General features: G+C 48.2%; 174 protein-coding genes, 2 tRNA genes, 2 pseudogenes, 1 riboswitch and 1 other annotated feature. Of the genes and pseudogenes, 129 read left to right on the top strand and 49 right to left on the bottom strand.

Features of this window, described 5'->3' with window-relative positions:
* On the top strand, positions 1-86 hold an 86-nt coding region (locus GLV97_RS20360), incomplete at its 5' end, for an IS3 family transposase (RefSeq protein WP_160889911.1).
* Positions 87-128: 42 nt separating this feature from the next.
* On the opposite strand, the gene GLV97_RS13930 is transcribed toward GLV97_RS20360, so the two are convergent.
* Complete coding sequence (locus GLV97_RS13930; protein WP_160889904.1) at positions 129-1,139, bottom strand: LCP family protein; 1,011 nt, start codon at positions 1,137-1,139, stop codon at positions 129-131.
* A gap of 155 nt (positions 1,140-1,294) precedes the next feature.
* Here GLV97_RS13930 and GLV97_RS13925 point away from each other — a divergent pair, with 155 nt between their 5' ends.
* Both GLV97_RS13925 and GLV97_RS13920 read left to right on the top strand, forming a co-directional pair.
* Positions 1,295-1,495 carry a hypothetical protein gene (locus GLV97_RS13925; RefSeq protein ID WP_160834913.1) on the top strand — a complete coding sequence of 67 codons (201 nt, stop codon included), beginning with the start codon at positions 1,295-1,297 and terminating at the stop codon, positions 1,493-1,495.
* A 90-nt stretch (positions 1,496-1,585) separates the two neighbouring features.
* Complete coding sequence (locus GLV97_RS13920; RefSeq protein WP_160834914.1) at positions 1,586-2,347, top strand: YjbA family protein; 762 nt, start codon at positions 1,586-1,588, stop codon at positions 2,345-2,347.
* A 26-nt stretch (positions 2,348-2,373) separates the two neighbouring features.
* On the opposite strand, the gene trpS is transcribed toward GLV97_RS13920, so the two are convergent.
* Positions 2,374-3,375, bottom strand: a complete 1,002-nt coding sequence (trpS, locus tag GLV97_RS13915; RefSeq protein WP_160889903.1) for a tryptophan--tRNA ligase — start codon at positions 3,373-3,375, stop codon at positions 2,374-2,376.
* 77 nt (positions 3,376-3,452) lie between these two features.
* Positions 3,453-3,651 (bottom strand) — a binding site (T-box leader).
* Between the two features lie 56 nt (positions 3,652-3,707).
* Positions 3,708-4,070, bottom strand: coding sequence for a DUF3899 domain-containing protein (locus GLV97_RS13910; protein ID WP_202410651.1), 363 nt, complete (start codon positions 4,068-4,070; stop codon positions 3,708-3,710).
* A gap of 416 nt (positions 4,071-4,486) precedes the next feature.
* Between GLV97_RS13910 and GLV97_RS13905 the strand changes: the two genes are divergently transcribed.
* The 8 genes from GLV97_RS13905 (at position 4,487) to spxA (ending at position 13,356) form a co-directional block, all read left to right on the top strand.
* Positions 4,487-6,169 carry a peptide ABC transporter substrate-binding protein gene (locus tag GLV97_RS13905; protein ID WP_160889901.1) on the top strand — a complete coding sequence of 561 codons (1,683 nt, stop codon included), beginning with the start codon at positions 4,487-4,489 and terminating at the stop codon, positions 6,167-6,169.
* Positions 6,170-6,337: 168 nt separating this feature from the next.
* Positions 6,338-7,264, top strand: coding sequence for an oligopeptide ABC transporter permease (gene opp3b / locus GLV97_RS13900; RefSeq protein ID WP_160889900.1), 927 nt, complete (start codon positions 6,338-6,340; stop codon positions 7,262-7,264).
* Between the two features lie 6 nt (positions 7,265-7,270).
* Positions 7,271-8,401 carry an oligopeptide ABC transporter permease gene (opp3C, locus tag GLV97_RS13895; RefSeq protein WP_160889899.1) on the top strand — a complete coding sequence of 377 codons (1,131 nt, stop codon included), beginning with the start codon at positions 7,271-7,273 and terminating at the stop codon, positions 8,399-8,401.
* A gap of 16 nt (positions 8,402-8,417) precedes the next feature.
* Positions 8,418-9,479: an ABC transporter ATP-binding protein gene (locus GLV97_RS13890; RefSeq protein WP_160834920.1), complete on the top strand. Its 1,062-nt coding sequence runs from the start codon at positions 8,418-8,420 to the stop codon at positions 9,477-9,479.
* The gene (locus GLV97_RS13885; protein WP_160834921.1) at positions 9,476-10,414 is read left to right on the top strand and encodes an ABC transporter ATP-binding protein; all 939 of its coding nucleotides are present in this window, start codon (positions 9,476-9,478) and stop codon (positions 10,412-10,414) included. The genes GLV97_RS13890 and GLV97_RS13885 overlap by 4 nt, the downstream gene beginning before the upstream one ends.
* Before the next feature lie 174 nt (positions 10,415-10,588).
* Complete coding sequence (locus tag GLV97_RS13880; protein ID WP_160889898.1) at positions 10,589-11,800, top strand: putative glycoside hydrolase; 1,212 nt, start codon at positions 10,589-10,591, stop codon at positions 11,798-11,800.
* Positions 11,801-12,082: 282 nt separating this feature from the next.
* Positions 12,083-12,676 (top strand): GNAT family N-acetyltransferase, encoded by a 594-nt coding sequence (locus GLV97_RS13875; RefSeq protein ID WP_160834923.1) that lies wholly within the window; start codon positions 12,083-12,085, stop codon positions 12,674-12,676.
* Positions 12,677-12,960: 284 nt separating this feature from the next.
* Positions 12,961-13,356 carry a transcriptional regulator SpxA gene (gene spxA, locus GLV97_RS13870; RefSeq protein ID WP_128523517.1) on the top strand — a complete coding sequence of 132 codons (396 nt, stop codon included), beginning with the start codon at positions 12,961-12,963 and terminating at the stop codon, positions 13,354-13,356.
* 61 nt (positions 13,357-13,417) lie between these two features.
* Here the strand turns inward: spxA and GLV97_RS13865 are convergent, their stop codons facing one another.
* The gene (locus GLV97_RS13865; RefSeq protein ID WP_160889897.1) at positions 13,418-14,083 is read right to left on the bottom strand and encodes a TerC family protein; all 666 of its coding nucleotides are present in this window, start codon (positions 14,081-14,083) and stop codon (positions 13,418-13,420) included.
* A 296-nt stretch (positions 14,084-14,379) separates the two neighbouring features.
* Between GLV97_RS13865 and mecA the strand changes: the two genes are divergently transcribed.
* The 3 genes from mecA (at position 14,380) to pepF (ending at position 18,185) form a co-directional block, all read left to right on the top strand.
* Positions 14,380-15,072 (top strand): adaptor protein MecA, encoded by a 693-nt coding sequence (gene mecA, locus GLV97_RS13860; RefSeq protein WP_160889896.1) that lies wholly within the window; start codon positions 14,380-14,382, stop codon positions 15,070-15,072.
* Positions 15,073-15,163: 91 nt separating this feature from the next.
* Entirely contained in the window at positions 15,164-16,306 is a 1,143-nt protein-coding gene (locus GLV97_RS13855) for a competence protein CoiA family protein (RefSeq protein ID WP_160889910.1), read from the top strand.
* Between the two features lie 70 nt (positions 16,307-16,376).
* The gene (gene pepF / locus GLV97_RS13850) at positions 16,377-18,185 is read left to right on the top strand and encodes an oligoendopeptidase F (protein WP_160889895.1); all 1,809 of its coding nucleotides are present in this window, start codon (positions 16,377-16,379) and stop codon (positions 18,183-18,185) included.
* 36 nt (positions 18,186-18,221) lie between these two features.
* Here the strand turns inward: pepF and GLV97_RS19825 are convergent, their stop codons facing one another.
* The 4 genes from GLV97_RS19825 to GLV97_RS13835 form a co-directional block, all read right to left on the bottom strand.
* Positions 18,222-18,398, bottom strand: coding sequence for a hypothetical protein (locus tag GLV97_RS19825; protein ID WP_202409680.1), 177 nt, complete (start codon positions 18,396-18,398; stop codon positions 18,222-18,224).
* Positions 18,399-18,837: 439 nt separating this feature from the next.
* The gene (locus tag GLV97_RS13845) at positions 18,838-19,725 is read right to left on the bottom strand and encodes a DsbA family protein (RefSeq protein WP_160834927.1); all 888 of its coding nucleotides are present in this window, start codon (positions 19,723-19,725) and stop codon (positions 18,838-18,840) included.
* A 2-nt stretch (positions 19,726-19,727) separates the two neighbouring features.
* Positions 19,728-20,120: a globin gene (locus GLV97_RS13840; RefSeq protein WP_160834928.1), complete on the bottom strand. Its 393-nt coding sequence runs from the start codon at positions 20,118-20,120 to the stop codon at positions 19,728-19,730.
* Between the two features lie 55 nt (positions 20,121-20,175).
* Positions 20,176-20,757, bottom strand: coding sequence for a CYTH domain-containing protein (locus GLV97_RS13835; RefSeq protein ID WP_160834929.1), 582 nt, complete (start codon positions 20,755-20,757; stop codon positions 20,176-20,178).
* A gap of 133 nt (positions 20,758-20,890) precedes the next feature.
* Here GLV97_RS13835 and GLV97_RS13830 point away from each other — a divergent pair, with 133 nt between their 5' ends.
* The 3 genes from GLV97_RS13830 to GLV97_RS13820 are packed head-to-tail and all read left to right on the top strand — an operon-like array spanning position 20,891 to position 23,221.
* The gene (locus tag GLV97_RS13830; RefSeq protein WP_160834930.1) at positions 20,891-21,529 is read left to right on the top strand and encodes a GTP pyrophosphokinase; all 639 of its coding nucleotides are present in this window, start codon (positions 20,891-20,893) and stop codon (positions 21,527-21,529) included.
* 14 nt (positions 21,530-21,543) lie between these two features.
* A complete protein-coding gene (locus GLV97_RS13825; RefSeq protein WP_160834931.1) occupies positions 21,544-22,350 on the top strand; it encodes an NAD kinase in 807 nt (268 codons plus the stop codon).
* 1 nt (position 22,351) lies between these two features.
* Entirely contained in the window at positions 22,352-23,221 is an 870-nt protein-coding gene (locus GLV97_RS13820) for an RluA family pseudouridine synthase (protein WP_337194108.1), read from the top strand.
* Positions 23,222-23,273: 52 nt separating this feature from the next.
* Here the strand turns inward: GLV97_RS13820 and prpE are convergent, their stop codons facing one another.
* Complete coding sequence (gene prpE / locus GLV97_RS13815; RefSeq protein WP_160889894.1) at positions 23,274-24,008, bottom strand: bis(5'-nucleosyl)-tetraphosphatase PrpE; 735 nt, start codon at positions 24,006-24,008, stop codon at positions 23,274-23,276.
* Positions 24,009-24,297: 289 nt separating this feature from the next.
* On the opposite strand from prpE, the gene mgtE reads away from it, so the two are divergent.
* The 4 genes from mgtE to GLV97_RS13795 all read left to right on the top strand — a co-directional run bounded on the left by mgtE (position 24,298) and on the right by GLV97_RS13795 (position 29,393).
* Entirely contained in the window at positions 24,298-25,662 is a 1,365-nt protein-coding gene (gene mgtE / locus GLV97_RS13810; protein WP_160834934.1) for a magnesium transporter, read from the top strand.
* Between the two features lie 16 nt (positions 25,663-25,678).
* Complete coding sequence (locus tag GLV97_RS13805) at positions 25,679-27,541, top strand: monovalent cation:proton antiporter family protein (RefSeq protein ID WP_160834935.1); 1,863 nt, start codon at positions 25,679-25,681, stop codon at positions 27,539-27,541.
* A gap of 215 nt (positions 27,542-27,756) precedes the next feature.
* Positions 27,757-28,536 (top strand): enoyl-ACP reductase FabI, encoded by a 780-nt coding sequence (gene fabI / locus GLV97_RS13800; protein WP_224871692.1) that lies wholly within the window; start codon positions 27,757-27,759, stop codon positions 28,534-28,536.
* A 329-nt stretch (positions 28,537-28,865) separates the two neighbouring features.
* The gene (locus tag GLV97_RS13795) at positions 28,866-29,393 is read left to right on the top strand and encodes a CotO family spore coat protein (protein ID WP_160834936.1); all 528 of its coding nucleotides are present in this window, start codon (positions 28,866-28,868) and stop codon (positions 29,391-29,393) included.
* 41 nt (positions 29,394-29,434) lie between these two features.
* Here the strand turns inward: GLV97_RS13795 and GLV97_RS13790 are convergent, their stop codons facing one another.
* A complete protein-coding gene (locus GLV97_RS13790; protein WP_160834937.1) occupies positions 29,435-29,908 on the bottom strand; it encodes a CotY/CotZ family spore coat protein in 474 nt (157 codons plus the stop codon).
* 189 nt (positions 29,909-30,097) lie between these two features.
* On the opposite strand from GLV97_RS13790, the gene GLV97_RS13785 reads away from it, so the two are divergent.
* The 5 genes from GLV97_RS13785 (at position 30,098) to GLV97_RS13765 (ending at position 32,240) form a co-directional block, all read left to right on the top strand.
* Positions 30,098-30,331, top strand: a complete 234-nt coding sequence (locus tag GLV97_RS13785) for a hypothetical protein (RefSeq protein WP_160834938.1) — start codon at positions 30,098-30,100, stop codon at positions 30,329-30,331.
* Positions 30,332-30,397: 66 nt separating this feature from the next.
* Entirely contained in the window at positions 30,398-30,724 is a 327-nt protein-coding gene (locus tag GLV97_RS13780) for a DUF1360 domain-containing protein (protein ID WP_160834939.1), read from the top strand.
* Positions 30,721-30,951 (top strand): hypothetical protein, encoded by a 231-nt coding sequence (locus GLV97_RS13775; RefSeq protein ID WP_224871688.1) that lies wholly within the window; start codon positions 30,721-30,723, stop codon positions 30,949-30,951. The genes GLV97_RS13780 and GLV97_RS13775 overlap by 4 nt, the downstream gene beginning before the upstream one ends.
* A gap of 54 nt (positions 30,952-31,005) precedes the next feature.
* Positions 31,006-31,317: a hypothetical protein gene (locus GLV97_RS13770; protein ID WP_160889893.1), complete on the top strand. Its 312-nt coding sequence runs from the start codon at positions 31,006-31,008 to the stop codon at positions 31,315-31,317.
* 26 nt (positions 31,318-31,343) lie between these two features.
* Positions 31,344-32,240 (top strand): MBL fold metallo-hydrolase, encoded by an 897-nt coding sequence (locus tag GLV97_RS13765; protein WP_202410650.1) that lies wholly within the window; start codon positions 31,344-31,346, stop codon positions 32,238-32,240.
* On the opposite strand, the gene GLV97_RS13760 is transcribed toward GLV97_RS13765, so the two are convergent.
* The 4 genes from GLV97_RS13760 to GLV97_RS13745 all read right to left on the bottom strand — a co-directional run bounded on the left by GLV97_RS13760 (position 32,227) and on the right by GLV97_RS13745 (position 34,721).
* Positions 32,227-32,904, bottom strand: a complete 678-nt coding sequence (locus GLV97_RS13760; RefSeq protein ID WP_160889891.1) for a DUF421 domain-containing protein — start codon at positions 32,902-32,904, stop codon at positions 32,227-32,229. The genes GLV97_RS13765 and GLV97_RS13760 overlap by 14 nt on opposite strands.
* Before the next feature lie 103 nt (positions 32,905-33,007).
* Positions 33,008-33,436, bottom strand: coding sequence for a GNAT family N-acetyltransferase (locus GLV97_RS13755; protein ID WP_337194107.1), 429 nt, complete (start codon positions 33,434-33,436; stop codon positions 33,008-33,010).
* Positions 33,437-33,441: 5 nt separating this feature from the next.
* Positions 33,442-33,957 carry a YjcG family protein gene (locus GLV97_RS13750; protein ID WP_160841621.1) on the bottom strand — a complete coding sequence of 172 codons (516 nt, stop codon included), beginning with the start codon at positions 33,955-33,957 and terminating at the stop codon, positions 33,442-33,444.
* A 35-nt stretch (positions 33,958-33,992) separates the two neighbouring features.
* Positions 33,993-34,721, bottom strand: a complete 729-nt coding sequence (locus tag GLV97_RS13745; protein WP_160889889.1) for an alpha/beta hydrolase — start codon at positions 34,719-34,721, stop codon at positions 33,993-33,995.
* A 238-nt stretch (positions 34,722-34,959) separates the two neighbouring features.
* On the opposite strand from GLV97_RS13745, the gene GLV97_RS13740 reads away from it, so the two are divergent.
* Positions 34,960-35,032, top strand: a tRNA-Val gene (locus GLV97_RS13740).
* A 152-nt stretch (positions 35,033-35,184) separates the two neighbouring features.
* Positions 35,185-35,430 carry a biotin/lipoyl-containing protein gene (locus tag GLV97_RS13735; RefSeq protein ID WP_160834947.1) on the top strand — a complete coding sequence of 82 codons (246 nt, stop codon included), beginning with the start codon at positions 35,185-35,187 and terminating at the stop codon, positions 35,428-35,430.
* 58 nt (positions 35,431-35,488) lie between these two features.
* Here GLV97_RS13735 and GLV97_RS13730 read toward each other — a convergent pair whose 3' ends face one another.
* Positions 35,489-36,817 (bottom strand): DUF2254 domain-containing protein, encoded by a 1,329-nt coding sequence (locus GLV97_RS13730; RefSeq protein ID WP_160889888.1) that lies wholly within the window; start codon positions 36,815-36,817, stop codon positions 35,489-35,491.
* 210 nt (positions 36,818-37,027) lie between these two features.
* A complete protein-coding gene (locus GLV97_RS13725; protein ID WP_160841617.1) occupies positions 37,028-37,327 on the bottom strand; it encodes an antibiotic biosynthesis monooxygenase in 300 nt (99 codons plus the stop codon).
* A 148-nt stretch (positions 37,328-37,475) separates the two neighbouring features.
* On the opposite strand from GLV97_RS13725, the gene GLV97_RS13720 reads away from it, so the two are divergent.
* The 4 genes from GLV97_RS13720 to GLV97_RS13705 all read left to right on the top strand — a co-directional run bounded on the left by GLV97_RS13720 (position 37,476) and on the right by GLV97_RS13705 (position 39,053).
* Positions 37,476-37,862, top strand: coding sequence for a hypothetical protein (locus GLV97_RS13720; RefSeq protein WP_160889887.1), 387 nt, complete (start codon positions 37,476-37,478; stop codon positions 37,860-37,862).
* A 117-nt stretch (positions 37,863-37,979) separates the two neighbouring features.
* Positions 37,980-38,052: transfer RNA gene (locus tag GLV97_RS13715), tRNA-Val, on the top strand.
* Positions 38,053-38,228: 176 nt separating this feature from the next.
* Positions 38,229-38,501: a hypothetical protein gene (locus GLV97_RS13710; protein ID WP_160834950.1), complete on the top strand. Its 273-nt coding sequence runs from the start codon at positions 38,229-38,231 to the stop codon at positions 38,499-38,501.
* Positions 38,502-38,723: 222 nt separating this feature from the next.
* A complete protein-coding gene (locus GLV97_RS13705) occupies positions 38,724-39,053 on the top strand; it encodes a DUF4257 domain-containing protein (protein ID WP_160834951.1) in 330 nt (109 codons plus the stop codon).
* A gap of 22 nt (positions 39,054-39,075) precedes the next feature.
* On the opposite strand, the gene GLV97_RS13700 is transcribed toward GLV97_RS13705, so the two are convergent.
* Positions 39,076-39,567, bottom strand: a complete 492-nt coding sequence (locus GLV97_RS13700) for a hypothetical protein (protein ID WP_160889886.1) — start codon at positions 39,565-39,567, stop codon at positions 39,076-39,078.
* Positions 39,568-39,864: 297 nt separating this feature from the next.
* Positions 39,865-40,725 (bottom strand): SDR family oxidoreductase, encoded by an 861-nt coding sequence (locus GLV97_RS13695; protein ID WP_160834953.1) that lies wholly within the window; start codon positions 40,723-40,725, stop codon positions 39,865-39,867.
* Between the two features lie 239 nt (positions 40,726-40,964).
* Between GLV97_RS13695 and GLV97_RS13690 the strand changes: the two genes are divergently transcribed.
* From GLV97_RS13690 to GLV97_RS13635, 12 genes are all read left to right on the top strand, one after another.
* Positions 40,965-42,437, top strand: a complete 1,473-nt coding sequence (locus GLV97_RS13690; RefSeq protein WP_160834954.1) for a CoA-acylating methylmalonate-semialdehyde dehydrogenase — start codon at positions 40,965-40,967, stop codon at positions 42,435-42,437.
* A gap of 192 nt (positions 42,438-42,629) precedes the next feature.
* Positions 42,630-43,520, top strand: a complete 891-nt coding sequence (locus GLV97_RS13685; RefSeq protein WP_160889885.1) for a nitrilase-related carbon-nitrogen hydrolase — start codon at positions 42,630-42,632, stop codon at positions 43,518-43,520.
* A 108-nt stretch (positions 43,521-43,628) separates the two neighbouring features.
* Positions 43,629-45,002 (top strand): NAD(P)-dependent oxidoreductase, encoded by a 1,374-nt coding sequence (locus GLV97_RS13680; RefSeq protein ID WP_160834956.1) that lies wholly within the window; start codon positions 43,629-43,631, stop codon positions 45,000-45,002.
* A gap of 27 nt (positions 45,003-45,029) precedes the next feature.
* Entirely contained in the window at positions 45,030-46,316 is a 1,287-nt protein-coding gene (gene preA, locus GLV97_RS13675; protein ID WP_160889884.1) for an NAD-dependent dihydropyrimidine dehydrogenase subunit PreA, read from the top strand.
* A gap of 17 nt (positions 46,317-46,333) precedes the next feature.
* Positions 46,334-47,749 (top strand): dihydropyrimidinase, encoded by a 1,416-nt coding sequence (hydA, locus tag GLV97_RS13670; RefSeq protein WP_160889883.1) that lies wholly within the window; start codon positions 46,334-46,336, stop codon positions 47,747-47,749.
* 81 nt (positions 47,750-47,830) lie between these two features.
* On the top strand, positions 47,831-49,324 hold the full coding sequence (locus GLV97_RS13665) for an NCS1 family transporter (protein ID WP_160834959.1): 1,494 nt from the start codon (positions 47,831-47,833) through the stop codon (positions 49,322-49,324).
* Positions 49,325-49,336: 12 nt separating this feature from the next.
* Positions 49,337-49,573 carry a hypothetical protein gene (locus GLV97_RS13660; protein ID WP_160834960.1) on the top strand — a complete coding sequence of 79 codons (237 nt, stop codon included), beginning with the start codon at positions 49,337-49,339 and terminating at the stop codon, positions 49,571-49,573.
* 358 nt (positions 49,574-49,931) lie between these two features.
* Positions 49,932-51,524, top strand: coding sequence for a PucR family transcriptional regulator (locus GLV97_RS13655; RefSeq protein ID WP_160841611.1), 1,593 nt, complete (start codon positions 49,932-49,934; stop codon positions 51,522-51,524).
* 134 nt (positions 51,525-51,658) lie between these two features.
* Positions 51,659-52,999 carry an aspartate aminotransferase family protein gene (locus GLV97_RS13650; RefSeq protein WP_160889882.1) on the top strand — a complete coding sequence of 447 codons (1,341 nt, stop codon included), beginning with the start codon at positions 51,659-51,661 and terminating at the stop codon, positions 52,997-52,999.
* A gap of 22 nt (positions 53,000-53,021) precedes the next feature.
* Positions 53,022-54,158: an alanine dehydrogenase gene (ald, locus tag GLV97_RS13645; RefSeq protein WP_160889881.1), complete on the top strand. Its 1,137-nt coding sequence runs from the start codon at positions 53,022-53,024 to the stop codon at positions 54,156-54,158.
* 130 nt (positions 54,159-54,288) lie between these two features.
* Positions 54,289-55,278, top strand: coding sequence for an NADPH:quinone reductase (locus tag GLV97_RS13640; protein WP_160889880.1), 990 nt, complete (start codon positions 54,289-54,291; stop codon positions 55,276-55,278).
* Between the two features lie 78 nt (positions 55,279-55,356).
* The gene (locus tag GLV97_RS13635; RefSeq protein WP_160834965.1) at positions 55,357-55,629 is read left to right on the top strand and encodes a phage holin family protein; all 273 of its coding nucleotides are present in this window, start codon (positions 55,357-55,359) and stop codon (positions 55,627-55,629) included.
* 76 nt (positions 55,630-55,705) lie between these two features.
* On the opposite strand, the gene GLV97_RS13630 is transcribed toward GLV97_RS13635, so the two are convergent.
* Positions 55,706-56,131 (bottom strand): excalibur calcium-binding domain-containing protein, encoded by a 426-nt coding sequence (locus GLV97_RS13630; RefSeq protein WP_160889879.1) that lies wholly within the window; start codon positions 56,129-56,131, stop codon positions 55,706-55,708.
* A 262-nt stretch (positions 56,132-56,393) separates the two neighbouring features.
* On the opposite strand from GLV97_RS13630, the gene GLV97_RS13625 reads away from it, so the two are divergent.
* Positions 56,394-56,963, top strand: coding sequence for a TetR/AcrR family transcriptional regulator (locus GLV97_RS13625; protein WP_160834967.1), 570 nt, complete (start codon positions 56,394-56,396; stop codon positions 56,961-56,963).
* 68 nt (positions 56,964-57,031) lie between these two features.
* On the top strand, positions 57,032-60,193 hold the full coding sequence (locus GLV97_RS13620) for a bifunctional cytochrome P450/NADPH--P450 reductase (RefSeq protein ID WP_423784971.1): 3,162 nt from the start codon (positions 57,032-57,034) through the stop codon (positions 60,191-60,193).
* Positions 60,194-60,231: 38 nt separating this feature from the next.
* Here GLV97_RS13620 and rlmN read toward each other — a convergent pair whose 3' ends face one another.
* Positions 60,232-61,317 carry a 23S rRNA (adenine(2503)-C(2))-methyltransferase RlmN gene (gene rlmN / locus GLV97_RS13615; RefSeq protein WP_160841608.1) on the bottom strand — a complete coding sequence of 362 codons (1,086 nt, stop codon included), beginning with the start codon at positions 61,315-61,317 and terminating at the stop codon, positions 60,232-60,234.
* A 143-nt stretch (positions 61,318-61,460) separates the two neighbouring features.
* The gene (locus GLV97_RS13610; RefSeq protein WP_160889877.1) at positions 61,461-61,745 is read right to left on the bottom strand and encodes a nucleoside triphosphate pyrophosphohydrolase; all 285 of its coding nucleotides are present in this window, start codon (positions 61,743-61,745) and stop codon (positions 61,461-61,463) included.
* A gap of 344 nt (positions 61,746-62,089) precedes the next feature.
* Here GLV97_RS13610 and GLV97_RS13605 point away from each other — a divergent pair, with 344 nt between their 5' ends.
* Complete coding sequence (locus GLV97_RS13605; protein WP_160834971.1) at positions 62,090-62,515, top strand: OsmC family protein; 426 nt, start codon at positions 62,090-62,092, stop codon at positions 62,513-62,515.
* 41 nt (positions 62,516-62,556) lie between these two features.
* Here the strand turns inward: GLV97_RS13605 and GLV97_RS13600 are convergent, their stop codons facing one another.
* Positions 62,557-63,150 (bottom strand): TetR/AcrR family transcriptional regulator, encoded by a 594-nt coding sequence (locus GLV97_RS13600; RefSeq protein WP_160834972.1) that lies wholly within the window; start codon positions 63,148-63,150, stop codon positions 62,557-62,559.
* Between the two features lie 152 nt (positions 63,151-63,302).
* Here GLV97_RS13600 and GLV97_RS13595 point away from each other — a divergent pair, with 152 nt between their 5' ends.
* The 3 genes from GLV97_RS13595 to GLV97_RS13585 all read left to right on the top strand — a co-directional run bounded on the left by GLV97_RS13595 (position 63,303) and on the right by GLV97_RS13585 (position 65,685).
* On the top strand, positions 63,303-64,301 hold the full coding sequence (locus GLV97_RS13595; RefSeq protein WP_160889876.1) for an NADPH:quinone oxidoreductase family protein: 999 nt from the start codon (positions 63,303-63,305) through the stop codon (positions 64,299-64,301).
* 724 nt (positions 64,302-65,025) lie between these two features.
* Complete coding sequence (locus tag GLV97_RS13590; protein ID WP_160841605.1) at positions 65,026-65,220, top strand: hypothetical protein; 195 nt, start codon at positions 65,026-65,028, stop codon at positions 65,218-65,220.
* Positions 65,221-65,229: 9 nt separating this feature from the next.
* Positions 65,230-65,685 carry an SRPBCC family protein gene (locus GLV97_RS13585; protein ID WP_160841604.1) on the top strand — a complete coding sequence of 152 codons (456 nt, stop codon included), beginning with the start codon at positions 65,230-65,232 and terminating at the stop codon, positions 65,683-65,685.
* A gap of 364 nt (positions 65,686-66,049) precedes the next feature.
* Here GLV97_RS13585 and GLV97_RS13580 read toward each other — a convergent pair whose 3' ends face one another.
* The gene (locus GLV97_RS13580; RefSeq protein ID WP_160834975.1) at positions 66,050-67,732 is read right to left on the bottom strand and encodes a serine hydrolase domain-containing protein; all 1,683 of its coding nucleotides are present in this window, start codon (positions 67,730-67,732) and stop codon (positions 66,050-66,052) included.
* Positions 67,733-68,013: 281 nt separating this feature from the next.
* Between GLV97_RS13580 and GLV97_RS13575 the strand changes: the two genes are divergently transcribed.
* From GLV97_RS13575 to GLV97_RS13545, 7 genes are read left to right on the top strand one after another with little or no spacing between them, the layout of a single operon-like run.
* Positions 68,014-69,420, top strand: a complete 1,407-nt coding sequence (locus GLV97_RS13575; RefSeq protein WP_160889875.1) for an aspartate aminotransferase family protein — start codon at positions 68,014-68,016, stop codon at positions 69,418-69,420.
* Positions 69,410-70,924: a pyridoxal phosphate-dependent decarboxylase family protein gene (locus tag GLV97_RS13570; protein WP_160889874.1), complete on the top strand. Its 1,515-nt coding sequence runs from the start codon at positions 69,410-69,412 to the stop codon at positions 70,922-70,924. Before GLV97_RS13575 ends, GLV97_RS13570 begins: the two co-directional genes overlap by 11 nt.
* The gene (locus tag GLV97_RS13565; RefSeq protein ID WP_160889873.1) at positions 70,911-72,680 is read left to right on the top strand and encodes an IucA/IucC family protein; all 1,770 of its coding nucleotides are present in this window, start codon (positions 70,911-70,913) and stop codon (positions 72,678-72,680) included. The genes GLV97_RS13570 and GLV97_RS13565 overlap by 14 nt, the downstream gene beginning before the upstream one ends.
* Entirely contained in the window at positions 72,670-73,248 is a 579-nt protein-coding gene (locus tag GLV97_RS13560) for a GNAT family N-acetyltransferase (protein ID WP_202410648.1), read from the top strand. The genes GLV97_RS13565 and GLV97_RS13560 overlap by 11 nt, the downstream gene beginning before the upstream one ends.
* A complete protein-coding gene (locus GLV97_RS13555) occupies positions 73,226-74,557 on the top strand; it encodes a lysine N(6)-hydroxylase/L-ornithine N(5)-oxygenase family protein (RefSeq protein ID WP_160834979.1) in 1,332 nt (443 codons plus the stop codon). The genes GLV97_RS13560 and GLV97_RS13555 overlap by 23 nt, the downstream gene beginning before the upstream one ends.
* A 9-nt stretch (positions 74,558-74,566) precedes the next feature.
* Positions 74,567-76,384: an IucA/IucC family protein gene (locus GLV97_RS13550; RefSeq protein WP_160834980.1), complete on the top strand. Its 1,818-nt coding sequence runs from the start codon at positions 74,567-74,569 to the stop codon at positions 76,382-76,384.
* A gap of 14 nt (positions 76,385-76,398) precedes the next feature.
* Positions 76,399-77,589, top strand: coding sequence for an aspartate kinase (locus GLV97_RS13545; RefSeq protein WP_160889872.1), 1,191 nt, complete (start codon positions 76,399-76,401; stop codon positions 77,587-77,589).
* Positions 77,590-77,622: 33 nt separating this feature from the next.
* Here the strand turns inward: GLV97_RS13545 and GLV97_RS13540 are convergent, their stop codons facing one another.
* Positions 77,623-78,345 carry a thermonuclease family protein gene (locus tag GLV97_RS13540; protein ID WP_160889871.1) on the bottom strand — a complete coding sequence of 241 codons (723 nt, stop codon included), beginning with the start codon at positions 78,343-78,345 and terminating at the stop codon, positions 77,623-77,625.
* Between the two features lie 131 nt (positions 78,346-78,476).
* Positions 78,477-79,226: a potassium channel family protein gene (locus GLV97_RS13535; RefSeq protein ID WP_160889870.1), complete on the bottom strand. Its 750-nt coding sequence runs from the start codon at positions 79,224-79,226 to the stop codon at positions 78,477-78,479.
* A gap of 127 nt (positions 79,227-79,353) precedes the next feature.
* Here GLV97_RS13535 and GLV97_RS13530 point away from each other — a divergent pair, with 127 nt between their 5' ends.
* Both GLV97_RS13530 and GLV97_RS13525 read left to right on the top strand, forming a co-directional pair.
* Positions 79,354-79,590, top strand: coding sequence for an indolepyruvate ferredoxin oxidoreductase subunit alpha (locus GLV97_RS13530; protein WP_160841594.1), 237 nt, complete (start codon positions 79,354-79,356; stop codon positions 79,588-79,590).
* A 102-nt stretch (positions 79,591-79,692) separates the two neighbouring features.
* Positions 79,693-79,872 carry a hypothetical protein gene (locus GLV97_RS13525; protein ID WP_160834985.1) on the top strand — a complete coding sequence of 60 codons (180 nt, stop codon included), beginning with the start codon at positions 79,693-79,695 and terminating at the stop codon, positions 79,870-79,872.
* 250 nt (positions 79,873-80,122) lie between these two features.
* Here the strand turns inward: GLV97_RS13525 and GLV97_RS13520 are convergent, their stop codons facing one another.
* Entirely contained in the window at positions 80,123-80,239 is a 117-nt protein-coding gene (locus GLV97_RS13520; RefSeq protein ID WP_160834986.1) for a YjcZ family sporulation protein, read from the bottom strand.
* Positions 80,240-80,324: 85 nt separating this feature from the next.
* The gene (locus GLV97_RS13515; RefSeq protein WP_423784970.1) at positions 80,325-80,882 is read right to left on the bottom strand and encodes an ECF transporter S component; all 558 of its coding nucleotides are present in this window, start codon (positions 80,880-80,882) and stop codon (positions 80,325-80,327) included.
* A gap of 461 nt (positions 80,883-81,343) precedes the next feature.
* Here GLV97_RS13515 and ilvE point away from each other — a divergent pair, with 461 nt between their 5' ends.
* The 11 genes from ilvE (at position 81,344) to GLV97_RS13460 (ending at position 94,315) form a co-directional block, all read left to right on the top strand.
* Positions 81,344-82,246, top strand: coding sequence for a branched-chain-amino-acid transaminase (ilvE, locus tag GLV97_RS13510; protein WP_160834987.1), 903 nt, complete (start codon positions 81,344-81,346; stop codon positions 82,244-82,246).
* 413 nt (positions 82,247-82,659) lie between these two features.
* Complete coding sequence (gene ilvB / locus GLV97_RS13505; RefSeq protein WP_160889869.1) at positions 82,660-84,375, top strand: biosynthetic-type acetolactate synthase large subunit; 1,716 nt, start codon at positions 82,660-82,662, stop codon at positions 84,373-84,375.
* Positions 84,372-84,893 (top strand): acetolactate synthase small subunit, encoded by a 522-nt coding sequence (gene ilvN, locus GLV97_RS13500; RefSeq protein ID WP_160834989.1) that lies wholly within the window; start codon positions 84,372-84,374, stop codon positions 84,891-84,893. The genes ilvB and ilvN overlap by 4 nt, the downstream gene beginning before the upstream one ends.
* Positions 84,894-84,911: 18 nt before the next feature.
* A complete protein-coding gene (gene ilvC, locus GLV97_RS13495) occupies positions 84,912-85,943 on the top strand; it encodes a ketol-acid reductoisomerase (protein ID WP_160834990.1) in 1,032 nt (343 codons plus the stop codon).
* Positions 85,930-87,477 carry a 2-isopropylmalate synthase gene (locus tag GLV97_RS13490; protein WP_160834991.1) on the top strand — a complete coding sequence of 516 codons (1,548 nt, stop codon included), beginning with the start codon at positions 85,930-85,932 and terminating at the stop codon, positions 87,475-87,477. Before ilvC ends, GLV97_RS13490 begins: the two co-directional genes overlap by 14 nt.
* Before the next feature lie 16 nt (positions 87,478-87,493).
* Positions 87,494-88,600 (top strand): 3-isopropylmalate dehydrogenase, encoded by a 1,107-nt coding sequence (gene leuB / locus GLV97_RS13485; protein WP_160889868.1) that lies wholly within the window; start codon positions 87,494-87,496, stop codon positions 88,598-88,600.
* Positions 88,601-88,635: 35 nt separating this feature from the next.
* Positions 88,636-90,048 carry a 3-isopropylmalate dehydratase large subunit gene (gene leuC / locus GLV97_RS13480; RefSeq protein WP_160889867.1) on the top strand — a complete coding sequence of 471 codons (1,413 nt, stop codon included), beginning with the start codon at positions 88,636-88,638 and terminating at the stop codon, positions 90,046-90,048.
* A gap of 4 nt (positions 90,049-90,052) precedes the next feature.
* Positions 90,053-90,658: a 3-isopropylmalate dehydratase small subunit gene (gene leuD, locus GLV97_RS13475; RefSeq protein WP_160834994.1), complete on the top strand. Its 606-nt coding sequence runs from the start codon at positions 90,053-90,055 to the stop codon at positions 90,656-90,658.
* Between the two features lie 14 nt (positions 90,659-90,672).
* Positions 90,673-91,632 (top strand): threonine ammonia-lyase, encoded by a 960-nt coding sequence (gene ilvA, locus GLV97_RS13470; RefSeq protein ID WP_160834995.1) that lies wholly within the window; start codon positions 90,673-90,675, stop codon positions 91,630-91,632.
* A 147-nt stretch (positions 91,633-91,779) separates the two neighbouring features.
* Positions 91,780-92,943, top strand: a complete 1,164-nt coding sequence (locus GLV97_RS13465; protein WP_160889866.1) for an iron-containing alcohol dehydrogenase — start codon at positions 91,780-91,782, stop codon at positions 92,941-92,943.
* Between the two features lie 229 nt (positions 92,944-93,172).
* Positions 93,173-94,315 carry a D-alanyl-D-alanine carboxypeptidase family protein gene (locus tag GLV97_RS13460; RefSeq protein WP_237418618.1) on the top strand — a complete coding sequence of 381 codons (1,143 nt, stop codon included), beginning with the start codon at positions 93,173-93,175 and terminating at the stop codon, positions 94,313-94,315.
* 97 nt (positions 94,316-94,412) lie between these two features.
* Here the strand turns inward: GLV97_RS13460 and GLV97_RS13455 are convergent, their stop codons facing one another.
* Positions 94,413-95,177: a sporulation protein gene (locus GLV97_RS13455; protein WP_160841591.1), complete on the bottom strand. Its 765-nt coding sequence runs from the start codon at positions 95,175-95,177 to the stop codon at positions 94,413-94,415.
* Between the two features lie 232 nt (positions 95,178-95,409).
* Here GLV97_RS13455 and GLV97_RS20275 point away from each other — a divergent pair, with 232 nt between their 5' ends.
* A complete protein-coding gene (locus GLV97_RS20275) occupies positions 95,410-96,957 on the top strand; it encodes a methyl-accepting chemotaxis protein (protein WP_160889865.1) in 1,548 nt (515 codons plus the stop codon).
* A gap of 76 nt (positions 96,958-97,033) precedes the next feature.
* A complete protein-coding gene (locus tag GLV97_RS13445; RefSeq protein ID WP_160889864.1) occupies positions 97,034-97,459 on the top strand; it encodes a DUF1801 domain-containing protein in 426 nt (141 codons plus the stop codon).
* Between the two features lie 37 nt (positions 97,460-97,496).
* Here the strand turns inward: GLV97_RS13445 and GLV97_RS20165 are convergent, their stop codons facing one another.
* The 5 genes from GLV97_RS20165 to GLV97_RS13425 all read right to left on the bottom strand — a co-directional run bounded on the left by GLV97_RS20165 (position 97,497) and on the right by GLV97_RS13425 (position 100,212).
* Positions 97,497-97,619 (bottom strand): hypothetical protein, encoded by a 123-nt coding sequence (locus GLV97_RS20165; protein WP_263620923.1) that lies wholly within the window; start codon positions 97,617-97,619, stop codon positions 97,497-97,499.
* A 36-nt stretch (positions 97,620-97,655) separates the two neighbouring features.
* Positions 97,656-97,964, bottom strand: coding sequence for a hypothetical protein (locus GLV97_RS13440; protein WP_160889863.1), 309 nt, complete (start codon positions 97,962-97,964; stop codon positions 97,656-97,658).
* Positions 97,965-98,033: 69 nt separating this feature from the next.
* Positions 98,034-98,450 (bottom strand): DUF3021 domain-containing protein, encoded by a 417-nt coding sequence (locus GLV97_RS13435; RefSeq protein WP_160841588.1) that lies wholly within the window; start codon positions 98,448-98,450, stop codon positions 98,034-98,036.
* Complete coding sequence (locus GLV97_RS13430; RefSeq protein ID WP_160835002.1) at positions 98,447-98,905, bottom strand: LytTR family DNA-binding domain-containing protein; 459 nt, start codon at positions 98,903-98,905, stop codon at positions 98,447-98,449. Before GLV97_RS13430 ends, GLV97_RS13435 begins: the two co-directional genes overlap by 4 nt.
* 140 nt (positions 98,906-99,045) lie before the next feature.
* On the bottom strand, positions 99,046-100,212 hold the full coding sequence (locus GLV97_RS13425) for a PucR family transcriptional regulator (protein WP_160841587.1): 1,167 nt from the start codon (positions 100,210-100,212) through the stop codon (positions 99,046-99,048).
* Positions 100,213-100,411: 199 nt separating this feature from the next.
* Between GLV97_RS13425 and GLV97_RS13420 the strand changes: the two genes are divergently transcribed.
* The 9 genes and pseudogenes from GLV97_RS13420 to GLV97_RS13380 form a co-directional block, all read left to right on the top strand.
* Positions 100,412-100,693 (top strand): YhdT family protein, encoded by a 282-nt coding sequence (locus GLV97_RS13420; protein ID WP_160835004.1) that lies wholly within the window; start codon positions 100,412-100,414, stop codon positions 100,691-100,693.
* Positions 100,690-102,156: a sodium/pantothenate symporter gene (gene panF / locus GLV97_RS13415; protein ID WP_160889862.1), complete on the top strand. Its 1,467-nt coding sequence runs from the start codon at positions 100,690-100,692 to the stop codon at positions 102,154-102,156. Before GLV97_RS13420 ends, panF begins: the two co-directional genes overlap by 4 nt.
* 13 nt (positions 102,157-102,169) lie before the next feature.
* Positions 102,170-103,399, top strand: coding sequence for a M20 family metallopeptidase (locus GLV97_RS13410; RefSeq protein WP_160889861.1), 1,230 nt, complete (start codon positions 102,170-102,172; stop codon positions 103,397-103,399).
* The gene (locus GLV97_RS13405; RefSeq protein ID WP_160889860.1) at positions 103,396-104,454 is read left to right on the top strand and encodes a tartrate dehydrogenase; all 1,059 of its coding nucleotides are present in this window, start codon (positions 103,396-103,398) and stop codon (positions 104,452-104,454) included. Before GLV97_RS13410 ends, GLV97_RS13405 begins: the two co-directional genes overlap by 4 nt.
* A 15-nt stretch (positions 104,455-104,469) precedes the next feature.
* The gene (locus GLV97_RS13400; protein ID WP_160889859.1) at positions 104,470-105,210 is read left to right on the top strand and encodes a glucose 1-dehydrogenase; all 741 of its coding nucleotides are present in this window, start codon (positions 104,470-104,472) and stop codon (positions 105,208-105,210) included.
* A gap of 8 nt (positions 105,211-105,218) precedes the next feature.
* Entirely contained in the window at positions 105,219-106,667 is a 1,449-nt protein-coding gene (locus tag GLV97_RS13395; RefSeq protein ID WP_160835009.1) for an aldehyde dehydrogenase family protein, read from the top strand.
* Between the two features lie 57 nt (positions 106,668-106,724).
* Positions 106,725-106,862, top strand: coding sequence for a hypothetical protein (locus GLV97_RS13390; RefSeq protein ID WP_160841581.1), 138 nt, complete (start codon positions 106,725-106,727; stop codon positions 106,860-106,862).
* Positions 106,863-106,971: 109 nt separating this feature from the next.
* Positions 106,972-107,598 (top strand): FMN-dependent NADH-azoreductase, encoded by a 627-nt coding sequence (locus tag GLV97_RS13385; RefSeq protein ID WP_160841580.1) that lies wholly within the window; start codon positions 106,972-106,974, stop codon positions 107,596-107,598.
* A 77-nt stretch (positions 107,599-107,675) separates the two neighbouring features.
* Positions 107,676-107,939: pseudogene (locus GLV97_RS13380) on the top strand (formaldehyde dehydrogenase, glutathione-independent); the annotation flags it as partial.
* Positions 107,940-108,419: 480 nt separating this feature from the next.
* On the opposite strand, the gene GLV97_RS13375 reads toward GLV97_RS13380, so the two are convergent.
* From GLV97_RS13375 to GLV97_RS13355, 5 genes are all read right to left on the bottom strand, one after another.
* Positions 108,420-109,889 carry a sodium:solute symporter family protein gene (locus GLV97_RS13375; RefSeq protein WP_160889858.1) on the bottom strand — a complete coding sequence of 490 codons (1,470 nt, stop codon included), beginning with the start codon at positions 109,887-109,889 and terminating at the stop codon, positions 108,420-108,422.
* A complete protein-coding gene (locus GLV97_RS13370) occupies positions 109,890-110,111 on the bottom strand; it encodes a DUF3311 domain-containing protein (protein ID WP_160835014.1) in 222 nt (73 codons plus the stop codon).
* A complete protein-coding gene (locus GLV97_RS13365) occupies positions 110,108-111,718 on the bottom strand; it encodes an amidohydrolase (RefSeq protein ID WP_160889857.1) in 1,611 nt (536 codons plus the stop codon). Before GLV97_RS13365 ends, GLV97_RS13370 begins: the two co-directional genes overlap by 4 nt.
* A 13-nt stretch (positions 111,719-111,731) precedes the next feature.
* A complete protein-coding gene (locus tag GLV97_RS13360; protein WP_160889856.1) occupies positions 111,732-112,967 on the bottom strand; it encodes a M20 family metallo-hydrolase in 1,236 nt (411 codons plus the stop codon).
* A 177-nt stretch (positions 112,968-113,144) separates the two neighbouring features.
* Positions 113,145-113,894 carry an MBL fold metallo-hydrolase gene (locus tag GLV97_RS13355; RefSeq protein ID WP_160889855.1) on the bottom strand — a complete coding sequence of 250 codons (750 nt, stop codon included), beginning with the start codon at positions 113,892-113,894 and terminating at the stop codon, positions 113,145-113,147.
* Between the two features lie 119 nt (positions 113,895-114,013).
* On the opposite strand from GLV97_RS13355, the gene GLV97_RS13350 reads away from it, so the two are divergent.
* A complete protein-coding gene (locus GLV97_RS13350; RefSeq protein WP_160889854.1) occupies positions 114,014-114,421 on the top strand; it encodes an Lrp/AsnC family transcriptional regulator in 408 nt (135 codons plus the stop codon).
* Here the strand turns inward: GLV97_RS13350 and sda are convergent.
* Entirely contained in the window at positions 114,408-114,629 is a 222-nt protein-coding gene (gene sda / locus GLV97_RS13345) for a sporulation histidine kinase inhibitor Sda (RefSeq protein ID WP_160841576.1), read from the bottom strand. The two genes, GLV97_RS13350 and sda, sit on opposite strands and share 14 nt — an antisense overlap.
* A gap of 10 nt (positions 114,630-114,639) precedes the next feature.
* Positions 114,640-114,723, bottom strand: a riboswitch (cyclic di-GMP riboswitch).
* A 282-nt stretch (positions 114,724-115,005) separates the two neighbouring features.
* Here sda and GLV97_RS13340 point away from each other — a divergent pair.
* On the top strand, positions 115,006-116,091 hold the full coding sequence (locus tag GLV97_RS13340; protein WP_337194110.1) for a diguanylate cyclase: 1,086 nt from the start codon (positions 115,006-115,008) through the stop codon (positions 116,089-116,091).
* Between the two features lie 206 nt (positions 116,092-116,297).
* On the opposite strand, the gene GLV97_RS13335 is transcribed toward GLV97_RS13340, so the two are convergent.
* The 3 genes from GLV97_RS13335 to GLV97_RS13325 form a co-directional block, all read right to left on the bottom strand.
* Positions 116,298-116,765: a DMT family transporter gene (locus GLV97_RS13335; RefSeq protein WP_160841574.1), complete on the bottom strand. Its 468-nt coding sequence runs from the start codon at positions 116,763-116,765 to the stop codon at positions 116,298-116,300.
* A gap of 12 nt (positions 116,766-116,777) precedes the next feature.
* On the bottom strand, positions 116,778-117,206 hold the full coding sequence (locus GLV97_RS13330) for a DMT family transporter (RefSeq protein ID WP_160889853.1): 429 nt from the start codon (positions 117,204-117,206) through the stop codon (positions 116,778-116,780).
* A gap of 72 nt (positions 117,207-117,278) precedes the next feature.
* On the bottom strand, positions 117,279-117,596 hold the full coding sequence (locus GLV97_RS13325; protein ID WP_160889852.1) for an ArsR/SmtB family transcription factor: 318 nt from the start codon (positions 117,594-117,596) through the stop codon (positions 117,279-117,281).
* A gap of 139 nt (positions 117,597-117,735) precedes the next feature.
* Between GLV97_RS13325 and GLV97_RS13320 the strand changes: the two genes are divergently transcribed.
* Positions 117,736-117,960 (top strand): hypothetical protein, encoded by a 225-nt coding sequence (locus tag GLV97_RS13320; protein ID WP_160835024.1) that lies wholly within the window; start codon positions 117,736-117,738, stop codon positions 117,958-117,960.
* A gap of 29 nt (positions 117,961-117,989) precedes the next feature.
* Here GLV97_RS13320 and GLV97_RS13315 read toward each other — a convergent pair whose 3' ends face one another.
* Positions 117,990-118,178, bottom strand: coding sequence for a YjzC family protein (locus GLV97_RS13315; RefSeq protein WP_160889851.1), 189 nt, complete (start codon positions 118,176-118,178; stop codon positions 117,990-117,992).
* Between the two features lie 246 nt (positions 118,179-118,424).
* Between GLV97_RS13315 and GLV97_RS13310 the strand changes: the two genes are divergently transcribed.
* The 3 genes from GLV97_RS13310 to GLV97_RS13300 all read left to right on the top strand — a co-directional run bounded on the left by GLV97_RS13310 (position 118,425) and on the right by GLV97_RS13300 (position 120,494).
* Entirely contained in the window at positions 118,425-119,051 is a 627-nt protein-coding gene (locus GLV97_RS13310; protein ID WP_160835026.1) for an FMN-dependent NADH-azoreductase, read from the top strand.
* A 110-nt stretch (positions 119,052-119,161) separates the two neighbouring features.
* Positions 119,162-119,701: a YcxB family protein gene (locus GLV97_RS13305; protein ID WP_160835027.1), complete on the top strand. Its 540-nt coding sequence runs from the start codon at positions 119,162-119,164 to the stop codon at positions 119,699-119,701.
* Between the two features lie 163 nt (positions 119,702-119,864).
* Positions 119,865-120,494 (top strand): fumarylacetoacetate hydrolase family protein, encoded by a 630-nt coding sequence (locus GLV97_RS13300; protein WP_160841571.1) that lies wholly within the window; start codon positions 119,865-119,867, stop codon positions 120,492-120,494.
* A 371-nt stretch (positions 120,495-120,865) separates the two neighbouring features.
* Here GLV97_RS13300 and GLV97_RS13295 read toward each other — a convergent pair whose 3' ends face one another.
* Positions 120,866-122,497, bottom strand: a complete 1,632-nt coding sequence (locus tag GLV97_RS13295) for an acetolactate synthase large subunit (protein ID WP_160841570.1) — start codon at positions 122,495-122,497, stop codon at positions 120,866-120,868.
* A gap of 248 nt (positions 122,498-122,745) precedes the next feature.
* Between GLV97_RS13295 and GLV97_RS13290 the strand changes: the two genes are divergently transcribed.
* From GLV97_RS13290 to GLV97_RS13275, 4 genes are all read left to right on the top strand, one after another.
* On the top strand, positions 122,746-124,578 hold the full coding sequence (locus GLV97_RS13290) for a PTS mannitol-specific transporter subunit IIBC (protein ID WP_160889850.1): 1,833 nt from the start codon (positions 122,746-122,748) through the stop codon (positions 124,576-124,578).
* A gap of 596 nt (positions 124,579-125,174) precedes the next feature.
* Positions 125,175-127,268, top strand: coding sequence for a BglG family transcription antiterminator (locus GLV97_RS13285; protein ID WP_160889849.1), 2,094 nt, complete (start codon positions 125,175-125,177; stop codon positions 127,266-127,268).
* Positions 127,269-127,282: 14 nt separating this feature from the next.
* Entirely contained in the window at positions 127,283-127,720 is a 438-nt protein-coding gene (locus tag GLV97_RS13280) for a PTS sugar transporter subunit IIA (RefSeq protein ID WP_160841567.1), read from the top strand.
* 1 nt (position 127,721) lies between these two features.
* Positions 127,722-128,870 (top strand): mannitol-1-phosphate 5-dehydrogenase, encoded by a 1,149-nt coding sequence (locus tag GLV97_RS13275; RefSeq protein WP_160841566.1) that lies wholly within the window; start codon positions 127,722-127,724, stop codon positions 128,868-128,870.
* 42 nt (positions 128,871-128,912) lie between these two features.
* Here the strand turns inward: GLV97_RS13275 and GLV97_RS13270 are convergent, their stop codons facing one another.
* Positions 128,913-129,656 carry a hypothetical protein gene (locus GLV97_RS13270; RefSeq protein WP_160889848.1) on the bottom strand — a complete coding sequence of 248 codons (744 nt, stop codon included), beginning with the start codon at positions 129,654-129,656 and terminating at the stop codon, positions 128,913-128,915.
* Positions 129,657-129,858: 202 nt separating this feature from the next.
* Here GLV97_RS13270 and GLV97_RS13265 point away from each other — a divergent pair, with 202 nt between their 5' ends.
* The 15 genes from GLV97_RS13265 (at position 129,859) to GLV97_RS13195 (ending at position 145,755) form a co-directional block, all read left to right on the top strand.
* Positions 129,859-131,703: an IucA/IucC family protein gene (locus GLV97_RS13265; protein ID WP_160889847.1), complete on the top strand. Its 1,845-nt coding sequence runs from the start codon at positions 129,859-129,861 to the stop codon at positions 131,701-131,703.
* Entirely contained in the window at positions 131,684-133,660 is a 1,977-nt protein-coding gene (locus GLV97_RS13260; protein WP_160889846.1) for an IucA/IucC family protein, read from the top strand. Before GLV97_RS13265 ends, GLV97_RS13260 begins: the two co-directional genes overlap by 20 nt.
* A gap of 3 nt (positions 133,661-133,663) precedes the next feature.
* Positions 133,664-134,833, top strand: a complete 1,170-nt coding sequence (locus GLV97_RS13255; protein ID WP_160889845.1) for a type III PLP-dependent enzyme — start codon at positions 133,664-133,666, stop codon at positions 134,831-134,833.
* Between the two features lie 568 nt (positions 134,834-135,401).
* Positions 135,402-135,944, top strand: coding sequence for a hypothetical protein (locus GLV97_RS13250; protein ID WP_160889844.1), 543 nt, complete (start codon positions 135,402-135,404; stop codon positions 135,942-135,944).
* Between the two features lie 446 nt (positions 135,945-136,390).
* Positions 136,391-136,792 carry a hypothetical protein gene (locus tag GLV97_RS13245; protein WP_160889843.1) on the top strand — a complete coding sequence of 134 codons (402 nt, stop codon included), beginning with the start codon at positions 136,391-136,393 and terminating at the stop codon, positions 136,790-136,792.
* Positions 136,793-137,200: 408 nt separating this feature from the next.
* Positions 137,201-137,830: a lysozyme family protein gene (locus GLV97_RS13240; RefSeq protein WP_160889842.1), complete on the top strand. Its 630-nt coding sequence runs from the start codon at positions 137,201-137,203 to the stop codon at positions 137,828-137,830.
* Entirely contained in the window at positions 137,830-138,075 is a 246-nt protein-coding gene (locus GLV97_RS13235; protein WP_160889841.1) for a hypothetical protein, read from the top strand. The genes GLV97_RS13240 and GLV97_RS13235 overlap by 1 nt, the downstream gene beginning before the upstream one ends.
* A 96-nt stretch (positions 138,076-138,171) precedes the next feature.
* The gene (gene fosB, locus GLV97_RS13230) at positions 138,172-138,594 is read left to right on the top strand and encodes a metallothiol transferase FosB (RefSeq protein WP_160889840.1); all 423 of its coding nucleotides are present in this window, start codon (positions 138,172-138,174) and stop codon (positions 138,592-138,594) included.
* A gap of 14 nt (positions 138,595-138,608) precedes the next feature.
* A complete protein-coding gene (locus tag GLV97_RS13225; RefSeq protein WP_160889839.1) occupies positions 138,609-139,343 on the top strand; it encodes a class I SAM-dependent DNA methyltransferase in 735 nt (244 codons plus the stop codon).
* A gap of 2 nt (positions 139,344-139,345) precedes the next feature.
* Complete coding sequence (locus GLV97_RS13220; protein WP_237418621.1) at positions 139,346-139,909, top strand: histidine phosphatase family protein; 564 nt, start codon at positions 139,346-139,348, stop codon at positions 139,907-139,909.
* Positions 139,910-139,920: 11 nt separating this feature from the next.
* On the top strand, positions 139,921-140,574 hold the full coding sequence (locus GLV97_RS13215) for a YdbC family protein (RefSeq protein WP_160889837.1): 654 nt from the start codon (positions 139,921-139,923) through the stop codon (positions 140,572-140,574).
* Between the two features lie 16 nt (positions 140,575-140,590).
* A complete protein-coding gene (locus GLV97_RS13210; protein ID WP_160889836.1) occupies positions 140,591-140,959 on the top strand; it encodes a VOC family protein in 369 nt (122 codons plus the stop codon).
* The gene (locus tag GLV97_RS13205; RefSeq protein WP_160889835.1) at positions 140,956-141,306 is read left to right on the top strand and encodes a DUF4440 domain-containing protein; all 351 of its coding nucleotides are present in this window, start codon (positions 140,956-140,958) and stop codon (positions 141,304-141,306) included. Before GLV97_RS13210 ends, GLV97_RS13205 begins: the two co-directional genes overlap by 4 nt.
* A gap of 240 nt (positions 141,307-141,546) precedes the next feature.
* Positions 141,547-142,263 (top strand): phosphatase PAP2 family protein, encoded by a 717-nt coding sequence (locus GLV97_RS13200; RefSeq protein ID WP_160889834.1) that lies wholly within the window; start codon positions 141,547-141,549, stop codon positions 142,261-142,263.
* A 102-nt stretch (positions 142,264-142,365) separates the two neighbouring features.
* The gene (locus GLV97_RS13195; protein WP_160889833.1) at positions 142,366-145,755 is read left to right on the top strand and encodes an SCO7613 C-terminal domain-containing membrane protein; all 3,390 of its coding nucleotides are present in this window, start codon (positions 142,366-142,368) and stop codon (positions 145,753-145,755) included.
* Between the two features lie 102 nt (positions 145,756-145,857).
* Here GLV97_RS13195 and GLV97_RS13190 read toward each other — a convergent pair whose 3' ends face one another.
* A complete protein-coding gene (locus tag GLV97_RS13190; protein WP_160889832.1) occupies positions 145,858-147,024 on the bottom strand; it encodes an MDR family MFS transporter in 1,167 nt (388 codons plus the stop codon).
* Positions 147,025-147,137: 113 nt separating this feature from the next.
* Between GLV97_RS13190 and GLV97_RS13185 the strand changes: the two genes are divergently transcribed.
* From GLV97_RS13185 to GLV97_RS13140, 10 genes and pseudogenes are all read left to right on the top strand, one after another.
* The gene (locus GLV97_RS13185) at positions 147,138-147,956 is read left to right on the top strand and encodes a helix-turn-helix transcriptional regulator (RefSeq protein ID WP_160835051.1); all 819 of its coding nucleotides are present in this window, start codon (positions 147,138-147,140) and stop codon (positions 147,954-147,956) included.
* A gap of 131 nt (positions 147,957-148,087) precedes the next feature.
* Positions 148,088-148,600 (top strand): NADPH-dependent FMN reductase, encoded by a 513-nt coding sequence (locus GLV97_RS13180; protein ID WP_160889831.1) that lies wholly within the window; start codon positions 148,088-148,090, stop codon positions 148,598-148,600.
* A 17-nt stretch (positions 148,601-148,617) separates the two neighbouring features.
* On the top strand, positions 148,618-150,162 hold the full coding sequence (locus GLV97_RS13175; RefSeq protein WP_160889830.1) for a GAF domain-containing sensor histidine kinase: 1,545 nt from the start codon (positions 148,618-148,620) through the stop codon (positions 150,160-150,162).
* Positions 150,159-150,815: a response regulator gene (locus GLV97_RS13170; RefSeq protein ID WP_160889829.1), complete on the top strand. Its 657-nt coding sequence runs from the start codon at positions 150,159-150,161 to the stop codon at positions 150,813-150,815. Before GLV97_RS13175 ends, GLV97_RS13170 begins: the two co-directional genes overlap by 4 nt.
* An 84-nt stretch (positions 150,816-150,899) precedes the next feature.
* Complete coding sequence (locus GLV97_RS13165; RefSeq protein ID WP_160835055.1) at positions 150,900-151,295, top strand: VOC family protein; 396 nt, start codon at positions 150,900-150,902, stop codon at positions 151,293-151,295.
* Positions 151,296-151,339: 44 nt separating this feature from the next.
* Positions 151,340-151,846, top strand: a complete 507-nt coding sequence (locus GLV97_RS13160; RefSeq protein ID WP_160889828.1) for a GNAT family N-acetyltransferase — start codon at positions 151,340-151,342, stop codon at positions 151,844-151,846.
* Between the two features lie 156 nt (positions 151,847-152,002).
* Positions 152,003-152,191 (top strand): helix-turn-helix transcriptional regulator, encoded by a 189-nt coding sequence (locus GLV97_RS13155; RefSeq protein ID WP_160889827.1) that lies wholly within the window; start codon positions 152,003-152,005, stop codon positions 152,189-152,191.
* Positions 152,192-152,212: 21 nt separating this feature from the next.
* Positions 152,213-152,530 carry a hypothetical protein gene (locus GLV97_RS13150; RefSeq protein ID WP_160889826.1) on the top strand — a complete coding sequence of 106 codons (318 nt, stop codon included), beginning with the start codon at positions 152,213-152,215 and terminating at the stop codon, positions 152,528-152,530.
* A gap of 137 nt (positions 152,531-152,667) precedes the next feature.
* Positions 152,668-152,838: pseudogene (locus GLV97_RS13145) on the top strand (GNAT family N-acetyltransferase); the annotation flags it as partial.
* A 193-nt stretch (positions 152,839-153,031) separates the two neighbouring features.
* Positions 153,032-153,214 (top strand): hypothetical protein, encoded by a 183-nt coding sequence (locus GLV97_RS13140; protein ID WP_160889825.1) that lies wholly within the window; start codon positions 153,032-153,034, stop codon positions 153,212-153,214.
* 84 nt (positions 153,215-153,298) lie between these two features.
* Here GLV97_RS13140 and GLV97_RS13135 read toward each other — a convergent pair whose 3' ends face one another.
* Complete coding sequence (locus GLV97_RS13135) at positions 153,299-154,330, bottom strand: mechanosensitive ion channel family protein (protein ID WP_337194109.1); 1,032 nt, start codon at positions 154,328-154,330, stop codon at positions 153,299-153,301.
* A 213-nt stretch (positions 154,331-154,543) separates the two neighbouring features.
* On the opposite strand from GLV97_RS13135, the gene GLV97_RS13130 reads away from it, so the two are divergent.
* A complete protein-coding gene (locus GLV97_RS13130) occupies positions 154,544-156,973 on the top strand; it encodes a bifunctional diguanylate cyclase/phosphodiesterase (protein WP_237418620.1) in 2,430 nt (809 codons plus the stop codon).
* A gap of 62 nt (positions 156,974-157,035) precedes the next feature.
* Here the strand turns inward: GLV97_RS13130 and GLV97_RS13125 are convergent, their stop codons facing one another.
* Entirely contained in the window at positions 157,036-157,701 is a 666-nt protein-coding gene (locus GLV97_RS13125) for a type 1 glutamine amidotransferase domain-containing protein (protein ID WP_160841543.1), read from the bottom strand.
* A gap of 145 nt (positions 157,702-157,846) precedes the next feature.
* On the opposite strand from GLV97_RS13125, the gene GLV97_RS13120 reads away from it, so the two are divergent.
* From GLV97_RS13120 to GLV97_RS20355, 10 genes are all read left to right on the top strand, one after another.
* Positions 157,847-158,359, top strand: a complete 513-nt coding sequence (locus GLV97_RS13120; protein ID WP_160889822.1) for a GrpB family protein — start codon at positions 157,847-157,849, stop codon at positions 158,357-158,359.
* Positions 158,360-158,519: 160 nt separating this feature from the next.
* Complete coding sequence (gene dacB / locus GLV97_RS13115; RefSeq protein ID WP_160889821.1) at positions 158,520-159,995, top strand: D-alanyl-D-alanine carboxypeptidase/D-alanyl-D-alanine endopeptidase; 1,476 nt, start codon at positions 158,520-158,522, stop codon at positions 159,993-159,995.
* A gap of 326 nt (positions 159,996-160,321) precedes the next feature.
* Positions 160,322-160,594, top strand: coding sequence for a hypothetical protein (locus GLV97_RS13110; RefSeq protein WP_160835069.1), 273 nt, complete (start codon positions 160,322-160,324; stop codon positions 160,592-160,594).
* A 135-nt stretch (positions 160,595-160,729) separates the two neighbouring features.
* A complete protein-coding gene (locus tag GLV97_RS13105) occupies positions 160,730-161,020 on the top strand; it encodes a hypothetical protein (RefSeq protein WP_160841539.1) in 291 nt (96 codons plus the stop codon).
* A gap of 16 nt (positions 161,021-161,036) precedes the next feature.
* Positions 161,037-161,384, top strand: coding sequence for a DUF4260 family protein (locus tag GLV97_RS13100; protein ID WP_160841538.1), 348 nt, complete (start codon positions 161,037-161,039; stop codon positions 161,382-161,384).
* A 10-nt stretch (positions 161,385-161,394) separates the two neighbouring features.
* Positions 161,395-161,913 (top strand): GNAT family N-acetyltransferase, encoded by a 519-nt coding sequence (locus GLV97_RS13095; RefSeq protein ID WP_160889820.1) that lies wholly within the window; start codon positions 161,395-161,397, stop codon positions 161,911-161,913.
* A 321-nt stretch (positions 161,914-162,234) separates the two neighbouring features.
* Entirely contained in the window at positions 162,235-162,507 is a 273-nt protein-coding gene (locus GLV97_RS13090) for a hypothetical protein (RefSeq protein ID WP_160835073.1), read from the top strand.
* Between the two features lie 143 nt (positions 162,508-162,650).
* Positions 162,651-162,902 carry a hypothetical protein gene (locus GLV97_RS13085; RefSeq protein WP_160835074.1) on the top strand — a complete coding sequence of 84 codons (252 nt, stop codon included), beginning with the start codon at positions 162,651-162,653 and terminating at the stop codon, positions 162,900-162,902.
* Positions 162,903-163,072: 170 nt separating this feature from the next.
* Complete coding sequence (locus GLV97_RS19820; protein WP_202410643.1) at positions 163,073-163,249, top strand: hypothetical protein; 177 nt, start codon at positions 163,073-163,075, stop codon at positions 163,247-163,249.
* A gap of 602 nt (positions 163,250-163,851) precedes the next feature.
* A complete protein-coding gene (locus tag GLV97_RS20355; RefSeq protein ID WP_423784972.1) occupies positions 163,852-164,055 on the top strand; it encodes a DUF6199 family natural product biosynthesis protein in 204 nt (67 codons plus the stop codon).
* A gap of 188 nt (positions 164,056-164,243) precedes the next feature.
* Here GLV97_RS20355 and GLV97_RS13080 read toward each other — a convergent pair whose 3' ends face one another.
* Positions 164,244-165,443: an IS110 family transposase gene (locus tag GLV97_RS13080; RefSeq protein ID WP_160889819.1), complete on the bottom strand. Its 1,200-nt coding sequence runs from the start codon at positions 165,441-165,443 to the stop codon at positions 164,244-164,246.
* Between the two features lie 470 nt (positions 165,444-165,913).
* On the opposite strand from GLV97_RS13080, the gene GLV97_RS13075 reads away from it, so the two are divergent.
* Together GLV97_RS13075 and GLV97_RS20010 are read left to right on the top strand one after the other, a co-directional pair.
* Positions 165,914-166,987, top strand: coding sequence for a peptidyl-alpha-hydroxyglycine alpha-amidating lyase family protein (locus GLV97_RS13075; RefSeq protein ID WP_160842210.1), 1,074 nt, complete (start codon positions 165,914-165,916; stop codon positions 166,985-166,987).
* Positions 166,988-167,087: 100 nt separating this feature from the next.
* Positions 167,088-167,275 (top strand): hypothetical protein (locus tag GLV97_RS20010; protein WP_237418616.1); only part of this gene is annotated, 188 nt, incomplete at its 3' end.

Raw genomic sequence — 167,275 nt, 5'->3', positions numbered from 1 at the left:
TAAGTAAATATAATAACGAGAGATATCAGTGGAAGTTAAATAAGATGACCCCGGTACAATACCGAGGCCATCTCTTAGCTGCCTAAGGCTCTTTTTATAAACTGTCCATATTATGGGGTACAGTTCAGTTATGACACACCGGACTCTTTTTCTTCCTCAAAGAATTCTTCCAACGTCTGAGCGGTTTCTACAAAATCATGATTCAATACAAGGCCGACCGGATATTCCTTCCGTTCGTTCCAAACGTTATCATTTGTCGGGACACTCATCATGTCAATGCTCCCGGAAGATTGGAATAGAATATCCCTGCCTGCATTCAGAATGCTCGTTCCACTTATATTCGTATCGATGTAAGGCTGGATGGACCCGACGAGGCGGGGGGCTTTCAGCACACCCTGTACGGAAAGCAGTTCATCCTTCAAAATCTGAATCACTTTCTGCTGTCGTTCCACTCTGCCGAAGTCTCCAGAAGCGTCGCTGCGGAAACGTACGTAACCAAGCAGTTCATCCCCGGATAAGGTTTGAGTCCCTTCCTTAAGATCAATGTTTGTTGAACCGTCCCCGGACGTATACTTCATATCTTTCTCCACGTCTATTTCTACTCCATCAGGGGAAAGGGTGTTTACGATTTCAGTAAAGCCGTTAAAATCAATGATCGAATAATACTCGGCTTCAATACCGAAGTTTTCCGCGATCGTTTCGCGGAGAAGTTCAGGTCCGCCGATGGCAAAAGCGGCGTTCAGTTTATTTTTACCGTGGCCTGGAATCTCGACATACATATCTCTCATGAGAGAGACGACTTTCGTACTCTTTGTATTCTTATCATACTGTGCGAGCATCATCGTATCCGTTCGGGACACTTCCGAACCTCTCTGGTCAATGCCGAGGAGAAGGACCATCATCTGGTCATCTCCATTGTCGACGCCCTTGAATTCATCTTTATAGCGGCTTTCCGTCGTTTCTGCGTATGCATCCTCGGCCGATGCAGTCTGATTATTAAGGGAATGGTGTTTCCCGGCTAAAAATTCATAAGCCGTATAACTGCTGAAGGCCAGCAGTGTAAAAGCGATCAGTGCGATTATCCCCTTGCGTCTGCGGCGCTTGATCCGTTTTTTCCGCAAGGAACGGGAATTACTCAAACCTCATCATCCTTTCAAAGTAGAAACGTACCTGATAAATAATGTACCTGTTAATGGAAGAGTTGTAAAGACTGGGATTTCTCGGCATTTCCGCGCATTTCCGGGAGTTTTTCTTCATAAGATAGCTGTAGGAGGACGAGCCGGGAGGGCTGCCTGTGTGGTATTGGTTATTGCTGTTAACCGGTTTCGGTTTTGCCGTGGCAGGAGGGACGATTACGATCACCTATTTGAATTTTGTTCCCGCAGGTCTCAGCTGGATTGAGTTTTTTCTGCTGATTCGAACCCGCCTGGAATGCTATTTGTTTCCTCTTGGAATTCTACTCATCACGACGGCCCTGATTTTAATGGATGATTAATTTTCTAAAATATGGATTCAAAGAATAAAAAAGCCAGTATTGGTCATAATGTAACCAAAAGAGATCACCGATTGAAAGTGAGGGTCCGTAATGTTATACATGCATGATCTGTGGGTGAACTGGTTTGAAGGTGAAGAGAACGGCTACAACGTATGCCGTTTCCATGAGTGGAGAAAAGAAGATGGCATTGAATTGATCGATCAGATTCCGCTTTTGTTTGTCAGTGATGAATTGTTCCATTTTATTGAAAACGATCTTCAGGATCTGCCTCCGGCCCTGCTTCAGGATATCCACCGGAAGACGTATATGAAAAAGAATCAGGAGCGGCAGACAGTAGAGTATGCAGCGGTGGTGACGAACGGGAAGGATGTCGTCGTTTTTGACACCATCGGATATACTCTTCCCGTCAAGAAAAGCCGGCTGATTCCAAGGCAGGAGCGACTGGTTTTTGAAATGGTCCAGGGGAAAATACCGGAACCCTACTACATGGATAAAAACATCATAAAGGAACATCATATCTTATCCCTTGATCCCCGCAAAATGGCCGGCTTGACCCGCAGGGAACGGCAGCTGAAGCAGCTGTTAATGATGGCGCTGGATCAGCTGAAGAATTCCGATCATCCAGAGGAAGTACGCTACTGGCTGACGGAATGGGACCCCGGACAATATCGGTCCATCAAGCAGTTCAGTGTCCAGGAAGCGTGGGAACGGTTATATAAAGGAACATGCAGCGGATGGTCGACGGTTCACGAAGAACTTTGTAAGAAGATGGTCAAAGGACAGCCTTTCTTTGAAACCATCTGGCAGGGAGAGAATGAGAGAGTTTCCCAACATATGAACAGCCGGAATTGAGATCACTCAATTCCGGCTGTTTTGGTTTATTTCTTTTTCACTCTTCCAAGGCCCATGGCTTTTTTCGCTTTGCGGATCATCTTCCCTGCTTCATAGGAAGCTTTATCAGCCCCCTGATCAAGGATATGATCCAGTTCTTCTGATTCAATCAAGCTTTCATAACGGTCTTGAATCGGCTTCAGAACGGCAATGACCGCTTCTGCTACCCCCTGTTTGAAGTCGCCGTACCCTTTTCCTTCATACTTAAGTTCCAAGTCATGGATGGAGATACCGCTGCAGGCAGATTCAATCGTCAAAAGGTTGGAAACCCCTGGTTTATTTTCCTTATCATATTTTACGATTCCGTCAGAGTCTGTTACGGCGCTCTTTATTTTCTTTAAGATTTTCTTCTCATCATCCAGCATGGAAATGAAACCTTTTTGGTTTTCATCAGATTTGCTCATTTTTTTCGTCGGATCCTGAAGGGACATGATCCGGGCCCCTTCCTTAGGGATACGGACTTCCGGAATGGTGAAAATGTCATTGAATTTGTGGTTAAAGCGCTGGGCCAGGTTTCGTGTAAGCTCAAGGTGCTGCTTCTGGTCATCACCGACCGGGACAATATCTGTTTTATACAGCAGGATGTCAGCAGCCATTAATGGAGGATAGGTCAAGAGACCGGCAGAAACGCCGTCCTTACTACCGGAAGCGGACTTATCCTTAAACTGGGTCATCCTTTCGAGCTCACCGATATAGCTGATGCTCTGGAGCATCCAGCCCAGCTGCGTGTGTGCTGAAACCTCAGACTGGATGAACAAGGTCGCTTTGTCAGGATCAATGCCGGAAGCCAGGTATAGAGCAGCGAGTGAACGGATGTTCTTTCTAAGCTCCAAACGATCCTGAGGAACGGTAATTGAATGCATATCTACTATACAGAAATAACAGTTGTTGTCATCCTGAAGCTCTGTAAAGTGTTTCATAGCTCCGATATAATTACCAAGCGTCAACGTCCCACTCGGCTGAATACCGGAAAAAATCGTGTTTGTCATTTTCTTCACCTCTGGTTTAGTTTATAAGTAAGAAAAGCGGGATATAAAAAAGGCCATTCGTCCCTTCCTGAAATAATGGAAGGGACGAATGACCGTGGTGCCACCCTTATTACCTCCGCCTGCATAAGCGGAAGTCGCTCGAATCGTTAACGCCGATGTACGTCTATAGAAGCTCCGAAGACCCAATTCCTGTTCACGCCCTCAGCTGTTTTCAGCAGCCACAGCCTCTCTGGAGAGGGGAGATGAACCGTACTTAATCTTCTTCCCAGCTTTTCACCTTATGTTTGAAGTAGTTTCGTATTATAGCGCAACCCGGGCATTTCCGCAAGTATCTATAGAAGATAGTAAAAGAGAAGTAAAATAAGTAAACCCAGCATTAACACGCAGCCGTGGAATAAGAAGAAGCGCGGCCAGGATTGGTTGATCGTTTTGGAAGGAAGGGGCTTATCCTTCCAGTCCTCCATATAATCCCCGTTTCTGCTCATTCGATTAGTGAAGCGCCGGAATCCGTAGGTGATTCCGTCAAAGAAGCCTCCCCGGGTGACCCACGCAAGCATGCCGATCCCTAAATAGAAGTAGGCCAGGTAGAATAGCTGGTTAATGTAATGGTAAAGATCATAAACAGGGGCAAGGATGGTAAATAATAACGTAACGACCGCGATATTAATGACGGTCATCATCCATTTATTTCTCATGATGCGCACAAGGTCTCCACCTTTCTAACAAACTCAACCATCATTATAGCATGGAGAGCAAGTATGAAGGTGGTGTAAAGTTGTTAATTAAACAGAATATTAAATAAAAACAAAATAGTGCATGAATCATACATGTACTTTGACGTAGAACTGCATTAAATAACACCCAGACGTCGATACCTCTCTTTTTTTATACAGAAAGTCTAATAATTACTAGAGTTTATTCCAAAGTCTTTGTAAAATAAACTAGGTATTTGGACTTATTTTGTGTTAATGAAACGTAACAATGATGGGAATTTGAAAATTTTCATTAAAAAAAGGTAATGCAAAATAGTTAGAAAACTTGTATAATTCGATATGTGGACAAAATACCACAATAATTTCTTGAAAATTTTTAGGGGAGGTCATTTTCAAAGATGAAAAAGACAAATTGGCTGCTGCTGGTCCTGGCACTGGCACTAAGCATGTTCCTCGCAGCATGTTCCGGCGGATCGGACGATTCGTCTGATTCTGCAGACAGCGGGGACTCATCAGACACAGAAGGTTCTTCTGAAGCTTCAGGAGAGCAAGTACTTAACCTGCTTGACACAGCGGACATTCCAACAATGGATGCTTCGCTTGCAACAGATGCTGTTGCATTCCAATGGCTGGGTTCTACGACAGACGGTCTTTACCGCCTGGGCGAGAATGGTCAACCTGAGCCGGGTATTGCAACGGAGCACGAAGTAAGTGAAGACGGCCTGACTTGGACGTTCACTCTTCGTGAAGACGCTGTTTGGTCAAACGGCGACCCGGTCACTGCGAACGACTTCGTATTCGCATGGCAGCGTGCAGTAAACCCTGATACTGGATCTGAATATGGTCCATACATGATGGGTGGAGTCATTAAAAATGCAACAGCCGTAGCTGATGGAGATGTTCCTCCGGAAGAGCTTGGCGTTAAAGCAGTCGATGACTATACATTTGAAGTTACACTTGAAAAGCCGATTCCATACTTTGAGTCTATGACTACGTTCGGTACATTCCTTCCAATGAACCAGCAGTTCGTTGAGGATAAAGGCGAGCAGTATGCACTTGAAGCGGAAAACCTTATTTCCAACGGACCGTTCGTTATTACTGAATGGAGCCACGGTGAAGGCTGGAAGCTTGAAAAGAACGAAGACTACTGGGATGCAGAAAATGTACAGCTTGAAGAGATCAATGTAAAAGTTGTTAAAGAAACAGCTACAGGGGTAAACTTGTATGATACAGGTGAAGTTGACCGTGTAAACTTGACTTCTGAATTTGTTGATCAGTACCGCACTTCTGATGAGTTCAGTGTCAAAGAAGAGCCGACACTTTTCTATCTGAAGATGAACCAGGAAAGCGATATGCTGAGCAACGTAAAAGCACGTAAAGCAATCCAGATGGTTATCGACCGTCAAAGCATGATTGATGTGATCTTGAACAACGGTTCCATCCCTGCTGGTGGAGATGTTCCTGGTAACTTCGTGAAACACCCTGAAACGGAAGAAGACTTCCGCGAAATCAACGGTGAGCTTGTAGAAACCAATGTTGAGGAAGCGAAGAAGCTTTGGAACGAGGCGAAAGAAGAAGAAGGCATGGATTCTGTAGAGCTTGAATACCTTGGCGGAGACACAGAAACGGCCCTTGAAATGGACGCCTACCTGAAAGATCAGCTTGAAAACCTTGAAGGACTGACAGTTAAAGTAACGTCTGTACCATTTAAAGAGCGTATCGAGCGCGACAAGAACATGGAATATGACATCCAGAATGCTGGATGGGGTCCTGACTATATTGACCCGAACACATTCCTGAACATGTGGGTGACTGATGGTGGTAACAACCACACAGGCTACTCCAGTGACGAGTACGACGGCATGATCGAAAAAGCGAATAATGAACTTGCACAAGAACCAGTTGAGCGCTTCGAAACTTTCCTAGAAGCAGAAAAACTGTTGATTGAAGAGGATGCTGTACTGGCTCCACTTTATCAGCGTGCACAGGCTCAGCTTTGGAAGCCGTATGTTAAAGGTGTAATGGTTCAGCCTATGGGTCCTGATTACACGTACAAGTACGCTTATATCGAAGGTAAATAATCACCAGTTCCAACCACATATAGGCTTGCTAATAGGGGAGAGAGTATATGTCCAACGAGTTGGCGTATGCTCTCTTTTTCCCTGTCAAGCTATTATTCTGATTATAAAAAACTTTCAGTTAATTTAAATGTGAAACAGACAGTTTGTTATCTAATGGAGGTGTTCAATATGACTCGTTATATTATCCAACGAATCATTTACTTGATTATAACGATGTTCTTAATTGCTACCTTTACGTTCTTCCTGATGAAGTTTTTACCAGGTACTCCCCTAAGTGCTGCAGATAAATTATCAGAAGAACAACAACAGGTAGTTTTGGAAAAGTACGGACTGGATGATCCAGTGCCGATTCAGTATTTTAACTACATGGTTAACCTCGTTCAAGGGGATCTGGGGATTTCCTTCCAATTCGATAACCGTGAAGTTTCCACCATCATCATGGAAAGAATCGGTCCATCCATGCAGCTTGGTGTCCAGGCTATGGTCATTGGAGTCATTCTTGGCATGCTGCTCGGCTTGGTATCTGCCATTTATCACAATGGTTTTATGGATTACACATCCACCTTCCTTGCCGTGCTGGGGCAGTCGATACCGTCCTTTGTATTTGCAGGACTTCTGCAGTTTTATATTGGAGTTAAGTTTGGCTGGTTTCCAGTTGCCTTATGGGAAGGCTGGGAGTATACCGTTCTACCAACCGCTTCGTTGGCCATCTTCCCAATTGCAATTGCCGCCCGCTTTATGAGAACAGAAATGCTTGAGGTGATGGGTTCCGATTATATCGTGACTGCCCGTGCCAAAGGGGTCAACAAAGTCGGTGTCGTTTTCAAGCACGGTCTTCGTAACGCTTTGATCCCGTTGATTACGGTTTTAGGCCCATTGGCCATCAGTTTGATGACAGGTTCCCTCGTTATCGAGAACATCTTTGCAGTACCGGGAATCGGTGAGCAGTTTGTAAAAGCGATTAATGTGAATGATTACCCAATCATTATGGGAACGACCCTATTGCTTTCTTTCATGTTCATCATCATTATCCTGATCATCGACCTGCTTTATGGAGTCATTGATCCTAGAATCCGACTGGCAGAAGGAGAGTAGTCATTTATGGAAAACCATAAACCAAATAAAGATTTATTTGTTCCTGTGGATACCACAGATACTGAAAGTGAAAAGATTACCCGGCCGAGCCTGTCCTTCTGGCAGGACTCCTTTATCCGTCTCCGTAAAAATGTCGGAGCGATGATTGGACTGGCCGTACTGGTTATATTAACCCTGCTTGCGATTTTCGGTCCGTATTTAAATGATTACGGCGTATATGAGCAGGATCTGTCACGCTCCAAAATGCCTCCGAAGGTAGAAGGCCTTGGATGGCTGGGTATGGATGGGACGTTGTCCGACGTCCAATCAGCAGACACGCTTGAGCAGGCGCAGTCCAAAGCGTTGATGCGCTTTAATAACCAGGAAGATTATATCGAAACTGAAGTTGTAAATGATGGTTCAAATGGAGAGCAGGCACAGGTAAGAGCGACGTACGATGTGTATGCAGCTAAGGATATTCAGGAAAACTACTGGTTTGGTACCGACGGTCTCGGTCGTGATCAGTGGACGCGTACATGGATGGGGACACGTGTATCCTTGTACATTGCCTTCCTCGCTGCCGCGATTGATATGTTGATCGGGGTTGCCTACGGTGGTATTTCTGCCTATTACGGCGGCCGTGTCGACAACGTGATGCAGCGGATTATTGAAATCCTTGTTGGTATTCCGAATCTAGTTTTAGTCATATTAATGATCTTGATTTTAGAGCCGGGGATCCTGTCGATTACGATCGCTCTAGCGATAGCCGGCTGGATAGCAATGGCTCGGATTGTCCGTGGTCAGGTATTGAAACTGAAAAACCAGGAATTCGTTCTTGCTTCACGCACTCTCGGTGCTAAAGACAGCCGGATTCTACAAAGGCACTTGATTCCGAACGTTCTCGGATTGATTATCATCAATACGATGTTCTCCATCCCGTCAGCGATCTTCTTTGAAGCGTTCCTAAGCTTCATTGGTCTGGGACTGCCGACGCCGATGGCTTCACTGGGTACGTTGATCAATGCCGGTTTCCAGTCGCTGCAGATTTATCCGCACATCTTGTTGTTCCCGGCAGTTGTCATTTCCTTAATTATGATTGCCTTTAACGTCTTAGCAGATGGTCTGCGTGATGCGTTTGATCCGAAGATGCGTGAATAGGAGGTAGGTGTAACCAATGGAAAATAAGTTACTTGAAGTAAAAGATTTACATGTATCCTTTGACACCTACGGCGGTGAAGTAAAAGCTGTACGTGGGGTTAATTTCGATTTGAATAAAGGGGAAACCTTAGCGATTGTGGGAGAATCGGGTTCCGGAAAATCCGTAACGACTAAAGCGCTGATGCAGCTGATTCCAATGCCTCCAGGGCGCATTAAGCAGGGGGAAATCCTTTTTGAAGGACGAGACCTTGCTAAAATGTCGGATAAGCAGATGCAGAAAATCCGCGGGAAGGAAATATCCATGATTTTCCAGGATCCGATGACTTCCCTGAACCCTACCATGAAGGTTGGGAACCAGATCATGGAAGGGTTGATCAAGCACCAGAAAATGAGTAAGCCGCAGGCAAGTAAACGTGTCGTGGAGCTTCTTGAACTCGTTGGAATTACGGATGCGGAGAACCGTATGAAGCAATACCCTCACCAGTTCTCAGGTGGAATGAGACAGCGTGTGGTTGTAGCGATCGCTCTTGCGTGCAATCCTAAACTGTTGATTGCCGATGAGCCGACCACTGCTCTTGATGTAACGATCCAGGCGCAGATTCTTGAATTGATGAAGGATATTCAGAAGAAGACAGATTCAGCTACGATCTTCATTACCCATGATCTTGGTGTTGTGGCCAACGTCGCCGACCGCGTGGCGGTGATGTATGCGGGTAAAATTGTAGAAGTCGGCACGGTGGATGATATCTTTTACAATCCGAAACACCCATATACATGGGGGCTTCTAGGTTCCATGCCTTCTCTGGACAGCGAAGATGAAGAGCTTTATGCCATTCCAGGTTCTCCACCAGATCTCCTTAATCCTCCGAAGGGGGATGCTTTCGCATCCAGGAATGAGTATGCGATGAAAATTGATTTGGAACAGGAGCCGCCAATGTTCAAGGTAAGCGATACTCATTACGCTGCCACATGGCTGCTTCATGAAAATGCTCCGGATATCGATCCTCCAGCTGCAGTGAAGAAACGCATGGAAGGTATGGCGAAAACATCCGGCGGTTCGGAAGGTGAACAACGATGAGTCAGGAAAAATTAGTAGAAATTAAAAATTTAAAACAGCACTTCAAAACCGGACGCCACAGCGTTGTAAAGGCTGTGGACGGCTTGAATTTTGATATTTACAAGGGTGAAACCTTCGGCCTTGTAGGGGAGTCCGGCTGTGGAAAATCCACAACCGGGCGTACCATCATCCGTTTGTATGACGCTACAGATGGGGAGGTCCTTTACAACGGTGAGAATGTACACGGGAAAAAATCCCGCGACCAGTTGAAGAAGTTCAACAGGGAAATGCAGATGATTTTCCAGGACCCTTATGCCTCCTTGAACCCGCGTATGAAGGTCGAGGATATTATTGCAGAGGGAATGGATATTCATGGCCTGGCAAAAGATTCGAAAGCAAGAAAAGCAAGAGTGCACGAACTGCTTGAAACGGTCGGTTTAAACAAGGAACACGCCAACCGCTACCCTCATGAATTTAGTGGCGGTCAGCGTCAGCGGATCGGAATTGCCCGGGCGCTCGCTGTGGACCCTTCCTTTATCATTGCGGACGAGCCGATCTCTGCTCTGGATGTTTCTATTCAGGCACAGGTCGTCAACCTGCTGAAGAAGCTGCAGAAAGAAAATGGATTGACATATCTATTTATCGCCCACGATCTGTCTATGGTGAAATACATCAGTGACCGGATCGGGGTCATGTACTTTGGTAAAATGGTGGAACTTGCGGATGCTGAAGAGCTGTATAAGCACCCGATCCATCCATATACACAATCCCTTCTTTCTGCGATCCCGCTTCCTGATCCGGACTATGAGCGTTCCCGTGAACGTTTTACGTATGATCCGAGTCAGCACGATACAAGTGAGGAACCTGAATTCCGCGAAGTACGACCTGGACACTTTGTCCTTTGTACAACAAAGGAATTTGAACAGTATCAAAGAGAACATGGTACGGGTAGATAAGGATGAAAAAGACTCTGTCTTCATAGACAGAGTCTTTTTCATGAATCTCCGCTTTTATAGGAAAAAGGAAGCATTCTTCCAGTTTTTTTCAGGAAAGTGGATATCGTTATTGTTATAACGAAGCTTCCTCTTTTATAATGAATAAGAGACATAATAGGATAGGAGCAGGATGAAATGGGGAAAAGAAATCTCTGGATCATGATTTTCACAGGTATCCTTCTTGTGGGCATGATAAGTCCAGTACATAGTGCAGAAGCAGCAGATGGAAAAGACGCCGGTACGTTTACGAAAAAACAGATTGGTTTAAAGGAACTGGCTGTTCCAAGCCCTGCAGCAAGATTTACATACGATTCCGGTTTGAACTTTGACTATCCGGATGCGGTGCGGGGGATCTACGTTACCGGTCCTTCAGCTGGCGGAGCTAAAATGCCCGAGCTGACTAAATTGGTGGAGGATACGGAACTCAATGCGATGGTCATCGATATTAAAGAGGACAACGGAAACATCACCTTCCAGCCCGAAGAGGGTTCGCCTTATGCCGATGTAGCTGAATCGTTTATTGATGATCCCGAGAAAATGCTGAAAGAGCTCGAGGAAAAGGGCATTTATCCGATTGCCCGGGTTGTAGTATTTAAAGACAGTATGCTGGCGGAGAAACGTCCGGATCTGTCCTTCACACAAAATGGACAGGTATGGAAGAACGGTAAGGGAGAAGCCTTCGTTAACCCGTTTATGGAAGAAGTGTGGGAATACAACGTAGAACTTGCCAAAAAAGCAGCGGAGATGGGTTTTGAAGAAATTCAATATGATTATGTCCGCTTCCCGGAAGGATTCGGAAGCCGCGATGAACAGCTCGATTACGGTCAGGGCAAATACGCCGACATGGATTTGGATAATGTTCAGAAACGGGTGCAGGCTGTGACCGACTTTGTAGAGTTTGCCCGAAGCGAACTGGAGTATTATGGTGTCGATGTCTCCGTTGATATTTTCGGATATTCGGCTACGATCGAAGAAGCTCCAAACATTGGACAGAACTTCTCGAAAATATCTTCCAACGTAGACGTTATTTCGTCGATGATTTATCCAAGTCACTGGGGGCCGTACTTCGGAATTTCCAAACCGGATGCCGAGCCTTATAAGTTGATTAATGAATATGCTAAAGTGGAGAACGAAGTATTAGGGAAGCTTGACCCTGCTCCGACCTCCCGCCCATGGCTTCAGGATTTCGAAGCACCGTGGCTGTACTCAGGTCCGACGAAACAGTATGGGAAAGCTGAAGTAGAGGCTCAGATCAGAGCTTTGAATGAAAACGGTATTGACGAATTCCTTCTATGGAATGCAGGAAACAACTACACGAAAGGTGTTGACTACACACCGATGAACTAAATGGAAGACCGGGGGACTCCCGGTCTTTTTTTTGTTTATTGGGAACGTTCTTTGCCTGCCGCGTCCCCATGTTCCTTCGGCCACCAATGGAGGTCCGGTTGCTTTCTTATTCAATCTGGAAAAGGCGGTATTTATTTTCAGGGTTAATGGCAGTGGCCGGGGGGAATAACGTAAGTAATGAATATGCAATCGATTTGCAGCTGCGGCTGTATATCCCGGGCATTTAACAACGGTATGAATCTCCGGTATAATAGAAGGGACTAATGATAAGGGAGTAGATCAATGAATTGGTATGAAAAGTTGAACGAATATTTCCCGGTTGAGGAAATGAAGTCAAAAGAACACATGGAAGCTTTATTAAAAGAAAAAAGCGATGTCTACTATAAAGATGAAGGAGAGTACCATGTCCTGATGTATGCAGAATTCGACAGCTTTCTGTTCATCGATTATGTATACGTTTCCACGGCCGCCCGCGGGCAGGGACTCGGGCATAAGCTCATTGAAAAGATGAAGGCGAAAGGGAAACCCATCATCCTTGAGGTAGAACCTGTGGATTACGAAGACTCTGATACGGAGGCGCGTCTTCGTTTTTATCAAAGGGAAGGTTTTACACATGCCCAATCCATTGGATACACCCGGCGTTCTGTTGTAACCAATGAAGTGAACAGTATGGAAATTCTCTACTGGTCACCGGATGATGCATCTGAAGAGCAGATTTATGAGCAGATGAAGAAAATGTACACGGAAATCCATACGTATAAGGATGAACAGTTTTATGGGAAATCCTATCAGCCGGTTGAGGAAGTGCTGACCCATGATGAGGAAAGGGACTCAGAAGATATTCTGGACGAACTCGGTAAAACGAGCCGGACCTGAGAGAAATACCCGCTGCGATCACAGCGGGTATTTTCAATGGAGGCCTGGTAGTTGATAAACCAGAGGATAAGAAAAAATACGCAATTGATGTTTAACCCTTCCATACAGGTGGTATAAGGGGAGAAGAACCATAAAATGATTGCTTTTCATAACATATGTTCGTATAGATATAGAAAAAACTTGACAACTGTGTTATAGTATAACCATAGTACAGATTGTACTGATTATAAAAAAAGAAGCAATTGAATCTCTACCATAAAATATTTGAGGAGTGAAGTTTCTGTATGGTTACACTTTATACCTCACCAAGTTGTACATCATGTCGAAAGGCCAAGGCTTGGTTGGAAGAGCATGACATTCCTTATACGGAACGAAATATCTTTTCTGAGCCGCTTACACTGGATGAAATCAAGGAAATCCTTCGCATGACTGAGGACGGAACGGAAGAAATTATCTCAACACGCTCCAAGGTATTCCAGAAGTTGAAAGTTGATTTCGATCAGCTTCCAATGCAGGATCTTTTTGATCTGATTCAGGAAAACCCGGGATTGCTGCGCCGCCCGATCATCATTGATGATAAGCGTCTGCAGGTCGGTTATAATGAAGACGAAATTCGTCGTTTCCTTCCACGCAGTGTGCGTACATTCCAGTTAAAAGAAGCTCAACGTCTCGTTAATTAATACAAAATAAAAACTGCGACAGCTCAGGCTGCCGCAGTTTTTATTTTAGGCTTGAATATTGTCAAATCGCCGTTCCTTTTCGTTTATTTATCCAATACCCTAAAGTAATAATGATAATGACCATAATTACAGCGAACCATTGATGGATATATGGAATATCTTCCATATACTGCATCATGTACCGATCCTCTTTTACCATTTCCGCAGCTGTATAAGCTAATATTCCGGCCCCGAAATAAATGAGCAGGGGGAACTTGTCCATCAATTGAAGGATGATCCGACTTCCCCAGACAATGATAGGAACGGAAACGAGCAGGCCGATGATGACCAGGAGGATATTGTTGTGGGAAGCACCGGCAATGGCCAGTACATTATCAAACCCCATGACAATATCAGCGAACACAATGGTTTTTACAGCCGCCGCAAGACTGTCACCCGCCTTGATGTGGTCGGTTTCCTCGGTATCCGTCAGCAGTTTGAAGGCAATGTAAAAAAGAAGCAGCCCTCCGATTAATTGAAGAAAGGGAATTTGGAGAAGATAAAGAGCAACCACCGTCAACAGGACCCTTGCGGCAATCGCAAGTCCTGTACCGAATAAAATTGCTTTATTCCTTTGTTCCGGAGGCAGGTTCCGGCTGGCCAGAGCGATGACAACCGCATTATCACCGCCGAGAATAATATCGATGCTGATAATGATGAAGAGTGGTTCAAGAAGGTCCCAGTTCATGAAAAAAATCCTCCTGCTACGTAGTGACAAACCATTGGTAATAAGCTAAAATTGAAAATCAACCCGCTTCACTACAGGCTCTGTTCTAATCTATTCAGAACGCGGACAGCTCTATGCTGAATTCGAGCAATTTGTTTTTCATTTTGCTTCAGCTGTCATACAATAGAATCACATCAACCCTTACAAGGCACATTATCACGGTTGAAGTTCAGGCCTGAAGGGTAAGGGTCTATGAAGAAGTACAAAGGGTGAGTATTCCCTTCCCCCTAAAACATGTTTAGAAGGGAGAGAAACGTATGGAAATCGAACGCATTAATGAGAATACCGTAAAATTTTACGTAACATATCAGGATGTAGAACAAAGAGGTTTTGATCGGGAAGAGATCTGGTATAACCGGGAAAGAAGCGAGCAGCTTTTCTGGGAAATGATGGATGAAGTGAATGATAAGGAGAATTTCCAGGCGGACGGACCGCTTTGGATCCAAGTCCAGGCTATGGACAAAGGTCTGGAAGTGATTGTTACAAAAGCACAGGTATCCCAGGATGGTCAAAAGCTTGAACTGCCGAATGATGAAGGTAAGGGTGTCGATGTTCCGCTTGATGAAAAGCTTGAATCCCTTCTGGATGATAAATATCAGTCATCCGGAGATTATAAACAGGCAGAGGAAGATGGAGAAGAAGAGACGGAAGGTTCGCTGACCTTCACGTTGAAGTTCAATGAGTTTGAAGACATTATCCAGCTCAGCCATTATCTATCCATTCCTGCATCTATGGAACAGCGCTTATTCCATTTTGAAGATCGTTACTATCTGTATATTCAGTTCGATGATGAACAGATGAATGATGATGAACAGGAAAATACGCTGAGTCAGCTGATGGAATACGCACAGGAGTCATCCTTGACCGTCCATCGTCTTGAAGAATATGGAAAGGTCATCTTTGAGGAACAAGCACTTCAGCAAATTCGACACTATTTCCCGCAGAATTAATATAAACAAGCACACACCATCGTGTGCTTATTTTTTTTGCCGGAAGGAATAAACGACGTGCATGTCGAATAATGCGGAGAGGTGATGCTTTCTGCTGTATGCTCTTAATGATCAAGAACAGCTGCAGTCCATTTATCAAAAATCCCCAGCTGAAATCTCACAGTTGAAGGGGCGTGCTTATTTCTGTCCCGCCTGCCGGGAACCTGTCCGCATCCGTTCAGGACTGAAGGTCATTCCGCATTTTGCCCATCTGCCTGACAGCCGGTGTCCGTCCATCAAAGGGGGGGAATCCGAGGAACATGAAGCTGGAAAGTGGCTGATATACCAATGGCTCAGAGCCCAGGGTTATCAGGTGGAACTGGAAAGTTACCTTCCCGGTATTCAACAGCAGCCAGATGTCTACATTTCCGGTTCTAAGCGGCAGGTCGCCGTAGAGTATCAGTGCTCTACGATACCAGTTACAGACATATGGAAGCGTACAAAAGGGTATGTAGACCATGGGATCTTTCCTTTATGGATCCTTGGACCGAGGCACTGGAAAAAGAAAGGCCCTCATATTCTCCAATTTAATTCCTTTCTGCAATCCTTCCTGTATCAATGGTCCTCCCTTTACCGACTCTTCTTTCTGCATTCCCGCACAAAAACGATGACCACAGCATCGGGCCTTCGATGGCTGTCCACGTCTTCTGTCACCGGTTTGTTTCACTCCTATGGATTAAACCAACGTACGTTTCCTCAAATTTTCTCCCCTGGCTGGAGCCCTCCGCTTCCATCAATCTCCCATCACTGGGAAAAAGCCTGGTATGACAACCGAACGAAGTACCGCCGGGAGACAGGAAGTAAGGAGAAACAGTTCCGGCAGTATTTATACATGAAGGGGTATCATTTTTCGCTCATCCCAAGCGTCTGTTACCTTCCCGTAAAAAGCCAGGTCCAGCTCAGTGTAAAGCCGTACATATGGCAGACACGTCTTTTCATGGATCATTTCATGCCCGTTTCTGTCGGGGCGCCGGTGGAATTTCCTGAGATGGAGGTGCCGGTGACAGTCAATCAATACAAACCGGATCCTGTCACAGAGTATGCAGAGCTGCTGTGCGGCTTAAATATCCTGAAAAAAACAGGGAATAATAAGTGGGTGAAAGTCAGGGAGGTTGATTTTCCATCTACCATGGAGGAAGCCTTTCTGGATGACCGGACCACGCTGGCCAAGCTGAAAAATTTAAAGATCATGTAGCAGCGGGAAGGTATTTTTCCTTTTATCGAGAAGTGAATGAGGATGAGGTATGAAATAAAGGAGGATGCAGATGTCATCTACAAAGCAACTGCCAAAACGAGAAGAAGTCCCTGTAGAAAAAACATGGAATCTTGAAGCCATGTACGCTGCAGATGAAGACTGGTATAAAGATCTGGAAGAAACGAAAGCCATGCTCCCTGAATTGGAGAAATATCAGGGCAGAATCGGTGAATCTGCTGAACAATTATATGAGCTTTTAGCTTTTCAGGATAAAATATCCAATAAAATCGGGCTGTTATTCACGTATGCCCATATGCGCAACGATCAAGATACGACCAATGCTTATTATCAGGAAATGAATGCGAAAGCGGAAAACCTCTACACGAAAATCGCATCCGCAATGAGCTTCATTGTACCCGAGATTCTTGCTCTTCCGGAAGGGAAAGTCCAATCCTTCCTTGATGAACATGAGCCTCTGAAGCTTTATGAGCATACGCTGGATGAGATTACACGTCAGCGCGCTCATGTCTTAAGTGAGAAGGAAGAGAAGCTTCTGGCGGGTTTTTCGGAAATTGGAGCCAGTCCATCGCAGACCTTCGGGGCATTGAATAATGCCGATCTTACTTTCCCGTCGATAAAGAATGAAGAAGGGGAAGAGGTGGACCTCACACACGGCCGATATATCAACTTCCTGAAATCGGATGACAGGGACGTACGGAAATCGGCTTTCGATGCGATGTATGATACGTTTGGTTCATTTAAAAATACATTTGCCTCGACACTTAGTGGACATGTGAAGAAGAACAATTTCAATGCCCAGGTGAGAAAATATGACCGCGCAAGACAGGCGAAGCTGGATAATAACAATATTCCGGAGTCTGTGTATGATAACCTGCTTGAGGCGGTCAATGAACGTCTGCCTCTGCTTCACCGGTATGTGGAATTAAGGAAAGAGGTTCTGGGCCTTGATGACGTTCATATGTACGATCTTTATACACCCCTTGTGAAGGAAGCGGAAATGGATATTCCTTATGAGGAAGCCAAGGACCTCGTCCTGAAGGGCCTGGAGCCTCTTGGTGAGGAATACGTCAACATCGTTAAGGAAGGGTTTGAAAACCGTTGGATCGATGTTGTAGAAAACAAAGGAAAGCGCAGCGGAGCCTACTCCTCCGGTCATTACGGGACGAACCCATATATTCTGATGAACTGGCAGGATAATGTAAACAATTTGTTTACACTTGCCCATGAGCTCGGGCATTCGCTGCACAGCTATTATACACACGAAAACCAGCCGTATCGGTATGGAAATTACTCTATCTTCGTGGCAGAAGTCGCGTCTACATGCAACGAGGCACTTTTGAATGAGTACATGACGAAGCATACGAACAGTGATAAAGAAAAATTGTATCTCCTGAACAATTTCCTTGAAGGATTCCGTGGTACAGTCTTCCGGCAGACGATGTTTGCTGAATTCGAGCATACGATTCACATGCAGGCGCAGAATGGTGAGGCGCTGACAGCTGAGAAACTGACCGACATCTATTATGATCTAAATAAGAAATACTTCGGGGAAAACATCGTGATCGATGAGAAGATCGGTCTGGAGTGGGCGAGAATCCCTCACTTCTATATGGGATATTATGTGTATCAATATGCAACAGGATATGCAGCCGCTCAAGCTCTGGCCGGCCAGATCCTTGAGGAAGGCAGCCAGGCTGTTGAACGGTATAAGAATTTCCTGAAGGCCGGCAGCAGTGACTATCCGATCGAAGTACTGAAGCAGGCAGGCGTCGATATGACGTCCAAAGATCCGATTGCGTCTGCGCTTGACGTCTTTGAGGAAAAGTTGAATGAAATGGAGCAGCTGCTCAAGAAATAAGAAAAACGCATCCGCTGAGGCGGATGCGTTTTTCTGTTAATGAAAGCCTTTGAACGTCTTTTTATAGGAGGCCGCCGATACCGTAAGGAAGATGGCTGCAAATAAGAGAGGGGAAGTAATGTAGAGAGGGTAGAGGTGCATAAGGGCAAACAAGTGAAAAAGTCCGAGCATGAACAGCACAGCCAGCGCAGCCAGCGTCAACCATATTTTCATGACCAGTCCCCCTTTATAAAAATGTATGATGAGGAAGAAATCGTCATAACCAGCGCATAAAAAAGCCTCCTTGAAGGGAGCTTTTGGCTGTAGAAAAAGCCTGTGTTAACCAGCTAGAGCTGCCCTTTCGTCGTGTGAAGGGTTACTTTCCGCTTAGGTGGATGAATGCCGCGGGCACGCCCTCAGCTGACTTGGTCAGGAAGACCGCCTGCCCAAGTGGAGCTTCGGCCCGTGCTGTTCCCGCAGGCATCACCACCGAACGCTACTCGTGCCGACGTTAGAATATACGGGAGAGAGTGGGTGCACTAAGCAGGTTCGCAGATTTAAAAGAACGGCATGAAAGGGAAGGAGGCTTACGCTCCTGGCGGTAAGAAAGAAAAAAGCTTGTAAAGAAACAGGGGTTTCTCTACAAGCTGAAGCTCCCATGAAGGGAGCTTTTTTACGAACCGATATATTTCCAGAAAGCCCCGTGCTTGACAGGGACTTCTCGTACTTTCTGTTTCAGGACGAGCTTCTTCATTTCGTGTTTGACTTCTTGTTCCGTCCAGTCATAAACGACGGAGATTTCCTTATTGGCTACAAAGCGATAGTGCTGCAAGAAATCCTCTAAATCAGGTTTGATACCCGGTTTAGGATCCTTCTGAAGCATTTCTTTCAACACTTTCACATAAACATCGTAGGAATAAAGGCCGGTGATTTTCAATCCGGCATCTTCTTCGGATTCATTGAAAATGACGATGGTCGGGGTGGAATCCACTTCCATCTCACCTGCAAGTTTCATGTCACACTGCAGGGCGCGGCGGGCCGCATCGGAGTGGAGATCCCGCTTAAACTCTGCTACATCAAGGCGGCTGTTCTCTGCGCATTCAACAAGAACGCCTTCGTTGGAAATATCTTTCTTATCAAGGAACACGTATTCCTGTACTTTACGAAGGAAGCGCATGCCGGCTTTTTTCCCTTGAAGCTCAGCGGCTTTGACAGCCAGCGATGTTGCCAGAGGGGAGGCCACAGGGTTTTCCAGCCACACATCCCCATCACAGCACATGCCTGTTCTGGAACCGGTATGATCCCATTCTTTTTTCAAGTTTTCCGCTTTTCTGCCGTAGCTTTCCTGTAAGGAAGTAAGACTTCCGCTAATGACCGGACGGATGGTAAAGAAGCGCCCATATTCGATCGTGAGCTTTTTAAGAAAGGGTTCGAGTGACCAGCATTCTGGACAAAGCGGGTCGATGAAGACGTATATCTCTATAGGGCGTTTCGTTAAATTAAAAAAGCCGCTTGAAGTTCCGTTTGTCTGTTGATCACGATCTAAACTTTTCCAACCCACAACTATTCTCCTTTCTCATCCTCAGGTGTATTCATCATATGGTTGGCCGTTTTTACGAGCCGGTCGAACATGGCAGAGCGGTAAGGCTCCTGCAGTTCCACTTCAGTCATGGCCCCGGACATGCAGGACAACCATGCGTCTCTCCGGGTCGGAGTGATTTCAAAAGGAAGGTGCCTGGCCCGCAGCATCGGATGGCCGTGCTCCTCCACATAGAGGGGGGGACCTCCGAAAAACTGTGTTAAAAACTGTTTCTGCTTCCGGATGGTTTCTGTGAAATCATCTGGAAATATCGGAATTAAATCGGGATGCTGCTGGACTCTCCTGTAAAAGGCTTCCACCAGTTCATCGATTTTTTCTTTTCCGACGGCATCGTAAAAGGATTGATTCCGCTGCATAGCATCCCCTCCTTGTCTGTTCAACATTTTAGCAATGAGGGCTGTCTGACAGCAACTATTCTGATTTGAGCTTGGCTTTGTAGAAACGTTTGATCTTATTATCTGTTTCCCGCTCAGGAATATTGCAGGACTGGAGAATTTCCTGGATTACTGACTTTCCTGACTCCCGGCTTCCGGCTTCCACCTCAAGCTCGTAATCCTCCTGATCATAATAGAGGCTGTGGTCAAGGACGACAAGCGCCCCGTTATATTCCAATTCTTTTCGTCTTGTCGTGAGCGAACCTAAATAGTGCAGCTGCTCCGGATCAATACCGAGATCACGGAGCTGCCTGAACACCCGGCTTTTTTCCACAAGCTTGTTCTGGATCCATAAATTGGCTTCCTGCTCTGAGAGGATGTCATGGGTTTCCAGCAGACCTTCCGGGTGGGGCTGCTTCAGGGTCAGTGTCCACTGATCTGATTTTTTGCGGATTCTTAATGCTGCTCCGTGCTGTTTTAATTTTAGATCTTCTGTTTCAAAATAATAATTGGTTTGTTCGATAAGTTCAACTGATTTGAATGGTAAAAAATGATAAACCCGGCTGTACTCGTCTTCCGTCAGCAGGTTTTTGAATTCAATTTCGATTTCCTGGGTCATGAGAACCCCTCCTGTTCTTATCGTTTCTTCGGTCGCTCTGTTTCTTCACCAGGCTAACTTTATGATACAATGAATGGAAGATAAAACGCACATCATTTACTATAAAGATTGGATACATAAAGGTGGAAGCTTAATGAACTGGGATATATTTATAGCCCCCTATGCTCAGGTAGTTGAAGAGCTGAAAATCAAGCTGAAAGGCATGCGCCGTCAGTTCGAATATGAGGAGGAGCAGTCTCCTATAGAATTCGTAACCGGACGAGTCAAGCCGAAAACAAGTATATTGGAAAAAGCAAGGCGTAAAGGGATCAATCCTGAAAACATAGAAGAAGAAATTCAGGACATCGCCGGTGTCCGCGTCGTCTGCCAGTTCGTCGATGATATATACGCGGTTGTAAATATGCTGCGAAACAGGCATGATTTCAAGATCGTTGAGGAAAAGGATTATGTGTCCAGAAAAAAAGACAGTGGGTACCGTTCCTTTCATGTGATTATCGAATACCCCGTTGAAACCATACACGGGGAGAGGCGGCTGCTCGCTGAAATTCAGATCCGCACGCTGGCGATGAATTTCTGGGCAACCAATGAACATTCGTTAAACTACAAATATTCGGGTAAGATACCTGCAGAGATCAAATCCCGGCTGAAGCGTGCAGGCGAGGCAGCCTTTCAATTAGATGAAGAAATGTCCAAAATCAAGAGTGAAGTACAGGAAGCCCAGCGTGCCTTTTTAAGAAAAGAAGAACAGAAGAAAAACCCGAAAAAAATGTAGAGGAGTGGCCGATGATGAAGTTTTCGATCCTGTCCAAGGGAGACCAGAAATCAAACGAAATCCGTTCAAAAATTAAAAATTACTTAACTGAATTCCAGCTGGAATACGATGAGGATGAGCCTGAGCTGGCCATTTCCGTTGGCGGAGACGGGACCCTTCTGGAAGCTTTCCACACGTACGTCCATCGTTTGGATAAAACAGCGTTCATCGGTATTCATACCGGACATCTTGGTTTTTATGCAGACTGGATGCCGGAAGAGCTTGAAAAACTGATCATTGAAATTGCCAAGACCCCTTTTCAAGTGGTGGAATATCCGCTTCTTGAAGTGACGATCCGCCCGAAGGATGGCAGTGAAGAAGACCGTTACCTTGCTTTGAATGAGTGTACAATCAAAACGTCGGAAGGCTCTGTCGTCATGGATATCGAGATCAAGGGGGATCATTTTGAAACCTTCCGCGGGGATGGTTTATGTGTATCCACGCCTTCAGGAAGTACGGCTTATAACAAGGCGCTTGGTGGAGCGATTCTGCATCCGTCCCTTGAAGCCTTCCAGATTGCCGAAATGGCCTCCATCAACAACCGGGTGTTCCGTACAATCGGGTCACCGCTGATTCTGCCGAGCCATCATACATGTATGTTCAAACCGCTTCATGACCGCAGTTTCCTGTTTACGATTGATCACATTTCACGAACATATAAAGACGTGAAATCGATCCAGTGCCGTGTGGCAGAAGAAAAAGTCCGGTTCGCGCGCTTCCGTCCGTTCCCGTTCTGGAAACGTGTGCATGACTCCTTCGTAGCAGATGAGTACTCCATCTAAAGTGGTGAAGCGGTGGGAGATCACCGCCGCTTATTCCGGTTGCTCAAGCAGGGATTTCCTGCTTAGGGCAGGAGAGTTTTCCCGGCAGTTAATAAAAAAAGTGCGTGTCAGCGGGGACGTTTATGTGAATGGTGAACGGGTGGAACTGTGGCAGCCACTGCAGGACGGAGATGTTCTGGAAGTGGTATTTCCTGAGGAGGAGCGGGGTGCCATTGAGCCGATGGAGGGGCCGCTTTCCATTGTCTATGAGGATGAGGATGTGCTGGTGATTGATAAACCGGCCGGTCTTTTTTCAGTACCGCCGTTTGATAAGACCGAGCCCTCTGTCGCTGCTTTCCTTCTTTTTCGATACATTCAGAAGAACTATCCGTGCACCGTTCACATCGTTACGAGACTCGACAGGGATACGAGCGGATTAATGCTGGTCGCCAAGCATGCGTACAGCCACCGGCTGCTCACTCAGAGCCTGCAGAAAATCGACCGGCGTTATAAAGCTGTAGCGGAAGGAAGCCTGAATGCGGATCAGGGCATGATTGATCAGCCGATAGCCCGGGCCGAGGGCTCGATTATCCGCCGGACGACATCGCCGGAGGGACGTCCTGCTCAAACCAGGTATGAAGTGGAGAAGCGGACCGGGCGGTATACATGGCTCCGTCTTCAACTCATGACGGGACGGACGCATCAAATCCGGGTGCACTTGGAGTATCTTGGATATCCCCTTGCGGGCGATACGCTTTATGGCGGGAGCGCCTGCCCGGGAATTCCGGGACAGGCGCTGCACTGTTATCAATTGAACTTCCGTCATCCCTGGAGTAAGAAAAGGATGACGCTTGTATCAGAAACACCTGGAGAGTGGGATCGATTCGCTTGAGGACTGAGGGGTTCTCAAGCTTTTTTACATCCATTTCCACCTCCCGTGTGATTTAATCATAGCGGAATTTTTCTTCTATATAAGGCATGGAGGAGGGGACGCTGACAAGCTCTTCTTCCGGAAGTCTGAATGCGGTCAGGTGTCCTCCAAAAACACATCCGGTATCAATGTTGATGGTTTTGTTGACGAAACGGGGCGTTTTCACAGGAGTGTGTCCGTAAATGACCCACTGCTCCCCCTTGTAGTCCTGCGCCCAGTCTCTCCTTACCGGGCGGCCGTCGGGAAGCTTTTCACCCGTGATATCTCCATACAAAATGAACGTCTCAATCCGTTTGCTTCGTTTCCCGATGTCTTCTTCTTTTATCCCGGCATGAGCAACGACTGCCCCGGCATCTTTTAAAATCAGGTGCAGCGGAGCCTCTTCATATAACTGGAGAAACTGCTTCTTGATCAAGCGCTGCTCCTTGTCAGGCAGGTTTCTGTATTCCTCTGCGGTCGTTTCCAGTCCATGCTTTTCCTGGACCGGGTTTCCGAGGAAAAAGCGGTATAGTTTGTTGCAGTGATTTCCCGGGACATAAAGCGCATGTTGTTCGTAGACAAGTCTGTACACAAGGCGGATGCAGCCGAGGGAGTCCGGTCCTCTGTCCGTAATATCCCCGACAAATACAGGGGTCCGGCCATCCGGATGAGAGGGAAGGCCGTCGATCCAATCGTAACCGAGTTCCTCGAACAACAGTACAAGCTCCGGGAGACAGCCGTGGACGTCTCCGATTACATCATAGGTCATAGTGCGGTGCTCCTTTTTCTATTGGATTAGAGAGAGGCTGCGGGAGATCTGAAAGGCAGTGCCGGCAGCCTTGGGCAGGGAATCTGAATGATATTTTTCCCACGGGGATGAATAATAAACATGGCTGCCTGTCATTCCATCAGGGAGAGGGGTTCTGTTACACTACGGATAGGCTTGCGGGTGGTACTGGAGCTGAATTTAAAAGTTACAGGACATTCGTTGACAAACCTATGAATCACAATTAAGATTAAACGGTCAAAAACGAAATAGACGCTGGGGAGGGCTGCTGATGGAACACTTAGATGACCACGAGCGGAAAGAAGTCTGGGCGAATATTAAAGATGCCCTGTTCAATGAATATATCGATCAGTTCCGGGCTGAATTTCTGGAGATGCATCCCTATGATCAGGCCAGGATTTTTGAAGATCTGGATGCTGATGTAAGGATGCAGATCTATACCTATTTGTCACCGGAAGAAGTGGCAGATGTGATGGAACATATCGATTATGAAGAAATTGAACCCTTCTTTTCAGAAATGGATCCAAGGTTTGCTGCCCAGGTGTTTGCTGAGATGTCTGCCGATGATGCCGTTGATATATTCAACGAATTAGATAAAGATAAAGTAGCCAGCTTCTTGACGATCATGGACGATGAAGCGGCTGACGAAATCAAGGACCTGCTTCACTATGAAGAGAAAACAGCAGGATCCATCATGACAACGGAGTTTGTTGTCGTAAGGGCCGGCATGACAATTAAGGAAGCCATGGTGCATTTGAGAACAGAAGCCCCGGATGCCGAAACGATTTACTATACGTATGTCATAGATGAAGATAAAAGGCTTGTCGGTGTTATTTCGTTGAGGGATTTGATTATTTCTGAAGAAGACTGGCTGATCTCCGATGTTATGAATGAACGGGTGGTATCGGTATCAGTAGGCGAAGATCAGGAAGAGGTGGCCCGGATGGTCAGGGATTATGACTTCCTCGCGCTGCCTGTTGTTGATTTCCAGGATCATCTGCTCGGAATTATTACCGTGGATGATATTATGGACGTTATGGAAGAAGAGGCAAGCGATGATTATTCCAAGCTTGCTGCGATTTCTGATGTGGACAGTCCGGACGATAATGCTTTTGCCTCTGCGAAAAAGAGGCTCCCCTGGCTGATCATCCTGTTATTCCTGGGAAGTTTAACAGCCAGCCTTATCGGAAGGTTTGAGGAAACCTTGGATAAAGTAGCCATTCTGGCCATCTTTATTCCGCTTATTGCCGGAATGGGAGGGAACACGGGTACACAGGCTCTTGCCGTTGCCGTCCGTGGAATCGCTACAGGAGAAATAGAGAAACAAGGAAAATGGAAAATGATGATGAGAGAAGCAGGAACAGGCTTAATTACCGGAGTTTCCTGTGGTGTATTGATCACCTTTATCGTTTATATATGGCAGGGAAACTTCTTCCTGGGATTATTAGTAGGTTTGTCCATTTTATTAACGCTGATTGTTGCAACGCTCGCAGGATCTCTCGTCCCCCTTATCATGCATCGTTTGAACATTGACCCCGCTGTTGCCTCAGGGCCGTTCATTACAACAGTGAATGACTTGATTTCCATTCTGATTTATTTCGGTATGGCAACAGCCTTTATGAATTTTTTGATTTGAAGGAAGGAGGGCGAGTATGGAACATGGTGCTTCAGTAACTTCTTTGGTTATTGTCATAATTGCAGCATTTATTACTCCCATCCTACTCCACCGGTTTAAATTGAATATGATCCCGGTGGTAGTAGCAGAAATCATCGTAGGTTTAATTATCGGTCAAAGTGGATTTGACCTGGTTGAACAGGGAAGCTGGCTTGAAATTCTTTCGACGCTCGGGTTCATTTTTCTTATGTTCCTGAGTGGTCTGGAAATAGATTTCTCCATTTTTGCAAGTAAGAAAAAACGGGCGAAGCCGGTCAATCAAGGCACCGGGGCGCCTAACCCTGTATGGGTTGCGGTTATTGTATTTGTCGGAATATTCGTCATATCCCTGGCTCTGTCCTATCTGTTCGTTCTGGCCGGCTTTATTGACAACGCCTTTCTTATGACGTTGATCATTTCAACGATTTCCCTTGGAGTGGTCGTCCCGACTTTGAAGGACGCGCAGATGATGAAAACGACGATCGGTCAGACGATTCTTCTTATTGCTGTGATCGCCGACCTCGTTACCATGATTCTATTGGCTGTATTCGTCTCCATTTACGGAGAAAACGGCGGCAATACGTGGCTCCTGCTTATTTTGTTTGCTGCCGGTGTGCTCTTTTACTACATCGGCAAGAAGTTCCGTCATCAATCTTTCGTGGAAACGATGGCGAAAGGAACCATCCAGATCGATACACGTGCCGTCTTTACCTTGATCCTTCTGCTCGTTGCGTTATCGGAAACTGTCGGGGCGGAAAATATTCTGGGCGCCTTTTTAGCGGGTACCCTTGTGTCTCTGCTTTCTCCAAACCCGGAAATGGTCAAAAGACTCGACAGTTTTGGATATGGCTTCTTAATCCCGATCTTCTTCGTCATGGTCGGTGTGGAAATTGATATTTGGAGCTTGTTTACGGATACACGGGTGCTGTTATTAATTCCGCTGCTGTTTGCAGCCTTATTGATATCCAAAATCGTTCCTGCTTTGATTCTTTCGAAGTGGTATGACCGTAAGACGGTGTTCGGATCCGGATTTATCCTGACGTCCACCTTATCGCTGGTCATCGCCGCGGCTGCGATTGGTAAACGGGAAGGGATGATTGACGATCAGATGGAAGGTGCGCTTATTCTGGTCGCGGTTCTTACGTGCGTTGTCGCGCCGATCGTCTTCAAGAAGGTGTACGGCCGCTTTGAGGATGAAGACCATAAGACGGTGGTCTCCTTCATCGGATCCAACCGGATGACCCTTCCAGTCGTGCGTGAACTGGACATCAACGCATACGAAACACATCTGTATCATACAAAAGTCGATAAAATCGATGAGCGGATCAGCCGGAACTGCTTCGATATTAAAGAACTGGACGGCTACCATGTAGAGAATATGAGAGAACTTGGTGTGTTTGATGTCGACCTTGTCGTGGCTTCTACAGGTGACGAAGAAAAAAACGCTGAGATTGCCCGCTTTGCAAAGGAGCAGGGGGTGGAGCGGATTATCGTCCGTGTCGAGTCGCCGGATCTTTCTGCAGAGATGAGAGAGCTCGGCATCAGCGTCTTCAGCGTCTTCCTGTCTTCCAAGGCACTCTTGAAAGCGATGATCGAGGCGCCGAATGTCCTCGATATCTTGACGAAGCAGGATAGTGCGCTTTATCAGATCAATATGAATAATTCCATGTATAACGGCCTCCATATCCGGGAGTTCCCGTTTACGGGAGATGTGATTATGGTCAGGATCTTCCGGGGTAAAGATTCCATCGTTCCTCACGGAGATACGGAATTGAAGCTTGGAGACCGCCTGATCGTGACAGGTTCCCACGAGTATGTGGATGAACTCAAAATGGAACTGGAATACTGCGAATGGTGCTGATGATGGATTTCCGCTCTTGTTAGAGTCGGAGTTCACATTGTGGGAAGGGGGATCTTCTATAAAGTAGAAGATCCCCCTTCCTTTTTTTACGGTTTAAAAAAGGTGTGAAAGGTTTTATAAAGCCTGATTTGTTTTTCATGGGTGGATAGTTTAAAATAGGAGCAGGTACTAATAACAAATACTAATATATGAGAAAGATGGAGGAGGGAATCAGCGTGAACTTTTCTTTAGAAGGACGTACGTATGTAGTTATGGGTGTTGCCAACAAGCGGAGTATTGCCTGGGGAATTGCACGTTCTCTGCATGCCGCCGGCGCCCGTTTGATTTTCACTGTGGCATCTGAGCGTTTTAAAAAGTCTGTAGAGGATTTAGCCGCTTCTTTGGACGGTGTGGAAGAACCACTGGTCTATGAGTGCGATGTGACGAACGATGAGGCAATTATCCAGACCTTTGAAGAAATCAGCCGTGATGTTGGAACGATTCATGGGCTTGCGCACTGTATTGCATTTGCGAACAGAGAAGAGCTTAAGGATGAGTTCCTGAACACGAGCCGCGACGGATTTTTGACGGCCCACAACATCAGTTCCTACTCACTGACGGCTGTTGCCCGTGCAGCCCAGCCTTTGATGACCGAAGGGGGAAGTATTGTAACATTGACTTACCTCGGCGGTGAGCAGGTTGTGAAAAACTACAACGTCATGGGTGTAGCGAAAGCAAGCCTTGACGCCAGCGTGAAATATCTGGCCAATGACTTAGGGAAGCGCAATATCCGTGTCAACGCGATTTCTGCCGGACCGATTCGTACGTTATCGGCCAAAGGTGTCGGTGATTTCAATGAAATTATGAAAGTGATTGAAGAGCGTGCTCCACTGCGCCGCCCCGTGACTCAGGAAGAAGTCGGAGATACCGGCTATTACTTGATGAGTGACTTGTCCCGTGGAGTGACAGGAGAAGTGATCCACGTAGATTCCGGCTTCAGTACTGTCGCTTACTAAATAAAAGGCTCTGTTATAGCTTGGTGTTGTTATTGAACATCATGGAAACAACGGTGTCCCATCTGAAAAGAGTGATTTTCTTTTAAAAAAGGAAATCACTCTTTTTTCTTGTACAGAAAAGAATACATAAGAGTGAGGGATCCCATGTCAGACCGTCCACTATCCATATAAATCGTGTTCATAGCCGAGTCACTTCTTACCGGAGGAGATCGAGAGAAAGATTGTGTAAATAATACGGAAACTTCCACGATGATCGTCGAAAATGAACATGGGAGTAAGACAGGGCATATATATAGAATGATGACCGACTGGAAAAGGAGAGATCTATCATGGCCGATGAAAAACGTCTTGCCAAGCAGCCGATGCTTTATATTGTTCAGCCGAAGAATCTAAAGCCCGCCGTCGTTCCTATGCAGACGAGTTTCCGTACGGAGCGCTCAGCGGGGTCACGCGGATCTGAAGAGCCCGCTTCCAAAGAAACGCCACGATATGAAAAAGAAGCCCGCATGCGCAGAACCCATTCCATTCACACAGAGGACATAACAAAACGACTGCCTGAGCAAACGGATACTTCTGAAGGGGAACACGAGGAAGACAACGACGATAAGAAGGTATCCAGCCGGGAGCGCAGGCAGCGGTTCCATGAGCTGTCCCTAAAGGAGAAAGTGGATTACTTTTTCCAATTATCCCCGCATGTTCCGAAGATGAAGTGTGAAGTGACGACGAAGGAAGATCAGCTCCGGGGATACATTACGGATTATCAGGATGGTGTAGTCCATATGAAGGTATTTCAGCGGCCATTCCAGAGGGAGATTGACTTTGAGACGATTATCGATATCCGCCTGCTTGGCTTTTAAACAGAAAAACCGCGCTTGTATGCGCGGTTTTTTCTAATAGCTTACAGCGTGCTTGCAGCCGGAAGGCAGGTCACGTGGCAGAAGCATTTCAAGTCGACTGTGATGCAGATCCCGGAAGCGCGGAGATCGCGGCAGCTTTGATCAGCTGGAGATTTCGGATCGTCGTCTCTTGAGTCCTCACTGTCTCCGTTGCGGTCAGAGAATAGAAGTTCAAGAATTGCACATCCGTCATCGTCTACAGACTTGACGCGGAAGAAAAAGCTTCCTTTGACATTACAGCGCTCTCCACTGCGTTTTGAACCGTATCCTTTAAAAGGCTTGCATCCGTCTTTACAGTAAAGAATAACAGGTACTGTATCGAAACCTGATCCTCCGTTACTGTCACCCAGAAGGTCTGCGATTGATTGTTCACAGCTCGTTGTGCAGTCATGCAGGACGTCATTTTGAGCATCCACGATGTCTTTTAGGATGTCAATAACACAGGAGCCTGAATCGTAGTGTTTACCACAGCTCATTGTTTTTTCCCCTTTCCATACGCATTGACGTATTGTCTTTACTAGAATATGTCTGTCAGCGCTGTGGGTGTGGGCATTTGTCCGTATTCGGTCATTCCCGAAGTTTTTCGTGTGGTATGGGCGGACGACTATACCCGGCCAAGCTGAATTCCATAGAGTAACAATGAATTCGATTAAGGAGTGAGGGGAATGTCTGAGAAGAAAAAGGTCATTCATGTCAAAGACCTTGTTATTAAAGCCGATAATGTCATTATTGAACCACAGCACCGCGGACGTCATGACCGGGATGAAAGCAGTGACCGTGTCGATCCATTTTTTGGACGGAAACGCAGAGAAGCAGGGGCGGACGAAAGCAGCTCAAGTTCCAAGAGGCGCCATGATGATGAGTCTTCCGATCGTCGTGGAGGATTCCGCTGGTTCTAAACTCAGTAAGCAGCCACTACGATGTATGTAGTGGCTTTTTTTCTTCTTTAGAAGGGATGGGATCAATTGTTATCGATCGTAGAATTTTTTCTGCTGGCTCTTGCCAGCTTCCGACTGACCCGGTTGATTGTGCGTGATTACATTCTGGAGTGGATGCGGCGTCCGTTTTTCAATGTAAAGCTGGTTACGAATGATCAAGGGGTGGAGGAAGAATGGGTCGAGCCTAAGGGTTTTATCGGTGAAGGATTGAGCTGCCAGTGGTGTGTCGGAGTCTGGTCCTCTGTAATTATGGTGATCTTCTATCTGATCGTTCCTTTTGGGGAGTGGCTCGTCTTTGTCTTTGCTCTGGCAGGCCTGCAGTCCATTTTATATGCATGGACAGACCGCCTGTGACGGCCGGAGAAGAGAAAAAGAAGGAGAAGACCCTGCTCGAAGTGCTGCAGGAAATCGATAGGGAGACGTCGAAGTATAAAGGCATTATGAAACAGCCGGATAAGAAGTTTCAGCAGTGGGATAAGGATTTTGGTGCCTGGGAAAAGAGGTTTACCAAGCAGATGACCGATGTGGAGAAATACCTGAATAAATATGCTGGGAAGATGGAGAAGTTTTTTGAAGGGTAGGCCGGGTTCGTGATGGTGTTTTCCGGGTAATGGAGAATAAAGGAGGCGTTCCTGATGGGATACATCATCCCTGTGAATCATTACCAATACCTGGATTATCAAATAAGGGTCGTAAATTGCCGTCAGCGGTCCTTTGCTGTGGATAAGATTGTGAAGGCCGGTCTCGATACCAAACTTTCCGGTCGTCAGCAGAGGGAGGAGGAGTGCCTTGCCTGCCAGCGAAGAAGCCCGCTCATCACGTCTGGGGATGTTCGTGCCGCTGGGACCGATAGGCAGAGTCCGGGGCCCCGGGCAACTCAGACCATGGGGGAAAAAAATGGGGCAGCTCTAACAGGAAAAGGCAGCTACTTCAGCGAAACTGTTTAGAAACGCTTGAAGGGACTGTAACCGTGATGTTTCAACAAATCTCTGATTCTTGTTATTACCACCATTCCTCTGTCAATATCGGCTATGTTCATAGGGATGACACTGGTCTGTTGATTGACTCGGGCATTGACCGGTCGTCAGTAAAAAAGGTGCTGAAGGAGCTGGAAAAACGACAGCTTCCTCTCACCCATCTTTTTATCACCCATGCCCATGCGGACCATTATGGCGGGGCGTCCTATGTTCAGAGCGCGTATAATGTACATACATCTGCACCCGTATTGGAAGAGGCTGTCCTTTCCAATCCAATCCTGGAGCCGCTTTACCTGTTCAGCGGGGTTGAACCTCTTGATGGTCTGCGAAATAAATTCCTTGAAGGTCCTCCTGTCCGGATTGACAGAGTGGTCGATGAAGGAGAGGTGGCATTCGGCTGCCTGAAAACGGAGCTTATGCTGCTCCCGGGACACAGCCATCATCAGCTCGCCTTAAAAACAGCGGACATCCTGTTTGCGGCTGACAGCTACTTCAGTCTGGAGACACTTCAAAAGCACAGGATTCCATTCCTCGTCGATGCTGGAAAAACGATTCACAGCCTGGAGCGCCTGCTTGATCTCCAAATATCTGGAGCGGTGCCCGGTCACGGGGCATTTGAAAAGGATCCATCTGAAACCATCCGACAGAACATCCTTTATCACCAGCAGATGTTGGACGCCGTTCAGGCGGAGGTCGCTGCCAATGGGGAAATCACTCACGAAGCTCTTATTGCAAATCTTTGTGAGCGTTATGATGTTCAGGCCTCTTCACTTGGACAGTGGCTCCTTTATCGTACGGCCGTGACCGCCTATGCCGTAACATTGACCAAAGCGGGCAGCATTGAAAGTCGGCTGAACCATCATAAATGGGTGTTTTCCTCTATAAGCCGATGACAAATAACGTCTGGTCACCATCCTGAAACTCTGCATACAAGACTTCCTCCGGGGCTTCATAGTCCTGAGCCTTCAGCTGATTATGCAGCCAGTTTTGATCGAGCCCCGCTTCCATAAGATTGTCCCAGATGACTTCCCCGTCGCTGATGATGGTACGTGGAAGCGGGACAGGAAGGGGAGGGAGGTTCAAATCACTGCGGCTCACGTTCTGCGAGAGCGAGTTCTTCAACACAGAAATCGTCCCGTCCGTTTCCAGAACCGCATATTGGACATCCCTGATTGAAAAGACGTCTTTGGAGCGAAGCAGATGTTGAAGCTGGTTGATATCCAGCTTATTTTTTTTGAGCTGCTCCCTGTCTATGTTTCCCTTATAGATGACGAGTGAAGGACTTCCTTCGAGAATCTTCCGGGTGCCTTTGAATTTTTCAGTGATCACTTCGGTCGTGTAGATAAGGATGCTCCATAATATAATAGCAAAACCGATGTCGGGAATACCGACGTCCGGGTCGTAAAGGGCATTTCCCACAAGTTCTCCAAGAACAAGGGCAGCGATAAAGTCAAAAGCTGTAATTTGAGTGATCTGGGATTTTCCCAGCACTTTTGTCATCACAAACAGTGCGGCAAAACCGAAGAGGGTTTCCACCGTAATTTGTATATATTCCATTGAAGTGTCACGATCCTTCTTTTTCGATCTTCTATGCTTCATTGTAGACAAAAGTAAGGGGATATAAACGAAAAAATCCCGCCTTTCTACAGGCGGGAGGGGGTTAATGATTCAACTCTTTAACCATTGTAACGTGCGGGATGCCGGCATCCATGAATTTGTCTGAAATCGTGACATAACCGAGGGCTTCATAAAAAGCTTCCGCCTGTGTCTGGGCATTCAGCTTGGCTTTATCATACCCATGGTCACGAACAGCCTCTTCCAGTTTTTCAATCATTTGTCTGCCATAGGAATATCCACGCTTTTCCTTCAGAACACAGATGCGCTCGAGTTTCCCATACCCTTGGACGAACCTCAGACGGGCGGCAGCCACCGGTTCATCATTGTCGTATCCGGTGAAGTGGAGGGAGGTTTCATCAAACTCATCGATCTCAAGTTCTTCAGGTACCTGCTGCTCGTTGACGAAGACCGTTTTCCTTACAAAGTAGGCATCGTCCAGCTGTTGTGTGTTTCTGACCTGCTGAATATTCACGTGCTTCATCCTCTGCCAAGGCGGAACGTCTCATAGACACTCCATGCACCGTTTTCAAGTTGGTAAAGAAGCTGGAAACGGTCGACTTGATCCTGCAGGTCAAATTTAAGCATGGTCAGACTCCCGTAAACATCAGAGAATTCTTCATCCGAAAGCTTCTGGGCAATCGTAATGTGTGGCACGAATGCAAAATCTTTTTCTTCTTTGAGAACACCGGTATACAGCTTGTCATTCAAATCAAAGATTTCATCTGATGGTTCAATTTTCAGGTAGATGGTGTTGGTCACGGGGGAAAAAGAACTCACTTTGTACACCCCGTAAGAGAATGGTTCTGTATTCTCGGCAATATCCCTCAGTTTCGGGATGATTTCACTTTCAATCTGATCTTCATCCGCTTCAAACGCCTCTTTCATCGTAATGTGAGGGGGAATCAGCGCATAATGAGGGTCATATCGCTTGCGGTAAGAATTCGCTACATCTTGTACTTTTTTTGATGGAAACACTGCTATTCCGTATTTCATTGATCCAACCTCCTGATTGTCCCATTTTAAAACGTTTATTCACCACTAAATATGTTCAATAAAGCCCGTTCAAAATCCTTCTGCCAGGAACCCCATGTATGGCCTCCGTCCAGTTCATGGTACGTATAGGAGACCGGCTTTTGCTGCAGAAGATCCCGTAGTTTCCGATTCGGTTCAAGAAAATCCATCTGTTCACCGGTTGTCGTTACTACGTCCGTTTCCTCCAGGCCGATGGTGTGATCAATCGTTAAAGAAGATAGTTCACGGCCTGTGTCAACGACTTCCAGGACGTGCTCATCGACATAAGGGCTCTGCATGATGACATTTCCGAAAATATTCGGAAATTTAACAGCCGTCATTAAGGCGAGGGTTCCGGCCAGGGAATCACCAGCCAGTGTCCGTCCTCTTCCCATAGTATACCCGGGAAGCTGTTCATCGAGAAATGGAACGACCTCCCGGATGAGAAAGTTGACATAGTCTCCCTGTCTCGAGCCGTCAGGATGATATTTCTCCCTGCGGTCGTATTTGTCCTTGTAATGTATACCAATGAAAATCGTCCGTTCTATACGCTCCTCCTTGTGGAGCTTATCGCTCAACGTGGCGGCACGCCCCATGGAGTAATAATCGTTTCCATCCTGCATGATACAGAAATGGTACTTGTATAGAGGGGAGAAGTTGTTCGGTGTATACACGCGAAGGGTCATTTCTTCATTTAAGTACTGACTGTTTATGGTGTATTCGGTCATGGATCCGTCTCTACCCATAAATAGACCACCTCCTTACAGCACGGAAGTATATAAAAAATTCCCGCTTAAAATTCGATGTAAACGTTGCACTTCTTATTTTATCATAGAATTGTTGAAAAAGTGGAACAGATCAGAAAGCCAATGACTGCGATCACGGATTGAGAAGTTATAAAAAAGTTTGTCGGATCATGTTGACTATGATTGGGATTCATAGTATATTAATCTTTGTCAGCAAAAAACGACAATTTTCTACATAGATTCCGTAGCTCAGCTGGGAGAGCGCCACCTTGACAGGGTGGAGGTCGTTGGTTCGAGCCCAATCGGAATCATCATACAAAGTGCCGGAGTGGCGTAGTTTCTCATCCAGGGAGAGGCTGCGTCATTTCTTTTTGTTCAGCAGTCATCTTGTCCGCTTTTCGTACATATGCTGTTTCAAATGCCCGGCCGGGCCCGGGCATGATGAGAACAGGAGGAATGAACCATGCGGCCGGAAAAAATCATTTCCCCGTGTTATGGAGAAGTGACCGAAGTCCTCGTCCAGAACGGGGAATACGTGTATGAATGGGAGCCCCTTTTTGTGATCAGAAGAGATGGCACAGAGTCGAAAGTAGCGGTGGGCATCAGCGGGAGCCTGAAGAAGCTTTATATTAAAAAAGGTGACAAAGTCTCGCCTGCCACGCTTCTTGCCGAGATGGAAGACGATATGGTCATATCCGGCAGTGATTAATACACGAAAAAAAGGAACCGTCCCGGATGTGGGCGGTTCCTTTTTTTTTGCTCCCCCGTCAGGAAGACGCATGGTTTTTCAAGGAAATGGTTGTGCCGCACGCATCGGCCAGTTTCTGTGCCTGATGGTTAAACCGTTCAAAATCAAGCTCGTCCATATTCTCTACATCAACAGCCTTGATCATATAACGGCCGAACCTCCACACATCATCCTGGACTTTCTCCTTTTGAATGACCGCCAGTTTGTACAACACTTCCATCACAGAGTTCATGACGGAAACATCATGGTGTCCGTAGATGCGGATTTGATAGAAGCATTTATACAAGTATTCGCTAAACGGCACCGGTTCTGCGATAAGGCGGAGATTTTCATTGTCGTCCGGATAATAACGGATCGGCTCATACACATCAGCGAGCTCAATGAGCAGGGATCCGATCCGGTTGATGCAGTTCGTGGCGGTATGAGGATCGTTGAGACTTGGGGAAATGGCGCGTACGGCGATTTCCACAAGCTTCTGCAGAGAAAATTCAATATCCTGAATGTCGATCCGCTCATTACCGATCACGACAAAAGCCCTTGCTTCGTCCGGCTTGAAATTTTCCTTCTGTGTTTCTCCCCAGTAATAAAACAGGGGCATTCCTTTCTGGATATACTCCCCCATGGAAAAAGCGGTTTCCAATAAAACCTCATTCTTTTCGGCCCATTGGATCAAGGAGGAGTAATTCACGCTTTGAATATAACCTGATTTTCCTGTCGAAATGACATTTTTCTCCGGTTTTTTTCGTTCTTCGATATCCTCCTGATCCCAGTCCGTGTAACTGTCATAATTTTTTTCGGAAAAGGTTCTGTTGATCAGATCGGATGTGCTCTTTCGAATGGTCCCGATTAAATTATTCACTTTAATGAAGCGGGAGGAGTGGTGGATAAAGATAATAAAGAAAGCCAGACAGACGATGGAGACGAAAACGGTTAGAAAAGGACTGATTAAACCAGACCCGGAATCCTTTCCAAGCAGGAACAACTGCAGCAGGGAAAAGATGAAACCGAAGGAGAAAACTCCGAGAACGTGCTGAGTGATCCGGCTTTTCATAAAGTCCTGCAGCGTTCTTGGCGAGAATTGCGTTGTATAAGTAGTGAGAACAACCATGATGGTGGAAAAACTGATCGTTGTCATCGTTAGGATGGAGGTTACAAGCGATCCATACAACGTCTGAGCCACTGAGCTCCCGGTAAGGAGGAAACCAGGGAGGGCGTCCTTCCAATTGGATACCACCCATTCATCGAGAAGGATGGAGGCCACTACGCTGATAATGGAGATCACGCTGTAAATGGCGGGAAGAAATAGAAAACTATCTCTCAAATCAATCCAGCGTTTGCTGTTATTCATGTGAAAAACCTGCCTTCTGTATGATCGTTCTCTTCCTATTATGAACGAAATTCAAAAACCTACAAGAAAGAACTATGAATGGACGTGGGATGCCGTCGCTTTCATTCGGTCACCAACAGAGGCGGCCAGGGGAGTCCCTGACCGCCTCTTGTATGTGAGCTGGACCACTACTTATCCTCCGTGAATCCGGTCCATGAATAGAGTACATCGTTATCTGCTCAGAATTTCTTCATAGAGACCGAGGGAGGTATTTAAAACAAAATCCGGCTTTTGCTTTGATTTGTGCCCCTGTACATGGGCGTCGCTTTTTTTCCATGCCTTATAATCGTCCTTGGATAAAAATTTCGTAGTGATGATGACCATCTGTTCCCCTTTCCGGGCTTTCTCTACAGCAATTGATAACCCTTGGAACCCCGGCATGTCCTCGATGGGGAGGGGCTGATCGAAGCGGGAGGCCAGCTCTTCCGCGTACCCTTCTTTAACCGTTATATATTTAGATTCGATATACATTGGATCTCCTGCCTTTCTTTTTTGTGCTACAAAAAGTAACAAACTCACTATACTAGATGGGTGTTTTTTGTGCCACAAAAAAGTTTAAGGCTGTTTCATTTCATTCAAAATTCCGGCATAATGGACAGAGATGGAAAGGACGGAGATTATGAAGCAGTTGACGTTTTCTTCTTATGAAGAATTGGAGGAATTTTTGAAATATAAGTTCAGGGAAAAGGCGGCCTATGCTGGTCTCCCTGAAAAAGATATCCGGCAGATGACCGGTTACAAGGATCGGGCTCAGCAGTTGTGGGAGGAAAACAACTGTGCGGAGGTAATTGAAAGAGAGGGGGAAGTCACCCTTGACGTATGGCTTGATGGGGACGGAAAACGGCATATTAAGCGGGGGCGTCCCAGAAAGAAGACGGAAGATAAACTGACCCGATCCCTTCATGTCCGCCTGGATGAAGAATCCTTCAATAAGCTGGAGAGGTATGCGGAAGACCATGGGATGGACCGTTCAACAGCTGTCCGAACAATATTAAAGAAAATGTAAGAGGGACCGGAGCCCGTCTATTTACAAAGTGTTAAAAAATTCTTCACACTATATTGACACTCCGATTTTTCCGTAGTATATTATTACTTGTCACCAGGAAATACCCATTAATATTTTGATTCCGTAGCTCAGCTGGGAGAGCGCCACCTTGACAGGGTGGAGGTCGTTGGTTCGAGCCCAATCGGAATCATACAAACCCACGTGCTGAAATGGTACAGTTTCTCGTCAATGAGAGGCTGTACCATTTCTTTTTTAAGAAGAAATTCGGATTCTCTAACGTGAGTCGTTACATATTCTTGTATAATGGGTAATAAATAGAAATCAACTCCTTTAATAAATCTCTTCAGGAGGTGCGTCAGGCAGGATATGGGGAAAAAGAAAAAAGATGAAGAATTCGATGATTTGCTGGATGCTTTCAGAGAAGCTGGTTCATTGGAGGAAACCCGGTATTATTATATGAAGCTTCAACGATTTCTGGATCACTATGAAGAGAGCCGAGCTGTTTTTCAATCCACTGACCAAACAGAAAAGAAAGACTACGAGCCTTTGCTCCAGGGAATGATGGATGCCACTTCCAAAAAGGAAGTGGATTATTATGAACATGAAATCCATCAGCTGCTGGATGTGAAAAAGAGTTGATGTTACATTTATTGTTAATTGAAGGATAAAATTGAAAAGAAGTATTTATTTTCTTGTTGGAATCGTGTACACTTGAGGTAGCATGTTCATTATAGTGACTTTACGTTTATACAATAAAAGACTTATCGAGGCGGCCCGCTTTGGTGGATGATTAGTGCATAGTTTTTATGTTTCTAAGTATCTTCCAGCGGCCGCTTTTTTAAGTTTAGGGGGATCAATACTGTGAACACGCTCCTGATTGCCGGATGTATTGGAGGGATAACAGGCGTGGTGGCTCATTTGATGAGAAATGGAAAGGTTTTGGTTTTCCCGAGAAGGCGGAGGCGTCCAAAAGGCATCTACCTCGGATTTTTAGCAGATTTTTTAATTGGAGCGGCAGCTGCGGTTTTTGCTGTCACTTATCTGATTCCTGAACCGGACATGCTTCGGACATTGATTGGGATATCGATCCTTGCAGGTATGACAGCGGAGAATGTGCTGCTGAAAAGAGAGTTGAACGTGGAGAAAGCGAAGGTGGAAGGATTGGACCGGATCAGTCAGCGTTTAAAATGACCGGACCCATCCTTTTTTTGTTTTAGTCCACCAAAATCATAAAGTGGTCCTGTTCTGTGTCGATCGGTGCGGCTTTGAAGATACTGGTATATACAGCTTTTAACTCCTCGTACAAAACCTTCGAATGGATGGTCGTCAAATATGTGTCAGAATGTCTCCGATAGGCTTTCAGTTTATGTAGATCAAGATTGACGGTATACGAGTAAAAGAGATCCTGGGATCTTAGAAAAGGCTGCTCGCGCGGGGCCTGCCCGTCATCTTTTAGCGGGGAGCGGCTGTGGATCCGCAGCTTCTTGGGTGAGGCTGCATCCTCTTCCCATTCGCTTTTAACTCCGTAGAAGGTAGCAAAAGGGGGTTCTTTGCTTTGATCGATATACGTCGTCTGAAAGCTGAACTCAATGGCACCTTCCCTGCCGGTGACCACGCAGAAGGCGAGGTAGGTCCGGGTGGATGCTGTACCTTGAGCAAGCTCTTCTTGGTTGCTGAAACAATGACAGAAACTGGTTCGGGCCATAAGCGGCATCATCCTTCCCATACAATTATGGATAATTATAACACGTCATCCACTATGATAGTCTCCTAATCTACTCCTCCCTAAACGAAAAAACTGCAGCAGCTGTCCATTTGTCGTGTGAAGGGTCACATTCCGCTTGTCGGTGGATAAATGCTGAGGGCACGCCCTCCGCTGATTTGGTCAGGAAGCTCGGGCGCTTGTCCGCGGAAAGGAGAGGGCTTTCGCTCCTGGCGGTAAGAAAAAAAGCTTGTAGAGAAACAGGGGTTTCTCTACAAGCTGAATACTGCAGCAGCTCTTCTATCCGTTCACGGGAATCCCTCCGTTGACATGAAGCATCTGCCCGGTTACATAGCTCGAATCATTGGAAGCCAGATAGACATAGGCGGGTGCTGCTTCCCTCGGCTGGCCGGGACGCCCCATGGGATTGTCCGAGCCAAATTCCGCCACCTTGTGCTTATCAAAACTCGCGGGTATCAATGGAGTCCAGATCGGTCCTGGAGCAACACCATTCACGCGTATTCCCTGCCCCACCAGAGATCCGGCGAGTGATCGGGTGAAAGAGGTGATGGCGCCTTTGGTTGATGCATAATCAATCAGCTGATCGTTTCCTTTATAGGCTGTCACCGAGGAGGAGTTGATGATGCACGCCCCTTTCTTCATATGGGGCAGAACCGCCTTCGTCATATAGATATAGGAAAAGAAGTTGACACGGAATGTCTCAAGAAGCTGTTCGTTGGAAATGTCGAGCACATTTTTCTGCGGGTACTGAACCGCTGCATTGTTGACAAGAATATCGATGGTTTTGAATTTCTTTACCACCTGCTCGACGATGGTTTCACAAAACTCCGGTCCGCCGATATCTCCATGATAAAGTTCACAGCGCCGGCCTTCTTCTTCGACCAAGTGCTTTGTTTTCGCTGCATCTTCATGCTCATCCAGATAAAGAACTGCGACGTCTGCGCCTTCTTTAGCAAAAAGCAGGCTGACTGCTCTTCCGATTCCGCTGTCTCCACCGGTAATGATGGCAGTTTTACCGGCCAGCTTTCCGCTGCCTGTATAGGTCTCATCCACATATTCCGGCAGCGGATCCATTTCATATTCATACCCCGGCTGCCGCTCCTGATGCTGTTCCGGCTGAATGGCTTTCTTTTTCTTCATGTTCAATAACCCCCTATGTACAAATGGTTAAAAATGGTGATAGCCCGCTTCCGCTAGCTTACCCTGGTGTATGGTTTCTTATCCTGCCTTCCTATCAACTGTTGAATTTAAAGTCAACGCGTCATTTTGTAAATTCCAACTGCCATTCATTTAACGTTTCGTCCATTGATGTGTAAATATTCTGAATTTATACTTATTTTGAGTGAAGAAAAAAATCAAATGAAACCAGAGGTGAAATGATGGCGACAACTTTCTCGAAGTCGAATCAGGTGGTTATTGAAAACTTTATCCATGGGGAGTGGGTTCCTTCTGAAGGTGGTCAGGTGGAGGAAGTTCCCAACCCTGCTACTGGAGAAATCATTGCACGCGTTCCTATTTCAACCAAGGAGGATGTTGATAAAGCTGTCCAGTCAGCCAGGGAGGCCTTTCAATCCTGGAAGAAGACTCCTGTCCCTAAACGAGCGAGAATAATGTTCAAATATCAACAGCTTCTGATTGAAAACCGCGATCAGCTGGCCGAAGCCTTGACTCAGGAGAATGGAAAGACGAAAAAGGATGCCACGGGAGAAGTGCAGCGCGGCATTGAGTGTGTGGAGTTTGCAGCAGGGGCTCCGAGTCTCATGATGGGGGATGTACTTCCGGATATCGCTGAAGGGATCGATTCTGGGATGTACCGGTATCCAGTAGGAGTTGTCGGCGGAATTACACCCTTTAACTTTCCTATGATGGTCCCGCTTTGGATGTTTCCGCTTGCGCTCGTATGCGGGAATACCTTTGTTCTTAAACCGTCGGAGCGGACACCGATTTTAGCGAAAATGCTGGTGGAGCTCATCCATGAAGCGGGACTGCCGAAAGGCGTGCTTAACCTTGTCAATGGAGCCCATGACGTCGTCAACGGCCTGCTTGAGCATGAAGAGGTCGACGCTGTCTCCTTTGTAGGTTCCCAGCCTGTAGCGGAATATGTGTATAAGACAGCTTCTCAACATGGGAAGCGGGTCCAGGCGCTTGCCGGCGCGAAAAACCATTCCATTGTCATGCCGGACTGTAATCTGGATAAATCGGTCGAGGGCATTATCAATGCTGCTTTTGGAAGTGCGGGAGAGCGATGCATGGCCTGCTCCGTCGTCGTTGCGGTCGGTGATGTGGCTGACAGCCTCGCAGCGAAAATCAAAGAAGCGGCGGATCAATTAAATGTAGGGAACGGTCTGGAGGATGAAACGACACTGGGACCCCTGATCCGGGAGGCCCACCGGGAAAAAGTGCTCCGATATATCGAAGCCGGGGAAAAAGAAAATGCCGCTTTGATCAGGGATGGACGTGTGGAGCTTCGTGAGCATGATTCCGGATACTTCCTCGGGGCTACGATTTTTGATCATGTCTCTAAAGATATGACCATCTGGAAGGATGAAATTTTTGCTCCTGTCTTAAGCATCGTGCGGGTGGATACCCTTGATGAGGCGATCCAGACAGCTAATGAATCGGAATTTGCCAACGGCGCCGTGATCTATACCTCCAGTGGGAAGGCGGTCCAGCAGTTCCGCGAAGAAATGGATGCCGGGATGCTCGGAGTCAATGTCAATGTTCCTGCACCGATGGCATTTTTCCCATTCTCCGGAAATAAAAAGTCGTTTTACGGCGATCTGCATGCCAATGGGAAAGACGGGGTGAATTTTTATACGAAGCGTAAAATGCTGACACAGCGCTGGTATTAAGGAAGGGGAAGGAAGAAGCAGACGGGACGCTTCTTCCTTCTTTCGTTCCCGTTTTTAACAAAGTATCCATCCGGGGACGGAAAGGTTTTGACACTTTGTACAATGGATTTTCCGACAAATTTATGTATGATAAGAACAAATAACTAAATATTTTGAATTTTAAAATAAAAAAGATTTGAAGGAGGAGCTTCGATGTCTGATAAAGTACAGATCGGCTTAATTCAAGCTTCACATGATGTGGACGGCAGTGAGCCTGTAGAGGTACATAAACAGCAGTCCATCGAAAAGCATGTGCTGCTCGTACGTGAAGCAGCACAAAAAGGGGCGCAGATCATCTGCCTGCAGGAAATCTTCTACGGTCCATATTTCTGTTCCGAGCAGAATCCGAAATGGTACGACGCCGCAGAGGAGATCCCCAACGGTCCAACGACAAAGCTGTTTCAGGATCTGGCTGCAGAATTGTCGGTCGTCATCGTCCTGCCGATTTATGAGCGGGAAGGGATCGCTACGTACTATAACACGGCGGCTGTCATTGATGCCGATGGTTCCTACCTCGGCAAATACAGAAAGCACCACATTCCCCAGGTGGGCGTCGGGGATAAGGGATATGGATTCTGGGAGAAGTATTACTTCAAACCGGGCAACCTCGGCTATCCGGTCTTTGAAACGGCTTATGCCAAAGTGGGTGTCTACATCTGCTACGACCGCCACTTTCCGGAAGGAGCACGTGTCCTTGGCCTGAACGGCGCGGAAGTCGTCTTCAATCCGTCCGCTACAGTCGCCGGGCTTTCAGAATATCTATGGAAGCTGGAACAGCCGGCGCATGCGGTCGCGAACGGCTATTACCTCGGGGCGATCAACCGTGTCGGTTACGAAGGACCATGGAATATGGGTGAATTCTACGGACAATCCTATCTTGTCGATCCACGCGGCAGTTTTGTTGCAGAAGGCAGCCGGGATCAGGATGAGGTCGTCATTGGGGAAATGGACAAAAAATTCATCCGTGAAGTCCGTGACACATGGCAGTTCTATCGTGACCGCCGTCCGGAAACGTACGAAAAAATGGGGGAGCTTCTCCCGTAATCCTGCATCATGATCGCACAGAAAGTTCTGCATAGGGCCGGGGGCTGGAAGGAATCTATGCAGGGCTTTTTTTATAAATCCGTATCTTACTGAAAGAGGGGGATCAGATTGACACAGTTGAAAAGCAAGGGGATATCACTGGAGAATCTGCAGGTGAATTTTGATGAGGTCCATGACGGATTGAATGCCCAGGAGGCGATGGAGGAATCCAACCGCTGCCTGTACTGCTATGATGCGCCCTGTATTCAGGCATGCCCGACAGGAATCGATATTCCGAAGTTCATTAAAAAAATTGCTTCCGGGAATTTGAAGGGATCAGCGAAGACGATTATGTCCTCCAACCCTGTCGGTGCTACATGTGCCCGCGTCTGCCCGACAGAAGAACTTTGTGAGGGTGCCTGTGTGTTGAACCATTCGACAGAACCCATCTTAATCGGTGATCTGCAGCGGTTCGCAACAGACTGGGCGATCCAGAATGAACAGCTGCTATTCAAGCCCGGAGAGAAAAACGGAATGAGTGTCGCTGTCATCGGAGGGGGTCCCGCCGGCTTGTCTACAGCGCGGGAACTGGCGCGCTTCGGTTATGATGTCACGATTTTTGAAGCGGCAGAAGAAGCAGGAGGGCTGGATACATACGGCATCGTATCATTCCGTCTGCCGCAGAACATTTCCCGGTGGGAAGTGGACCAGGTGGCACAGCTGGATGTGAAAATCAGGACGAATACGGCGGTTGGAGCGGATATTTCTTTTGAGGAGCTGTCCGATCAGTTTGATGCCATTGCTTTGACGATCGGGATGGGTCACGTTCCGATGCTCGGCATTCCGGGTGAGGATATGGCCGGTGTTCATGATGCGATCGAATTTGTAAAAGAAACGAAATCCGGTCCGGTAACAGATGAGCTGCTTGGACGCAGAGTCATTGTGATCGGAGCCGGAAACACAGCGATTGATGCAGCCACCTGTGCCGCTCGTAAAGGGGCGGAGGACGTGAAGATTGTATACCGCCGGACTAGAAAAGAAATGACAGCCTATGAGTTTGAGTACGATTTTGCCAAACAGGACGATGTCCAGTTCCACTGGCTTACCCAGCCTGTAGAAGTTCTTGGGAATGAGGCGGGTCATGTCACGCACTTGAAATGTGTGGAGATGAAGCTTGGTACCCCTGATGAAGATGGAAGGAAAAGACCGGAACCTGTACCGGGATCCGAATTCATGATGGAGGCAGATGCCGTGATCAAAGCTATCGGTCAGACCCGCTACACCGATTTAATTGAATCGTTTGGTCTGGATCATGAAGGCGGCGTCGTTAAAGTCGACCCCGTCACTCTAAGAACCTCCCAATCCAATGTCTTTGCTGCCGGGGATGTCATTTTTGCGAAGGGGCAGGGAGAGGCCATGGTCGTAACGGCTGCCCAGCAGGGAAAAGAAGTCGCTATGGCGATTCATAAACAACTTTCCCCTGCTCCTACGGCTGCGGTTTAACAGAATAAAACTACGAGGAGGAATCTTATGGCTGACCTACGATTAAATCTGGCAGGGATTGAATCTCCCAACCCATTCTGGCTGGCATCTGCACCACCGACCAACTCAGGATATCAGGTGCAGCGGGCATTTGAAGCAGGATGGGGGGGAGCCGTGTGGAAAACGCTCGGTGATCCCATCCTGAACGTGTCTTCCCGGTTCGCTGCTGTCTCCTATGGCGGCAAGCGGGTGGCGGGATTTAACAATATTGAATTGATTACAGACCGTCCACTTGAAGTGAACTTGAAGGAAATCTATGAAACGAAGAAAAGATTTCCGGATCATGCGATTATCGCATCTCTCATGGTCGAACCAACACAGGAAAAATGGCACGAAATCGTCAAACGCGTCGAAGATGTCGGAGTGGACGGGCTTGAATTGAACTTCGGATGTCCGCACGGCATGGCAGAACGAGGCATGGGGGCGGCTTCAGGTCAGGTCCCTGAGCTTGTGGAAAAACAGACCGCCTGGGCGAAGGAAGTGGCGCAGACACCGGTCATAGTGAAGCTCACGCCGAATATTACCGACATCACGTTTACAGCGGAAGCAGCCGTCAACGGAGGCGCAGACGCGGTCAGTATGATCAACACGATTAACAGCCTCGCCGGTGTGGATCTGGACTCATGGGATACGGTACCCAACGTCGCCGGCAAGGGCGCTCATGGAGGGTATTGCGGTCCTGCTGTGAAACCGATCGCCTTGAACATGGTCGCTGAATGTGCCCGTCATCCGAAAATCAATGTGCCGATTTCAGGGATGGGCGGCGTTTCCAGCTGGCGTGAAGCGGTCGAATTCATGCTGATGGGGGCGACAGGTGTGCAGGTGTGTACAGCCGCCATGCACCACGGCTTCAGCATCGTAGAGGATATGATCGACGGGTTGGACAACTATTTGGATGACAAGGGCCTTGATTCGGTCATGGACATTGTCGGGAAGTCTGTTGAGAAGTATTCCGACTGGGGCAATCTTGATCTGAACCACCAGGTTGTTGCCAAGATCAACAATGATGTGTGCATCAACTGCAACAAGTGTCATATTGCCTGTGAGGACACCTCCCACCAGTGTATCGATATGCTGAAGGATGACAAGGGCCGGGATATTTTGAAGGTCCGCGAGGAAGATTGTGTCGGATGTAATTTGTGCAGCATCGTCTGTCCGGTGGACGGAGCCATTGATATGGTGGAGTACGCTAATGGAAAGCCACCGATGACATGGAACGAGCGGCAGGCAGCGATTGGAGCCACTCCATCGTGCAGTGTGGATTTGATCAAGTAATTTAATGGAGGGATTGGATGAGAAAAATTATAAAGAATGGAACGATTGTTACTGCAGCGGATACGTATCAGGCGGATCTTTTGATCGAAGATGAAAAAATAGCGATGATCGGTCATGATTTTGATGAGGCTTCCGCAGAAGTCGTCGACGCCGCCGGCCGCTACATTTTTCCAGGTGCGATTGATCCGCATACCCACCTGGAAATGCCGTTCGGGGGCACGGTCAGTAAGGATGATTTCGAAACAGGAACCATTGCGGCGGCCCATGGAGGAACAACAACGGTGATCGATTTCTGTTTAACCGATAAAGGGAAGCCGCTCCAAAATTCCATCGATCAATGGCATGCCAAATCCCAGGATAAATCGGTCATAGACTACAGTTTTCATCTGATGATCAGCGAAATGAACGAAAGTGTACTGGATCAGCTTCCTTCGGTCATTGAAGACGAAGGAATCACTTCATTCAAAGTGTTTATGGCGTATAAAAATGTATTCCAATCCGATGACGGCACGCTTTTTAAAACGCTGGAACAGGCTAAGAAGCTGGGGGCGCTTGTCATGGTTCATGCCGAAAACGGTGACGTCATCGATCACTTAGTGAAGAAGGCCCTTGATGCAGGTCAGACGGATCCGATCTATCATGCGCTGACCCGTCCGCCGGAAGTGGAGGGAGAAGCGACCAACCGGGCAGCAGAATTGACCGGGCTGGCCGATTCCCAGCTATACGTCGTCCACGTCACCTGTGAGCAGGCCGTTTCCGCTATTGCCGCAGCAAGAAAGAAAGGCTATAACGTCATTGGAGAAACATGTCCACAGTATTTGGTCCTCGATCAGAGCTATCTGGAAAAGCCGGACTTTGAAGGGGCGAAATACGTCTGGTCCCCGCCTCTACGAGAAAAGCACCATCAGGAAGTACTGTGGAATGCATTGAAGACCGGCGATCTGCAGACGCTCGGTTCAGATCAGTGTTCCTTCGACTTCAAGGGGCAGAAAGACCTTGGCAGAGGAGACTTTACCAAGATTCCGAATGGCGGCCCCATCATTGAAGACCGTGTCAGCATTTTATTCTCCGAAGGTGTGAAAAAAGGGCGGATCACATTGAATGAATTCGTCAATATTACATCGACGAAAATAGCGAAAACGTTTGGATTGTTCCCGCAAAAAGGGACGATTTCCGTTGGAGCGGATGCGGATCTTGTGATCTTCGATCCGGATGTGGAACGGACGATTTCTGTTGAGACGAGCCATATGGCTGCAGATTACAACCCGTTTGAAGGCATGCAGGTGACAGGGCAGACGGTCAGTGTCCTCTCGCGCGGGGAATTTGTGATCAAAGACCAGCAGTTCGTCGGAAAAATTGGAAGCGGCCGTTATTTGAAGCGTTCCAAGTTTGGCAGTCAAACGTCTTCTCAGGAGAAGCTTTACCAGAAGTAGCCCCCGGTTAAGAAATAAAAAGGCTGTCCGGCATCTGCCGGGCAGCAAAATTTATAGGTAAACTTAGGAGGAGACGGCTTCATGAGCAAAAAAGATAATCATTTAATGTCCCCCGATCTTATGCCCATCCCCCACGAACAGAAGAAAATCGGCACCCTTGGATTTACGTTTATGTGGGTCGGTATGGCTGTCGTTTTAGCGGCCTTCGCCATCGGTGGAGCAGGGGTCCAGTCCATTCCTCTCATCTGGGTTGTCCTCGGAACTCTTCTCGGTACCGTACTCATCGGTCTTGCCATCACCCTGACCGCTGACATTGGTATCGAACACGGCTTGTCCTTTCCGGTATATATGCGTGCTCCATTCGGGATCGTCGGCACTCATTTCCCATCCATCATCCGCGGAGTAGCTGCCTCGATGTGGTTTGGGATCAATACTTATTTCGGGTCTACGGCCATTAACGGTATTTTAAACATTTTATTCGGCTTTGATAATTGGTTTATCTGTTATATTCTATTTGCTTTATTCCAGCTTTTTAATACGGCCCTGGGGATTAAGGCCGTTGAGAAATTTGCGGATCTGGCCGCACCGATCATTATTCTGATCGGGGTATGGATGTACTTCAATCTTTCAGGTACGGCGGCTGGACAGGGAAAAGACATCTGGTCATGGGTGGAAAGCCCTGTGACCGGTGGAGCAGCCTTTACAGCTTTTGTCATTGTGGTGGTCAGTAACATGGGGTACTGGTCGACACTGGCTGCGGATATTTCATCCATCTCGAGGTTCATTAAAGCTCCAAAGTATGAAAGAAACTGGTTCAAGCGTAACAAAGGGGCCATGGTCGGAAGTCTGGTCGGCCTGCCGCTTACCCAGACGTTTATCGTTGTTCTTGGTGCTGTATCCTACATTGCCGTTTCCAACTTTGACCCGGTCGTCGCTTTACAGGAATCGGCGAGCGGCCTTGTCCTTGGCATTCTGCTCCTCATGATTGTACTGGCTCAGTGGTCGACCAATGTGTCCGCCAATATTGTTCCGGCAGCAACGATCTTTTCCAATGTCGGTGGACCGAAGCTGCCTTTCTGGGCAGGGGTGTTCATAGCAGGGCTTGTCGGAACAGTCATTCAGCCGTGGAGTATTTTTAATCTATTGATTCCGGTCCTCTTAATAGCTGCGGCGATTCTATCTGTCATCGTCGGGATTATCTTTGCCGACTATTATCTATTAAGAAAGCGCCGGATGAATGTGAAGGACTTGTATAGAAGCGGGGGGCAGTATACCTATGACGGCGGAGTCAACTGGGCTGGAATGATTTCCTGGGTGATTGGAAGTGTCTTCGCTTATCTCTTCAGTACGTGGTCCTTCTTCGTCGGATTTGGAATCGGTGCGCTCTGCTATTATCTGCTGGCCAAGCACTGGTACTTTAAAAAACATCCGCAGGCGGAGATCGAGACTCCGAGTGATGAGGACTATCTGGGAATCACAGTCGGCCGGGACTGGATCATTGGTGAAGGATTTGTCGAAGAGAAGCTGGGGAAACGAACAGGAACAGAGGATGTCACACAAAAAGCAGATGCGTAAAGGAGGAAGGACATGTCAGACCATCGTGAATTTTATATGGAACGTGAAAAAATCGATTATTTACTGGAGCAGGGCTACGTCATTAAAGCCGTGACCGAAAATTTGAGCGGAGCTTTTCTGGAGTTTTCGTACACAGGAAGCAATCCGGAACAGCCGGAAGTGGAAAGGCTGCACATCCTTCACCCGGACTCAAGGAAATATTTTTCAACGATTTTATTTCAGCAGCAGAAAAAACAGGAAATAAAATAGGAGGCCTCCCTCCTCAGGCTGTCGAGAGCATTCTCGGCAGCCTTTTTTGATGGATTCCCATAAGGGAGCGGCTGCACATACCGGATAACAGGCCGGCCGTCGTTTTCGTGCGGTGTCTCTTTCATCTTTTTTCTGTCTTTTTTTGAAGTTCCTGTTAAAATAGAAGAAGATGACTTTTTTTATGAAGAATGATGACAGCGCTTACATGTTGAGTCAGTATGGATTTTCTGACCAACAGGGGGAAGGTGGGCGTGAAAAATTCTTAGTCGACAAAGAATTCAGCCTCTATGTGAGATTATCTTACAAGTTGTTCGATTATCACCATCTTTTGGTATACGTTAAAAGAGGGGGGCGTTGTATGAAAGATTCCATGTCTATTGAAAACATTTTGAAACGGGATCACTTTTCATCAGCAAAAGTCATTTCAGGGCATGCAGGACTTTCGAAATCTGTGAAATGGGTGCATGTCTTTGAAATGACGGAAGTAAGAGAAAACCTGAAGGGTGGAGAGCTTATTCTTTCCACAGGATTTGGGTGGAAAAATGATGACGGCTTGTTCCTGACGCTACTGCAGCAGCTGGTTGAACGGAACGTAGCAGGGATCTGCATTGAACTTGGCACGTTTATTCAGGACTTATCAGAGGAAGCTCTGGCTTTTGCAGACGCTCATGACTTTCCGATTATCGTCTTTGAAGAAGAGGTTTCCTTTATTGAAATTACCCGGGGTATTCATGCAGATTTAATCAACCATCAATATGAGCGGATCTCCAGCCTGGAAGATTATGCCCAGCGCTTGAACAAACGCCTGCTTTCCATTGATAACTATTTTGATATTCTTAAAAATCTCCAGCAGTATGTGAATTGCCAATTAATCTATGTAACGAAGGATCATACGGTGGTCACAGTACCACAGCTCAGGGATAAAGAGCGGGAAGAGGCTCTTGCCGAGCTCAATGCCCCGCCGGAAAAGCGGACGCGGTGGGTGTTGAAGCAGCCTGTCCAGGTGCTTGAAAGGGAATTTGCTGTCATTTATTTATTATGCGGGAGGCGGGAACTCGGGGAGTTTGAATCACTTCTTCTCGACCGGACGGCCACCGCTCTTGCCCAGTATCTCCTGCGCGAATTGTATACGGAGGAAAAACGGAAGGCCAGGGAAACGGAGTGGCTGATGGGATGGCTGGAAGGAGAGCATACCGCAGAGGAAGTGGAAAGCCGCTTGAACCATTATAAAATCCAACTGCCTTCCTTCGGGGCTGCAGCGGTGACAGTGAAAATGAACATGGCTGATGGAAGCCGGAAGAATCCGGACGTTACGTATTTGAATATGCTTGTGCAGAATATTTTTGATCAGAATGGTTTTTATGTTTTTCCCGTCGAACGCAGGCAGCTGATTACGTATATTCTGCTGAACCGTAAACAGGAGGATGACTGGAAAACACGGATGAAAACAGGAGTGGACAGATTGAGGAAAATCAGCATGCTGAATGATTCGTCGGTCGCCTCCTTTCAAATTGCTGTTGGAAAATATACGCGTCAGATGGATCATATCAAGGAAAGTTACCAGACAGCCCTGGAAACTCTGACGCTGCAGAGCAGTCTTCCGCCTGAGCAGCACAAATACTTTTATGATGATCTCCATATGTACCGGCTCATCTCCCTTGTACATAAACACAGCAACCTCAATGGGCTGGTGGATGAATATTTAGAGCCGATTATACAGTATGACCAAAAACATAATACGAAGCTTCTGGAAACCTTACGGGTCTACCTCGCGTGCAATGGTTCCAAAAAAGAAACAGCAGACAAGGTCTTTGTTGTCCGCCAGACGCTTTATCACCGGCTGGAGAAGCTGGAAATGCTGCTCGGATCTGACTTTATGGACTGTGAAAAACGACAGGTAATCGAGTTTGCTCTTGTCGCTCATGAATATCAGCAGGCCCTGCATGCCTGACTTTTTACAAGTGTGTTGTCATTATGTGTAAGCGTCCCGGGGATGGTTTAACACAATGTCTAATGAAACCTGTTCTTTAATGTTGGATAATTAAGATAATTCAAATAATTATCCAGGAATGGGGAGGTTTTTCCATGACAAAAGCGGATGTGCAGAATGATATGCTCCAGAAGGACGAAAAGTATGTATGGCACTCCATGAAGCCTTATAAACCTGAAAACACGATGATTGCGAAAAGTGCCAAAGGCTCATGGATCACGGATGTTCAAGGCAATCGCTTTCTGGATGCAATGTCGGGCCTGTGGTGTGTGAATATCGGCTATGGTCGTGAGGAACTGGCAGCGGCTGCTTATGAGCAGATGAAGGAATTGTCCTACATGCCGATGACAGAAAGCCATGAACCCGCGGTAAACCTCGCTGAAAAGATCAATGAGATGCTCGGCGGAGACTATGTCGTCTTCTTTTCCAACAGTGGTTCAGAAGCGAACGAAATGGCATTCAAAATGGTCCGGCAGTATCATCAGCAGAAGGGTGATCATTACCGTTCCAAATTCATCTCCCGCTATCGTGCGTACCATGGAAACTCCACAAGCTCTCTCTCTGCGACAGGTCAGGCGCAGCGAAAATATAAATACGAGCCGCTGGGGTCCGGTTTCTTACATGTGGCACCACCTGATGAATACCGGAACCACCATAGTGAAGCCGACCGCTGGGGAGCGGAGGATATAGATAAGGTCATGACATGGGAATACAATGAAACCATCGCCGGTGTCATTATGGAACCCATCATTACCGGAGGTGGCGTCATTGTTCCCCCGGAAAATTACATGAAGGAAGTCAAATCCATCTGCGAAAAACACGGGGCTTTGATGATTGTTGATGAAGTCATCTGTGGTTTCGGACGGACGGGTCAGCCGTTCGGGTTTATGAATTACGGCGTTCAGCCGGATATCGTTACGATGGCCAAAGGCATTACCAGTGCCTATCTGCCATTATCGGCCACCGCTGTGAAAAGGGAGGTTTATGAAGCCTTCTGTGGGGAGGCGACCTATGATTTCTTCCGGCATATCAATACATTCGGGGGGAGTCCCGCTTCCTGTGCTGTTGCACTGAAGAATATAGAAATCATGGAGAAGGAACAGCTCTTCCAGCGTTCCAGACAGCTTGGTGATGATATCAAAAATGAATTGCACACGCGTCTGCAGGGGCATAAGTATGTAGGGAATGTCAGAGGTAAAGGGATGCTGATCGGAATCGAGATGGTTTCTGATAGAAACACGAAAGAACCTCTGGCTGTGGAAAAAGTGAATGCTGTCATCAAACATTGCAAGGAGAAGGGAATCATTATCGGCAAGAATGGGATGACGGTAGCCGGTTACAATAACATATTAACACTGGCTCCGCCGTTATCCATTGAGGAGGAAGATGTCACCTTCCTGATCAACACATTGGTCGAGGCCGTACACACCCTTTAGATAAAGACAGGAGGTTTTCATCGTGCGTATTGGAATCCCGAAAGAGATTAAAAATAATGAGAATCGGGTGGCTATGACACCGGCAGGGGCTGTCAACCTGATTCAGCAGGGACATGAAGTCTTTTTGGAAACGAAAGCTGGAGAAGGCTCCGGGTTTTCGGATGCTGATTATAAGCAGGTCGGTGTCAATATTGTCGGTTCGGCGTCGGAAGCCTGGGGGCAGCAGATGGTCCTGAAAGTAAAGGAACCCCTTTCTGAGGAATATGGATACTTTTATGAAGGGCTTATTCTATTCACCTATCTTCACCTCGCCGCAGATGAAGAGTTAACCAAGGCACTGGCGGATAAAAAAGTGACGGCCATCGCTTATGAAACGGTTCAGACGGAAAACGGATCCCTGCCGCTGTTAACGCCGATGAGTGAAGTAGCCGGCCGCATGGCTGCTCAAAAAGGAGCCCAGTTTTTAGAACGTCCACCTGGGGGAACCGGTATTCTGCTCGGCGGCGTGCCCGGGGTGAAACGAGGGAAAGTGACGATCATCGGCGGGGGAGTGGTCGGGACAAATGCGGCTAAAATAGCCGTCGGTCTCGGCGCGGAAGTGACGATCATCGACTTAAGTCCGGAGCGCCTTCGTCAGCTGGACGATATTTTTGGATGGCAGATCAATACACTCGTGTCCAATCCATTAAATATCAGTGAGGCGGTCGAAGAATCCGACCTGGTGATTGGGGCTGTCCTTATCCCGGGAGCAAAAGCGCCAAAGCTCGTTACCGAAGCGATGGTCCAGACGATGAAAAAAGGAAGCGTCCTTGTTGATGTAGCCGTCGATCAGGGGGGCATTGTGGAAACGGTGGATCATGTCACGACTCATGATGACCCTGTCTACATCAAACATGGAGTCGTCCATTATGCCGTAGGAAATATGCCGGGGGCCGTTCCGCAGACGTCCACGGTCGCCTTGACGAATGTGACGATCCCCTATGCTTTACAAATTGCCGGCAAAGGGTGGCAGAAAGCCTGTCTGGACAGTCCGGCTCTATGCAAAGGCTTGAACGTTGTCAATGGCTGTGTCACCTATAAACAGGTGGCAGAAGCTCATCAAATGGATTATACAGATGTCCAGAAAGTCCTGGACAGTAAAACGACCCTTCCTAATTAACGGCAGGCGTCCACTCTGTTTCTTTCAGGCTGACGGGAATCATCCTTGTCAGTCTTTTTCCTGTTCAACGGCTTTTTGATTTACAGCAGCCAGGGTATAGTAAGAAGAGTAAATCGAGGAGGTTTTATAGATGAAAGCAGCATGGTTTGAAGAGTTCGGTGCACCGGAAGAGGTTCTGCAGACAGGAGACTTCGCTGCACCTGAACCCGGACACGGAGAAGTGTTGATACGAATGAAAACTTCAGGAGTCAATCCTTCTGATACGAAGAAGCGTCAGGGATCCTTTCAACACTTACTGGATGGCGGACCAGTCATTCCGAATAGTGATGGAGCGGGCGTGATTGAAGCGGTCGGACCTGGAGTTTCCCACGCGCGGATAGGGGAACGGGTGTGGGTCTACCAGGCTCAGTTCCAGCGGCAGCATGGAACAGCAGCAGAGTATTGTGCTGTGGAAAGCCGGAGGGCCGTAAAGCTCCCGGATGAAGTCAGTTTTGAAACAGGGGCGTGTCTCGGAATTCCGGTCATGACCGCCCACCGGAGTGTTTTTGCTGATGGTCCGGTAGAAGGAGAAGTGTTGTTCATCACAGGTGGAGCGGGTCGTGTCGGCTACTACGCCATCCAATGGGCCAAGCTTGCCGGAGCTGTCGTCATTACGACCGCAAGTAATGATGAATCCCGTCATTACTGCCGTGAAGCAGGAGCAGATTTTATTGTGAATCACAAGTCTTCGGATATGGTCGATCAGATCCTCGACTTTACAGGCGGACGGAAAGTGGACCGGGTGATTGATGTGGAGTTCGGGGCGAATCTTGAGAGTGTGCTGGAGATCATCCGTGTCGGAGGAGTGATTGCCACTTATTCCTCGACGGTGGTTCCAGAGCCGGTGCTGCCTTTTCGCAGGATGATGTTTATGGACTTAACCATTCGTATGATTATTGTGTATGATATGCCGGAGGAAGCGAAGCGGGAGGCCGTTGAAGATATTGATGAAGCTCTACGATCCGACCTGCTTCTGCACCGCATCGATAAAATCTATCCATTGGAAGAGATTGCTGAAGCGAATGCGGATATCGATCGTGGCGAAGGGTATGGCTGTGTCATCGTGAACATCGAAGACTAACGGACCATGTCTACCCCTGCTTCTTCGTGAATAGGCTGATAGCAGGAAAGCCTATTTCACTTGAAGGAGACATGTACGATGGATATCATGATGGATTTTACTCCTTATATTGGGCTGGCGGTCGTTTTGTACGCCATCCGCCGGACCCGCCGGGTGTCCAACCGGTTTATTCCGATTATTGCCGTTCTTCTCGGCATCGGTTTTTCGCTGTGGGAAAATGGGCTGAATCCGGAAGCTGTTCTTACAGGATTGAAGTATGCGCTGCTTGGAATTGGAACAGTAGCTGGGATTAAATATTTTCTGGAAAAGAAGGAAAAGGATCCTGGAAATGAGGACAGGAAGCAGGCATAAATGTCTGCTTCCTGTTTTGTCATGAAAAAAGACAGGCATGAGCCTGTCTTCAAGAAGGAAGATGGTGTGCATCGTTTTATTGTTCCCTGCGGCGTACGACTAAAGCGGTTCCACCAAGCACAGAAAGAGTCATCCCCAACAACGCATATGTAGCGTACGGTGCTGAAGTATCAGGCAGCTCCCCGCCTTCCTCTTCACTGGACATCGTTTCTTCTTCTTCGGCTGCATCCTCATCTCCGGAGGATATGTCATCGGAAGATTCCTCTGAACTGTCGGAGGAACTGCTGTCTGGATCCTCACATGGGATACCGTCTCCATCTCTGTCCAAACGCTCTGGATCATTTTCGGCGGAGTAGCCTTTTTCATCCCAGTATTCTTTTGCTTCTTCCTCAGAAGCGAAATCAGGGCAGTCTTTATCTCCGTCATGATTATCGGCACTTACGGCTCCGAAACTACTGAAAATCAAACCAATGGCAAACAGACATGCAAGCAGCTTTTTCAATAGAAAAACCCCTTTTAGATAGATTCACCATCTTCCTGTGTTATTTTTCTATATGTATAGGGGGAATTCCACAAAAAACGCCTTTTCAAACCACTAATTTCCAATATTGTAAATAAAATTGTTTGCATTTGGAAAAATATGATATTCAAATTAGATAAAGTTACCATATATGAGTCCTTTGATTGATTGAGGGGTATGGTAAACTATACTAAGATTTCATTAGGAATGATGATTCATTCCTTGGTTAAGGAGAGAAACGCCGATGCCTAGAACGAAGAGAGAAGATATTTTAGACAGTGCCTTGAAACTGTTTGCCGAACGAGGCTTTGATGCAACGACCATCCCTATGATTGCAGGAGAAGCCAAGGTAGGTGCAGGGACAATCTACCGTTATTTCGAGAACAAGGAAGTTCTTGTGAATACGTTGTTCCAACACTATGTCCAGGCCTTCAAGGGGATGCTGGAGGAGAATTATCCTCAGGAAAGCTCAACAAGGGAGCAGTTTCATCATTTGTTCCAGCGGATGGTGCAGTTCACCAATGCGCACGCGCATGCGCTTTATTTCATTAAAACGCACAACGGGGCTTATTTTTTGAATGAGGCCAGCCGGAAACAGTTTGGTTGTCTTTGGAAGATTCTGCGCGATTTTCTGGACAAGGGGAAAGAGCGCGGGGAAATCCGACAACTGCCATCACTCGCCTTAATTGCTATTATTTTCGGTGGGTTTCTGGAACTTGAACAATTGATCCGGTCAGAAGAGCTGGAAGCCAGTCAGACTTTGCTTCAAGGCGTAGAAGAAAGCTGCTGGGATGCTGTGCGTCATCATCATTGATGGGGCATTTCTTTCATACGTAACGGAATGAATATTCATTCCGCAATTTACTAAAGAGGTGAATGATAGTGAATAAAACAAATACGATTCCACGCCCGAAGGAATATGGACCACTCGGAAATCTGCCTGTCCTTAATAAAGAGAAGCCGATTCAGTCGTTCATGACGATGGCTGAGCAGTATGGTTCTATTTTTCAATTCCAATTTCCGGGAAGAGTCAGCACGTTTATCTCCAGTGCAGATCTGGCTGATGAAATCCTCGATGAGGAGCGATTTGATAAACATGTAGGCCCGGCACTGCAAAAGGTGCGAGCGTTTGGTGGCGACGGCCTCTTCACGAGTGAAACAGGGGAGCCGAACTGGAAAAAGGCTCATAACATTCTGCTTCCAAGCTTCAGTCAGCAGGCGATGAAGGGCTACCACGATAAAATGGTGGATATTGCTGTTCAACTGGTGCAGAAATGGTCCCGGCTGAATGCAGGGGAAGCGGTTCAAGTTCCTGATGATATGACGAGGCTGACGCTTGATACCATCGGTCTGTGTGGATTCAACTTCCGATTCAACAGTTTCTACAGGGAAGATATGCATCCGTTCGTTGAGAAAATGGTCCGCGCTCTGGATGAATCGATGAGCCAGTCCCAGCGTCTCGGCATTCAGGATAAGTTGATGGTGCGGTCTAAACGCCAGTATAAAGAAGATATCGATTATATGTTCCAGCTGGTAGATGGTTTAATTGCTGAGCGGAAAGAGGCAGGCGATCAAGGGGAAGATGATCTTTTATCCCATATGCTGAAAGGGGTGGACCCGGAAACAGGCGAAGGTCTTTCTGATGAGAACATCCGCTTCCAGATCATTACGTTTCTCATTGCGGGGCATGAAACGACGAGCGGTCTTTTATCCTTTGCTCTTTATTTCTTAATGAAGCATCCGGATAAGCGGAAAAAAGCACAGGCGGAAGTAGATGAAGTCCTGGGCGGTGACACCCCATCCTTTAAACAAGTGAAGCAGTTGAAATATGTAAGGATGGTGTTGAATGAAGCTCTTCGTCTCTGGCCGACTGCTCCGGCTTTTTCCGTGTATGCGAGAGAAGATACAACACTTGGCGGCCGGTACGAAGTGGAAAAAGGGGATGCGTTCACTCTGTTGATCCCTGAACTGCACAGAGATAAAGCAGCATGGGGAGAGGATGTGGAAGTCTTTCGACCGGAGCGTTTTGAAGATCCTTCATCCGTACCGTCCAACGCTTTCAAACCGTTCGGGAACGGCCAGAGAGCCTGTATCGGGCAGCAGTTTGCCCTTCATGAAGCCGTACTTGTTCTCGGCATGGTCCTTCAGCACTTTGATTTAGTGGATGACGAGGACTATGAGCTGGATGTGAAAGAAACGCTGACTTTGAAGCCTGAGGGGTTAACGATGAAAGTGAAAACGAGAAAGGAAGTATCGGTCTTCCAAAAACCGGCGGAAGAACCGGCAGCGTCCAGCATAGAAGAACCAGCGATCGCATCGGATGCTCACGGGACGCCTTTGTATGTACTGTATGGATCCAACCTTGGTACAGCAGAAGGAACGGCAAGGGAAATAGCGGAAAAAGGGTCATCTCTTGGCTTCCAAACCGTTACAGCGCCTTTTGATGACTATGTGGGGGGACTGCCTGAAGACGGAACGGTGCTGTTCGTTTCTGCTTCCTATAACGGACACCCGCCTGACAACGCCCGTCGGTTCATGGAATGGATTCCATCACTTGAATCTGGAGCTTTGAATGGCGTGACATATGCGGTATTTGGCTGCGGGGACCGTAACTGGGCAGCTACGTATCAGCGGATTCCTCAGGTAATTGACGAAGAATTGACAGCGAAAGGAGCGGAACGTCTGCTTGTTCGTGGAGAGGGAGATGCCAGTGATGACTTCGACGGCGATCTGGAAGCGTGGCAGGAAAGTCTTTGGAAGGAACTGGCTGCTCATTATGATTTAGAAGTGACAAAGACGGCAGAGCAGTCGAGTTCGATCGCCATGGAGTATGTGAGCGGCACCAGCTACACACCACTGGGGCAGTCCTATGATGCCTTTACAGCAGATGTGGTGGAGAATCGTGAGCTTCACCAAGCAGGTGAGCGGAGTACGAGACACGTTGAACTTCTGCTGCCGGAAGGAACCGCCTATCAGGAAGGGGACCACCTTGGTGTCGTTCCGGAGAACCATGAAGCGCTTGTAGAACGGGTGCTGGAACGTTTTTCTCTTAAAAAAGAAGCATTTGTCGTTTTGAATGAAGGCGCAGGGAAGGCGAAGCACCTGCCATCAGGGCAGCCTGTCCAGATGGGGGAACTGTTATCCTCCTACGTTGAACTTCAGGAACCGGCTACGCGGGCGCAGCTTCGTGCCCTTGCCGCCAGTAATCCCTGTCCTCCCCATAAGCAGGAGCTGGAACGCCTGACAGAAGGCGAAGTCTACAAAAAGGAGATTCTTGCTAAACGACGGACGATGCTCGAATTGCTGGAGGAATATGATTCCTGTCTGATGGAATTTGAGCAGTTCCTTGCTCTGCTTCCACCGCTTCGTGTCCGTTACTATTCCATTTCAAGTTCGCCGGCTGCAGGAAAAGAGCGGGTGAGTATCACCGTCAGCGTCGTGAAGGGGAAAGCCTGGAGTGGTCAAGGAGAATACAAAGGGATTGCATCCAATTACCTGGCGCACCTCGACGCAGGAGATAAAATCGCCTGCTTTATCCGGACCCCGGAGACGGACTTCCAGCCGCCGGAGGATCCACAGACACCGGTCATTATGGTTGGACCAGGGACGGGAATTGCTCCATTCCGGGGATTCATCCAGCAGCGGACCCATCTTCGAGATGAAGGGGAAGACCTGGGAGAAGCTTATGTCTATTTCGGATGCCGTCATCCTCAGCAGGATTTCCTGTATGAAGAAGAGTTGAGGGAAGCAGAGGCAGAAGGGTTGATCACGTTGAACACCGCGTTTTCAAGGTGTGAAAATCAACCGAAAACGTATGTTCAGCACATCATGGATCAAGACAAAGACATTCTGGTTCCACTGTTGGAGCAGGGAGCGCATCTTTACATCTGCGGAGATGGAAGCCGGATGGCTCCTGAGGTTCTGGAAACGTTGAAGAGCAGTTATCAGGCAGTCAGAGGGGCAGATGATGAAGCAGCTGCAGCCTGGCTCGATCAATTGGAGAAAGAAGGCAGACTGGCCAAAGATGTGTGGGCCGGAGCCTGAATATAAAAAAACGCATGAGGCCCAGGGCCTCATGCGTTTTAGTTTGTCTGCATTTTTTTCTTTTTACGTGCTTTCTCTTTTTCGATCTGCTTACTGCGGAGCTGGCCGCAGGCTGCGTCGATATCTGTTCCGTGTTCGGTACGAACCCCGCATTTGATGCCGTGGTCCATCAACGTCTGATAGAAAGTCAGAATGGCTTCCTTCTCACTGCGTTCGTAAGGATGGTCCGCTACAGGGTTGTAGGGGATCAGGTTGACATAGGACAAGTGACGCTTATCCTTCAACAGGGCAGCAAGTTCTTCGGCTTCTTTTTTATGATCGTTTACATCGCGAAGCAGAATGTACTCGAACGTAATTCTCCGGTTGGTTTTCTCCAGGTAATAATCAATGGCCGGCATCAGCTTTTCTAGCGGATAGGCGCGGTTGATCTTCATAATCTGAGTCCGAAGCTCGTTGTTCGGGGCATGGATGGATAAGGCAAGGTTGACTTGAATGCCTTCATCCGCAAACTCGTACATTTTTGGTGCGATTCCACTGGTGGATACCGTGATGTGACGGGCACCGATGGAAAGACCTTTCTTATCGTTGACGACGTTCAGGAAATCCATCAGGTTATCATAGTTATCGAATGGTTCTCCGATGCCCATGACGACAATGTGGCTGACACGCTCATCTTTGCCCTGCTTATCCAGGTGGTGCTGGACCTGCATGATCTGTTCCACGATTTCCCCGCTTGTCAGATCACGGCTTTTCCGGAGAATACCGCTGGCACAGAATGAACAGCCGATGTTACAGCCGACTTGTGTTGTTACACAGACGGAAAGTCCGTAGTTGAAACGCATCAATACGGTTTCAATGACGTTCCCATCATCCAGTTTGAATAGAAATTTAATCGTACCATCCTGGGACTCCTGTTTAATTTCCTCGGTCAAAGTTTCGATCGTAAAATGCTCATCCAGAAGGTCAATACAGGATTGGTTGACGTTTTTCATCTGCGAGAACTCTGTTACACGCTTTTGATACAGCCAGTCCCACACCTGCTTGGAGCGGAATTTCTTTTCCCCATGCTCCTCAAGCCAGCTGGTCAGCTGTTCAAACGTCAATCCGTAAATGGATTGTTTCATATATACGCTCCTCTTTAAAAAAAATCACTATTTCTATCATAAGCGATTTTAACAGGGAGAACAACATCCAGGCCAATGTTATAATTTTGTGAAAATCCCGGCGCAGGTGAATGTCCGCTGGAGGGCTGGCAGGAGGCGCATGGTTACTCCTCGACCTCAATCAAGAGGGTGCGGGTTTTGAATCCTCCTCTTTCTTTACGGCGGTGCTGGCGGATATGTTCGATCTCCTCGATCGTCGCACCGTGTGTATAGGTGAGTTCGTGAATAACCTCCATCATATCTGCGAGCCTGGTGAGGGATTCACGGTTTTCTTTTGTAGAGGAATAGCCGTCGACGACCTCCTGGAGTTTCTTTGTAAGAGTTTCCTTATATTCTTGGCCTTCCAGCTGCCTCGTTCGGATGGTTTTCCCGGAATCCTCTAATCTCATGGGTGTGTAATCCCGGACAAGCCTGTTCTTCTGATCTATATTTTCCACTCTCCTTTCGCCTATACCTTTCCTTACCTTTTTTGTCGAAAAGGGAAACAACCGGCGTTTCTTTTGTTATGACCATAAAGGAATCAGAGGCCTCAATGATGACTCTGGAAGGGTTTGAATGATTGTGATGTCCGGACGGTTTTCTTCTATATAAAGAAAGGGCTGAGCAGGAGACACACGTTTTTAGAAAAGCTGTGGTAGAGTAGAAGGTGTTTCTGAATAAACCCCGGGTTGTATAAGGGGAAGCAGAACGAGCATGATAAAATGAACCCTTTCTGTAAAAGGAGATGAAACGGATGGAATTTAAAGTTCAATGGAATGGAGATATGGCGTTTTCAGGAGATACTCCTTCCGGCCATACCGTAAACATGGATGCCGGGGAAGAGTCCGGCGGGAAGAATGGCGGAGCCAGACCGACCGAGCTGTTAATGAATGCTGTAGCCGGATGCACAGGTATTGATATCATTTCCATCTTGAAGAAGATGCGTCTTCCAATAGAAGATTTTCATATGGATGTCAGCGGTGACCGGGCGGAGGAACACCCGCGCAAGTTTACAACCATGCACATCCATTACGATTTAAAAGGAGACCTTCCGGAAGAAAAGGTCGTTCGGGCGATCCAGTTGTCCAAAGATAAATACTGCTCTGTATCCCACTCGGTCAGTGCGGAATTGACCGTGAGCTATTCCATTAATGGAGTCCAGGGTACAAAAACGTTGTAAAACGAAAAAAACCTCTCAGGCGGCATACCTGAGAGGTTTTTTTATGAGGATGCCTGCAGCAGACGGAGGACGGACTGATGGCAGTGGGATTTATAACTGGCGTGCCTGCCATCATCCTGACTCATCAGCCACTGGATCAAGGTTCCGTCGATCATGCTTCGGATGCTGATGGCTGCCTGCTCCACATCCTCGACGTGAAAGACGCCTTCCTCCAGTCCCTGTGTAATGATTTCACGTCCGATGGACCAGCAGTTTTCATAAAATTGCTGATTGATCTGCCTGTACCTTTCCTGGTGCTTCATTTGAGACAGATAATCAAGGTAGACGCTGTAAAACGTTTTATTTTCTTCAGGGCTGACAAACACTTGATTGATATAAGCTTCGAGCTTTTCAAGAGCTGTTTCCTTTAATTCGATAGAAGCGGCTTCCTTTTCGTAAATGCGTGTCGTAATCCATTCCAACAGGTGGGAAAAGACATCTACTTTATTTTTAAAATAATAATTGGTCACGCCTTTACTCACTTCAGCATAATCCGCAATATCCTGAAGCGTAACAGAATCATATCCTTTGGCAGCCACTGCTTCAAAAGCGGCTTTCAAAATCTGTTGTCGTCGCTGCTCTGCTTTCTTAGCCATAAGCTTACCTCCTATACTAACCATCTATTATACAAGAACAAAAGCTGACATGAAAATATTTTTTCTGACCGGATAGAATAATTTGACCAGTCAGTATAAAATGTCTTACGATGGGAATAGATCTTTTGAAAAGCTGAAAGGAGAGGTCACACATGAGTGAAGCATTTAAGGCATTTGTTGTGAATAAAACGGAAGATGATTTTACAGCGGACATTCAGTCTCTGACATTGAATGACCTGCCTGAAGGGGATGTAACCATTCAGGTTCATTATTCCAGCGTCAACTATAAGGATGGTCTGGCAAGTATTCCACAAGGAAAAATTGTCCAGTCTTATCCGTTCGTACCGGGAATCGACCTGGCCGGAACGGTGGTATCTTCAGATGACTCCCGCTATGAGGAAGGACAGAAGGTCATCGTGACCAGCTATGAGCTGGGCGTTTCCCATTTCGGCGGCTACAGTGAGTATGCATGTGTTCCAGGAGACTGGATCATTCCGCTTCCGGAAAACCTGAGCCTCTCAGAAGCCATGGTCTTCGGGACAGCTGGATTTACAGCAGCCTTGTCTGTCCATAAGCTTGAGCAGGCAGGTGTGAAACCGGAGGACGGTTCCATCCTGGTATCTGGAGCGACCGGCGGTGTCGGAAGTATGGCTGTGGCTATGCTGAAGAAGCGCGGGTATCACGTAACAGCAAGCACAGGGAAAGAATCCGAGCATGACTACTTGAAGCATCTTGGAGCACAGGACATTATTCCGCGCGAAGAGCTGTCTCCGGAAAAAGTCCGTGCGTTGAGCAAGCAGCGCTGGGCTGGGGCTGTGGATCCTGTCGGTGGAAAAACACTGGCGACGATCCTGAGTGAAATGAAATACGGCGGTGCCGTTGCCGTAAGTGGTCTGACAGCCGGGACAAGCGTTCCAACGACGGTGTTCCCGTTTATCCTGCGCAGTGTCAACCTTCTCGGTATTGATTCCGTTTACTGCCCGATTGAGACACGGAAAACGATCTGGAACCGGATTGCGGATGATCTGAAGCCGGAGGGTCTTGATGAAATGAAAAATGAGATCACATTCGATCAGCTGCCACAGACACTTTCCGATATCCTTGAAGGAAAAACACGGGGACGTACAATCGTTAAAGTAACAGAAGAATAATGGAGAAAGAGCCCGGTCTTTGGACCGGGCTCTTTCTGGTTTCCACTGGCGGATCATCTCCTGCTTTCCTGTGTTACAGACATCTATTGTCCAACATGGGATTACAAAGGGTTGTCTCTAGTAAAAATGAACCTATATCAACAATGAAGGGTCCGGGCACAAACCGAGCCTTTTTATAGGAAAGCATTTATGAGCACCTGCTTCCCTCTATACATCAGCAGCGAAAGGCTTGATGGATAAAACCACAGATGATGTGGAAAGGATTACAGGAGAACGACCGGCAGATTTACGTGAATATATAAAGCGCCACAACCCAAAAGGCAGGGCCGCTGTATAAGGGAAGGGGACCTGTGGGGTTGATGTGCCGCTTTTTTTTAGATGCCAGCAGCGGCCATTTGTTGTAGGATGAACGTAACAGAAATACAAACCATTCTATTGGCTCCAGCCGGGCCTGTGACGGCTCTATGCCGGGGTTGTGCTTTTATGTGAGCGGTTGCCCCTTCAGGGGTGCTGTTGCTTTTGAGAGGAATTGTTCTGTTGGTTTGGAATGATACAGCAAGGATGGAAGCGGAAAAGCCGCCTGTGACAGACTGGAGCATGCAGGATGAATAAGCCATAATGGAAACAGGAGAGGAAAGGGGGATGTTGTCTGCTTTTTCTTTTACTTTGTATCTACGCAGCGATTCTTTGGATCAGTTTTGAGAAAACCGTGAAAAAGGGGAGGTTGCGCAGGTGGACTGGAGCAGGAATTGCTCTTCTTTCTCTGCTGGCTTTTATTTTCGCTCCTTTATTTGCGGCAGCACGTCCGCCGGAACAGGCGCTGTCGACGGCTTTTACTGTATTCCTCGTTCATTTGGTTCCAGCCCTTGGAGGCACAGCCTTAACCATTACAGGATTTTTTACGTCCGATGACAACTAGGGAGGATGTATGCCTGAAATTATTCACTATCAATTCATAAAGGCTCCGGTTTCGCAGGTGTTTGACGCGGCACGGAGCGTTGATCTGCATACGAAGAGCATGACACAATCGAAAGAGAAAGCGGTCGGCGGTGTGACTGCAGGGTTGATGGAGGAAGGGGACACCGTCACCTGGGAAGCCGTTCATTTCGGCGTCCGGCAGCGTTTGACGGCACGGATTGTTTCCATGCAGTTTCCTTATCGGTTCGTCGATGTGATGGAACAAGGCGTTTTCCATTCCTTTACCCATACTCATGATTTCATTGAAAAAGAGGAGGGGACATGGATGGTGGATACGTTTGTTTATCAGTCGCCCCTTGGGATCCTTGGACGGATGGCCGACCGGCTGTTTTTGGAGAAGTATATGACAAGGATGCTGAAAAATCGGGCAGTGGTTTTAAAAAATGAGCTTGAAAAAGACGGATGACATGAGGTCATCCGTCTTTTCAGTTTGTAGAGAAACCCCTGTTTCTTTACAAGCTTTTTTCTTTCTCTCCGCCAGGAGCGGTGCCCCTTCCCTTTCCGCGGACGAGCGCCCGAGCTTCCTCGCAAGACCCACGCTCGGGGATCTCGGCACACTCGTTCTTCCGCAGGAGTGGAAGGGGCACCGCTCCTTGGGCGTTCTTTAAAATCGAAAAAGACCCTCTTTCATCCACCAACAAGCGGAATGTGACCCTATACACGACGAATGGACAACTCTAACGGGTTAACGCAGGCTTTTTTTTAGCTTGTATTCCGTGTTTTTCCGCAGGAACCTTCCGAAATCAAATAGACTTTCCATGGCAGCGGGGTTAGTCATTTCTCTTCTCCCATTCTTCGCTGGAAAAGGAGAGCGGAGTTCCATCCAGTTCAGCTCCGTGAATATACCATCCGCGGTTGTTGACAGAGGCATCTGTTTCATACGTGAATCTTACATGCGTGGTGTCTGCCGGGAGGGTGAGGGATTTTTCTTCCCACTGCTGACTTCTGCCTGTAAGCGACAGCACTTCTTTCCAGCTGGTGCCGTCTGCTGATATTTCTACTTTACCAAAGTCAAAACCACTTTCGATCTGGTGCCAAGTCGAGAATGAAAGAGTGCGCTCTTTATAGAGATCGACTTCCGCGGTCATCGTACGAGATAAGTGGTCTCCATATCCGGCAAACCATGAATCTTCTTTTGATTTCGGGGAGTCCACCGGAATGGCATCGGCAACGGTGCGGGCGAAGATCCGGCGGGTAGGAGAGGTGGAAACCGTCTCCCTGGTCGGATGGACCCGGTTGGTTAATAGAATCGCAATCGTCTCGTTTTCTGGATTTACAACGATGGATGTTCCTGTATATCCGGTGTGGCCATAGCTGGATGGAGAAGAGAGGGCATCCATGAACCATCCCTGCTGGAGTTCCCAGCCAAGTCCGTGATCATCGCCGGGGAACTGTGGAATCCGGTTCTCTGTCAGCAGATCAACGGTTTCAGGTTCAAGAATCCGTGTGCCCCCGTACTTGCCCTCGTTTAAAAACATATGGGCAAAAACCGCTAAATCGGAAGCGGTTGAAAAGACTCCGGCATGGCCGGCAATGCCGTCCAGAGACCAGGCACTTTCATCATGGACCTCCCCCCATACCAGCCCGCGGTTTGTCCATGGTTGGTATTCCGTTGCAGCAATGCGGTTCTTCAACTGTTCCGGTGGATTGTACATGGTGTCACTCATTCCAAGCGGGGCTGTGATTTCCTGTTTGACATAGGCATCCAGTTTCATGCCGGAAAGCCGCTCCACGAGCGCGCCGAGGGTAATCATGTTGAGGTCACTGTAGGTGTATGTAGATCCCGGAGCATTTTCCAGCGGGTATTGAAAAACATGCTGGAGGCGGTCGTTACGATCACCTTCTACTTGATAGAGGGGGATCCATGGCTTGAATCCAGAGGTATGGGTCATGAGCTGTTCGATGGTAACTTTTTCTTTTCCATTGGCTGCGAATTCAGGGATGTGTTTGGCCACAGGGTCATCCAGATTGAATTTCCCCTGTTCGTAAAGCTTCATAGCAGCTGTTGTCGTAAAGATTTTGCTGATGGAGGCCAGATCAAAAATGGTGTCTTTCGTCATGGAAATGGGCTGATCCACTTCTGTCCGGCCGGCATCTTCATAGCGGACCGCATAGCCATAAGAGGCTTCTTTGACAATGTGTCCTCGTCTCGCGACAAAGGCGACAGCTCCGGGCATGACAGCTTTGTCTACAGCCGTCTGGATGATGTGATCCATGTTCTTCAATGGTTCTGTTCTCATACCTGCACCTCGAATCGATCCTGGATGTAATACGGGAAGCGACGGAAATTGGCGGTCCCATGAGTGGTTATTGGACGAAGATTTTCCCTGCTGATACGGGTTGGCTTTTGGCGGATTTTCTACACTCGCTCCCGGGGCGGCACCGACAGACCCGGAACATAATGAAGCACCGAGGACGGTTGTGATCATAAATGACAGCGCTTTCTTTTTCATTGCATACCTCCTTATTTTTCCATTGTCTCTTTCATCATAAAAGACATTCATATAGATGTCTATACCACTTTCGACATAATTGTTGAAAATATTGGCAGATAAAACAGACTATAGGCCTCTTTGCAACAGGGGGTCTTTTCAGCTAATTATCAGAAAAATCGTCATTTTAGGAAAGTATGGAAAACCCTTTTATGGCAGTCTTTATGAAAGAAATATAGGACTAATTGATAATGATAATGGTTATCAATTAGTGTTGACATTGAAAATCATTATCAACTACGATGGCATTGGATGAACAACAAGACTACAAAGGAGTTGGGAACATGAATATACATACAACCGTTTCAAATCATCAGCTGCTGGAGCAGCAGGAGAAAAGAGAATCGAACGCCCGGTCCTACCCGCGCCGCATTCCGCTGGCCATCAAGGAAGCAGAGGGGATTTATATCACGGACGTCGAGGGACGGACATACATCGATTGTCTGGCGGGAGCTGGTACGCTTGCTCTTGGACATAATCATCCCATCGTGATCCAGGCGATGGAGAAAGTTCTTCATGACCGCCTGCCTTTACATACTTTGGACATTACCACTGAGGTGAAAGAAAGCTTTGTGGACGAGCTGTTTATGAGTCTTCCTGAATCTTTTCGTGAAAGGGCGAAGGTGCAGTTCTGCGGGCCGACAGGGGGAGATGCGATTGAAGCGGCATTGAAGCTTGCCAAAACGGCGACAGGAAGGCAGAGTATTTTAACTTTCCAGGGAGGCTATCACGGCGCTACTCACGGAACGATGTCCATCAGCGGAAATCTTGCACCGAAGCAGAGGGTGCAGGGCCTTATGCCGGATACCCATTTCCTTCCCTACCCGTATGATTACCGCTGTCCATTCGGTAAAGGGGGAGAAGAGGGCCATGAATTGAGTACAGCCTATATCGAACAGCTGCTTGATGACCCGGAGAGCGGCATCCTGCCTCCAGCAGCGATGATTTTTGAAACGGTCCAGGGTGAAGGAGGATCGATTCCTGCTCCGGTTGAATGGATCCAGGAGATGCGCAGGATTACAAAGGAACGGGGAATCCCGCTGATCATCGATGAAGTTCAAACCGGTATCGGCCGTACAGGAAAGCTGTTTTCTTTTGAACACGCCGGTATTGTCCCGGATGCCTTCGTCCTATCCAAGGCAGTCGGAGGAAGCCTGCCCCTTTCAGTCCTGATCTATGACCGTGATCTGGATGCCTGGGAACCAGGTGCACACATCGGTACCTTCCGGGGAAACCAAATGGCGATGGCAGCAGGCACGGCAACGCTGAAATATGTGAAAGATCAGGGGCTTCCCGAGCATGCTTCCGAAATGGGAAAGAAACTGATGCGGGCTCTTAAGGACATCCAAAAGGAATATCCTCAGATGGGGGATGTCCGCGGCCGCGGGCTGATGATCGGGGCTGAAATCGTGAATCCTACCGGAAAGCCATCGAAGCGGGGCAGTTTTCCTGGAGACGGTGCACTCGCTGCACGTATTCAAAAAGAATGTTTTGAGCGGGGGCTCATTTTAGAAGTGGGAGGCCGTCACGGGGCTGTCGTCCGTCTTCTTCCGCCGTTGATCATTACAGAAGAACAGGTGGAGGAAGTAACAGCCATTTTCCGTGAAGCTGTAAAGGCCGCGGTGAAGGAAGTCGGCCATGAGAACTGAATCCAAGGCACAGACCGATCTTTTTCAATCCTTTTTTCTTCACCAGGATGAAGAGAGTCTCCAGGCTTTTCAAAGTCAGATCGAGGCGGTTACGGAAACGCTGATGCATACGTTCAAGAAGGCCGGTCACCCCTTCTCCGGTGCACAGTCGGACGAGCTGCAAAAGCAGATGGCAGCCGTCGTGGACGTGACAGAAGAGGCCCGCTCTTTTCAGGATGTGCTGAACGAGGCGGTCCAGCCCATTATACACAGCAGCCTGCACGTGTCCCATACAAAAAGCATGGCTCATCTGCACTGCCCGCCTCTGATTCAGGGGGTGGCCGGTGAATTGTTGATTGGCGCACTGAATCAATCGATGGATTCGTGGGATCAAAGCCCTGCCGCTACATATGTGGAGGAAGAGATGATCCGGTATTGGACTTCGAAGGCAGGATACAGTGCTCAAGCTGACGGAGTCTTTACGAGTGGAGGGACACAGTCCAATTACATGGGACTGCTGCTGGCGCGTGATGCTTTCTGCAGGAAACAGTGGAACCATAACGTTCAAAAACAGGGACTGCCGGAAGGATTTAAGAAGCTGAGGATCCTTTGTTCCGAAGAGGCTCACTTTTCCGTGAAAAAGTCTGCCGCCCAGCTCGGTCTTGGGGAAGACGCTGTCGTTCCCGTACCTGTCGACGATCAGCACCGGATGGACAGTTCAGCTGCCGGACAAATCCTATCGGAAATGCAGGAACAGCAGCTGCTGCCATTTGCGGTCTTTGCGACAAGCGGGACCACAGATTTTGGAAGCCTTGACCCATTGGAGGAACTGGCAGACCTGTCAAAGGAACATGGACTATGGTTTCACGTGGATGCCGCTTATGGAGGAGGGCTTCTGCTCAGCCGCCACCGGCATAAACTGACCGGTCTGGAGCAGGCGGATTCCATGACGCTGGATTTTCATAAATGGTTGTATCAACCGATCAGCAGCGGTGTATTTCTGTTGAAGGACCGCAGCCATTTTAACCTGATTTCCCATCATGCGGATTATTTGAACTCGGAGCAGGATGAACAGGAAGGCGTCCTTCACCTCGTCAACAAAAGTGTGCAGACCACCCGGCGGTTTGATGCATTGAAGATTTTTCTGACGCTGCAAACGCTCGGTACAGATTTGATCGGCCGAATGATTGATCAGACGATTGAAACAGCCGGGTTGGCCGCACAGGAGTTGATGAGACGCCCTGATTTCTATCCTGAGAATCCTGAACCGGAATTGTCGGCCGTTGTCTTTCAGTACAGACCGGAGTGTGTCGATGCGGATGGTTTGAACCGAACGCTGCAGCAAGCGCTGTTCCAGAATGGAAGAGCCGTGACGGCGAAGACGAAGGTCAACGGAGAAACCTATCTCAAATTTACAATTTTAAATCCGAGAACAACCATCGACGACGTGAAGGAAGTCCTTGATGAATTCGAACGTTTAGCAGCACAGCAGATGACAGGAGGGATCCACCTTGATAAGAGCTGAAGAAAAAGCAGAGCAGGCTTCAATGCAGAGTTTTCTCAATTGTTATTTAAGAGAAACAGAGGAATTCGAACGAGTAGAGACAGAAGAGCATCCGTTCGAGAATGATGGAAAAACGGTGCTTCGACTCCCCCTTGCCGGACAGGACATTCACCTTTACGTAAAGGTGCACTACTGGTCCTTGACAGGTAGACACCTTTTCCAGTTTCCAGCTTTTTATAGAACGGGCCGTTCCGGAGCTTACCAAACCCTGGACTACGTGACGATGACGACACTTATAGTCAAGGAGTGGCTCATCGGCAGCGGACGCGCGTATGCGGAGGACGAGCTGGTGCTGAGAGTCCTTCTCAGCTGCAGGAAAATCAAGGAATATATTGAAAAGCGCACCGGCGATGACGAAAAGCTTTCGGATGAGGCTTTTACCTTTATTGAAGCGGAGCAGTCGCTTCTGTTCGGACATCTTTTACACCCCACACCAAAAAGCAAGCAGGGGCTGACAGATATCGAGGATACCTTATATACACCGGAGTTGAAGGGGCGGTTCCAGCTTCACTACTTCAGTGCAGACCCTTCCATCGTCACTCAGGATTCCAGTCTTTCCAAGCCTGCGGTTGATTGGATCAAGGACGAAGCTCTCAAAGGGGATCAGTCAGAAAGGATGCGAAACGAATGGGAGAAAGGGCGGTACCTGATTCCCCTTCACCCGCTGCAGGCGGCCAAAGTTCTCCAGGAAGCAGAGATTCAGGAACTGCTGAATAAAGGGCTGTTAACGAACCTCGGACCTGCCGGTGAACCGTTCACGGCTACTTCTTCCTTCCGGACGCTGTACAATGAATCCTCCCGGTTTATGTATAAGTTCTCTGTACCTGTGAAAATTACAAACTCTCTCCGTGTGAATCAGCCAAAGGAGCTGGCGAGAGGCGTGGAAGTATCGAGACTGCTGGATACAGAGCTTGGCAGCCGGATGAAGGAGAAATACCCGGATTTTCAAATCATCAATGACCCCGCCTCCGTAAACGTGAAGACAGGTCAAGAGGTTTCCGGGTTTGAGGTCGTCCTGAGGGAAAACCCATTTTATGGCGGTGAAGCCCAGGTCACAGCGGCAGCCGCACTCGTTCAAGATCATGCTTATGGTGGGAAATCAAGGCTGGCGTCCATCATCCATAGTCTTGCAGAAAAAGAAAAGCGGACACAGGAAGAAGTAAGTCTGGAATGGTTCAACCGCTATTTATCCATCAGCCTTGATCCGGTGCTGTGGCTGCTGTCTCAATACGGGATTGCACTCGAAGCCCACCAGCAGAACTCGCTTGTACGTTTGGAAGAGGGGTACCCTTCTCAGTTTTATTACAGGGACAACCAGGGGTATTACTTCAGCCGTTCTTATGCGGAAAAACTATCAAACCTGCTTCCGTCCTTGAATGAGAAAAGTGACACGATTTGTGACGACGCAGTGGCTGACGAGCGGCTCCGTTACTACTTCTTCTTTAATCATTTGTTCGGGGTCATCAACGGGTTTGGAGTGAACGGACTTGTGGAGGAGGAAAAGCTGATGGACCTGCTGCGGAGCCGTTTGTCTGCATGGCTGCCGTTGAATGTCGTTCGGACGCTGTTGGAAGAAGAGCAGCTTCCGTGCAAGGCCAACCTGCTAACGCGTCTATATGATATGGATGAGCTTGTCGGCCCGATGGAGGCCCAGTCTGTCTATACGAACGTGAGCAATCCTCTGGCTGCAAAGGCAGGGGTTCATCATGGGATTTGATTGTGAAGTCTATGATCCTGCCATTGCGCGCATGCTGGCCTTCAGAAAGGCGCAGGAAGAGGACGGCCCACTCGTTCATACATGGATGAATGAGGAGCATGTCCATCCGTTCTGGCAGCTGAATCTGCCATGGGCGGCCTTTCAACCCCATTTTCATAGAGCGTTGCATGATCCTCACCAGACGCTTTATATCGGTTTTATGGACGGGGCTGCTATGAGCTACTGGGAAGCTTACTGGGTGAAGGGGGATGTGGTGGAGGACTATTATGACCCCTCTCCCTTCGATCAGGGCATTCACCTTTTGATCGGAGAAAAAGATTTTCTCGGCCACGGGTACGCCCTGCCGTTATTGAAGACTATGGTTCGGTATCAGTTCCGCCATCAGGATACAACAAAGGTGGTGGCTGAGCCGGACATCCGGAATGAAAAGATGATTCACGTTTTTCAGGCGTGCGGTTTCAAGCCGGTTGAACCGATTACTCTTCCTGATAAAGAGGCGCTTTTGATGTTTTGTGAGCGGGGAGAATTCGAAAGGAGATGGAAAGATGAAGCCTTCATACGTATATGATGTGATCGGAGTGGGTCTTGGCCCGTTCAATTTAGGAATGGCCGCTCTGCTTGACCCTGTGGAGGACGTTTCTGCCCTCTTTTTTGAAAAGGAGGATGAATTCAACTGGCATCCCGGCATGCTGATTGAAGGGACAACCCTTCAGGTCCCCTTCTTTGCCGATCTTGTCAGCATGGTGGATGTCCGGAGTGAGTACAGCTTCCTTCATTATCTGCAGGAACATCAGCGGCTCTACCATTTTTATTTTTTGGAGAAATTCCATATCCCCCGAAAGGAATACAATGCTTACTGCCGCTGGGTGAGCAGCCGTCTCTCGTCCTGCCGTTTCGGTTATACCGTCACCCGTGTAAATGTAGTAGAAAAGGATTCCCGCAGCATATATGAAGTGGGGGTTATCCATGGACAAACGGGGGTGGAGGACGTGTACTACGCAGAGAATGTGGTGCTCGGAATCGGTACACAGCCCTACATTCCGGCTGCCTTTCAGGAATCGCTCGGGGATACTGTTTTTCACACGTCCGAGTACTTAGAGAAAAACGTCCGTCCGGATCAGTCGGTGGCTGTCCTTGGGTCCGGTCAAAGCTCCGCAGAGGTATTTCTGGATCTCGCCCGAAGCCATCAGGATTCTGAAGGAAGTCTGCAGTGGTACACAAGATCGAACGGATTCTTTCCTATGGAATATTCGAAGCTCGGTCTGGAATACTTCTCCCCTGATTATATCGATTTCTTCTATGAACTGCCTCAGGAAGAGAAGGATGCGCTTCTGAAGGATCAAGGGCTGTTATATAAAGGGATCAGTGCTGAAACCATTGCGGATATTTATGATCATTTGTATGAGCAGACGATTGGAGGGGCGTCTCCGGACATCCATCTCCAGGCGATGACAGAACTTACATCCATCCAATGGGAACACGGGCGGTGGCTGCTGAATGGGGTCCATCGTGTGAATGGAGACACGATAGAGGCAGAAGCGGATGTGGTCGTGTTGGGCACGGGCTATCAGCCGGCGGTACCTGCGTTTCTCCAGACCATTCAGGATAAAATTTTATGGGATGAACAGGGGCGCTTCCAGATCGAGAAAACCTATGAGCTGAAGACAGACATGAAGACAGCGGGCGACCTTTTCGTTCAGAACGGTGAACTGCACTCCCACGGGGTGGGGGCTCCTGACCTCGGTCTCGGCGCGCACCGTAATGCGGTGATTATCAACAAAATGGCCGGCCGGGACGTCTATCCGGTACAGGTGGACAATGTGTTCCAGACGTTTGGAACAGCCAGGCAGCCGGAACATTCAAGTATGAAGAAATGAGGGATGAACATGTATAAACAAGCGGAAATTTCCAAAACCTTCAACGAAGCGGACTGGAGAGCGGTCAATCGGAAGCTCATGGCCAAAATGCTGGCGGAATATATGTATGAAGATATGATCCATCCGGAGTTGACCGGGGAGCACGGAAAAACAAAAACATTTGAGCTCCCGGCTTCAGGTGGAAAGGTATATACGTTTAAAGCGGTCAGCCGTCTGTTTGACAGCTGGGACGTGGAGGCAGCATCCATAACCGTTAAACAGGACGGAGCGGTTGAAGAACCAGCTGATGCGGTTCAGCTTCTCATCGATCTGAAAGATGTCATTGGCATGAAGCCGGAAACGACCGGGCATTTGATCAAGGAACTGCAGGCGACTTTAATCGCAGACGTTCACTTGAAAAAGAAGACCGATCGGACGTCCCGCGATCTGATTGATCTTGACTATGCAGAGCTGGAAGGGTATATGGAAGGCCACCCGTGGATCACCTACAATAAAGGCCGGATCGGATTTGGGTTTGATGACTATTTGAGGTATGCGCCGGAACATCAGGAAGAAATCCTCCTTTCCTGGATCGCTGTGCATCACAGCCTCGCTGAGTTCCAGGCTGTGGAGGGACTTTCCTGCAGGGATCTGTTGGAAAAAGAATTGAGCCGGGAAGAAAGAGAGCGGTTTGCCGCTGTTGTGAAAGAGGAAGGGAAGGATCCTGACGATTATTATTTCCTCCCTGTGCATGAATGGCAGTGGAAAAACACCATTGTCCTGCATTTTCCCGGCGAATTGGCACAAAAGACAATCATACCGCTTGGTGATGGGCAGGATAAGTACCTTCCTCAGCAGTCCATCCGTACGTTCGTCAACCGGAGTGAAAAGGATAAACACCATGTGAAGCTGCCGATGAGCATTTTGAACACACTCGTCTACCGCGGTCTGCCTGCAGAGCGGACACGAATTGCCCCGAAAGTGACGGCCCTGATCAAGGGGATGTATGAGAAGGATGATTTTCTCAAGCGGGAGTGCCGGGTGATTCTTCCTGGAGAAAATGCCAGCATCAATGTCGATCAGCCCCACTTTTCGTCCGTAAAAGATGCCCCGTATCAGTACTTGGAAATGCTCGGGACGATCTGGCGTGAAAGCATTTATACATATGTGGAAGAAGGGGAGCAGCCCATTACACTTGCGGCCCTGCTTCATAAAGACTACAGGGGGACCCCTTACGTGCAGGAACTGATTGAAGCGTCGGGGATGGAACCGGAGGCATGGATGCGTCAATTTTATAAAGTGGTCATGGATCCACTGCTTCATTTCCTATACCAATACGGCACTGTATTCAGTCCCCACGGACAGAATACCATCCTTGTCCTGAAAGACTACAGGCCTCACCGCCTGGCGGTCAAAGATTTCGTCGATGATGTCAATGTGACGGATCAGCCGTTCGAAGAGCTGAAGGACCTCTCCCAGGAAATGAAGGACGTGCTGCGCAGTGAGCCGCCGGAAGGATTGACCCAGTTTATTTTTACCGGGTTGTTTATCTGTCATCTCCGTTACTTAAGCGATGTGCTGGAAACGCATGAGCTGATGGAGGAGGAGGTATTCTGGGGCCTTCTTGCAGAGGCGATCCAGGATTACCAGATGAGGTTCCCGCAGTTGAGGGAGCGGTTTGAGTTGTTTGATTTCTTCAAGCCCACGATGACCAAGCTGTGCCTGAACCGGAATCGGATGGTTGATTACGGATATGAAGATGGGGAGGATCGTCCTCATGCATCCGAATACGGACAGGTGACAAATGCCCTGGCCGCCTTTAAGAACTATGTGGAACAGACAACCTGACGGAAAGAGGGATCATGGTGGAACTTGTTGTCCAAAAATATGGAGGAACGTCCCTGCAGACGACCGGGCGGATGGCTGAGGCAGCGGATCGGATTATCAAAGAAACGAAAAGAGGCAGTCAAGTCATTGTCGTCGTCTCTGCTATGGGCAGAACGACCGATGATTTGACCACTCTTGCCGGGCAGGTTTCCTCCTGTCCGCCAGCAAGAGAAATGGACCTGCTCCTTTCTACGGGAGAGCAGGTGTCCTGTGCACTGATGGCGATGGCCCTGAAGGCCGGGGGAGTGGAGGCTGAGGCCCTCACCGGACCACAGGCCGGAATCATCACGGATTTCAGTTACGGAGACGCCGTTATAAAAGAAGTCGACCCTGAGCCGGTAAGGAGCAGACTGAAGGAAGGGAAAGTGGTTATTGTCAGCGGTTTCCAAGGCTGTCCCGGAGGTCATGAAGTAGCCACCCTCGGCCGCGGGGGATCGGATACAACGGCAGCGGTGCTTGCTGGTGCCCTGAAAGCCGACCGCTGTGAAATTTTCACGGATGTGGACGGGGTCTATACGGCTGATCCAGGTACAATCACAGGAGCGCGGAAATATGAACAGCTGGATTACGAAAGCCTGTCTGCCCTTGCAGAGCTTGGCGCATCCGTCGTCCACCCAAGAGCTGCGGCTGCAGCGGAAGCCTGGCAGATCCCATTGGTTGTCCGTTCAAGTTTGACGGAGCAGACAGGGACGACCATCCTTCCAGGCACATGGAGCCCCTGTTCTTTTCCTGTGATCGGTGTGACCTCAGAAACAGGACTATCCTCCTTTTCTCTCCATGAGGGAGCGGATAGGAGGGAAATAGGGAGAGAATGGAAAAACGGCTTATGTCCGTGGAAGGCTGTGCAGCACGTAAAGAATCGTCTATACAGAATTGTTGTCCGTAATGAAGAAGCACCCCATACAAAATCCCTGCTCAGCCGATTCGGTGGAAGACCGGATACGGGCAGAGCTCTGGTGCATGTCATTTTCAGATCCAAGGAAGAGAAGCAGAAAGCCGGCTCGTTTATGAGGGACCTTCCGTATACCCAGGACTGCTTTATGGTAGAAACTCAGCCGCATGTGTGGAGTATGGATGTTCCTGAGCGTCATAGGGTGAACATTTGTCAGGCTCTTCACGACAGGTGTATGGAAAAGGAGGCCGCACCTATTTCTGCTGCTCATTAAAAAATCCGGTCTCAGTGATGAGACCGGATTTCTTCAGGATAAGCTTTCACAGACCCGTCCATCCTGGTCGGAACCGTCAAGACGGTGCGGATCCTCTTCAGGTCCGCCGGCGTCTTCATAGAAGGTCTGCGCTTCTTCTTGTGTATGAAAGTCAGAGCAGTCTTTGTCGTCCTGCCCAGCCAGGTTTTCGCGCTTCGCCGGGCTGCTTTTTGTTTCCTCTGCTTCAAAACCTTCCGCAAAGCCGTCCTCTGTGACGTATCCTGGTAGACTCCAAATGCCTTTTTCCTTGTCGGAAGCTTCCTGCTCGGCCTCCTTCAACGCCCCGGAATGGGTATAGGGCGGATCATAGACATAAGCATAACGGGCAAGGCCTCTTTCAAGCAGCCGTTCATTGAAAGAGGTGTCTCCGACCCATACGTAGGCCAGCAGTCTGCCGTATTTGTCACGCTCTGGTCCGTCGAACTCCAGCTGGACTTCTTTCCCGGACAATGTCTCCCTGGCGAATTGACTTGCCTCTTTCCCGAAGGGCTGCACGGGTTTATTGGGATGGACGGTCTCCGGCGTGTCCACCAGCAGCAGGCGCACCGTTTCTTCTCTGCCGTTCCGCTCTATATGTAGTGTGTCCCCGTCGACAACGCGGGTGACGACGGCGGTTTCAAGCTCGCCGGAAGCTGTTTCTACCGCCTGGCATCCAGCGAGAAAAAGAAAAGTGACAACGAGCATGAGAGGTTTGATCCATGAATGTTTATCGAGCATAAGGTGTTCTCCTTTCCCGGTCATCACCTGGTTTTATTCTACTTTTCTTGATGCGTTCCTTCAATGGACGGGAAGACCTGTTTACTGACGGTCTGATTCATGATCCGAGATGAAAAAAATGGAGGAAGGCGTCAAACACGCCTCCCTCCATTTTCTTTTTGGTCTTTCCTTCCTGCCTGCTCCTCGTTGACTTCTTGAAGAAGAAATACGATCCGTTCGCGTTCCTGGCTGGAAAGTTCATCATAGCGGTCGAGTTCGGATTGGATATAGCGGATCGTGTGGTGTCCTTCCTTTGGTTTCTTGACGAAATAGGTCGTAATGGAACCGGTAAGCATCCCGATCAGTCCAATTCCTATAATCATAAGGAAAATAGCGACCAGCCTGCCCGAAAGAGTCGAAGGTGCGATATCGCCGTATCCAACGGTCGTTACTGTGACGATGGACCACCACAATCCGTCAGCATATGAATCAATATTGTCCTCCGCATGCTGGATGATGACCGAAGAGGCGAACAACATGACTGACGAGAACAGCAGAACGCGGTCCAATCCGTTTGTTCTTAGGATTTTAAGCAGATGAGGGAAATGACGACGAACGATGAGAAGCATTCGTAGAAGCCGGAAGAGCCTGGCCGCACGCGCAAGCTGAAAGATGCTTTCCAAGGGGATGGCAGCAATGACTTCAAGCGGATGTTTTCTTACGTATTGCAGCTTGTTCTCAGACCGAAGGATCCGGATGGTGACGTCGGTGAAAAACAACATCCAGACAAAACGGTCCAGGAAGATGGCGGCTGGGTGGTCCGACCAAAGGTACATGACGGACAAAAGTGCAAGGGTAAGTAAAAGGGTTTCATAGAGTACAGCCCATTTTTTCACCGTCATTCAAGTTCCTCCTCCTGGATGACATTCCACATCATGCTCTATTTCTATTATAAAGCGCCCTCGCAAGTTGACAACCCACCAGTTTCTTCGAGAAACTGGAACTATACGAAATGAAGGAGAGATACATATGGCATTTGTCATTACACAGCCGTGCGAAGGAGAACAAGCGGGGGAGTGTGTCAGCGTCTGCCCTGTTGACTGTATTGAACAGGGGGAGGACCAGTATTATATTAATCCCGACATCTGCATCGACTGCGGGGCCTGCGTTTCTGTCTGCCCGGTGGATGCGATTGTTGAAGAATATGAGATGAGGCCGGAGGAAGAGCCGTACCTGGCCAAGGCAGAAGCCTTCTTCGGTGTATAGGCGGCGTCCCTGGTAAAATAAGTATTGTTAGTAAGCAGGAAAACCGGGTAAACAAAGAGAAGTAATGGTATAAACTTTTAATCTTTGTACAGGAGTGATTGGATGCTGATGTCGGCTTATCCGCCAGAAAAATCATTCGAGGACAGGTATGCTTTGATTGACCACCTGAGAAATCTCGGCTACACCGAAGACCTGCTTGGAAAGAAAACGGTCGAGATGACGCTGCCGGAACTGCAGCAGACCTATATCAATCTGGAGTACCAAAAAGACGAACGTACGTAAGGAAAGGTTAAAAGTCCTGTTTACGGCTGATACACTATAGGGAAATAGAAAAACCGGAGCGGGGAGCTCCGGTTTCAGGGGAGACATATACAGGTAGAGTTCGTTTCATGCCTCGCTGTCCATTATAACCATTTCTATATTAAAAAAACAAATACCCACTGTCAGTCAGTGATGAATGAACCAGAAGGTGGTGAATACCTCTGGTTCTTTTTTGTAGATCGGAGAACAGACGTCCGTTCTCCATCATCGATTAATAATAAAACGATGCACCTACGATAATCAACAGGATGAACAATACGACAATTAGAACGAACGTGCTGCCATATCCGCCACCGCCGTAACCGTAGCCACCATAACCACAGCCCATACTTTTCACCACCTTTTATCTTCTATATCACAAACTATGTAGAAAAGGGGAAGGAGGGCAGGGCGGATGCCCGGGGTCCGCCGGGTTAACGGCCGGGCTCCCGGCTGCCCACCAGCCGGAAAAGCTTCAAAGCACGCGGAATTCCAAGGGCATAGACGGTGCAGATTTTTATAAAATTAAAGGGGCGGATGACAAAGGCGACGGCTGTGCGGAAATCATGGACAAGCGGCTGGAAGGCCGTAAACCCCTGTACATAAGCAGACGCACTCACGCCGATCAGGTTCATAACCGCCGGCAGGATGAAATAATAATGAAGGCCATACATACAGCATAGGAAAAGAAGGATCGATACCGTCAAACTGAGCGGATCGACCTTCTTCTTTTTTTGAAAAAACACCAATCCGACTAGGAGCGATCCGGAAAGGAAGTTCGCTGTCCGGCCGGCGGGAAGTCCGGCGTAACTTCCATGAAGCAGATAATCGACGGTGTTTTTCAGTAATTGGATGATGATCCCCGCTCCCGTGCCGAAGACCATCGCACCGATGAGGGCTGGGATGTCACTGAAATCCATCGTTAAAAATACAGGAAAGAAAGGAAGCGGGAATTTCAAGGAGTAGAGTACGATGCTGATGGAAGCAAGCACCGCTGTTCCGCTCATTTTTGACAGGGGTATAACGGAATTCCTTTCTATACGGATGTTTATTCGTTCTCCGGTTTCATACCCGGGAAGAATGAGAAAAACACGCGTTTTATTTTTCTTTTTTCTCTCTTCAGGCCCGCCATGGAGATAAAAAAGAAAAAAAGAAAGTCTTTCCAACGTGGCGAACTCAATCATCCCAACGGTGTAAGCGCTTTACGAATTCATTGAATAATTGGAGTGTTCAGAAAATTTAACGAAAACCTGTTGACCTTCCGTGGAAATCCGTTTAAAGTAGTCCTCAATCAACCACATCGATTACACCCAATCGTCCGGTTGGTTCATGTGGAAGCCCTGAACTTGGACCCTGTATAAGTGAATGCTTCTCCTTCATAGAGGGTCCGTATTTTCTTTATCATTCTTTAACCATTTCAAACATTAAATAATAAAAGAAAGGAGTGCTGAGGATGAGCAGCCAATGGATTTATATGAGCGGCGAGTACGTAAAGAAAGAAGAGGCCGTCGTTTCTGTCTATGATCATGGTTTCTTATATGGAGATGGGGTGTTCGAAGGCATTCGCGTTTATGAAGGCAACATTTTCAAGCTCGATGAGCATTTAAACCGCCTTTATGATTCAGCGAAATCGATCATGCTCCAAATTCCATATGAAAAGGAGGAGCTCGAAGAGATTATCGCAGAGACGGTCCGCCGCAACCAGCTGGAAACGGCTTATATCCGTGTTGTTGTGTCACGAGGATCAGGCAATCTTGGTCTTGACCCATCCAGCTGTGCAAATCCGCGTCTGGTTGTCATTGCTGAAGCACTCGCTTTGTTTCCAAAAGAACTTTACGAGCGGGGAGTCCGGCTTGCGTCTGTATCAAGCAGAAGAAACCGCCCGGATGTCCTTCCACCGCAGGTGAAATCTTTAAACTACTTAAATAACATTCTTGTAAAAATGGAAGCCAATCAGGCCGGCGTGGATGAAGCGCTTATGATGAACGATCAGGGGTATGTAACAGAAGGTTCCGCCGACAACATCTTTATTGTTAAGAACGGTACCATCCTTACACCGCCGACCTATCTCGGCGCCCTTGAAGGAATTACAAGAAATGCCATCATGGATCTCGCAGAAGCGAAAGGCTATACCGTGAAAGAACAGCCGTTCACACGTCACGATGTCTATGTCGCGGACGAAGTGTTCCTCACTGGAACCGCTGCAGAAGTCATCGCTGTCGTCGAAGTGGATCAGAGGCAGGTAGGAAATGGAAAACCGGGTGTTGTCACCAACCATCTCTTGTCCGAGTTCAGACAGGTAACAACGACAGATGGTTACAAGGTGTACGGCAAAAATCAGGCGCACGTAAGCTGATGAAGCGCATTTGACAAATGAATCAACATAAATCAATGATAGGAAAAAGGAATAAGGCCATGTATTCCCAGAGAGCCGGGGTTGCTGGAAGCCCGGAAATACATCTTATTCTGACATCATCCTTGAGTGTCCCCGCTGAACGGCATGCTTAGTAGGCTGGACCAGGTGTATCACTGCACCTGTTATCAAAAGGAGTTACGACAACTCCATGAGGTGGAGCTTTTGAGAGCTTCATGAACGAGGGTGGTACCGTGGAAGTAAAGAGAGACCTTTTCACCCCTCACGTTCCTGCATCATTCTGGTGGTGCATGAATTTGAGGAGGAGAAGGTCTCTTTTTTATTCGACAAAGAGCAGGTGGAAAGGCGGAGATTCCGCTTAATTCTTCACAATTACTGCAGGAGGGATGAAAAAAATGAAAGCACAGGCAAGTGCGGAACAAAAGACCGCAGTGAAAACAGGGGCCGATTTACTTGTAGAAGCATTGATTGGCCAGAGTGTTGATACGTTGTTCGGTTATCCAGGAGGAGCTGTGCTGCCGATTTACGATGCCATTTACCGGGCAGAAGGCAGCTTTGATCACGTGCTTCCAAGGCATGAACAAGGTGCCATCCATGCAGCTGAAGGCTATGCCCGTGTTTCCGGCCGTGCTGGAGTCGTTATCGGCACATCAGGACCAGGGGCAACGAACCTTGTGACCGGTATTGCCGATGCTATGATGGATTCGATTCCTCTCGTCATCTTCACCGGGCAGGTGGCGAAAGGGGTCATCGGAACCGATGCTTTCCAGGAATCGGACATCATGGGAATCACTACACCTATCACGAAGCATAACTATCAAGTTCAGAATATTGAACATCTTCCGAGGATTGTGAATGAGGCCTTCCACATTGCTACGACCGGACGACCGGGTCCCGTCGTCGTTGATATTCCGAAAGACATCAGTTCAACAGTCTTTGATAAAGACATCAGCAATGATTTTCATCTTCCTGGATATCAGCCGACAACGAAACCGAATCCCATGCAGATCAACAAACTGCATGAGGCGCTTCTGACAGCCCAAAAGCCGGTTGTCCTTGCCGGCTCCGGCGTCATCCACGCCAAGGCCTCTGAAGAACTTCGTACCTTTGTAAGAAATTACGAACTACCGGTTACTTCGACTCTGCTGGGGCTCGGAAGTTATCCCGGCAGTGACCGGCTTTCCCTTGGGATGGCAGGGATGCACGGAACCTATGCAGCAAATATGGCGCTGTATGAATGTGATCTGCTCATCAATTTCGGCTCACGCTTTGATGACAGACTGACAGGAAACTTAAAGCATTTCGCCCCCCATGCAAAAGTCGCGCATGTCGATATCGATCCGGCTGAGATCGGAAAAAATGTAGATACCCATATCCCGATCGTATCGGATGCGAAAGCGGCCCTTGCCTCATTGAATGAAAAAGCCGTCCAGAACCTGGAACACCAGGACTGGATGATGAAAGTGGAAAAAAACAAGCAGGATTTCCCTTTGTGGCATGATCAGCCTGACGCAGACATTGTTCCGCAGTGGCTGCTTCAGAAAGTCTATGAATATACGAAAGGCGAAGCGGTTGTGACCACGGACGTCGGTCAGCACCAAATGTGGGCTGCGCAGTACTACCAGTTCGACGAGCCGAACCGCTGGGTTACCTCGGGAGGGCTTGGAACGATGGGCTACGGCTTCCCGGCAGCCATCGGAGCCCAGCTCGCGGATCGGAAATCGACTTGTGTAGCCGTTGTCGGGGATGGCGGTTTTCAAATGACCCTGCAGGAGCTCTCCGTTCTTCAGGAACGCCGGCTTCCAGTCAAAGTGCTCATCGTCAACAACCAGGCCCTCGGCATGGTTAGGCAGTGGCAGGAGAAGTTTTACAGTGAACGTTATTCCGAGTCGATCATCGATGTGCAGCCTGATTTTGTAAAACTGGCGGAGAGCTATCAGGTACCGGGGTATAAAATTGAAACCCAGGGACAGCTGGAGGAAGTGCTTCCTGACATTTTGAACAATGATCAGCCGGCCCTTATTGACTGCCGGGTTCTCCAGAAAGAGAATGTCTATCCAATGATTGCACCAGGAAAAGGAATCCACGAGATGATTGGGGTGAAACGATGAAACGCATCGTGACAGCAACGGTTCATAACCGGAGCGGTGTACTGAACCGGGTCACCGGTCTCCTCGCTAAACGGCAGTTCAATATTGAAAGTATATCGGTCGGCCGTACAGAAACCGAAGGGGTATCCAAAATGACCTTCGTCGTCGAGGTGGAGGATGAGAGGAAGCTGGAGCAGCTGACCAAGCAGCTGAACAAACAAATCGATGTCCTGAAAGTATCGGACATTACCGATAAAGCTATCGTTGCAAGAGAACTGGCGATGGTGAAGGTGATCAGCAACCCGCAGATCCGCAGCGAAATTCAAGGCATTATTGAGCCATTCCGGGCGTCCATTATTGATGTGAGCAAGGAGAGCGTCACCGTGCAGGTGACAGGTAAATCCGACAAGGTTGATGCTCTCATCGATCTGCTCCGCCCTTATGGAATAAAAGAATCAGCAAGAACCGGGCTGACCGCCTTTACGCGCGGCCACCAGCCACAGGTAGCAGAATTCAAATCTTACTCCCTATTAAAATAATGAAAGGATGGATGAAACATGGCACACGTATACTACCACAATGATATTAAAGATGAGGTTCTAAAAAATAAGAGAGTAGCTGTTATCGGATACGGCTCCCAGGGCCATGCCCACGCACTGAACCTGAAAGAGAGCGGTCATGACGTCGTTGTCGGTCTGCGTAAAGGAAAGTCATGGGATAAAGCAGTCGAAGACGGGGTGGAAGTGAAGACGGTTCCGGAAGCTGTAGAGAGTGCTGACGTCGTCATGGTTCTTCTTCCGGATGAGTATCAGCCGAAAGTATACGAAGAGCAGATCAAACCGAATCTCAAAGCCGGTGCAGCGCTTGCTTTCGCTCATGGATTCAACGTTCACTTCAACCAGGTCGTCCCTCCATCTGACGTGGATGTATTCCTTGTAGCGCCTAAAGGGCCCGGGCACCTTGTCCGCCGTACGTTTGAAGAAGGAGCCGGCGTGCCTGCACTGATCGGGGTCGAACAGGATGTATCAGGAGAAGCCAAAGAAGTCGCTCTCGCCTATGCGAAGGGAATCGGCGGCGGCCGTGCCGGTGTGCTGGAAACTTCCTTCCAGGAAGAAACCGAAACAGATTTGTTCGGTGAGCAGGCTGTTTTGTGCGGAGGATTGACCAGCCTTGTTAAGGCAGGCTTCGAAACATTGACAGAAGCTGGTTATCAGCCGGAAGTTGCCTACTTTGAATGTCTCCACGAGCTGAAGCTGATTGTTGATCTAATGTACGAAGGTGGTCTTGAAGGCATGCGTTATTCCATCTCTGATACGGCTCAATGGGGCGACTTCGTTTCCGGCCCACGCGTCGTTGACGAAACAACGAAAGCCCGCATGAAAGAAGTGCTGACTGACATTCAGACCGGCAAGTTTGCGAAAGGCTGGATCCTCGAGAACCAGGTGAACCGTCCTGAGTTCACGGCGATCAACGCCAAAGAAAGCCAGCATCAAATTGAAAAGGTGGGTAGAGAGCTCCGTGAATTAATGCCGTTCGTCAAGAAGTCCCAATCCAAAGAAAAGGATGTGGTCACTCATGGCTCACGTTAATGTCTTTGACACGACCCTTCGCGATGGCGAGCAGTCCGCCGGGGTCAACTTGAACCGTTTGGAAAAGGTGGAAATTGCCAAACAGCTGGAAAGGCTTGGCGTAGACATTATGGAAGCAGGATTCCCTGCTTCCTCCCAGGCGGATTTTGATGCAGTCAAAGAGATTGCCGATACGGTACGCGGCTGTTCTGTCACAGGCTTGGCGCGGGCGAACAAACGTGATATCGATATTGCGTGGGAAGCCTTGAAAGGCGGAGCGGAACCGAGACTCCATGTTTTTCTGGCCACCTCTCCGATTCACATGACGCATAAGCTGAAAAAGACACCGGATGAGGTTGTGGAAACAGCGGTCAATATGGTCCGCTACGCCCGTGAAAAGTTCCCTTATGTGCAGTTCTCAGCAGAGGATGCGCTGCGATCTGACCGGGACTTTCTCGTTCATATTATCGAACAGGTCATTGACGCCGGAGCTTCAGTGATCAACCTTCCGGATACGGTCGGTTTTACGACACCGGATGAAATAGGCAGCCTCTTCCGCTATGTCAGGGAGAAGGTTCCGAACATTGATCAGGCTGTCCTTTCTACGCATAACCATGATGATCTCGGAATGGCCGTCAGCAACTCTCTGGCAGCCGTCGAAAACGGGGCCGGCCAGATCGAAGGCACCATTAACGGTATCGGAGAACGTGCCGGGAATGCCGCCCTTGAAGAGATTGCTGTAGCTCTGCAGATCAGACAGGACCGCTACGATTTCCACACGGGGCTGGTTCTTAAGGAAATCAAACGGACAAGTGACCTTGTCAGCCGTTTGACGGGGATGCAGGTGCCGGGAAACAAGGCGGTTGTCGGGCGTAATGCCTTTGCTCATGAGTCCGGCATTCACCAGGACGGTGTTCTGAAGGAAGCCACGACGTACGAAATCATTACACCGGCTATGGTCGGCATTGATTCCAACCGGATGGTTCTTGGGAAACACTCCGGCCGCCATGCCTTCAAGCAGAAGGCTGAAGAGCTTGGGTTTGAACTGAATGAATCGAAGCTGAAAGAAGCATTCGAATCCTTCAAGAATTTGACCGGTAAGAAAAAAGAGGTCACCGATGATGATTTGTTTGCGATTCTTACGGATACGCAGACAGAGCATGAAGACCAGCCGAAATACGAACTGAAAGCCTTCCAGGTGCAGTATGGCAGTATCAACCGACCGACCGCGACGGTGCTTTTGACGAAACCGGACGGGGAAGAAGCAGAAAAAGCCAACACCGGCGAGGGAAGTGTCGAAGCGATCTACAACACTCTGGATGATCTGATTGATGCGGATGTTCATCTGCAGGATTATCAGCTCAGTTCAATCGGAAGAGGACGCGATGCACTGGCAGAGGTTCACGTCCAGTTGACCGTCGATGGTGTGAAGGCCTCCGGCCGCGGGTCGGCGCAGGATGTGCTGGAAGCTTCCGCCCACGCTTTTCTCAATGCGGTCAACCGTACGTTGTATCAGCATAAACGTCACGAAGGCTACCAAAAAGTGCAAGTATAACAAAAGGGGGATGTACATGGAGAAACATATCGTTCTGCTGCCGGGCGACGGCATCGGTCCAGAAGTTACGAAAGCAGCCAGACAGGTGCTGCAGGCGGTCGCCGACCGTTATCAGCACACGTTTACATTTGAAAGTCATGACATTGGAGGATCAGCCATTGAACAGCACGGGACTCCGCTCCCGGAAGATACGGTTCAGGCGGCGAAAAAAGCCGATGCCATTTTCCTTGGAGCTGTCGGAGGCCCGAAATGGGATCAGCTGCCAGGTCATATGCGGCCGGAAAAAGGGCTGCTGGGGATCCGCAAGCAGCTCGGGTTGTTTGCCAACCTCCGTCCTGTCCAGGCGTTTCAACAGCTGCTCCATGCTTCCCCTTTAAAGAAGGAAGTCGTTCAAGGTAGTGATCTGCTGATTGTCCGTGAGTTGACCGGCGGCCTGTATTTCGGACAGCCGAGTGAGCGGAGAAATAACGGACAGGAAGTCGTGGATACGCTGGCTTATGAACGTCATGAAATAGAAAGAATCGTCGATCAGGCGTTCCAAAGCGCCCGGGTGAGAAGAAAGCACCTGACATCGGTCGATAAAGCCAATGTTCTGGAATCTTCCCGGATGTGGCGTGAAATCGTCGAGGAGAAAAAAGCGGACTATCCGGATGTAACCGTTGAGCATATGCTCGTCGATGCGGCAGCTATGAAGCTTGTAACCAATCCTTCATCCTTTGATGTAATCGTGACAGAAAACATGTTTGGAGACATTTTAAGTGATGAAGCTTCCGTCTTAACCGGTTCGCTCGGTATGCTTCCATCCGCAAGCCTGAACGAAAAAAGCGTCGGTCTTTATGAACCTGTTCATGGTTCGGCCCCGGACATTGCCGGACAGAACAAAGCCAATCCGGTTGCGAGCATCCTCTCTACAGCTATGATGCTGAAGCATTCGTTCGGAATGGAGGAGGAAGCGGAACAGGTGGAAGCGGCTGTGGCCGGTGTCCTGCAGGAGGGCTATCACACCGCAGACATCGATTTGAAAAATGGTGTGAAAGTCAGCGGCAGCGAACTGGCTGCTAAAATTGTCGATCAGATCAGTACGAGTGATGCAACGGAAAATATTATGCGCTGCTATGTATGAGCGGTACAACAGAGAAAAGAAGGGAGCGGAACGGAATGAGTCAACCAAAAACCATTGTTGAAAAAATTTGGAATCAGCATGTCGTCCACGAAGAAGAAGGGAAGCCGAATCTTCTCTACATCGACCTGCATTTGGTTCATGAAGTGACCTCTCCCCAGGCGTTTGAAGGGCTCCGCATGAGTGGAAGGAAAGTGAGACGGCCGGATCGTACGTTTGCAACGATGGATCACAACGTGCCGACCATCCACCGCAATGTCATCAAGGATGAAGTTTCCAAGAAACAGATGGAAACACTGGAGGCAAACTGTAAGGAATTTGGAGTCCGGCTGGCTGATATCAACCACCCGGATCAGGGCATCGTCCATGTCATTGGTCCGGAGCTTGGGTTAACCCAGCCGGGGAAAACAATCGTCTGTGGAGATAGTCACACCTCGACGCACGGGGCCTTTGGCGCCCTGGCCTTTGGAATCGGTACGAGTGAAGTGGAGCATGTGCTTGCCACTCAATCTTTATGGCAGGCCGAGCCGAAAACCCTTCAGGTCCATGTGGAGGGTGTATTGGGAACCGGTGTGACGGCCAAGGACTTGATTCTGGCGATCATCGGTAAATACGGTGTCCGGTTTGGTACCGGTCATGTGATTGAATATACAGGCGAAGCCGTCCGTAATCTGACGATGGAGGAGCGGATGACGGTCTGTAACATGTCCATTGAAGCGGGTGCACGCGCCGGTTTGATTTCACCGGATGAGACCACCGTGGAATATCTGCGCGGGAAGCGCTATGTTCCTGAGGGAGAAGATTTTGAAGAAATCAAGGAGCAGTGGCTGTCGCTGGCCTCGGATGAGGGAGCGGAATATGACCAGACTCTTACCATTCACGCAGATGAGATTGAGCCTCAGGTGACCTGGGGGACCAACCCTTCTCAATGTGTGCCTGTCGGCGGCCGCGTCCCCGATCCGGAACAGGTGGAGGATGACCGTGACAGCATTGAGCGGGCGATCGCTTATATGGGCCTTGAAGCCAACCAGGCGATTGAGTCGATCCCGGTTGAACACGTGTTTATCGGGTCGTGTACAAACTCCCGCTTGAGTGACCTTCGCCGGGCGGCTGAAATCGTCCGCGGCGGCCGTGTCCATGAGGGTGTCAGAGCTCTCGTCGTCCCGGGGTCCAAGTCAGTGAAAGATGCAGCAGAAGCCGAAGGTCTGGATACGATCTTCCTGACTGCCGGATTTGAATGGCGCGATGCCGGCTGCAGCATGTGTCTGGCGATGAACGATGATATCGTTCCGCCGGGTGAGCGGTGTGCTTCAACGTCCAACCGTAACTTTGAAGGCCGTCAGGGGAACGGGGCGCGTACCCATCTTGTCAGCCCGGAAATGGCAGCGGCAGCAGCTCTTGAAGGCCGTTTTGTAGATGTCAGAAAATATGCCGGTATGGTAGGAGGGTGAACAGATGGAACCATTAAAACAGCACAAAGGTCTGGTCTACCCATTGAATCGATCCAACGTCGATACCGATCAGATCATTCCAAAACAGTTTTTGAAACGGATTGAGCGTCAGGGGTTTGGTCAGTTCCTCTTCTACAACTGGCGGTTTGATGATGACGGGGCTCCTCGGGAGGACTTTTCCCTGAACAAGCCGAAGTATGACGGTGCTTCGGTTTTAGTAGGGGGAGAGAACTTCGGATGCGGCTCCTCGAGGGAACACGCACCATGGGCGATACAGGATTATGGTTTCCGTGTCGTCATAGCTCCGAGCTTTGCAGATATCTTTTATAACAACTGCTTCAAAAACGGGATTCTTCCTATCCAACTTCCGAAGCCTGTCGTTGATCAGTTGATGGAAAAGGCAGAAGCGGAGTCTTATCATGTGGCGGTGGATCTGGAGGCGCAGACGATTGATGGCGGCGGTTTCGAAGTGGAATTCGATATTCAGCCCTATCATAAGGAAATGTTGTTGAACGGCTGGGATGAAATTGCCGTTACACTGACGTACGAAGACAAAATCGACCAATTTGAGGAAAAACAAAAAGGAGTGAAGACGTTGGGGATTTCTTAACGCTGGCTAAAGTAATGGATGCACAGGAGCAGCTGCAGGAGGTTGTGCACCGCACGCCACTGCAGACGTCAACGACCTTTAATGAACGGACAGGGCAGCACGTCTATTTGAAGATGGAAAATCAGCAGAAAACCGGCGCGTTTAAAGTCAGGGGAGCTTCCTATAAGGTCGCCTGCCTGACGGAAGAGGAAGCCGCCTGCGGAGTCATTGCTGCCTCAGCAGGCAACCATGCCCAGGGAGTGGCGGTTGCTGCAGCGAAGCGGGGAATTACGGCGCAGATCTTCATGCCGGAAGGAACACCTCAGGCGAAGGTGGAAGCCACAGAAGGCTACGGGGCAACCGTTGTCCTCACAGGGGAATCCTTTCAGGAAGCGTATCAGGCCGCACGGATCGAGCAGGAACGATCCGGCGCGACGTTCCTTCATCCCTTTGATGATTATGAAGTGATGGCTGGTCAGGCTACGGTGGCTGTGGAAATGCTTCAGCAGCAGCCGGATCTTGAACGCCTTTTCGTACCAATTGGAGGCGGCGGTTTGATCAGCGGTGTCGCTTTTGCTGCTAAACAGCTGAAGCCGGATATTACGGTGATCGGCGTTCAGTCAGCCAAAGCACCGTCCACCTACAATGCACTTTATAAGAAAGGACCGGCAAAACTGACGTCTGTTTCCACGATTGCAGACGGTATTGCTGTGAAAGAGCATGGAAGGTTAACGTACACGTGTATCCAGAAATACGTGGACCAGGTGATTACCGTGGAAGAACATGAAATCGCCCAGGCGATGCTTCTGCTGCTTGAACGGGAGAAAACTCTCGTGGAGGGGGCCGGAGCCACAGCACTGGCAGGTCTGCTCCGTTCATGCCACACATTTGAACAGCAGCAGTGCGGCGTTGTATTGAGCGGCGGGAACATGGATCTCTCCCGGCTGCCACTGGTTCGTAAGCTCGCCAGCCCAAAAAAGGTTGTCATCGCATAAGATGACAGGTCAAACCAGAAGAAAAACCACGGCGGTTTTTCTTCTGGTTATTTTTATGCTGTAAAAGAGAAGAAAGGCGGATGGTTCGTCTGGAAGCTGTGATGATGATACAATACACACGAATCCATTACATATGAGGTGAAAGCGATGAATCAATTTTTACAATATAACCCGACGCGTCTGTACTTCGGGAAGGGACAGATTGAGCAGATGGCTCAGGAAATCACAAAAGGTTCGAAAGTCCTTGTCGTCTACGGCGGTGGGAGCATTAAACGGAACGGTGTGTACGATGAAGCTGTCGGCATGTTGAAATCTCTTGATGCGGATATGTATGAACTGTCCGGTGTGGAGCCCAATCCGCGTTTAACGACAGTGAAGAAAGGTGTAGAGATCTGTAAGCAGGAAGGCATCGATTTCCTTCTCGCTGTGGGCGGTGGCAGTGTGATTGACTGTACAAAAGCGATTGCCGCGGGTGCGGAATACGAAGGAGATGCCTGGGATCTCATTACGGGAAGCGCTTCTGTCGAAAAGGCGCTTCCGTTTGGGACCGTCCTTACGCTCGCCGCGACCGGTTCAGAAATGAATGCTGTCTCTGTCATCACGAACTGGGAGACGAGAGACAAGCTTGGCTGGGGCTCCCCTCACGTGTTCCCGACATTCTCGATCCTTGATCCTTCCTATACGTTTTCTGTACCGGAACACCAGACCGTGTACGGCATCGTCGATAGTATGTCGCATGCGCTGGAGCATTATTTCCACCGTACACCGAACACACCGATGATCGACGGGTTTATCGAATCATTGCTGCGCACAGCTGTTGAAAATGGACCGAAACTGATGGAAAACCAACAGTCCTATGAGCACCGCGAAACGATGATGTACTTAAGTACAACGGCTTTCAATGGTACGCTGTCCAATGGAACCGACGGCGGCGACTGGGCCACACACCGCATCGAGCACGCGCTCTCTGCGGTATATGATATTCCACATGGCGGCGGTCTCGCCATCCTGTTCCCGAACTGGCTGGAACACGTCCTCGAAGACGATCCAAGCCGCGTGAAGCAGCTGGCCGTCAACGTTTTCGGTATTGATCCTGAAGGGAAAGACGATAAGCAGACAGCCCAAGAAGGAGCGGCGGCCTTAAGAGATTTCTGGAACTCTCTAGGCGCTCCGTCCACCTTGAAAGATTACGATATTGATGATCAGGATTTCGACTCCATTGTTGAAAAAACATTCATCAAGCCGGGTGTCGGCACGTATAAGGAACTGGACAAGGAAAGTGTCCGCGACATCTTGAACCGATCCCTGTAAACAGAAAAGCCCTGAGAGGATTTCCGTCCTCTCAGGGCTTTTTTTGATAGAGGCAGAAACCGTTGTCAGTTTTTACCTCATATTCATAGATTAGTTAGAAAATTTACATGGGAGTTACATTTCAATTAAATCTATGTATGTTGTCAGGAAATTCGATGATTTCAAGATATAATTGTAAGCAATTGCAGAAAAATGTCGAAATTAATCAAATGAACAGGGAGAAATCCGATTGAAGAAGCTTACAATGATACTCACGTTAATTATTTTAACCGCTAATTTCGGGAATACCCCGGTATATGGGGCGTCTAAACCTGATTCTCCTGATATTTTAAGTGAATCAGCGATTGTCCTGGAAGCCGGCACAGGAAAAGTCCTCTACGAAAAGAATGCCGACCGTGACATGTACCCGGCAAGTCTGACCAAAATCGCCACAGCGATTTATGCCTTGGAAAACGGAAACCCCGAGGATCAGGTGACAGTAAGTGAAGAAGCAAGGAATACAGGTGGATCAAGTGTATTTCTTATGGAAGGGGAACAGGTTTCCTTGAAAAAGCTCGTCCAGGGACTGCTGATTAACTCAGGAAATGATGCGGGAACCGCTATTGCTGAGCACATGAGTGGAAGCGTCGACCGCTTTTCTGAAGACTTGAACGCCTTTCTTGAGGATGAAGTAGGGACAGAAAGCACTCACTTTACTAATCCGCACGGTCTCTATGATGGTCAGCATACAACAACCGCCAGGGATCTGGCTGTCCTCACTCAGTATGCGATGCAGAATGAAACGTTCATGGAGATTTTCGGAACGAAAACCATGGAGTGGACAGGCGAATCATGGGATACCACGTTGTATACCCATCATAAATTGTTCCGGGAAGATCCTTACGAAGGTATCACGGGCGGAAAAACCGGCTTTGTTCCACAGGCCGGGTTCACGCTGGCAACGACGGCTGCCCGTGAAGATACGAACCTCATCGCTATAACCATGAAAACTCCGAATCAGGACCAGGTCTATACCGATACTAAAGAATTGCTGGACTATGGATTCGAAAACTATGAAACATCCTTCGTTCAAAAAGAGGAAATCCTTGGAGGCAGAGCGGATGAGTATATGCTGCCTGAAGAGATTCCTTATACTCATTTAAAAGAAGAGACAGCGGAAGTCTCTGTCGATGAGAATGGAAAAATGACCATCACCAGTGAAGATGGAACTCTATTGACTTCTTATCAGCTGGAGGAGAAGGAAGAGAATGAAGAAGTGACGACCGTCCCGAAAACCGCTGTTGTTGAGAAAGAAGAGGACTCATGGACGGATTACCTGAATTATTTGATCATCCCTCCGAAATTCTGGGCGTTGGAAGTTCTTCATTTCTGAGACTGACCCTTAAGATGGTGCAGATTCCGGATCACAAATGAAAGATCCGAGTGTATCTATAAAAGAAGGCTGACAGGATTTTCCTGTCAGCCTTCTTTTATTTTTTGTAGCGGTCAATCGTTTCTTGAAGACGGCGGGCGATGGTCTGCGGGGAGCTCGTCAACTCTTCTTTCGTGAGGGTCAGGGAAGCCCGGCTTTCATCCATTTCGAGCGCCTCTGCGAACAAGCCTCCAAGTCCACGAGCGCGGCGGTCCACTTCAAGCATCACCTCAACATGGTTTTCCTGAAGGAAGAAAACCGCCTCCAGTTCATCCAGGTAGGAGCGGTAGTTTCCCCCAGGTGCAAATTCGAATTCCTGGACGTATCCGTGCCGTTTGGAATATTCCATCTCGACTTTTCTTAATCGGAAGCCAAGCTGATTTTCCAGTGCATCGAGAATGGTTTCAATGTAAGGGTGCGGAGCGATGGTAACCGGATCGCGGTCTTCCGGGTCCAGTGCTCTCGGAATATCCAGTCCGGTTTCAAACCAGATTGGCAGCCGTCGGCCGAGGGAAGCCGGTACATGGAAAGGGATCTGGATGGAAAAAGGAATCTCTTTCGTCTCTCCACCCTGGATCGTGAGCGGTCCTGAAACCGCATATTTCTGCAGGGAAACCTTCTCCTTCACTTTCCGATCATCGACTTCGCGTACAGCTTCCGTCATTAAAAAGATATGAATAGCGTCAATTGACTGCTCCACATCTCCCCCCTGGACCACAACCTTCCCGTGAACATCTTCGCCCGGAATGAACTGGTCCTTCTCAAGCTGGGTATCCACCTTGGCGGCCCCGACGCCGACACTGGCTAATAGTTTCTTAAACATACGATCTCCTCCTTTTTTTACGTATACGGATGAAAAGAAGCAAAGGATTCAAAAAGATCTGCTTATGTTACATGGATGAGTATTCCCTTTTCAATTAAGGATGGGAACCCAGCTGGTTTCAGAAGCCTTTGTTCTTTTTAACACAGTACTATGATTTTTGTTCAAAAAGATGAAAATGATCTGGATTTGGTCGATATTAGAGAATATGAACCAGGTAGAAAGGAAGAGGTACGTGTTACATAAAAAGAATCGAACGATGTTGTTGTTTTCAGCAGTGGGATTAGCTTTGATGGTTCTGATTCATATCATTCACAGGAATCGGATGCATCATTGGTCAGCACCGGAATTCAGTGCTTATACGCCGTATCTGTACACGTATATGGCGGTGCCGCTCCTGCTGTTTATCTCAGCTTCAGTATTGTATTACAAAAATAAAACCCATCAGGCGCTGCCCTGGATACACGCGCTGCTCTTCACATTTATCAGTATCGGCATGATCACGAACGGGGAAGGCATGGTCGTTTACCATTTTTCCATCTTTTTAGTTGTCGCTCTTGCCGCCTTTTATGACCGGTTGGAGCTGCTCGGGCTGATGACGATTATTTTCGCTTTGTTCCACTTCGGGGCTATGTTTACAGGGACGGAATTTTTCTATGGAACGTCGGACTATACATGGTTTATGTTTGCGGTGCATGCGGTTTATCTCCTGCTGACAAGTGCAGGGACAAGCTATCAGATTGTATTGAAGAACAACCATGTGCAAGCCCTGCAGCGTACAACGGACCGTAAACAGGAAGATACGCATGTTATGCTGAATCATCTTTACACCGTTAGTGATGCTTTACAGGAAACGATTGCTCATCTGGAAAGCTCTTCAGCGAAGTCCACCCAGTCCTTCGGCGTTGTCGAAGGGTTGATGGAGACGCGGCAGCATCATGGAAAAAGGCAGGTGGCCGAAGCGGATAAGAATGCATTAGCCGTATCCGGCATTCACGCCTCCATAGAACAGATGAATGAAAATCTCAGGGCTGTTCTCAAACGGGCAGGCGATACTTATGAAACGACAAAAGAAGGCGGGCGATACTTGGAGCAGATTTCCAGCCACCTGGATAACACAGAATCAAGCATTCATAAGACAAGCGGAACCATCCGAAAACTGAGCCATTCATCTAAAGAAATTACGGAAATCACTTCTGCTATCGCGGCCATCACAGACCGGACGAAAATGCTGGCCATTAACGCGGCCATAGAAGCAGCCCGGGCTGGAGAGCATGGAAAAGGATTCAGCGTTGTTGCCGGTGAGGTGCAGAACCTTGCGCAGCAATCCGAAAAAGCAGCTGGACAAATCTTCTCCATCGTGGATACGATTCAGTCCTCCATTCAGGAAGCGGATGAGCAAGCCGAAGTGGGTATAGAGAGGATGGAAACGAGTCAACAGCACTTGAAAATATTAACGGACCACCTTCACAAAATTCTGCAGCAGTCGGATGAAGTGAAAAAGGAAACGACAGAGATACAGTCTTTCAGTCATCATTTAATCGAATCCGCCAACACGTTATCCTATTCCTTTGACAATCTACTGGCCTTTACGAAGGAAGGAAAGGATCAAAACGAGCAAATGCTGAAGGCATCGAAAGATCAGCTGTTTACCATTCAGACGATGGCTGGAGAAGTGAGTCAACTGGCGGATTTAATCAGCGATATCCAGCGGATTACCAGGGACATGGATAACAGTCGGGAAGACAGGATCGGGCGAACGGAGCTGGAGGTCGTGAGTTGATTTCTCCTTTTTCTATGATTTGAAAAAGGGTTTGGAACGAGAAAGGAGAAGTAAAGGAATAAAAGGAGGAATCCGAGTGGGATATGAATTGAAAACAAAGCAGAATGACCGCAGTGTGATTGAATTTATTGAAGAGGTGGAATCAGAGAAGAAGAAAGAAGATGCCTACCGTCTCCTCGATATCTTCACAGAAACCAGCGGATATGAAGCAAAGATGTGGGGAACAAGCATCATTGGTTTCGGATCTTATCATTATAAGTACCCGACAGGCCATGAAGGGGATGCGCCGCTCGTCGGTTTTTCTCCCCGGAAGGTACGTCACAGTCTTTATTTCGCCACAGGAGATGAAAAAAGAGCCGAGCTGCTTGAACAGTTGGGAAAGCATAAATCAGGAAAAGCCTGCGTGTACGTCAATAAGCTGGAGGATATCGACACGGATGTGCTGAAGGAGCTCATCCGGCAATCGATCACGTTCCTGAAACAGACGTATCCCGATGCCTAAAAAGCGCCTCTCCCAATGAAAGGGAGAGGCGCTTTTTCTATTGCTGCTTATTGTTGAACAGTTCCAGGAAGGCGTGATACATCTCCGTTCCTTGAACCGTAAATAATGACAAGGCTGTTAAGGAAAACATGCCGATCATAATCATTCGAAACCAGAACATCATGGGGTCCCCCTTTACTTTTTTGAAGTTGGTTCATCAAAAAGTAAAGGATGATAAGTAACTGGATTGATAAAAAACAGTGGTCAGCCAGGCGGCCCTGCTCGTATCCCGTACAAACACCATAACGGAAATCGGATGAATCTGGAGATCCGCCCGGGCAGCTCCGAAGGAAAGGCCTGCGTCCATGGCCGGAGGCTCCTCTTCAAAGGAAGGGCCTTCCGCCGTTACTGTCTGGCTTTCCTGAATATCTGCTTTTACGGGCATGTGGGACAATTCCGGATGGGTAAGCAGGAGACACAGGGCCGCCATCCATACCAGGAGGAACAACGGTTGTTTCTTATTCAAGAAAGCCCTCCTTTCCGTTTCAGGATAATCCTATTATATAAAAGACGTGTTTATGTGCAACTGTTCTGCTTATTCCTGAAGCTGATCGAGGCTCTCGTTCATATCTTCGGCTTCCGTTCGATAGTAAAAGTAGAATCCGGTCCAGATGCCGGCATAAATCATGAGAAACACCGCTGTGAAAATAAGAAAGCTTCCTATGTTCAACGAGAGCCAGCCGGCGTAAACCGCCAGCGGGAAATAGCCGGTGGTGACCGTAATAAAATGAAGAAGCGTCTGTTGGAGCAGACTGAGCGGCTGGATTTCAAAGTACAGGGGACTGACGGCAAACAACCAGCCGGCAGCCATGGAGGCCAGGGAATTTTTAACGAAGGTACCGCTGTCGAGCGTCGGGGTGTCTCCGAAAAAGATCAGGGCATAAACGATGATCGTGGACAAGAAGGCTCCGAAGAATATCCCACCTGCACTTCTGATTAGAAATGTTTTCATCTGCTGTCCCTCCTGTTCATATTCAGCATCTCCTTGATTCTCCCCACATAGTGCCTGGATGCGTATTCCTTTTCTCCTGATTTGAAATACACGCAGAGGGTGCCGTTAAAAGAAGGTTCAAAACGGCTCATTTCATAGATATTGGCGAGAACGGACTTGGAGATCCTGACAAACCGCTGGGAGGGAAGAGAGCGTTCCAATTCATAGAGCTTGTCCTTAACCTTGAAGGAGGATTCTTTCGTATAGGCGAACACCGCCTCATCTTCCGTGCGGAAAAACTGAATATGCTCGGGCTTTAAAATGTGCTGGCTTTCCCCGCTCTTCCCGACAACAAAGGTCTGCTTTTTTTCGTGGAGGAAATCGAGGATCTCCTTCACAGAGTCATCCACCTGACTGCAGTGGATCGTAATGCTCGTTTCCGGATGGTTTTCATCCACATCAATCTTCACTTTCATGGCTCACCAATCCCTCCTGACGTTTTGGGTCTGATTTCAGTATACGCGTGGTTTCCCCCGCCTGTAACCATCATACGGGCGAACCGCTGTTTTGAGAAGGTGAGGGGCGGATAGGAAACCGTGACATGCAAAAAGGCCCGCTAGGAGCGGACCGGACTTTGTATGTACTGCCAGCCCAGCAGAGCCATTTCCAGGGCCATGCGCTGCTCGGAGCGGAGAAAGTGAGAGCCGAGGATTTCTTCCAGCTTCTGTATTCTATGGTAGAGGGTCTGCCGGACGATGAAAAGACGCTCAGCGGTATCCTTTTTTGATCCATAGCTTTCCAGATAGGCCCGGAGTGTCAAAAGAAGTTCCGTATCATGAGCTTCATCATAGGCCAGCACATCCCCGAGTGTGTCTTGAATGAAAGATTCCAGGGCGCCCCGTTTATCGTCTTCAATAATGAGCCGCCACGGATGGAGTTTCTCATAAAACGGCATCTCCAGTTGAAAGGCGGCTTGAATGTGATCAGCTTCCTGTGCACACCGCATGGCAGGGGGGATTTCTGATAGATTTGTAAACAAAGGTCCGCAGCTGATGGTATGATACATACTGCCCGCTTTTTCCTTCATCCTTTTTAAGGACCTGGCCAGACGCTCCGAAACCTGTTCCCTGCGTTCGTCCAGAAGCAGGAGAACCAGTTCGTCACGGTTCTGCACGGTGAGCGGATGAAAGCCTTCCTTTTGAAAGAAAGATTGGAATATATCCCGCTGGTAGGGGATGCTGTCATCGTATCCGGTCAAAAGACAAGGGAAGCCCCGGGCTTCTCTGCTTCCTATGGTTTTTTCGAGATAGGGAAGCGCTTCTTTGTCAGTCATCGTGCCTTCCAGCCAGCGGCCGGACCAGCTTTCCTGACGGGGCATAAGCCTTGAGGACTGAAGGATCAGCTGGTTGATATCTTTGGAGATATCGATAAACCGGACTTCTTTGTCAAACACGAGAACGGGGAGGTCATGGTCATCTGCCAGCTGCAGGAGCGGGGGTGGAAGATGGTTAATGTAATCGCCAAGTTCTATACAGAGACAGGTGACTTTTTTTTCGATAAGCTGTTCAAGGAAGGAACGGGCATGCTGCAGTTCCTTCCCCCATCCGATCCCTGTCGTCATGACACATTCGCTGCCGTGGAGCAGGTGTTTCACTTTCGTCAATTCAAGGATGTGTGCCCAGGAAACAGCCTTTTGGAGACCACCGCGGCCGGCCAGAATGGACGCATGCTGGAACGGGGGGCGTTTCAACATATCGTGAACCGTAAACATCATCGTGGACATAGAAAAATCAGCCTCCTGTATGTTTTTACATCATGTACATGGGTTGATGCTGAGAATTGTCCTGATGTCTAATGTGCATCGTCTCATTCCATGCTAGGATTAATCATAATCTTTTAATTCAAATATATCTGAAAATTACGGATCGGAAAAGGTTTCTCTGACGAAATAGGATGTAGGTAATAGATAAAGGAGGATGTATATGAAACAAAAAAAACCCTTCGAGGATGACCCGCGGTACCGGGTGGCAGACAGGGAAGCGCTGATCGGCGCTGGCCTTGTCATCGTCAACTTTCTCATGTGGTTCGGCTCTGCGTACGGGCTGGGCTCAAAGCCGGTATCCGAATACAATTACATTTTCGGCCTGCCGGACTGGTTCTTTTACAGCTGTGTCGTCACGACTGTTGTCATCACTCTTCTCGTTATTCTGGCTGTGAAGTATTTTTATAAGGAAGTTCCGCTGGATGAGGAGGATGAATCATGAACTGGGCAGTAGTCATACCTCTGCTGTTTTTTCTCGTTATTATTTTCTGTATCGGCTTTTATGCTTCGAATCATTTGAAGACGACCTCTAATTTCCTGCAGGAATATTTCCTTGGCAGCCGGCAGCTGGGCGGATTTATTCTTGCCATGACAATGATTGCTACATACGGCAGCGCGAGCAGCTTTATCGGTGGTCCGGGGGTCGCCTATACGATGGGACTCGGATGGGTGCTGCTTTCCATGACCCAGCTTGCGACAGGGTATTTCGTCTTGTCGGTGCTTGGAAAGAAATTCGCTATCATGGCCAGGAAGATCAAAGCTGTCACACTGATCGATTTTTTGAAAGAACGCTATCAGAATAAGTGGGTCGTCATTTTATCGGCGCTCAGCATTATTTTGTTTCTGTTTTCAGCTATGGCGGCCCAGTGGGTGGGCGGTGCACGGCTGATTGAATCGCTGACAGGGCTTTCCTACACAGCAGCCTTATTCATTTTTGCCGTTTCGGTACTTGTCTACGTCATTATCGGAGGCTTCCGGGCGGTGGCGATTACCGATACCGTCCAGGGGGTCGTCATGTTTTTCGGAACCCTCGTCATTCTGATTGGGACCATCATTGCAGGAGGAGGAATCGGACCCATCATGTCCGACCTGGCAGCGGAGAACCCGAACCTGATTTCGCCGTACGGTGCTGACCAGTCCCTCACACCACTCTATGTATCTTCCTTCTGGATCCTGGTAGGCGTAGGTGTCGTCGGTCTGCCACAGGTGGCTGTCCGTGCGATGTCTTATAAAAGTTCAAAAGGGTTGCACCGCGCATTGTTGATTGGAACCATTGTCGTAGGTTTCATTATGCTCGGCATGCACTTGACGGGGGTATTTGCCCGCTCCGTGCTTCCAGGCATAGAAGTTGGAGATACGGTCATGCCGAGAATTGCGATGGAAGTACTGCCGGCCTGGCTTGCTGGAATCGTTCTGGCCGCACCGATGGCGGCGATCATGTCAACGGTCGACTCCCTGCTGCTGCTGGTGAGTTCGGCTGTCGTCAAGGATGTGTATTTGAATTATGTGAAGCCGGAGGCAGACGACCGCACGATTAAGAAAATCAGTATCGGCGTCACGACCGTCATCGGTCTGCTCGTATTCGCCATGGCTGTCAATCCGCCCGAGCTGCTGATCTGGTTGAATTTATTCTCCTTCGGCGGTTTGGAGGCGGCCTTTATCTGGCCGGTGATCATGGGCTTGTATTGGAAAAAAGGCAATGCCGGCGGCGCGATGGCCTCGATCATTACAGGGGTCGGAAGCTATGTTTTATTTCATTCCTTCATGCCGAATGCTTTTGGAATGCATACGGTCGTTATGCCGGTACTATTGTCGTTCGCTGCTTATGTTCTTGTCAGTCTCATCACGATGAAACATCATGCCAAGGTTCAGGATGAAGTCATTACCAAACTATGGAGTGCATAGAGGAGTGGATGAAATGATCTTGATTGATGAAAAAGCACGTGTAGAGCGGGACACAAAAGAAGTCGTTGATTTGACGCAGGCGCTTGTCCGGATTCCAAGTGTCTACCGGCCGGGAGTGACGGATGGCAATGAAGAGAAGGCGGCTCATTATGCTGCTGCCTATTTAGAGCGTATGGGGCTTGAAGTTCACGTAGAGGAGGCAGCGCCGGGTCGTCCCAATGTCATCGGGATTTATGATACCGGAAAGCCGGGGAAAACTTTGTTGTTTGAAGGTCACACAGACGTTGTTACAGAAGGAGATCCTGCCCGCTGGACACATGATCCGTTCGGGGCTGATATCGTCGACGGGCGGATGTATGGCAGAGGCACCAATGACACGAAGGGCAACCTGGCCTGTGCCATCACGGCGGTCCACTCCTTGATTAAGGACAAAGAATCGCTGAATGGAAAGATCATCCTCTGCATCCCGTGTGATGAAGAAGGCATGATGATCGGTATCAAGCATTTTATTGATCAAGGCTGGGCCCGTGGTGTGGATGGAGCTGTCATTTGTGAACCGGAGGAAAACCAGCTTTGTACCGCTCAAAAAGGGGCAATGAGGATCCAGATTGATGCCTTCGGCCGGCAGGCGCATGGAGCGATGCCGCTCACAGGCTTAAACCCGAATACGAGGATGGCAAAAATCATTGTCGCTCTGGACGAGCTGGATCAGAGAGAAAAGGAAAGAACCGGCAGACATGAGCTGCTTGGGTGGCCGAGCATTACGCCGACGATTCTCCAGGCCCCGGTATTTGGAGAGCCCCAGATCAATGTTGTGCCAGAACAGTGCAGGACGACCCTGGATATCCGTACGATTCCAGGCCAGGATCATGAGATTTTAAAGCAGGATATTCAGCAGATTCTCGACCGGACGATGGAAGGGGATCCCGGGTTCCATGCAGTAATGGAGGTCCTGGAGGAACGCCCATGGACGAAGACCGACCGGCAGGATCCTGTCGTGACCGCAGTGGCGGAAGCTTACAAAAAAGTGACAGGAAAAGAGCCGGTGTACAACGGCGTCCCCGGAGCCACAGATGGAACGTTTCTCCACCTTGCCGGCGTCCCGATTTTGACAACAGGGGGAGGAGACCGGGAAGTTCCCCATCAAGTGGATGAGTACATCGACATTTGTGATCTCGTTGAAACGACCCAGTTATACCGCCAGACGGCGCTTGAATTTCTTCAGGAGTCGAAAAAGTCATGAAGCTTGCAGTCATGGCGGGCGACGGCATAGGTCCGGAAGTGATGAATGAAGCGCTGAAAGTGTTGAATACCCTGTCTTCTCTCGATTCAGGCTTTCAGCTGGAAATGGAGGAACTACCGTGGAGCAGTGCCTATTATATGGAAACCGGACGGATGATGCCTGAAGGTGCCCTTGATTATTTACGGCATTTCGATGCGATTTTATTTGGAGCGATCGGAGACGCCCGGGTACCAGATGAAGTGACCATCTGGGACTTGATCATGCCGATCCGGAAGCAGTTTCAGCAGTACGTCAACGTACGCCCGGTCAAACAGCTGAAAGGGGTTGCCTCACCATTGGACACGAAAGCCCCGATTGATTTCGTCGTCTTCCGTGAGAATGCGGAAGGCGAATATTCCCACATGGGCGGCCGGATGTACGATCAGACGGATCAGGAGATGGCGGTACAGACGACGGTCATGACAAAGGCGGGGATTCGGAGGCTGAGCGACTATGGTTTTGCCTACGCGAGAAAGCATGGAAAGAAGACCGTAACAAGTGCCACGAAATCCAATGCCATCATTCATACGATGAAGCTCTGGGACGATGTTATCCGGGAAGTTGGACAGGAGTACCCGGATATTCAGCTGTCCTCTGTTTATATTGATGCCTTGGCGGCCTACTTTATTAACCGCCCGGAGTCTTTTGAGGTCGTGATTGCCTCCAATTTATTCGGCGATATATTAACAGATCTCGGGGCCGGACTTGTGGGCGGTCTCGGTTTATCACCTTCGGCCAATCTGAATCCGGAAGGCCGGTTTCCATCTATGTTTGAGCCGATCCATGGATCGGCTCCGGATATATCAGGCAAGGGCATGGCCAATCCCGTTGCCCAGATCTGGTCAGCGGCATTAATGCTGGAGCATAACGGACGTCCGGATTTGAGCGATATCGTGATGAATGGGATGGAGGCTGTCCTTGCGGAACAGGACGTACGCACACCCGACCTTGGTGGAAAATCAAGTACGGCAGATATGGGGGATGCCATCATCCGTGCCATCCATGCCCAGACATAAAGGGGGAGACTTAAGGTGAGAGTCAAAGATAGACATTTCATTGTAACCGGTGCTTCCGGAGGAATGGGACAGGCGGTCATTTCCAAATTGATGGACGAAGGGGCGTCTGTCACAGCTGTGGATCGGGTCCGTGGTCGGGACGCCGGAGATAGAGCCTTTCAGTTCGTTCAGGCGGATTTAACGAAGGAAGAAGATGTTCAACGCGTCGTGGATGCGGCGGCTGCCTATTCCGACCGCATCGACGGCGTTGTCAACGCTGCCGGGATGGCCCAGGCTGCTGCTCCTCTTGAAGAGGTGACGACGGAATTCTGGGATGCGATTATGAATGTCAATGCCAAAGCGGCCTTTCTCATGTGCCGGGCGGTTGTTCCTTATATGAAAGACCAGCAGGGCGGGGCCATTGTCAATATTGCATCGATCGCTGTGGAAAGGGCGAGGCCCGGGCTTAGTGCCTACATCGCTTCCAAAGGAGCGGTTACAGCGTTTTCGAAAGCGCTTGCCAGTGAGCTGGCTCCTGATGGCATCCGGGTCAATGTGATTCACCCCGGTCCATCCGATACCGGCATGCTAGGGGAATTTGTCCGGTCCGGCGGGAATATGGATGATACAAAGAGGGAGGTGTTTCAACAGTCTGTCCCGCTCGGGGAGCTGATTGACCCTGATGATATTGCCCATGCCGTCGTTTATTTGGTATCTGATGAAGCCCGCATGGCGACCGGCGCTGTTTTTTCTATTGATGGCGGCCGCGGATTATAAAGGGGGAAATGAATGTGCGCATACTTAAGAATTTAGTCAATGGCGTCTGGTCAGAGCCTTCTGCCGGTGAACGGATGGACATACATAATCCTTCCACCGGCGAAGTCATTGCTGACGCTCCTGCAAGCAGTGAAGAGGATGTGAACCTGGCCGTAACGGCAGCGAGGCGTGCTTTTGAATCAGGGGACTGGCCGTTGGTCAAACCCCATGAACGGGGACAAATGCTTCTCCGGGTGGCTGAGATGATCAGAGAAAATAAAGAGTCGCTTGCCCGTCTGGAAACGCTTGATACAGGAAAGCCGCTTTCCCAGGGAAGGGCTGATGTGGAAGCGGCGGCCCGCTATTTTGAGTTTTATGGAGGAGCGGCTGATAAAATACATGGAGAAACGATTCCCATCGAGCCGGGAGTGCTGGATTATACACTGAGGGAGCCTGTGGGCGTTACGGCTCACATCATCCCTTGGAATTACCCGCTGCAAGTGGCTTCGAGAAGCTGTGCGGCTGCTTTAGCTGCAGGTAATACGGTAGTCATGAAACCGGCGGAACAGACGCCTTTGACCGCCATAGAGCTCGGAATGATTATCCAGCAGGCAGGCTTCGTGGAAGGAGTCGTCAATATTGTCCTTGGAGAAGGTCACACCGCAGGGGCAGCTCTTGCTTCTCATTATGATATCAACCACATGACGTTCACTGGATCCGTGCCGACCGGGACGAAGGTAATGAAGGCGGCCGCTGAAAACATCGTCCCTGTGACCTTGGAGCTTGGAGGGAAATCGCCGAACATCGTATTTCCGGATGCACCGATGGACGATGCGGTCGAATGGGTGGTCAAATCGATCATTCAAAATGCCGGACAGACCTGTTCAGCTGGTTCCCGCCTGCTCGTTCATGCGGACTGCAAAGCTTCGTTCGTAGAGAAAGTCCTGGACCGGATGAACCATCTGAGCATCGGTCCAGGGGAAAGTGACCCGGATATCGGTCCGATATTATCCGAACAGCAGTGCCGGCGGATCGAGGACTTTATGAAGAAAGTGGAGGCAGATGGTGGGAAGTTTCTGCTTGGGGGGACACGCGCGCAGGTGGAGGAGGCTCCGGGAGGCTGCTATTTCAAGCCGACGATCATCGATGGCCTGAACCCTGAAAGCACGGTTGCCAGAGAAGAAGTCTTCGGCCCGGTCCTGTCTGTCTTTTCCTTTGAAGACGACGAGGAAGCGGTCAAACTGGCCAACAACACCGATTACGGCCTTGTAACGGGTATTTGGACGAAGGACGTGTCCCGCGCGCATAAAATCGCCGGACGAGTGAAGGCCGGGCAGATTTTCATTAATAATTACGGGGCCGGCGGAGGAATACAAATGCCGTTTGGAGGCTATCGTAAGAGCGGGTTCGGCAGAGAAAAAGGTCTGGAAGCATTAAGGAATTATACACAATTGAAAAATATCGCCTTGAAAATGTAGCGTATAGGGAAAGTCCCATGCACACAAGATAAAGGAAAAGACAGAGGAGGCCTATGCATGAAGGATGCACCCTTTCATTACGACGGCAGTGTTCCAGTCACCGAAGAATCCGGCCAGCCGGAGGACCTGATCATTCCTAAGGACATCAGCCGGCATTTGTCCGGCAATCCATATCTGCTCCCTGAACATCATTAATCCCATCAAGAACCCCGGCCGGGTTCTTTTTTCCATATATTACTGAGTAGTAAATTTCCTTCTTTGCTGCACACTAATGAGCATCAAAGAAGGAAAGGAACGATGAATGATGGCTGAAGTGCTGTATATTACCGCCCACCCTCATGACGAAACGGCTTCCTACAGCATGAGTGTCGGAAAAGCGTTTATCGAGCAGTATCAAATTGCAAATCCAGAGGATACCGTCACTCCTATCGATCTGTATAAGGAGTCGATTCCTCCTATCGATGCCGATATTTTCAGCGGCTGGGGGAAGCTGCAGTCCGGCGGGCAGCTGAGCTCCGATGAGGAAAGAAAAATATCGCGCCTGAAGGAACTGAGTGATCAGTTTATGAATGCCGATAAATATGTGTTTGTGACACCGATGTGGAACTTCTCTTTTCCGCCTGTGATGAAAGCGTACATTGATTCTGTGGCGGTGGCCGGGAAAGCCTTTCGGTATACGGAGGAAGGTCCTGTTGGTTTGTTGACGGATAAAAAAGCTTTTCATATCCAGTCGTGTGGAGGGATTTATTCGGAAGGTCCGGCCGCAGGGATGGAAATGGGGCACAGGTACATTAAAACGGTTATGCAGTTTTTCGGCGTTCCTTCGATTGAAGGGCTGTTTGTCGAAGGTCATGCGGCCATGCCTGACAAGGCGGCTGACATCAAGTCTACCGCGGAGGCAGAAGCCAGGGATGCCGCTGAAACGTTCTAAATGATTAAGATCCGCTGAGAAGGCGGGTCTTTTTTTGTGAACCATGACAGAACTCTGAACAGATCTTCAGTGTTCCGGAAGTAGATGCAGGACGCGGGCTGCTGAAGCTTGATTTCGGACTGGGGTGGGCCAAAGCCCAGTCGTTTGTGACAGGACAGACGACTGTCATGCAGTACCATCAGGGGCTTATGAAGTCGATTTTACAAGGGGAAGCCAATATCGCCAAGGCGGTCAATGCCACCGTCATTGGTCTAGGTGAAACTCCGCGCGGCTATGAAGAGTTTGATGGGGGAGCCGCTGAGAAATTCGTACTGGATCCCCATCATCTGATCTGTACTTAAAAATGAAAACGCATCCCTGATTGGAGAGGGATGCGTCAGTCTGTAGAAAAAGTTCGGCCTATCCAGTTAGAGTTGTTTGTATGTCATGGTGAGAGGGCACGCTCCGCTTATCGGTGGATGCTTGCCGCGGGCACGGCCTCAGCTAAATTGGTCAAGAAAACCATTTGACCAATTGGATCTTCGGCTCGCGCTGTTCCCGCAGGCGTCACCACCGAACACTCCTCGTGCCTATTCCTGTGGGAAGACAGCTTTATCCTATGATAAAAGAGAACGTTGAGTATCGCTCCTTCGCTGTTTCTAAAGAACAGGATAAGCTTCGTTACGGCCGCTTGCGTGTGGAAAATCCTATCCATGACCAAGTATGGGTGATCGCTCCTTTGGATTCATTAGAAAAAGGTTTCTCTACAAGCTGGCGCATCCCTCATTAGAGAGGGATGATTTTTTATGAGAGAGAAAAGATGGACATCTGTTCTGCAGCTGTCAGGTGCCGACTTTGCGGTACTCTTCCGCCATCGGAAGCTCTTTCCCCTGTGTGAATCCACTGATGATGACGACGAGGCCGATGTTGCAGATCAGACCGAGGATGCCTGGATTAATATCCAGCGGTGTGGTCGGCGCTACGAGCTGGAAATAATAGTTCACCACTGTCCCGGTAATCAACCCTGTAATGACCGCTGGTTCGGTCACCTTTTTTGAATAAAGGGCTCCGTACACCCCTGGTGCGAATTGAACAATGGACCCGTAGGCACCGAGCAGGAGGGCGATCAATCCCTGACCTCCAAAGACGGTGATGACATAGGCCAGTCCGCCGATGACAAAAACACCGATACGCATAATCAGCAGGGTCGTCCGGGAAGAAAGGTCGCGTTTAACGTTCTTCACAAACCCGTCGGTAAACTCGAGGGAAGCGCTGTGAGTGATGGCATCTGCCGTACTCATGGCTGCGGCCAGGGCGCCCGCCCCGACAAGGCCGTAGACCCAGCCCGGCAGGGTAAGAACCGTCGTGATCAGATAGGGAAGAATTTCGTCCGGTGATCCGATTTCGGACGGATCAATGACATTGACGGCTGAAAACCCGACAAATAATAATGGAATCAGGAACAAAGCGAACACAGGATAAACAAGTACGGTCTTCTTAATCGTCCGTGCTTTCGTGGCATAGGATTTAGAAAATAAATGCGGCCACATGAGGAAACCGATGGTGGAAACGAGAATGGTCGTCGTATAAGCCATCGCACTCATCGTTGAACCTTCAGCCCCGATTTGAAGGAATCCTGGAGCCGTTTCGGTCAAATTTCTGAACATATCAGGAACACTGCTGTGCAGCTGATTTACAATCGTCAAGCCGACCGTCCAGGAAATGACGATCATGAGGATCCCCTGGAAAACGTCCGACCAGGCCGCGGCCCGCAGACCGCCGGTCGCCACATAGACGACGACAATACCATAGGATAGCAAGGCCCCCAGCCAGAAAGGAATACGGCCCTCTGTCATTATGCTGAAAATATACGCCATGCCTTTCATCTGTGTGGCCAGGTACTGGATAGAGGCGAGCAGAGCGATGATGCCGATCATCATGGCCAGGATGCGGCTGGAATAACGCAGCTGCATGAAGCCCGCGACTGTATAAATGTTATGTTTTCGTCCGATCCGTCCGATTTTCGGACCGATAATATACCACGGTAAAATAGCAAAAGCGGTGTAGGTGATGATATAAAGGGCCGGGGCTCCTCTAGAAAAAGCCCACCCCGGGGCACCGAGGAAGGAGAAAGCACTGAAGACCGCTCCTCCCATTAAAAACCACATGACGAAAAGACCGAGGTTTCCTTTAGCTGTCGTGAATTCTTCCAGGGACTGCTTGTCCTGATTGCGGCCGGCAAGCACGCCGATCAATAAAGCGATCACGAGGTAAGCAATCATCATAATCATTGCAATCTGCCATTGAGCCATTTACTGGACCCCCTTTTCATCTTTGTCCGGATCCAGACGATAAAGAAATAATACAATGGCAAAGGTGATCAGGATCCAGAAGATCACCCAGAATACCGAAAAGGGGAGGCCCATGATGAAGGGGGTCTCCCGGTTCCCGATGGTGAAAAGCGGGAAAACCATCAACAGAAAAGGGATGCTTAATGAAAGGCAGTAGATTTTAATAAAGCGTTGTTTACTCAATAGACGTCCTCCTTTTGCAATGTATATACGGTTTTTCCATTCAGGATGGTGGTTTCCACCTGTATACCGGGAAGCTCGGAAACAGGACAATTCATAATGGAACGATCGAGGATAATAAAGTCGGCCGCTTTGCCTGGTTCCAACGTTCCTTTCCTGTGTTCTTCATGCGAAGCGTAAGCGCCGCCCCACGTGTAAGCACGGATCACCTCCTCAAGCGAAGACGCCTGGTTTGCTCCCAGGATCCGTCCGCTTTTACTGCGCCGGGTGACCGCCGCATACAGACCGTAAAAAGGATTAGGAGTGGTAATCGGACTGTCTGATCCAACGGCGTAAGGAATGTGATGGTCCGAATAGCTTTTTAACGGGAACATATGGCTGACGCGTCCGCCATAGTCGGTCTCATAGCCGTCACCGAACTCATAGAGAAAAGCCGGATTGGGCACGGGCACCGCCCCTGTTTGACGCATACGTTCAACAAGATCGGGAGGGGTGATTCCGGCATGTTCGATCCGGTGGCGGGAGTTGGCTGCTGACTTTTGATCGAGCGCTCGCTCAATCGTGTGCAGCATCATATCAACTGCTTCATCTCCCATGGCGTGCGCGGTGATCTGCCAGCCGTGCTCATGGGCCTGTAGAAGCGGTTCGTCCAGCTGGTGCTGCCGTAAGTATAATATCCCTCTGTCTTCCGGGCTGCTGTCATAAGGCTCCCTCGTGCGGCAGGTGGGTCCGCTGCTGCTGCCATCGATGAAAAGTTTTGCCGGTCCGATCCTGAACCAGTCATCCCCAAGACCTGTTGAAATGCCGCTTTCCAGTCCCGCGTGAACCATTTCCGGAGCGTCGGACAGGGAACCGTACAAAGCATAAACACGCTGCATCACGATGCCCTTCTGGACGGCCTGCTGTAAATAGCGGATATGCTTCGTCCCATAACCCCCGGCATCATGAACACTCGTAATGCCGTAGGATAAGAAGTCCTGAGAAGCAAGCGCCAGTCCTTTCATTATGTCTTCTTCACTGTAATCGGCGTGCTGGAAGACGGTCATATGGGCGGCCTCAAACAGCAGGCCACTTAACTGTCCGTTTATTTTGTGATAAGCCCCGCCCGGCGGATCTGGAGTGGACGCCACGATTCCTGCCATCTCCAGGGCTTTACTATTTACGCAGGAGATATGTCCACACGTCCGGACGACAATGACGGGGTGGGAGGTGGACACTTTGTCTAAGTCCCACCTCGTTAGATGACGGCCTTCAGCCAGTTCATTTTGATTGTACCCCCAGCCCCGCACCCAGCAGCCTTCAGGAGTTTCCACAGCCCTTTCTTTTAATGCCTTCAGCACTTCGGGGATCGACCGGGGTTGTTTGCAGTCGACACCGAGAATGTTCGTGCCGTACAGTTCAAGGTGGGCATGGGCGTCAATAAAGCCGGGCATGAGCGTCCGGCCTTCAAGATCGACCACCTCGGTATCGGCTCCGGCGGCTTTCATGACTTCGTCGTTCGTTCCCGTCTGGAGGATGCTCTCCTCCTGGACTGCCAGTGCCTCATACACATGAAACTGTTCGTCAGCTGTGATAATTTCTCCATTTATAAAAATTTTGTCTGCCTCCATACGCTCCACCTTTCTACGCTCCGGCAATTTCCACTGCGGTGTGATAAAGCAGCTCCACACCTTTCTGTAAATCTTCCATCTCCGCATATTCCAATGGGTTATGGCTGATCCCTTTTTCGCAGCGGACAAAGATCATGCCGTAATCACTGATATAGGACATGAACAGGGCGTCGTGAAATGGACCGCTCATGAGGGTGGGCGATTGATAGCCGAGCTTTTCATCGTGTTTCTTCATAATCTCTTTAATCCAGTCCGCACAGTAGCGGGGATCACTTTTGGTATCTTCTGTTATAGAGTAGTCGAGGTTGTATTCTTTACTTGTTTCCTCAATGATCTGATAGAGTTTCTTCTCCAGACGGTTTCTTGCGTCCAGGTCGATATCCCTTAAGTCAACGGTGAACTCGACCTTTTCGGCTATGATGTTTCTGGAGTTCGGGAAATTCTGGATGCTTCCGACTGTTCCGACGGTATTCGGTGTTCCTTCCCTTCGGACAAGCTCATTGAATTCTTTGGTTATGATGGCAGCCCCGAGCATCGCATCCTGTCGTAAATGCATCGGCACAGATCCAGCATGGCCGGCGAAGCCTTCCAGAGTCACCGTAAGCCAGATCGGTCCGGAGATGGCTGACACGATGCCTACTGGCTTATCTTTTGATTCAAGGACAGGGCCCTGTTCAATGTGAAGCTCTAAAAAGGCTTCTATATCCCCTGGCTTGTAAACGGGACTTTCCGACAAATCCGGTTCGACACCGAACTCCCTTAAAGCCTCGAGACGGGTCATACCGTTTTTATCTTTCCGAAGAAGCTCTTTCTCTTCCAGCTGTCCAATCACTCCACGTACACCAAATACCCCTTTATTGAACCGGGAGCCTTCTTCATCCGCAAAGCAGATGACCTCAATCGTACGGACCGGTTTGACATTTTGTTCTTTCATTGTATGTACAACTTCAATCGCACCAAGGGCCCCGGCGGTTCCATCAAAGCGCCCTCCATACGGCTGGGAATCAATATGGGACCCCATCATGAGAATTGGCTGATCGGGTTCTGTCCCCTCCACACGACCGATCAGATTGCCGAATCCATCGACCCTGGTCGTCAGCCCGGCTTCTTCCATCCATCCTTGTACGACATCAACGGCTCTCCGGTCATCCTTGGAGTGGGCGAGCCGGTTGACCCCCGTTTCTCCAATTTTCCCTATCTCCGCAAGTGTCATGAGATGGTCTTTATACCTGTCCTGATTGATCTGCAACAATCATCGCCTCCTTTGTTTTTATCACTATATCAACATCTGAATTGTCTGACAATTAACATAATGTAAAACGATGTTGGATAATGGTGGAAGGTGTGACGAATCTTTATAGAGGAAAGCAGGCGGGGAACGTCCAGTACATGAAAAAACCCTCCGACAGTGCCGGAGGGGGTGATTTTAAAAGGTCAGCGTTTCACCGTCTTCAGGGACGTGAAAAGTGGGGGAACCGCTCATATAGGATTTCAATTCGTCCCTTGTTAACAGGCAGTGGTTCAAGGATTCCATGTGGACGGCAACCATCTCGGATTCTGGTGCGGCCTCGGAAACTGCTTTGACATCTTCTTTCGTCATGGTAATCGGCCCGCCCTCTAAAAATTGAGCTGCGCCGGCGTTTACCACGATGACCTCGGGGCGGAAGGATGCCAGTGTCTGTTCGATTTCTTCATACCAGACGGTGTCCCCGGCGATGTAAAGACTTTTTTCGCCTTCCGCTTCAAAGAGGAGACCGGATACTTTTCCAGTCATAGCGGTCATTTCCTCCGAACCGTGACGACCCGGGGTGCGGGTAATCCGGATACCGTCTATATCCACACCATTTTGGAATGAATGAACATGGGTGAAACCGGCTTTCTGCACAGCTTCCACATCTTCCTCATTTTGAGCATACAAGGCCGTCTCTTTTGAGAGCACTGCTTTCGCATCCTCGTCAAAATGGTCCGGATGAAGGTGGGTGATGAAAACAGCATCTGCCTCTGCCAGATGTTCAGGATCGACGGGCAGTGGAGCGGTCGGGTTTCTCAGGTTCTGGTTGGGTGTATTGGGAAAAGGCGGCATCGCTCCTTGGGGCGCCAGGAATGGATCAATCAGAAAGGTTCTGCCTCCATAGTTCAACTGCAGGGTTGCGTTTCGAATAAGCTTAATTTTCATAAGAGCTTCCTCCTTTTATCTGTGTTGTAAATAGCGTACTATGAAGGGAAAAAGGAATACACAGCTTCTATCAAGAGTTTTCCTCAAAAAAGTTGAATGATGAAAGGACTGCTGAGGTTATGGACAAAACCGATGGAAAAATTATAGATGAACTGAAGAAAGATGGAAGGATGACGATGAAGGAACTGGGCGCACGTGTCCATCTTACGGGACAGGCCGCTGCGACGAGGGTGCTGAAATTAGAAGAAGAAGGGCTGATTGATTCGTATACGATCCGTGTGAATGAACAAAAGCTGGGGTATCCTGTCCACTGCTTTTTGAACATCTATACCGACAGCCTGAATCACCAGCCCTATTTTGATTTTCTTGAGAAAAGTAAATCCTATGTCAGGAATAACTATAAAATCAGCGGTGAAGGATGCTATTTACTGGAGTGCCGCTTTCCTGACAATGAGGTGCTTGATGAATGGCTTATGGAGCTGAACCAAAAGGTGGGCTATAAATTATCGATTGTCATCCGTAGGTAGAGGAGCATTCGATGGAGAACCCCCTTTCTTTCAACTCCCTGCAGACAAGAAGGAGGAAGTCTCGATCCAGTCCCATCTCCGCGGCCTGACGGTAGGTCAGCAGGAGAAGGGGGTCCGACAAGGTTTTGATGGACGAAGCGTTCAGGTGAACGAAGCGTTTTTTGTGATCATCATTGTCTTTCATGGGACGCGGGGGGGTTTTACTCATAGTTCTGCCTCCTGAGCGGAGCCGGTTGCACTACTCACTCCCTGTGGTTCAAGTGCCCACATTAAAAACCACAGTTCATCGTGTCTCGTTTATTTTGTTTTGATACGTATACCCTCTTATAGACAAGTGGAAACAGCCGGGAGGAAAAGCTGGATGAATCCTTTATGTCGTTTGTTATAATCGCTTTTACTTACTCCATTATTACCACAAAATGGCTTATTTTTTAATAGGTAAAAAGCCTCTAATGGTACGGAGGTGTGTATATTTTGTACACCCTGTTTTACAAAGTGATGACAATATTCATAGACAAATCTGCCGAAAGGGGTCGATAATAGAATAAAGGGTTGGAAGTCGGGAAAGAGGGATGAGGTTGTTTGTGATTATTCAGGAGTTTTTTATTAATATCTGCATCGTAATTGCCCTTGTATTTATGTACCTGCAGTTTCGATGGACAAAACTGCTGCCTGCGGTTTCAAAACAGAGCAGTCAGTGGATCGACGGTCTGGCTGGAGGGATTCTTGGTATCGTTCTGATGTACTTTTCCATACAGGTGACAGAGCAGACCATCATCGACCTGCGACACCTCCCGGTTATTCTTATCCTTTTATACATCGGGGTGCAGCCAGCCCTTTTGAGTGCTGTGATTATTGCTTCCGGCCGGCTGTTGTATGGAATCAATCCTTCCTCCATGGCCGCCATCGCCTTAATGGTCTTATTGTTTATCGGTTATTTGTGGGTGTATCGGAAGCTGCATCACAGGGAAAGCCCTCTCAAATCTTCCTTTCAAATGCTGCTTTGGTCCAACGTCGTCTTCTCATTCATCATTTCGATGTTGGTCAGAGACTGGGAAACCCTGCAGTTTATTATTCCGATTTACTGGCTGATTTCTTTCATCGGAGGGATGCTGGCTTCCTATCTCGTTCATTATCTGCGGAGGTCTCATTACCTTTTCAAGAAATATGAAGAGCAGTCTTCGATTGATTTTTTAACGGGTTTATATAATGTAAGGGAGTTTGATCGTCTCTGGAACTACAGCGTGAAAAACGCAGTGGAAAAAGAGGAAGCGTTGAGCCTTCTTGCTATTGACATTGATTTCTTTAAGCACGTCAATGATACCTATGGACATGCGGCGGGGGATGAAGTGCTCAGGCAGCTCGGGAAGATCTTAAATGATATAACCCGCTCCTTCGATATCGTATCCAGAAATGGCGGCGAGGAATTTACGGTCATTCTCCTGGACTGCAGCAATGAATCAGGCAGGTCAAAAGCAGAAAAAATCAGGCAGACAGTGGAAAAGCATGCGTTTTCACTCCCGGACGGAAGAAAGATTTCAATTACGGTCTCCATCGGAGTCAGTACATACCCTGATCAAGTGACTTCGGCCGGAGAACTATTGGAAAAAGCGGATGAATTATTGTATGAGGCAAAACATTCGGGGAGAAATAAAGTCATATCCGCATGAAAAAGGATGCCCGGGTCACGGGCATCCTTTTTATTTGGTTATCTCCTCTAAACGATTCAACAGTACATTTTAGTCCGGACACTTTCGATCTTTTCATTCAGGTTTGACAGAAAAGTTGGTTTCATTATAAGACACCTGCCATCAGACCATCCATTATAATGGATGGTCTTTTGATAGTGGCAGATTATACAGAAGGTAACAAAACCTTAAAAATGTTCCGTTTTCTGCAGCTGCTTTTTGTCAGCCTTATAGATCAGCCAAAGGGCGGCAAGCATAAGGATGAAGGCAGTGATCCGCTCCCCGTCGAGCGGGATCTGCAATCCTCCGAACCAGCCGAAATGGTCGATCAGCATCCCGGCACCGAGCTGGCCGATAATGGTGGCAATGTTGGTGGCGATCACACCGATTTTCGGAACAGCGAGAACGGTCAGGAACAAGTAGCCGACCCCGAACCATACAGCGCTCAGCTGCCAGGTGGGAGCCTCCAGAATTTTCATAACGTCGCCGGTGCCGAAGAAAAGGACGAGCAGAGCAAGCATGAGTGCTCCTGTTATAAAAGTGAAAAAGGTCGTTTCATACGTACCGGCTTTTCTGCTTAAAGCTCCGTTAATTGAGCTTTGCGAACTGAGCAGGGTACCTCCTGCAACAGAGGCTGCGATAATTAATAAGCCCATAAGAATCCTCCTTTAATAAATGAGAAACAGTGAAATGGTCATCAGGACGACAGCAAAAATCTTTTCTTTTGGAACGGGGACGGCACGACTGCCAAGCCAGCCTCTCGATTCAATCAGCAGACTCATAAGAAGCTGTCCGACAATGACACTGATCATGGCGGCACCTACGCCGACCACAGGGATGGCGAAGATCAATATGGTTAAATAAATGATACCCAGCAGTCCGCCGCTCATCTGCCACCGGGGCGCCTCGATCGTAGCTGCCATCTTTCCTTTACCAAAAAAGAGCACAATAAGTCCGAGAATGATGGATCCGGCGGCGAAATTATAAAAGCTGCTTTCAAGCTTTCCGATGGTCTGCCCCAGTTCTCCATAGACAGCTCCTTCGATACTGAGGGAAATGCCTGCCATTAGCGCGATTAAATAAATCCACAACTTCATATGGAATATTCCTCCTTTATTTATATATCTATATATCTAAAATTATCGATATATAGGGGATAAAAAAAGAGCTCAAAGCTCTCTTTTTATAAATTCAGCGACTTCCTTTACGGTTTCCTCACGTCTGCGATAGTAGGTCCATTTCCCGTGGCGTTCGGATTCCAGCAGTCCGGCATGCTGCATCATCGCCAGGTAATGGGAGACCGTCGATTGGGAGAGGGCCGCTTTTTCCTGAATGTCCCCGACACAGACGCCGCCTTTTTCATTAATGTTTTTAGATAGATGGGCGGTTGGCTTGTCGAAATGTTTTTCAGGTTCTTTCAACCACATAAGCATGTCCAATCTTGTCTGGTTGGCTAATACTTTAAAGATATCAATGTAGTTTTTCATAGGGCTATATTAATCGATGATTTTCGATATGTCAACGAGAGCGGCTTTCTATGTCCTGTGCTTTTCATAGAGGGGAGGCATGTTTCTATAGCTCCTACATAACCTACTAGTAACAAGACATTGACGAGGGGGTTCAAACATGGGATTCACGTACGGAAAAACAGAGCTGATCCATGAACTGCAGGAACTTTTTGCAAGGCATAACGTCCGTTCCGTAGAGGTGAAAGAACCGGGCACTTTATTTTTAGTAGAGGCAGATGGGTCGCTTTCCATCGGGGTGAGAGCAGCGATTACATCGTTCGAAGAGCAGCCGGGAGCTAAAGGAAGCCGGTTTAAAGTGATCCAGGGGAAGAAAAAAACCTGAACCCAGCTTGAAGGGGTTCAGGTTTCTTTTTATTTGGCTTTTTTCCAATAGGCTGCTTCTTTACTTGAACGTAATGGTGGGAATGTATCACCGCTGCTGAGTTCGATATGTTTTTCATCCTCAGTGACATCATTATTTTTACGGCCGTAGACTAAACCATCGAATTCATAAGTACCTTTTTCCGGTGCTTTTTCGCCTGTCTTGTAACGATCTGCCATGCTTATACATCCTTTCCCATTTATTGTTTTCTTGTGCGCACATAAGCTCTATAGCCGGCCGTTCCAGTCGTTAAACCTGTTTGGATAAATTTGGTTCTATGGTCGGATACGCCGCCTGAAATTCATTATGATTGACAGATACAGCGAAGACGATTAACATGATGATTGTTATATAGTATGTATAGCAACATTATGAATTCAAACTAAAAAGGCGGAAAGCCTGAATATATGCTGGAGGGATTTTTCATGACAAAAGTATTGTTTGTTAAAGCGAATTCTAGACCTATTGAACAATCCGTAAGTGTGAAGCTGTACCACACGTTTCTGGATCATTATAAAAAGAATCATCCGGATCACGAAATAGAAGAACTTGATCTGTTTGAAGAGAATCTCGGGTACTACAACACCGACAAAATCAATGGGATGTTCAAACTGTCTCAAGGTATGGAGCTGACTCCGGACGAAGAGGCAGCGACGAAGACAGTTAATGGATATTTGAACCAGTTCCTTGAAGCGGATAAAGTTGTCTTTGCTTTCCCGCTTTGGAATTTCACGATACCAGCGGTTCTTCATACGTACTTTGATTACCTGGCTCAGGCGGGGAAAACGTTCCGCTATACGGCGGAAGGCCCTGTCGGACTGCTTCCTGATAAGAAAGTGGCCGTGTTGAACGCCCGCGGTGGTGTCTATTCCGAAGGACCGGCGCAATCGGCAGAAATGGCGGTCAATTACGTGGAAAACATTCTGAGCTTCTGGGGCATTTCAGATATTACGACGCTCGTCATTGAAGGGCATAACCAATTCCCGGACAAGGCGGAAAGCATTATTGAAGAAGGGCTGGAGAAAGCAGAAAAAGTGGCTGTCTCCTTTTAATTCTTCCACGCATCCCATAAATTGGGGTGCGTTTTTTTAAGCATAATGGTTGCTAAAGATGAGGATAACCTCTAATCTTAGCGTAGACTTTTTAAAAGGGAGGGTACACCATGAATATCCAGAAAGGAATTCATATCAGCGGCATTCTTCAGTTGAATGAATTTAAGCAGTGCCACGCTTTTCATTTTAAACGGATGAAGATATGGACGCTGTTCAGCACATTGGTGCTGTTTACCATTTTGTTTTATGGATCCGTAGAAGGAACCTGGTGGCAGAAGGGACTGGTCTCTATGGGATATGCCTTGATCCCGGCTGCTTTTGTCTTCCTGATCATGATGTTTGTCCTCCATCTCCGCTCTACAGGTGTTTACAAAGCTGATTATTATGCCAAAAATGCATGGACCTATACGATTGATGATAAAGGGATTACCGAAAAGATTAAAAAACAGAGCCACTGCTATTTATGGAAAGAAATTGCGACGTTGAATGAAGTGTCCACGATGTTTGTTCTTTATACAAAGGATAAGCAGACCATCATTCTGCCGAAGCGCTATTTCGCTTCCGAAGAACAACAGCAGGAGTTTAAGGAACTCGCGGCTCATCATCTCAGCAAGCAGCCCTATAAACGCTGGATTCCAGCTTCTACGTAAACGCAGAGCCTTTGCTCTGCGTTTTTTTATGGTAATGGATGGCCTGCTTGTTGGAAGACGTGCAGAGGGTGGGACATCTGTATACATTCGAGGGATATTCCGTAAGCTCCTGGTTCCTGTGCTAAACTGGAGAAAGCAGGAAAACAGGGAGGAGTTGAAAGAGATGGAGGAAATCCGCAACATTTATTGTGTCGGACGTAATTATCGAAAGCATGCCGAAGAGCTTGGCAATCAGGTGCCGTCCGAACCGCTCATTTTCATGAAGCCGACGCACGCATTACATAAAGCAGAAGGTGGTTTACCACTTCCATTTGAGCAGGGAGCGATCCACTTTGAAGGGGAGCTTGTTGTAAAAATGAGGGAGGATTATCATCCAGATAAGCCGCTGGACGCTATGATCGGAGGAATGGCCTTCGGCATCGATTTCACAGCGAGGGATGTACAGTCGAAGCTCAAGGAAAAAGGGCATCCATGGACGATGGCTAAGGGGTTTCCAGGTTCGGCTGTACTCAGCCGGTTTGTTCCTTTCCCGGGAGAAGAGGCTTTCAGGAAGGTGACATTTACGCTTTATAAAAATGAAGAGCTCCTGCAGAAAGGACAGCCGGACAAGATGATTTTCCCTCTCCGTGATCTTGTTGATGTGATCGGCAGCCGTCTCGGACTCAGCAGGGGAGACATCATTTTCACAGGAACACCCGAAGGAGTAGGGCCTGTCGGGCATGGGGATGTTTTCACATTTGAGATGGAGTCGGGCGGTCAATCGTATAGCTTCGGGCCTCTTCATATCCAGTAAAGAAAGTGGAGAAAAGGTACAGGTCTTTTCTTGGAGCTGTCCCTTTTTATGTAGATACATGTTCTGCTTATCGATGGATGCCTCACGCAGGCGTCACCACCGAACGCTCCTCGTGATCACGATAGGTTACAGGGGGAAAAGCGACCCTGTTTTGCTTTACGCGGGGTTGTTTTTATATGGACCAAAGGAGGGGGAATGGCAATCCCTTGTATACAAAAGGAATCTCTTGGACATGTTCTAGTATGGGAAACAAGAAGAAAATGGAACGATTAAAAAAGCTGCCGATCAATGATCCGGCAGCCTGGAAAGCGGAGCTGTCAGGCTCCGCTTTTTGTTATTCATGAATGGAAGCTGTTTTCCTGTCCAATCCCTCAGTCGCATTGGATCGTGTTCAGTTTCTCCGTCAGCTTCATATTTTCGCCGTAATCGACAGGACAGTCAATGAATACGGGCTTGTTTAAGGAAATGGCATGCTCAAGGGTTTCTGTCAGAGCCTCCCCTTTCTCGACGCGTAGAGATTCAAAACCGAACGCCTCTGCCAACTTGGAGAAATCAGGGTTTCCGAAACCGATATGGGACGTTCGTTCAAATTTTTTCTTCTGGTGCCATTCAATCAGTCCGTATCCTTCATCGCGCCACAACAGAATGATGATAGGGAGCTGAAGTCTTACTGCTGTCTCCATTTCTGCTTCTGTCATCAAGAGGGCGCCATCACCGCACACAGCTACTACTGTTTTGTCCGGATGAGCCAGCTTCGCACCGACAGCACCGGGGACGGATACCCCCATGGAAGCAAGTCCGTTGGAGATGAGACACGTGTTCGGAAGAGCGGCCGGATAGAGTCTGGACATCCACATTTTGTGTGCGCCCACATCGGAGATAACGATGTCCTCATCGTTCAATGTCCGGCGCAGATCGGAGATGATTTTCTGCGGCTTCAAAGGAAAGGAGTCATCCTCGTTATGAGCGTTCATATCTTCAAGCATCTGACTGCGGACATTCTCCGCCCAGGAAAGATCCCGCTTTTGTCTTGAGATAGACGTATTCAACTGGGCGAGGTTTTCCCGGATGTTTCCAACAACATTGACCTTGACCGGATAGTGGGAATCGATTTCAGCCGTGTCCGTATCGATATGAAGGACAGGGGTGCGGCCGGAAGGGTTCCAGCTTTCCGGGGGCGTTTCTGCCATATCAAAGCCGATGGTGATGATCAAATCCGCTTTACTGAATCCACACGTAATGTAATCCGTGCCGCTTCCTGCTGCGAAAAGGTTGTGCTCATGCTTCCAGGAGAGCGCTCCTTTTCCCATGAAGGAATGCACAACCGGAATAGAGGCTTTTTCGGTCAACTCCTGGAGTTCTTCAGAGGCTTCTGCTCTGGTGACTCCATTTCCGGCTAAGATGAGTGGAAAGTGTGCTTCATTTACAGCTTCCGCTGCTTCCTGGATCACGGATGTTTCTGCTGTCGGCAGAGTGGAGCGGCTGATGGGCAGCGGAGCCCCCTCTACTTCGCTTTCAGCGATATCCTCGGGCAGATCGATGTGTGTAGCTCCCGGCTTTTCCTCCGATGCCAGCTTGTATGCTTTTCTGACAGCCTCCGGAATCATTTCACCCGTTTTGAGCTGGGCATTCCATTTGGTTACAGGTTCATAAATATCGACTAGGTCATAGTACTGATGGGACTCTTTATGCTGACGGTCAAGGCCGGCCTGACCGGTAATCGCGATCAACGGGCAATGGTCCATATTCGCGTTGGCAACACCTGTCAGAAGATTGGTAGCGCCGGGTCCGAGGGTGGCGAGGCAGACCCCGGGCTTCCCTGTCAGGCGTCCATACGTGCTGGCCATAAAAGCGGCGCTTGTTTCATGACGGGCGGTGACGAATTGGATGGACGAATCCAAAACAGCATCCATCACATCGATATTTTCTTCACCCGGCACACCGAACATGTACTCGACTCCTTCATTTTCCAAACATTGTATCAGTAGTTGAGCTGCATTCATTGTCCTATTCCTCCTGTCCTGGTTATCTTGTGTAAACGTTCCCTGTGAGCAGAAAATCAAACAGGATCTGGGATTGAATTCCAATGATCCGGCAGGCAAAGAGGGACTCAACCGCGTCATGACAGCTTTTTTAATCCTGTCATGACATCTGTGACAAACATGCGTTTAGATTGTCTTGAGCAGAGGGGTGTAACCGCTTTATCATAAGGTTACAGAGAAACACACGAAAGAGACGAGGAGGAAACAATATGAGTGAAAAGCAGCAAGCTGGTTTTCGTGCCCGGGTGCAGAAGTTCGGCAGCTTTCTAAGTAGTATGATCATGCCGAACATCGGCGCATTTATTGCATGGGGTCTTATTACCGCTTTATTTATACCAGATGGATGGTTCCCAAATGAGGACTTAGCCGAAATGGTCGGTCCGATGATTACCTATCTCCTTCCATTATTGATCGGTTTCACAGGTGGACGCCTTGTGCACGGTCTGCGTGGAGGAGTCGTCGGTGCGACAGCCACGATGGGGGTTATCGTTGGGGCAGACATTCCGATGTTCCTTGGAGCCATGGTTATCGGTCCATTCAGTGGACTGGTTATCAAATATGTAGATAAACTGTTTGAAGGAAAAGTAAAATCCGGTTTTGAAATGTTGATCAACAACTTTACGGCCGGTATTGCCGCAGGTATTCTGGCTATCGTTGGTTACTATATAGTCGGCCCGGTTATGGCTGGTCTGACAAATATTCTTGGAAGTGCGGTTGAATTCCTGATCGGCGCTGGACTGCTTCCACTGGTCAACGTCTTTATTGAACCAGCGAAGATTTTGTTCCTGAACAACGCCATCAACCACGGAATCCTGAGTCCGATTGCTGTGGATCAGACGCAGGATCTTGGTAAATCGATTCTCTTCCTGCTTGAGGCCAACCCAGGCCCTGGACTTGGTGTCCTGTTAGCCTTTACGATTTTTGGAAAAGGTGTTTCCCGTCAGACAGCACCGGGTGCTGCAATCATCCACTTCTTCGGTGGTATTCACGAAATCTACTTCCCGTACATTCTGTCCAAGCCAGCTCTGCTTCTAGCCGTTATTGCTGGTGGTGTATCAGGTACAGCAACCTTTGCCGCTCTTGATGTCGGGCTGACAGCTGCATCGTCCCCGGGTAGTATCATCGCCATCGGGACTTTAACAGCACGTGGAGATCTGCTGGGAGTAATCGCTGGTGTATTGATTGCCGCTCTTGCTTCCTTCCTTGTCGCTTCCTTGATTCTGAAGCTGAGCAAGAAAGATGAGGAAGACGATTTGAACCAGGCGACTGCGCAGATGGAACAGATGAAAGGGAAGAAGAGTTCTGTTTCCGGCCAGTTGACGAAGGACGAAGAAGCAAATGAAACTTCTACAGAGGAAGCTCCTTCTGGAAATACAGAAGAAGTTCCATCTGTACGTGAAGGGGATATTGACCGGATCATCTTTGCCTGTGACGCCGGCATGGGATCCAGTGCAATGGGAGCCTCCCTTCTTAAGAACAAATTCAAAAAAGCAGGAATCAGCATCGATGTGACGAACATGGCGATCAATGACCTGCCATCTGATGTGGACATCGTCATCACGCACAAAGATTTGACAGAGCGCGCGATGCAGCGTGTACCGGAAGCGCATCACATTTCCGTGGATAACTTCCTGAACAGCCCGCGCTATGATGAGCTTGTCAATGAACTGCAAAATGATGAGAAGCCTGAAGAATTCCAGGAAAAAGCGCAGCCTGCGCCATCTGGAAATACCGGAGAGGTTCCAGCCGTGGATGAAAAGGAAATTGACCGGATCATCTTCGCTTGTGACGCCGGTATGGGATCCAGTGCAATGGGAGCCTCCCTTCTTAAGAACAAATTCAAAAAAGCAGGGATCAACATCGATGTAACAAACATGGCGATCAATGACCTGCCATCTGATGTGGACATCGTCATCACGCACAAAGATTTGACAGAGCGCGCGATGCAGCGTGTACCGGGAGCGCACCACATTTCCGTGGACAACTTCCTGAACAGCCCGCGCTACGATGAATTGGTCAATGAATTGAAAGAAGACGAATAAGCACGAAGAAAAGGAAGCCCACGCGGCTTCCTTTTCAGCTTGTAGAGAAACCCCTGTTTCTTTACAAGCTTTTTTTCTTACCGCCAGGAGCTCAAGCCCCTTCCCTTTCCGCGGACGAGCGCCCTAGCTTCCTCGCAAAACCCATGATCGGGGTCTCGGACCACTCGTTCTACCGTAGGAGTGGAAGGGGCACCGCTCCTTGGGGATTCTTTAAAACGCTTATCCTTGCTGGATGGAGGGCAGTCTTTTTCATATTCCGGCAGGCAGGCGTCAACGGCGTCTGTTCTTTTCCACGCAGGCGGCAACAGCGCAGCCCGTGCCGTTCTTTTGAGTATGCGAACCTGCTTAGTGCACAATCTTCCTCCTATATGTTCTAATGTCGGCAGGAGGAGCGTTCGGTGATGGTGCCTGCGGGAACAGCACGCGTCTGGTCCATCTGTGAGCGTTCTGCTGGATGAGGGTCTCTTTTTTAATTTTGTCACAGTCCTTGTGACGAGAGTGGGTTTACTTTCTGTTGAAAACCCTTACGAATGGGGATAAGATGGGGGTATAGATAACAAACTAATTAAATATTGTCAGCGAGGGAGGTGAGGCAGATGTATGTGACGGCCCGTGAAAGGAAGATTTTAGAGCAGCTTTTTTCTGGGGAAGAAAAAGTGACGATCAAGCGTGTAGCCGATGACCTTGGAATCAGCACACGAACCGTCCACCGCGATTTGAAGGGGATTGAACAAGCGTTGCAGGATTACGGACTGCAGTTATCCAAGCAATCGGGAGGCCTGCTCGCTCTGGAGGGTCCTTTTGAAAACCGCCAGCAGTTTAAACGGGAGCTTCATCAGCAGGAAACCGTGGATTATACGCCGGAAGAACGCCAGGTGCTTATTTTATCGAAGCTGTTGGAATCACGGGAGCCCGTGAAATTGTCCGCTTTAGCGGCGGATCTGGGAGTAACGTCAGCCACCGCCAGCAATGACCTTGATAAAGTGGAACACCATTTAGAAAGTTTTGATCTTACACTCGTCCGGAGGCGTGGGTACGGGGTGGAAGTCAAGGGAGCGGAATCTGGTATTCGTAAGGCAATCAGTTCACTGATCATGAAACATTTGAATGAATTGGATTTATTCTCGATTCTGCAGCAGAATATGCAGGCCGAAAAAAAGCCTGTGTCTTCCATTTCCGGTCAGGTGCTTGAATTTGTACAGCCGGACAAGCTGACGCAAATTGAAACCCATGTCGATCAACTAAGGGACAAACTGCATTATCCACTGGCTGACAGTGCCTATATCGCTCTGGTCATCCACCTTGGACTGGCCATTGAACGGATTCAATACGGAGAAATCATCCATATGGAAGAAGAACAGCTGGGTAAGCTCCGGCATTCCAAAGAGTTTGAATTTGCCAGGGAACTGACACGGATGCTGGCGGATGCGTTTCAACTGGATATCCCGGAAGCGGAAACGGGTTTTATTACGATGCACTTGATGGGAGCCAAAGCGCGGTATGACCGTCATTCCGTTCTTGAAGATTCCAATATGAGCATAGCGTTCAAGACGAAACAGCTGATCACAGAAGTTACGAAACGGACAGGTATCCAATTCCAACAGTCCGACCGCCTGCTCCACGATTTGGTGGCCCACTTGAAGCCGAGCTTATACAGGCTTCAGCACCAGATGGGGATTGAGAACACGTTTACCGATCAGATGATGGAGGATTATCCGGAGCTGTTCGTTCATACCGAAGAAAGTCTTGCTCAAGTTTTTCCTGATCTTTTCTTTCCGAAAGAAGAAATCGCCTTTGTCGTCATGCATTTTGCCTCAGCCCTCTTAAAACTTGAAGGCAGAGGAGGACTAGACGTTCTCGTTGTCTGCTCAAGCGGCATCGGGACGGCTAAGATCCTGGCCGCCAAGCTTCAAAAACGGTTCAATGAAATAGAAACCGTTGAGCACCGCTCTCTTTTTGAGTTGAAGGATATGGAGAACGGGAATTATGATGTTGTGGTTTCTACAATTGAACTCCCGGATATCGAAGACTATGTCAGGGTAAGCCCGGTGCTGCCGCAGAAGGATGTTCATAAGCTGGAGCACACCATCCGGCGTGTCCGGGTGCTGCAGCATTTGAAAGAAGCGAAAAAGGTCCCAGCGCCCTCTGAGTCCCCTGTAAACTTCGGGCAGGTGAGAGATAAGCTGAAAAGCTTGAGAAGCTATGCTGATGTTGTGGACAAGCTGCTGGGCCGGCTGGCCGCATTTCAAACAGGTGGATCTGATATACAGGAAGTACTGACCTCCATGACCGGCGATCTGGCTGCAGACGGCTTTATTCCAGACGGCCCCGCTGTCCGGAAAGCTTTGTTGGAACGGGAGGAAAAAGGTGGGCTTGCCATACCTGGTACCTCCCTCGCGTTGTACCATACACGCAGTGGGGTGGTTGAAGAGCCGTCCTTTACCGTCCACTTTACCGAGCAGCCGGTCGAAGCAGTCGATATGGGAGGGGAACCGGCCGGCGTCCACACGATCCTGCTTATGCTTGCACCGGCGGATATGAGCAGGGAAGGCCTGGAAACATTGAGTTACTTGAGTTCGCTGATTGTTGAGGATGAAGAATGTGTGGCTGTTCTGGAATCCAGAGAGGAAGACACCATCGTCAATTACCTCAGCACGAAGCTTTATGAATATTTACAAACTAAACAATAAGGGGAGAATGAATGATGTCTAACAACATTTTGACAAAAGGAAACATTGAACTGAACCAAACACTGGGAACGAAAGAAGAAGCGATCCGTTACGTAGGCGGCATTTTGAATGGCCAGGGGTATGTAGAAAAGTCCTATATCGATGAAATGCTGAAGCGTGAAGAGCTGACATCCACATACATGGGTAACTTTGTAGCCATCCCTCATGGTACGGAGGATGCGAAGAAAGCGGTACTTGAAACAGGCATCAGTGTAGTGACGGTACCAGAAGGGGTGGACTTCGGAGACGGAAACATCGTGAAGCTGTTGATCGGTATTGCCGGGAAAGGCGATGAGCACCTTGAAATTCTTTCTCAAATCGCGATTGTATGTTCAGAAGAAGAAAACGTTCAGAAATTGATTGAAGCGGAAACCAAAGAAGAAGTCATTCAAATGTTCAGCGAGGTGGAATAACATGAAGGCCGTTCATTTTGGAGCAGGAAATATCGGCAGAGGGTTTATCGGAGCTCTGCTGGATCAATCAGGATTTGAAACGATTTTCGTTGATGTGAATGAAACGTTGATCGATCAGTTGAATGAACGCCGGAGTTACACCGTGGACCTTGCTGGTTCATCTGAATCTCTTGAAGTGAACCATGTATCTGGATTGAACAGCATCAAACAGAAGGAAGCGGTCATTGAAGCGATTGCTGAAGCCGATCTGGTTACGACAGCTGTAGGTCCTCATATTCTTTCAGTCATCTCAGGCCTGTTGGCTGAAGGCTTGAAGCAGCGCGCCGGGAACAACGGTGGGCCCGTGAATGTCATTGCCTGTGAAAACATGATTGGCGGAAGTGAATCATTGAAAGCCTCTGTCCTTGAGCATCTTCAGGGAGATGAAGCGGATGCTGTCCTTGAAGAAACAGGATTCCCGAACGCAGCGGTCGACCGTATCGTTCCGGATCAATCCAATGAAGATCCTCTTGCTGTTAAAGTAGAACCTTACTATGAGTGGGTGGTGGAAACGCCGGCCATCAAAGGGGAGCGCCCGGATGTCGAAGGCATTACGTATGTCAATGATCTAACGCCATACATTGAGCGGAAGTTGTTTACTGTGAACACAGGACATGCGGTTCCAGCTTATCTCGGCTATTACTATGGTCATAAGACGATTATGGAAGCAATGAATGATCCAAAAGTGAAGGATGTTCTTCGAGGCACACTGGCTGAAACAGGGGCCGTACTCATTGAGAAGTACGGGTTCGACAAGGAAACACATCAAGCGTATGCCGATAAGATCATCGGACGCTTTGAAAACCCGGACTTGTCTGATGAAGTCACTCGTGTCGGCCGGGCACCTAAACGGAAGCTTGGGCCGAAAGACCGCCTGATCCGCCCGGCTGTCGAGTATGCCGAACGCATGAACGAAGAGCCGGCTCACCTGGCGGAAGTCATTGCAGCTGCCCTTCTGTATGATTATAAGAAAGACCCGGAAGCAGCTGAACTTCAGGAAGAATTGAAGAACGAAGGGCTTCCAGCCACATTGGCCCGCACCTCCGGCCTGGATGCCGGCCACCCGCTCGTCCAGCTCGTAGAACAGAAATACAATCAAATGAAGGCATAAAAACAACCTCCGCCCGGCGCGTAAGCCCGGCGGGGGTTGTTTTTATATCCGGTCCCTGCGCTCCTTATCGGATATGAGCGGGCAGGTCGCACAGCATTTGCGTTTATCCGCATTATGAAGCATATATTTCATACAGCAGTGCCGGCGGACATAGGTTTCCCTGCCGTCCTCAGAGGTGTACCAGCGAAAATTGAAGAAGAGGGGATTGCGTTCACCTTCTTGGAACAGCTCGTTTGATGTGAACCAACGGAAAACCTTTTCCAGTTCCTCCGGGTCCACCCCCTCTTTTTCCAGGGCACACATGCGTTGATGCAGGTTATGGGATACGATGGAACGCATATGGGCCGCCTTGCATTTGGAGACATGGGCGGCAGTCTGGAACAGTGGCTGCAGATGATGTACGATGAACGTATGAATCTGCTCTTTGACATATGCCTCTGATACGTCCTTGACGGCGTGGACACGGTTTTCGGGAAGGATATAGTTCATGGCGTTTTTCTCTTTGGTCTCAATGCCATAATGATCCGGGTGTCCATCAAGGACCAGGCCGTACCGGACGATGGATTCGAACAGCCCCATAGTGAGGACAGAATACATCTTTCCAAACAGAAGACCGGCGATGGATAAGTTCGGGGCGTTGAGGTTACCTGCCTGTAACGTAAGCAGTTCCTCAAGGTCTCCGTTGTTTTTTATCAGGTTTCCCACATGGAAGGAGACACGCCCGGAGTGCTCCGTACCGATATAAATCCTATGATTTTTTTGGATATGATCGAATGCAGTCTTCATAAATATGACTCCTACATGTAAATGTTATAGTGATAATCATTATCAAGTATAAAATATTTTTCCGCGATGGACAACAGGGGAGTACGCACAGAAGTGGACGAAGAGGCATTTGACGTTGGAAGAGCAGAAGAGAGGTTATGTCCTTTCATTTGGAGGGAATAGACCCCGGTACAAAAACGAATACCACCCAGAGGTGACATATATGACGGAAATGATCGAACAAGAATATAGAGAAAAGGCGGCGCTGTCCGTGCTTCATCAGCTTCTTCAGGCCATCATACGTGAGCAGGTCTTTCCATATGAATGGATGAAGGAACATGGAGAGATCCATATCAATGCGTACGATGGAAAGATCCTTGTGGTTGTGGAGAGAACCTACAGGCTGGGTCAGCTGGATATCAGCCGTGTCATACATAGCGGAGGTCACGGGACGACATCTGTGATTACAACCCCGGAACAGCTGCTGGATGTGCTTTATTCCCCTGCGGATAGACGGGAAATACAGCGCTTTTGTGATGAAATGGCCAACAGTGCGTCGAATTACGCGCTGGCCCTGAAGGCGGCGGAAGAGAGAAGAAGCGGGGTTGTTAAGGATGCCCGCAGACTGGGAGCCGAAACGATGCTTTCCTACGTGGAAAAAAGAAAGCAGGAAGACGCTTCCTTCAGTCCGCTCGTCTATTTTGAACAGTGGGTGATCCAGGGGCATACGATCCACCCCGGGTCACGTACGAGAATGGGACTGCATCCGGAAGACATCTACGCCTACGCGCCGGAATGGGAGGGAAAGCCGGCTGTTATTCCGGCAGCTGTCCATAAGAGTGTCGTCAAACAGACGCCTATGGGCGGTGAAACAGCCAAGTCTCTGCTTTTCAAGGAATACCCAGGGTTGGAAGATGCCTTTGAAGCAGCCTGCAGCATTCAGGGAGTCAGAGGAGAGGACTATCAGCTTCTTCCTGTCCACCCGTGGCAGTGGGAGCATACAATCAAGCCGTGTTATAAGGAAGTGCTGGACAGTGGCCTTGTCTTCCCAGTCATGGAGTATACCCTTCCTATGGCTGCACTCATCTCTTTTCGGACGCTTGCTCCAGACAACAGTCTTACCCGTCACCATATAAAGACGGCCGTAAACGTACAAATGACAAGCGCCGTCCGAACCGTGTCGGCAGCCTCGACAAAGAACGGGCCCGCCTTATCCCGTCTTTTTGAACGATTGTTGAGTCAGGATGAGGAACTGGCGGAATGTTTGTCCGCCATGAAGGAGCCGGTGGGCCTGCATTATGAGCCCCGGGAGCATTTATCAGATAAGGAAAGATATGAAAAGCAGAAAAACCTGGCGGCCATTTTCCGTGAAAATCCGGAGAAAGGCTTAAGCGGGGATGAAATGGCTGTGCCGGCGGCTGCTCTTGTCGCAGATTCGCCGATCAGCGGCCGGTTAATTGCCCGGGAAATGATGGAGATGATGACGGAATCATCGGCAGAGGCGTTCATTCAAGCCTATGCAGAGGCTGTGCTCCCGCCGATTCTGACCCTTGTGACGAAGTATGGCATCGGGATGGAGGCGCATCTGCAGAATTGTGTCGTCGTATTTTCCAAGGGACGGCCGAAGCGGATCATCCTGAGAGACTTCGGCGGTATCCGGATCATGAATGAACGGCTGGAACGTTTTTTTGATCAGCTTCCGATTGATCCAGCTACCAACCTATTGACGGATCAAGTTGATGACCTTATGTATATCTTTTCCCATGCCCTCCTCCATAATCACTTCGGAGAAATCATTACCGCTCTCTCAAGGTCCGTGGGCGGACGGGAAGATAAGATGTGGGAAGCTGTAACCGGTGTAATTCGGGAGAGTTATCAAAAAATGAAAGAACAGACTTCTATACAACCGGAAGCCGCCGCCGATGAGGCAGCTTTGTTTACCGGTCCATCAAAAATGAAGGCGCTCGTCCAGATGAGACTGACCGGCCAATATACGGATTACCGTTATGTGGATGCACCGAATCCACTGACAGAGGAGGTGGGAAGCCATGATTTTTACCGATATTAAGACAATGCCGCGCCCGATTATGGAGGAGGAGAAGAGTCTCCGGTTTTTAACCAGCCATCACCCCGAACTCGTTCCTTATTTTCATAAACACAGAGAGAGGGGGAGGAAAGGGATCCTGCACAAGCTGGCTGATTCGATTCTGCGTGAGAACATTCAAGAGTTCTTCCAGACAGCGCGGAAAGTAGAAGTCAAAGGAGGAACTCTGCATGTGGATGGAAATCCTGTTTCTGACCATCTTCTGTATGAAGTGCTCAAAAACCAGCCTTTGGAAGAAGAGACCGTCTACCTGCTCGTCTGTCCGCATGACTATGGCGTTTTATTTCCAATCCGTCGGATATCAGCCTTTCACATGGTTGAAACCAAAGAGGAGATCCTGTTTGTTTCCAGTGAGGGCTGCCGGGCTGTCGAATCAGCAGCCGATCTTCTCCACCTTTTATTTTCCGTGGAGGATTTCCCGAACCTTTTCCCCTTCACAAGGGAATTGAACAATGGAACGGCGAATTTAACGATGGCGCTTGCTTTCGATGAGTTCTGGAAGGATGGGGTGAAGAAGGAAGCCCGTGAACTCGGGACGGGCACGTTGTTTTCCTATCTGTCCTCTAAAAAAGGCGAGCCTGGGTTTTCGGCCGCATTATTTTTTGAGCAGCTTGTCGTTGAGGGACATCATTTACACCCGGGAGCTAAGACGAAGCTCGGTCTTTCCTACTCCGATGTGTTCCGGTACTCCCCTGAATTCCATCAGCCGTTTGCTGTCCGGTTTGCTGCGGTGAAACGGGAGGCCCTTATCATGACAGACCCCGGACCTGGTGAGTATTTTAAAGAACAGACGGCCGTTGCTTACGAGGAACTTACAGAAAAAGGGTTTCAGGCGGAGGATTTTGTCATCCTTCCTGTTCACCCTTGGCAGATGGACCATGCTATGCCAGTCATTTATGAAGAAGAGATGGAAAGCGGGACAATCGTTCTGCTGAACCGGCCGTATTTGAATGCCGAAGCTACCTCCTCTTTCCGAACGGTCGCCCCCTGCGGAAATGAACCGGTCATGAAACTGGCCGTCAACAGCCAGATGACCTCGACAATCCGGTCGATTTCCACGCAGACCGCTATGAATTCGACTGTCTTCTCACGGCTGATCCAAGACATTTATGAGAAAGAAACAGGTCTGGAGAATTTTGTTCCTTTAATGGAGCTCGCCGGCGCGGCTTTCCACTCAGACGACCGATTGAAAAGCAGGAATTTGACGATGCTGCTTCGGGAAGACATGGACCACCATTTGCAGGATGGGGAATGGGCTGTGGCTGGCATGGCTCTCTATGCCGAATCGCCCATCAGCGGCCGGACGATTCTGAGAGATATCGTCGAGGAACTGAGCCGCCATGAGCACCTTACGATCGCAGAAGCATCGGAATCCTTCTTCAAGACCTACATTGAAAAAGTGCTCCCCGGCTATCTGAAGCTGATGGTGAAGTACGGCATCGCATTGGAGGGTCACCTGCAGAACAGTATTCCTGTTTTCAAAAACGGACGTCTTTCCCGTTTCTTCTTCCGTGACTGGGGTGGATCACGCATTTACACGAATCGTCTCCGCAGACGTGGGCTTTCTCCGAAGTTTGCAGCTGATTCGGTCAGTGTGACCAACAACTTGTCCGATATGCACCATAAGCTGTACTATACAGTCTTTCAAAATCACCTGGGAGAAATCATCAGGCAGCTGAGTGAGTGGACGAAAGTGGATGAGCCGTGGTTCTGGAGTGAGGTGAAACTTCAGTGTGAGAAGACATTGAACGATTTGGCGGAAGAGGAAGAATCTGCAAAGGCTGTAAAGGAAGACCGTGATTTTTTATACCAGCCGGTTGTGATGCACAAATCGTTGACGAAAATGCGTCTCACAAACAGTCAGGGGTATGGCTACAATGAAGTGCCGAACCCGTTGGGACATCAGGTAGTGGAGGAATAAAACATGGATATCGAGAAAATCATCAATGAAAAGCATCGAGAGACGGAACCCGTATGCGCGTACGTCTATGACTTACAGCAGTTGAAAACCCATGCGGCCTCTCTGAAGGCGGGTCTGCCGGATTTTTGTGAGCTGTATTATGCCGTAAAAGCAAATCCGGACCCCAACATTTTAGAAGCGCTTGCTCCCATCATCGATGGATTTGATACGGCCTCTGAAGGGGAGATGGAGAAAGCGGAAGGAGAACGTCCGCTTCTTTTCGGTGCGCCTGCAAAGAAAGACCGGGAAATTGCATCAGCTGTTGAGAAGGGGATTCGGTACATCAATGTGGAAAGTCTCCACGATTTATATAGAATCAACGAAGCCGCCGGAAATGCGGGGAAAGTGATGCCCGTCCTGCTTCGTGTCAATCTTCGCAAAGATGTGCCGGAAAGTCATCATATGATGTCGGGAACAGCCACACAATTTGGCATCGATGAATATCAGATTCCTGATTGCTTGAACACCGCCGACCGACTCGATCATGTCGACGTGAAAGGTTTCCATTTTCACGCCATGTCCAATAACCTCGATGCCCGGAAGCACGTGGCTTTTACTGAGCTTTGTATTCAAAAGGCCAAGGATTGGGCCGGAACTTTCCAGCTGGATCTGGAAACGGTTGACGTAGGTGGGGGCATCGGCGTCAATTATTGGGACCCGGACGATCCGTTTGACTGGCCGATTTTTGCCGCCGGGCTGCACCAATTAGAAGAAGAAGCGGGAGATCTGACCGTGATCCTGGAGCTCGGCCGTTACATGACGGCTGAATGCGGCTCCTATGTGACAGAAGTGCTGGATGTAAAGGAAAATCACGACAAAGCCTTTGCTCTTGTCCGCGGCGGTTCCCACCACCTTCGCCTGCCGGCGGCCTGGAAAATGAGTCATCCGTTTCGGATCATCCCCGTAGAGAAGTGGGAGAAACCCTGGCCGCGTCCGCATGTGGCGGGCCGGGATGTAACAATTACCGGAGAACTCTGTACGCCGAATGACGTGCTCGTCCGTGCGGAAAAGGTGGATACTCTCCGTGCCGGAGACCTTGTCGTTTTTGAATATGCCGGGGCTTATGCCTGGACCATCTCCCATCATGAGTTTCTAAGTCACCCTGAACCTCAGATGATCTATGTAGATGAATAAAAAAATTCCCCGGCAATAAGAGCATTCAAGGCTGTCGAAAGAGCTTTCGGCAGCTTTTTTTATTTGGGCTCTGTTCAAGCTTGTTATGGGGCTTCAAGTATTTCCAGCCACCGTTGAATTTTGTGTCCGTATTGAATGAGGGCCTTGAAATGGAGTCTTTCGCTAAAGGGCATAGGTTGTGGAAGACTCCGTTACGAGAAATTCTCCTGGGATGTCTTTTGAATAAACTTGAGTTAGCATGAACATTTTGAAATAATTGGGATTGGTTTATAGATAGCTCGATCTCTACCTGAGGGGAGGGAGAAGAAGTTGTTAAAGTCTGAGTCAGCCAATAGATTAATAAGGCTACTAGTCCTTTGGGGTATAGTAACTTTTGTATTGTTAAATGGTAAAGGTATTTCCTTAGATCATCCGGCTTTACTAATCATTACCATTGTTTTAGTGGTTTCAGGCACGATTTATCATTTGTATAAATTGTTACCAAATAAGGATTAGGGGTGCGCTTGTTCAATAGAGTACTTGCCTCATGTAGATAATGATAGACAAACGGAAGTATTGGGGGAGTTTAATGAAAAGAAAGTCAACCATGGTAGTTGCTATTGGTTCAGTTTCAGGCGGAGGAAAAACAACAATTGCTTCTTGCTTAGAAGACAGGCTGCCAAATAGTAAAACTATATATTTTGATGATTACGATTTTAACGGTCCTGAAGATACGATTAAATGGATAGACAATGGCTGTAATCCTGATGATTGGGACTTATCACCACTTATTAGAGATATAAATCAGCTGCTGACTGAATCTTTGAATTACATAATATTAGATTTTCCGTTTGCCTATTTACATAACAAAACAAGCAGGCTTATTGACCTTGCAGTGTTTATTGATACTCCATTGGATATTGCAATGGCACGTAGAATAAATAGAGATTTTAAAAGTGAATCTGCTAAAGATATAATATTGGATTTAGATAACTACTTAACTGTAGGCAGGCGTGGTTATCTTAATATGCTGGAAACGACAAAACCAAACTCTGATCTGATTGTAGACGGCGCACTACCTAAATCTGCAGTTGCTGGTATGATCACCCAAAAGATGATGAACATAAGATGAGATGAAATCAATCGTACGGGTCAATTAAGGGTAATCATAAAGCGATGTTAATATAACAGCTGTTTAATTCGTTGTGGTAGGTAACTATCGCGATAGGGGCTTTAGTCACAATGGACAAATATATATAAAGAGTACAAAGCGGAGGTCTTTTGAAAAGGAGCACGTTTTTAATCATACTAAGGTACGTTATTTGGGTATGGTAAGGAAATCAATGAACATTCTTTTGAAGGTGTCCCTAAGAAATGCTTGATATCGTTCAGAAGCAGGATAGCATACAAAAATACAAGGGGCCATAGTTGTTTTGCACTTTTAACCGTAGCTGCTTGGATATTCAAGGAAAAGAAGGTTTATCTATATGGAAGCGTACCCATCAGAAAGAAGGTACCCACTTATGTTATAAAAATTTTTTAATTGAACTTTATCCTGCAATGTAAGGAGCATGATCATTGAAGCTTGCACGGAATGTTATAACACCTTTATTGTCCTTTACAGGGGCATTCATAGTTTATATTCTATTACAAAGAGAATATATAAATATAAGAGAACTTGATTTTCTCCTAATATGGGGCGGCTTATTTTATGTCGTTGTGATTATTCCTTTCTTTTTTCTAATATGTCAATGGGTCACTGAGGAGACAAGTAAATTAACATTCCTCACACTCCCCTTCAGCTGCATCCTTGTAGCTGTTCTTATAGCACTTTTACTTTTGACATTTTCAGGCGGTACGCTGAATAACAATCCAGTTTCTATATATCTAAACAAAACTGCATTAATACTTTATCTTACATTCTCAGTTATGGGGCTGATTTTCGGTTTGCTTTATTCATTCATAAACGTTAAGAAGTGAGATCAGTTTTTTGAATCTAGTGAACTGGAATGATTGATTATTAAAAGATGTTATTTCGAAAGTAATTTTTAAAAAAGCAGGCTGTAGTTGAATAAGTCAAACATAAAAAAGAAACTTCTATAAAATTAGAAGTTCCTTTTTTTGGTAATAACAGTAGTAAACGTTAACAGAGCCATCTATTTAAAATAGAACTTTCCGGCCCGGATGGCTGTGCAGGACACATGTGCCCGCGTCAGGCTTCCACAGATAAGCGGAACGTGTCGGTCTGAACGAAATATAGGGAGTGTCCGCAGGGACGTTTGCAATACTATAAAGGCTCTCCTGTGGACGGCGGTTTTATGAGCATTTATTCTATCAATCTTTTCATCTTATTGTATGATGAAGAGAGAAGAAAAAGGAGGAAAGGCAATGGCATCCAGCAACCGTAACACATCCGGCCCGTGGGGACCTTTACTTTTTCTCCTTGCAGCGGCCGGTCTTATTTATCTCGTCGTCCAAGGGGCCGCCGGCGGCGGGGTAATGAGCAGTATCATCGAGGAAGAGACGGATCCGCTTTCAGACAGTGTCCGTCAGTATGAAGAGGAAGTAGAGAAATATGCAGCTGAAGAGGGGATAGAAGGCCTAACGGAGGTGCTGCTTGCCCTTATGATGCAGGAATCCGGCGGCCGCGGTGAGGATCCGATGCAGGCTTCCGAGTCCTACTGCGGGGAAGTCGGGTGTATCGAGGATCCTGAGGTATCGATCCGGCAGGGTGTGTCCTACTTTGCCACAACGTTGGAAAAGGCAGATGGAGACGTCAAGCTTGCCCTGCAGGCCTACAACTTCGGAGCCGGTTTCATCGATTATGTCATGAACCGGGGCGGCGAATATACACAGGAACTGGCCATTTCTTTTTCAGCAGAAAAATATGAAGAGTTGAAGGATACGGGGGAATACAGCTGTATCCGGGAAAAAGCGGAGCAGTATGATGCCTGTTACGGAGATATCTATTATGTAGATGCTGTTCTGGATTACTATGAAGAAGAAGGGGACGTATGATGAATGCTTTTACAGCGGTGACCTATGATGTCTGTCCGCACGAATCATTATGTGAAGCTATGAACCGTTATGAAATAGAAAAGGAAGAAGATATTGAAGCCGCTGCAGCCAGAGCGGCCGGGCAGGATGTGGCTCCTCTTGTCGAAGTCTACCAGACGCCGGCCGGAAAGGAAGACGTTCCGCTGCTTTATAAGACATATAGATTTGAAGCCTACACATGCCGCTGTGGAGAACCCCGGGACTGAAAACACATCCCTGGGGTTTTTTTGTATGGAATATGATTGAAAACATTCAATTATTTTGAAATAATAAACGAAGTTTCATAGAAAGGGTGACGGCGGATGAAGGCAGCCGGATTGAACCATCTTCTTTATTCAGTCTCCGATCTGGAGCGGTCGATCCATTTTTACCAGGATGTTTTCGGCGCGCGTCTGCTTGCGAAGAGGAGGACGACCGCTTACTTTGATCTTGCAGGGATATGGCTGGCCCTTAACGAAGAAAAGAATATACCGAGACCAGAACAGGCTTCCTACACGCATACCGCTTTTTCCATAAAGGAAGACGAACTTCCTTTCATGGTCTTGAAACTGGAGGAACGGGGTGTGAATATATTGAACGGCCGGGAACGGGAAGCCGGCGATCGTTCATCGATCTATTTTACAGATCCTGATGGGCATAAATTCGAGTTTCATACAGGAACCTTAGCTGACAGGCTGGATCATTATAAAAAGACAAAGCCGCATATGGAATTTTTTGATGACTGATCAGGAGGGACAGGATGGGATACAAAGGTTCATCCATTTATGATGAAAATGATTTTTTTGATGCTTTTTTACACCGGCGCAACCGACCTGAGAGTCCTAACAACGCGATGGAAAAGCCGGCTTTTCTATCGATGATTGGAGAGGTTCATGATCAGCGGGTGCTCGATCTCGGCTGTGGAGATGGCTCCTTTGGGCTGGACCTTTGCAGAGTCGGCTGCCGGCTGTATGAAGGAGTAGAAGGATCGACCAATATGCTTGCGTCCGCACAGGAAAACCTGAGAACCGTCCAGGCCCGTCTTCACCATGGGATGGTGGAAGATTTTAAGATGGGACGGGACGTGTATGATCTCATTACTTCAAGGATGGTGCTTCACTATATCGAAGAGCTTCCCGCTGTCTTCCAAAGCGTCTATCAAGGTCTGAAGCCGGGCGGCCGCTTTGTGTTCAGTGTCCAGCATCCGCTTCTGACATCGACTCCAGCGCCGTCTAACCAGCGTGGCGGGCGGTCGGACTGTGTGGTGGATAATTATTTCCATACAGGAGAGCGGAAGGAGCATTGGATTGATCATGAGGTCATTAAATACCACCGTCCTGTAGAAGACTACGTACAACAACTTCTGCAGGCAGGGTTCAGAATAACAGGAATGAAGGAAGGCTGCCCGGAGCCGGACGCTTTTCTTGAGAAGAAGGAATATGAACGGCGCATGAGAATTCCACTGTTTCTTATTTTAGGTGGTGAGAAGAAGTGAACATGATCGTTGTCCGACATGCAGAAGCCCGGCATACAGCGGATCCACCGGAAAGCCTGCAGCTCCGCCATCCTGTTTTAACTGAAAAAGGAAGGAAGCAGGCGGAAGAACTGCATCGAAGACTTCCTCTCAAGAGCGGGGACTTGGTCTTCATCAGTCCAACGGTCCGAACACTTGAAACGTTTCATCACTGGAATCAATCAGAGGTGGCGGAGGCGATGGTCACTCCTTGGGCAGGACCGCGGATTTTTCCTCAGAGGAAAGGATGTGAAACCCTCCCTTGTGACGAAATATTATCGATGGAAGAGGTCTCTGATTCCTCTCTTCAGGTGGATGAGCGGTGTGAGGCTGAATTATGGGAGCACGGCATCAATCTTATGCCGGATGAGGTATTCTTTGATCAAGGCCGGCAGTTTCTCACCCGGTGCCGAAAATGGAGAAAAGGGAGAGTGTTTTTGTTGTCCCATGATGGAACGATCACCTCATACAGGGAGATCCTGGAATCCCGTTCCCTTACAAGGAACGACTTTTTGTTGGATGCCGGCTGGGTACATGTGCATGGATAAGGAGAATCTGCATGCTGATCAAGTTAATCAAATGTAAAGTGAGTTCTGAAAAGAAAGAGGCTTTTTCAAAAGTTCAGGCTTTATGGAGCCGGCTCAGCGACATCCCCGGGTTTCTGGGGCAGGCCGGTGGCTGGAGCAAAAAGCACCCCTGCCGCGCCTTTATTCTTACCTTCTGGAAGGATCGTCACGTTTACGACAGCTTTATGAAGAACGACCATGAGGAGATATTTCAACAGTCAGGTCAGGCGCAGACGTATGAGAAGATGGATGTCCAATTGTATGAAACGCTCTATAACATCAAGGGCGCTGTACCTGCCGATATTTTAGAGGAGGGAGCCTTTCTGCGTCTGGCTTTCACTCGTGTGAAAAAGGAAAGCGTCCCTCGTTTTCTTGAGGGTCAGGAAAACATTTGGAATCCGGGGATGGCTTCATCCCTGGGAATGACCGGCGGATTTTTTGCCGGACATACAGAGAGTGAGTGCTGTTACCTTATTTTATCGAGCTGGGCGGATGAATCGTTTCACAGGCGTTATCAATCGGATGTGTTTCCGAAACTCCTGACTAACGCTAAACCTGGAAATCTTGTCTCCACCCTTACAGGAGACGGGTGTGTCATCGAGGAAAACTGGCGGGTGATGCCGGCTGTAATGGGGCGGCATTCCTGAATGGAGGAGAATGAGGATGACTGAAAGAAAAGGAAAAGTCGTAGGGTTTGAACTGAGCAGCCAGCAGCCGGAAAAAGCAGCGTCATTTTATAAAGACGTGTTCGGCTGGGAGGTGGAGGAGCCTTCCCAGGGGTACGCTCCTATATCGACCGGTCAGGAAAACGGTGTCTACGGCGGCATCTCAAAAGGGGGCGCAGATTTCCCGCACGGCGTCCGCATCCAAGTCGAAGTGGCCTCCATTGATGAAACGATTGCAGAGGCTGAGCAGAATGGGGCCCTCGTAGTAAAGGGGAAAATGGAATACGACGATTTCTACCTCGCCTATCTCGTCGACCCGACCGGCATCGGCTTCGGACTGATAGAAGTAAAGGAGCGCTCCTCATGAACCTGTATGCCCATTTATATCAGCAGGAGACAGAGTTGTTGACGTCTGGGGTGAGGTCTTCAAGAGAAGAACTCGATCAGCGGCTGGCTGATGACTTCCAGGAAATCTCCAGCACAGGGGCCGTCTTCGGAAAAGACCATGTACTCGAACGTCTGCCCCGCGAAGAGGACCGCGGGCTGACTTGTGAACAGTTTCAAGTGCAGCTGCTTGCCGAAGATGCCGCGCTGACCACCTTCCTGCTTCATATCAAAGAGACTGGGAAAACGTCATGGCGGAGCTCGATCTGGAAAAAGTATGGGGACACGTGGAAGATGGTCCACCATCAGGGGACTCCGACTCCGAAATAACTTCTGCACAGGACTCGTTCCTGTGCTTTTTTTGGTTATGGATGAAAATAGGACTCGACCAACGATGTTCGTGAGGAAGCCGATTTTTTCAGGGCACAGCCATGATTTCTGCAAGATCTCCATGTTATGGAAGATCTATCCATCCCCCCGGACTGTTGAAAGGGTTGATATCGGTTTGCGGAAAGCTTCATAAAGGGTAAAAGAATGATAGTTGAACATGGATGAAAGGAGATCATAGTTATGTTATTCCGCGGTATTCATCCTTCCGAGCCATCTAAAGCCTCCGTCGTCACAGTCATCATTGGGTTTTTTCTGATGGGTGCAGCGTTTTACGGCTTTATTGAGCTTGCGGAAGATGTAATGGAAGATGAAAAATTTGCGGTCGATCAGGCCGTATCCAATCTAACAGCAGCACTGTCCACCCCCGGTCTTGATCAGTTTATGGGAACAGTGACCGAACTTGGATCGGTCTGGTGGATCACGGTGGGTTCAGCTGTCACGCTCGTTTACCTGGCGTTCTTCTCAAAGACAAGCCGGTGGCTCTGGGTATTCTTTCTCGTGAATATGATCGGCATCAGTGCGTTAACGAAGGGCCTGAAACTGCTGTTTGAACGGCAGCGTCCGGAAGTGCTGGAGCAGTATGACGGTGTCGGCTATAGTTTTCCGAGCGGTCATTCATCCGGAGCGATGGCTTTTTATGGTTTTTTGATTTATCTGACCGTCATCAGCCCCCTTCATAAAAAATGGAAGTGGACGATCAATGGTCTTCTCACAGCGCTTATTATTCTCATTGCGGCGAGCCGTACCTTTATCGGGGTGCATTATTTCACTGATATCGCCGCAGGTATTGCGCTTGGTCTCGGATGGCTGCTGATTTGTATCGCTTCCCTGGAAATGATGATGTGGCGCCGTCGCAGAAACGATCAATCGTCTGAAAGACAAACGATGTCGTCCTGATGGAAACGTCCTGCTCTTCAAAGGAAGGGCGGGGCGTTTTTGTGTTTGCATCCCAAATCTTACCAACCGGGTGTTACAATGGATGGGACAGGAGGGAGACCGATGGGGAAATATGCCGATCAGCTGAAAGATGAACATTTCCATGAAAGGCTGAATCGATTACGAAATGAAGGGTACATCGATGATGAGACTTATACATATGTAAAAAAACAAGATCAACAATATAAGGAAGCCGTGGCTTTAAGAATCGAGCGTCAGGGAGCTTCCGCCCCCGTTAAAAACGAACGTCCGAAGCCTGCGGAACCGGTAAAGAAGGTGAAAAAGCAGAAGTCTCCGGAAGAGGTAAGGGAACGGAACATTACGTGGTCCTTGATTCTTGGAGTAGCCCTGCTTCTTATGACAGGGGTGATCATTGCGACGAGCCAATGGGATCAGCTGGGGCCCGGGGCGAAGCTCACGGCCATCATCGGAGTCTCGCTCTTCTTCTTTGCGCTCAGTTACGGGACGAAAAGGGTGCTAGGCATAGAGAAAACAGCTTTCGCTTTTTTGACACTCGGCAGTTTATTGATTCCGGTCGCCATTCTTGCCGCCGGTTATTTTGAACTGTTCGGCCGTTATTATTCGATAGATGGAGAGGGGCGTTACATCCTGGGGATGGCGGGGGCACTTATTCCGCTGCCATTGTATATCCGTCATGCCCTCGTCTACCGCTCGCGGCTGTATGTATGGATAGCATTGATTTTCATGAGCATGACCGCGGCCTTTACAGCCGGGGCGCTTCCTGTTGGGACAGACGGGTTTTACCTCATCGTGATGATGTACAACGCCGCTCTGCTGGGAGGATATATCCGTTTCAGAAAACAGAAGCGCTGGCAGCTGTTTACGAGAGAGCTGCCGGTATATACCCAGCTGCATCTCGTCTTATCGACCCTGTTTATGCTCTTCTTTTTTGAGGAGGAGGTTTTCTACAGCTTTAACCTGCTGCTTACAGCGGCCATGTATATGGCGATGGTGTTCGTCTACGGGACGAAGGAATATCAATTCGTCTTTTCCGCTATGCTCGCCTACGCTGTTTATCAGCTTGTCGAACATACCCCGCTGCAGCAGGTGGAAGAGGTGTTACTTCCCGCAGCAGGCCTGCTTTATTTAGGATTTGCCTATGCCGTGAAGCAGCAGGGCTTTGTCAAAAAGATGTTCCACTATACCAGTGGTGTCGTTTCTATTTGTGCTTTTATCTACATTACGTTCCAAAGTCTGCAGCTTCGGGCTGAACAGGATTCATGGCTGCTTCTGGCTGCGTATATCATCATCATGCTCAACTACCTGCTGCTTGCTGTTGTTTCCGGGCGCACCATTTTCATGTATCTGACCCCGGTTTTTTATATGATCAGTGCCGCTCAGCTCTGGTCCCTGATAGACGGTGGGCCGATGTATTTGTTCGTCTATTTTGCGGCTGCGGTTCTCTTTCTTGTCCCGGGTCTGTGGGGAAAAGGCCGCTGGATACAGCCGGTACAATTCAGCAGTTTCTTTATAAGCCTGCTTGCGATGGCGGCTTGTATCACGCTCGCTTGGACGATGGAGGCCTATGGCCACCTATCGCTGCAGTTTCTCGTGAGCTCAGCGCTTGCTGTCGCTGTCTACAAAAAGGGAGCCGAAGAGGACTGGCGCTGGACGGCCCAGTGGTTTCATCCCGCAGCCCTCTTGATTTCCATGATTCTCATTTACCAGCCGATGACGGATGGGATTCCGGGATACGGAGATGGTTTTGGCTATTCCTTTCATTTGGCATGTTCCGGGCTGCTTCTGTGTGCCGGTGCGGGTGCATGGCGGTTCATAAAGGAAAAACCGTTGGAGATCAAGACGTTTTACATCGGACAGGGCACCTACATCGCTGCGATGGCCCTGCTTCTATTCGACCCGCTCGTGGATCCCATATTCGTCCGGCCCCTGTTATTGTTCATCGGTTTATTCGTCACGTACGGTCTGACGGTCTATGGAAAAAAAGCTTCCCTTTGGATATTTCCTGCATTAACGACAGCGGGCTTCTACTTGTCGCTCATCAGCCCTCTTCCGCTGGCCGGGTTTGAGGAAGCCCTCATCTATAGTCTATTTGCCCCGGTTCTTCTGCTTGTCATCGCAGACAAAGGCAAAGCGCTCGGGCTGGGTCCGTCTTTTTACCGGCTCGCTCATGGGATGCTTCCAGTCATCATCGGACTGATATGGCTGACGACGCTTGGAACAGAAGGGGTCCATCCTCTGTTCTTCCTCGTGCCTCTCGGTGTGTACAGCTGGAGTGCCCGGCACGCAGAGCGGGAGTATGGACGGCGGTATATGCTCTATGCGGCTGCCTTCCTTGTCTATGTTTCGGTTTACACCCTTTCAGAGCAGTGGGGGCTTTGGACGGCGGTCCCGGGCGAATATGCGTTCATGATTACCACGGTCATTCTCGGAATCGTGTGGGCCGTTCTGTCTCCATCCTGGAGAAAACGACTGGACTGGTTTTTGATTCCATATTCCATTGTTGGTCTTGCTCTGGTGATGAGTCGCAGCGGTTCGACGGCTTCCTTTGAAATCGCACTGATGTGCGCATATGTGGTCATCACGCTTGTGTTGATTCACCTCCGCCGCTGGTGGTATGTTCTGTTCCTGCCGCTGCTTCTCACGCTTTTGATGTGGGAGAACATCGGACAGATGTGGGGCAGGGACGTATTGATTCCGGTTCTTGCTGCAGCAGCAGTGCTCGTGTACGTTGCAGGTTGGTACCTGTTCCGTTCCCTTATCCCTTCCAGACAGAAGGTGGATGCGTATGCGTTCACCGCTCTCGTGTATATCGGTTTTCTTACCATCTACACAACTGGCTTCGGGAATGTGTGGGTGGAAGGGCTTCCGCTTCTTCTTACAGGCGCGTGGATGATGGGATCCGCTTCCAGATGGAAACGGCCCTTGTTTGATAAGGTTTCCTACACGGTCGGAAGCGCCTGTTTTTACGGGGCTTATCTTTGGGTCCTTGCCGGTTACCGGGCCTACGTTCCTGATCTATTGGAAGCTGAACTGTATACTCTGCCGCTCCTGTTCGTCCTTTATTTGCTGCGGAAACGAACGTGGCACGAGTACAGGGGGATGATGAACCACGTGCAGTCCGCGCTCCTTCTTTTTATTGCGGCCTATCTGGTGAGCGATGCAATCCTCAGCCATACCATCTGGGATGCATGGATCATCGGGGGCTTATCTGTCCTGTCCATGCTGGCAGGTATGCAGCTGAAGATTAAATCCTACTTTTTTACAGGGATGGGTGTGTTGATTTTCAATGTCATCTATCAAACCAAGCCGTACTGGGGTCGGGCGCCGTGGTGGGTGTATCTACTGACCGCTGGGCTGTTATTGATTGGAACGGCCAGCTATAACGAATGGCAGAAACAGCAGTCCGGCAAAGAGAAACCAGTGGAGCGGAAGCTGAAGCAATGGTGGCTGTCTCTGAAGCAATGGGACTAGCGCCCTTATGAACCGGCTGACCATCAAGGGAAACCCGTCGTATGCTGGGGAAGAAGCTTCATACGACGGGTTTTCTGTGACCGCCCGGTTCGTACACATTCATCATCCGGCTTTCCTGCTGGAGGGACTCCGGGCAGATGTGGTCAGGTTTTTCGTCTGCAGGAGTCCTCCAAGGATGAGGAGCACGCCTAAGGTGGAAAACAGCCAGCCCCCGCCGAAATGGGACAGGAACAGGCCGCCTGCAAAAGGACCGGCCGACCGCGAGAAGTCCCAGTGCAGACCGAACAACGCGAAATACCTTCCTTTATGGGCTTCTGGAGCGATGGAGCTGATGAAGGTCTGCATCGGGTTGAGCGTCAAAATCGCCCCGAAACAAAACAGCAGCTGTGATACAATAAAGCCGAAGAAATGAGGCGAACATGCAAATCCGAAAGCAGCGGCTGTATAAAACAGCCACCCTGCCTGAATCACCCGGAGCCGCTGCCAACTCTCCGTCCAACGGACAAGCAGCACTTCAAAGCAGATAAAAGTGAGGGTACTGATCGTTTCCAAAACTGAAAATGTCCATAAGTAATGCTCAATCGTTTCTTTCAAATAGACCGGCCAGTTTGTTTCCATCTGAGCATGAAAGAGGCTGATGGGCAGCATGGCGCAGGCGAGGAATGTGAGATTTTTATAGGAGATGGTCCCTGGGTCCGATTTTTTTGTATGGCCGTCTGCCCGGGATTCCGGCAGCCACCGCCAGACAATGAAAGCATAGACAGCCGTCAGCGCAGCCATGAGGCCGAACAACAAAGGTGGGTGCCGGCTGAACAGGGCAGCTCCTGCGAACGGCCCGGCGAGGGCACCGATATTCGCCCCCGTCTGCAGCAGCGCAAACGTCTGCGTTTGTTTTTCCGGAGGGACGGTTTCTGAGATCTGCGCCCGGGCAGCGGGGATGTAGACAAACCGGCCGAGGCCATTGATAAAGGCACACACCGCGAACGCCCATACGTCCGCAGCCATGATAAATCCGATCATCGCGGTAAGCTGAAACAGGAGCGATCCGAGCAGGACCGGACGGCGGCCGAAACGATCAATCCATCCTCCCATCAACAGGGTGAAAAGAATTTCCGTCAAGGGCTGGATGCCGATGATCAGCGTGGCAAGAGCGAGGTTTTCCTCTAATCGGTCATACATATACAACGTTAAAAATGGAAGTAAAAGGATCGATACAAAAGAAATGAGCGCATGTCCGGCGGTTTGAATCATAATCGTCCGTGTATTCATAAAAAACCCCTTTCCTCATGACGTAGACTCATTGTAGAGGAAAGGAAGAAGGGCGGACGAAGCGGTGCTTGCGGTCTTTTCAGCAAATCTTGCTCAATAAAGGAAGATGCAGCATGGAGATGAGACTCGAGCTCGATCATACAGGAGTTTTACTTTTTGATTTACAGGACGGGGAGGCCGATGAGGTCCACCCACATGATCATTACCAGATCAGCATACCAATGTCCGGGAACATTACGGCCCGGCATAACGATAAGCATCAGCATCTGGAATCAGAAAAAGCATTGCTTGTCCCACCTGGTGATATTCATCAGCACGAAGCGTCTGGTGACAAAGGGATGATTATGCTGATCAGCTTTAACGAATTCATTGTCCAGCAGGTTATGGAGGAACGGACGGGGCAGCGTCCATCCCCCGTCGATTTTTCATCACTACAGGCTGTACCGGCTGAAGTGGTGAACGAAGCAGAGAAGCTTATGCAGGCGGCTGCTTTCCAAGGAATCGGCAGGGTCATCACCAACGAAGAAGCTTTTACAGAAACCATCCTCACCTATATGCAGGGTTCCCACTCCAGGATATGGGAGCAGGCAGCGGCCCATCATCGGATGACTGCGGAAGGAATCACGGCACAGGTGAAGGCCTTCATCAAAGAAAATTACCGGCAGAACCTGTCCCTCGATGCCATTGCTTCTCAGATGAACATGAGTAAATATCATCTGCACCGGACGTTCGTAAAACAGACCGGCATGACGCCGAGAGCGTTCATTCATGACGTTCGGCTTATGGAAGCAGCAGCCCGGCTGAAAGGGGAGGGCTGCGATGTCACGACGACGGCTTATGAAGTCGGGTACCAGTCGCTCAGCACCTTTTCCCGGGCGTTTAAGGCCCGGTACGGTATGACGGCCAAAGGGTACGCCGATCAGTATCGGTGAACGAGCCCGCTTTTTTCTCATTTGAATGACGAACGATTGTTTTCCGTCGATGGTCGTAGAAAAAGTTCCATCGTTTCCCGGATTCCGATTCATTCCTCCAGCGATAAGATAGAAAGCAAGGAGGAATCGTTATGAAAATAACCGTGATTAGTGGTACACCAAGGAAGCAGGGACGGACGCGGCAGGCAGCGGCAGAGGTGGCGGAAAAGCTGCAGGCCGCTCTGATCGATTTAAGTGAAGAGCCGCTGCCTTTATTTAATGGAACGGAGGAGCAGACCAACCACCCCGCGGTGGAAAAGCTGAGAAAAACAGCAGCAGAATCAGAAGCGTTCGTATGGATTACACCGGAATATCATAACGGCATGAGCGGAGCTTTGAAAAATGCGCTGGAGTTTCTGGACAGCTCCGATTTCAAAGGAAAACCGACCCTTTTGTGTTCGGTCTGCGGGGGCGGAAAAGGCGGCATGAATGCCATCAATCAGATGAGGACGGTCGGTCGAGGGCTTTATGCCATGATTGTTCCGCAGCAGATGGTGTTCGACCCGGAGGATTTCGAGGTGGATGGCGGCTTCATAAGAGAAACCGAGGAACGACTGGACCAGGTCCTTGCTGAATTTCAGCAGTTCTTTCTCGTGAAACAGTGACAAAACGGAGGAAAAGGATGCGTACGTTTACCCGTGTGGAAGAATTAACGATTATGAAAGTGATTGCCGAAACGCTGAACCATTGTAATGACATGCATGAAATGCTGCAGACCGTTCTGGAAAGGCTGTTGAAGCTGACACATTTGGAAGCGGGCTGGATTTTTCTTGTCGACGAGGAACCCCGCTATACGTTGATGGCCGATTACGGCCTGCCGCCGGCGCTCGCAAGAGAGGAAAAAACACCGATGTGTTCGGGCGACTGTCATTGTCTGCACCGCTATTGGAACGGCAGGCTGACAGAGCCGGTCAACATTATCGAATGCAAACGGATCACAGAAGCTGTGAAAAACAAACGTGGCGACACGGAGGGAATCTCCCACCATGCGACGATCCCTCTCGGTGATGGGACGGAATACTTCGGGATATTGAATATTGCAGCTCCTTATAAGGAACATTTTTCAGAGGAGGAGCTGACCCTGATGCAGTCCGTGGCCTATCAGATCGGTACCGCCGTCAAAAGGACGAGGTTGTACCACGAGGAACAACAAAGAGCGGAATTGTATGAAAGACTGAATAAGGTGGTCCGTTCCCTCAACAAAGCGGAAGATATTCCGGCCTTATGTCGAACCGCCGTCATAAAGGGGAGGGATCATTTTGGCTGGAGGGCGGCTGCCATTTACGTGAAGAAAAATGATGCGTACATAAAGGGAGCTTCAATCGGGGGAGATTTTCCACACAGGATGGAGCACAGCCCTGACAAAAGAGCGGAGCCGGAGACAATCGTGCCAATCACCATAAAGGAAGAGACAGTCGGTCTCTTTCACATCATCCCCCAGGGCCCGCAGTCTTTTCCGAAAAAAGAAATAGAGGTCCAGGAGGTGCTCGTCCGCAACCTGGCTCTGGCGGTGGAGAGTCTCACGCTGCAGGAAAAACGCCGCGAAATTCTTCTGCATGAAGAGAGAAAACGGCTCGCAAGGGATCTGCATGATTCAGTCAACCAGAAGCTGTTCTCCCTCTCCCTTACCGCCCGCGGCGTGAAGGAGGTTATTCCTGAGGAACAGCAGGAGCTCCGCTTGATGCTTGAGGATATGCTGCGGCTTTCCCAGGAATCGCAGAAGGAAATGCGTTCATTGATCTGGCAGCTCCGGCCGGTCGGCATTGAAGAAGGCTTGAGTGCCGCCTTGAAAAAATATGCCCTCCATCTCGGCCTTACCTTGGACATTCGTATGGAGAAGGTCCCTGAATGGCCGGGAAGTAAGGAAGAAACGCTGTGGCGGATCGGTCAGGAAGCGCTCAATAACATAAAGAAACACACCGGGGAAACGTCTGCCTCTGTTCACTTTTATGAAACGAAAACAGGGGTAGGGATGGTTGTTTCAGACGAGGGGCCGGGGTTGGAAGCAAACGACCATTCGGAGAACCGAACGCTCGGCCTGACGAGCATGAGGGAGAGAGCGGAAATGGCCGGAGGTTCTTTTTCCATACAAAGCAGGGAGGAAAGAGGAACAGAAGTCCACGTATTTCTCCCTCATCAGGAACACAGGAAGGAGCGGTTGGAATGAGCATCCGGGTTATGCTTGTTGATGACCATTTGATCGTCCTGCGCGGGCTGAAATTCTTTTTGAATACCCAGCAGGATATTGAAGTGGTGGGAGAAGCGGAAAATGGCCGTGCAGCGATCGGGAAAATGGAGGTATGTCACCCTGACGTCATCCTGATGGATTTAATGATGCCGGTGATGGATGGAGTGGAAGCGACTAAGGAGATTCTCAAACAAAACCCGCAAGCGAAAGTCGTCGTTTTGACGAGTTATTCCGATCAGGATCACGTCATCCCGGCGCTTCAGGCAGGGGCGTCCGGCTATCAGTTGAAGGACGTTGATCCGGATGAGCTCGTACGGACCATCCGGGCGGCCCGGCGCGGGGAAAAACTGCTTCATCCGAAGGCCACCCAGCTGCTTCTGACGGAAATGAACCAGGGGAAAACAGGGAGGGGAGTCGAAGCTCCTTTCAAGCTGACGAAACGGGAAAAAGATGTGCTTTATCAAATTACGCTTGGAAAGAGCAACAAGGAGATTTCCGCTGCTTTGTTCATCACAGAAAAAACAGTGAAAACCCATGTGAGCAATTTATTAAGCAAGCTGGACGTCCATGACCGCACACAGGCGGCCATCTATGCGATGAAGGAAAAGCTGTTCGAGGAATCCAGCAGCTGATTCAACTGTCCTCTTTGAAAAGGAGGAATCCTCTTTTTGGAGTCGAATGTACTTAAATAGAATATCCAAAAGGAGGAGAAGCCTTTGAGCCGTCTGGTACATTTTGAAATCCATGTGGATGATATGGAGAGGGCGAAGGAATTTTACAGCCGTGTCTTTGGCTGGACGTACGAGGATTACAGTGAATATGCAGGAATGCCGTATTTCGGAGCTGTAACCGGGGATGCTTCCACTCCGGGCATCAACGGGGCACTCATGCAGCGTCAGGGGCCGGCGCCTGAAAAAGGACAGCCCGTCAACAGCTTTGTCTGTACGATGAATGTCGATAATTTCGACCGCACCGAAGCTTTGATCAAGGAGCAGGGCGGTACCGTCGCTATGCCGAAGTATGCGCTGCCTGGTATGGCCTGGCAGGGGTATTTTCACGACACAGAGGGCAACCTTATCGGCATTCACGAATCGGACGAACAGGCGCAGTAAGAAAACCCCTCTCGAGGGGTTTTTTATTTTGGGGGGGATGGTTAATGATGTGGAATACTAAGCGTTTGGAGATAAGAAGCTACAAAGAAAGCGATTTTGATTTTCTATACAGTATGCTTTCAGACCATAAAATGATGGCTTATATCGGAAATGGTAAGACAAAAACGGAAAGTGAAGCCCTTGAATTCCTGCATTGGATCCATACCCATGAGGAATCAGATCCTGATCTCGGCTTAAAGGTTCTGGTAGAAAAGGAGAGTGAACGTATCGGGCATGCCGGCCTGGTCCCCCAACAGGTTGACGGAAAAGAAGAGGTGGAAATCGGTTATTGGATCATCAACGAGTTCCAAGGACGGGGATATGCAAGGGAGGCGGCAGCTTTTCTACTGAGATATGCGAGGGAGTACCGCGATGAGGAACGATATATCTCCCTTATCCAGCCGGACAATACAGCTTCAGTCAAAATTGCCTGTTCTATAGGTATGCAGAGGTCTAAGCGTCTGCTTATGAACGAGGGAGAGGTGGATGTGTATATGATTACTATAAAATAAAGAAGGATCTAAGTCTCCTTCTTAAGTTAATACTCCCTCTACTTAGATGAGTATAACTATACTGTAAAAAGTATTTGACACCACGATTAGGTTTTATTACCATTTAAGTGTAAAATACTTTTTACAGGAAGCTGAAAGAAAAAAGGTGGGACCGAATTGAAAAACAAGATTAAAACGTTAAGAGAAGAGCTTGGGTTTTCCCAGGGAAGACTTGCAGATCTGTGTAATGTCAGCCGTCAAACGATCAATGCGATAGAAAATAAAAAGTATGACCCCACCTTGAAACTGGCATTTAATATCGCACAACAGCTGGGAACCACTGTTGATCAAGTATTTAAACCATAATCGCAGAAGGGGATGTGTAGGATGAATGTATTTTTGACAAACTTGGTTATTCCGTTTATCTGGCTTGGTATTGTAGGGGTATTGTCCGGCAGTCAAGAATTTATCTTCAAGCCTAAAGAAGATGAACGAAAACAGTGGATTAAACAAAAAGCAGTGATACAAAGCTGGTCAACAATTATTCTGTTCATGCTTGCAAATTTTATCTTCGAATTCTTTGACGTGGGAGATCCCCGCTTGGAGGGTATAAAAACAAATTATCCTGAGTTGTTTTATTTAACGATATTATTCCTGAGTTATTGTGTATTTTATTTTATCAACAGCAGGAAGGTAAGTGCATAGAAGTACGCTTCGTTTGGGTGTCCAGACATGTATAGAAATGATTTATAACTCTTACATAAGGTTGAGAGAGTCAAAGAATGGCGTGGACTTTTGCGGATTAGCAGGTTCCATAAAAAATTTAAGGAGTTATTCCTTACGCGTCGGAAGCCGTAGAACAATTGGCAGGGTATTTATTTGCAGACGTCCGTGTGCACCAGATCCAAGCCACCCTCCACGCAAGGAATATCCCTTCTCAAAAGTTGTGCAAACGAATAGGGATGAGAAGGAAAGCGCATTTCAAACAGGATTACTGGAGTAAGGGGGAGTGAACCGACACGGTGAATTATGGAATGCTCGTGGAGGATTTGCCGCATGGGAAACTCCACTGAAAATTCCACTTTCTTAGTTTTCAAGATAAGGTCCTGGGAACGTTGATGAGCAGGAGAAAAACCTTGATCATTGAAACCTTTCCTGCTCCTTAACGTACTCAAAGAAGGGACTGACATGGAGGAGTGGTCAAAGATGTCTGAAGAGCTTATTTTTCTGTTGATTACTGCATCGATGGTTATTTGGGTTGCCGTTACGATGGAGCTGATGAAGCCAAGACAGCAGATAAACATGCGGAAAATCATTCCCTTACTTACTGCTGGATCTCTAACGACCATCCTAATCACTATGAAGCTTATACAAAACGTGATGAGTTAGGAGAGAGCTGTTGTTCCAGATGTTAACAGGGAACACGTGAACATTGGCTTTTTACATTTGATGATCATAAAGAAGGGCGCCTGGTTAAGGCTGCCCTTCTTTGTCGTTCCATACTCCGGCTGGATTCGATTTGATATGTAGATCGCGCTGCGGAAATGGGATTTCAATATTTTCACGGCTGAAGGCCGCATAAATGCTGAAGTTCAGCTCACTTTTAATCGGAATGAAATCCTCGGGCTTGGATATCCAGACGAACAGCTCAAAGTCGAGGGAGGAATCGCCGAAGCCTTTAAAGTTCACAAACGGATTTGGATCATGAAGGACATACGCATTCGCTTCATGCGCTTCCGCTGCCACCTGCAGAAGGGCGGCTTTTACTTTTTCCACATCGGATCCGTAGGCGACTCCGACCGGAATGGTTAAACGAAGGCGTGGATCGGTAAAGGAGCGGTTAACCACTTTTTCCTCAAGAAAATACGAATTCGGAATGATGATGTGCTCATTTTCGATCGTCCTGACAATCGTCGCCCGCATGCTGATCCTCTGTACATCACCGACGACATCGTCGATGAGGACACGGTCGCCCACTTTAATGGGCCGTTCAAATAGAAGGATCAGACCGGAGATAAAGTTGGAGGCGATGTTCTGCATACCAAAACCAATCCCGACGCCGAGCACTCCTGCAAAGACAGCGAGGGCGCTGAGATCAATGCCGACGGTCGTCAAACTGATGTAAAACGCGACGACCATAATGACATAATGGATGATACGTTCCATCGTAAACCGGGTCCCTTTATCCAGTTGATGCCGGTCATAGAAGAATGGAAAGATGTACCTGTTCAAAATCCGGGAGATCCGGAAGGCGAACGTCAGTATAAGAAGCGCCACGATAATGAGAAAAAGGGTGACATCCACACTTTCTACAGGGATAAGCTCGTAGAACAGCCATTTGGAATCGGCAAAATAAAAAATGATAAAAACGAGGATCCCATTGTAGGAAAACCAATTGATTAAAGATAGAAAAGCTTTTTCCGCACGTGGACGGCTGGAAAACAGGCGTTTAACAAGGCCGGTCAATACCCAGCGCAGCAGGATGACGGCTGTCAGTAAAAGCACGACCGCCAATATATCCTCCCATGACCAGCTTCTCCAAGAGTCCAAAAAACCACCTCACTTCTCACGTTTGTTTGTTCATCCTACTATGTTCTTTACCCTCCGTCAAAAAAGCTAAGCCCCGGACGGTTGTTAAACAAAATCCGCTGTAAATCGACAATGGACGGCCGATATAAAGAAGAGGATGAAAAGAAGAGAGGGAAAAGACATTTGGAAATGACAGGTTCCTATCATACATGGTTAGTAATTTTATCGATTGTTGTCGCTGTGGCTGCTTCCTTCGCTTCCTTGACGATCGTGGAACGGTTGAAAAAAGCAGCAGGCCCGGCGAAATGGAAATGGGTATCGGCTGGAGCGCTTACTCTTGGGGGCGGTATATGGGCGATGCATTTTGTAGCGATGCTTGCTTATGATATTGGCATGCCGGTCCGTTACGATGCGTGGCTTCTGACGTGGAGCATTCTATCCTCAGCCGGCGCCAGTTTTCTGGCCTTTTATTTAATGAGCCGCGGATTGAAAAAGCGGATCGACGCCGCTGTCGGATCGATTTTCATCGGGGTCGGCATCCTTTCTATGCACTTCGTCGGCATGGAAGCCATGGTCATGGAGGCCGGGACCCGGTATGATGTCCTGCTTGTTTCAGCTTCAGCAGTCATTGCCTTTGCATCTTCCTTTACGGCATTAATTGTCTTGAAGGGTTTTATGAATCACCCAAGAAGGCTGCAGCGCTTTAAAATCGGGGCCTCCTTCGTTCTCGGAGCAGGGATCAGCGGAATGCATTATACCGGAATGGCATCGGCAAGCTTTTATCCTGTGGAAACGGCGGCTCCAACAGATCCTTTTATTGATCCGATACCGCTTGGGTATTTGGTGACCGTCGGGGTTTTTCTGTTAATGGGATGGTTTGTGCTTCTTAACCGTTACGATTCAAAAGTGGAAGAGCACAGCAGTCATATGCTGTTTATGGATAACCTGTATCAGTCGATTGTGGAATCGGCGAACGATGCGGTCATCACCATGAACCAGGATGGGAAGATTCTTGCCTGGAATCAGGCGGCGGTCGATACCTTTGGGTTCACCCATAAGGAAGCCGTCGGTCAGTTGATCACTATTGTCATTCCCCCGTCCTTTTACGAGACATATCCGGAAGGAGCTGCCATCTCTTTGAAAAAAGGCGCCGCACGTGTGCTTGGTCAGACTATGGAGATGGAGGGCATGCACGCATCGGGACGAGTGTTTCCGGTGGAACTATCCTTATCCTCCACCGCCAATGACGAGCATACGTACTATACAGGGATCATCCGGGATATTACCGACCGGGTCCAGCAGCAGGAACGAATCAATGAGCTTGTATATAAAGATGAACTGACCCATCTTCCGAACCGGAGAATGCTGAATAATCATATGGAGAACGTACTCATGCAGGCCAGCAAAAACGACGAGGAAGCCGGCGTTTTGTTTCTGGATCTCGATCGTTTTAAACAGATCAACGATGTGTATGGACATAAAACAGGGGATGCCTTATTGAAGCTGGTGACAGAGAGGCTGCAGGCATGCACAGGACCGCACGATTTTACAGCGAGGCAGAGCGGGGATGAATTCATCCTGGTTTTGAGAGAAACAAGTTCCTATAAAGCCGGGATGGCGGCGAGTCAGCTGCTGGACGCTCTCCGGGAGCCCTTTATGATTGATGATGTGGAATTATTCGTAACGCCGTCGATCGGGATCAGTCTCTACCCTCAGGATGGTCAGGAGGCGGAGGAGCTGATTAAATTTGCAGATACGGCGATGTATCAGGCTAAACAGGAGGGCGGTAACCAATATCAATTCTTTACCATGGAGATTAATGAAACCATATCCAGGAAGATGACGCTGGAAACCGGCCTGCGGAAAGCAGCCGCCCTTGGAGAGATTGAGATTTATTACCAGCCTCAGGTCGTCATCGGGACCGGGGATGTAAAAAGCTTTGAAGCACTCGTCCGTTGGAACCACCGGGAGCTGGGGGTTGTCTCCCCGCTTGATTTTATCCCGCTCGCCGAAGAGACGAAGCTGATCATTCCACTTGGGAAATGGATCCTTCATAAAGCCTGTACCCAGTTCAAGGCATGGCTGGATGAAGGACATGACCTCTGTCATATCTCCGTCAACATTTCCGCCGTCCAGTTCGATGACCCGGGCTTTGTAGATTCAGTCAAACAGGTGCTGAACGAAACCGGCCTTGAGCCGCGCTATCTCGATCTTGAGCTGACGGAAAGCGTTGTACAGAATCCTCAGACAGCAATTCCTTTTATGCATGAGCTGAAAGCGATGGGGATAAAAATTTCCCTCGATGATTTCGGCACCGGGTATTCCTCCTTGAACTATTTGAAGGACTTCCCCCTTGATACATTGAAGATTGATAAGTCATTCATTCAGACGATCCATCAAAGTCCAAAAGATATGGCGGTTGTCGATACGATTATCCATATGGCTCTCAACCTGAATTTGAATGTCATCGCAGAGGGTGTGGAAACCCCGTCCCAGCTGGATTATTTAGTGTCGAGGAAATGTCACCAATACCAGGGGTACCTGTGCAGTGCCCCGGTACCGCATGACCAGATTTCCACCCGGTTTTTTCAGCCGGTGAAAGGAGCACCCCTGACATAAAAAAGGCTGTCGAGAACGATCTCGACAGCCTGGAACTCTCTTTCCTTCTGGAAGGGGAGTTTTTAGTTTTCTTTTAAGGCTTCCACCATTTTCTCAGCCGCTTTTTCACTGGACATCGGATTCTGACCGGTCACCAGGTTGCCGTCGCGGACCGCATACGCACTCCAGTCATCGCCTTTGGAAAATTCGCCGCCTTTGTTGCGCAGTTCTGTTTCCAGCATGAACGGCATATGCACATCAAGGCCCATACCGATTTCTTCGGAGTCTGTGAAGCCGGTCACTTTTCTGCCGCTGACAATCGGTGTGCCGTTTTCATAGGTCGCGTTAACAAGACCACTTGGACCGTGGCAGACAGAGCCGATGACGTTGTTCTGTTCCGCATGCTGCTGCAGAACATATTGAAGCGTTTCGTTTTCAGGGAAATCGAACATCGTGCCGTGTCCGCCTGGAAGGAAAATACCGTCAAATCCGTTGGCATCTTCTTTGGAAAGCTTCGCTGTATCCTTCAGCTGCTCCTGCGCTTCCGCCCATTCCTTCACTTCTTCTTCAGGGATACTGTTTGGATCCAGTGGAACCTCGCCGCCCTGGATGCTTGTTACTTTAACATCATAGCCCTGCTCTTTGAAAGCGTTATAAGGAACGGCATATTCCTCAAGCCACAGGCCGGTTTTATGATCGTCTGTAATTTTTGTATGATTGGTTACTACCATTAGAACTTTTTTGCTCATGATGGTACCTCCTAAATAAGTGATGTTACACGATTAGTTATACATGATGAACAACAGGAACGGAAATAGTTTGCTCAACCCTTACACATTTACTCGTCTGCTATACTTGAATGTGGAAAACAAGGGAAAATAAGGAGGGTGTTGGATGAGGAAGGTGGAGGTTGTTGCTTATGACCGGAACTGGCCTTGTTTATTTGAGCAGGAACGATGGCGGTTGGAAAAGATCTTCGGATCGGTACTCGTTGAGGTCCATCATATCGGCAGTACAGCCGTTCCCGGACTTGCTGCCAAGCCTGTCATCGATCTTCTTCCCGTGGTCAGCGATCTGACTGCAGTGGATGCGCTGACGGCGGAGATGGTAGAGGCCGGTTATGAAGCCAAAGGTGAAAACGGCCTGCCTGGACGACGTTTTTTTCAAAAGGGTGGGGAGAACCGAACTCATCACGTTCACGTATTTGAAGCAGGGAGTCCTGAAATCAAACGTCATCTCGTGTTCCGGGATTATCTGCGTACACATGACGAGGAGCGGGGTGCTTATGGTCGGTTGAAGACCCAGCTGGCGGAGGAGCATCCTTATGATATGGACGCGTATATAAAAGGGAAGCATAGGTGTGTCCGCCGGCTTGAACAAGCGGCATGGGTTTGGTCTCGTCCATGAATGAGAATCACCCCAGCGCACATGCTGAATAGGGAACTATCTATCCAAAGAACTGCTTCCTTGGGGCTGTTTTGTGGAAATCTTCAGTTAATTATTATAATATTCTGTAATTTTTGGTAAAGTGTAGAGGATTCCATTCTCAAGGAGGGAAGGTATACATATGAAAAGAGGGTCCCAAACTGCTGTCCTGTTGTTGATGAGTCTCGTCTTGTTTTTTCCATTTCAGCCTGTAAAGACAGAAGTAACCGCTTCTCTGGATCATGAAAAACTGGTCGATCAGATGAACCTGCTGTTGAGCGATGAAAAATTGGATGGTGCGTTAAGTGGTATCAGCATCCGTGCTGCTGATACCGGGGAAGTGCTGTATGAACACGACGCCCATGACCGGTTGAAGCCGGCGTCCAACATGAAGCTCTTGACCGGTGCGGCTGCTATGGATACGCTCGGGATTGATTACACGTTTGATACCGAAGTGTTTTCAGAAGGAAAAGTGAGGGGCGGGAACCTTCATGGCGACCTTTATTTAAAAGGAAACGGAGATCCGACACTGCTGTACGAGGATTTTCAGGATCTTGCCCAACAGGTGAAGGACAGCGGGATCAAGAGGGTCAAAGGAACCTTGATTGCGGATGACACGTGGTATGATGATATCCGCCTGTCGGAGGACATTTCCTGGAATGATGAAAGCCGGTACTATGCCTCTCAGATTTCCGCCCTGACTGCCGCTCCGAACGAAGACTATGATGCCGGCACAGTCATTGTCGCTGCCTACCCAGCGGAGAAGGAAGGGGAAGAGGCCGTTGTCGAAGTGACACCGGAAACCGACCACGTTAAGATTACCAATCAAACGAAGACGGTAGCGGAAGACGGTGAGAAGGATGTCACGATTGAACGGAAACACGGCACCAATGAGATTATCGTTGAAGGGACCATTCCGCTTGAAGGCAGCCGTTCCCGCTCCTGGGTGGCGGTCGATGAGCCGTCCGGACTTGCGCTCGACCTTTTTCGAAGAGCATTGGAGGAAGCCGGCATAAAGATGAAAGGAAAGGTGACGTACGCTGAAACGCCGGAGAAAGCCGACCTTGTTGCATCCCATACATCGATGCCGCTTGAGGATTTGTTCAACCCGTTCATGAAGCTGAGTAATAACGGTCACGCTGAGGTATTGATCAAGGAAATGGGGCGGGTCGTTCACGATGAAGGCAGCTGGGATAAAGGGCTGGATGTCGTAGAAGAGTATTTGGAGACGATTGATGTGGGTGCAGATACGATGCGGCTGCGCGATGGCTCCGGCATGTCTCATGTCAACATGGTCCCGGCTGATGAAATTTCCGAACTCTTATATCACGTCCAGGAGGAACCATGGTATGAGGCATTCTATGCATCGCTTCCTGTGGCAGGGGACGAAGAACGTTTCGTTGGTGGGACATTAAGGAACCGGATGCAGGATACAGCGGCTGAAGGAAATGTCCACGCCAAGACAGGGTCCTTGACTGGAGTGACCTCGCTTTCCGGCTATGTGACGACGAAGGATGGAGAGGAATTGATTTTCTCCATTCTATTGAATAACTATTTAGGTTCCGTGCAGGAAATTGAGGATAAGCTGGCCGTAACCCTTGCCGAATATGAGGAGTAAACGACTAGAGAGGCCGTCGGAATAGTTTCCGGCGGCCTCTCTTTTTAATCGCTGGGCGGAATGAGGAGGATGGGAGCCTTTTTCTCCATCCAAAGACGTAGAAAACATCAGCCTGTTCCCTGATGTGATGGTTTCCTTTTGTCTTTACCATAAAGATATCGCCAGCTGAAGCTCCTGCATGGTTGAATTTGAATAAGGGAAGGCAGCTGTTTTCTGGCGGAACGGCGGTGGTCGATTCGGTAACAGCCGTGCGGGGAGGAAGAGGGAAAGTGTTGGAGGATGAAAAGGACCTTGTAACAGTAAGGGAGTTGGAAGGGGGATTGTAAATGGAAAAGATGCTGGATTTGTGGCTGGATGAAAAAGAGAAATACGGAATTGCCAAAATGACTCACCATGTTTTCGGTGTTTCCTATCATCCGCTCCGCCGCATAGGAAATGGAAAGTACACCGTCATTAATCAACTCTGGTATACGACGTATAACGGTGCCAGGCAGTATTTCCGTCAGTTCACGAACAATGATTTTGCATCCGGCCGGATGAGAAAAGCAGGACACGGAAATGTACGGATGAAAAATGGCCGCATCCGATTTCCTGCCTGATTGGTGAAACGTTTCTCCTGATTCACCGTATTAGAGGTGAACGTCTCAACAAAGAGAGGGAGGAATGACTTACGCATACGTTTGCGAAAAGTAGAGGGGAAAGACACTGCTCTTTACCATCAATAGAGAAATGATATGGACGTGATGAAGACGACCCAGCCCCGCCTCGATGCCCACACCTATGAAAGCACCGAACAATTCATCAGGATGATCACCACCTCAGACACATCGAAAAGCTGCATGATTAAAGATAGAGAGACATCAGAGGCCGTCGGAATCACTCCGCTCAATAAAAACAGGCATGCTTTTAATGGACGCGCAGTCCGGTTGTATGAGCATACAGGCTTTATAACAGAACGCCGCCGTTATGAAACAGATCGTGGAACGACCAGCTTCTCATGGCCCTTTTTCAAACCGATTACCTAAACAGGAGTTGAATGCAGTGCCGAAACTATGGATCCACCTGGAAGGGTTCCTCATCTTCATTCTGTCCTTGTATTTCTACATGACCACCGGCTATTCACTCTGGCTGTTTTTTCTTCTGCTTCTCGTTCCGGATGTGTTTATGCTCGGTTACATCATCAATGCCAGGGCGGGTGCTGTTATTTACAACATCGGTCACACCTATGTGCTGCCGGGACTTGTACTGTTCTCCAGTCTATATTTCCAGTGGGAGCTTATACATGCGCTTGCACTGATCTGGACGGCTCACATTGGAATGGATCGAACCATCGGCTACGGTTTAAAGTATGGGACAGATTTTAAACATACCCATCAACAGAGAATTTAGGAGGAAAACGATGATTACAATAAGAAACGCCATAATGAGCGACGCTGCCGGCATCCGCGAGGTCTGCATCAAAGGAAATCAGGACGCGTACGCATCGATTTACAGCGGGGATTACTTACAGACCGTCATCGATGAATTTTATAACCTGGACCGTATTAAAAAGGAGATTATTCCATCAGGACGGGGCTGGAGCGGCTACTTAACCGCTCTTCAACACGATAGAGTGGTCGGTGCGATTGGAGGCGGGATGATCGGTGAGAAGGCCGGCGAAATCTATGTCCTCTATCTCGATCCGGATTACAGAGGCCGGGGAATCGGTACAAAGCTGCTGGAAGCCTTGACGAAGCAGCAGAAGGAGCTTTATGGAGCGGAGGAGCAATGGGTATCGGTGCAGAAAGGCAACGAGAAGGGCATTCCTTTTTATGAAGCGAGAGGATTTGTTTTTCAAAAGGACCAGCCGGGTTATGGGGAAAGTAAGGAGGCTGCTTCATATATTTCTCTCCGTTACAAGCGGAGGCTTCTGTCTTAGAGAAAAGGTTCTGTTGAAGCTGAATATGGGGATTTATCTCGAAGCTGAGTCTTTCGCTGAAGGGCAGGTTAGTTGAAGACTCAGTCTCGAGATAATAGGCCGTTTTGAAACTAAATTGGATTGATATCGTATGTGTAATAAGGAATCTTCAATAGGGGAGTAACGGTGGATTTAATATCGAGTTAATTATAACTATTTTATCGATAATATCAGTGCCTGTATTTCTTATCTATTGGGATTATGATTGGGGAACTGATGAGAACGATAATGAAGGTGGATTTCTCTAAGTTGAGATGAATGTCTTGAATAAGGGGTGTGTGAGTGGAAAAAAATGAAAAAATAAAAAAGCAGGTAAAAAAAGAAGAAGAAATTATAGGATTATTCTCTTTATTTATTGTCCTCGCTGTAGCTTTTGGAGGAGGAGAAACCTTATATGCAGGTTTATCAATAATAGGGATATTGTTTATAAAGTTTCTTATTGATTTCTCTAATAAAAACAGGAGAGAATATAAGTTGCATAAAAGAGCTTTTAACAATCTCTCTGCTGTTACTTTGGTAATTATTGTGATATTAGCATTTAGGTTGTTGTTTTAATTATCTCTGGATTGAGTCTTCACCTATAGGGGGTCATTCCTTAATAAAAGAATTGTTTCCCATATTACGTGAAAGCTCATTTTCTAAAAGTATTGAGTTACATACAATATTTTGGAATAATTTACATAACGGGGAGGGGTAGTGTGAGAAGGAAATTAGGAATAATTTCTACTGTGCTATTTTTAGTAAGCCTAGCTGCATACATAACGACGCTCTCGGGGAATGATGCTTTTCTTTTTGCAGGTGTAGTGATTGCTGTATTAGGATTGGTATTTGCCATGCTCTCAGAAAAAGGAACATACAGAAAGATCGGATTCATGGGCAATGGATTGATTCTTTTAGTGTCCATAATTATACCTTTTATAGTTACTACATTTTTTTGGAACACACCCTAAATACGGAGGGGAAGAAGATACTATTTTGACTTCAAGTGTTCCGTAAACGGGTGCGTTTACTTAATAGCGTGCCCCCTTGTTACATAATGAAAACAGGTCCTATTTCAAGACCAGCCAATCGAAATGACGAGAGTTATGTATAAGTACGTCATAAAGGAGAGATGAAACTAATGAAGCATTTAATAGGTTTGTATGTTGTTATGGCAACGATGGTATTTGTTACTTTAACAAGTGAATATATTTTCAAAGGTGATTTTTCAGCTATTGCAAGTTGGTTCATAACTATGTTATTTCTTCTTGGAACTATATTTTTTGTGAATGCAAGGTATTTTTTATCTGAAAAGTAAAACGGTGAGTAAGTTAAATGCTTACTAAAAGATATCTTGAAACCAACTCTTTCGCTAATGGGGGCGATTGCTTAATAGAGCATTAGCCCTTTATTAAATAAGCACAAGGAATATGAGGGAATTAATCTTAACTGACGGAGCAGGTTAGTGGAAGAAGAAAAGTTACTATTTATAAGGTATTAGTTGTATTTTTTAAAATTAGATGTGCGTAGTTTGATGGGGAGGTAAAATGAGGAAATTCATAGAAAAAATAATTTATTTTGTGTTCACAATTTTAATTTTTGTGGTGTTATGGAAAGTTACAGGTGAAGTTTGGGAGGAATTTGTTCCTTTGAATTATAAAACAAATTTAATAGGACTTATTTTTGTATCACCTATAATAATTATACTTTCATTTGTGTTATCCAGTTTGACTTTTCATTTTATTAGGAAATCTGGATAAAGGTTTGTTATTGCATTAACGGGTGCTAAAGTAAAAAAACAGTGAGAGATATCTCGGATTCGAGACATCCGTTAACGGGGGCAATTATTCAATAAGAATATTCTTCTGTATAAGATTTAAGTAGTACGAGGAGAAGAATGTAAAGAAGAGGTGATTTTCAATATTTATAAGCATTTTCTTCTTATTAATGGGTGTTTGGGGGATATCTTCACCATATTCCTGGTGGTTAATCGGAGAAAGTTGGAAATCAAAGCGTGCAGATGGACCTTCTACATTTTTTATTTGGTCTACAAGAATCATCGGGATAGTTTTTGTTTTAATAGGAATTAGCGGAATTGTAGGTACCCTAATTTCACCTATCTGATAAATTAAGTAATAGAACTTCAATGGTTTATCTCAATTTCGAGTCTTACGTATACCAGCTAATAGAAGGTCAATAGGTAAGGGTAAAAAAGATGAATCAGACATGGTACAATAAAAATGAACATACTAAATAAACTTCAACAGTATCGATTTGAAGCATTTTCTATATAAGTAATTTATTGGTTTTTTCTAAATCACATAAGCCTTTTTACTTTTTAAGATGGCATAGATCCAATGAATGAGCTTGTTTGCACAAGCAATAATCGCCACTTTATGGGGCTTACCTTCTTCGCGTTTCTTATCGTAATAAGCTCTTAGTTTTGGATTGCGATTCTTGGTTATTCCGCATTGGACTGCGTTATATAGACTCTTGCGAAGGCTAGACGATCCGCGCTTTGTAATTCGGTTAATGGTTGCTTTAAACTGTCCCGATTCATGGACACTTGGGTCAATCCCCGCGTAGGCAACAAGCTTCTTAGGGTGGTTAAACTGATCAATATCCCCAATCTCGGATAGGATTGTTGCCGCAATCTTTCCACCAATACCGGGAATTGATCGGATAATTTTATATTCATCAAATTCTTCAGCCAGGGCATCTATCTCTTTCAGTAGCTTCGATAGGTGCCTTTGGTATTGGAGAAGAAGTTGAATGAACATCGTTAAACTCACCACATGACTCGAGTATAGATTCCGCTTGAAAGGATCTCGTCCTGCTGCCTCTTTGAGTTGGTGAGCTTTATCTAGTGCCCATCCATAAGAGCGTTTAACTCCTTGTTGGAGGATGACTTCAGCGATCTTTTCCTTCGTTTCCTCCCGAACACCTTGAGGTGTTTGATAGTGGAGTAACGTTCGTAAGGAGGTCGGTGAATAAAGAGATCCAAAGACCGTCTTATATTCCGGAAACACTTGATCCAATACCGTTTGGAACTGAAGTTTAATTTGTAGATAAGTGCCCGTTAGAGCGTCATGTTGACGGGTTAGATTCCTCAAATTCATGATTTTGACAGCCTTCTTTTTGAAAGGTTGAAGGTCATCATATAGATAATACAATTCCCCTAAACGAAAGGCATCAATGGCGTCCGTCTTTACTTTCCTTAGGCTCATTTTTTTAGCTTCATGAGATAGAACCGGATTCACCAAGTAATAGACAATTTGATGCTCTTCTAAGAACTGTAAAACGGGTTCATGGTAATGACCGGTAGATTCAAAAACGACGACCGGAGGTCGCCCTGTGATTTCTTCCACCTCTAACCAAAAGCGATGAAAATCATGTAACCCTAAAACATTATGCTCGAAAACAAAGCTCTTCTTGTAAGGATCTTTCTTCTGTAAAAAGGCTTGTACTTGGCTTTTTCCCTTCGCAATATCCAGGCCAATGACTGGATCCATGTTTTATCACGTCCTTTTGTTAGATTCACCGGCAGCCCCTAACCTAGCTTGTAGTGTCATAGCTTCGCTTGTTATACGGGATCTAAGTCCCAACCAGCCTCAAACATGTTTCTACAAGTAGGGGGTGGACAGTATACTAGACGGGATCAGAGTCCCACGGGGGCGAACGTCCTACCCGGCTACTTAAAGAATAACCCATAAAAAATAGGTCAACCAGATAAACTGGTTAACCTTATAATACGAACGGGGGCGATTGTTCAATTAGAACAATCGCTTCTTTTTGGTTAACGGGCAGATTAATAGAAGAATTGGAGTCGATATAATACCAAATCTTTTATGCTAAAACTATTAGATATTCCATACGTCTCTGGTCCTATACATTTTTATGTCCAGGGTCAGACGAAATATCATTCCAACCTATGTTACATTCTTATCAGCAATAAATCATGATTATATGGAGTTGAAAGATAATGAGAAAGAGTTTATACATTCTAATAGGAATTATCGTCCTGCTAGGAGCATTGATTGCATGGTTCAGCCGTGGAGGAAGTGATACAGTATATAAAGAAGCCCCTGTGTCAAAACAATCAGCCGCCTATGAACCGGAAGTTCTCTGGCCAAAGAGTGACGAAGATAAAAAGATTGCCGGGGAGGCGAGTGGCGTCGCAGTAAGCAGTAAAGGAGATATCTACTACTTACATCGGGGCAGTTCTGAATATGGCGGTGAAAGTCTAATCAAGGAACCAGCACTTATCGTCATAGATGGAGATACAAAAAAAGTTAAAGCCCGCTGGGGAAAGAATATATTTGCATCTCCTCATGGCCTCGAGATTGATCATGAAGACAATGTGTGGATTACGGATATCATCCAAAACAAAGTGTACAAGTTTACAGCAGACGGTCGTTTACAGGCTACATTTGGTGATGATTATCCATTTTATATGGAACCTGCTTTACGAATACGGAATGTGCTGCACAATTTTCCGACCGGAATCACGAAATATACGTTTGCGAGGCCGACGGATGTAACTGTCATGAATGATGGGTCTTTTGTTGTCAGCGATGGTTACCGTAATCGACGGATTGTAAAATTTGGTGCTAATGGACAATTCTTGTGGGAAAAGAATAACTTGGGGGACCGTCCTGGTGAATTTAATCTTCCCCATGGAATTTCTCACGATCAGAAAGGGAATTTATATGTAGCGGACAGAAACAATGCACGAATTCAGGTGTTTTCACAGGATGGTGAATTCTTGAATGAGTGGGGTCAGCAGGAGCTGGGACGCCCTTTCGGTGTAGAAGTTGGGGATAACGGTAACGTCTATGTAGCAGATGGCGGAAATGCTCTTTATCCAAAAGGTGGAATAGGTTCTCATCAAATATTGGTCGTGAATCAAAGCGGTAAGATTATCAATCGGTTTGGTAGTTGGGGTTCCAAGGATGGAGAATTGAAAATCCCTCATGATATCGCCGTGAATCAAGAGGGGGATATCTTTGTGGCAGAACTCGAGAATCATCGGTTGCAGATGTATAAGGAAAAATAGATAAACATGAAGAAGGTCGTGTGCTTAGCAGGCCTTCTTTTTTTAAAGGTAATAAAAAGGCTAGCAATATTTTTAGAGTGATTAAAAAGATGCTTTTATTTTGAAATCGAGTATTAAACAAACGGGGACGCGCGACAAGTTCTGCTATAAGCGCTTTTTCAGCGTGAAAGGCAGGAAGTTTATTTGTTTAAATTTCAACTGTACAACGGAGGATGGGAATGAAGGATCCATGTTTCCTGAAACCATCCCGTCAACACTCCTGCATGCGTTAAGACGGACAGGTCTTAG

This window comes from Halobacillus litoralis, from assembly GCF_009856355.1.
Classification (GTDB): domain Bacteria; phylum Bacillota; class Bacilli; order Bacillales; family Halobacillaceae; genus Halobacillus; species Halobacillus litoralis_B.
Note: the sequence above shows the minus strand (reverse complement) of the source record. Positions and strands in the feature narration are given on the sequence as shown.

Excerpts from the sequence above, each read along its gene's own strand:
- GLV97_RS13920 (WP_160834914.1), top strand. The coding sequence starts at position 1,586 with ATGTTATACATGCATGATCTGTGGGTGAACTGGTTTGAAGGTGAAGAG.
- GLV97_RS13205 (WP_160889835.1), top strand. The coding sequence starts at position 140,956 with ATGAACCTGTATGCCCATTTATATCAGCAGGAGACAGAGTTGTTGACG.
- GLV97_RS13240 (WP_160889842.1), top strand. The coding sequence starts at position 137,201 with ATGGCATCCAGCAACCGTAACACATCCGGCCCGTGGGGACCTTTACTT.
- GLV97_RS13435 (WP_160841588.1), bottom strand. The coding sequence starts at position 98,450 with ATGAAAACATTTCTAATCAGAAGTGCAGGTGGGATATTCTTCGGAGCC.
- GLV97_RS13455 (WP_160841591.1), bottom strand. The coding sequence starts at position 95,177 with ATGTTTAAGAAACTATTAGCCAGTGTCGGCGTCGGGGCCGCCAAGGTG.
- GLV97_RS13575 (WP_160889875.1), top strand. The coding sequence starts at position 68,014 with ATGGCATTGGATGAACAACAAGACTACAAAGGAGTTGGGAACATGAAT.
- GLV97_RS13250 (WP_160889844.1), top strand. The coding sequence starts at position 135,402 with ATGAAAAGAAAGTCAACCATGGTAGTTGCTATTGGTTCAGTTTCAGGC.
- GLV97_RS13325 (WP_160889852.1), bottom strand. The coding sequence starts at position 117,596 with ATGAAAAACTACATTGATATCTTTAAAGTATTAGCCAACCAGACAAGA.
- GLV97_RS13275 (WP_160841566.1), top strand. The coding sequence starts at position 127,722 with ATGAAGGCCGTTCATTTTGGAGCAGGAAATATCGGCAGAGGGTTTATC.
- mgtE (WP_160834934.1), top strand. The coding sequence starts at position 24,298 with ATGGAACACTTAGATGACCACGAGCGGAAAGAAGTCTGGGCGAATATT.
- GLV97_RS13830 (WP_160834930.1), top strand. The coding sequence starts at position 20,891 with ATGAACTGGGATATATTTATAGCCCCCTATGCTCAGGTAGTTGAAGAG.
- GLV97_RS13685 (WP_160889885.1), top strand. The coding sequence starts at position 42,630 with ATGTCTGATAAAGTACAGATCGGCTTAATTCAAGCTTCACATGATGTG.
- fosB (WP_160889840.1), top strand. The coding sequence starts at position 138,172 with ATGAAGGCAGCCGGATTGAACCATCTTCTTTATTCAGTCTCCGATCTG.
- ilvB (WP_160889869.1), top strand. The coding sequence starts at position 82,660 with ATGAAAGCACAGGCAAGTGCGGAACAAAAGACCGCAGTGAAAACAGGG.
- GLV97_RS13260 (WP_160889846.1), top strand. The coding sequence starts at position 131,684 with ATGATTTTTACCGATATTAAGACAATGCCGCGCCCGATTATGGAGGAG.
- GLV97_RS13530 (WP_160841594.1), top strand. The coding sequence starts at position 79,354 with ATGGCATTTGTCATTACACAGCCGTGCGAAGGAGAACAAGCGGGGGAG.
- GLV97_RS13720 (WP_160889887.1), top strand. The coding sequence starts at position 37,476 with ATGAAGCAGTTGACGTTTTCTTCTTATGAAGAATTGGAGGAATTTTTG.
- GLV97_RS13545 (WP_160889872.1), top strand. The coding sequence starts at position 76,399 with ATGGTGGAACTTGTTGTCCAAAAATATGGAGGAACGTCCCTGCAGACG.
- GLV97_RS13210 (WP_160889836.1), top strand. The coding sequence starts at position 140,591 with ATGACTGAAAGAAAAGGAAAAGTCGTAGGGTTTGAACTGAGCAGCCAG.
- GLV97_RS13765 (WP_202410650.1), top strand. The coding sequence starts at position 31,344 with ATGTTTCAACAAATCTCTGATTCTTGTTATTACCACCATTCCTCTGTC.
- GLV97_RS13195 (WP_160889833.1), top strand. The coding sequence starts at position 142,366 with ATGGGGAAATATGCCGATCAGCTGAAAGATGAACATTTCCATGAAAGG.
- GLV97_RS13525 (WP_160834985.1), top strand. The coding sequence starts at position 79,693 with ATGCTGATGTCGGCTTATCCGCCAGAAAAATCATTCGAGGACAGGTAT.
- GLV97_RS13110 (WP_160835069.1), top strand. The coding sequence starts at position 160,322 with ATGGAAAAGATGCTGGATTTGTGGCTGGATGAAAAAGAGAAATACGGA.
- GLV97_RS13585 (WP_160841604.1), top strand. The coding sequence starts at position 65,230 with ATGCCTGAAATTATTCACTATCAATTCATAAAGGCTCCGGTTTCGCAG.
- GLV97_RS13235 (WP_160889841.1), top strand. The coding sequence starts at position 137,830 with ATGAATGCTTTTACAGCGGTGACCTATGATGTCTGTCCGCACGAATCA.
- GLV97_RS13660 (WP_160834960.1), top strand. The coding sequence starts at position 49,337 with ATGTCAGACCATCGTGAATTTTATATGGAACGTGAAAAAATCGATTAT.
- GLV97_RS13735 (WP_160834947.1), top strand. The coding sequence starts at position 35,185 with ATGCGGCCGGAAAAAATCATTTCCCCGTGTTATGGAGAAGTGACCGAA.
- ilvA (WP_160834995.1), top strand. The coding sequence starts at position 90,673 with ATGGATGCACAGGAGCAGCTGCAGGAGGTTGTGCACCGCACGCCACTG.
- GLV97_RS13425 (WP_160841587.1), bottom strand. The coding sequence starts at position 100,212 with ATGTCCACGATGATGTTTACGGTTCACGATATGTTGAAACGCCCCCCG.
- GLV97_RS13750 (WP_160841621.1), bottom strand. The coding sequence starts at position 33,957 with ATGAAATACGGAATAGCAGTGTTTCCATCAAAAAAAGTACAAGATGTA.
- GLV97_RS13805 (WP_160834935.1), top strand. The coding sequence starts at position 25,679 with ATGGAACATGGTGCTTCAGTAACTTCTTTGGTTATTGTCATAATTGCA.
- GLV97_RS13385 (WP_160841580.1), top strand. The coding sequence starts at position 106,972 with ATGGCTGAAGTGCTGTATATTACCGCCCACCCTCATGACGAAACGGCT.
- GLV97_RS13160 (WP_160889828.1), top strand. The coding sequence starts at position 151,340 with ATGATGTGGAATACTAAGCGTTTGGAGATAAGAAGCTACAAAGAAAGC.
- GLV97_RS13095 (WP_160889820.1), top strand. The coding sequence starts at position 161,395 with ATGATTACAATAAGAAACGCCATAATGAGCGACGCTGCCGGCATCCGC.
- GLV97_RS13785 (WP_160834938.1), top strand. The coding sequence starts at position 30,098 with ATGTCTGAGAAGAAAAAGGTCATTCATGTCAAAGACCTTGTTATTAAA.
- GLV97_RS13600 (WP_160834972.1), bottom strand. The coding sequence starts at position 63,150 with ATGGCTAAGAAAGCAGAGCAGCGACGACAACAGATTTTGAAAGCCGCT.
- GLV97_RS13695 (WP_160834953.1), bottom strand. The coding sequence starts at position 40,725 with ATGAAGAAAAAGAAAGCCATTCAGCCGGAACAGCATCAGGAGCGGCAG.
- GLV97_RS13300 (WP_160841571.1), top strand. The coding sequence starts at position 119,865 with ATGGAGGAAATCCGCAACATTTATTGTGTCGGACGTAATTATCGAAAG.
- ilvC (WP_160834990.1), top strand. The coding sequence starts at position 84,912 with ATGGCACACGTATACTACCACAATGATATTAAAGATGAGGTTCTAAAA.
- GLV97_RS13125 (WP_160841543.1), bottom strand. The coding sequence starts at position 157,701 with ATGAGCAAAAAAGTTCTAATGGTAGTAACCAATCATACAAAAATTACA.
- GLV97_RS13790 (WP_160834937.1), bottom strand. The coding sequence starts at position 29,908 with ATGAGCTGTGGTAAACACTACGATTCAGGCTCCTGTGTTATTGACATC.
- GLV97_RS13130 (WP_237418620.1), top strand. The coding sequence starts at position 154,544 with ATGACAGGTTCCTATCATACATGGTTAGTAATTTTATCGATTGTTGTC.
- GLV97_RS13075 (WP_160842210.1), top strand. The coding sequence starts at position 165,914 with ATGAGAAAGAGTTTATACATTCTAATAGGAATTATCGTCCTGCTAGGA.
- GLV97_RS13395 (WP_160835009.1), top strand. The coding sequence starts at position 105,219 with ATGAATGTGCGCATACTTAAGAATTTAGTCAATGGCGTCTGGTCAGAG.
- leuB (WP_160889868.1), top strand. The coding sequence starts at position 87,494 with ATGGAGAAACATATCGTTCTGCTGCCGGGCGACGGCATCGGTCCAGAA.
- GLV97_RS13490 (WP_160834991.1), top strand. The coding sequence starts at position 85,930 with ATGGCTCACGTTAATGTCTTTGACACGACCCTTCGCGATGGCGAGCAG.
- GLV97_RS13700 (WP_160889886.1), bottom strand. The coding sequence starts at position 39,567 with ATGGCCCGAACCAGTTTCTGTCATTGTTTCAGCAACCAAGAAGAGCTT.
- GLV97_RS13315 (WP_160889851.1), bottom strand. The coding sequence starts at position 118,178 with ATGGCAGATCGTTACAAGACAGGCGAAAAAGCACCGGAAAAAGGTACT.
- GLV97_RS13905 (WP_160889901.1), top strand. The coding sequence starts at position 4,487 with ATGAAAAAGACAAATTGGCTGCTGCTGGTCCTGGCACTGGCACTAAGC.
- GLV97_RS13725 (WP_160841617.1), bottom strand. The coding sequence starts at position 37,327 with ATGTATATCGAATCTAAATATATAACGGTTAAAGAAGGGTACGCGGAA.
- GLV97_RS13105 (WP_160841539.1), top strand. The coding sequence starts at position 160,730 with ATGGACGTGATGAAGACGACCCAGCCCCGCCTCGATGCCCACACCTAT.
- GLV97_RS13835 (WP_160834929.1), bottom strand. The coding sequence starts at position 20,757 with ATGACCCAGGAAATCGAAATTGAATTCAAAAACCTGCTGACGGAAGAC.
- GLV97_RS13170 (WP_160889829.1), top strand. The coding sequence starts at position 150,159 with ATGAGCATCCGGGTTATGCTTGTTGATGACCATTTGATCGTCCTGCGC.
- GLV97_RS13220 (WP_237418621.1), top strand. The coding sequence starts at position 139,346 with ATGATCGTTGTCCGACATGCAGAAGCCCGGCATACAGCGGATCCACCG.
- GLV97_RS13560 (WP_202410648.1), top strand. The coding sequence starts at position 72,670 with ATGGGATTTGATTGTGAAGTCTATGATCCTGCCATTGCGCGCATGCTG.
- GLV97_RS13150 (WP_160889826.1), top strand. The coding sequence starts at position 152,213 with ATGAATGTATTTTTGACAAACTTGGTTATTCCGTTTATCTGGCTTGGT.
- GLV97_RS13625 (WP_160834967.1), top strand. The coding sequence starts at position 56,394 with ATGCCTAGAACGAAGAGAGAAGATATTTTAGACAGTGCCTTGAAACTG.
- GLV97_RS13430 (WP_160835002.1), bottom strand. The coding sequence starts at position 98,905 with ATGAAAGTGAAGATTGATGTGGATGAAAACCATCCGGAAACGAGCATT.
- GLV97_RS13310 (WP_160835026.1), top strand. The coding sequence starts at position 118,425 with ATGACAAAAGTATTGTTTGTTAAAGCGAATTCTAGACCTATTGAACAA.
- GLV97_RS13420 (WP_160835004.1), top strand. The coding sequence starts at position 100,412 with ATGAAACAAAAAAAACCCTTCGAGGATGACCCGCGGTACCGGGTGGCA.
- GLV97_RS13825 (WP_160834931.1), top strand. The coding sequence starts at position 21,544 with ATGAAGTTTTCGATCCTGTCCAAGGGAGACCAGAAATCAAACGAAATC.
- GLV97_RS13540 (WP_160889871.1), bottom strand. The coding sequence starts at position 78,345 with ATGCTCGATAAACATTCATGGATCAAACCTCTCATGCTCGTTGTCACT.
- GLV97_RS13555 (WP_160834979.1), top strand. The coding sequence starts at position 73,226 with ATGAAGCCTTCATACGTATATGATGTGATCGGAGTGGGTCTTGGCCCG.
- GLV97_RS13320 (WP_160835024.1), top strand. The coding sequence starts at position 117,736 with ATGGGATTCACGTACGGAAAAACAGAGCTGATCCATGAACTGCAGGAA.
- panF (WP_160889862.1), top strand. The coding sequence starts at position 100,690 with ATGAACTGGGCAGTAGTCATACCTCTGCTGTTTTTTCTCGTTATTATT.
- mecA (WP_160889896.1), top strand. The coding sequence starts at position 14,380 with ATGGAAATCGAACGCATTAATGAGAATACCGTAAAATTTTACGTAACA.
- GLV97_RS13410 (WP_160889861.1), top strand. The coding sequence starts at position 102,170 with ATGATCTTGATTGATGAAAAAGCACGTGTAGAGCGGGACACAAAAGAA.
- ilvE (WP_160834987.1), top strand. The coding sequence starts at position 81,344 with ATGAGCAGCCAATGGATTTATATGAGCGGCGAGTACGTAAAGAAAGAA.
- prpE (WP_160889894.1), bottom strand. The coding sequence starts at position 24,008 with ATGACCTATGATGTAATCGGAGACGTCCACGGCTGTCTCCCGGAGCTT.
- GLV97_RS13225 (WP_160889839.1), top strand. The coding sequence starts at position 138,609 with ATGGGATACAAAGGTTCATCCATTTATGATGAAAATGATTTTTTTGAT.
- GLV97_RS13535 (WP_160889870.1), bottom strand. The coding sequence starts at position 79,226 with ATGACGGTGAAAAAATGGGCTGTACTCTATGAAACCCTTTTACTTACC.
- GLV97_RS13175 (WP_160889830.1), top strand. The coding sequence starts at position 148,618 with ATGCGTACGTTTACCCGTGTGGAAGAATTAACGATTATGAAAGTGATT.
- pepF (WP_160889895.1), top strand. The coding sequence starts at position 16,377 with ATGTCATCTACAAAGCAACTGCCAAAACGAGAAGAAGTCCCTGTAGAA.
- GLV97_RS13570 (WP_160889874.1), top strand. The coding sequence starts at position 69,410 with ATGAGAACTGAATCCAAGGCACAGACCGATCTTTTTCAATCCTTTTTT.
- GLV97_RS13520 (WP_160834986.1), bottom strand. The coding sequence starts at position 80,239 with ATGGGCTGTGGTTATGGTGGCTACGGTTACGGCGGTGGCGGATATGGC.
- GLV97_RS13745 (WP_160889889.1), bottom strand. The coding sequence starts at position 34,721 with ATGGGTAGAGACGGATCCATGACCGAATACACCATAAACAGTCAGTAC.
- GLV97_RS13730 (WP_160889888.1), bottom strand. The coding sequence starts at position 36,817 with ATGAATAACAGCAAACGCTGGATTGATTTGAGAGATAGTTTTCTATTT.
- GLV97_RS13875 (WP_160834923.1), top strand. The coding sequence starts at position 12,083 with ATGAATTGGTATGAAAAGTTGAACGAATATTTCCCGGTTGAGGAAATG.
- GLV97_RS13465 (WP_160889866.1), top strand. The coding sequence starts at position 91,780 with ATGAATCAATTTTTACAATATAACCCGACGCGTCTGTACTTCGGGAAG.
- GLV97_RS13605 (WP_160834971.1), top strand. The coding sequence starts at position 62,090 with ATGGAATTTAAAGTTCAATGGAATGGAGATATGGCGTTTTCAGGAGAT.
- GLV97_RS13770 (WP_160889893.1), top strand. The coding sequence starts at position 31,006 with ATGGGATACATCATCCCTGTGAATCATTACCAATACCTGGATTATCAA.
- GLV97_RS13610 (WP_160889877.1), bottom strand. The coding sequence starts at position 61,745 with ATGAGATTAGAGGATTCCGGGAAAACCATCCGAACGAGGCAGCTGGAA.
- GLV97_RS13280 (WP_160841567.1), top strand. The coding sequence starts at position 127,283 with ATGTCTAACAACATTTTGACAAAAGGAAACATTGAACTGAACCAAACA.
- GLV97_RS13265 (WP_160889847.1), top strand. The coding sequence starts at position 129,859 with ATGACGGAAATGATCGAACAAGAATATAGAGAAAAGGCGGCGCTGTCC.
- GLV97_RS13335 (WP_160841574.1), bottom strand. The coding sequence starts at position 116,765 with ATGGGCTTATTAATTATCGCAGCCTCTGTTGCAGGAGGTACCCTGCTC.
- GLV97_RS13290 (WP_160889850.1), top strand. The coding sequence starts at position 122,746 with ATGAGTGAAAAGCAGCAAGCTGGTTTTCGTGCCCGGGTGCAGAAGTTC.
- trpS (WP_160889903.1), bottom strand. The coding sequence starts at position 3,375 with ATGACAAACACGATTTTTTCCGGTATTCAGCCGAGTGGGACGTTGACG.
- GLV97_RS13355 (WP_160889855.1), bottom strand. The coding sequence starts at position 113,894 with ATGAAAATTAAGCTTATTCGAAACGCAACCCTGCAGTTGAACTATGGA.
- hydA (WP_160889883.1), top strand. The coding sequence starts at position 46,334 with ATGAGAAAAATTATAAAGAATGGAACGATTGTTACTGCAGCGGATACG.
- GLV97_RS13185 (WP_160835051.1), top strand. The coding sequence starts at position 147,138 with ATGGAGATGAGACTCGAGCTCGATCATACAGGAGTTTTACTTTTTGAT.
- GLV97_RS13140 (WP_160889825.1), top strand. The coding sequence starts at position 153,032 with ATGTCTGAAGAGCTTATTTTTCTGTTGATTACTGCATCGATGGTTATT.
- GLV97_RS13910 (WP_202410651.1), bottom strand. The coding sequence starts at position 4,070 with ATGAGAAATAAATGGATGATGACCGTCATTAATATCGCGGTCGTTACG.
- GLV97_RS13760 (WP_160889891.1), bottom strand. The coding sequence starts at position 32,904 with ATGGAATATATACAAATTACGGTGGAAACCCTCTTCGGTTTTGCCGCA.
- preA (WP_160889884.1), top strand. The coding sequence starts at position 45,030 with ATGGCTGACCTACGATTAAATCTGGCAGGGATTGAATCTCCCAACCCA.
- GLV97_RS13650 (WP_160889882.1), top strand. The coding sequence starts at position 51,659 with ATGACAAAAGCGGATGTGCAGAATGATATGCTCCAGAAGGACGAAAAG.
- GLV97_RS13120 (WP_160889822.1), top strand. The coding sequence starts at position 157,847 with ATGAGGAAGGTGGAGGTTGTTGCTTATGACCGGAACTGGCCTTGTTTA.
- GLV97_RS13350 (WP_160889854.1), top strand. The coding sequence starts at position 114,014 with ATGGACAAAACCGATGGAAAAATTATAGATGAACTGAAGAAAGATGGA.
- opp3b (WP_160889900.1), top strand. The coding sequence starts at position 6,338 with ATGACTCGTTATATTATCCAACGAATCATTTACTTGATTATAACGATG.
- ilvN (WP_160834989.1), top strand. The coding sequence starts at position 84,372 with ATGAAACGCATCGTGACAGCAACGGTTCATAACCGGAGCGGTGTACTG.
- GLV97_RS13880 (WP_160889898.1), top strand. The coding sequence starts at position 10,589 with ATGGGGAAAAGAAATCTCTGGATCATGATTTTCACAGGTATCCTTCTT.
- dacB (WP_160889821.1), top strand. The coding sequence starts at position 158,520 with ATGAAAAGAGGGTCCCAAACTGCTGTCCTGTTGTTGATGAGTCTCGTC.
- GLV97_RS13840 (WP_160834928.1), bottom strand. The coding sequence starts at position 20,120 with ATGCAGCGGAATCAATCCTTTTACGATGCCGTCGGAAAAGAAAAAATC.
- GLV97_RS20165 (WP_263620923.1), bottom strand. The coding sequence starts at position 97,619 with ATGTTCTGGTTTCGAATGATTATGATCGGCATGTTTTCCTTAACAGCC.
- GLV97_RS13390 (WP_160841581.1), top strand. The coding sequence starts at position 106,725 with ATGAAGGATGCACCCTTTCATTACGACGGCAGTGTTCCAGTCACCGAA.
- GLV97_RS13305 (WP_160835027.1), top strand. The coding sequence starts at position 119,162 with ATGAATATCCAGAAAGGAATTCATATCAGCGGCATTCTTCAGTTGAAT.
- GLV97_RS13890 (WP_160834920.1), top strand. The coding sequence starts at position 8,418 with ATGGAAAATAAGTTACTTGAAGTAAAAGATTTACATGTATCCTTTGAC.
- GLV97_RS19825 (WP_202409680.1), bottom strand. The coding sequence starts at position 18,398 with ATGAAAATATGGTTGACGCTGGCTGCGCTGGCTGTGCTGTTCATGCTC.
- GLV97_RS13580 (WP_160834975.1), bottom strand. The coding sequence starts at position 67,732 with ATGAAAAAGAAAGCGCTGTCATTTATGATCACAACCGTCCTCGGTGCT.
- opp3C (WP_160889899.1), top strand. The coding sequence starts at position 7,271 with ATGGAAAACCATAAACCAAATAAAGATTTATTTGTTCCTGTGGATACC.
- GLV97_RS13180 (WP_160889831.1), top strand. The coding sequence starts at position 148,088 with ATGAAAATAACCGTGATTAGTGGTACACCAAGGAAGCAGGGACGGACG.
- leuD (WP_160834994.1), top strand. The coding sequence starts at position 90,053 with ATGGAACCATTAAAACAGCACAAAGGTCTGGTCTACCCATTGAATCGA.
- GLV97_RS13595 (WP_160889876.1), top strand. The coding sequence starts at position 63,303 with ATGAGTGAAGCATTTAAGGCATTTGTTGTGAATAAAACGGAAGATGAT.
- spxA (WP_128523517.1), top strand. The coding sequence starts at position 12,961 with ATGGTTACACTTTATACCTCACCAAGTTGTACATCATGTCGAAAGGCC.
- GLV97_RS19820 (WP_202410643.1), top strand. The coding sequence starts at position 163,073 with ATGAAGCATTTAATAGGTTTGTATGTTGTTATGGCAACGATGGTATTT.
- GLV97_RS13375 (WP_160889858.1), bottom strand. The coding sequence starts at position 109,889 with ATGGCTCAATGGCAGATTGCAATGATTATGATGATTGCTTACCTCGTG.
- GLV97_RS13365 (WP_160889857.1), bottom strand. The coding sequence starts at position 111,718 with ATGGAGGCAGACAAAATTTTTATAAATGGAGAAATTATCACAGCTGAC.
- GLV97_RS13710 (WP_160834950.1), top strand. The coding sequence starts at position 38,229 with ATGGGGAAAAAGAAAAAAGATGAAGAATTCGATGATTTGCTGGATGCT.
- sda (WP_160841576.1), bottom strand. The coding sequence starts at position 114,629 with ATGAGTAAAACCCCCCCGCGTCCCATGAAAGACAATGATGATCACAAA.
- GLV97_RS13665 (WP_160834959.1), top strand. The coding sequence starts at position 47,831 with ATGAGCAAAAAAGATAATCATTTAATGTCCCCCGATCTTATGCCCATC.
- GLV97_RS13795 (WP_160834936.1), top strand. The coding sequence starts at position 28,866 with ATGGCCGATGAAAAACGTCTTGCCAAGCAGCCGATGCTTTATATTGTT.
- GLV97_RS13200 (WP_160889834.1), top strand. The coding sequence starts at position 141,547 with ATGTTATTCCGCGGTATTCATCCTTCCGAGCCATCTAAAGCCTCCGTC.
- GLV97_RS13405 (WP_160889860.1), top strand. The coding sequence starts at position 103,396 with ATGAAGCTTGCAGTCATGGCGGGCGACGGCATAGGTCCGGAAGTGATG.
- rlmN (WP_160841608.1), bottom strand. The coding sequence starts at position 61,317 with ATGAAACAATCCATTTACGGATTGACGTTTGAACAGCTGACCAGCTGG.
- GLV97_RS13655 (WP_160841611.1), top strand. The coding sequence starts at position 49,932 with ATGAAAGATTCCATGTCTATTGAAAACATTTTGAAACGGGATCACTTT.
- GLV97_RS13885 (WP_160834921.1), top strand. The coding sequence starts at position 9,476 with ATGAGTCAGGAAAAATTAGTAGAAATTAAAAATTTAAAACAGCACTTC.
- GLV97_RS13865 (WP_160889897.1), bottom strand. The coding sequence starts at position 14,083 with ATGAACTGGGACCTTCTTGAACCACTCTTCATCATTATCAGCATCGAT.
- GLV97_RS13635 (WP_160834965.1), top strand. The coding sequence starts at position 55,357 with ATGGATATCATGATGGATTTTACTCCTTATATTGGGCTGGCGGTCGTT.
- GLV97_RS13550 (WP_160834980.1), top strand. The coding sequence starts at position 74,567 with ATGTATAAACAAGCGGAAATTTCCAAAACCTTCAACGAAGCGGACTGG.
- GLV97_RS13190 (WP_160889832.1), bottom strand. The coding sequence starts at position 147,024 with ATGAATACACGGACGATTATGATTCAAACCGCCGGACATGCGCTCATT.
- GLV97_RS13285 (WP_160889849.1), top strand. The coding sequence starts at position 125,175 with ATGTATGTGACGGCCCGTGAAAGGAAGATTTTAGAGCAGCTTTTTTCT.
- leuC (WP_160889867.1), top strand. The coding sequence starts at position 88,636 with ATGAGTCAACCAAAAACCATTGTTGAAAAAATTTGGAATCAGCATGTC.
- GLV97_RS13080 (WP_160889819.1), bottom strand. The coding sequence starts at position 165,443 with ATGGATCCAGTCATTGGCCTGGATATTGCGAAGGGAAAAAGCCAAGTA.
- GLV97_RS13255 (WP_160889845.1), top strand. The coding sequence starts at position 133,664 with ATGGATATCGAGAAAATCATCAATGAAAAGCATCGAGAGACGGAACCC.
- GLV97_RS13295 (WP_160841570.1), bottom strand. The coding sequence starts at position 122,497 with ATGAATGCAGCTCAACTACTGATACAATGTTTGGAAAATGAAGGAGTC.
- GLV97_RS13270 (WP_160889848.1), bottom strand. The coding sequence starts at position 129,656 with ATGAAGACTGCATTCGATCATATCCAAAAAAATCATAGGATTTATATC.
- GLV97_RS13215 (WP_160889837.1), top strand. The coding sequence starts at position 139,921 with ATGCTGATCAAGTTAATCAAATGTAAAGTGAGTTCTGAAAAGAAAGAG.
- GLV97_RS13690 (WP_160834954.1), top strand. The coding sequence starts at position 40,965 with ATGGCGACAACTTTCTCGAAGTCGAATCAGGTGGTTATTGAAAACTTT.
- GLV97_RS13640 (WP_160889880.1), top strand. The coding sequence starts at position 54,289 with ATGAAAGCAGCATGGTTTGAAGAGTTCGGTGCACCGGAAGAGGTTCTG.
- GLV97_RS13330 (WP_160889853.1), bottom strand. The coding sequence starts at position 117,206 with ATGAAGTTGTGGATTTATTTAATCGCGCTAATGGCAGGCATTTCCCTC.